The sequence below is a fragment of the Psychrobacter frigidicola genome (assembly GCF_007997305.1).
Taxonomy (GTDB): Bacteria; Pseudomonadota; Gammaproteobacteria; order Pseudomonadales; family Moraxellaceae; genus Psychrobacter; species Psychrobacter frigidicola.
Window position 1 is genome coordinate 173,014 of the sequence record NZ_VORZ01000002.1, and the last position, 230,686, is coordinate 403,699.

191 protein-coding genes, 7 tRNA genes, 5 pseudogenes and 1 riboswitch (2 of these 204 running past the window's edge) are annotated in these 230,686 nt (G+C 42.8%); of the genes and pseudogenes, 112 read left to right on the plus strand and 91 right to left on the minus strand.

Annotated elements, in window-relative coordinates; all coding sequences use genetic code 11:
• From pnp to ES754_RS07340, 3 genes are all read left to right on the plus strand, one after another.
• Positions 1-2,049, plus strand: the 3' portion of a protein-coding gene (gene pnp, locus ES754_RS07330) for a polyribonucleotide nucleotidyltransferase (RefSeq protein ID WP_147223875.1). 48 nt of this gene lie to the left of the window's left edge; the window shows 2,049 of its 2,097 coding nt (coding positions 49-2,097); its start codon lies off the left edge, out of view; its stop codon occupies positions 2,047-2,049.
• A 451-nt stretch (positions 2,050-2,500) separates the two neighbouring features.
• Positions 2,501-2,839 carry a hypothetical protein gene (locus tag ES754_RS07335; protein WP_147223549.1) on the plus strand — a complete coding sequence of 113 codons (339 nt, stop codon included), beginning with the start codon at positions 2,501-2,503 and terminating at the stop codon, positions 2,837-2,839.
• Between the two features lie 503 nt (positions 2,840-3,342).
• Positions 3,343-4,869, plus strand: a complete 1,527-nt coding sequence (locus ES754_RS07340; RefSeq protein WP_147223550.1) for an acetyl-CoA hydrolase/transferase family protein — start codon at positions 3,343-3,345, stop codon at positions 4,867-4,869.
• Between the two features lie 214 nt (positions 4,870-5,083).
• Here ES754_RS07340 and ES754_RS07345 read toward each other — a convergent pair whose 3' ends face one another.
• The 4 genes from ES754_RS07345 to ES754_RS07360 all read right to left on the minus strand — a co-directional run bounded on the left by ES754_RS07345 (position 5,084) and on the right by ES754_RS07360 (position 8,815).
• Positions 5,084-5,590 carry a M48 metallopeptidase family protein gene (locus ES754_RS07345; RefSeq protein WP_147223551.1) on the minus strand — a complete coding sequence of 169 codons (507 nt, stop codon included), beginning with the start codon at positions 5,588-5,590 and terminating at the stop codon, positions 5,084-5,086.
• Between the two features lie 65 nt (positions 5,591-5,655).
• Complete coding sequence (locus tag ES754_RS07350; RefSeq protein ID WP_147223552.1) at positions 5,656-6,234, minus strand: hypothetical protein; 579 nt, start codon at positions 6,232-6,234, stop codon at positions 5,656-5,658.
• 136 nt (positions 6,235-6,370) lie between these two features.
• Positions 6,371-6,628, minus strand: a complete 258-nt coding sequence (locus tag ES754_RS07355; RefSeq protein WP_147223553.1) for a YheV family putative metal-binding protein — start codon at positions 6,626-6,628, stop codon at positions 6,371-6,373.
• Entirely contained in the window at positions 6,629-8,815 is a 2,187-nt protein-coding gene (locus ES754_RS07360; protein ID WP_147223554.1) for a M3 family metallopeptidase, read from the minus strand. It lies immediately after the preceding gene.
• A 435-nt stretch (positions 8,816-9,250) separates the two neighbouring features.
• Here ES754_RS07360 and ES754_RS07365 point away from each other — a divergent pair, with 435 nt between their 5' ends.
• The 5 genes from ES754_RS07365 (at position 9,251) to ES754_RS07385 (ending at position 13,790) form a co-directional block, all read left to right on the plus strand.
• Entirely contained in the window at positions 9,251-10,363 is a 1,113-nt protein-coding gene (locus ES754_RS07365) for an AOC03_06830 family ribosome hibernation factor (RefSeq protein ID WP_147223555.1), read from the plus strand.
• 232 nt (positions 10,364-10,595) lie between these two features.
• Positions 10,596-11,405 (plus strand): glutathione S-transferase N-terminal domain-containing protein, encoded by an 810-nt coding sequence (locus ES754_RS07370; RefSeq protein WP_227677859.1) that lies wholly within the window; start codon positions 10,596-10,598, stop codon positions 11,403-11,405.
• A 179-nt stretch (positions 11,406-11,584) separates the two neighbouring features.
• A complete protein-coding gene (locus ES754_RS07375; RefSeq protein WP_227677860.1) occupies positions 11,585-12,361 on the plus strand; it encodes an endonuclease/exonuclease/phosphatase family protein in 777 nt (258 codons plus the stop codon).
• Positions 12,362-12,486: 125 nt separating this feature from the next.
• Positions 12,487-13,509, plus strand: coding sequence for an NADP-dependent oxidoreductase (locus ES754_RS07380; protein WP_147223556.1), 1,023 nt, complete (start codon positions 12,487-12,489; stop codon positions 13,507-13,509).
• Positions 13,510-13,592: 83 nt separating this feature from the next.
• Positions 13,593-13,790 (plus strand): hypothetical protein, encoded by a 198-nt coding sequence (locus tag ES754_RS07385; protein WP_147223557.1) that lies wholly within the window; start codon positions 13,593-13,595, stop codon positions 13,788-13,790.
• Between the two features lie 107 nt (positions 13,791-13,897).
• On the opposite strand, the gene ES754_RS07390 is transcribed toward ES754_RS07385, so the two are convergent.
• The 3 genes from ES754_RS07390 to ES754_RS07400 all read right to left on the minus strand — a co-directional run bounded on the left by ES754_RS07390 (position 13,898) and on the right by ES754_RS07400 (position 17,620).
• Positions 13,898-14,683: an alpha-ketoglutarate-dependent dioxygenase AlkB family protein gene (locus ES754_RS07390; RefSeq protein ID WP_147223558.1), complete on the minus strand. Its 786-nt coding sequence runs from the start codon at positions 14,681-14,683 to the stop codon at positions 13,898-13,900.
• 54 nt (positions 14,684-14,737) lie between these two features.
• Positions 14,738-15,616 carry an alpha/beta fold hydrolase gene (locus ES754_RS07395; protein WP_147223559.1) on the minus strand — a complete coding sequence of 293 codons (879 nt, stop codon included), beginning with the start codon at positions 15,614-15,616 and terminating at the stop codon, positions 14,738-14,740.
• A 99-nt stretch (positions 15,617-15,715) separates the two neighbouring features.
• Positions 15,716-17,620: an ABC transporter ATP-binding protein gene (locus ES754_RS07400; protein WP_147223878.1), complete on the minus strand. Its 1,905-nt coding sequence runs from the start codon at positions 17,618-17,620 to the stop codon at positions 15,716-15,718.
• 321 nt (positions 17,621-17,941) lie between these two features.
• Here ES754_RS07400 and ES754_RS07405 point away from each other — a divergent pair, with 321 nt between their 5' ends.
• The gene (locus ES754_RS07405) at positions 17,942-18,826 is read left to right on the plus strand and encodes an EamA/RhaT family transporter (protein WP_147223560.1); all 885 of its coding nucleotides are present in this window, start codon (positions 17,942-17,944) and stop codon (positions 18,824-18,826) included.
• 211 nt (positions 18,827-19,037) lie between these two features.
• A complete protein-coding gene (locus ES754_RS07410; protein ID WP_147223561.1) occupies positions 19,038-19,928 on the plus strand; it encodes a fructose bisphosphate aldolase in 891 nt (296 codons plus the stop codon).
• Between the two features lie 122 nt (positions 19,929-20,050).
• On the opposite strand, the gene thiC is transcribed toward ES754_RS07410, so the two are convergent.
• Entirely contained in the window at positions 20,051-21,997 is a 1,947-nt protein-coding gene (gene thiC, locus ES754_RS07415) for a phosphomethylpyrimidine synthase ThiC (RefSeq protein ID WP_227677862.1), read from the minus strand.
• A gap of 289 nt (positions 21,998-22,286) precedes the next feature.
• Positions 22,287-22,410, minus strand: a riboswitch (TPP riboswitch).
• A 306-nt stretch (positions 22,411-22,716) separates the two neighbouring features.
• On the opposite strand from thiC, the gene pstS reads away from it, so the two are divergent.
• The 5 genes from pstS to phoU all read left to right on the plus strand — a co-directional run bounded on the left by pstS (position 22,717) and on the right by phoU (position 27,917).
• A complete protein-coding gene (gene pstS, locus ES754_RS07420) occupies positions 22,717-23,868 on the plus strand; it encodes a phosphate ABC transporter substrate-binding protein PstS (protein WP_147223562.1) in 1,152 nt (383 codons plus the stop codon).
• 164 nt (positions 23,869-24,032) lie between these two features.
• Positions 24,033-24,989: a phosphate ABC transporter permease subunit PstC gene (gene pstC, locus ES754_RS07425; RefSeq protein ID WP_147223880.1), complete on the plus strand. Its 957-nt coding sequence runs from the start codon at positions 24,033-24,035 to the stop codon at positions 24,987-24,989.
• A gap of 121 nt (positions 24,990-25,110) precedes the next feature.
• Positions 25,111-26,004, plus strand: coding sequence for a phosphate ABC transporter permease PstA (gene pstA / locus ES754_RS07430; protein WP_147223563.1), 894 nt, complete (start codon positions 25,111-25,113; stop codon positions 26,002-26,004).
• Positions 26,005-26,072: 68 nt separating this feature from the next.
• A complete protein-coding gene (pstB, locus tag ES754_RS07435; RefSeq protein ID WP_420825336.1) occupies positions 26,073-26,993 on the plus strand; it encodes a phosphate ABC transporter ATP-binding protein PstB in 921 nt (306 codons plus the stop codon).
• Between the two features lie 204 nt (positions 26,994-27,197).
• Positions 27,198-27,917, plus strand: a complete 720-nt coding sequence (gene phoU / locus ES754_RS07440) for a phosphate signaling complex protein PhoU (RefSeq protein WP_147223564.1) — start codon at positions 27,198-27,200, stop codon at positions 27,915-27,917.
• A gap of 58 nt (positions 27,918-27,975) precedes the next feature.
• Here the strand turns inward: phoU and ES754_RS07445 are convergent, their stop codons facing one another.
• Positions 27,976-28,272 carry an oxidative damage protection protein gene (locus ES754_RS07445; RefSeq protein WP_147223565.1) on the minus strand — a complete coding sequence of 99 codons (297 nt, stop codon included), beginning with the start codon at positions 28,270-28,272 and terminating at the stop codon, positions 27,976-27,978.
• 191 nt (positions 28,273-28,463) lie between these two features.
• Positions 28,464-29,957 carry an argininosuccinate lyase gene (gene argH / locus ES754_RS07450; protein ID WP_147223566.1) on the minus strand — a complete coding sequence of 498 codons (1,494 nt, stop codon included), beginning with the start codon at positions 29,955-29,957 and terminating at the stop codon, positions 28,464-28,466.
• A gap of 98 nt (positions 29,958-30,055) precedes the next feature.
• On the opposite strand from argH, the gene ES754_RS07455 reads away from it, so the two are divergent.
• The 6 genes from ES754_RS07455 (at position 30,056) to ES754_RS07480 (ending at position 36,263) form a co-directional block, all read left to right on the plus strand.
• Positions 30,056-31,090, plus strand: a complete 1,035-nt coding sequence (locus ES754_RS07455; protein ID WP_227677866.1) for a sensor histidine kinase — start codon at positions 30,056-30,058, stop codon at positions 31,088-31,090.
• 493 nt (positions 31,091-31,583) lie between these two features.
• On the plus strand, positions 31,584-32,321 hold the full coding sequence (locus ES754_RS07460) for a LytR/AlgR family response regulator transcription factor (protein ID WP_147223568.1): 738 nt from the start codon (positions 31,584-31,586) through the stop codon (positions 32,319-32,321).
• A gap of 182 nt (positions 32,322-32,503) precedes the next feature.
• Positions 32,504-33,541, plus strand: coding sequence for a hydroxymethylbilane synthase (gene hemC / locus ES754_RS07465; RefSeq protein WP_147223569.1), 1,038 nt, complete (start codon positions 32,504-32,506; stop codon positions 33,539-33,541).
• An 86-nt stretch (positions 33,542-33,627) separates the two neighbouring features.
• Positions 33,628-34,608 (plus strand): uroporphyrinogen-III synthase, encoded by a 981-nt coding sequence (locus tag ES754_RS07470; RefSeq protein ID WP_227677868.1) that lies wholly within the window; start codon positions 33,628-33,630, stop codon positions 34,606-34,608.
• Between the two features lie 120 nt (positions 34,609-34,728).
• Positions 34,729-35,751 carry a hypothetical protein gene (locus ES754_RS07475; RefSeq protein WP_147223570.1) on the plus strand — a complete coding sequence of 341 codons (1,023 nt, stop codon included), beginning with the start codon at positions 34,729-34,731 and terminating at the stop codon, positions 35,749-35,751.
• 50 nt (positions 35,752-35,801) lie between these two features.
• Positions 35,802-36,263, plus strand: a complete 462-nt coding sequence (locus tag ES754_RS07480) for an acyl-CoA thioesterase (protein WP_147223883.1) — start codon at positions 35,802-35,804, stop codon at positions 36,261-36,263.
• A gap of 155 nt (positions 36,264-36,418) precedes the next feature.
• Here ES754_RS07480 and ribBA read toward each other — a convergent pair whose 3' ends face one another.
• Both ribBA and ES754_RS07490 read right to left on the minus strand, forming a co-directional pair.
• Positions 36,419-37,531: a bifunctional 3,4-dihydroxy-2-butanone-4-phosphate synthase/GTP cyclohydrolase II gene (gene ribBA, locus ES754_RS07485; RefSeq protein ID WP_147223571.1), complete on the minus strand. Its 1,113-nt coding sequence runs from the start codon at positions 37,529-37,531 to the stop codon at positions 36,419-36,421.
• A 302-nt stretch (positions 37,532-37,833) separates the two neighbouring features.
• Entirely contained in the window at positions 37,834-39,123 is a 1,290-nt protein-coding gene (locus ES754_RS07490; RefSeq protein ID WP_147223572.1) for a replication-associated recombination protein A, read from the minus strand.
• Positions 39,124-39,387: 264 nt separating this feature from the next.
• Here ES754_RS07490 and ES754_RS07495 point away from each other — a divergent pair, with 264 nt between their 5' ends.
• Together ES754_RS07495 and ES754_RS07500 are read left to right on the plus strand one after the other, a co-directional pair.
• Positions 39,388-39,927 carry a type IV secretion protein Rhs gene (locus ES754_RS07495; protein ID WP_227677870.1) on the plus strand — a complete coding sequence of 180 codons (540 nt, stop codon included), beginning with the start codon at positions 39,388-39,390 and terminating at the stop codon, positions 39,925-39,927.
• Between the two features lie 166 nt (positions 39,928-40,093).
• Positions 40,094-41,077, plus strand: coding sequence for a hypothetical protein (locus ES754_RS07500; protein WP_227678020.1), 984 nt, complete (start codon positions 40,094-40,096; stop codon positions 41,075-41,077).
• A 123-nt stretch (positions 41,078-41,200) separates the two neighbouring features.
• Here ES754_RS07500 and gltA read toward each other — a convergent pair whose 3' ends face one another.
• On the minus strand, positions 41,201-42,481 hold the full coding sequence (gene gltA, locus ES754_RS07505; protein WP_147223574.1) for a citrate synthase: 1,281 nt from the start codon (positions 42,479-42,481) through the stop codon (positions 41,201-41,203).
• A gap of 1,080 nt (positions 42,482-43,561) precedes the next feature.
• On the opposite strand from gltA, the gene sdhC reads away from it, so the two are divergent.
• The 13 genes from sdhC (at position 43,562) to ES754_RS07570 (ending at position 61,945) form a co-directional block, all read left to right on the plus strand.
• Positions 43,562-43,948, plus strand: a complete 387-nt coding sequence (gene sdhC, locus ES754_RS07510) for a succinate dehydrogenase, cytochrome b556 subunit (protein ID WP_147223575.1) — start codon at positions 43,562-43,564, stop codon at positions 43,946-43,948.
• Positions 43,949-43,968: 20 nt separating this feature from the next.
• Positions 43,969-44,355, plus strand: coding sequence for a succinate dehydrogenase, hydrophobic membrane anchor protein (sdhD, locus tag ES754_RS07515; protein ID WP_227678022.1), 387 nt, complete (start codon positions 43,969-43,971; stop codon positions 44,353-44,355).
• A 335-nt stretch (positions 44,356-44,690) separates the two neighbouring features.
• A complete protein-coding gene (gene sdhA / locus ES754_RS07520; protein WP_147223576.1) occupies positions 44,691-46,541 on the plus strand; it encodes a succinate dehydrogenase flavoprotein subunit in 1,851 nt (616 codons plus the stop codon).
• A 207-nt stretch (positions 46,542-46,748) separates the two neighbouring features.
• On the plus strand, positions 46,749-47,459 hold the full coding sequence (locus ES754_RS07525) for a succinate dehydrogenase iron-sulfur subunit (RefSeq protein ID WP_147223577.1): 711 nt from the start codon (positions 46,749-46,751) through the stop codon (positions 47,457-47,459).
• A 965-nt stretch (positions 47,460-48,424) separates the two neighbouring features.
• Positions 48,425-51,289 (plus strand): 2-oxoglutarate dehydrogenase E1 component, encoded by a 2,865-nt coding sequence (locus tag ES754_RS07530; protein ID WP_147223578.1) that lies wholly within the window; start codon positions 48,425-48,427, stop codon positions 51,287-51,289.
• A 186-nt stretch (positions 51,290-51,475) separates the two neighbouring features.
• Complete coding sequence (gene odhB, locus ES754_RS07535) at positions 51,476-52,720, plus strand: 2-oxoglutarate dehydrogenase complex dihydrolipoyllysine-residue succinyltransferase (RefSeq protein ID WP_147223579.1); 1,245 nt, start codon at positions 51,476-51,478, stop codon at positions 52,718-52,720.
• Between the two features lie 295 nt (positions 52,721-53,015).
• On the plus strand, positions 53,016-54,464 hold the full coding sequence (lpdA, locus tag ES754_RS07540) for a dihydrolipoyl dehydrogenase (protein ID WP_147223580.1): 1,449 nt from the start codon (positions 53,016-53,018) through the stop codon (positions 54,462-54,464).
• Positions 54,465-54,601: 137 nt separating this feature from the next.
• Complete coding sequence (gene sucC / locus ES754_RS07545) at positions 54,602-55,768, plus strand: ADP-forming succinate--CoA ligase subunit beta (RefSeq protein ID WP_147223581.1); 1,167 nt, start codon at positions 54,602-54,604, stop codon at positions 55,766-55,768.
• A 111-nt stretch (positions 55,769-55,879) separates the two neighbouring features.
• Positions 55,880-56,755 (plus strand): succinate--CoA ligase subunit alpha, encoded by an 876-nt coding sequence (gene sucD / locus ES754_RS07550; protein WP_147223582.1) that lies wholly within the window; start codon positions 55,880-55,882, stop codon positions 56,753-56,755.
• A 105-nt stretch (positions 56,756-56,860) separates the two neighbouring features.
• Complete coding sequence (galE, locus tag ES754_RS07555; protein ID WP_147223583.1) at positions 56,861-57,889, plus strand: UDP-glucose 4-epimerase GalE; 1,029 nt, start codon at positions 56,861-56,863, stop codon at positions 57,887-57,889.
• 86 nt (positions 57,890-57,975) lie between these two features.
• Positions 57,976-58,857 (plus strand): UTP--glucose-1-phosphate uridylyltransferase, encoded by an 882-nt coding sequence (locus ES754_RS07560; protein WP_147223584.1) that lies wholly within the window; start codon positions 57,976-57,978, stop codon positions 58,855-58,857.
• Positions 58,850-60,511, plus strand: coding sequence for a glucose-6-phosphate isomerase (gene pgi / locus ES754_RS07565; RefSeq protein WP_147223585.1), 1,662 nt, complete (start codon positions 58,850-58,852; stop codon positions 60,509-60,511). The genes ES754_RS07560 and pgi overlap by 8 nt, the downstream gene beginning before the upstream one ends.
• A gap of 69 nt (positions 60,512-60,580) precedes the next feature.
• Positions 60,581-61,945 (plus strand): UDP-glucose/GDP-mannose dehydrogenase family protein, encoded by a 1,365-nt coding sequence (locus tag ES754_RS07570; RefSeq protein ID WP_147223586.1) that lies wholly within the window; start codon positions 60,581-60,583, stop codon positions 61,943-61,945.
• A 120-nt stretch (positions 61,946-62,065) separates the two neighbouring features.
• Here the strand turns inward: ES754_RS07570 and ES754_RS07575 are convergent, their stop codons facing one another.
• Positions 62,066-63,571, minus strand: a complete 1,506-nt coding sequence (locus ES754_RS07575; RefSeq protein ID WP_147223587.1) for a phosphohexomutase domain-containing protein — start codon at positions 63,569-63,571, stop codon at positions 62,066-62,068.
• A gap of 269 nt (positions 63,572-63,840) precedes the next feature.
• Between ES754_RS07575 and mazG the strand changes: the two genes are divergently transcribed.
• The 8 genes from mazG (at position 63,841) to yjgA (ending at position 71,827) form a co-directional block, all read left to right on the plus strand.
• Positions 63,841-64,725 (plus strand): nucleoside triphosphate pyrophosphohydrolase, encoded by an 885-nt coding sequence (gene mazG, locus ES754_RS07580; protein ID WP_147223588.1) that lies wholly within the window; start codon positions 63,841-63,843, stop codon positions 64,723-64,725.
• 61 nt (positions 64,726-64,786) lie between these two features.
• Positions 64,787-65,086: a ComEA family DNA-binding protein gene (locus tag ES754_RS07585; RefSeq protein ID WP_227677874.1), complete on the plus strand. Its 300-nt coding sequence runs from the start codon at positions 64,787-64,789 to the stop codon at positions 65,084-65,086.
• 211 nt (positions 65,087-65,297) lie between these two features.
• Positions 65,298-67,670: a polynucleotide adenylyltransferase PcnB gene (gene pcnB / locus ES754_RS07590; RefSeq protein ID WP_147223590.1), complete on the plus strand. Its 2,373-nt coding sequence runs from the start codon at positions 65,298-65,300 to the stop codon at positions 67,668-67,670.
• Between the two features lie 82 nt (positions 67,671-67,752).
• Complete coding sequence (gene folK / locus ES754_RS07595) at positions 67,753-68,316, plus strand: 2-amino-4-hydroxy-6-hydroxymethyldihydropteridine diphosphokinase (RefSeq protein WP_147223591.1); 564 nt, start codon at positions 67,753-67,755, stop codon at positions 68,314-68,316.
• A 73-nt stretch (positions 68,317-68,389) separates the two neighbouring features.
• On the plus strand, positions 68,390-69,190 hold the full coding sequence (panB, locus tag ES754_RS07600) for a 3-methyl-2-oxobutanoate hydroxymethyltransferase (RefSeq protein WP_147223592.1): 801 nt from the start codon (positions 68,390-68,392) through the stop codon (positions 69,188-69,190).
• A gap of 98 nt (positions 69,191-69,288) precedes the next feature.
• The gene (panC, locus tag ES754_RS07605) at positions 69,289-70,170 is read left to right on the plus strand and encodes a pantoate--beta-alanine ligase (RefSeq protein ID WP_147223593.1); all 882 of its coding nucleotides are present in this window, start codon (positions 69,289-69,291) and stop codon (positions 70,168-70,170) included.
• Between the two features lie 89 nt (positions 70,171-70,259).
• On the plus strand, positions 70,260-71,210 hold the full coding sequence (gene rapZ, locus ES754_RS07610; protein WP_147223594.1) for an RNase adapter RapZ: 951 nt from the start codon (positions 70,260-70,262) through the stop codon (positions 71,208-71,210).
• Between the two features lie 104 nt (positions 71,211-71,314).
• Complete coding sequence (yjgA, locus tag ES754_RS07615) at positions 71,315-71,827, plus strand: ribosome biogenesis factor YjgA (protein ID WP_147223595.1); 513 nt, start codon at positions 71,315-71,317, stop codon at positions 71,825-71,827.
• 91 nt (positions 71,828-71,918) lie between these two features.
• Here the strand turns inward: yjgA and ES754_RS07620 are convergent, their stop codons facing one another.
• Positions 71,919-72,539 (minus strand): thiol:disulfide interchange protein DsbA/DsbL, encoded by a 621-nt coding sequence (locus ES754_RS07620; protein WP_147223596.1) that lies wholly within the window; start codon positions 72,537-72,539, stop codon positions 71,919-71,921.
• Positions 72,540-72,965: 426 nt separating this feature from the next.
• Between ES754_RS07620 and ubiG the strand changes: the two genes are divergently transcribed.
• The 4 genes from ubiG to ES754_RS07640 all read left to right on the plus strand — a co-directional run bounded on the left by ubiG (position 72,966) and on the right by ES754_RS07640 (position 75,946).
• Positions 72,966-73,781: a bifunctional 2-polyprenyl-6-hydroxyphenol methylase/3-demethylubiquinol 3-O-methyltransferase UbiG gene (ubiG, locus tag ES754_RS07625; protein ID WP_147223597.1), complete on the plus strand. Its 816-nt coding sequence runs from the start codon at positions 72,966-72,968 to the stop codon at positions 73,779-73,781.
• A 63-nt stretch (positions 73,782-73,844) separates the two neighbouring features.
• On the plus strand, positions 73,845-74,555 hold the full coding sequence (locus ES754_RS07630) for an HAD family hydrolase (RefSeq protein ID WP_147223598.1): 711 nt from the start codon (positions 73,845-73,847) through the stop codon (positions 74,553-74,555).
• 130 nt (positions 74,556-74,685) lie between these two features.
• The gene (locus ES754_RS07635) at positions 74,686-75,498 is read left to right on the plus strand and encodes a YciK family oxidoreductase (RefSeq protein ID WP_147223599.1); all 813 of its coding nucleotides are present in this window, start codon (positions 74,686-74,688) and stop codon (positions 75,496-75,498) included.
• A gap of 181 nt (positions 75,499-75,679) precedes the next feature.
• A complete protein-coding gene (locus ES754_RS07640) occupies positions 75,680-75,946 on the plus strand; it encodes a DksA/TraR family C4-type zinc finger protein (protein ID WP_147223600.1) in 267 nt (88 codons plus the stop codon).
• 97 nt (positions 75,947-76,043) lie between these two features.
• Here ES754_RS07640 and ES754_RS07645 read toward each other — a convergent pair whose 3' ends face one another.
• Entirely contained in the window at positions 76,044-77,201 is a 1,158-nt protein-coding gene (locus ES754_RS07645) for a CobW family GTP-binding protein (protein WP_147223601.1), read from the minus strand.
• Between the two features lie 75 nt (positions 77,202-77,276).
• Positions 77,277-78,041: an osmolarity response regulator transcription factor OmpR gene (ompR, locus tag ES754_RS07650; protein WP_227677876.1), complete on the minus strand. Its 765-nt coding sequence runs from the start codon at positions 78,039-78,041 to the stop codon at positions 77,277-77,279.
• A gap of 352 nt (positions 78,042-78,393) precedes the next feature.
• On the opposite strand from ompR, the gene ES754_RS07655 reads away from it, so the two are divergent.
• Positions 78,394-80,976: a Tex family protein gene (locus ES754_RS07655; protein ID WP_147223602.1), complete on the plus strand. Its 2,583-nt coding sequence runs from the start codon at positions 78,394-78,396 to the stop codon at positions 80,974-80,976.
• A 120-nt stretch (positions 80,977-81,096) separates the two neighbouring features.
• On the opposite strand, the gene ES754_RS07660 is transcribed toward ES754_RS07655, so the two are convergent.
• The 3 genes from ES754_RS07660 to ES754_RS07670 all read right to left on the minus strand — a co-directional run bounded on the left by ES754_RS07660 (position 81,097) and on the right by ES754_RS07670 (position 84,520).
• Positions 81,097-81,945: a hypothetical protein gene (locus tag ES754_RS07660; protein WP_147223603.1), complete on the minus strand. Its 849-nt coding sequence runs from the start codon at positions 81,943-81,945 to the stop codon at positions 81,097-81,099.
• A gap of 150 nt (positions 81,946-82,095) precedes the next feature.
• Positions 82,096-82,641: a DUF2058 domain-containing protein gene (locus tag ES754_RS07665; RefSeq protein ID WP_147223604.1), complete on the minus strand. Its 546-nt coding sequence runs from the start codon at positions 82,639-82,641 to the stop codon at positions 82,096-82,098.
• Between the two features lie 475 nt (positions 82,642-83,116).
• Positions 83,117-84,520: a saccharopine dehydrogenase family protein gene (locus tag ES754_RS07670; protein ID WP_228267770.1), complete on the minus strand. Its 1,404-nt coding sequence runs from the start codon at positions 84,518-84,520 to the stop codon at positions 83,117-83,119.
• A 367-nt stretch (positions 84,521-84,887) separates the two neighbouring features.
• Between ES754_RS07670 and ES754_RS07675 the strand changes: the two genes are divergently transcribed.
• Positions 84,888-85,043: a DUF1328 domain-containing protein gene (locus tag ES754_RS07675; protein WP_025646712.1), complete on the plus strand. Its 156-nt coding sequence runs from the start codon at positions 84,888-84,890 to the stop codon at positions 85,041-85,043.
• A 105-nt stretch (positions 85,044-85,148) separates the two neighbouring features.
• Here the strand turns inward: ES754_RS07675 and ES754_RS07680 are convergent, their stop codons facing one another.
• The 4 genes from ES754_RS07680 to ES754_RS07695 form a co-directional block, all read right to left on the minus strand.
• Entirely contained in the window at positions 85,149-85,442 is a 294-nt protein-coding gene (locus tag ES754_RS07680; protein ID WP_147223605.1) for a 4a-hydroxytetrahydrobiopterin dehydratase, read from the minus strand.
• Between the two features lie 339 nt (positions 85,443-85,781).
• Entirely contained in the window at positions 85,782-86,075 is a 294-nt protein-coding gene (locus tag ES754_RS07685; RefSeq protein WP_147223606.1) for a GNAT family N-acetyltransferase, read from the minus strand.
• Between the two features lie 180 nt (positions 86,076-86,255).
• Complete coding sequence (locus ES754_RS07690; protein ID WP_147223607.1) at positions 86,256-87,620, minus strand: fatty acid desaturase family protein; 1,365 nt, start codon at positions 87,618-87,620, stop codon at positions 86,256-86,258.
• A 146-nt stretch (positions 87,621-87,766) separates the two neighbouring features.
• A complete protein-coding gene (locus ES754_RS07695; protein ID WP_147223608.1) occupies positions 87,767-88,990 on the minus strand; it encodes a flavin reductase family protein in 1,224 nt (407 codons plus the stop codon).
• A gap of 435 nt (positions 88,991-89,425) precedes the next feature.
• Here ES754_RS07695 and ettA point away from each other — a divergent pair, with 435 nt between their 5' ends.
• Entirely contained in the window at positions 89,426-91,087 is a 1,662-nt protein-coding gene (gene ettA, locus ES754_RS07700) for an energy-dependent translational throttle protein EttA (RefSeq protein ID WP_147223609.1), read from the plus strand.
• Positions 91,088-91,204: 117 nt separating this feature from the next.
• On the opposite strand, the gene plsB is transcribed toward ettA, so the two are convergent.
• Complete coding sequence (gene plsB, locus ES754_RS07705) at positions 91,205-93,967, minus strand: glycerol-3-phosphate 1-O-acyltransferase PlsB (protein ID WP_147223610.1); 2,763 nt, start codon at positions 93,965-93,967, stop codon at positions 91,205-91,207.
• 234 nt (positions 93,968-94,201) lie between these two features.
• Here plsB and ybaK point away from each other — a divergent pair, with 234 nt between their 5' ends.
• Together ybaK and ES754_RS07715 are read left to right on the plus strand one after the other, a co-directional pair.
• Positions 94,202-94,678 carry a Cys-tRNA(Pro) deacylase gene (gene ybaK, locus ES754_RS07710; protein WP_147223611.1) on the plus strand — a complete coding sequence of 159 codons (477 nt, stop codon included), beginning with the start codon at positions 94,202-94,204 and terminating at the stop codon, positions 94,676-94,678.
• 107 nt (positions 94,679-94,785) lie between these two features.
• Positions 94,786-95,160: a 5-carboxymethyl-2-hydroxymuconate Delta-isomerase gene (locus tag ES754_RS07715; protein ID WP_147223612.1), complete on the plus strand. Its 375-nt coding sequence runs from the start codon at positions 94,786-94,788 to the stop codon at positions 95,158-95,160.
• A 31-nt stretch (positions 95,161-95,191) separates the two neighbouring features.
• Here the strand turns inward: ES754_RS07715 and ES754_RS07720 are convergent, their stop codons facing one another.
• Both ES754_RS07720 and ES754_RS07725 read right to left on the minus strand, forming a co-directional pair.
• On the minus strand, positions 95,192-95,671 hold the full coding sequence (locus ES754_RS07720; RefSeq protein ID WP_147223613.1) for a hypothetical protein: 480 nt from the start codon (positions 95,669-95,671) through the stop codon (positions 95,192-95,194).
• Positions 95,672-95,853: 182 nt separating this feature from the next.
• Positions 95,854-97,674 carry an acyl-CoA dehydrogenase C-terminal domain-containing protein gene (locus ES754_RS07725; RefSeq protein ID WP_147223614.1) on the minus strand — a complete coding sequence of 607 codons (1,821 nt, stop codon included), beginning with the start codon at positions 97,672-97,674 and terminating at the stop codon, positions 95,854-95,856.
• Between the two features lie 432 nt (positions 97,675-98,106).
• On the opposite strand from ES754_RS07725, the gene ES754_RS07730 reads away from it, so the two are divergent.
• Positions 98,107-99,219, plus strand: coding sequence for an FUSC family protein (locus ES754_RS07730; RefSeq protein ID WP_147223615.1), 1,113 nt, complete (start codon positions 98,107-98,109; stop codon positions 99,217-99,219).
• On the opposite strand, the gene aroE is transcribed toward ES754_RS07730, so the two are convergent.
• Positions 99,216-100,091 (minus strand): shikimate dehydrogenase, encoded by an 876-nt coding sequence (aroE, locus tag ES754_RS07735; protein WP_147223888.1) that lies wholly within the window; start codon positions 100,089-100,091, stop codon positions 99,216-99,218. The genes ES754_RS07730 and aroE overlap by 4 nt on opposite strands.
• Positions 100,092-100,626: 535 nt before the next feature.
• Here aroE and ES754_RS07740 point away from each other — a divergent pair.
• Positions 100,627-101,316, plus strand: a complete 690-nt coding sequence (locus ES754_RS07740) for a hypothetical protein (protein WP_147223616.1) — start codon at positions 100,627-100,629, stop codon at positions 101,314-101,316.
• A gap of 48 nt (positions 101,317-101,364) precedes the next feature.
• The gene (locus tag ES754_RS07745) at positions 101,365-102,318 is read left to right on the plus strand and encodes an aminotransferase class IV (protein ID WP_147223617.1); all 954 of its coding nucleotides are present in this window, start codon (positions 101,365-101,367) and stop codon (positions 102,316-102,318) included.
• 10 nt (positions 102,319-102,328) lie between these two features.
• Here ES754_RS07745 and ES754_RS07750 read toward each other — a convergent pair whose 3' ends face one another.
• The 3 genes and pseudogenes from ES754_RS07750 to ES754_RS07755 all read right to left on the minus strand — a co-directional run.
• Positions 102,329-102,520: a DpnD/PcfM family protein gene (locus tag ES754_RS07750; RefSeq protein ID WP_147223618.1), complete on the minus strand. Its 192-nt coding sequence runs from the start codon at positions 102,518-102,520 to the stop codon at positions 102,329-102,331.
• Between the two features lie 301 nt (positions 102,521-102,821).
• Positions 102,822-103,013 carry a hypothetical protein gene (locus tag ES754_RS12265; RefSeq protein ID WP_420825354.1) on the minus strand — a complete coding sequence of 64 codons (192 nt, stop codon included), beginning with the start codon at positions 103,011-103,013 and terminating at the stop codon, positions 102,822-102,824.
• A gap of 48 nt (positions 103,014-103,061) precedes the next feature.
• Positions 103,062-103,589, minus strand: a pseudogene (locus ES754_RS07755) (DpnI domain-containing protein); the annotation flags it as partial.
• Between the two features lie 164 nt (positions 103,590-103,753).
• Between ES754_RS07755 and mltG the strand changes: the two are divergent.
• Both mltG and tmk read left to right on the plus strand, forming a co-directional pair.
• Positions 103,754-105,085 carry an endolytic transglycosylase MltG gene (mltG, locus tag ES754_RS07760; protein WP_147223619.1) on the plus strand — a complete coding sequence of 444 codons (1,332 nt, stop codon included), beginning with the start codon at positions 103,754-103,756 and terminating at the stop codon, positions 105,083-105,085.
• A gap of 56 nt (positions 105,086-105,141) precedes the next feature.
• On the plus strand, positions 105,142-105,825 hold the full coding sequence (gene tmk, locus ES754_RS07765; RefSeq protein WP_147223620.1) for a dTMP kinase: 684 nt from the start codon (positions 105,142-105,144) through the stop codon (positions 105,823-105,825).
• A gap of 106 nt (positions 105,826-105,931) precedes the next feature.
• On the opposite strand, the gene ES754_RS07770 is transcribed toward tmk, so the two are convergent.
• On the minus strand, positions 105,932-108,166 hold the full coding sequence (locus ES754_RS07770) for a cation:proton antiporter (protein WP_147223621.1): 2,235 nt from the start codon (positions 108,164-108,166) through the stop codon (positions 105,932-105,934).
• Positions 108,167-108,716: 550 nt separating this feature from the next.
• Here ES754_RS07770 and ES754_RS07775 point away from each other — a divergent pair.
• From ES754_RS07775 to purC, 4 genes are all read left to right on the plus strand, one after another.
• Positions 108,717-110,159: a Do family serine endopeptidase gene (locus ES754_RS07775; protein WP_147223622.1), complete on the plus strand. Its 1,443-nt coding sequence runs from the start codon at positions 108,717-108,719 to the stop codon at positions 110,157-110,159.
• A gap of 309 nt (positions 110,160-110,468) precedes the next feature.
• Entirely contained in the window at positions 110,469-111,374 is a 906-nt protein-coding gene (gene dapA, locus ES754_RS07780) for a 4-hydroxy-tetrahydrodipicolinate synthase (RefSeq protein WP_147223623.1), read from the plus strand.
• A 68-nt stretch (positions 111,375-111,442) separates the two neighbouring features.
• Complete coding sequence (locus ES754_RS07785; RefSeq protein WP_147223624.1) at positions 111,443-111,766, plus strand: hypothetical protein; 324 nt, start codon at positions 111,443-111,445, stop codon at positions 111,764-111,766.
• A gap of 137 nt (positions 111,767-111,903) precedes the next feature.
• Positions 111,904-112,617 carry a phosphoribosylaminoimidazolesuccinocarboxamide synthase gene (purC, locus tag ES754_RS07790; protein ID WP_147223625.1) on the plus strand — a complete coding sequence of 238 codons (714 nt, stop codon included), beginning with the start codon at positions 111,904-111,906 and terminating at the stop codon, positions 112,615-112,617.
• Positions 112,618-113,098: 481 nt separating this feature from the next.
• On the opposite strand, the gene ES754_RS07795 is transcribed toward purC, so the two are convergent.
• Both ES754_RS07795 and ES754_RS12430 read right to left on the minus strand, forming a co-directional pair.
• Positions 113,099-113,461 (minus strand): DUF3817 domain-containing protein, encoded by a 363-nt coding sequence (locus ES754_RS07795; protein ID WP_147223626.1) that lies wholly within the window; start codon positions 113,459-113,461, stop codon positions 113,099-113,101.
• A gap of 246 nt (positions 113,462-113,707) precedes the next feature.
• A pseudogene (locus ES754_RS12430) lies at positions 113,708-113,924 on the minus strand (manganese efflux pump); the annotation flags it as partial.
• A 132-nt stretch (positions 113,925-114,056) separates the two neighbouring features.
• On the opposite strand from ES754_RS12430, the gene ES754_RS07805 reads away from it, so the two are divergent.
• Positions 114,057-115,052 (plus strand): phosphatase PAP2 family protein, encoded by a 996-nt coding sequence (locus ES754_RS07805; RefSeq protein ID WP_147223627.1) that lies wholly within the window; start codon positions 114,057-114,059, stop codon positions 115,050-115,052.
• Between the two features lie 760 nt (positions 115,053-115,812).
• Here the strand turns inward: ES754_RS07805 and ES754_RS07810 are convergent.
• Both ES754_RS07810 and ES754_RS07815 read right to left on the minus strand, forming a co-directional pair.
• Positions 115,813-116,148, minus strand: a complete 336-nt coding sequence (locus tag ES754_RS07810) for a hypothetical protein (protein ID WP_147223628.1) — start codon at positions 116,146-116,148, stop codon at positions 115,813-115,815.
• Positions 116,149-116,359: 211 nt separating this feature from the next.
• On the minus strand, positions 116,360-117,073 hold the full coding sequence (locus ES754_RS07815; RefSeq protein ID WP_147223629.1) for a VIT1/CCC1 transporter family protein: 714 nt from the start codon (positions 117,071-117,073) through the stop codon (positions 116,360-116,362).
• A gap of 394 nt (positions 117,074-117,467) precedes the next feature.
• Between ES754_RS07815 and ES754_RS07820 the strand changes: the two genes are divergently transcribed.
• Together ES754_RS07820 and ES754_RS07825 are read left to right on the plus strand one after the other, a co-directional pair.
• On the plus strand, positions 117,468-118,130 hold the full coding sequence (locus ES754_RS07820; RefSeq protein ID WP_147223630.1) for a DNA-3-methyladenine glycosylase: 663 nt from the start codon (positions 117,468-117,470) through the stop codon (positions 118,128-118,130).
• Positions 118,131-118,176: 46 nt separating this feature from the next.
• Positions 118,177-118,488 carry a YqfO family protein gene (locus ES754_RS07825; RefSeq protein WP_147223631.1) on the plus strand — a complete coding sequence of 104 codons (312 nt, stop codon included), beginning with the start codon at positions 118,177-118,179 and terminating at the stop codon, positions 118,486-118,488.
• Positions 118,489-118,515: 27 nt separating this feature from the next.
• On the opposite strand, the gene ES754_RS07830 is transcribed toward ES754_RS07825, so the two are convergent.
• The 5 genes from ES754_RS07830 to ygfZ form a co-directional block, all read right to left on the minus strand.
• On the minus strand, positions 118,516-118,887 hold the full coding sequence (locus ES754_RS07830) for a hypothetical protein (RefSeq protein WP_147223632.1): 372 nt from the start codon (positions 118,885-118,887) through the stop codon (positions 118,516-118,518).
• 130 nt (positions 118,888-119,017) lie between these two features.
• The gene (locus ES754_RS07835) at positions 119,018-119,383 is read right to left on the minus strand and encodes a hypothetical protein (RefSeq protein ID WP_147223633.1); all 366 of its coding nucleotides are present in this window, start codon (positions 119,381-119,383) and stop codon (positions 119,018-119,020) included.
• A 307-nt stretch (positions 119,384-119,690) separates the two neighbouring features.
• Positions 119,691-120,335 (minus strand): PepSY domain-containing protein, encoded by a 645-nt coding sequence (locus ES754_RS07840; protein WP_147223634.1) that lies wholly within the window; start codon positions 120,333-120,335, stop codon positions 119,691-119,693.
• Positions 120,336-121,292: 957 nt separating this feature from the next.
• Positions 121,293-121,496, minus strand: coding sequence for a CsbD family protein (locus ES754_RS07845; RefSeq protein WP_147223635.1), 204 nt, complete (start codon positions 121,494-121,496; stop codon positions 121,293-121,295).
• Positions 121,497-121,896: 400 nt separating this feature from the next.
• Positions 121,897-122,658 carry a CAF17-like 4Fe-4S cluster assembly/insertion protein YgfZ gene (ygfZ, locus tag ES754_RS07850; protein ID WP_147223636.1) on the minus strand — a complete coding sequence of 254 codons (762 nt, stop codon included), beginning with the start codon at positions 122,656-122,658 and terminating at the stop codon, positions 121,897-121,899.
• Positions 122,659-122,993: 335 nt separating this feature from the next.
• On the opposite strand from ygfZ, the gene ES754_RS07855 reads away from it, so the two are divergent.
• Together ES754_RS07855 and hemL are read left to right on the plus strand one after the other, a co-directional pair.
• Entirely contained in the window at positions 122,994-123,350 is a 357-nt protein-coding gene (locus tag ES754_RS07855; protein WP_147223637.1) for a zinc ribbon domain-containing protein YjdM, read from the plus strand.
• Between the two features lie 166 nt (positions 123,351-123,516).
• Positions 123,517-124,818 carry a glutamate-1-semialdehyde 2,1-aminomutase gene (gene hemL / locus ES754_RS07860; RefSeq protein WP_147223638.1) on the plus strand — a complete coding sequence of 434 codons (1,302 nt, stop codon included), beginning with the start codon at positions 123,517-123,519 and terminating at the stop codon, positions 124,816-124,818.
• A 103-nt stretch (positions 124,819-124,921) separates the two neighbouring features.
• Here the strand turns inward: hemL and ES754_RS07865 are convergent.
• Positions 124,922-125,265: pseudogene (locus ES754_RS07865) on the minus strand (Mpo1-like protein).
• Positions 125,266-125,712: 447 nt separating this feature from the next.
• Between ES754_RS07865 and ppx the strand changes: the two are divergent.
• From ppx to ES754_RS07890, 5 genes are all read left to right on the plus strand, one after another.
• Complete coding sequence (ppx, locus tag ES754_RS07870) at positions 125,713-127,242, plus strand: exopolyphosphatase (protein WP_147223639.1); 1,530 nt, start codon at positions 125,713-125,715, stop codon at positions 127,240-127,242.
• Positions 127,243-127,461: 219 nt separating this feature from the next.
• A complete protein-coding gene (locus tag ES754_RS07875) occupies positions 127,462-128,265 on the plus strand; it encodes an acetyl-CoA carboxylase carboxyltransferase subunit alpha (RefSeq protein ID WP_147223640.1) in 804 nt (267 codons plus the stop codon).
• 116 nt (positions 128,266-128,381) lie between these two features.
• The gene (gene tilS, locus ES754_RS07880; protein WP_227677878.1) at positions 128,382-129,968 is read left to right on the plus strand and encodes a tRNA lysidine(34) synthetase TilS; all 1,587 of its coding nucleotides are present in this window, start codon (positions 128,382-128,384) and stop codon (positions 129,966-129,968) included.
• Positions 129,969-130,119: 151 nt separating this feature from the next.
• A complete protein-coding gene (gene proC / locus ES754_RS07885) occupies positions 130,120-130,962 on the plus strand; it encodes a pyrroline-5-carboxylate reductase (RefSeq protein ID WP_147223641.1) in 843 nt (280 codons plus the stop codon).
• A gap of 75 nt (positions 130,963-131,037) precedes the next feature.
• A complete protein-coding gene (locus ES754_RS07890; protein ID WP_147223642.1) occupies positions 131,038-131,607 on the plus strand; it encodes a YggT family protein in 570 nt (189 codons plus the stop codon).
• 124 nt (positions 131,608-131,731) lie between these two features.
• On the opposite strand, the gene ES754_RS07895 is transcribed toward ES754_RS07890, so the two are convergent.
• A complete protein-coding gene (locus tag ES754_RS07895; protein ID WP_147223643.1) occupies positions 131,732-132,529 on the minus strand; it encodes a hydroxymethylpyrimidine/phosphomethylpyrimidine kinase in 798 nt (265 codons plus the stop codon).
• A 390-nt stretch (positions 132,530-132,919) separates the two neighbouring features.
• Here ES754_RS07895 and ES754_RS07900 point away from each other — a divergent pair.
• The 3 genes from ES754_RS07900 to ES754_RS07910 all read left to right on the plus strand — a co-directional run bounded on the left by ES754_RS07900 (position 132,920) and on the right by ES754_RS07910 (position 134,134).
• Positions 132,920-133,009: transfer RNA gene (locus tag ES754_RS07900), tRNA-Ser, on the plus strand.
• Positions 133,010-133,195: 186 nt separating this feature from the next.
• Positions 133,196-133,272: transfer RNA gene (locus tag ES754_RS07905), tRNA-Arg, on the plus strand.
• A gap of 208 nt (positions 133,273-133,480) precedes the next feature.
• Positions 133,481-134,134 carry an RDD family protein gene (locus ES754_RS07910; RefSeq protein ID WP_147223890.1) on the plus strand — a complete coding sequence of 218 codons (654 nt, stop codon included), beginning with the start codon at positions 133,481-133,483 and terminating at the stop codon, positions 134,132-134,134.
• Between the two features lie 33 nt (positions 134,135-134,167).
• Here the strand turns inward: ES754_RS07910 and ES754_RS07915 are convergent, their stop codons facing one another.
• The 10 genes from ES754_RS07915 to ES754_RS07960 form a co-directional block, all read right to left on the minus strand.
• The gene (locus tag ES754_RS07915; RefSeq protein WP_147223644.1) at positions 134,168-135,199 is read right to left on the minus strand and encodes a calcium/sodium antiporter; all 1,032 of its coding nucleotides are present in this window, start codon (positions 135,197-135,199) and stop codon (positions 134,168-134,170) included.
• 153 nt (positions 135,200-135,352) lie between these two features.
• A complete protein-coding gene (panD, locus tag ES754_RS07920) occupies positions 135,353-135,733 on the minus strand; it encodes an aspartate 1-decarboxylase (protein ID WP_147223645.1) in 381 nt (126 codons plus the stop codon).
• Between the two features lie 214 nt (positions 135,734-135,947).
• Positions 135,948-136,529, minus strand: coding sequence for an aminoacyl-tRNA hydrolase (pth, locus tag ES754_RS07925; RefSeq protein WP_147223646.1), 582 nt, complete (start codon positions 136,527-136,529; stop codon positions 135,948-135,950).
• Between the two features lie 298 nt (positions 136,530-136,827).
• Positions 136,828-137,508: a 50S ribosomal protein L25/general stress protein Ctc gene (locus ES754_RS07930; protein WP_147223647.1), complete on the minus strand. Its 681-nt coding sequence runs from the start codon at positions 137,506-137,508 to the stop codon at positions 136,828-136,830.
• 421 nt (positions 137,509-137,929) lie between these two features.
• On the minus strand, positions 137,930-138,877 hold the full coding sequence (locus ES754_RS07935) for a ribose-phosphate pyrophosphokinase (RefSeq protein WP_147223648.1): 948 nt from the start codon (positions 138,875-138,877) through the stop codon (positions 137,930-137,932).
• 92 nt (positions 138,878-138,969) lie between these two features.
• Positions 138,970-139,044 (minus strand) — tRNA-Gln (locus ES754_RS07940).
• A 236-nt stretch (positions 139,045-139,280) separates the two neighbouring features.
• Positions 139,281-139,355: transfer RNA gene (locus tag ES754_RS07945), tRNA-Gln, on the minus strand.
• Positions 139,356-139,525: 170 nt separating this feature from the next.
• Entirely contained in the window at positions 139,526-140,512 is a 987-nt protein-coding gene (gene ispE, locus ES754_RS07950) for a 4-(cytidine 5'-diphospho)-2-C-methyl-D-erythritol kinase (protein WP_147223649.1), read from the minus strand.
• Between the two features lie 65 nt (positions 140,513-140,577).
• Positions 140,578-141,210 (minus strand): lipoprotein insertase outer membrane protein LolB, encoded by a 633-nt coding sequence (gene lolB / locus ES754_RS07955; protein WP_147223650.1) that lies wholly within the window; start codon positions 141,208-141,210, stop codon positions 140,578-140,580.
• A 169-nt stretch (positions 141,211-141,379) separates the two neighbouring features.
• Complete coding sequence (locus tag ES754_RS07960; protein WP_147223651.1) at positions 141,380-143,317, minus strand: tetratricopeptide repeat protein; 1,938 nt, start codon at positions 143,315-143,317, stop codon at positions 141,380-141,382.
• A 509-nt stretch (positions 143,318-143,826) separates the two neighbouring features.
• On the opposite strand from ES754_RS07960, the gene hemA reads away from it, so the two are divergent.
• From hemA to ES754_RS07980, 4 genes are all read left to right on the plus strand, one after another.
• Positions 143,827-145,233: a glutamyl-tRNA reductase gene (gene hemA, locus ES754_RS07965; protein ID WP_147223652.1), complete on the plus strand. Its 1,407-nt coding sequence runs from the start codon at positions 143,827-143,829 to the stop codon at positions 145,231-145,233.
• Between the two features lie 552 nt (positions 145,234-145,785).
• On the plus strand, positions 145,786-146,922 hold the full coding sequence (locus tag ES754_RS07970) for an aminotransferase class V-fold PLP-dependent enzyme (RefSeq protein WP_147223653.1): 1,137 nt from the start codon (positions 145,786-145,788) through the stop codon (positions 146,920-146,922).
• A gap of 188 nt (positions 146,923-147,110) precedes the next feature.
• Positions 147,111-147,548: a YeeE/YedE family protein gene (locus ES754_RS07975; protein ID WP_147223654.1), complete on the plus strand. Its 438-nt coding sequence runs from the start codon at positions 147,111-147,113 to the stop codon at positions 147,546-147,548.
• 95 nt (positions 147,549-147,643) lie between these two features.
• Positions 147,644-148,063: a DUF6691 family protein gene (locus tag ES754_RS07980; protein ID WP_201538809.1), complete on the plus strand. Its 420-nt coding sequence runs from the start codon at positions 147,644-147,646 to the stop codon at positions 148,061-148,063.
• Between the two features lie 111 nt (positions 148,064-148,174).
• Here the strand turns inward: ES754_RS07980 and ES754_RS07985 are convergent, their stop codons facing one another.
• Positions 148,175-149,839, minus strand: coding sequence for an AMP-binding protein (locus tag ES754_RS07985; RefSeq protein WP_147223656.1), 1,665 nt, complete (start codon positions 149,837-149,839; stop codon positions 148,175-148,177).
• Between the two features lie 278 nt (positions 149,840-150,117).
• Here ES754_RS07985 and ES754_RS07990 point away from each other — a divergent pair, with 278 nt between their 5' ends.
• Entirely contained in the window at positions 150,118-152,283 is a 2,166-nt protein-coding gene (locus tag ES754_RS07990; RefSeq protein ID WP_147223657.1) for an FAD-dependent oxidoreductase, read from the plus strand.
• A 215-nt stretch (positions 152,284-152,498) separates the two neighbouring features.
• Here the strand turns inward: ES754_RS07990 and ES754_RS07995 are convergent, their stop codons facing one another.
• The 3 genes and pseudogenes from ES754_RS07995 to ES754_RS12520 form a co-directional block, all read right to left on the minus strand.
• On the minus strand, positions 152,499-153,596 hold the full coding sequence (locus ES754_RS07995; protein ID WP_147223658.1) for an HNH endonuclease family protein: 1,098 nt from the start codon (positions 153,594-153,596) through the stop codon (positions 152,499-152,501).
• Complete coding sequence (locus ES754_RS08000; RefSeq protein ID WP_147223659.1) at positions 153,583-155,112, minus strand: AAA family ATPase; 1,530 nt, start codon at positions 155,110-155,112, stop codon at positions 153,583-153,585. The genes ES754_RS07995 and ES754_RS08000 overlap by 14 nt, the downstream gene beginning before the upstream one ends.
• A 233-nt stretch (positions 155,113-155,345) precedes the next feature.
• Positions 155,346-155,495, minus strand: a pseudogene (locus ES754_RS12520) (DUF1003 domain-containing protein); the annotation flags it as partial.
• Between the two features lie 571 nt (positions 155,496-156,066).
• Between ES754_RS12520 and ES754_RS08005 the strand changes: the two are divergent.
• A complete protein-coding gene (locus ES754_RS08005) occupies positions 156,067-157,617 on the plus strand; it encodes a phospholipase D family protein (RefSeq protein WP_227677882.1) in 1,551 nt (516 codons plus the stop codon).
• Positions 157,618-157,711: 94 nt separating this feature from the next.
• On the opposite strand, the gene ES754_RS08010 is transcribed toward ES754_RS08005, so the two are convergent.
• The 3 genes from ES754_RS08010 to ES754_RS08020 all read right to left on the minus strand — a co-directional run bounded on the left by ES754_RS08010 (position 157,712) and on the right by ES754_RS08020 (position 160,509).
• Positions 157,712-158,128 (minus strand): VOC family protein, encoded by a 417-nt coding sequence (locus tag ES754_RS08010; RefSeq protein WP_147223660.1) that lies wholly within the window; start codon positions 158,126-158,128, stop codon positions 157,712-157,714.
• 104 nt (positions 158,129-158,232) lie between these two features.
• Positions 158,233-159,237: a lipoate--protein ligase gene (locus ES754_RS08015; RefSeq protein WP_147223661.1), complete on the minus strand. Its 1,005-nt coding sequence runs from the start codon at positions 159,235-159,237 to the stop codon at positions 158,233-158,235.
• A gap of 123 nt (positions 159,238-159,360) precedes the next feature.
• Positions 159,361-160,509: a hypothetical protein gene (locus ES754_RS08020; RefSeq protein ID WP_147223662.1), complete on the minus strand. Its 1,149-nt coding sequence runs from the start codon at positions 160,507-160,509 to the stop codon at positions 159,361-159,363.
• Positions 160,510-160,776: 267 nt separating this feature from the next.
• Here ES754_RS08020 and nemA point away from each other — a divergent pair, with 267 nt between their 5' ends.
• Positions 160,777-161,883 carry an alkene reductase gene (nemA, locus tag ES754_RS08025; protein ID WP_147223663.1) on the plus strand — a complete coding sequence of 369 codons (1,107 nt, stop codon included), beginning with the start codon at positions 160,777-160,779 and terminating at the stop codon, positions 161,881-161,883.
• Positions 161,884-162,040: 157 nt separating this feature from the next.
• On the opposite strand, the gene ES754_RS08030 is transcribed toward nemA, so the two are convergent.
• Positions 162,041-163,348, minus strand: coding sequence for a BaiN/RdsA family NAD(P)/FAD-dependent oxidoreductase (locus ES754_RS08030; RefSeq protein WP_227677884.1), 1,308 nt, complete (start codon positions 163,346-163,348; stop codon positions 162,041-162,043).
• Between the two features lie 509 nt (positions 163,349-163,857).
• On the opposite strand from ES754_RS08030, the gene acs reads away from it, so the two are divergent.
• From acs to pgsA, 3 genes are all read left to right on the plus strand, one after another.
• Positions 163,858-165,822 (plus strand): acetate--CoA ligase, encoded by a 1,965-nt coding sequence (acs, locus tag ES754_RS08035; RefSeq protein WP_147223665.1) that lies wholly within the window; start codon positions 163,858-163,860, stop codon positions 165,820-165,822.
• 227 nt (positions 165,823-166,049) lie between these two features.
• Positions 166,050-167,276 (plus strand): NAD(P)/FAD-dependent oxidoreductase, encoded by a 1,227-nt coding sequence (locus ES754_RS08040; RefSeq protein WP_147223666.1) that lies wholly within the window; start codon positions 166,050-166,052, stop codon positions 167,274-167,276.
• 977 nt (positions 167,277-168,253) lie between these two features.
• Entirely contained in the window at positions 168,254-168,925 is a 672-nt protein-coding gene (gene pgsA / locus ES754_RS08045) for a CDP-diacylglycerol--glycerol-3-phosphate 3-phosphatidyltransferase (protein ID WP_147223667.1), read from the plus strand.
• 171 nt (positions 168,926-169,096) lie between these two features.
• Here pgsA and ES754_RS08050 read toward each other — a convergent pair whose 3' ends face one another.
• The gene (locus tag ES754_RS08050) at positions 169,097-169,591 is read right to left on the minus strand and encodes a pyridoxamine 5'-phosphate oxidase family protein (RefSeq protein WP_147223668.1); all 495 of its coding nucleotides are present in this window, start codon (positions 169,589-169,591) and stop codon (positions 169,097-169,099) included.
• A gap of 154 nt (positions 169,592-169,745) precedes the next feature.
• A complete protein-coding gene (locus tag ES754_RS08055) occupies positions 169,746-170,240 on the minus strand; it encodes a pyridoxamine 5'-phosphate oxidase family protein (RefSeq protein WP_147223669.1) in 495 nt (164 codons plus the stop codon).
• Between the two features lie 442 nt (positions 170,241-170,682).
• Here ES754_RS08055 and purL point away from each other — a divergent pair, with 442 nt between their 5' ends.
• On the plus strand, positions 170,683-174,720 hold the full coding sequence (purL, locus tag ES754_RS08060; RefSeq protein WP_147223670.1) for a phosphoribosylformylglycinamidine synthase: 4,038 nt from the start codon (positions 170,683-170,685) through the stop codon (positions 174,718-174,720).
• 131 nt (positions 174,721-174,851) lie between these two features.
• Here purL and ES754_RS08065 read toward each other — a convergent pair whose 3' ends face one another.
• From ES754_RS08065 to ES754_RS08105, 10 genes and pseudogenes are all read right to left on the minus strand, one after another.
• A complete protein-coding gene (locus tag ES754_RS08065; RefSeq protein WP_420825355.1) occupies positions 174,852-176,930 on the minus strand; it encodes an ATP-binding protein in 2,079 nt (692 codons plus the stop codon).
• Between the two features lie 15 nt (positions 176,931-176,945).
• Positions 176,946-177,869 (minus strand): annotated as a pseudogene (locus ES754_RS12500) (HD domain-containing protein); the annotation flags it as partial.
• A gap of 105 nt (positions 177,870-177,974) precedes the next feature.
• Positions 177,975-178,190 (minus strand): hypothetical protein, encoded by a 216-nt coding sequence (locus ES754_RS08070; RefSeq protein ID WP_147223671.1) that lies wholly within the window; start codon positions 178,188-178,190, stop codon positions 177,975-177,977.
• 24 nt (positions 178,191-178,214) lie between these two features.
• Positions 178,215-178,961, minus strand: a complete 747-nt coding sequence (locus ES754_RS08075; protein WP_147223672.1) for a type 1 glutamine amidotransferase — start codon at positions 178,959-178,961, stop codon at positions 178,215-178,217.
• 155 nt (positions 178,962-179,116) lie between these two features.
• Positions 179,117-179,986 carry an N-acetylmuramoyl-L-alanine amidase gene (locus ES754_RS08080; protein WP_147223673.1) on the minus strand — a complete coding sequence of 290 codons (870 nt, stop codon included), beginning with the start codon at positions 179,984-179,986 and terminating at the stop codon, positions 179,117-179,119.
• Between the two features lie 66 nt (positions 179,987-180,052).
• Positions 180,053-180,844: an MOSC domain-containing protein gene (locus tag ES754_RS08085; protein WP_147223674.1), complete on the minus strand. Its 792-nt coding sequence runs from the start codon at positions 180,842-180,844 to the stop codon at positions 180,053-180,055.
• A 197-nt stretch (positions 180,845-181,041) separates the two neighbouring features.
• A complete protein-coding gene (gene rsfS / locus ES754_RS08090) occupies positions 181,042-181,455 on the minus strand; it encodes a ribosome silencing factor (protein ID WP_147223675.1) in 414 nt (137 codons plus the stop codon).
• Between the two features lie 136 nt (positions 181,456-181,591).
• Entirely contained in the window at positions 181,592-182,386 is a 795-nt protein-coding gene (gene nadD / locus ES754_RS08095) for a nicotinate (nicotinamide) nucleotide adenylyltransferase (protein WP_147223676.1), read from the minus strand.
• A gap of 189 nt (positions 182,387-182,575) precedes the next feature.
• Positions 182,576-184,723 (minus strand): phosphate acetyltransferase, encoded by a 2,148-nt coding sequence (pta, locus tag ES754_RS08100; RefSeq protein WP_147223677.1) that lies wholly within the window; start codon positions 184,721-184,723, stop codon positions 182,576-182,578.
• A 150-nt stretch (positions 184,724-184,873) separates the two neighbouring features.
• Positions 184,874-186,106: an acetate/propionate family kinase gene (locus tag ES754_RS08105; protein ID WP_147223678.1), complete on the minus strand. Its 1,233-nt coding sequence runs from the start codon at positions 186,104-186,106 to the stop codon at positions 184,874-184,876.
• A 683-nt stretch (positions 186,107-186,789) separates the two neighbouring features.
• Between ES754_RS08105 and lptM the strand changes: the two genes are divergently transcribed.
• The 4 genes from lptM (at position 186,790) to ES754_RS08125 (ending at position 190,808) form a co-directional block, all read left to right on the plus strand.
• Complete coding sequence (gene lptM / locus ES754_RS08110) at positions 186,790-187,128, plus strand: LPS translocon maturation chaperone LptM (protein WP_227677889.1); 339 nt, start codon at positions 186,790-186,792, stop codon at positions 187,126-187,128.
• An 85-nt stretch (positions 187,129-187,213) separates the two neighbouring features.
• Positions 187,214-188,608, plus strand: coding sequence for a diaminopimelate decarboxylase (lysA, locus tag ES754_RS08115; RefSeq protein ID WP_147223679.1), 1,395 nt, complete (start codon positions 187,214-187,216; stop codon positions 188,606-188,608).
• Between the two features lie 255 nt (positions 188,609-188,863).
• Positions 188,864-189,751, plus strand: coding sequence for a diaminopimelate epimerase (dapF, locus tag ES754_RS08120; protein ID WP_147223680.1), 888 nt, complete (start codon positions 188,864-188,866; stop codon positions 189,749-189,751).
• Between the two features lie 100 nt (positions 189,752-189,851).
• Positions 189,852-190,808, plus strand: coding sequence for a tyrosine recombinase XerC (locus ES754_RS08125; RefSeq protein ID WP_147223893.1), 957 nt, complete (start codon positions 189,852-189,854; stop codon positions 190,806-190,808).
• 73 nt (positions 190,809-190,881) lie between these two features.
• Here ES754_RS08125 and ES754_RS08130 read toward each other — a convergent pair whose 3' ends face one another.
• On the minus strand, positions 190,882-191,757 hold the full coding sequence (locus ES754_RS08130) for a nitrilase-related carbon-nitrogen hydrolase (protein ID WP_420825337.1): 876 nt from the start codon (positions 191,755-191,757) through the stop codon (positions 190,882-190,884).
• Positions 191,758-192,063: 306 nt separating this feature from the next.
• On the opposite strand from ES754_RS08130, the gene rpoN reads away from it, so the two are divergent.
• Positions 192,064-193,734 carry an RNA polymerase factor sigma-54 gene (gene rpoN / locus ES754_RS08135; RefSeq protein WP_147223681.1) on the plus strand — a complete coding sequence of 557 codons (1,671 nt, stop codon included), beginning with the start codon at positions 192,064-192,066 and terminating at the stop codon, positions 193,732-193,734.
• Between the two features lie 378 nt (positions 193,735-194,112).
• On the plus strand, positions 194,113-194,493 hold the full coding sequence (hpf, locus tag ES754_RS08140) for a ribosome hibernation-promoting factor, HPF/YfiA family (protein WP_147223682.1): 381 nt from the start codon (positions 194,113-194,115) through the stop codon (positions 194,491-194,493).
• A gap of 290 nt (positions 194,494-194,783) precedes the next feature.
• Here hpf and thiS read toward each other — a convergent pair whose 3' ends face one another.
• The 4 genes from thiS to ES754_RS08160 form a co-directional block, all read right to left on the minus strand.
• Positions 194,784-194,984, minus strand: a complete 201-nt coding sequence (thiS, locus tag ES754_RS08145) for a sulfur carrier protein ThiS (protein ID WP_147223683.1) — start codon at positions 194,982-194,984, stop codon at positions 194,784-194,786.
• Positions 194,985-195,062: 78 nt separating this feature from the next.
• Positions 195,063-195,434 (minus strand): DUF423 domain-containing protein, encoded by a 372-nt coding sequence (locus ES754_RS08150; RefSeq protein WP_147223684.1) that lies wholly within the window; start codon positions 195,432-195,434, stop codon positions 195,063-195,065.
• 92 nt (positions 195,435-195,526) lie between these two features.
• Positions 195,527-196,390, minus strand: coding sequence for an RNA polymerase sigma factor RpoH (gene rpoH / locus ES754_RS08155; RefSeq protein ID WP_201538849.1), 864 nt, complete (start codon positions 196,388-196,390; stop codon positions 195,527-195,529).
• A gap of 238 nt (positions 196,391-196,628) precedes the next feature.
• On the minus strand, positions 196,629-197,108 hold the full coding sequence (locus ES754_RS08160) for a sulfurtransferase TusA family protein (RefSeq protein ID WP_147223686.1): 480 nt from the start codon (positions 197,106-197,108) through the stop codon (positions 196,629-196,631).
• Positions 197,109-197,454: 346 nt separating this feature from the next.
• Here ES754_RS08160 and ES754_RS08165 point away from each other — a divergent pair, with 346 nt between their 5' ends.
• Positions 197,455-199,134 carry a M48 family metalloprotease gene (locus ES754_RS08165; RefSeq protein ID WP_227677891.1) on the plus strand — a complete coding sequence of 560 codons (1,680 nt, stop codon included), beginning with the start codon at positions 197,455-197,457 and terminating at the stop codon, positions 199,132-199,134.
• 79 nt (positions 199,135-199,213) lie between these two features.
• Here the strand turns inward: ES754_RS08165 and ES754_RS08170 are convergent, their stop codons facing one another.
• Both ES754_RS08170 and rpsU read right to left on the minus strand, forming a co-directional pair.
• Positions 199,214-199,663, minus strand: coding sequence for a GatB/YqeY domain-containing protein (locus ES754_RS08170; protein WP_147223687.1), 450 nt, complete (start codon positions 199,661-199,663; stop codon positions 199,214-199,216).
• 205 nt (positions 199,664-199,868) lie between these two features.
• Positions 199,869-200,084: a 30S ribosomal protein S21 gene (gene rpsU / locus ES754_RS08175; RefSeq protein WP_010195908.1), complete on the minus strand. Its 216-nt coding sequence runs from the start codon at positions 200,082-200,084 to the stop codon at positions 199,869-199,871.
• 404 nt (positions 200,085-200,488) lie between these two features.
• Between rpsU and ES754_RS08180 the strand changes: the two genes are divergently transcribed.
• The 4 genes from ES754_RS08180 to crcB all read left to right on the plus strand — a co-directional run bounded on the left by ES754_RS08180 (position 200,489) and on the right by crcB (position 203,526).
• Positions 200,489-201,022, plus strand: coding sequence for a c-type cytochrome (locus ES754_RS08180; RefSeq protein ID WP_147223688.1), 534 nt, complete (start codon positions 200,489-200,491; stop codon positions 201,020-201,022).
• Positions 201,023-201,240: 218 nt separating this feature from the next.
• Positions 201,241-201,819 carry a c-type cytochrome gene (locus tag ES754_RS08185; protein ID WP_227677894.1) on the plus strand — a complete coding sequence of 193 codons (579 nt, stop codon included), beginning with the start codon at positions 201,241-201,243 and terminating at the stop codon, positions 201,817-201,819.
• 224 nt (positions 201,820-202,043) lie between these two features.
• Positions 202,044-203,081, plus strand: a complete 1,038-nt coding sequence (gene tsaD, locus ES754_RS08190) for a tRNA (adenosine(37)-N6)-threonylcarbamoyltransferase complex transferase subunit TsaD (RefSeq protein ID WP_147223689.1) — start codon at positions 202,044-202,046, stop codon at positions 203,079-203,081.
• Between the two features lie 70 nt (positions 203,082-203,151).
• A complete protein-coding gene (gene crcB, locus ES754_RS08195; RefSeq protein ID WP_147223690.1) occupies positions 203,152-203,526 on the plus strand; it encodes a fluoride efflux transporter CrcB in 375 nt (124 codons plus the stop codon).
• Between the two features lie 81 nt (positions 203,527-203,607).
• Here crcB and ES754_RS08200 read toward each other — a convergent pair whose 3' ends face one another.
• From ES754_RS08200 to potA, 4 genes are all read right to left on the minus strand, one after another.
• On the minus strand, positions 203,608-204,498 hold the full coding sequence (locus ES754_RS08200) for a LysR family transcriptional regulator (RefSeq protein ID WP_147223691.1): 891 nt from the start codon (positions 204,496-204,498) through the stop codon (positions 203,608-203,610).
• 154 nt (positions 204,499-204,652) lie between these two features.
• Positions 204,653-205,441 carry a spermidine/putrescine ABC transporter permease PotC gene (gene potC / locus ES754_RS08205; protein ID WP_147223692.1) on the minus strand — a complete coding sequence of 263 codons (789 nt, stop codon included), beginning with the start codon at positions 205,439-205,441 and terminating at the stop codon, positions 204,653-204,655.
• Complete coding sequence (gene potB, locus ES754_RS08210; RefSeq protein ID WP_147223693.1) at positions 205,441-206,328, minus strand: spermidine/putrescine ABC transporter permease PotB; 888 nt, start codon at positions 206,326-206,328, stop codon at positions 205,441-205,443. The genes potC and potB overlap by 1 nt, the downstream gene beginning before the upstream one ends.
• Positions 206,328-207,626 (minus strand): spermidine/putrescine ABC transporter ATP-binding protein PotA, encoded by a 1,299-nt coding sequence (gene potA, locus ES754_RS08215; RefSeq protein ID WP_147223694.1) that lies wholly within the window; start codon positions 207,624-207,626, stop codon positions 206,328-206,330. The genes potB and potA overlap by 1 nt, the downstream gene beginning before the upstream one ends.
• Positions 207,627-208,066: 440 nt before the next feature.
• Here potA and ES754_RS08220 point away from each other — a divergent pair, with 440 nt between their 5' ends.
• The gene (locus ES754_RS08220; RefSeq protein ID WP_147223695.1) at positions 208,067-208,705 is read left to right on the plus strand and encodes a carbonic anhydrase; all 639 of its coding nucleotides are present in this window, start codon (positions 208,067-208,069) and stop codon (positions 208,703-208,705) included.
• 100 nt (positions 208,706-208,805) lie between these two features.
• Positions 208,806-209,357, plus strand: a complete 552-nt coding sequence (gene gloA / locus ES754_RS08225; protein WP_147223696.1) for a lactoylglutathione lyase — start codon at positions 208,806-208,808, stop codon at positions 209,355-209,357.
• A 187-nt stretch (positions 209,358-209,544) separates the two neighbouring features.
• Here the strand turns inward: gloA and ES754_RS08230 are convergent, their stop codons facing one another.
• The 3 genes from ES754_RS08230 to ribA form a co-directional block, all read right to left on the minus strand.
• A complete protein-coding gene (locus ES754_RS08230; protein WP_147223697.1) occupies positions 209,545-210,015 on the minus strand; it encodes a c-type cytochrome in 471 nt (156 codons plus the stop codon).
• A 472-nt stretch (positions 210,016-210,487) separates the two neighbouring features.
• Positions 210,488-211,474 carry an oxygen-dependent coproporphyrinogen oxidase gene (gene hemF / locus ES754_RS08235; protein WP_147223698.1) on the minus strand — a complete coding sequence of 329 codons (987 nt, stop codon included), beginning with the start codon at positions 211,472-211,474 and terminating at the stop codon, positions 210,488-210,490.
• A gap of 143 nt (positions 211,475-211,617) precedes the next feature.
• Entirely contained in the window at positions 211,618-212,304 is a 687-nt protein-coding gene (ribA, locus tag ES754_RS08240; RefSeq protein ID WP_147223699.1) for a GTP cyclohydrolase II, read from the minus strand.
• 497 nt (positions 212,305-212,801) lie between these two features.
• Between ribA and dxs the strand changes: the two genes are divergently transcribed.
• Together dxs and ES754_RS08250 are read left to right on the plus strand one after the other, a co-directional pair.
• A complete protein-coding gene (gene dxs, locus ES754_RS08245) occupies positions 212,802-214,847 on the plus strand; it encodes a 1-deoxy-D-xylulose-5-phosphate synthase (RefSeq protein WP_147223700.1) in 2,046 nt (681 codons plus the stop codon).
• Positions 214,848-215,201: 354 nt separating this feature from the next.
• The gene (locus ES754_RS08250) at positions 215,202-216,029 is read left to right on the plus strand and encodes an inositol monophosphatase family protein (RefSeq protein ID WP_147223701.1); all 828 of its coding nucleotides are present in this window, start codon (positions 215,202-215,204) and stop codon (positions 216,027-216,029) included.
• Between the two features lie 131 nt (positions 216,030-216,160).
• Here ES754_RS08250 and ES754_RS08255 read toward each other — a convergent pair whose 3' ends face one another.
• Complete coding sequence (locus ES754_RS08255) at positions 216,161-217,555, minus strand: WS/DGAT/MGAT family O-acyltransferase (RefSeq protein ID WP_147223702.1); 1,395 nt, start codon at positions 217,553-217,555, stop codon at positions 216,161-216,163.
• A gap of 124 nt (positions 217,556-217,679) precedes the next feature.
• Positions 217,680-218,516, minus strand: coding sequence for a thiazole synthase (locus ES754_RS08260; RefSeq protein ID WP_147223703.1), 837 nt, complete (start codon positions 218,514-218,516; stop codon positions 217,680-217,682).
• A gap of 238 nt (positions 218,517-218,754) precedes the next feature.
• On the opposite strand from ES754_RS08260, the gene gspE reads away from it, so the two are divergent.
• Complete coding sequence (gspE, locus tag ES754_RS08265) at positions 218,755-220,320, plus strand: type II secretion system ATPase GspE (protein ID WP_147223704.1); 1,566 nt, start codon at positions 218,755-218,757, stop codon at positions 220,318-220,320.
• Between the two features lie 63 nt (positions 220,321-220,383).
• Here the strand turns inward: gspE and ES754_RS08270 are convergent, their stop codons facing one another.
• Complete coding sequence (locus ES754_RS08270; protein ID WP_227677895.1) at positions 220,384-220,872, minus strand: RidA family protein; 489 nt, start codon at positions 220,870-220,872, stop codon at positions 220,384-220,386.
• Positions 220,873-220,955: 83 nt separating this feature from the next.
• Entirely contained in the window at positions 220,956-221,606 is a 651-nt protein-coding gene (locus ES754_RS08275; RefSeq protein ID WP_147223706.1) for a DUF4442 domain-containing protein, read from the minus strand.
• Positions 221,607-221,849: 243 nt separating this feature from the next.
• Between ES754_RS08275 and ES754_RS08280 the strand changes: the two genes are divergently transcribed.
• From ES754_RS08280 to ES754_RS08325, 10 genes are all read left to right on the plus strand, one after another.
• Entirely contained in the window at positions 221,850-223,310 is a 1,461-nt protein-coding gene (locus ES754_RS08280) for an McrB family protein (RefSeq protein WP_147223707.1), read from the plus strand.
• 67 nt (positions 223,311-223,377) lie between these two features.
• The gene (locus tag ES754_RS08285) at positions 223,378-224,862 is read left to right on the plus strand and encodes an McrC family protein (protein ID WP_227677897.1); all 1,485 of its coding nucleotides are present in this window, start codon (positions 223,378-223,380) and stop codon (positions 224,860-224,862) included.
• Positions 224,863-225,096: 234 nt separating this feature from the next.
• Positions 225,097-225,173, plus strand: a tRNA-Pro gene (locus tag ES754_RS08290).
• Between the two features lie 93 nt (positions 225,174-225,266).
• A tRNA-Arg gene (locus ES754_RS08295) sits at positions 225,267-225,342 on the plus strand.
• 40 nt (positions 225,343-225,382) lie between these two features.
• Positions 225,383-225,458: transfer RNA gene (locus ES754_RS08300), tRNA-His, on the plus strand.
• A gap of 482 nt (positions 225,459-225,940) precedes the next feature.
• Positions 225,941-226,900, plus strand: coding sequence for an AraC family transcriptional regulator (locus ES754_RS08305; RefSeq protein WP_147223709.1), 960 nt, complete (start codon positions 225,941-225,943; stop codon positions 226,898-226,900).
• Positions 226,901-227,055: 155 nt separating this feature from the next.
• Positions 227,056-228,096: a hypothetical protein gene (locus ES754_RS08310; protein WP_147223710.1), complete on the plus strand. Its 1,041-nt coding sequence runs from the start codon at positions 227,056-227,058 to the stop codon at positions 228,094-228,096.
• Positions 228,097-228,183: 87 nt separating this feature from the next.
• Positions 228,184-229,395 carry a type II secretion system inner membrane protein GspF gene (gspF, locus tag ES754_RS08315; protein WP_147223711.1) on the plus strand — a complete coding sequence of 404 codons (1,212 nt, stop codon included), beginning with the start codon at positions 228,184-228,186 and terminating at the stop codon, positions 229,393-229,395.
• A gap of 576 nt (positions 229,396-229,971) precedes the next feature.
• Positions 229,972-230,487 carry a type II secretion system major pseudopilin GspG gene (gene gspG / locus ES754_RS08320; protein ID WP_227677899.1) on the plus strand — a complete coding sequence of 172 codons (516 nt, stop codon included), beginning with the start codon at positions 229,972-229,974 and terminating at the stop codon, positions 230,485-230,487.
• A gap of 174 nt (positions 230,488-230,661) precedes the next feature.
• Positions 230,662-230,686: the start of a protein-disulfide reductase DsbD domain-containing protein gene (locus tag ES754_RS08325; protein ID WP_147223712.1), read on the plus strand. Its footprint extends 542 nt past the window's final position; the window shows 25 of its 567 coding nt (coding positions 1-25); its start codon is at positions 230,662-230,664; its stop codon lies off the right edge, out of view.

Consider the following 230,686-nt stretch of genomic DNA (forward strand, 5'->3'; position numbering starts at 1 on the left):
GTCATTGAAACCGGCCGTATTGCTCGCCAAGCCAACTCTATCTTAGTACATATGGGCGGCGTAACTGTATTAGTAGCAGCCGTTGTTAAGTCCGAAGCAAAAGAAGGCCAAAACTTCTTTCCATTGACCGTTAACTATCAAGAAAAAATGTATGCTGCAGGTAAAATTCCAGGTGCTTATGGCAAACGTGAAGGCCGTGCCAGTGAGTCTGAAACCTTAACCTCGCGTTTGATTGACCGTCCGATTCGTCCGCTTTTCCCTGAAGGTTATTTGAACGAAATTCAAATCACAGCGACGGTTGTATCATCAGACAAGAGTCAATCAGCCGATATCGCGGCATTGATTGGTGCCTCAGCTGCACTAGCTATCTCTGACGCGCCATTTAATGGCCCTGTTGCCGGTGCACGCGTTGGTTTTATTAACGGTGAATATGTTTTAAACCCGACTCTTGAACAGCTTAAAGAGAGTGATCTTGATCTAATCGTTGCTGGTACGAAATCAGCAGTGTTGATGGTTGAATCTGAAGCAAAAGAGTTATCAGAAGACCAAATGCTAGGTGCAGTATTATATGGGCATCAGCAGCAGCAAATCGTTATCGATAATGTTGCCTCATTAGCAGAAGAAGTGGGCACGGCTAAACAGCAGTTTACTTCTCCTACGCGTGACGAAGCCTTATCAAATAGTATGAAAGAGCAGTTCGGCGCGCAAGTTTCTGATGCTTATACTATTACTGATAAGCAAGAGCGTTACACTAAGCTTGATGAGGTTAGACAAGCCGCTATTGATGCGCTTGCTGGTGATACAGAAGCAGAAACGTATAGCAGCAACGTATCTGAGCTAAAAGAAATCTATAACGATCTAAAATATCGTACCGTTCGTGACAACATCTTGTCTGGTAAACCACGTATTGATGGTCGTGATCTTGACACCGTTCGTGCTATTGATGTGCAAGTAGGTGTATTACCATTTACTCATGGTTCAGCGTTATTTACTCGTGGTGAAACCCAGGCTTTGGTAACGACTACTCTTGGTAACAGCCGTGATGTGAATATGATTGACTCGCTAGCGGGTACGATTCGTGACCATTTCATGTTGCATTATAACTTCCCGCATTTCTCAGTAGGTGAGACGGGTCGAGAAGGCGTGCCAAAACGTCGTGAAATTGGTCATGGTCGCCTAGCGCGCCGCGGTGTGCAAGCGATGCTTCCTGATAGCGAACGCTTCCCGTATGTTATCCGCGTAGTATCAGAGATTACTGAATCTAACGGTTCATCGTCTATGGCTTCTGTTTGCGGCGCAAGTTTAGCATTGATGGATGCTGGCGTACCACTAAAAGCACCGGTTGCTGGTATCGCGATGGGTCTGGTTAAAGAAGGTGAACGTTTTGCCGTATTGTCTGATATCTTAGGTGATGAAGATCATTTAGGCGATATGGACTTTAAAGTTGCCGGTTCTAAAGACGGTATTACCGCTCTGCAAATGGATATCAAAATCGAAGGAATTACCCCAGATATCATGGAGCAAGCGTTAAAACAAGCCCATGCTGGTCGTATCCATATTTTAGATGCGATGAATAAAGTATTACCTGCAAGCCGTACTGAAATCAATGCTCATGCGCCTAACTATGCCGTTATCGAAATCAACCCTGACAAAATCCGTGATGTTATCGGCAAAGGTGGCGCAACGATTCGTCAGTTAACCGAAGAAACTGGGGCGGTTATTGATATTGATGATGCGGGTACTATTCGTATCTTTGGTGAAAATAAAGCGGCTACTAAAGCAGCTATTGGTAAAATCGAAGCCTTAACTGCTGAAGTTGAAGTTGGCAAGGTTTATGAAGGTACCGTTGCTCGTATCGTTGATTTTGGTGCATTCGTTAACGTCTTGCCCAATACTGATGGTCTTGTTCACATCTCACAAATCGCAGATGAGCGCGTAGAGAATGTCTCTGACTATCTAAAAGAAGGACAAGTTGTGAAAGTATTGGTACAAGACGTCGACAACCGCGGTCGTATCAAGTTGACTATGAAAGGTGTTGAACAGAGCTAAGTCTAATTAATGACATTTTTCTGGTTTAATATCATATAGTTTTAATATTATAAGAACACCGCTTTGAGAAATTTCTCAAGGCGGTTTTTTTGTGGATCCAATATTTTTTCTAATTAAATAGTAGTAAGCAACAAAAAATATGCGCTTCATTTTTGACTTAGATTTAGAGTATTATATACGAGGCTCTAAACAAACTGTACTATTGTATGTAGTAAGTAAGCTTTAGAAAGTGATGCATAGCTAACAATTATTTATTTTAATGAGATAGTATTAGTTTACATTTACCTGTAGTTATTAATTCATAGTTATCTAAAGCGAGGATTAGTTTAATTACTGGAGGTTGTCCGTCTGAGATTAATGCTCTCTGTCTGAAACTCATAAAAAGGCTTGCTAAAGATTTCCTTTTGTTCAACCATTCATATAGTAAAAATCATAGAGCAAGGGGATTGTTTTGAAGTTTCCGACAGTAAGACAGTTTCTATTTAGTCGTAAAGCAGAACAGGAATACACTGAATATGACCCTGATAATTTAACTCAGCATACGGCTGATCTGTTGAAGAGAAATGCTAGTATGTGCCGTTGTGGTGGTCTAGCGCCTCCTATCGAGGAAAAAGGACATATTTACAGATGTGTCCGATGTAACAAGGAGTTTTCTAATATTAGTTATAATTTAGGACGTAGACAGCGAAAAGAACTCTTAAATGCATTACCTAAAAACTCTAGTCAATTAATCGATATGGACTACTACGATACGGCTATTATATTATTAAAAAAAGAAGACAAACGCTGATACTAAAATAACTAGAACACAAGTATTAATTAAGGTTAATGTTTAAGTAGACCTCAATCTAGAGACCGTAAACTTAATATCTACGGTCTTTTCTATATCACTAAGATGTTGAGCTTAATATCTAGCACAGGCTGCTTAAAAACTTATATAAGTCCGTATTATTCAATCAATATATATATTTTTCCTCTGAATCCATTTATCTCAAGTATGAGGCTTCTTGCCTATAAACATGCCGTACTCTAGCTGACTTCTTAAAGTGGACTAGTGGTAATTTTGAAAACTAAATACAGCAACTTATCGATATAGTGTGGTCAACAGTAGAATGACTATTGGCATTCTAAAAGATAAGGTTAGATGGTGATATCACTCCTTGAGACAAGCTACTCGCATTTCATGATGAATTTGTTTAAGATACTGAAACGAAACTGTATTAGTGAGTTCGTTTCAATTTTCCCTCATTTATTGAGGATTAATTTAATATGGAAGTTACTAGGAGAAGCGGTATGACATCACTGAACCATGAAGGGCGTGTACTCCACGAAGGATTGAGTAAAAAAATCATGTCTGCTGATGAAGCGGCTGCATTTATTAAGAATGATATGAATGTGGGTATGAGTGGCTTTACCGGTGCTGGTTATCCCAAAGCCATACCAGCGGCGCTTGCCAAACACATGGAAGCCGCGCATGCACGTGGTCAAGACTTTCAAATTGGTCTATTGACTGGCGCTTCTACGGCTACTGAATGTGATGGCGTGTTAGCTGATGCTAAAGGTATCAAATGGCGTACTCCTTATCAGTCAGAGCCGGCATTACGTAAACAAATTAATGCTGGCGAAGCTTATTATTTTGATATGCATTTATCACATGTGGCACAACAAAGCACCATTGGCTTTTATGGCGATATGCATATGGCTGTCGTTGAAGTGTCCGGTATCCTGCCGGATGGTCGCCTCATTCCTTCGACCTCCATTGGTACCAGTAATGCTTGGTTAGAAAATGCTGACCATATTATCTTAGAAGTCAATGCTCAACAAAGTTTAATGCTTGAGGGCATGCATGACGTTTATAATGATATTGGTATGCCGCCAAATCGTAAACCCATTCCACTGGTTACCCCAGGCGGGCGTATTGGCGTTCCGTACCTACATTGTGATATGGATAAAGTCGTCGCTGTCGTCTTAACCAACTCACCAGATCGCAACAGCAAGTTTGCTGACCCCGATGAATGCTCAAATCAAATTGCTAGCCATATCATTGATTTCTTTCATGAGGAAGTCAAAAAAGGCCGGATGCCAAAAAATCTATTGCCAATTCAATCTGGTGTAGGCAACGTGGCCAATGCAGTATTGGCAGGACTACAAAACAGCCCGTTTGAGCAATTAACAGGCTACACCGAAGTCTTACAAGACGGGATGCTTGATCTCATCATGTCTGGCAAAATGACCATGGCCTCTGCCACTGCGCTGTCATTAAGCCCAGATGCGCTTGAGCGCTTTAATGCCAACATTGAAGAGCTGCGTGCTCGCATTGTGTTGCGTCCACAAGAGATCACCAATCACCCAGAAGTGGCGCGTCGCTTAGGCGTTCTTGCAATCAATGCCATGATTGAGTGTGACCTTTATGGTAACGTCAACTCAACCCACGTCATGGGTACAAATATGATGAATGGTTTGGGTGGTTCAGGCGACTTTGCGCGTAACGCTTACACCTCATTCTTTGTGTCGCCATCAGTAGCTAAAGATGGCGCAATCTCCTGTATCACGCCAATGGTATCGCACCATGACCATACTGAGCATGATGTGATGGTGATTGTGACTGAGCAAGGTTTAGCTGATTTGCGTGGTCTTGCGCCACGTCAACGTGCTCAAGCGATTATCGATAACTGCGCGCATCCAGACTATCGTCCGATGCTGCAAGATTATTTTGATCGCGCATCTAGCACAGCGGGGATGCAAACGCCGCATATCCTTAACGAATCATTATCATGGCATCAACGCTACGTCGAAACGGGTGACATGCGTATCAAGTAAGCGTATAAAGTCGCTTTACTGTTAATAGTAAAGTGAGCAACGCCAGTCAAGTAGAAAAAAGCACCCCTTATCTGTTACTCGGATAAGGGGCGCTTTTATATATGCTCATATAACTAAGCAATAATAGATAATAATAAAACGATTGGGTGGATTATAAATTCTAAGTAATGATTAAGGTATATGCATAAGCTATCAGTAAAAAAATTAATTATAACTAAAACAAACTACTGTCTCGCCACTGCAACCATAACCTCGTATCTAACTCAAATTGATGATAATCAGGTTCCATATGGCAGCACAATTGATAAAAAGCTTTGTCATGCTCTTTTTCTTTAAAATGCGCCAATTCATGAACGACAATCATCCGTAAAAATTCTGGCGGTGCTTCTTTAAATAAGCTGGCTACTGTAATACTGTTATGCGCCTTAAGCTTACTGCCTTGCACTCGTGATTGATAAGTATGAATGCCCAATGCTTGATTGAGTACCGCTAGTTTACTGTTATAGCTGACTTGGGTGAGCGAGCCACTCTTGCGCATATACTGATTTCTTATCTCATTAATATACTGATACAGCGCTTTATCACTTTGTATTTGATGCTTAGTGGGATATTTTTTATCCAAATAACCTCCTAATCGACCATCGCTGATAAGCTCTGCCGCTTGAGTTTGAATGTGCTCAGGGTAATGAGCAATGTATTTTAATACGGGTAAGGTAGTCACCAGTTTTATCCTTTACAAAGGGGTGGCAAAGCGCACAGAAGATAAATAATTAATGATTTGCAAAGCTAATTTAGAGTTTGATTTGCCTCAAGCGCTATATTTTTAGGCAGGTGCAAATCAATACGCACTTTTGGTAGGACTTGTAGATGTCTAATAAACAGAGGCAAGGTTTCAGAATGCCAATCTAGAGGAACTGCGTTTGGCGGGTTTTTTGCTTCGCTGTCCTGAGGATTATTGAAGATAAGCGGGCGCGTTAGTAGTGCTATTTTACGAATACCTCGATAACGAATCAGTGGCAACAGTTGTTGCTGCAAATCAAGCAGAGCAGCCGTTAGCCATTGCTCGCGCGTAGGATGATATGGGTGGTCAGAGATGACAAGGTTAGCAATATAGCTGGGCTGATTGCCATTGCTACTGGCACCCAAACCAGCACTTTCTCGTTGACGTTTATGCAGTAGGCAGCTACCCACTAATAAGCTGCTATCACGGCAAGCCCGATGATAGCGTTGATAATTATCTGGATATAGAGTCTTAGTGCGGGTCAGTACTGGGTCTAAAAGCGTGCCGGCAGTATTAACTGGCAACACAAGAACTTGAGCGTTGCTCGTTAAAATAGGGTCATGGGTCAATTGTAAGATAGCCATAAGTTGCCCTAGGAGTTGCAGATTTGATAGGTAAGTTTGATAAGCCGCTTTAATAAATAGCTTTGATAAACAAGCTTGACAAGTCGTCGCCATTGTAGAGTAATGGCGACGACTTATTAATTATGAATACTACTCTTTAAGTCTTAAATTTTACCGTACCGCTGGTACCTGTTGCCATTGCATCACGGGTAAGCTGATCTTCCGCATGATTTTTGGCACTAATTGCATCAGGATCAGGGCGATGTTCTGTGTGGCCGCACTGGGTACATTCAATATATTCATCAGGCTCAGGCGTGATAATATTGACTTGTACCACCGCATCCAAGGTGTGACACTTAGGACAGCTTACCCCTGCTAAGAAGCGCCGTTTTGGTTGGCTAGATTGATAACGCATTTAGCTGGCTGCCTTGTCGTTAGGATGGTTATCATTAAAACCGCTATGACGTAACAAGGCATCGATACTGGCACCGCGACCACGGAAGTTCTCAAAGTTAGTTTTAGCGGGCAAGCTGCCACCCACTGATAAAATAGTCTCACGGAAGGCTTTGCCCGTTATAGGATTAAAGATGCCTTCTTCTTCAAACTTACTAAAGGCATCAGCGGATAACAGCTCCGCCCATTTATAAGAGTAATAACCTGCGGCATAGCCACCGGCAAAGATATGACTAAAGCCATTAGCGAAACGGTTATAGTCAGGAGTTTGCATAATAGCGACATCACTACGCACACCATTCAAAGTGCTTAAAATGCCATCATAATCCAGCGCTGGGGTGTGCGAATGAATCAGTAAATCAAATAATGCGAATTCAATCTGACGTAGGGTTTGCATACCGCTTTGGAAGTTTTTGGCAGCGAGTAGCGCATCCAGCTTATCTTTAGGAAGCGGTTCACCCGTTTCGACATGGCTACTAATAAGGGCAATCCCTTCCGCATCCCACGCCCAGTTTTCCATAAACTGACTGGGTAGCTCGACTGCATCCCACTCAACACCATTCACGCCCGCGACATCGCCAACGGTGACTTGCGTTAATAGATGATGGAGACCATGACCAAATTCATGGAACAAGGTCAATACTTCATCATGGGTAAGCAGACTGGGCTTGCCATCAAGTGCGGGGGTAAAGTTACCAACCATAAAACAAACGGGTAACTGCTGATAGCCTTGCTCTTCATGGGTGTAACGCGACTGAAAACTACTCATCCAGGCGCCGCCACGTTTACCACTGCGGGCAAATAAATCGAAGTAAAACCCACCTACTAACTGATTTTTTTCATCGAATAATTGATAAAAACGTACTTCATCGTGCCAACGTGATGCCGCGTTTTCAGAATGATTGTCTTCATGCTGTTGCTCTTTTACCGTAATGCCGTATAGACGTTCGACAATGGCAAATAAACCATCAATCACTTTTGGTAATGGGAAATACGGACGAATTTCTTCTTGCGATAAGCTGAACTTATCTTGTTTTACCTTTTCAGCAATATAAGCGCTGTCCCATGCCTGCAAGTCGCTGATGCCATAGTCTTTAGCACTGTCTTGTAATTGTGCTAAATCTTGCTCGGCGGTAGGCGTTGCTTGGGCGGCAAGATTGCGTAAGAAAGCTTCAACTTCCGGCACACTGTCTGCCATTTTCGTCGATAATGATACTTCCGCATAATTAGCAAACCCTAGCAGATGGGCTTTTTGTTCGCGTAATTGTAATATCTGCCCCATGATATCGGCGTTGTTTAGAGACAGGCCTTTAGCATTAGTATGTTCATCAAACTCTGAGGCACGGGTCACATAAGCACGGTATAACGTCTCGCGCAGTTCGCGATTATCCGCATGAGTCATAACGGCAATATAAACTGGAATATTTAAAGTAGCGACATAATATTGCGTTGGCAGCGCATCAACTTCCGCCTGCGTTAGGGTGCCCTTTTCTAAAGCGCTGGCTTTGTACTGCTTGCCCGCATCGGCTAATAGATCAAGACCACTGTCAGTCAACCCGGCTAACTGCTCCTCTTTAAGCGGCAGCGCATAAGCTTGAGTGGCATCCAAAATATTGTCTGAGAACGTCGCAGATAAAGTCGATAGCTGACTTTGGATAGCTGCAAATTCATCTTGCTCAGCTTTCGGTAATGCCACTCCTGATAGCTCAAAGCTTTGTAGCGCTAGCTCAATTGCCCGCGCACGTGCCGGTTCAAGTGTGGCCAAAAATGCTTCATCATTCACAATAGTTTTATAACGCATAAATAATGGCTGATGCTGACCAACGCGAGTGCCATAGGCAGACAGTTTCGGTAGCAATTCATGATGCACATGACGAATGTCGTCATTGCTCATCACACTATTAAGATGCGATAAAATACCCCAGCTGCGATCTAAGGCTAAATTAATATGGTCAAAAGTCATCACATCGGTTAAGGCTTGCGCGGCACTGATGCTCTTAACGCTAGTGCTAGTATCAGCATTGATTGGTTGTAGCTTATCTAAAAAAGTATTCGCTTGGTCAATAGCAGCGGTCACTTGGGTTTGCAAATCACTAGGAGCGGTATCGGTAAAGTCAACAAGGTGTAAGTCTGGGGCGAGAATAGGCATAGAGATATCCAGTGTTAAAAAAGAGTTTCATTTATAGTTAAATTTTTTATAGTTTCAGTTTGCTAAGGATTATTTAAATTTAAGGACTATCTAAATGATGGGTATGACCTGTCAATAATGCAACCCAGCGCTTGCCTGCCTTACATTCTATTTATTTATTACGGTCATTTATATATCATGTCAATAGCTATACTTACAAAGTGCCATCATTTGCTTGCAAAGCAACCATACAGCTAGTAGGGTGAAGTTGGTAGGATTGTAGTGGTTGAACACCACAATGAGACTAATAATAAGAAATAACCATTCGCTTAGGAGGTTACATTCCCCGTTAGCCAATTGCTAAATTTTCCACATAATTAAGTGAATAGAATTATTAAGTGAATAAAACGCTCATTTCAAATAAAATTAATGATAATAAAATAAGGAACAATATTTATGAAAGCGACCCTTAAGAGTTTACGCGAAACCAAAGCAAACCCAGCAGTAAGTATCTTTGTTAAGACTCACCGTGAGCATCCAGCTAATGATAAAGACCCTATCGCCTTAAAGAACCAATTAAAAATAGTTGAAGAGCGCCTGACTAACGAGTATGACAAGCGCACAGCAACTACAATTTTAGACAATATTCACGCTAAAACTGATGAGCTGAATCATAATTACAATCTAGACACTTTAGCTATCTTTGCTAGCGCTGATGACGTGCAGATTATCCGTATGCCGCTTGATACGCCAGAACGTGTGGTGATTTCAGACCGCTTTGCAACACGTGATTTAGTTCGTGATATGGCAAGTGCTGTACATTATTATACTGTGGTGCTTACCCGTGATAGTGCGCGTCTCATTGAAGCGGCGAACGATCGCGTTGTAACCGAGCTCACAAAAGATTCTGATAGCCAAAATAATATGGAAAATATTCCGTTTCCTATTGAAAATAATAGCCTGTATAAAACTGGTGATGCTGGTTCTGATCGCTCAGCAGACAAAGAAAACAGTTATCTTAAAGAGTTCTTTAATCAGGTCGATAAAAGCGTACAAGAGCTGTGGGGCGATCATAAAATGCCACTCGTCATCGTCGGTGATGCCCGTAACATTAGCTACTACAATGAAGTCTGTGACCGTCCAGACAACATCATCGCCACTGTGTCTAACCTGACCGAGCTTGAAGAAGGCAGCGCCCAACACATTATTGATGGCGTGCAAGAAGCAGTAGAAGGCTATCGTACTTCGCTACATGAAGCCGCTCTTGGCGAAATTGACAAAGCCCGCGGTGCTAATATGTTAAGTACTGATTTACAAGACGTTTACCGTGCTGCTTTCCAAGGTGCAGGTGAGACTCTATATGTACGTCGCGGTTATATCCAACCTGCTAAGGTTGATGAAAAGGCCCAAACGCTCACTATGTCAGACGATCCCGCTGCTGATGGCGTGACCGATGATGCAGTAGGTTTAATCATCGAGCATGTGATTCATAATGGTGGTAAAGCCGTATTTATGCCAAAAGAGATGATGGGCGAAGATCAACCAATTGCTCTGGTTACACGCTATTAGTAGCTAGTTTTTCAGTAGAGTGCTTAGCACCAATACGGAAGTATTATGTATAAGCATTACTGATAAAAGGCAAAAAATGCTCATAAGGCATTACTAAAAAAGAGCATTGGTTCAATATGAGCTAATGCTCTTTTTGTGTCATATGCTATCGAATTGCTATAAAAATATAAAAGCGGACAACAACTACGAAATCAATGGATACGACAATACGAATATAATAATAAGGATATAAATGATGATTATTCCATATGCTCTCAGTTTTAAGATTAAAAGTCTGCAAGCAACTACCTCGACTCTGTTACGTGGTGGTCTCGGCAATATGGGCACGCCAACCCCTATGCAGCCAGAAAAATCACTGATTTTATATGAATTTGAAGCTTGCCCTTATTCACGCCGCGTACGTGAAGTAATGACACAGCTTAATTTAGACTATGAAAGTCGTCCAAGCCCGCATAGAGGTCACGTTTACCGCGATGAGCTTAAGAAGCTCTCAGGTAAGAAACAAGTTCCTTTTTTAATTGATGAAAATACTGACGATAAAATAGTAGACTCGCAAGCTATTATTGAACATCTATTTGTCCATTATTCTAAAAAAGGTGAGACTCCTGAAAAGTATCAAAAAACGACTGGTGATAATGCAACTTTGACTAATAAGGTAGCCAGTATTGCATCGATGATGCGCGGGGTTAAAGCCGTCCATCCAAAAAAGAACAAAGCACGTGGTAAACCTGATGAGTTGCTACATTTATATGGTTTTGAAGCCAGTCCTTTTTGTCGTTTGGTGCGCGAAAAGTTGAGTACGCTTGAAGTTGGCTACATCAATCACAACGTCGCACGTGAGCAAATAGAAGACATTGGCGTGTTTGGGAAGCGTCTTAAGCTTGGTAAATATAAACCTATTAAAGGTGGCAAACGCGAACATATCATGAAGGAAGACATGCCGGGTAAGCTACAGTTTCCGTATCTTGTTGATCCTAATACCGACACTGAGATGTTTGAATCACAAGATATTATTGACTATTTAGTTAAAACGTACGGTTAGAACTACTACTCCTGTAAAGATAATCGTTTATTAGGCATTATGTTATCTGCTACATCGTTTTGGGTAGTGATGGTTTATGATAGGTAATTACTCGATGAAAACTGTAGGGTAACACCTATATTGCTAACCTAATCCTAACGAGCGGATTAATTATAATAATTGATATTAATGCTTATAATATGACTACGAATTCTATGACTAATCAAACAGAGTCTTTTATCCTGACCAGCTACAACATCCATAAAGGTATGTCACCGCTGAACCGCCAAGTAAAAATGCAAGGTATCGCCCAAGCACTAGATGAGGTAGGCTCAGATGTGCTGTGCCTACAAGAAGTACAAGGGCAAAACCTCAAGCGGAATATGCAATATAACGAATATCCTGACCAGTCGCAGCACGAGTGGTTTGGAGAATTCTTACATCTGCAAAACAGTTATGGCAAAAATTCAGAATACGAAAATGGTCATCATGGTAATGCGGTACTGAGCCGTTTTCCGCTTGACCCCAAACATAACGTCAATATCACCGTGAATAAGCTTGAGCAGCGCGGTGTTTTGCATTGTGAAGTACAGCCCGTAGGTTGGGATATGCCAGTAGTAGTGTTGTGTGCCCATCTTAATCTATTTGAGCGTGACCGTATCAAGCAATATCAAGCGATTAGTGACTATGTACGTCATGAGATTGGCGCTGATCAGCCACTGATTTTGGCAGGTGATTTTAATGATTGGAAAAAGATGTCCTGCGATAAGTTAGCAAGCAGCCTTGGTATGACCGAAGCGTTTAAGCGCTGCCATGGCAAGCTATTACCAACCTTTCCGGCTAAGTTGCCTGTATTGAGCTTAGACCGTATCTACGTGCGTAACTTGTCGGTCAAACGCGCTTGGGTGCATACAGGTAAGCCGTGGTCACAGTTATCAGATCATCTGCCTATTAGTGCAGAGTTAGGGCCGCTATAAGTTTTTAGCCACAACCATTATTATAAAAGCTTTATCAATTAAAGCTTTGAATAAGCACTAAGGATGGAAATAGAAATAAAAATAGAGAGTTTGGATAATAAATAAAAATATAAGGATAATGAAAGATGTCTAATACTTCTACCCCTAAAAATGCTAACAACAAACTACCCAATCAGCAACATGCCGTTGTCATTAATGAATTTGGTACACCAGATGTGATGAATTATCAAGACGGTATTGATATTCCCACTGTTGGTGACAATCAGGTACTAATAAAAGTGGCTTACGCTGGCATCAATCCAGTCGATTATAAAACCCGTCAAGGTAAAGGCTGGGGCGCTGATAATATTCGTAAAGATAAGTTTGACTATGATAAGCCTGCAATCTTAGGCTTTGATGTGGCCGGTGAAGTCATCAGTAGTAAGAGCGAGCAGTTTAAGGTTGGTGACAAGGTTGCTGCGTTAAATTTTGCTGGCGGTTGTTATGGAGAGTATGTGGCCATTGATGCTAAGCTTTTAGCAGCAGTGCCTGAGTCTATCACTTTAAAACAGGCAGGTGCTCTACCTTGTGCTGGCCAAACGGCGCTACAATTCGTTGAGTTTGCTGATATTAAAAAGAACGACCATGTGGTGATGAATGCCCCAGCTGGCGGTGTTGGTCAATTGGTAATTCAGCTGTTAATGGCTAAAATTACAGAAGATGATATCAAAGTGACGGTCATTTGCTCGCCAGAGAAGTATGCCAAGCTTGACCAGTTGATAGATAAAAGCAAGCTGGCAGGTTGGATTGATTACACTAAGGATGACAGCTTTTCTGACTTGCAAGCAGACGTGTTATTAGACTTGGTTGGTGATGATGCAGGAGTACGGGCGCTAAGCTTACTTAAATCTGATGGTCACGTATGTGTGTTGCCATCCATTTGGGTTGATAAGCTAAAAGAGGCAGGCAGTGATAAAAACTTAACTATAGAAGGGTTTGCAGTCACGCCATCTGGACAATCTATGGCCCGCGTTCTTCAGCAAGTCGCTGATGCTACCTTGAAGCTACATATCCAACGAAGCTATCCATTGTCTGAAGTGGTTAAAGCCCATAGCGAACTACAAAAAGGTAGCACTTTTGGTAAAATTGTTTTAGAAGTCACTGCTTAGATTTAACAAAGTAGCCGTTTTAAGCGGCTATGAATTATAAACATTTATAAATAAACAGTTGCAAGATAGATACAGGTAACTTTATGACCCAGCTGCAAATTTTTACTCTGTGTGCATGGGTATTGTATGTACCTTATCACTTTATCATGCAGCAATGGTCGCAAGGCGTTAGCGCAGCGATTCGTATTGACCTACTGTTTATTTATCCAATGTTGGCTTTATTAACCCTTGCCGTTATCTTTCAATGGTTGAGAAAGTACTATAAACGATTGCAAAAGTAAGGTGGTTCACAGGATTTCTTAAAATAGCTAGAGTAGCTAGAGCACCATTATTAATAAAGCTAACTATATTAGACAACTATATCAGACAGTTATATTACCAAAGATAATTACAGCGTAAATATGTGCCGAAAGGTAAGACTAATTCGGCCATCATGAACCTTTTTAGTTTTAGGAATACTGTGTTTCCAATACTCTTGGGTGACACCTGCCATTACAATTAACTGACCTGGGGCAAGATAAAGATCTACTTTATCTTGCCCTTCTTTATGCTTAGCAGACTTGTGCCTAAAAAGCATTTTTCTGGCCGCTCCTAATGATAAAGCAGCAATCAACGGCTGTGCTCCCAGCTCTTTCTCATCGTCGGCATGATAGCCCATACCTTCGCTACCCGATGGATAATAGTTAAGCAGACAAGCATTAAAGTAGGAACGCTCGCTTTTGCTAGTACAGTCAGCGCCTTTATTAAAATCAGCACCTTTATTAAAGTCAGCGTCAGTATTACTAATGCCATCAGCAGTGACCCTGAGATTCAGAGCCTGAATTTTATCTTCAATTATTTGTTTCACGTGAAACACTATAGGGTGCCAACCAGTTGCTAGATAGGTATGCCCTGCATAACGGTAATTTAAACCTGCATCGCCCATCCATACAATTTGGCGTTTGGTAATATGAGTTTTACCAAACAAGGTAACCACATCAGATTGCCAAGGTAAGGTCGTTAATAATACTTGGTATAAATCATCGTCGTTATCAATAACATGCTCTATACCTAGCTGATCTAAATACTGCAACTCTGAACTATCTAGCCCGGAAGTATATGAGCCTAAGTTATACAACTGGCCGTCGTATGGCAGTAAATTATCAGTAGGGTTAGGCGTAAATAAATCATCCACTAGCTTAGACCTTTCTAATTTTATAAAATAATTGTACTTTAATGACTGATAACGTTATTTAGATAAGAAGTTTTCTAAGATAATATCGGCACACTGCTTAGGCGCTTCCATCGGCAGTAAGTGCCCATAATCTGGCAGTGAAATAATCTGTTCAGCTGGAATAAAGGTCTGCCAGTTTTCACGGACTTTATCACTGATAAATAAGGTGGGCTTGCCAGTAATTAAGGTATAAGGACAAGTGAGTTGTTTGAGAGCATCATCAATAAAGGGCGTGCCAAAATAGTTGGCCAGTTCTTGCTCAGGAGCAAAGGTTAAGATGTAGCTTCCGTCTGCTTGTTGGGTCAAGCTGCTGCTTGCGAACAGTTGCATATGCTCGTCACTGATACGGCGATAGGCACGTTGTGTGCGCAGATGCTCATAAAAGGCTTGAACGCTTGGCCATATGGCTTGTTTGCTTAGCGTGCTTTTGAAAGGCTCACGGGACAGCTTGATAGCGCGGGGCATCAAGTCATAAAGTAAGGTTTGGGCTTTGGTAAAAGTGACTGGCTCTATCAGGTATAGCTGTGAGAATAAATCAGGGCGCTTAGCCGCAGCGATGGCTGTGGCAGTGGCACCTTGCGAGTGACCGATAGCAACGATAGGCGCATCTTGAGTTTTTTCTAAAAACTCAATCAACATATCCGCATCTTGCTGGCGCGTGAGGCGGCGGCTAGTTGGCTTATCATACCAATAGCCGCGCATGGCAAGTGAGCTAAGCGTAAAACCTGCTGCCAGCGCTTCTAAGAACGGTGTATAGCTACCCACTGTAAAACCATTGCCGCCATAAAAGTGAGCGGCTGGGCGAGTGAGTGATGGTGTGTCTGCCAACTCATTGAGCTGATAGTAGCGAGCCTGCTGACCATTAATGTCGATACTTTTTGCAAAGGCTTCCATAATCGTAGCACCTCCATGTGCTGCTGAAACTGGCGTAGTTTAATTTGCATTAATTCAAATTGTCTTAATAAAACTTAGCTTAGTTTATGCACGTTTTACTTAATCCAACTCGCCTAAGAAGTCACCACTTTGACGACGCCATAGTCCTGCATAAACGCCGTTTAATGCCAGTAGTTGGTCATGGCTGCCTTGCTCAATGATTTGGCCTTTGTGCATTACTACCAGTCTATCGAGAGCAGCAATGGTAGATAAACGGTGAGCGATAGCGATAACAGTTTTGCCTTTCATAATATCGTTTAGGCTTTCAGTAATCGCAAATTCAATCTCAGAATCAAGCGCACTGGTCGCCTCATCTAGTAGTAAAATAGGCGCATTTTTGAGCATGACTCGTGAGATAGCGATACGTTGGCGCTGACCGCCAGATAGTTTGACGCCGCGCTCACCGACTTGGGTATCGAGTCCAGTATTGCCTTTATCATCATACAAATCTTTGATAAAGTCCCATGCCTGCGCTTGTTTGGCGGCATAGATAATCTCATCGTCAGTGGCCTCAGGACGACCATAGGCGATATTTTCACGCACAGTACGATGCAACAGGGAAGTATCTTGGGTAACCATACCGATTTGCTGGCGTAAGGAGTCTTGGGTGACTTCATTAATAGCTTGTCCATCAACACAGATTTTACCGCTATCGACATCAAAGAAGCGCAACAGTAAGTTAACTAAGGTCGATTTACCGGCACCTGAACGCCCAACCAAACCAATTTTTTCACCGGCTTTAATATCTAAGTGGAAGTTGTCCAAAAGCTTGACACGTGAGGAAGTCAGCGGCGTTTCAACTTCATCAATGTACTCGCCTTCGATATCATCAACAATGTCTTCACCTTCGTAACTAAAATCTACATGGTCAAAAATAATATTGCCCTCAGTCACCACTAATGCTGGCGCATTGGGGATGTCTACAATAGTTTGGGGTGCTGATAACGTGCGCATACCATCTTGCACTGTACCGATACTCTCAAAAAGACTGGCCGTTTGCCACATAATCATACGGGTTAGACCATTTAATCGTAGCGCCATCGCTGTGGCTGCGGCAATTGCACCGACGCCGACCGCGCCCTTTTGCCATAAATATAAGCCAATGCCAGCGGTAGTACCGACTAAAATAACACTGATAGTGTGGTTGACGATTTCTAGTTGCGAGACCCAGCGCATTTGAGCATGGACGGTACCTAAAAACTGACCCATCGCATCTTTAGCGTAGCTAAGCTCACGGCGTGAATGACTGAACAGCTTTACTGTCATAATGTTAGCATAAGCATCGGTGATACGGCCAACCATCAGCGCCCGCGCATCAGCCTGAATAATAGCGGTCACTTTAAGCTTTGGAATAAAGAACCACATCGTCAGCCCAAACAAGACAAACCAAATCGCAAATGGAATCAATAATAAGCTGTCTAAGTTAAATAAAATCACCCCAGTGGTGATAAAGTAGACGAGGACGTACAGCAGCATATCAGTGACGGTCATCACGGTATCACGTACGGCAAGGGCCGTTTGCATGACTTTCGCTGACACTCGCCCAGAAAACTCGTCTTGATAAAACTGCATCGATTGATTGAGCATACGCTGGTGAAAACGCCAGCGCATCTGCATGGGGAAAACCCCTTGAATCGCCTGAAAACGAATCAGCGATGACAATGAAATCCAGAACGGACTGATAATTAGTACTGCTAGCATCAGCAGCAACATATCGCCTTTTTCAGTCCACAAGTTTTGCGGGGTATAAGTACCGAGCCAATCGACTAGATTACCAATCCATGCAAATAGCATGGCTTCATAGACGCCGATACCCGCGGACAGAATCATAAACAGTAATAACCAGCCGCGCAAACCTTCGGTACAGGCCCACAGAAATTTTATCAACCCATCACGGGGCAGGGGCATTGGGGTATCAGGAAAGGCGGAAAGACGGGTTTCAAAAAATCGGAATAAAGCGTTCATAGGCAGTAGCAATACATCGATAGCAGTACGCAAGATAAACGTTGGCAAACGTTATCTTGCACTGGGACTTGTGTTAGTAGGATAGCGCTCTATTTTAGCAAAACTTCGCAATCGCACCTGCATGGTAATTGTAATTTGAACGGGTCAGACACTATTCTATAGGCCTTGGCTATCGGCTATGAAGGTGAACGTTATAAATGAATTGATGGGTCTGGAATATATAGATTGCCGTAGGTGAAATAATTTGTTACATTCCATCTATTTGCAATTATTTAATCGCAGTCTGTTAGCTAAAAGTGAGTCACATTAAGGTAGAGGTCAATGCTGTATTTAATAATTGCGGTGCTATGCAGTGTCGCAGTTTCTGTTCTATTAAAAGTACTGCGTCAACATGATATAGACATTCGCCAGACCATCGTTGCCGGTTATCCGGTTGCCTTTTTGCTGACTTGGCTGTTACTTAAGCCAGATTTGAGTGCTATCAATACGCTTGGTAGCGCTTGGGGCATTATTCTTGCGCTTGGAATTTTATTACCGACAGTATTTATAGTTCTGGGTCGGGCGATTGCAGCGGTGGGCATGGTTGCTACTGATGCGGCTCAGCGTTTGTCTCTAGTTATTCCTATCATTGCTGCTTTTCTATTATTTGGAGAAGTACTAACGGGCACACGTATTTTTGGTTTGGTACTGGGTTTCTTGGCACTGGGCGCTCTTATTTATCGCCCGCAGCCGTTAGCAGCTGTTAATAATAACGATAATAAGCTTGATAGCAGCTTACAAAAACACGTCCTGCGTACGCCTCTATGGCTATTTGGGGTATGGGTAGGCTATGGTGTTATCGATATCTTGTTTAAGCAAGTTGCCAAGCAAGGTGCGGCGTTTCCGCTAACGTTATTGGTCAGCTTTGGGCTGGCAGGTTTATTATTGCTCATTTACTTAATTGTCAGTCGCGTACGCTGGCAAGGTCGAGCGCTACTGGCAGGTTTACTACTGGGCGCACTTAATATGGGCAATATTTACGCATACATTCGCGCGCATCAAGTGTTGTCTGAATCCCCCAGTATCGTGTTTACGGGGATGAACGTTGGCGTTATTGCTGTCGCTACCCTTATTGGGGTCGGTATCTTTAAAGAGCATCTTAACCGCATCAATATAATTGGCTTATTATTAGCGGTGAGCTGTGTGGCGGTATTGTTTTTAGCGTGATAGTTTTAGCATGATGTGCTTAGTCACTATTAACATGACAGTCAATTTTTCTCCAAAATTTACAGATATGATATTTTAACCCAGCAAATACAGGCAAGATGCGTATCCTATGGTAAAGTAACCTACAAATGGTTAGTAAGCAGAAATTAAAAGATAACCGTTTATCTTTGTAATATTTAACTTTTATTAATAATGATAGGAAGTCTGTTCAATGGAATACCAAAAGCAATTACAACGTATAAAGAATGGTTCAGGATTCATTGCCGCGCTTGACCAAAGTGGTGGCAGCACCCCAAAAGCATTAGAAACTTATGGCGTTATGGGCGATGCTTACGATAATGATGAAGCGATGTTTGATCAAGTGCACGAAATGCGTGCGCGTATCATGACTTGCGACTGCTTTGATAATGAGCGAGTTCTTGGCGCGATTTTGTTTGAAGACACTATGGATCGTAAGGTTAATAGTAAACCGACTGCCAACTATCTATGGGAAGATAAGAATATTGTGCCTTTTTTAAAGGTCGATAAAGGCTTAGCAGAACATATGAGTGGCGTGCAAGTGATGCGTCCGATGCCGGGTTTGGATTTGCTATTAGATAAAGCTAAAAACTACCCCGTATTTGGTACTAAAATGCGTTCAGTAATTTATGAGCCAAATGTGGATGGTATCGAACTGGTCGTTCAACAGCAATTTGATGTGGCGAAGCAAATTATCTCTAAAGGTCTGATGCCTATTGTTGAGCCAGAAGTAGATATTAACAGTACTAAGAAACATGAGTGCGAAGTCATATTAAAAATCAATATCTTACACAACCTTGAACGCTTGGCTGATGACAAACAAGTCATGCTTAAGCTAACGTTGCCTGAAGAAGCCGGCTTCTATCAAGAGCTGATTGACCATCCAAAAGTGCTAAAAGTCGTGGCATTATCGGGTGGTTATAGCCGTAGCGATGCGTGCGCTAAGCTGAAGCAGAATCCTGGTATGATTGCGAGCTTCTCACGCGCCTTTACTGAAGGCTTGAGCAAACAGCAAACTGATAAAGAGTTTGCGGATACCATTAATACTTCGATTGATGAGATTTATCAAGCGTCGAAGATTTAGGTTTGAAGAATTAACGCTAAAAGTAATTTAAAACTATAAAAAAGCCCCACTATTTAAATAGTGGGGCTTTTTTTGTACTGCAATAATTTGAAGCTAACTCATTTAAATCTTTTTATAAAACCCTAAGCTTCTTTACTTTTGAGACCTGCCGCATATTCACGCACGTTTTGAGTGATTTTCATTGAGCAGAATTTAGGACCACACATGGAGCAAAAATGTGCCGACTTGTGTGCATCTTTAGGCAGCGTTTCATCATGAAATTCGCGCGCAGTATCAGGGTCAAGTGCCAGATTAAACTGATCATCCCAGCGGAATTCAAAGCGGGCTTTTGATAACGCATTGTCACGAGCTTGTGCACCCGGATGGCCTTTGGCAAGGTCAGCGGCATGAGCGGCGATTTTATAGGTGATAATGCCGTCTTTGACATCCTTTTTATTGGGCAGACCTAAATGCTCTTTTGGGGTGACATAACACAGCATTGCGGTGCCAAACCAGCCAATCATTGCCGCGCCAATAGCACTGGTAATATGGTCATAACCGGGTGCGATATCAGTGGTCAAAGGTCCTAGCGTGTAGAACGGTGCGTCGGCACAAGTCTCAAGCTGCAAGTCCATATTTTCTTTAATACGGTTCATTGCCACGTGACCAGGCCCTTCAATCATCACCTGTACATCATGCTTCCATGCGATTTTGGTCAACTCACCCAAGGTTCTAAGCTCGCTAAACTGTGCCTCATCATTGGCATCTTGCAAACAACCTGGACGCAAGCCATCGCCCAAACTAAACGCCACATCATACTGCTTCATAATCTCGCAGATGTCCTCAAAACGGGTGTATAAAAAACTCTCTGTATTATGAAACATGCACCACTGCGCCATGATAGAGCCACCACGCGAGACAATACCGGTCAGGCGTCCAGCCGTCAAAGGTACGTAATCTAATAACACCCCTGCATGGATAGTGAAGTAATCGACGCCTTGTTCCGCTTGTTCAATTAGCGTATCGCGGTAAATTTCCCATGTTAAATCTTCTGCGACACCATCGACTTTTTCTAACGCCTGATAAATTGGTACGGTGCCAATTGGTACTGGCGAGTTACGAATTAACCATTCGCGGGTTTCATGAATATGATTGCCGGTCGATAAATCCATGATGTTATCCGCACCCCAACGCGTCGCCCAAGTCATTTTGGAGACTTCTTCATCAATAGACGAGCCTAGCGCTGAGTTACCAATATTGGCGTTGATTTTCACTAAAAAATTACGGCCAATAATCATCGGCTCAGATTCAGGATGGTTAATGTTATTAGGGATAATGGCGCGACCTGCCGCCACTTCACTACGCACAAACTCGGGGGTAATAATGGCAGCAGGGGTATTGGCACCAAAGTTTTCGCCCGCGTGTTGGCGCATATCGGTCAGTTCGTGTTGTTTTTGAGTCTCGCGGATGGCGACATATTCCATCTCAGGGGTAATAATACCTTGTCGGGCATAGTGCATCTGCGTAACGTTTTGACCTTTTTTAGCGCGGCGGGGCTTATCAATATGGGCGAATCTTAAGTTGGCGGTACTAATATCACGGGCGCGCGTTTGTCCGTAGCTACTAGAGAGCCCCGCTAATTGTTCGGTATCGCCGCGCTCAGTTATCCAACCTTCACGTAATTTTGGCAGCCCTTTGGTGAGGTCGATGCTGGCATTAGGGTCAGTATAAACGCCTGAAGTATCATAAACATAGAACGGTGGGTTTTGTTCCCACTCGGACTTGGACACGCCTTGCACTGGCGTAGGGTCAAGGGTGATTTCGCGCATCGGTACTTGAATATCAGGGCGTGAACCTTCGATATAAACTTTGCGAGAAGCGGGCAGGATACGGTGCAAGTCGCGCGCGTCTTCTTCAAAACGGGCGTCAGTTGCTGAGCGATGAGCTGGGGTTTTTAGAGCGTCGGCTTTTTTATCCGCTTTATCATGAGCGGCGTTAACATAGTCTGGAATATGCGTGCCAACGGCTTGTGTGCTGGCGTTTGAGGTGGCTGTTAAACCAATATTTGAGCTGCTTTTTGAAATAGTCATATGCTGTCCTAGCGTGTTGTCCAGTGGTAAAGGCAACACCGCCAGAAGCTGCGGGGTAGGCGTCAGTTACGCATGCAATTTGAGCCAATCGCCAGATTAAAATAATCGCGCGAGCAAAAAAATACTAGCGGATGACTCTAATGGGAGTGATGGGTGCTGCTTATTATCAACTGGCGAACTCTTTATTAACCGGCGATTTATTAACCGGATATATCTGGCTAATAAAACAAGGCTTGAGAGTAAGCATAATAAAATAATAAGGCATTTCTGCGCGCCCGTTGCAAAACGATAACATCAGCTCAGACTTCCCTGCGTCGGTACTAACCGCATCAGGTTCGGCGGGTGGTTTCTCAGCGAATATATTTTGGCTTTATTTATTAAGCCAAGAATACATCGCACCCCGAGTCTGTCAGTGTTGTAAATCAACTTCATACTAGCAAACTTCTGCCGTGACAGCCAATGATATTTAGGCATATGGATAACGGGCTCAAGGCCGCCCTTGTTATTAAGAGTTTTTATGAATGACGTTTATTATTCCTAATCAATACTACTAAATGTTAGTGCGGCTTATTAATAATTATTAGGAGTTTAAGACTTTTGCAGTTTGCAGTCGCTCTTACTTGAGCATTGTCATCAAACTGTCATTAAAGCTTGGCACACTACAACGCATGTCACGGATTATACCTTTTTGTAGGTTTGTTAAACTTTAGGAGATTTTCATGCGTTATTCATTATTAGCGGTTGCGGTCAGTTGTGCGTTCATGCTCACAGCTTGTAATAAAGCAAGCGACACTGCAGAGCCAGTCGCAGAGAGTGGCGCAGTAGCAACAACTGGCGGTGAAAGCAGTGCATCAAAAACAGCAACCCCTGCGAATACTGATAAAGTTTCAATGAATATTACCGGTGCGGGCGCCTCATTTCCGCAACCTATTTATGCCAAATGGTCAGCCGACTATAACGGCGCGACCGGTGGACAAGTCAATTATCAATCTATCGGTTCCTCAGGCGGTATCAAGCAAATCGTCGCTGGCACCGTTGACTTTGGTGCCTCAGATGCCCCAATGACCCCAGAAGAGCTCAACGAAGCCGGTCTCATTCAGTTCCCAATGGTGATTGGTGGTGTCGTGCCAGTGGTTAATATTAAAGGTATTGCGCCGGGCGCATTAAAGCTCGATGGCAACATGCTCGCTGATATCTATTTGGGTAAAATCAGTAAATGGAATGACCCTGCTATTGTACAACTGAACCCAGATTTGAGCTTACCAGACAGTCCGATTACCACAGTATTCCGCTCAGATGGCTCAGGCACGACCTTTAACTTTACTGACTATTTGGCCAAAGTATCCCCCGATTGGCAAAGTAAGGTTGGGGTTGATAAAACGGTCAAATGGCCAACCTCTGCTAACGGCGCGGCCGGTAAAGGCAACGAGGGCGTCGCAAGCTATGTCGGACGGATGGACAACTCGATTGGGTATGTCGAATACGCTTATGCCAAGCAAAATAATATGGCGCATGTGGCACTCAAAAATGCAGCAGGTAACTTTGTACAGCCTTCGATAGAAAGCTTTGCGGCGGCGGGCGATATTGATTGGGCGCAGCAAGCCGGCTTTTATAAAGTTATTACCAACTCTGAAACCGCTCAAGCATGGCCAATTGCTGCGACTACCTTTATTTTGGTACACAAACAACCAAAAGATGCCAAGCAAGTGGCAGGCGTATTGAACTTCTTTAGCTGGGCGTATGACCAAGGGGACGACTCAGCAACCGCGCTCGATTATGTACCGTTCTCTGATACGGCAGTAGCATTATTTAAAGACAGTTGGCAGCAAGTGGTCGATAAAGATGGTAAGCCGGTCTATACCCCGCAGTAATCCTCAGTCTAATAACGTTTTTTTTCATATCCATTTTCATATCAATTAATGTCATCACAGTTATTTAGATATCAATTGTCTTTCGTATTATTTAGTTTTACAGCGCTGATATAGGTGCAGTTTGTTTGCAAGCTGCGCCTATTATCGCAACTATTGAGGTGGTTATGGCAGAGTTCAATCTGCAGACACAGTTGGCCAAACAAAAACGTTGGGATGCGATATTCGTCAATACTACCAAAGCGGCGGCACTGTTTGTGTTGCTAAGCTTAGGGGCGATTTTACTGTCCCTTATTATTGGTGCTTGGCCGAGTATGCAGGCGTTTGGGCTGGATTTTTATACCAGTAATAACTGGGATCCGGTTGCCAATGAATACGGGGCACTTGCACCCATTTATGGCACGCTTGTCACCTCGGTAATGGCGCTGGTGATTGCCGTTCCTGTCAGCTTTGGTATTGCGATATTTTTGACTGAGCTGTGTCCGGCATTTTTAAAAAAGCCACTGGGCATAGCTATTGAATTGCTCGCAGGTATCCCCTCTATCATTTATGGTATGTGGGGATTGTTTGTGTTCGCGCCTTTTTTTGGCAATCATATCCAACCATGGCTGACCGAAAATCTAGGCGGACTGCCTATTATCGGCAAGCTGTTCGTCGGTGCACCGATGGGCATTGGCTTATTTACTGCCTCGTTAGTACTGGCAATCATGATTATTCCCTTTATCGCTGCCACCATGCGCGATGTGTTCTCCGTCGTGCCCGCATTATTAAAAGAATCGGCCTATGGCATGGGTGCGACCACTTGGGAGGTGATGTTTAAGATCGTGTTGCCTTATACCAAAGCGGGGGTGGTTGGCGGCATTATTTTGGGATTAGGTCGGGCGCTTGGTGAAACCATGGCGGTGACCTTCTTGATTGGTAATACCTTTAATATCAATCCCAGTATGTTTGCCTCTGGAGTATCTATTACCTCAGCGCTCGCCAATGAATTCGCTGAAGCGTCCGATCCGCTGCATCTATCGGCGCTGCTACATTTGGGGCTGATACTATTTATGATTACCTTTATCGTTTTGAGCCTCTCGCGTCTGCTATTACGCGGTATGGATAAGCGCGCTGGACAATAGGTTTTGGTAGGTTGTTTTTGGTGAGCTACTTTGAACAGTGACCACTAACCCTGAAAACTTATAATAAAAAGTTTGTCTTATAAACAGCCTAAAAAGTTAAAAATAACAAGGAATCTGCTGCATGACCGCGTTGTCTGCCATTACTCAAGCCTCAACTCAACCTATAACGTCCATCGACCAAGCGCTCTATCGCCGCCGCCGCTTATGGAATAAAGTCGGTTTGGGTTTTGCCGCCTTAGCCATGATATTTGGCTTATTTTGGTTGTCGTGGATTTTGCTGACCTTGGCTGTTGAAGGCTTTAGCGGTTTGGTGCAGATGCCTGTATTTACCGCTGATACGCCGCCGCCGATGGCGGAGGGTGGTCTGCGCAACGTGATTGTCGGTTCGCTAATGATTGCCAGCACGGGCTTATTTATTGGTGCACCGATTGGCATGCTGGCAGGGATTTATTTAGCAGAATTCTCGCACGGCAATTGGCTTGGACAAGTGATTCGCTTTTTAAATGACATTTTATTGTCCGCGCCATCGATTGTGATTGGCTTGTTTATCTATGCCTTATTGGTCAAAAACTATAGCTTTTCAGGTTGGGCAGGGGCGTGTGCCTTGGCGTTAATTGTTATTCCAGTGGTGGTCAGAACGACTGAAAGTATGCTGCTATTAGTGCCGAATACCTTACGGGAAGCGGCTTATGCGTTGGGCACACCTAAGTGGAAATTAGTGCTAGGCGTAACGGTTAAGGCCGCAAGGGCAGGCTTAACCACTGGCATATTATTAGCCTTTGCGCGTATTACTGGCGAGACCGCGCCGCTACTATTTACTGCGTTAAATAACCAGTATTTCAGCTTAGATATGAGTAAGGCGATGGGTAACATGCCTAATACCATTTATCAATTTGCCATGAGCCCTTATGACAATTGGCACACGTTAGCGTGGGCAGCGGCGTTATTAATCACCCTAACCGTGCTGACGTTAAACATAGCGGCACGCTATATCGGTGGCAAAGAATATAACTAAAAACTGCTGTTTACCTGTTTTCTTGATTTTATAATACTTTCACTTTATGCCAGACCTGAATAAGGGACATGACCATGACCGATACTGCCGCCAAATCCAAGAAGAATAAGACTCGCATTACGGTACCTATGCGCCGCTCTAGCACTGCTGATGCGCATAGCAGTATGCCTGTGACCGGTGAAAACCCAGCACTGTCGACTGAGCCAGCGAGCAATTTGTCTATAGATAATCTACCCGCCGCAAAAATTCAAATCCGTGATTTAAACTTTTATTACGGTAGCTTTCGTGCGCTAAAAGATATCTCGCTCGATATTCCAGACAAGCAAGTAACGGCCTTTATTGGCCCTTCTGGTTGCGGAAAATCGACGTTATTGCGCACCCTAAACCGGATGTATGATTTGTATCCTAATATGCGCGCCGACGGTCAGATTTATCTCGATGGTCATGATGTATTGGCCAAGTCGATGGATGTTAATTTACTGCGTGCCAAAGTCGGCATGGTGTTCCAAAAGCCCACACCGTTTCCCATGTCCATTTTTGATAATGTGGCATTTGGCGTACGCTTATATGAAAAAATGTCCAAGGCAGAGCTTGCTGAGCGCGTCGAGTGGGCACTGAAAAAAGCTGCGCTGTGGACTGAAGTCAAAGACAAGCTGAATGCTTCAGGCTTATCATTATCTGGTGGACAGCAGCAGCGCTTATGTATCGCGCGCGGCGTGGCAACCAAGCCGGAAGTGTTATTATTAGATGAGCCAACCTCAGCGCTCGACCCCATATCAACGGGGGCGATTGAGGATTTAATTGAGGATTTAAAGCAGGAATATACCATTGCCATCGTCACTCATAATATGCAGCAAGCGGCGCGGATTTCTGACTATACCGCTTATATGTATCTTGGGGATATGGTCGAGATGGGCAATACTGATCAGATTTTTACCAATCCTAGTCAGCAAGCGACTGAAGATTATATTACGGGGCGTTATGGCTAATTGTTTTATTTATTATGGTTTTTCTACTCATATAGTTAATCCAATTTACAAACGACCCAATGTTGCTGGGCTACTGAAATGAATTTTTTGCAGCCTCTGTCACGCTTGCGAACAGCACGCAAGAAAAATTTATACCAATAATACGTTGTCATAAATGTGTCTTTTTTATTGAGTTTTTATCGTGTTTCTATTGAGAGTCTTATTATGTCCAATCAGATGTTCCATACCTCCAAAAGCTTTGATCAAGACTTAACCGAGACCACTGATTTATTTTTAGAGATGGGTGCGCTTGCCGGGCAGCAAGTGGCACAAGCTATGCACGCTTTGATAGAAGGCGATATGCATTTGGCCCATCAGGTGGTTGAGCAGGACAGTGCGGTCAATCAACTAGAGGTGCTGATTGATGAGCGTATACTATTATTAGTCGCTAAAAGGCAGCCAGCCGCACGCGACTTGCGCTATGTGATGGCGGTCAGTAAAGGGGTGGTAGATATTGAGCGTATCGGCGATGAAGCGGCTAAGATTGCTCATATGGCGCAGCAAGTGGCAGCCGATAACAGTGGTACTTATAGCTATCATGAGGTACAGCACTTGAGTAACCAGGTGCGCCTGATGCTACACAGTGCGCTAGCAGCATTTGAACACTTGCAAGTAGAGCGGGCTTTTGATGTGATGCGTAGCGATGGTAACGTGGATTTTGAGTATCAGTCTGCCATGCGAGCTCTGATGACCTATGTCATGGAAGACCCGCGGCAAGTCAGTCATGTGATTAACCTAATGTGGATACTTAGAGCGCTTGAGCGCATCGGTGACCATGCGCGCAACATCGCTGAGCTAGTGATTTATATCAGCAGTGGTACGGATGTGCGCCATAGTGATTTTGAGACAGTACAACAAGCCATTGACGCTAGCAAAATCGGCTAGCGTCTGCTGTATTTTCAGTGGTTATATTTTACTTTCAGGCTTTAAGTTAATTTTTGGTTTAGCCTTTATTTTCAGGCGTCCAACCTTCTGCGCGTTCATAGTCTTCATTGTCCAAAAATTTATCACGCTGCTCCGTCAAGAATTTCTTGGCTTCAGGGTCCATCATACTGAGATGATTTTCATTAATTAACATGGTTTGATGTTCAAGCCATTCTTGCCATGCCTTGTCAGATACGGTTTCTTGTAGTGCTTGCCCACTTTTATTAGGGAAAGGCGGGTACGACATTCTTGGCAAGTCTTGCTTATATTTGCGGCAAAATACCAAATTCGCTTGGGGATTAAAAGTCTCAGTCATGGATAGCTCCTTGTTTGTTATTTATTGATTATTATTAAAGGTTTGATAAAAAGTGTCGTTTAAACTTGTCTATAAAAGAGTTGTCTATTAAAAAATGGTTTGTCATCACATACTGTACCTGATTATACCTATAAAAACACCCGCAACGATGGCGGGTGTTTTTATGGCTATGATTCAGTCAGCATAACGCCTTAAGCGAACACTTCTAATCGTGTGCGCGCGCGGCTAACGGCTTGCTTCACTTGATTGGGCGCTGTGCCGCCTAAGTGGTCACGCGCTGCGAGCGAGCCTTCTAACGTTAAGAACTCGAACACATCGTCGCCAATCGCATCACTAAATTGCTTTAATTGCGCCAATGATAAATCGCTCAAGTCGACACTTTCTTTAATACCTAAAGCAACCGCATTGCCGACCACTTCATGCGCATCACGGAACGCAACGCCATTGCGTACTAGATAATCCGCTAAATCGGTAGCGGTGGCATAACCTTTCATGGTGGCTGCGCGCATATTTTCTTTATTGGGCGTGATATTCGGCAGCATATCGGCAAAGGCCAATAGTGAACCAGTCAACGTATCGACACAATCAAAGAGCGGCTCTTTGTCTTCTTGGTTGTCTTTATTGTAGGCTAATGGCTGACTTTTCATTAGGCTTAATAAAGTCATTAACTGACCAAAGACGCGTGCTGCTTTACCGCGCACCAATTCTGGCACGTCAGGGTTTTTCTTTTGCGGCATGATCGATGAGCCGGTACAAAAGCGGTCGGGAATCTGCACGAAGTTAAATTGTGCCGACATCCAAAGGATAATCTCTTCACTCATACGTGACAGATGCATCATTAAAATAGAGGCTGCTGAGGTAAACTCAATGGCAAAATCACGGTCTGATACGGCATCGAGTGAGTTTTGGCAAATGCCTTCAAATCCAAGTAACTCAGCAGTAATGGTACGGTCAATCGGGAAAGTGGTACCAGCAAGGGCGGCGCTACCAAGTGGCAGCTGATTAATACGGCGACGCGCATCGACAAGGCGCTCAGTGTCACGGAATAACATCTCAAACCATGCCATCACGTGATGACCGAAACTCACTGGCTGCGCGGTTTGCAAATGGGTAAAGCCCGGCATGATAGTATCGGTATGTTGCTCAGCCAAATCAAGCAAGCCGCTTTGCAGGCGTACCAACAGTGCAATAATATTATCCGTTTCTTCACGTAACCACAGACGAATATCGGTGGCAACTTGGTCATTACGACTGCGTCCAGTATGTAGCTTTTTGCCTACTGGCCCAATAATATCCGTCAAGCGCGATTCAACGTTCATGTGCACGTCTTCTAGTGCAATGGACCATTGGAACTCGCCCGCTTCAATCTCAGCGAGTACTTTTTTTAAGCCGTCAATAATAGTGGTAACGTCGTCACTGCTTAAAATATCGCATTTGCCTAGCATGGTCGCATGTGCGATTGAGCCTTCGATATCGTGACGGGCAAAACGCTGATCAAAGCCTACGGAGGCGGTGAAAGCAGCAACGAAGCTATCGGTTGCTTCGCTAAAGCGCCCGCCCCACATCTGTTGGCCTGGGCTGTTTTGTTTAGCGCTGTCGGTTCTAGAAGCATCTGTGCTAGAATCAGGCGCATGTGAATTTTTATTTTGCTCGGGATTACTAGTATTTGAAGAAGTGGCGTTCATATCGGTCTAAGACAAGTCTGGAGAATAAGGGCTCAAGTATAGCAAATGATGAGGTTGCCTTACTAGCAGAGCGCTTAGAGTTTTTTGTCCCTAAGTTCATGGACACTATGAGGGCTTGGCAGTGGGTGCTATATATCTTTTTCTGGTCGCTATTTGTCACTGTCATTGATCGGCATGATTTAGCGACGTGGTCAGATTTCTTAATCAAATTTGCCAGCCGTATCACTCAAAATACAATGACTATTATTCCTGCATTTTATTTGATTGACTATTTGCGTCCGATTTCAAAACACGCCAACCCCGTCCAGATAAGTATGCGCATTTTACTGCTCGTTATGTGTGGCGCTGCGATATCAGCAACCTTCGTCAAGTTAGTCATGATTAATGTCGGCTGGCTTGAGTATGACCCTTACACTTTTATCTTTAGTGTTTTATTTAATGTGGTTACGACCGGCGGCTTTACAATCGTGTTTTTGTTGTATTTTTTGCGCCAGCATCGTGAACTGATGGCGCTTAAAATATCCTTTGAAAATAAGCTTACTGCGCAAAACGACATCATGAAGTCCCGCATCTCTCCGCATTTTTTCTTTAATACCATCAACAGTCTTGCCTCTCTGATAGAGACTGATCCACCACATGCCGCTGAATTGTTGCAGCACGTCTCAGCCTTATTTCGTGCCACTTTTAACGGGGCCCGTGAGATTAGCTTTGAGGAAGAAGTGGCCCTATGTGAGCATTATTTAGCCATCGAATCGAGCCGTCTAGCAGATAAGCTGGTAGTCACATGGCAGCTGCCTGAAGATGATATGATGTACGATATGGTTATTACCTCATTGACGCTACAAAGCGTGCTTGAGAAGATGCTGCTCAATGTGGTTGAGATGACTACTGAAACTATTGTGATTGATATTACCGTCACTTGGCAGCATCACCGTATTGCCATCACTGTGACCGTGCAACTGCCAAGCAAAACCTTTATGGTGACTCATGACTTACGTCGACATATTAGTTTTCATATTCAAGCTGATCGTCTCAGAGCATATTTTGGTCAAAGCGCTGATATCCAAAGTACGGTCACCAGTCAACAGATTGTGACGGTTATTGATTATCCATTGCAAGATGTAGGGCTTTAATTAGCCTGAACTTACCTTTCCTATCAAAATCGTTTCAGCATTCAACAAGTTTTTTCTATTTGAAGCATAGTTTATTGGTGTGACCGGTTCCAATTAGCCGTCGCCATACACAATATTATATATTTACATTGATGGCACAATTGTTGCAGCTTATATATTCTTATATATCTTTAATCTTTATATTTAACCCGTTTTTATTAACTTATAGCTGACAAAATTGTTCTACAACTCCTGCTTTGCTTATTCAGCAAATAGCGTACTATTAGGTAGTTGAGTTACAAATATGGTAATTTGACAAGCAGGTAGCAAGTAAAACTACAAAGCATAAAACCTAGATAAAATAAGTCATTATTTGCTGATAAAATCATAAAAAAAGTATTGATAATCAAAAGCGTTGACAATAATAAGATGATAGTTTGAAGGTAATTGTCATTAAAACCCATAATAAAAAACCAACAAATTTTGTTCGGTAGGCTGTCAAAGAGGGAAGTACATGCGCATTGTAGTTTGTGATGATGAGCCATTAGCCCGTGAGCGTTTGATTAGAATTGTACAAGAATCAGGTCATGAGGTGGTTGCACAGGCAACGACTGGCGCTGAGGCGATTACCGCAGTAAACTCTCTACAGCCAGATGTAATTTTGCTTGATATTCGCATGCCAGAGATGGATGGGGTTCGTTGCGCCACAATCCTAAACGAGCTTGAACATCCCCCAGCGATTATCTTTGTTACGGCTTATGATCATTATGCTATTGCTGCTTTTAAGGCCAATGCAATCGGCTATTTGTTGAAACCTGCCAATAAAGTTGAGCTGCTAGAGGCACTAGGTAGGGCCAAGAACCTCAATGCTGCTCAACTAAACGGCATTCGTAAATTACAAGACCCGACGGCGCGGCCCGTCCGTGAACATATTACTGCGCGTACCCATCGCGGGGTTGAGTTGATTAAGCTTACAGACATTTATTATTGCACTGCCGATCAAAAGTATGTCAAAGTCCGTCATAAAGGCGGTATTGTGCTCATTGATGATACCTTAAAAGAGCTGGAGCAAGAGTTCGGTGAACGTCTCTTTCGCGTCCATCGCAATGCCATTATTAACCTCAACTATTTGGATTTCTTAGAGACCATTGATTCTGGGCAATATCAAGTACGCTTCAAAGGTATTGATGAAACTTTAGCTGTCAGCCGCCGCCACTTGCCAGCGCTACGGGATAAAATTCAAAGTATGTAGCCGATAGTTTATGGCATAATAATTTCTAGCTGGATGATCTATAGATTAATGGCTTATATACTCATGACGACAGCCTAATAAACCACCCATATCTTAAAACCCTTATTTATGCTTAAATAGGGGTATTTTTTTGCGTCACTGGATAGCAAAATCCTATAGTACCAACCTTATTGAGGCCATTTATGAGCACCACGCCGCAACCTGCTGTCACTACTCTAAACATCGCTACTCGCCAGAGCCCTTTGGCATTATGGCAAGCGGAACATATTCGCGATCGCCTGATGGATTTATATCCAGAGATGACGATTAACCTGCTAAAAATTGTCACTAAAGGGGATAAGATTTTGGACACCCCATTAGCGAAAATTGGCGGTAAGGGTTTGTTTGTCAAAGAGCTTGAGCAAGCGATGTATGATAAGGAGGCAGATATTGCCGTACATTCCTTAAAAGACGTGCCCATGCAGTTACCTGAAGGTTTGATGTTAGGGGTTTATTGCAAGCGCGCATCGCCAACAGATGCGTTTGTGTCTAACACTTATAATAGTATTGATGAGCTGCCACAAGGCTCGGTCGTTGGGACCTCAAGCCTGCGCCGTCAGTGTCAGATTAAGGCTTATCGTCCCGACCTACAAATCAAAACGTTGCGTGGCAACGTTGGCACACGTTTGGGTAAATTAGATGCTGGCGAGTACGATGCCATCATTTTGGCAACCAGTGGTCTACAGCGTATTGAGCTTGACGCCCGCATTCGCGGTGAATTGGATATCGATATGTGCCTGCCTGCCGTTGGGCAAGGGGCGCTCGCGATTGAATGTCGCGAAGGTGATGCTGAGATACTCGCATTACTAGCACCACTGAATGATAATCAGGCACGTATTCGTCTGATTGCAGAGCGAGCTTTAAATCGCCATTTAGAAGGTGGCTGCCAAGTGCCTATTGCTGCTTTTGCTTTGCTACAAACTTCTGATAATAGTCATAATGATAATAGCAATACAATCGACAATAATAATGATGACGCGGGTAATATGTTGTGGTTACGCGGTCGGGTTGGACAAGCTGATGGTAGCGAGTTACTGAAGTCTGAAAAGTGCATTAATTTAAGTGGCACCCAAGCCGAGCGAGAAGTGCAAGCCAATCAGCTGGGTATCGATGTGGCAACAATGCTGCTTGCCAAAGGTGCTGGTGATATTTTAGCAGCGATCTACCATCCCGAAGAGTAAGTTTAAAGGCGTTACTTATAGTAGCAGTCACTTTATCGGCACTTAAGTATCTTATGAACCCATGTGCCTTATGTATTGGTATACCTATGTCATCGTCTCAGTCAATTAATAGCTTATCTGCACCGTTGCCAGTCGTCATTAATACTCGTCCTGTCGAACGCGCAGCTCCATTGACCTGCCATTTGCAGGCGGCGGGATTTACAGTGGTAGATATACCGATGCTGTCGCTGCAGCCACGATCAGTAGCTGATGCTGATATCGCTATTATGCGCGATTGGCTGGCAGGCGCTTATCAGGCGCTTGTTATTGTCAGCCCAACGGCGGCGGCTTCCGGACTGGCAGTTTGGCAAGCGCTTGAATGTGACAATAAGACTAAGGATATTAATAATAAACCAGTAATAGACGTAACAAAAGCACCGAGCCATTTAATTGCTGTTGGCGAGGCGACTGCTGCGGTATTAAAAGAGGCGGCATTAAGCAGTGCTCTATCAGATAGCGCCGCGCTACCCACAGCCAGCTATGACGTGCTCCAGCCTATGATTGCTAATAATGAAGGTATGCTCGCTATGCCTGAAATTGAAAACCTACAAGCTGGCGATAAGCTGTTAGTGTGGCGTGGTCTTGGTGGTCGGCGGTTGTTAGTCGATACCCTGCAAGCGCGTGGCGTACATATTGATAGTATTGCTTGGTATGAACGTACCATGCCGGTAGCAGCAAGTGTGCAATATCAGCAATGGCGGCAGCAATTTAAGGCGGTATCTAAGCTACATTTAGCACAGCCGCAGTCGTCACAGCCCCCAAAACCTATTGTGATTATTAGTAGCGGTACCGCCTTTGAGCATTGGCAAAGCGTGGTTGAGCAAGCACAGTCTATCGGAATGGAATCAGATTCAAATCCAAATGCTATCGCGCCTCTTACCATAGCAGATTTTAGTTACGTGGTATTGGGCGTGCGGTTGGCCAATATGGTTGCTACCCACCAGCTGAGTTATTGGCGAGTAGAAGACCTTGCGCCTGACACTATATTAGCAGCGATTCAATCAAGCACTCGTTTAATCGAACTATAACAGTCTAATAACGCATCTAAAAAACTGCTAACAATGTGGCGATAATGGCGATAGTGACGATAACTGTTGTCTGCTGCTCATTTTAACTGTGTTTAAACCTATTAATAACGGTACTGCCTTATGTCAACTGAGTTTAAGACGTCACCTAATGCACCCACTGCAGGTCAGCAGCGCCGGCAGGCCAGTATCTTATTATTACGTTTGCAATGGCTGCTTATTCTACTGCTTATTGGGGCATTATTATGGCTGTATGTCAGCCAGCAACGCTTTCAACATCAGGTTAATGAGCGCTTGCAAAGTAATGAACAAGTGGTGACTCGATTAAATGAGATGGATGACCGTCTTTTTGCTATCAGTCAGCAGTCAGTGCCACAGCTGAGCGCAGAGGTCAGTAGCCAAGCACAAAACCAGCTGGATTTATTGCGGATTCAAATTAAAGCGGCTGATCGATTACTGGTTGATAATGATGATAAAGCGGCAATTGATTTATTACGCGGTTTACAATGGCAGCTGTCACAAAGCAATAATGAAATTGCCCCCGCCTTGACTATTGTGATTAAACAAAGCTTAACCGAAGATATTGAACGTCTACAGGCACAAAGTACTCAGCCCAGTCCTTGGCAGCTTCAAAATATTGCCATCCAAAATATCCAAGATTTTTTACACAGCCATGAGCGTAATAACAGCCATGAGCGTTTAGATAGCAAGAAAGAGCAAGCCGTGGCTACTAATAATACGGCATTAACCCAGCGCCAGCTGACTATTCATGAAGTCATTATGACCCTAAATTTAGCCAGCCAAGCGAGCAATATGCGTGAGCAAGGTCAATTGACCCGCTATTTACGCCAAGCAAGAAGTCAGCTACAGACGTTAGTAACGGACTCGACTACTATACCAAAAGATAAGGTAACAGTGCCGTCCAAACTACCGCCCAAATCATTAGACACGGCAGGGGTGACGACTAAGAAAAACACGATCGCAACGATGGAAGCGCCAAAGAATATTCCAGAAGTGATTGTATGGCTTGATAAATTAATTGCTAATAACCCAACTCCGACGCCCTTATTAACCACACAAATTTTGGATCAACCAAAAGTTAGTATAAAAAACAAAGAATATGATAAAAGTATAACAACCAATTAGGTAGCAACCTTATGACTAATAATAAAAACAGCGTAGACTCAATAACCCCTATGTCAGCTACAGATAGCCATGAAGCACTTCGTGCTTTGGCCAATTATCCAGTCATCCATCATCAGCCGATTCATTGGGGCGAGATGGATGCCTTTAGCCATTTAAATAATGTGGTGTATTATCGTTATGCGGAATCTGCACGTATTGCCTATTTGCAGGCGCTGGGTATGTTCGACGGCAGCATGGTAACGGTGCTGGCGCAGTCGAGCTGTCAGTATTTACGGCCGGTGACGTACCCTGATACTTTGTTATTAGGAGTACGTTGTCAGCGCTTGGGGACGACCAGTATTGTGATGGAATACAGCTATTATAGTCTTGTGCAGCAAGCGATTGTGGCGACTGCTGAAGCGGTGGTCGTGCGTTTGGATAGCCATGGTAAAGATAAGTTGCCTTGGACGACAGAGGAGCGTGCTCGTCTGCTGGCATTAGAAGAAACCGTCGGCCATACCCCTAAACTATAAATTTTTTACCCGTCATTATTTATACAACACTTAAAATATTTAACAAAAAGGCACGCTACTGTTAAGTAGCGTGCCTTTTTATTGGTCTTTATGAGTCAGCAAGTTACTTTTGGAGAAGTGGTCTGAACAACATAAAGTAGCCTAATCGAATAAAACTATTTGTTCTTTGGCGCATGAACAAAATCGACCACATTCAAATCAAAGCCTGATAACGCATAAAACTTCATTGGTGATGACAATAGACGCATATCACGCACCCCTAAATGGCGCAAAATCTGTGCGCCAACGCCAATGCTGCGATAAGGCTGCTGAGTAATGGTTGATAGCGACTCATGGCCGGCGGCTTTGTCTAATGCCTCGCCTAAATCAATCGGTTGGTGATTCCCAATCCAAACCAACACCCCACGTTCTGAGGCGTTAATTTCTTCTAGAGCAGACTGCACGCTCCAGTTGCTACGCCCGGTGGTGGGGCTTTTAGCCGCAAATAAATCGCGTAAAGGATGGAATCCATGCACCCGTACGGTGCTGACGCCTTGGCTAACATCCCCTTTTACTAACGCTAAATGAGTCTCATCGGCACCAAACTCGCGGAAGCGGTGTAAAGTAAAGGTGCCATATTCAGTCTCAAACGGACGCGTTTCTATTTCTTCGACCGTTTGCTCATTAGCAATACGATAGTTAATCAAATCGGCAATCGTACCTATTTTTAGGTCATGCTCTTTTGCAAATATCTCAAGGTCATCACGGCGTGCCATTGTACCATCGTCATTGATAATCTCCACGATGACGGCTGCTGGCTCAAGCCCTGCAAGACGTGCTAAGTCGCAACCTGCTTCAGTGTGCCCTGCACGGTGCAAGACCCCACCATTTTGTGCCATGATAGGAAAAATGTGTCCAGGTTGGACGATATCTGCAGGCTTTGCTGCTGATGAGACGGCTGCTTGGACGGTACGGGCGCGGTCGGCGGCAGAAATACCAGTTGTCACGCCTTCAGCGGCTTCAATAGATACCGTAAAATTAGTGCTAAATTTAGCTTCATTACGGTCTGACATTAATGGTAGAGCTAGCTGTTGGCAGCGGGCCTCGGATAGCGTTAAGCAGACTAAGCCGCGGGCGTGAGTAATCATAAAGTTGATATCTTCAGGGCGCACATGCGTTGCGCCCATGATTAAATCGCCTTCGTTTTCGCGGTCTTCATCATCCATTAAAATGACCATTTTGCCGGCGCGAATGTCTTCGATAATTTCAGGAATCGTATTTAAACTCATAAAAATCTCAGTGTTATTATGGTTGAATATAGGGTGTGCAAATTGTATTTTTATCTATTATAACAGCAGATAGCTAGACGCTCTGTACTGGTTGCTAAAAGGCGTTTATGATTAAAACTTAAGTACAGCCACGCACAAGCATTGGATATTTATTAATCGTCGGAAAGCTATGGCAATATTTTAACGATTTTTGCAGTGCCGCGCTGCCTTATCACTTAACCATGGCGTCTACTGACTTCGATAGTATTCATTATAAAAGTTTAGCGATTGCTGTTCGATCGTTAGTATTTAGACCTCATTGCTTAATCATTGCTCGCCGCCTGACTTTTTAACCAATCCATGAATTTCTTGCTGTGCTGCTCGCGCTGATTGTCTGCAAATTCATAAAAGTGCGTGCCTATTAAGTTGTCAGGCAAATAATTTTGCGGATAATAGTGATTGGGATAATTATGCGGATACGCGTAGCCGACGCCATAACCTTCATTGCGCATCAATTTGGTGACGCCATTGCGCAGATGTAACGGCACTGGTGAGGCGTCTTTTTCTGCTAATTTCATAGCGGCATTGATAGCTTTGTAGCTGCTGTTACTTTTGGCACTGGTAGCCAGATATACCACCACTTGCCCTAAGATAATACGCGCCTCGGGCATGCCAATCGATTGCACACTACGCAGCGCTGCATCGGCAAGCAATAAGGCATTGGGATTGGCATTACCGATATCTTCACTGGCCAAAAGTACTAAACGCCGTGCAATAAAGTCTGCCGGTTCGCCGCCAACTAACATCCGTGCCATCCAATATAAAGCCGCATCAGGGTCGGAGCCGCGCACTGATTTTATCAACGCTGAGACGATATCATAATGCTGCTCACCATCTTTGTCGTAACGTACTAGTGCTGTTTGTGCTACTCGTCCAATTAGCGCTTCATCAATGATAATGGGTGACTGCTTCGGGTCAGCGGTTTGAATAGCAAGCTCCAATAAATTTAGCGCCTTACGCGCATCGCCATGAGCCAATTCACTGATAAAATTTTGCGCCTGTAAATCAATAGTAAGATTCTTTAGGATTGTATCTTCTGCAATCGCACGCTGTAGCACCGCCGTAATTTGCTCATTACTTAGCGGCTGCAAGCGATACACTTGGCAACGGGATAACAGCGCATTATTAACACTGAAAGAAGGGTTTTCAGTGGTTGCCCCAATCAAAGTAATGTCACCAGATTCTACTGCTCCTAATAAAGCATCTTGCTGCGCTTTATTAAAACGATGAATCTCATCAATAAACACCACTGGCGACTCAAAACTTAATGAGTCTTTACTATCAAGTACCTCGCGCAACTGTTTGACGCCCGTATTGATAGCAGACAGGGCATGAAATGGCCTGCCAACGGCATCAGCCACTAACATCGCAATCGTCGTTTTACCAATGCCGGCCTCGCCATGCAATATAATGGATGGTAAATGGCCTTGCTCAACCAAACGTCGTAGCGGCGCACCTTCCGCTAATAGATGCGCCTGTCCAATAATGGCATCAAGGCTAGCAGGGCGCATACGCTGGGCAAGGGGTGTATCAGCATGGAAGGGCTGTGACATAAGGCTCTCACTGGAAAATAAGCAATTTAAAAAGCGATTACAGCCATCGTTACAGACAGCATATAAAATAGGCTAACGCAAAACTGCGTTAAAAAAAGTCACGTAACTGTACAACTTATGTCCACAGCGCTTTTATTATAGGGTCTTAAGCCTTATTAACATCTTAGTAATAGTTATATATAAAAGTACTAAACAATAGAGGCACTAAACAATAGAGTTACTAAACAACAAAGATATTAACAGTTATGGAGACAATCACCGACCATGCCAAGGCCAACCATCAAGTTATCTCGTAAAAGAGGCCACAAGTCAAAGTGGCATTTATGTGTTTTTAAATGCTTAGCACCCCATTCACACAAACTAACGCGTAAGCTGAATACAGCTGAGATTGCCCTTGCGCGTTCGGTATTTGGCGATAATATCCAGCTTGATGAGGTACAACTTAAAACGGCATGGTGGGTACTCAAAAACTATGCCGTCAGCCCCAATGGTAATATTTATTTTAATCACACCGATTGGATTATTGATTTTACTCAGGCATCAATCAGCAAACAAAGCTGGCTCATTCATGAGTTAACGCACGTTTGGCAGTTGCAGCAAGGTCTTAAGGTTGTGCGCGGTGCGCTGATGAATCGCCGTTATAATTATGTATTGATAGCGGGAAAGCCATTTTTTAACTATGGTATCGAGCAGCAAGCGCGTATGGTGCAGGACTATTTCGTCCGCCGACATCGTGGACAAGATTGTGAGTTACTGGTGGCCTGTATTCCATTTTTGCAGAAGAAGACGGCTGCTAATGCGTAGTATGTAGCCTCTGCATATACAGTTTTATCTTCAGCAGCTACTAATAATCGCTATGCTAGTATAATTTGCTATAAATAATATTTAGCTTATTATTTATAACTATAGCTAAGATCAATAAACAGTTTTACCCTTAATTTTTTGTTTTTAAAACAGGAACTGTGCCGTGATGTTTCATTTTTTGACACCAACGCCCGATACTGTCTCTCGTAATACTGCTACTATTCACCGTAAAACTAGAAGTGACTTATGGCATGAGTCTACTGTACTTGCGTTCCTATTAGCAGCGACATTATTAATAAGTGCGTGCCAGCAGCAAACCGACACGACAGCAGAAGGTACTATCAGTCAGACTACTGAGCAACAACGTGTGGAAGATAATAAACCCGCTTTGCAAAGTGAATCTGCTGCCGCACACATCGCACAATTTCAGCCGTTGTATGTGACCCAAATGCAAGGTCTACAGCGGCGTATGCAAGCAGAATATGAATCGCTGCAAGCGGCAGATACCGCGGATAGCGACAACGTCTTGCCAGCCATTAATCCTGACGCTTCGACATCGGTTATTAATAGCAAGTCTGAAACTCAAACGACGACTGCCAGGTCCGTAGCGCCTGATAACTCAGCTACTGCTGAGACTGTGATTGATACTGATAATGCTACGACTGACAATTCTGCTAGTGCTAATACAGCAGATAATGCCGAAATAAATGTCAGTACTGAGGTAGGCGAGCGCGATTTGAACGTGTTAAAAAGCTTGAGCCTTGAGGTACACGAACCAAAATTGTTTACCGAAGATCAGATTATTAAAAACTATCAGCAAGCCATAGAAGCACTTTATCAGCCAGCAGCAGACGCGTTAAGCGCAAAAGAGGCAGATACCTTATTGAATATTGCGACCTTAGTACCACAACTATTTGAACACCCTGAAATTGCTGAACGCTTGACTATAAAAAGTCCCGCATTAGGACGCTTGATAATACAGTACCAAGTATGGCAGCAAATAGAAGTACAGCAGGCGCTCGATATGCAACAAATGGAACGCACCCAACAACAAGAATTCGAAAGCTTATTAGCCAAATTTAATGACACTATCAAAGGCTATGATGAGCAAATTGCCAAATATGAGCAAACGCTGAAAGAGTATCAATAGTAATAATTAGTCAGAAATCATTCTAAAATTAGATACTTTTTAAAGGTGTTTAATACAGAGAGCAATAAAAAATCCTGCTATGTGCAGGATTTTTTATTAGTTTAAGTTAATTAATATTGAAACTTATTTACGGTCTTCGATTTTAACGAAGTCGCGTTGCGTTTCACCCGTATATAACTGGCGTGGGCGACCAATTTTGAAGGGTTCACTATGCATCTCTAACCAATGACTGATCCAACCAGAAGTACGAGCCAATGAGAAGATAACCGTAAACATTGACGTTGGAATACCAATGGCTTTTAGAATGATACCGGAGTAGAAATCAACGTTTGGATATAAGTTACGCTCAATGAAGAACGGGTCTTCAAGGGCGATTTTCTCAAGTGCCATGGCCAATTCAAGCTTAGGATCATTAATACCTAATGCCGTTAGCACTTCATCACAAGTCTTTTTCAATACTTGTGCGCGCGGATCAAAGTTTTTATAGACGCGATGACCAAAGCCCATCAATTTCACTTCACGGCTTTTTACTTTTTCCATAAAGGCAGGTACATTTTCAACCGTACCGATTTCATCTAACATTTCAAGAACAGCTTCGTTGGCGCCGCCATGTGAGGGACCCCAAAGGGCAGCGATACCTGCAGCGATACAAGCATAAGGGTTTGCACCGGTCGAACCTGCCAAACGTACGGTAGACGTTGAGGCATTTTGTTCATGATCAGCGTGCAAGGTGAAAATCTTATCCAAGGCATCAGCGATGATTGGATTGACCTTAAAGTTCACATCTGCAGGGGTCGCAAACATCATGTATACAAAGTTTTCCGCGTAATTGAAGTCATTACGTGGATACATGAACGGTTCGCCTTGCGAGTATTTATAACTCATTGCCGCCAGCGTTGGCATTTTAGCAATCAGGCGAATCGCCGTGATCTCACGATGGCGCTCATCATTAACGTCAAAGCCTTCATGATAGAACGCTGACAGTGCACCGACCACACCAACCATAATTGCCATTGGATGCGCATCGCGGCGGAAACCTTCGAAGAACTTACGCAACTGGTCATGCACAGCCGTATGGCTATGGATTTTTGCATAAAAAGCTTTCTTTTGTTCAGCGTTAGGCAGTTCGCCATGAACAAGAGCATAAGCGACTTCTAAATATTCAGCATTGTTCGCCAACTGATCGATAGGATAGCCGCGATATAACAGCTCGCCTTTACCGCCATCGATAAACGTGATTTTTGATTCAACAGGAGCCGTTACCATAAAGCCTGGATCATAAGTCCAGTAGCCCGCCTTTTGAAAAGCAGCGACATCGATAACTGACGGTCCTAAAGTACCTTCAGTAATAGGAAGTTGGTAATCCTTACCATCTACTGTTAGGGTGGCATTATTATCAGCCATAATTTTTTCTCCATTGGTTTTTAGAGTAAACGTGCTATCGACGTGTAGCGTCGCGTTATTATTAGTCAAATAAACAAACTGCCGATTAACTAATTTAATAATCCAGTTATATTACCAGTAAACCTGCAACATTTGAAAAGAGTTTTCATAGTAGACCCTCGGATTTACGTGGTTTCAAGGCCGTTGATGACTGTAATTTTTGTATCAAAACATGTCTGCTATGTTATTTTGTTCGTTTTTTAATATTTTCGCTATCCAATTCAATAATGGTTATGATGATAATGAACGTCTCTTTTTAATAATATTTCAACAGTTTTTTTAATAAATAATTTGGTAGAAACAGACAGGGCATGGCTAACAGCGAAATAATATTGTCATTCTTATTATTCAAATAGGGTTACTAAAATAATAATAAATTTGGATTATCGAAAATTATTATTAGTGATTGCCACATATCCACTATTTACGGGATAAATTTGTAATTAGTGAGCAGCCATTTTATAATTGAAACCATTGACGAATGCTAATTTTGTATAAATCGAAAAGATTAATTCTGCCTAATTAATAATAGAGTTTATTTCGCAACAGTATGCATCTTCATGTTTTGTTACGATTGTTTCACTACTTTGTGGGTATTATAATAGTTCATGTATTGAATGTTACTGTTAATTGTTCTATTTTTATAGGGGTTTTTGTGTAGTTCTTCTTAATAAAAGATAGCTGTGATGTATTAGATATTTAATATTAAACAACCTATTAGATGAACTTGATAACGATAGACATAATAATAGAACAGCCAGTATATTCAACCAAGACGCAATTGTAGTGCCTATATTTATACCAGTAACATGAGTGATACTAGTTCTTATTAGTGATACCAGCTAGTGAATGAACAGTCTTATTGAACAAGGATAAGCCAAATAGCTGCTCATCTAGTTTAGAACGACAAATTTGCACAAAATTAGCAAAGTCAGCTAGCTTTTCCTTACTTTATTCGTCTCGTGTATTGCCATATGCTTTAAGGGCACAAATTGCCACTATAAGTGTCACTAGCAGTTAAACGAGTATAACCGTAAAAGGATGCCCGCTGTGAAAAGCAACCGACCCATTAATTTGCCATTGAGCCAAGTGATTAGCGTTAACAGCTCACCGATTGCGATTGCCTCAATTCTGCATCGTATTTCTGGCATTATTTTATTCTTACTTATTCCTGTCATGCTTTGGTTACTCCAAACTTCTTTGGCGTCGCCTGAGAGTTTTGAGACCGTATTCGATAATATTCTTATCCGCTTTTTGACTTGGGCATTCGTCGCCTTTATCGCTTATCACTTTGTGATGGGTATTAAGCATCTGGTTGCTGATAATGGTGGGAATGAAGAGCTGAAATCTGCACGTATGGCGACTATGGTCAGCTTTGTGATTGCTGCCATTCTAATTGCCGCGTCATTTGTATGGGTGATGTTCTAATGATTAAAAATGATTCAGGAATCAAGAGTGCTACTGGTTTAACAGGTTCAGGTACCCGTGATTGGGTGGTCCAGCGCATTAGTGCTGTGGTATTGGCAGTCTATAGTGTGGTGTTGCTTGGCTTCTTTTTAATGCATGGCAATGTGGATTTTTACGAATGGTCAAATTTTATGACCAGCTTGCCGATGCGCTTGTTTAGTCTAGTCGCTATCATTGCTCTTGCCGGACACGCTTGGGTGGGTATGTGGACGGTATTTACTGACTATATTACGACAGGAAAACTAGGCTCTAGCGCCTCTAGCCTACGTTTGATATTACAAGCCTTAATGATTATCGCCATCTTAGTGTATTTGTTCTGGGGTATCATGATTTTTTGGGGTAACGGCTTTGGTGTCGTTGCTGTTTAAGTCCTAAATTTTATAAATAAACGTATAGAATTTATAAATAATGAAGGACTACTCAGTCAGGTTTATTGACTGTTAATGTGTTTAAAAGTAGTCCGTTGATAGCCACATAGGATTCATAAGTTTATGTGATGCTGGCTTATATAGTAAGAAGCTAAGCCTTACATAACGATGAATATGCAAATTTTAGTAAGTGGTTGAGGGTAGTTTGAGTTATTTATAAGACAACTGGATATGCGAAATAATCAATAATGTATATCAGTAGTTTGGACATAGTGACTTATTAGACAATCTTTTTATTTACTTCGCAAGCATCAACAGGCATTAGGAAAACCGTAATGGCAACAAGACAAGATAATACCATTAGCAACATCAAAACTCTGAACTATGACGCGGTCATCGTAGGTGGTGGTGGGTCAGGTATGCGTGCCTCCCTACATCTGGCTGAAGCGGGCATGAATGTTGCGGTAATCACTAAAGTATTTCCCACGCGCTCACATACTGTCGCAGCTCAAGGTGGTATCGGTGCAAGCCTCGGTAACATGAGTAACGATAACTGGCATTTCCACTTTTATGATACCGTAAAAGGGTCAGATTGGTTGGGTGACCAAGACGCTATTGAGTACATGTGCCGAGAAGCGCCAAAAGTGGTGTACGAGCTTGAGCACATGGGCATGCCATTTGACCGAAATGAGGATGGCACGATTTATCAGCGTCCGTTTGGTGGTCATACGTCAAACTATGGTGAAAAAGCCGTACAACGCGCTTGCGCCGCTGCTGACCGTACTGGTCATGCATTGCTACATACCTTATATCAAAAGAATTTAGAACAAGGTACTCAGTTTTTCATCGAGTGGATTGCACTTGATTTAATTAAAGATGAAGCTGGCAATATCAATGGTGTCATCGCTATTGAGCAAGAAACAGGTACGGTTGCGGTATTCCAATCTCCAATTACGGTTTTAGCAACGGGCGGTGCTGGTCGTATCTTTGCTGCCTCTACTAACGCTTACATTAATACTGGTGACGGTATTGGTATGGCCGTTCGTGCAGGTATTCCATTACAGGATATGGAATTCTGGCAGTTCCATCCAACGGGTGTGGCAGGTGCTGGCGTACTATTGACTGAAGGTTGCCGCGGTGAAGGGGCTATTTTACGTAATAAAGACGGCGAAGCCTTTATGGAACGCTATGCGCCAACTGTAAAGGATTTGGCACCCCGTGACTTAGTATCGCGTTCTATGGACCAAGAAATCAAAGAAGGTCGCGGTTGTGGTCCTAATGGTGATTATATCGTTATGGACATGACTCATTTAGGTGTTGAAACGATTATGAAGCGCTTGCCATCAGTATTTGAGATTGGTAAAAACTTTGCAAACGTTGATATTACTAAAGAGCCTATTCCTGTTATTCCAACCATTCACTATATGATGGGCGGTATTCCTACCACGATTCATGGTCAGGTAATTACTCCTGATTTAGAAGCGGGTGCGGATGAAGACGGTCTATATCAAAAAGGCAATGTGGTCAAAGGTCTTTACGCGATTGGCGAATGTGCCTGTGTTAGTGTCCACGGTGCTAACCGTTTAGGGACTAACTCCCTGCTTGATTTAGTGGTCTTTGGCCGTGCAGCTGGCAAACATATCGTTGATGAGTATCATCATGCAGACCATAACTATAAGCCGCTTGATACCCATGTACTTGACTATACGGTTAAGCGTTTAGACAAATTACAGCAGTCAACCTCTGGCTACAATGCCCAAGAAGTGGCTGATGAGATTCGTACGACTATGCAACTGCATGCCAGTGTATTCCGTACTCAAGCGATGATGGACGAAGGTGTTGAGAAAATCTTAGCACTGGGCGAAAAAATTGACCAAATTCATCTGTCTGATAAATCACAAGTTTTCAATACCGCGCGTATTGAAGCTTTCGAAGTTGCCAACCTTTATGAGGTTGCGAAAGCCACTATGGTATCGGCGGCCCATCGCCATGAAAGCCGTGGCGCGCACAGTGTAGCAGATTATGACCGTCCTGAAGACGATGACTATGCACCAAACGGCCGTAACGATCACGACTGGATGAAGCATACTTTGTGGTATTCTGAAGGTAACAAAATCGTTTATAAACCAGTGCGTAAAATCCCACTGACGGTAGATTACGTTGAACCAAAAGTTCGCGTTTACTAACCAGCATAATTGTTATTTAGCACTCGTGCGTCTTAGGCGCACGAACCGCTTAAATATTTTGTCCCTTATTAATTTATTAGACAGGTGACCGCCAGCGACAAGACTACAGTAAAACGACGCCAGCCCTAATTTTACAATGTAAATATAAGCGCTGGTAAGTTATTGGTTTTGTCTGCCCACCATCACCTACGTGTGGAGTTTAGCATTATGAGCCGAGGTACTCGCACCATCGAAATCTATCGCTACGATCCTGATCAGGACGCAGCGCCGCGTATGCAAACTTATACGGTTGAGCTACTAGATTCAGATCGTATGTTGCTTGACGTGTTATTGCGTCTAAAAACGCAAGATGAAACGCTTACCTTCCGTCGCTCATGCCGTGAAGGTATTTGCGGTTCTGACGGTATGAACATAAATGGTAAAAATGGCTTGGCATGTCTAATCAACATGAATACCTTGCCTGAAAAAGTTACTGTTCGTCCGTTACCAGGTCTGCCTGTTGTGCGTGACTTGGTTGTTGATATGAACCAATTCTATGAGCAATATGAAAAGGTACATCCTTACTTACTCAATGATCAGCCGGCGCCGCCGACTGAGCGTTTGCAGACCCCTGAGCAGCGTGAAAAGATGGACGGTCTGTATGAGTGTATTTTATGCGCGTGCTGTTCAACCAGTTGCCCATCATTTTGGTGGAACCCAGATAAGTTTTTAGGCCCAGCAGCGCTACTGAATGCTAACCGTTTCGTTGTCGATAGCCGCGATACGGATACTCAAGCACGCTTAGCTCGCCTAGACGATCCGTTCAGCTTATTTCGTTGCCGTGGCATCATGAACTGCGTCTCTGTTTGTCCAAAGGGTCTGAATCCAACAAAAGCAATTGGTAACTTACGCAGTATGTTGCTCGATCTAGCCGGTTAATGGTCTTTACGTTACATTTTATCTATCGCTCCTATTAAGAACACCGCCATATTATTGAGCGGTGTTTTTTTTGGTTGATTGAATAGTAGATAAAAAGTACAAGAGTAAGCGAAATCGTAACGGTCAGATAACCTGATGTAACCTTATACAAGCGTCACGTGGGTAGCATGTAAGCATTCATATTTTTGCTTCAAACTGACAGTATAGTAGAGCGGTTTATATTTAAGAACAATCAAAAAGTATCCATATGCTTCATTTATATACTAGTAATAATAAACCACCAAAAAAACATTAATATCTGCAAACTTGTGATAAAAATTTTACAATAAAAGTGCTATCATAGCAGCAGTAAAATTTATCTCATTCTCAATAAGAATTGATTTTAATCCGCTATGAGAGTTCTTTAGTAATAGCAAAAGGTAAAAACAGAGCAAAAATGCTAGGAATAGTAGCTATTTATTACGTAAATACCTACTATTGAACAAACAAACTATGTGAGATTATTTATACGTGCTATCCTAGACAGCAATGTATGTTTGGCAAAAAACAGCGTTTATCAGTCAAGGAAAGACTTTTGCAGCAGGAAATAGCCGAGTGATTGGTTAGCTGAGTGACATAACTATATATTAAAGCTCTTATACGGAGCGGTATTATTAATAAACAAGTTATGGCTGATGTCAGTATATATGAATTGATTTTGTGGAACGAGGCAGTAAACAAGACCGGACGTTCACAAATAATTAAGACTATAGTAAATAATGTTGCATCATACTGTGTATCAATTCGATATCTTTAAGATAAAAATATTATAAGTTACTTTTAGTTAATAACAGCCTCTCAGCAATCGCATTCCTTGCAAACAGTATCTTATGGTACACGCCAATTTGTCTAAGCACCCAGCATACGACGAATCACACAACAATAAGCACGATTCCATTCATTTATCTATCAAATAGACGATTATTATGAATAGTATAACTAAAAAACCAGCCGACGCAGGACACACTGAACTCGCCGCTGACAACGCCCATTACATTGAATCCCTCTATGAGCAGTTTCTAAGCGATGCTGATAGCGTTGATACGGATTGGCAAGATTATTTTAAACAATACCAATCTCCTAACGATGCTAAGCATAACGCCATTCAAGACCAGTTCTTACTGCTTGCGCGTAATCAAACTGCTAATAAAGGTACATCAGGTGCTACTGGATCTTCTAGCAACGCCGGGAATTGTGCCGACCCTAAACAGATGGGCGTACAACAGCTCATTTCTGCTTATCGTCGTCGTGGTCATCGCCGTGCTAATCTTGATCCACTAGAGCTACATCCGCGTGCTGCGGTTGAAGATCTGACATTAGCCTATCATGGTCTATCAGACTCTGATCTTGATACTGTGTATTCTACCGGTGATCTAAGTATCGGTAAAACTGAAGCACCATTACGTGAGATTATCGAAATCATGGAACGCGTCTACTGCCGGTATATCGGCGTAGAATACATGCACGTGACCACTAGCACTGAAAAGCGCTGGATGGAGAAGTATCTAGAGACTAATTTAGGGCATATCGAATTTGATACAAAAAAACGCTTATCTATTTTTGAACGTTTAACCGCTGCTGAAGGTCTTGAGAAGTATCTAGCACGTAAATACACGGGCGTGAAACGTTTTGGTTTGGAAGGTGGCGAAAGCTTTATTCCTGCTATTAATGAAATCATTCAGCGCGCTGGTGGTTATGGTACTAAAGAAGTTGTCATTGGTATGGCGCACCGTGGACGTCTAAACCTTTTGGTTAACGTTTTAGGTAAAAACCCAGCCGATTTATTTGATGAGTTTGATGGTAAAGTTCAGCCAGAAAAGGGCTCGGGCGATGTTAAATATCACAACGGTTATTCATCGAACGTGATGACGCCAGGCGGTGAAGCGCATTTAGCTCTAGGCTTTAATCCCTCGCATCTTGAAATTGTGTCACCAGTCATTCAAGGTTCAGTCCGTGCACGTCAAGTGCGTCGTAATGATACCACTGGTAATCTAGTACTACCGATCGTCATTCACGGCGATGCAGCGTTTGCTGGTCAAGGCGTGGTACAAGAAACTTTCCAGATGTCACAAACCCGTGCTTATACAACGGGTGGCACTGTACGTATTGTTATCAATAACCAAGTCGGCTTTACAACCAGCCGTCAAGAAGATGCGCGCTCTACCGAATATTGTACTGATGTGGCAAAAATGGTACATGCACCAATTCTGCACGTAAACGGTGATGATCCTGAATCTGTCATATTTGCTGCGCAATTAGCATTGGACTACCGCCATGAATTTGGTAAAGATATCATCATCGATTTATTTTGCTATCGTCGTAACGGTCATAACGAAGCGGACGAGCCATCAGCAACACAGCCATTGATGTATGCGGTTATTAAGAAATTGCCAACCACGCGTACATTATATGCGCAAAAGTTGATCGCAGAAGGTATTATCACCGCTGAAGATGCGCTGAAATATGAAGATGAATATCGTGAGTCTTTAGACCGTGGCGAATATGTAGCAAACTCTTTGGTTCTTGAGCCGAATGAAGATATGTTTGTTGACTGGGCGCCTTATTTGGATCACGACTTAGTGGATGAGTGGGACACCAGTGTTGATATCGAAAAATTAAAAGCATATGGTCGTAAAATGGCGGAGATGCCAGAAGGTTATACACTACAACGTCAGGTACAAAAAGTCGTTGAGCAGCGTTTGGCGATGCAGACTGGCGAAGAGCCTTTAAACTGGGGTGCTGCTGAGACCCTAGCCTATGCCACACTAGTCGATAATGATGAAGTTTTAGTCCGTATTACTGGTGAAGACGTTGGCCGTGGTACCTTCTCGCATCGTCACAGTGAATTGTTCAATATGAATGATGGCAGCATGTATGTGCCTCTTGCCCATATGAGCGATAAGCAAGCACGCTTTGCCACTTATAACTCATTACTATCAGAAGAAGCGGTATTGGCTTTCGAATATGGTTATGCAACCACGGTACCAAATGCTTTAGTCATTTGGGAAGCGCAGTTTGGTGATTTCGTCAACGGCGCACAAGTGGTTATTGATCAATTTATAGCCAGTGGCGAGACGAAATGGCAGCGCGTTTGCGGCTTGACCATGTTATTGCCACACGGTTTTGAAGGTCAAGGTCCTGAGCATTCTTCAGCACGTCTTGAGCGTTTCTTGCAACTGTGTGCAGAAGATAATATGCAGGTCATCACTCCGACGACACCAGCGCAAATATATCATGCACTACGTCGTCAGGCGGTTCGTCCTATTCGTAAGCCATTGATTGTGATGTCACCGAAGAGCCTACTGCGTCATAAGCTTGCAACCTCACAATTAGAGGAATTGGCCAGCGGTAAATTTGAGACCGTATTGCCAGAGATCGATAATGTTAATGCTGATAAAATCACACGTTTGGTACTTTGTGGCGGTAAGGTTTATTATGACCTACTTGAACAGCGTCGTGCCTTAGGTCTTGATCATATTGCTATTGTACGGATCGAGCAGCTTTACCCTCTTCCAGAAAAACGTTTGGTTGCTGAGATTGGAAAATACAGTAACTTAGCTGAGATAGTCTGGACGCAAGAAGAGCCATTAAACCAAGGTGCTTGGTATTATTTAGCGCCCTCTATGTACCGTATTGTTGTAGACCATCCGTCTAAAGCAAGATTGTTAGATCCAGTTGCGCGTCCTGCAAGTGCAGCACCTGCGACCGGCTCTGCAAAAATACATATTCAACAGCAGCAAGCACTAATTTCTGGTGGTCTTGGCATTAGTGTTGATGAGTTAGCTAAATAACTTATCTGATTAAGAAATATTAATATATGAGCTACTAATACAAGTGATATCAATCAGGCGATGACAGTCAGGAATTATAAAACTATATATCAGATAGCATTATTTATAATGCTATCTATTATAAGAACTGATTGCCCATCACGACTTTATAATAAATAGTAATATCAAAATCTAAGGAGTATATCGATGGCTGAGATTAAAGCCCCCGTTTTTCCAGAATCGGTTGCCGATGGCACAATCGTTGAATGGCATGTCACTGAAGGTCAACAAGTTAACCGTGATGACTTATTAGCTGAAATCGAAACGGATAAAGTAGTATTAGAAGTTGTTGCACCTGACAACGGTGTTGTGACTAAAATCGTCAAGCAAGTTGATGATACAGTTTTGTCTGATGAGTTGATTGCAGAGTTTGAAGCGGGTGCTACGGGCAGCGCTGATGCTCCTGCGGCCGATAAAGAAGATACTGCTGCACCTGAAGAAGCGCCAAAGCAAGCCGGTTACGGCGATCTACCTGGACGACCACCTGCTCCTCACGTTGAAGAAAAAGATCATAAAGATCAAAGTCCAGCAGTTCGTAAAGCGGCAAAAGAGTCTGGCGTTGATCCTAAAGATGTTGAAGGTAGCGGCCGCGGTGGACGTGTGACTAAAACTGATATGGCAAGCCCAACGCTAAAAGCTGATAGCAGTATTAAAACTGACAGTGGACAGCCTGTTGCTGAATCTGTTGGCGAGCGTAGCGAAAAACGTGTACCAATGACTCGCTTGCGTAAGCGTGTGGCTGAGCGTCTATTATCAGCGTCACAAGATACGGCAATGTTGACCACGTTTAACGAAGTCAATATGAAGCCATTAATGGATCTTCGTGCGCAATATAAAGACCGTTTCGAAAAACGTCATGGTGTGCGTTTAGGCTTTATGTCATTGTTTGTACGCGCAGCGACCGAAGCTCTTAAACGCTTCCCAGCCGTTAATGCGTCACTAGATGGTGATGATATTGTCTATCATGGTTACTATGATATCGGTGTTGCCGTATCATCAGACCGTGGTCTAGTCGTTCCTGTATTACGTGATACGGATCGCATGAGCATGGCTGATGTTGAAAGCCGTATTCGTGAGCTTGGTGGCCTTGCTCAAAAAGGTAAGCTTGGTTTAGAAGACATGACTGGTGGTACTTTCACTATCTCAAACGGTGGCGTATTTGGCTCGCTCATGTCCACGCCTATCTTGAACCCACCACAAACAGCTATTCTTGGTATGCATGCTATTAACGATCGCCCAATGGCAGTCAATGGCAAGGTTGAAATTTTACCAATGATGTATTTGGCGCTATCTTATGACCACCGTATGATTGATGGTAAAGAAGCGGTACAGTTCTTAGTAACGATTAAAGAGTTGGTTGAAGATCCATCTTTGCTTTTATTAGACTTGTAAGCTTATAAGCTTGTATTTGCAAATGCTGGTACAAGCTTTTTACCTTTGTTATAGATAGCTATCGTAGCTATTGTTTATATATTCTTGCCGTGTAGGCAATGATCTGAGCGAGTCTAGCAGCTATTCATCACTATAAGTCATCGATATTCTCTACACAAATAGGTAAACCTCAATGAGATAGCGTATTAGCTATACAGTACTCATATGGTTAATTTAATTTTTCTTGATTTATTAATATTTGCACGACGATGATCAGAATGAACAAGTAACTATAAATAAAACATGGAAGCATATTATGAAAGATAATTATGATTTAGTCGTTATTGGCGGCGGTCCTGGTGGTTATGTAGCCGCTATTCGTGCAGCTCAACTTGGTATGAGTGTGGCTTGTATCGAAAAACGTATTTATAAAGGCGAGCCTGCTCTTGGCGGTACTTGCTTAAACGTCGGTTGTATCCCATCAAAAGCGTTGCTTGACACTTCACATCGTTTTGAAGCCACTAAACATGACCTTGACGAGCACGGCATTAGCACTGGTGATGTCACTATCGATATCGAACAGATGATTGGCCGTAAAGAAGCTATTGTCAAGCAATTGACTGGTGGTATTGAAGGTTTATTCAAAGGTAATGGTATCGATTGGCTACAAGGTTGGGGCACGTTACTCGACGGTAAAGGTAGCGATAAAAAAGTAAAATTTGTAGCTGATGATGATGCTGAGTCTACTATTACTGCAAAAAACGTTATTCTTGCGTCAGGTTCTATCCCTATCGATATTCCTGTTGCTAAAACTGATCATGACCGTATCGTTGACTCAACAGGTGCACTAGATTTTACTGAAACCCCTAAGCGTTTAGGTGTAATCGGTGCAGGCGTCATTGGTCTTGAGCTTGGTTCAGTCTGGCGTCGACTTGGTAGCGAAGTAGTCGTCTATGAAGCGCTACCTAGTTTTTTAGCTACTGCTGATAAAGATATGGCTAAAGAAGCCGCTAAAATGTTCAAAAAACAAGGTCTTGATATCCGTGTTGATACCAAAGTTATCAAAGCTGAAGTCCAAGGTGATGAAGTCGTTGTTACTAGTGAAAACAAAGGCGAGTCATCAGAGCAGCGCTTTGATAAGCTAATCGTTTGTGTTGGTCGCCGTGCCTATTCTGAAAAGTTACTTGGTGAAGACAGCGGTATCAAACTAACTGAACGTGGTTTGATTGATGTTGATGACCAGTGCAAAACTAATCTTGATGGTGTTTATGCTATCGGTGATTTAGTACGTGGCCCAATGCTTGCGCATAAAGCATCGGAAGAAGGCATCATGGCCGTTGAGCGTATGCATGGCGAAAAAGCGCAAATCAACTATGATACTATCATCAACGTGATTTATACTCATCCAGAAATTGCATGGGTAGGTTTGACTGAACAAGAAGCAACTGATGCAGGTTATGAAGTTAAAACCGGTTCATTTAACCTAGCCGCTAACGGTCGTGCGCTGGCTCAAAGCGAAGCTGAAGGCTCTATCAAAGTTGTAGCTGATGCCAAAACTGATCGCCTGCTAGGTATGCATGCTATCGCAGCTGGTGCTGGTGATATCGTTCATCAAGGTATGATTGCGATGGAGTTTGTCTCTAGTATTGAGGATTTGCAGCTAATGACTTTTGCACATCCAACGATATCAGAAGCAGTACATGAAGCCGCTTTATCAGCTGATGGTCGTCCTATCCATGCTATTCAGCGCAAAAAACGTAAATAAGCAGTAAGTTATAATCTGACAAGGTAATAGTATTCGCTATTATGAGTGCTATTATCCTGTTAAAAGTGCGACAGATAACTATTGCCGCGCACTTACTTTCACTTTTTATTAATTGTAAAAAATAAAGGATACAATCAATGAATTTACACGAGTATCAAGCAAAAGAGCTATTAAAAAGCTACGGTTTGCCGATTCAAGAAGGCATTATTGCCCATAATGGCGACGAAGCTGCTGCTGCCTTTGACAAAACCCCAACCGACATCGCCGTTATCAAAGCTCAAGTACATGCTGGTGGCCGTGGTAAAGCGGGTGGCGTAAAGCTGGTTAAAACTCGCGAAGAAGCCAAGCAAGTTGCTGAAGAATTAATCGGCACTAACTTAGTAACTTTCCAAACTGACGCTGATGGTCAACCAGTCAACTTCGTATTGGTTGCAGAAGATATGTACCCAGTACAAACTGAGCTATATCTTGGTGCTGTTGTCGACCGTTCTAGCCAACGCGTGACGTTCATGGCATCAACTGAAGGCGGCGTTGATATTGAAGAAGTGGCCAATGAAACGCCAGAAAAAATCTTCAGTGTTAATGTGGATCCATTAGTGGGCCTTATGCCTTACCAAGCGCGCGAAGTTGCGTTCAAATTGGGTATGGAAGGCAAACAAATCAATCAGTTCGTTAAAATTATGACTGGTGCTTATCAAGCCTTTATAGAAAACGATATCGAAATGATTGAAATCAACCCACTAGCGGTTCGTGAAAATGGCGAGATTGTTTGTGTTGATGGCAAAATTGGTATCGACTCAAACGCTTTATATCGTTTGCCTAAAATTGCTGCACTACAAGACAAATCACAAGAAAATGAGCGTGAGCTTAAAGCTGCTGAATTTGATTTAAACTATGTTGCTCTAGATGGTAACATCGGTTGTATGGTTAATGGTGCCGGTCTTGCAATGGCGACCATGGACATCATCAAATTGTATGGCGGCAAGCCTGCTAACTTCTTGGACGTTGGCGGCGGGGCAACTAAAGATCGCGTTGTTGAAGCCTTCAAAATTATTCTTGAAGACAGCAGCGTTGAAGGCGTTTTAATTAACATCTTCGGTGGTATCGTACGTTGTGACATGATTGCAGAAGCTATTATCGCTGCAGTTAAAGAAGTTGACGTAAAAGTTCCTGTTGTTGTGCGCCTAGAAGGTAACAACGCTGAGCTAGGTATTAAGATTCTAGAAGAGTCTGGACTTAAGCTTACTTCAGCACAAGGCCTATCAGACGCTGCACACAAAATTGTCGACGCTGTTAAAGCATAGTAGCCAACGCGTAATAGCAGTAGCTTAGTTATTAATATTTATTGCTCGATTTGATAAGTAGTTCGATAGCTAAGCGGCTATTACAAGACAACCGAATACAAGGAAAAAATAATGAGTGTATTAATTGATAAAAACACCAAAGTATTGGTCCAGGGTTTTACTGGTAAAAACGGTACGTTCCACTCAGAACAAGCCATCGAATACGGTACTAAAGTTGTCGGCGGCGTAACGCCAGGTAAAGGCGGTCAAACGCATTTAGGTTTGCCAGTTTTCAACACTATGTCTGAAGCCATGGAAGCTACCCAAGCCGACGCTTCTGTTATCTACGTACCGGCTCCATTCGTACTAGATTCTATCGTTGAAGCGATAGATGCTGGTGTGAAGCTGATCGTAGTGATTACTGAAGGCGTACCGACTCTCGACATGCTAAAAGCCAAACGCTATCTTGAAGAAGCTGGCGATGTGCGTTTAGTGGGTCCTAACTGCCCAGGCGTTATCACTCCAGGCGAATGTAAAATTGGTATCATGCCAGGTCATATCCATATGCCAGGTAAAGTGGGTATTATCTCACGCTCTGGTACGTTGACTTATGAAGCCGTCGCTCAGACTACTAAGCTTGGTTTTGGTCAATCAACTTGTATCGGTATCGGTGGTGATCCTATCCCTGGTATGAACCAGATTGATGCGTTGAAACTGTTCCAAGAAGATCCACAAACAGAAGCTATTATACTAATCGGTGAGATTGGTGGTACTGCTGAAGAAGAAGCTGCAGCTTACATTAAAGACCATGTAACCAAGCCAGTTGTTGGTTATATCGCTGGTGTTACTGCTCCTGAAGGCAAGCGTATGGGTCATGCCGGCGCTATCATCTCAGGCGGTCAAGGTACTGCTGAAGAGAAGTTCAAAGCCTTTGAAGCTGCTGGAATCGCTTATACGCGTGACCCTTCTAAACTTGGTGACAAGCTAAAAGAAGTGACTGGTTGGTAGTATAGACAGAAGTCTATTATTTAACTACTAAAACCGTATTGAAAAACATCAAGGACACCCCTACAATGGGGTGTCTTTTTTTTGAAAATTGTTCGGGATAATGGCATGAAAAATAAAATATTAGTAACAGGCGGTGCAGGGTATATCGGTTCTCATACTTGTATTGCTTTGCATCAAGCAGGTTATGATATCGTTATCTATGACAATCTATCTAATAGTAGTCGTGAGGCTATTAATCGTGTCTCTAAGCTGATTGGTGAGTCAATAGAGTTTATCCAAGGCGATATCCGCGACAGTGAATTGCTCAAACAAGTATTCACTAAATACGATTTTTTTGGGGTGATTCATTTTGCTGGACTCAAAGCCGTTGGTGAATCTGTTGCCAAGCCTTTGATGTATTATAATAATAACGTGAGCGGTACGATTACCTTGCTTGAGGTCATGACAGAATATAAGGTCAAAAATTTCATTTTCTCATCATCTGCTACGGTCTATGGCGACCCTGAAATGCTTCCTATAGATGAGAAATCACCACGCTCTTGTACCAACCCTTATGGTCAAAGCAAACTAGTGGTTGAACATATTTTAGAAGGTTTGGCCGTCGCTGATAGCACATGGAATTTAGTCACGCTTCGATACTTTAATCCAGTCGGGGCGCATGAATCAGGTCAGATTGGTGAAGATCCCAACGATATACCCAATAATTTAATGCCTTATATTTCCCAAGTTGCGGTAGGTAAACTTGCTAAGTTAAGTATCTTTGGTAATGACTATCCGACTGTTGATGGTACTGGCGTCCGTGACTATATTCATGTGACTGACTTAGCAGCAGGTCATGTGGCAGCCTTGAACTATTTAGAGCAGCAAGTTTTACCAGTAGGATTTTTACCGATTAATCTTGGTAGCGGAAAAGGTAGCTCAGTATTAGAGCTGGTCACTGCTTTTACTGAGGTTACTGGGCAGAATATTCCTTATCAGTTCGCCCCGCGCCGTGCTGGTGATATTGCTAGCTGTTATGCCAGTGCGGATAAAGCACAAGCGTTGTTAGGCTGGGAGGCAAAGCTGTCTATTACTGATATGTGCCAAGATACTTGGCGCTGGCAAAGTATGAATCCTAATGGTTACCAATCGTAAAAAATATCGTAGCACTGATTGCATCTTATTGACTTAATAATTTATTATTGAGATTCACTTTATCCTATTAATGTAGCCTTATCACTATGAAGAAAATCACTCATGCCGTTATTCCTGTCGCAGGTTTTGGTACGCGTATGTTGCCACTATCTAAGTCCGTACCTAAAGAGTTATTGCCACTAGGCAACCGTCCGGCTATTCATTATGTGGTCGAAGAGGCCATAGCTGCGGGTATTAAGCATATCGTGCTGGTTGGTCATGCGCAAAAAAGTGCTATTGAAAACTACTTTGATATGAATGCTGAGCTTGATAATCAATTGCGTCATAAAGGTAAAGACGAGCTGGCTGATAGCTTAAACTGGCTGCCAGAAGATGTGACGGTATCGATGATACGTCAAGGTAAAGCGCTGGGTTTAGGTCATGCAGTATTAGCAGCACGTCCCATTATCGGTGAGCATGATTTTGCGGTGCTATTACCTGATGTAGTCCTTGATCCGTTCATTACTGATATGCGTAAAAATAATTTGGCCTTTATGTTGGCTGAATTTGCCAATAACAATCATTCACAAATACTAGTGGATAAGGTCGCTGATAGCGAAGTACATAAGTACGGTATCGCTAAGCTTAGTGAGGGTAGTGATTTTAATGAGATTAATGCATCTACCGACGCTAATGCTAGCTTCAAGGTAGCCGGTTTTATTGAAAAACCTAGCCTAGCAGACGCGCCTTCACGCTTGGCAGTGGTTGGACGCTATGTATTTAGCAATAAAATATTCGATTATTTAGTCAATACTACAGCGTCTGTTGGTGGTGAAATTCAGCTAACCGATGCTATTGATGCGCTAATTAGTCAACACGGCGTCGATGTGACCACTATGGTTGGTGACAGTTATGATGCTGGTGATATGCGCTCTTATATGCAGGCCTTTATCTATTTCGCCGAACGCCAATTAGCTACTAATGAGTAAAACCATGCCTTTAAAGCCATATAAAAGTGCGAGCCACTCTAAGCACTGGACTCAATTGCAAAAACTGGCCGAGCAAAAGTGGTCAATTGCTGCTTTATTTACGCAAGATGAGACCCGTACTGAGCGCTTTAGTGCCCAAGCTGGGGCGCTGTATATGGATTACAGTAAACAATGTATTGATGATACAGTGCTGGTGGGTTTATTAGACTTGGCCAATAGTGGTGATTTAGCCGCCCGTATTAAGGCGCTACTACAAGGTGCCATGGTTAATACCAGTGAAGAGCGTGCTGCTTTGCATACAGCTCTACGTCTACCGGCTACGGCTACTTTGCAAGTGGGCAATCAAGATGTGGTTGCTGATGTACATCATAGTCTGGCGCGAGTTGAGCGTCTATCCGCGCGTGTCCGCAGTGGCTCTTGGCGGGGGTTTTCCGGTAAGGCAATTACCGATGTGGTCAACATTGGCGTTGGTGGTTCTGACTTAGGGCCACTAATGGCAGCTACTGCGCTTGATGAGTGGACAGATACTGATGTCGTCGTACATTTCGTCTCCAATATGGATGGCAGTCAGCTCGATAATTTACTCAAACGTTTAAGTGCTGAGACCACGCTGTTTATCATTTCTTCTAAGTCTTTTGGAACTGTCGATACCCTCTCTAACGCTAAGACAGCGTTATCGTGGTTACTCGCTACTGCCACCTTGCGTGCGGGCACTAAAGACAGTGTGTTACGCCGGCACTTTATTGGTATCTCGGCAAATAGTGAAAAAATGAATGCATGGGGTATTCACCCTGAGCATCAGTTACAGCTCTGGGATTGGGTTGGCGGGCGTTTTTCCTTATGGTCAGCGATTGGACTAGCAATTGCTATTCGTATTGGTATGACGCAGTTTCGGGAGTTGCTAGCAGGCGCACACAGTATGGATGTGCATTTTGCCAACGCTGATTTTGCTAATAACTTACCGGTATTATTAGGTTTACTGGCCGTTTGGAACAGTACCTTTTTACATATTCATGCCCATACCGTGCTGCCTTATGACGGGCGTCTAAGCTTTTTACCCAGTTATCTAACGCAGCTTGAGATGGAAAGTAATGGCAAGTCGGTCACCCATGATGGCGAACGGGTTGACTATGACACTTGCCCGATTTTATGGGGTGAAATTGGCTCTAATGCTCAGCATGCTTTTTATCAGCTGCTACATCAAGGCACGCAACACGTCTCTTGTGATTTTATCGCTTGCGTGCGTCATTATAGTGATGAGGCGCAGAATGCTTCCCTGCAACAACAACATGAACTATCGCTGGCTAACTGTTTGGCTCAAAGTCGGGTGTTGGCCTTTGGCAATGCAGCTATCGCCGATACGGTTGCGGCTTCTGAGTCAGATAAATATAAGCACTATCGTGGCAACCAACCTTCGACTACCTTATTAATCGATGAGTTGACCCCGCACAGTTTGGGAGCACTGGTTGCGTTATACGAGCATAAAGTCTACGTGATGGCTAGTATTTGGGATATCAATCCGTTCGATCAATGGGGGGTTGAGATGGGCAAGCAAATGGCAGAAACGGTTTATCAAGCGTTGCAACAGGACAGCAGCAGCGATTTTGATACCTCTACCAACCAACTGCTTGCGCATATTAGACAATTATCTTAATTTTTTAAAAAGGATAGCAAGTCATAGTTTAACTATTAATGAGTCATCATAAAATATAAAGGTAGTCCCATGTCTTCTGAATCTATTCACAGCGCTAAGCAAATTACTCATAAGAAATCCAAAGTTTGCGTCATCATCGGCCATGATATTGAAGCCATTACCAGCGCCGTGGTGCTCGCAAGTTTAGGTCAAAAAGTGCACTTTTATGCTGACAGTGTACTACTCGAACAACAGCTAAAGCAGTATGGTTTTGAGCATCATTTGCAAGCGTTGTGGCAACTTTATGAGCAGCAGCAGTACATTATCAGTCGAGCGTTAACGAATAGTGCAGATGAGCTCATTCATATTTATGAAGCGCTGGAAACAACTAATGAGACTGGCAGCAATCAAGTGGCTTTTTATTGGTTGTTTTTAGATAGTATCAAGTCAATATGGACAGATAATAGTTGGATAACGGCATTTAATCATAGTAATCAGCAGAACGTGCCGATTATTATGAGTGGCATTGGCGTTTTAGGACAGACGGCAAAATTGGCTGAGCAATTACAGCGTCCTTGGGTCTATTATGTGCCGTTCATTTTTTTGCAGGATGGAGAAGCTTTTAGCTCAATGCTGACGCCCTCATTATGGCTGTTAGGTGAAAAAACTGCCGCGAGTGGCCAGCAACTGAGTGCCTTGCAGCCTTTAATACAACATGCACGTGCTTATCATTGTGCCGATATTGCGACTATTGAGTTTGCGCGTAGCAGCATCATGGCAATGTTGGCTACGCGCGTCAGCCTCATGAATGAGATGTCGCGCCTTGCCGACAGCCATCAGGTAGATATTCAGCAAGTCAGCCAAATTATGGGTTTAGATGAGCGTATTGGCAACAGTTATTTGCAGGCAGGATGGGGGTTTGGTGGTAATACTTTGCCTGCTGAGTTGTCTCAGCTTGAACAGTCTGGCCATACCAGTTGTGTGAAAATGCCTATTTTGCAAGCTGTGATGCATATTAATGAAGATCAAAAAGAGCTCATATTCCGCAAGTTTTGGCAATATTTTGATGGTTTTATTGATAATAAGACCGTAGTAATTTGGGGCAGTAGTTATAAAGCGGGGTCAGGCCTTACTGCTGGATCTGCTATTCATCCATTATTAAACTTACTGTGGTCCTACAATATTACGACCCTTGTATATAGTGATAAGTCACAATCTGAACTGACCGAGTTATATGATGAACAGCCACTATTGCAGCTAATCGATAGGCCCTATGAGCAGTTAGATATCGCGCAAGCTATCTTTATTATCAGCTGGTCACCCCAAGAAGCTCTTGATATTACGCAACTTAACCAACAAGCGATGCCCATATTCGATGCCCAGAATGCGCTAACGCGTCCACAAATTGACGCCTTAGTGGGTGATTATGTTGGTATTGGGCGGGCTAAATCATAGCCATTTGCTAAAAAATACACCATTGCAAAGACGTTAAAAAGCGCCCATTAGTTTATAGATTAATGGGCGCTTTTTTCTTGCAAGTTATTCAATATAGTTGTAGGTTATTAAAATTAATTGCTAAGCTGGTACCGCGCCTTGCTCAGCGAGCCATTGCTGAAGGTCTTGGGTTTTGCTTGCCAATAAGCTTTCATCACCGCGCGTTTCAATATTTAAACGGATTAAAGGCTCAGTGTTGGATGTGCGTAGATTGAAACGCCATTCGCCAAACTCGAGACTTAGCCCATCAAGGGTTGATTTGGTAGGGTTTTCTGCGCTGAACTTGTCCTCAATGTCTTTAATAATAGTTGGCGCGTCAATGTGCGTCAGACGAAAATTTAATTCACCTGAGCTTGGATAGGCTTTAATATAGCCCGTGACCAATTCTGAGAGCGTCTTACCGGTAATAGATAACAGCTCAATGGTTAATAACCACGGAATCATACCGCTATCACAGTAGCAAAAGTCGCGGAAGTAATGGTGAGCTGACATCTCACCACCATAGACTGCTCCTGACTCGCGCATCACCTGCTTGATAAAGGAATGTCCAGACTTACTGATGACTGCTTTGCCATCATGAGCATCGACAACGGCTTCGGTATTATAAATGACGCGTGGATCATAGACGATTGATTCACCCGGATACTTATTCAAAAATGCCTGGGCAAGCATACCAACCACATAGCTGCCATCAATAAATTCACCATTTTCATCGAATAAGAAGCAGCGGTCAAAGTCACCATCAAAGGCAATACCTAAGTCTGCATTATGCTCAATAACGGCTTGTTGAGTAGCGGCTCTATTGGCCAAAATCATCGGGTTAGGAATACCATTCGGAAAGCTACCATCAGGCTCGTGATGCAGCTTAATTACTTTTATAGGTGCGCCTGCTTGCTCAAGCTTATCAACCAGTAAATCAACGACAGGTCCTGCACTACCATTGCCTGAGTTAATAACCAAAGTTAATGGCTCTAATTTATCGATAGCAACAAAGCTCATAATATGATTGATATAAGCGCTTTTATCCGTTAATAATTGCAGTTTGCCTTGGCTATTGTCAGTAGTAAATTGACCAGATTCTGCTAATTGTTGGATTTCTGCTAGACCATCATCAGCGCTAATCGGTTTTGAATGCTCTTTGACCAGTTTTAAGCCGTTATAATTAATTGGATTATGACTGGCGGTTACTTCGATACCGCCGAGTGCTTGATAATGGCTAGTCGCAAAATAAACTTCTTCAGTCCCAGTCATGCCCAAGTCAATCACATCAACGCCCGCATCCATAATGCCTGTGATGGTCGCTTGTTTTAATTGCTCACTTGAGTCACGAATATCACTACCGATGACGATAGCAGGTTTTAAACCTTGTAGCTCATTGGTATGATTAACACTGTCATCAGTTGCGTTATAACGCTGAAATAAAATCTGACCAAAGGCGCGACCGATACGATAAGCAATAGCTTCATCAAGATTAACGCCAAGCTCACCACGAATGTCATAAGCTTTAAAAGAATCAATATGAATAGGATCAAAACTGCTATGAGCAGGAGTATAACTAGCAATAGCAGCGTTGTTGGTGGTAGACATAATAGTAAAATTCCTTGTGAGCTTAAGTTTGGATTAAGAGGCTATGGGATGAACGGCTAAATAACGGCTATAAAAATAATGGTAACTACAAGATGACTGACTTGAAATAAAAGGTAAAATAGGTTACTAAATATTAAATGATACACTAACTCCTAAATGAATAGGGTGAAAGCATGTTGCTAGCTGACTTTATAGCATCTGGTTCATATTTTTTATTCAAGCCTAGGTTTTTCTGTTAAGTAGTCAGTACAAATATAAGAGTATCTGTTATGAACAATCAACAAAATATAAGAACTGAGAATGATACGGTGACCGCGCCAGTACCTGTAAAAGGAATACCAACGGCGAGCGGTGAATTAGCAGATTTGTTGGGTTTGATGGCGCGGCTGCGGGCGGATTGTCCGTGGGATCAAAAGCAAAGCAATCATAGCTTAATTCCGTATGCTATTGAAGAAGCGTATGAGCTTGCTGAGGCAGTACAAACTGACGATGACGAAGACATTAAAGGCGAGCTTGGTGATGTGTTATTACAAGTCGTTTTCCATTGTCAGCTGTACGCTGAGCAAGGACGTTTTGATATTAGCGATGTTATGACTACCTTACAAGAGAAATTAATTCGTCGACATCCTCATGTGTTTGAGGCTGAAAGCTTGGCAGATGAAGTGGCTGTAAAAGATCGCTGGGATGAGATTAAAGCCGAAGAAAATCACGCTCGCGAGTTACGTGGCAAGCCGCGTCGGCGTTTGGATGTGACTAAAGCGGGTAGTGCCTTGATGCAAGCGCAAGAGGTACAAAAGCAAGCCTCTAAATTGGGCTTCGATTGGGACGATATCACAGGTGCACTCGATAAACTGGATGAAGAGGTGAGTGAGTTAAAAGCTGAGCTGAGAGATAAATCAAAAGATGAGATAAAAACTAATATTACTGATATTGAAAAAGAACTGGGCGATTGCATGTTTGCGCTGGTCAATGTCGCGCGTAAATTAAACCTTGATGCTGAAGCCGCTGCCTTAACTTGTGTGCATAAATTCAAATCGCGCTTTGGCTACATTGAGGCGCAGTTAGAAGCCGCTGGTAGACGCTTGGAAGACAGTAACTTAACAGAGATGGACGCGCTATGGGAGGAAGCCAAACAGCATGAGCGCTCGCAATAGGTTGCTATCCATAAGATTGCTGGCGAGAATAGTTTTTTGCATAACCTTTATTGCTAATATTATGCTTAATACTGCAAATGCAGCACCCTGTTTTAAGGATGTAAAAAGTGCTTATACTTATCTCTTGCAGAAAGAAAAATTAGAGTTACAAGCAAGTACGCAAATGGGTATTAATATTAATCGGGCTACTGAAAGCGAGTTGGTATCGTTGCATGGTATTGGCAGCAGCAAAGCGCAGGCAATAATCTTGTATCGTGAGATGTTTGGCGATTTTAAAACCATCGACGATTTAGAAAAAGTCAAAGGGATTGGGCCAAAAACTATAGAGAAAAACCGCGCACGCTTACGAATACACCATTAGAAAATCAATTTTTATCAGTTATTATAATGAAAGTAAGGCAACAGCCCTTGCAATTATGACAAAAGCTAACAGCAAAATTGACAAAATAGCACGTAAGTAACGGTCATAACACACCCAGCAAGCACAAAATTTGTTAAACTAGCAGACATATCCGCCTGATAAACGCTGTGTTCATCAGGGGTAGTTAAGAATACCGGCAAGGAGTATATGCATGGCCGAGCGTGCCGCCAAGCAGTTAGAACTGAATAAATCTGAATTACCCAATTCCATTACAGAAGTTATTGCTACTTTGTCGCGAGCTGGGTTTGATGCCTATATCGTTGGTGGCGGCGTGCGCGATACTTTGTTAGGGCTGAAGCCTAAAGACTTTGACGCAGTCACTGATGCCAAACCGCACGAAGTTAAAGACGTGTTCGGTAAGCGCTGTCGCATTATCGGTCGCCGCTTTCAGCTGGCACATGTGTATTCAGGACGCGAATTAATCGAAGTGGCTACCTTTCGTGGCCCATCAAATAACGATGCCAATACCAATCAAGACGGGATGATTATCCGTGACAATGTCTGGGGCGATATTAAGCAAGACTTTGTCCGTCGCGATTTCTCCATCAATGCGCTCTACTATCAACCGCTAAAAGGTGTGGTTCATGATTTTTGTGGCGCGCTTGATGACATTAGAAATAAAACCATCCGCCTGTTAGGTCAAGCGTCCGTTCGTATTGAAGAAGATCCGGTACGTTTATTGCGCGCGCTACGTTTTAAAGCTAAATTAGGTTTTGAGTTTGATGACGAGTTGGCAGCCCAGTTTCATGATAGTAATTGGGCACGGCTTGAGCAAATATCCCCACATCGTCTGTATGATGAGACCCAAAAGATGTTCACCGGTGGTTATCTGGTGCCATTATTGCCGTTGCTATTTGAGTCGGGCGCGATTGATAGTCTGATTATTTATCCACCGTCTGAGCCCAATGCTTTAGTGCAGCAAGTCGCTATTAATACTGACAAACGTATTAATGCCGGTAAAAGTATCAATCCAGCGTTCTTTTATGCTGCTCTTTTGTGGGAAAATTATCTACATCAATTAGAGAAAGCTAAAAAACGCAATATGCCTTTTGCTGATGCTCAAATGCAGGCAGCCAGTAAAGTTATTGATCGTCAACGTATAAAAACGGCCATTCCTAAATTTGCAGAACAGTTTATTCGTGATATTTGGATTTTGCAGCCCAAACTCGCTGCCCCGCGCAGCAAGCAGATTGAGCAACTTGCTGACCATCCACGCTTTCGCGCTGGTTTTGACTTTTTATTATTGCGTGAGCAGTGCGGTGATGCCGAGCATCCATTATCTGAATCTACCAATGGGATGGGCGACTGGTGGCAGACTTATCAGACTCTGTCTGAAGAAGATCAGCTACAAGCTATCGAAGACTTTGATGAGAACATCCGCCGCGGTGCGCATAAACGTGGGCGCGGACGTAATCGTCAACCACAAACAGATACTAATAATCAGCAGATTAAGCCAGTAGATAATAATATCCAAGCAAAAGGCAATGACCGTAAAGAGGTTTTAGCCAGTCATAAACAGCCGTCAGCCAGTAATGATAAGCAATCAGTGGTTAATGATGCGTCAAATGTTCCTGCGCGCCGTCGCCGCCGTGCGGATTATGAGGTTGCACCAATAGAGTCGCAATCAAAAGTTGCGCCTGCGTCAAAAGCTCGTAATGGCAAGAGCAATCATTCCCCTAATAAGCGTACACCACGAGCGAAGCATGACAGTAATGAGCTGGCGCTGCTGCAACAGTTGTCGCTTAGTAGTGACAATAACACTAGAGATGATAATCACCACAGCGCTCAACCTGCGCCCCTGTTTGTGATTGAGCACGAAAATGTTGTACCGCCTCTACAGAAGCAGCTGGATAAGGGTGAACCAAGCAAGCCTAGCAAAACGCAAGTAGCTGAGAACAAAGCGGTTGAGCAATTTGGTCAACAGCAGCAAGAAAAACTGGCTGCCAAAGCAAGCGGCTCAGTGGCTAAGCAACAGATTGATGCGCAATCAACGGCTGTTAAACCGTCTGAAGAGGAATCGTCTGATGCCAGCAAAGCAAAAGCTCTACGTAGTACCGTAGCGGCAAGAATGGGAATTGCCCAAACGCCAAAATTGGTCAGTATGAACAATGCACCCATACCGTATCAGCGTCGTCGCCGTCAACCAAGCATAGATGCGATAGTAGCTGGAATAGAAGTAGATGACAGTAGTTCAGCTGTGGTTAATGATGCAAAAAAAGCACCTAAGTCAGCTGAACTAACAGACATCAAAACTGAACCTAAGACTGAAACCAAAACTGTGGCAAAAGCTAAAGTGAAAGCTGATAAAAAGGTGGCGGCTGCTAAATCAGAGCAAGATACTGACACTACTAAAGCCAGTAAAAAAGCTAAAGTTAAAGGAGCAGTTGCTAGCGTTGCGGCTAATGCTAATGTAGCTAAGTTTGCTAATACTAGTAAAACAGCAAGCAACGACCCGAGCGCTGCTAATAAAGGACCTATTCCTGCAAAGCGTCGCCGTCGCCAGCCCAGTACTAATGAGGCTTAGTTTTGTTGAAGAATAATATCGATAATGTTCAGCTATAATAAAGAACGATGCTAATTATTAACCATTGAGTAAAAGTGTAGTTATGAGTTCTTCTTTAAATCGCTCTTTAGAGACTACCACCCAGCCTAATAGCTATATAGATAAGACTTGGACTACTTGCTATCTAGGTTTGGGTAGTAACTTGGCTAATGAGCTTGGTTCACCAGTTGAACACTTACAGCAAGCTTTTGCCAGTTTGCGTCAGCATGAAAAGGTTCGAGACCTGCGGGCGTCGTCATTCTATGCGTCAGCACCGATGGGCCCGCAAGACCAGCCCGACTTTATCAATGCTGTGATTGGTTTTGAGACTACCTTATCAGCATTTGAGCTATTGGCCCTTTGCCAACACCTTGAGAACAATGCTCAACGTGCGCGTCTGCGTCATTGGGGCGAACGCAGTCTTGATGTGGATATTTTGTTATATGGGCAGACGCAAATAATTGAGCCGCAGTTAACAATACCGCATGCTGGTTTGACTGAACGTAATTTTGTGCTGATACCACTGCGAGAATTAGCGCCAAAGATTATGATTGCCCAACTACCGATTAGCAGTTACCCGCAAAGTAACGATTGGACAGGGCTAAAATTAATTGATGCCAGCTATTAAGATAGTATTGGCAACCGCTAGCTAGTATTGATATGGCGTAAGTAAGTTATTGAATAGTAAAATTGAGGGTCATATGACAACGTTATCGACTTTGAATAAATTCAAGAAAAGTGGTACTAAATTTACCTGTCTTACCTGCTACGACGCGATGTTTGCGCGCACCATGGATAAGGCAGAGATAGATACTATTTTAATCGGTGACAGTTTAGGCATGGTGGTACAAGGCCATGACTCGACTTTACCAGTGACGGTTGCTGATATGGCCTATCATACGGCTAATGTTGCACGTAGTAATGAGCACGCGCTGATTTTGGCTGACCTGCCATTTATGAGTTATGTAACTTTGCCAGAAGCTATTGCCAATAGTCGCCAATTGATGCAAGCCGGTGCACACGTCATCAAGCTTGAAGGTGGTCGTGAGTTATGTGAGCTGGTTAAGACGTTAGCGCAAGCAGGGACGCCAACCTGTGTACATTTGGGGTTAACCCCGCAATCGGTCAACGTATTTGGCGGTTACAAAGTTCAAGGCCGCAGTGATGAGAGTGCTGATAAGTTATTTATCGATGCGCAAGCAGTAGTGGCAGCAGGTGCAGCGTTGTTGGTGTTAGAATGCGTCCCCGCTGATCTAGCAAAAGCAGTGACTGAAGCGCTTGATGTGCCAGTGATAGGCATTGGTGCCGGCGCCGATACTGATGGTCAAGTACTTGTAATGCATGACATGCTTGGTATGGTTCATGGACGTGTGCCCCGTTTTGTTCATGATTTTTTGAGCGATGAGCGTAATACTGCTCACAGTATCGAAGGTGCATTTGCACTCTATCAGCAGTCAGTACGCGAATGCAGTTTTCCAACTGCGCAGCATCAATTTAGCTAGACTAAATACAGTTCTAGTTACTCATAAAATACAGTGGTCAGATTATTAAATAATAAGTTAAGTTAAGTTAGCTTATTCTAAAAGGTGAAAACTCTGCAATGCCCACTATTCATCACCATATTGCCTATTTGCGAGAGGCTTTAAAACCATATCGCAGTCAGCAGTGCATTGCTTTAGTACCGACGATGGGCAATTTGCACGACGGGCATTTAGAGCTGGTCAGACTGGCCAGACAGCATGCCGATATTGTGGTGGTTACCATCTTTGTCAATCCAACTCAGTTTGGAGTAGGCGAGGATTTTGATAGCTATCCACGTACGTTGGATGCTGATGTTGCTAAGCTTGCGACTGTTGGCACCGATTATGTTTTTGCGCCAACCAGCGATGAGATGTATTCTGTATTGCCACCACCTACTTCGATACATGCTGGCGCTATTACTGATCAGCTATGCGGACAGACGCGTCCAACTCATTTTGATGGTGTCGGTATCGTAGTATCAAAATTATTTAATATCGTCCAGCCTGATACAGCTATTTTTGGTCAAAAAGATTACCAGCAATTGGCTATTATTAAGCAATTAGTACGCGATTTAAGTTACCCGATTGAGATTATTTCTGCGCCTATCGTTCGCGCTATTGATGGTCTTGCCTTATCTTCACGCAATCAATATCTAAGTTCAGCAGAGCGCAATATAGCGCCATTATTGCAGCAAGAGTTGCAGCGTCTGGCAAAGCAACTAAAAAATAGTGAGCATTTGGGTCTAGATATTGAAATTTTAATAAAACAATCCAGAAAACGTATCATTTCTGCAGGTTTTAATATCGACTATTTAGAAATAAAAACGGCTCAATTAGAGCCAATAACAGCTGGTTTGGCCAAGAATACAAACAATGCGCCGCAAGATCTAATTGTTATTGTCGCAGCATGGCTCGGACGGGCGCGTTTATTAGACAATCTGTTAGTAACCGTTCATTCATAAAAAGATAAGTTTTTCTATTTATAAGTAGCCAGCAATTACTACAGGCTAATTAGCCATTTGATATTAAAATTAAATTAGAGTGATGGGTCATGAACATAGAAAAGAACAAGCAAGAGCACTCGCCAGCTCTTACAAAAAAAGAGGATAGCATCAGTATTTTGGTGATATCAGGGCGTTCGGGATCAGGAAAGACTTCAGTATTAAATATTTTAGAGGACTTGGGCTATTATTCTATTGATAACTTGCCCTTGTCACTAGTGCCTGAAGCGGCACATAAATTAGTGAATGAAAGTGGTATACGCCGTATAGCACTGGGCGTAGATATACGTTCACCGCGTGCAGATCTGTCTAACTTTGCCACGATTTTTAACACCTTAAAACAGGTTTATGGTGAGCAGACGGTGAAGGTCATCTATGTGACGGCACAAGAGAATACACTGGTAGCGCGATTTAATGCCACCCGTCGCGTACATCCACTAATGGCGCAAGATGCTGAAGATTCATTACATCCTACCTATAATTTGCCTGCTGCTATCACTAAGGAAGTGGCGCTATTAGAGCCCATTGCCAGTTGTGCCGATATCAAAATTGATACCAGTAAACTTAATATTCACCAGTTAAAAGAACGGTTGCGCGACCATATTGGTGTTGAAAATAAGATTATTATTAATCTTTTGTCCTTTGGCTTTAAATATGGCAGCCCCATTGACGCAGACTTTGTGTTTGATGTGAGAATACTGCCTAATCCGCATTGGAATCCTGCTTTGCGTAGTGCAACTGGGCTTGATACGGAGGTTGGTGAGTTCTTCGATGATTATCCAGAAGTCGCCGAGATGACAGACGATATCGCCAAATTTTTGCAGCGCTGGCTACCGAATTTTTTGCATAATAACCGCCATACTGTGACTGTCGCTATTGGCTGCACAGGTGGCAAACATCGCTCGGTATTTATTACAGAACAACTGCAACGTGTGCTTGCAGATAGCTTACCGTCAGCAATAACCGTGGTTACCAAACATCGCGAAAAACGTCGCTGGTGAATAGCGGCTAATAGGTGTACAACCAGAAGTAAGGTTAAAAAATCGCGGTAGCTGATACCACCGAAACACCATTAAAATTTGTTTATTGTATTAGAGGGCTTATCATGATTGACTGGTCAGAACAAGACATGCGCGTCTCGCGCACTGAACTTAAAAAAGCCCATGAGCGCTTGCAAACGTTGTCGATACCGCTTGCCAACTTATCTAAAAAGCAGCTAAAAAAACTGCCTGCTAGCGAGTATTTTATGGCAGAGTTGATGGCATTGGCTGAGATTACCAGTGCCAATGCCCGCATTCGTCAAACCAAACGGGTCGGTAAACTAATCAGTGAAGAAAACCGTCACGAGCTAGTACAAGCCTTGTTTGAGGCGTACTTTCCCAATGAGCAAATCGCTAAAATTGAAAGCTGGGCTGGGCGTTTAAATATTAATGATGAAGGTACGCTAAAGCAGTTCGTTAAGCAGTACAAAGCATCGGAACGTAATAGCCTTTATCAGTTGTTGTTGTGGATTGAATACGCCAAGCACATGCAAGATGACGAGCTGATGGCAGAGTCTCAGCAAGATTTGGTCAGCTATATTCGTGAAGTGACTATTCTGACTGAGTTAGAAAAATAGGGATTAAATACGTCAAATAAATCCAAAAAAGCCAATCTTTTATAGATTGGCTTTTTTAATGACTTTTTAACGCCTAGTTATTTATAGACGGTTACTTTTTCTCAGCACGGGCTTTATCGACTAAGTAATCAACAACTTTGGTCACTTGAGGCCCTTCGCCTGTCACTACATATTTACCTTGTACGACAACCGCGGGTACGCCTGAGAGCTGATAACGCTTAGCGCCAGCTTGCGAGCGTCCAACTTTAGTACCGACAGCAAAGGAGTTATAAAGACTGTTGAATTTCTTTTGGTCAACCCCTTTTGAGGCGTACCATTTGCTTAATGACGCTTGATCAAACAGTTGTTTGCCGTCTTTATGTACCGCTTCAAATAACGCATCATGGGTTTTGTTTTCATAGCCTAAAAGCTGCGCGGCATAAAATCCGCGAGCACTGGCTTCCCAAACAGGGTTTAGCGCAGCTGGAGTCTTAAAAAAGGCGACGTCTTTCGCTTTGGTTTTTGCCCATTTTTCCATATGCGGATTGAGAGTGTAGCAATGCGGGCAACCATACCAGAAGAATTCGCGGACAATAACAGCGTTACCGCTGATAGTTTCTGGATTGTCGAGCACACGGTAGTCTTTTCCAGCGACATAATCGGCAGCTTGTGCGCCCATGTTGGCAAGTCCAATGGCGAATGCCAGACCCGTCAATGCGATAACACGTTTCATAGTTTTTCCTTGAGGAGTGAATACTTGAGGTTTATATAGGTATTGTAGGTGTAAAGGTATGCACGATAATGACTGATCAAGCATTAAGCGCAGTTGATCTGCATTTTGTCTATAATAACGTAAAATGACGGCACTTGTGAACTGCATTCTTAACCAATGGTTGTAAAGCTGTGAGCTATTATTTAAAGGGCCTTGCTGGTCTTCGCTAATATCAAGCATTACTGCTAACGTAGCTTGTGGTTAATTGATCGCTGTTATATGCATGTATAGGTTATTCAACCACCCAACAACATTATATATAATGCCTTATTATGATGAGTCACGATGTGCTCACGACAAAACAGCTGCTCCCATGCTAACATTAAGGTATGTGCGCGCCCACTCTATAATATAATGGCAATCATGATGCCAATAAAGGAAAACACTATGAGCTCAGCTATCCCTTCTTCTCATTGTACCGAAAATCTAGAAGATAGTAATAGACATACCGCTACCAACGTCGATCCAAGTGAGGTTGATAAATTCAATAAATTGGCACATGAATGGTGGGATAAGACCGGCGCGTTTGCAACTTTGCACCACATCAATCCATTGCGCCTTAACTGGATAGAGCAAAACGTCAAGCAAGGTTACGAAGGCGGAGATGCTGATAAAACAGCAGAGATGGGACTTACGGGTAAAAAAATCCTTGATGTCGGCTGCGGTGGCGGTATTTTATCTGAATCGATGGCTCGTCGCGGTGCAGATGTGACTGGCATTGACTTAGGTACTGAAAACCTAAAGGCGGCGACTGTTCATGCGGAACAAAGTGGCCTTACAAAAACTTTGCGCTATCAACATATTCCAGTCGAAACCTTAGCAAAAACTCATGCCGGACAGTTTGATGTGGTGACCTGTATGGAGATGCTGGAGCATGTACCGGATCCCAGTGCCATTGTAAACGCTTGTTTTGAGCTGCTCGCACCGGGCGGTGTTTGCGTACTATCCACCATTAACCGCAGTCCCAAATCGTATCTGTTTGCCATTATTGGTGCCGAATATGTACTACGTTTGCTTGACCGCGGTACGCATGATTATGCAAAATTTATCACGCCCGCTGAGCTTGATAAAATGGCCATCAATGCAGGGTTTAGTCGCCAAGATATCATTGGGCTCCATTACAATCCACTGACCAAACGCTACTGGCTGGCGCAAAATGTCGATGTCAACTATATGCTAGCCGTGCAAAAGCCTTTAGTATAAGTACCCATTGTCAGTACCATTATATTTAATACTGTGTGATTTATTATTACCCGAGCATTTATCATGACTAAATTTGTAAAAGCTGTGTTGTTTGACCTTGATGGCACGTTAATCGATACCGCTGCTGATTTTGTACGGATTATCAGCAAAATGAGCAGTGAGAATAATTGGCAACCTCCTGCCGAGTCCGATATTCGTGAGCAAGTGTCTGCAGGTGCATCAGCGATGGTGCAACTGATGCTGCGTCACAATGGGCAAATGGACGTCAGTGAAGCGGAGTTGCTGACATTTCGCCAACAGTTTTTGGATGATTATGAGGCCGATATCTGTGTTGATAGCTGTGTGTTTCCTGAGCTTGAAGAAGTATTGACCACCCTTGAAGAAAAAGGGGTGTCTTGGGGTATTGTCACTAATAAGCCGCGCTATTTAGCCGAGCAACTGCTGAAGGTGATGAGCTTAGACGAGCGCTGTGCAGTGTTGGTCTGCCCTGAAGATGTGTCACGTAAGAAACCCGATCCTGAACCCATGTATTTTGCGTTAGAAAAATTGGGCATACCGAGCGGCGCAGCAGGCAGTGTGTTGTATGTGGGCGACCATGTGCGTGATATTGAGGCGGGTAATAGCGCAGGCATGCCCACTATTTTGGCCGCTTACGGTTACATTCCTCCTGAAGATCAAAAAAACCTTAAAAAATGGGGAGCAGATTATATTATTGACACGCCAATGCAGTTAAATCAATTATTATTGTCGTCTGGTAAATTTGAATATTTATAAACGAGCAATACCGCTAAGCAAACAAAGCTTATGAGCCCCAAAAATTGATAAATAATATTGCCTGAAGTGGACTTTATTAAACGATAGGTCTTAAATGATCTTCTATTAAATGATAAGTAGTGAGTAATACATGAGTGACCACGCTAATAACAACATTAAGCCAGATAATAATCAATCGTTAACCCATAAAAATATACGTGACTTTATCGCAACAGAGAATTGCTTAGAGGGCAAGACTATCTTGGTGACGGGCGCAGGGAGTGGTATCGGCCGCGTTGCTGCCCTGACGTATGCTCGTTATGGGGCGACCGTATTGCTATTAGGTCGTACTAGCAGCAAGCTTGAGTCTGTCTATGATGAGATTGAGAGCGCTGGCGGCAAGCAGCCAGCCGTACTACCAATGGATCTTGAAAAAGCCACTTATGCTGAGATGCAACAGCTAGAAGGCCTCATTAATAAAGAAGTCGGGCAATTAGATGGTATCTTGCACAATGCCAGCTTATTAGGTGAGCTCACGCCCCTTGAAATGTACGATGTTGATATTTTTGCTAAAGTCATGCACGTCAACTGTAACGCTACTTTTATGCTAACCCAAGCGCTATTGCCGCTACTCAAAGATGCCGCGCACGGCTCTATTGTCTTTACTTCCAGCACAGTCGGCACCCATCCTCGCGCATTTTGGGGCGCTTATGCCATCTCCAAACAAGCCGTTGAAGGCATGAGTGACATCTTTACTCAAGAGACTCGTAATACGACTACGCTGCGTTTTAACTGTATCAATCCAGGTGGCACGCGTACCAATATGCGCGCCCATGCATTTCCAGGTGAGAACCCAATGACCCTTAAAACGCCAGAGGATATTATGGCAGGCTATGTGTGCTTAATGAGTGATGCCAGCATTGATGTACGCGGGCAAGTGGTCGCGCTACAACCCAAAGACTAGGTAGAATGCTAATTTAGCTTGAAGAGTTTAATGTAAACAGTCTGTTTCTAGTGATTTTTATGCAGGCTTATATATTGAAATCGAACTTATTTAACCCCATCTATCTGTTATTAAAGAAATTTATTTTACTAAAAAGTAATTATCAATAATAAGTAATTTGTAAATTACAAAGGATAAGGTTATGGCAGGTGGATGGTCAAGAGATGGTGCTGAGCATGAGCAAATGGACGCAACGGTTAATGATGCGTTAGAGCGAGTACGCAGTTCACTACCAAAAGGTGACAGTGCTGAGTTTTGTGATGAATGCGGTGAGACAATACCGGAGGCGCGGCGGGTAGCTGTACCTGGCGTCCAGCATTGCATTCGTTGTCAGACTGAGCTTGAGCAAGAAACCAAAGCGGCAGAGTTGTTTAATCGGCGTGGTAGTAAAGACAGTCAATTGCGCTAGTGAGTAAATGTAGAAAACAAATATAAAAGCCAACGTTGTTATTCAACGTTGGCTTTTTTATTTTGATGATTATATACGCTTTATTTTTTAGCCTGTTTTAAAGAATTAAAGCCATTAGCTCGCTATCCCATGTTGCCCAGTTTGCTCGCTGCTCGTCTTTATCCTTTGTCATTTTTTTAATATTGATATCTCTATTTTCTTTATCCAGTAAGATAATTTCTAAGCGGCTATCAAGTTGTGCGCTAGTGGCATTAATAGTTGGGCTATCAGGAGTAAAATTAATCTGTAGCCAACCATCCGTAGTATGCACGACCCCTTTTATGCGCTGCCAATGTGGTAATTTTAGTAACCATTGCTGCAGACGTTTCGCGTCGAATATCCAATGTGCAGGTAGCCGCCAGCCGCCTAATAGCACTTCTTGCTGAAACATGCCTTGCTGCGTGTCATGATAGCGATAGGGCAGTTGGTCATTTATCATAACGTTGCTGCTTAATATCCTTATATTGCTAGATAATAATTGTTTTGGTGGCTGTAAGCGGATACGAGATTTATTGCTATTTTCTGCCCGCTGCTGATAAATAGTTTGACTAAGGTTATTAAGCTGTGCGGTTAGCTTATCTATTGATGGCGGTGTTGATTCAGTATTGGTGATTATTGGTGAGTCCACCCAAATAATCTTAGCTTGTGGATTGAGAGTAGCAACCCATTGTTGCAAATCTTGCTGACAGTTTTCACTGAATTGCTCGTAGCGATTAATGACCACCACATCAGCTGCACGAACATGGGCTTGAAAACCTTCATGAGTACGATATTTCTCGTTTTGCCATTGTACGCCGCTAAGGACGGTAATGACCGCTTGCATACTTAAAGCCGTTTGCCAATGCGGGGCGCTAAGTTGACGTATCAGCTCTCGCGGGTGGGCCAATCCTGTCGGCTCAATGATGAGGCGCTCAGGACGATGATCAGCTAGTAAACGGGTGAGCGCAATTTGTAGAGGCAGTTGACTGGTACAACAAATACAGCCACCGCTGACTTCGCTAATAGCGATTTGGCTTTTGTCACCGCATCTATTTTGTGCGCTTGCTAGTAGCGCGCCATCAATACCAATGCGCCCAAACTCATTAATCAATAATGCCCAGCGCGCGCCTTCTGTCTTAGCTGTAAGCAATTGATTAATAATAGTGGTCTTACCAGAACCCAAAAACCCTGTCACTAAAGTACAGGGTATGTCTTGAAGTATAGAAGATATTGTCATAAGAGTAGAGAATCTTAAGAGTTAATGCAATAAATTAAAAACTATGAAAGTAAAGTAAAAGGGTGACATTAAAAATTATTCAGTCGTCACTGGTGCTGTTTCTGCATCCTCCGCATCGGGAACGAATACGTAGCCCACGCCCCAAACCGTTTGGATATAACGTGCTTGTGATGGATTGTCTTCGATCAGGCGACGCAAGCGTGAGACTTGGACGTCAATTGAGCGCTCCATAGCACCCCATTCGCGGCCACGAGCCAGATTCATGAGCTTATCACGGGTTAAGGGTTCGCGCGGATGTTGCACGAGCGCTTTGAGCACCGAGAATTCACCAGTCGTTAAGGTCACCACACTGCCATCACGTTTCAGCGTACGGGTAGATAAATCAAGCGTCCAAGGACCAAATTCAACCACTTCTAGCTGATAGCTTGGGGCACCGGGCAGCTCGCGATTTTGGCGACGCAGTACGGCTTTAATACGGGCAAGGAGCTCTTTTGGGTTAAAGGGCTTAGGCAGATAATCGTCCGCACCGGCCTCTAAACCAGCAATACGGTCGGCATCTCCGCCTTTAGCGGTCAGCATAATAATAGGAATATCGCTATCAGCCTCGCGCAGACGCTTACAGATACTAATACCATCTTCACCCGGCAGCATCAGATCGAGTACTACTAAAGAGAATAACTCACGCTGCATCAATTTATCCATCTGACTGGCATCATGAGCAGTACGTACCACAAAACCATCATCTTCTAGGAAGCGTTGGAGTAAAGAGCGCAGGCGCGCGTCATCATCCACTACCAAAATGCGCTGAGTCATAGTATCAGAGCTTTTATTATCAGTCATGCAGATATCCTTAAATGAACATTATTATTGTCGACGAGTATTATTAATTATGGCTAGTGGTAAATATAGCATTATTACCAGAGTCTATAGACAAGTCACAACTTTTGTACAACGGCTTTTTTGGTTATCAAATTTGTAGTACTGCTGCTTTAGTGTATAAGATTGTACCGATGATTGCATCACCTCTGGACATAAATGCTGTATGCGTTTGTTTAACAAGGCGTCATGGGTATCGATATAGCAGGATTTGGATGATAAAATGCAATATAAACAACGAAAAGATAAAAAGGATTTTTATTCATGCAGCTTTTGCTATAATGCGAAGCTACATTTCTCAACGATAGATACGGATATGAGTAGCACTGATACCCAAACGTCTTCTCAAGCCCCAACAAAAGCACAGGGCTTGGACGCAACGACACACGCGAATATTCACGACAAACTTGCTCGCGCGCTTGGCATTAAGTCTGCTCAAGTAAACGCATTTGTCAAACTTTACGATGACGGCGCAACGGTGCCCTTTATTGCCCGTTACCGTAAAGAAAAAACCCAAGACCTCGACGATGCGCAACTGCGCGCGCTTGAGAAGTCGCTTAACTATGAACGCGATATGGCCACTCGCCGACTCAAGATCGTAGAATTGCTCAGTACGCAGGGTAATCTAACCGATGAATTGCAAGTGCGCATCGATAACGCGACCTCTAAGCTTGAGCTAGAAGATATATATCTTCCATACCGTCCGCGCCGCCGCTCGCCAGCTGCTAAAGCACGTGCAGCTGGCCTTGATACTGCCGCTCAAGCAGTTTTGACTCAAGAGATTACCCCAACGGATGCACTAGCAGACTACCAAGCTCCAACTAGTATCTCTGATGAGAGCGGTAATGAGATTGAAGTCGATTTCAGCGATATCGAAAAGCAACTGGCTGGCATGCAAGCCATTATTGTTGATGACTGGACGCAAGCTTTAGATTTACTGGATAACTTGCGGAGTGGCTTTGCTAAAACGGCAAGTATTGTTTCTGCTGTCGCAAGCGATGAAAAGCGTGAAGTGGGCGAGAAGTTTAAAGACTATTTTGAACATAGCGAAAGCTTAGCGCGCCTGCCGAATCATCGTCTATTAGCCATGCTGCGCGGTCGCCAAGAAAACGTTTTAGGCTTAAAAATTGAAGGCGAAGATGCGCCTTTTATTGACAAAATCGTCAAGCACTTTGAGATTGATAGCAAAGCACCCGATGCCCGTCAAAGCTTTTTGACAGAGGCCGCAACCAGTCTGTGGAAAGAAAAATGGCGTCCACATATCGAACACCGCTTGTTGACTGAAAAACGTCTGACCGCAGAAGCCGATGCCATTGAGGTGTTTGCTAATAACTTACAACACTTACTAATGTCAGCGCCTGCGGGTCGCAAAGTTATTTTGGGTGTCGATCCTGGTATTCGTCATGGCGTCAAAATGGCCATTATTGATGCGCAAGGTCATGTGATGTTAGATGATGCTGACAAACCTGTTATCGCAACCGTTTATCCTTTCGCGCCTGATAATAAAATGTCTGAAGCCAAAGTCGTGATTGATAAATTGCTTAGCACTTATAATGTTGATTTGGTCGCGATTGGTAATGGTACGGCAAGCCGCGAAACTGATGCGATGATTAAAGAAATCTTAGCCGCCAACGACACTTTGCAAGCAAAAGCCGTTATTGTTAATGAATCTGGCGCATCTGTGTATTCAGCCAGTGAACTTGCTAGCGATGAGCTTGCCAATATGGACGTCTCCGTTCGCGGCGCAGTCTCTATTGCCCGTCGTCTCCAAGATCCCTTATCAGAGCTGGTTAAAGTCGACCCAAAGGCCATTGGTGTGGGTCAATATCAGCATGATGTGAACCAAACGCAATTGGCTGATAGCCTTGATAAAGTTACTCAAGACAGCGTAAACGCAGTTGGCGTTGATGTGAATACGGCCAGTCCTGCTATCTTAGCGCATATTGCTGGCCTGAATCGCAACGTGGCTCAGCAAATTGTCACTTACCGTAAAGAACATGGTGCCTTTGCGAGCCGTGAAGCGCTAAAAGATGTGCCGCGTCTAGGTGCTAAAACTTTTGAGCAAGCGGCAGGGTTTCTACGGATTCATGATGGTAGCAATCCACTTGATGCGACCGGCGTGCATCCAGAAAGCTATGCATTGGTCGATAGCTTATTGACACAAACGGGTAAAGCGTTGGCTGACATAATCGGTAACGATGGCGTGCTGAATAGCATTGATACGACTGCTTTGGCCGCTAATGATGACAATATCAGTGTGAAAGCCATTATCGATGAGCTGGCAAAACCCGCCCGTGATCCCCGTCCTGAGTTTAAAACCGCAAAATTCCGTGATGATGTTAACAGTATTAAAGATTTGACGGAAGGCATGACCTTAGAGGGTGTGGTTACTAACGTCACCGCCTTTGGTTGCTTCGTTGATGTGGGCGTTCATCAAGATGGCTTGGTACATATCTCGCAGATGGCCAATGACTTCGTCGCAGACCCTATGAACCGCGTCAAACCGGGCGATATTATCTCGGTTCGAGTCATCGCTATCGATGAGCCGCGCGGTCGTATTGGCTTTAGTATGAAGCCAGAAGTGGCAAAACCTACGCGCAACGCTCATCAATCTGCGGCGGCAAGTCATGGTAGCAGTGACAGTAATGCGGGCGGCGATGATAAAGTCAGCCGTCCACGTAGCAGTCGCCCTGATACTAATAAACGCCCGTCAGCACCGCGTGGCAAACGCCCTGATAGAAATGACAACAGAAGTGACAATAGAAGTGAGAAAGGGTCAGGCGCGCAGGCGAATACTCGTAGTACGACGCCAAAGCCTGCTAAGTCAGAAGCACCTATTAAAATCGGCACGCTTGGGGCATTATTAAAAGAAGCAGGCGTGGCTAAGTCTAAAAAATAGAGGTTCATGTTGTTATCTCAACCTCTAAACCGTAATAAATAATATAAAAAAGGCAGCCATCGGGCTGCCTTTTTTTATTAATGAATTTACATCACTTAAGTTTTTTGATGTAATAGTTGTTTATTCAGTAATTACATAGTCACCGGTATTTGAATCAACAAGACGTTTTTGCAGTTTGTTGCTGGGCACGCGAATAACAGGGAAAGTTTGGTCGATTTCGGTATTATCAACGATGTCTTCATCTGCTTCTTGACCAACGATGATGCCACGATTGATACCCGTCTCTACGGCGATAGCGGTACCAGTAGCAGTATTAATCCGTTTAACTTGGTCTTCAGGCGCGATAATCACTTCTTTAACCCGGTATTGTGCAGGACGGACAATGCGTTTGGTTTCTACTATAACAGGTTCTACACGACGTTCTTCAGCGATAGCAATTTGTGCATCTGGAGCTTCTACTTCCTCAATGGTGTCAACGTCACTATTTACTGGCGTTGGGAACTTATCACCAAAATGGTTATCACACTGCTGCATACTTAGGCGGATAGGAGTGCCGCTCTTGTCCATGTAGACGTTGACCGGCATGTCAGCTGCGATAGGGACGTATTTACCAACCAGCGCACCTGAAACCCCGTAACGACCATTTGATTGACCAACCCCTAAATCACAAGCACCCGCGGTATACTGAGACGTGCTTAGATTATTGCTGCTTACCACATTCTGTGGAATCATTACTTCAGACAAGCGCATTTTTTTGACTGATGCTTCACCAGCACGGCGCATTGGCTTCTGGTAAGTATAAGGGGTATAGAACTTAGCAGAGCCGTCTTTAACCGCAGCAGCACATTCATCATAACTGCCATAACCAACGTTACCATGACCATCCGTTTTCATGCCGGCATTTGCAGAGCTTGCAAACATAGCTAAACCAGACGTTAGAATCGCTGTCGTCAAGATATTCAATTTCATAATACGTTCCTCCTAATAATAGATAAATCTTAATAAAACTTACTTAATTTAACGGTTCATTTTTTTATAATAAACCTTCTCTACACGTTTACACGTATCTAAATTTACGACTAAAAATAACAATGAAAAATACGCTTTAAACAGTAACGATTACCACATTAAATCGTCTGGAATCACATAGGCTGCATAAGGGTCGTCATCCGCTAGCTCAACCTCTGATTTATCGTTAGATACCACCATAAAGCCTTCCAATTTCGCATCGATACGATCTGCTAAAGGGCGTGGTAGTAGAGCATAGTTTAATGTCTGGTTTTCTTCTAATCGCGCAATAACCACGTGACCCGCCACTATTTGCTCATATAGTTTTTGGGTAATATTAATCTTTTTCACTTTAGAGTGATCAACAAACTGATAGCTGATATCGCCCTCTATATCGGTGATTTGATGCTGCTTTATCATTTGAAGAATATTAGCAGCTAGCATTTTCTGTTCTAAAACTTGTTGTTTCTCTTGATTAAGCTTTTGATCCTTTTCTAGCTTTTTTGCTTGGGCTTCTGCCAAAGCTTTTTTAGCTTCGATATTTTCGGAATCACCGGTACGCTTGGCGTGCTGAGACTGTTTGCTTAACTGCTTGGCTTTTTTGCTATCAACCAGTCCCGCTTTTAATAGTTGAGCCTGTAGGGCATTTTTGGCCATAATCCAATCACCTAAATATTAAAACTGAAAATTATAAAAATACATGGTAGCAAGTTTCGCTCGTTTAATGACGTGTTTTGTCCTGTTCTTTATTGCTTAGTTGGGTGTCTACAATAACTGTATTCGTAGATAACGGCTGTGATAAAAAGAGCGCTTTTTACTAAGCGTAATTATAACTTGCTTAATCTTACGCCAGTGACTTCAATATCGCTGTGACATTGCGCTAGGGGTTTGTAGCGTAATGTATTGAAAAATGGGAAAACAGCAACATTGTTTACTAAAAAAATACGTTAGTATTATTTATAAATATTCAATGTGGAGCAGCAATTATTAATTGCAGATAATAAAAAACCGCATCCTATTAATAAGATGCGGTTGACGATGCTTTGGTAATAATAGATTTTAATAGTAAAGGGATCAAATACTTAAAAGCTTGAATAGTTAAAACTCTTACTATTGAGTGCCTTAACTACTATTAATTCGAGCTGTTGTCTTTGATAACCTCAAAGCAAATACCAGCATGAGTTTCAAGACGCGTTAATAGTTTATCGCCCATAGCAGATGCCGGTGTCCAAAAACCCCCTTTGATATCGTCTTTAGCAATATCTTGCGCCAAACACAGTGCCGATTGTGCCAACATACTTGAGGTGCTGCCATAACCAGGATCTTTATCCCCCGTGACTTTGGTAGTGATCGTTTCATTTTCAGAAGTTTTACCAAAGAAGCGAATATCAAAAAAGCCATTGTCTTGCTCAGATTTAGATGGGCCGTCCCCTGATTTGGTTAACACGTGTTTTGATAGAAACTCACGGCTCGGCTTAAAGGTCATGGCAGTGGCGAAACCTAATAGTCCGATACTCAGACCGTAGCTCATCAACTGGCCTTTAACACCATCTTTCATCCACATCGCCTCGTCATATTTAAAGTCGCGACCATATTCATAATCGAGCAGCTGATTGCTACGGTGGACGATGCGGGTATTGATGATGGCCATCACAAACGGTGCCAGCCAGCGCTCATGTTTGGTATCATATTCTGGCTTACTGACGTTATCTTGACGGACATTAGGAACATTGATGTCATCATTAAGTAGGTAAGGGTTCGCCAACTGGCGACGACGTTCTTTATCTTGAGCTACGTCTTCAAAGATAGTGGCCATTGACGCGATAGTACCGCCAGACAGTCCGCCCTTGGCTGCTTTTACGCGCATGTTAATGACTTCACAGGCCTTATTAAATTGCGCTTCTGCTTGCTGCTGAGTGAAATAAACGCCTAAGTCCGAGGGGATAGAGTCGAAGCCACACGAGTTGATAATACGCGCACCGCTTTTTTGCGCCGCATCTTGGTATTTATCTAGCATATCTTTGATGAATATGGCTTCACCAGTGAGATCTACATAGTCCGTACCATTTTCTGCACAGGATTTAATCAGTGGCTCACCATATTTAAGATAAGGACCTACCGTTGAGATAATAACTTTAGTCTGTTTAGTCATAGCATCAAGGCTAGCAGCATCATCGCTATTGGCGATAAGGATATCGACACTGGTATTCGTGTCATTGTCTTTTTGCGCTGCGTTAATCTCAGCTTGTAGTTTCTTTAACTTGTCTTCGTCACGACCAGCAATTGCCCATGTAATGTTTTTATGAGAAGCATTGTTTTGAGGTTTATCGTTCGTAGAGTCGGAGTTGTCTTGACTCTTTGAATCTGATAAAAACTGCGCCAGATAATGCGCGGTAATTTGTCCAACAAAGCTGGTGGCCCCGTATAAAACTATTGCATGTCGCTCGGAATTGTTGGTTAATTCTTCCATCTTTGTCGTATCATCTTTGTTCTTATGGTGCGCATCGGTATTATTAGCGTTGGTATGGTTGGTCATGAGTGTTGTCCTTTATAGTGAGACTGCTAGTTTTTACACAAATTTTATACTTATAGAAAGCGTGGTTAAATATTTATTTTATTTATATCAGATTTTCAATTAGTAGTAATTTAAGCTAAGTAATAAGACGTTATCTGAGCATATACAAAGCTAAAGACCAAGTAAAGAACACTGAACATACCGAATTTGCTACAAATAACGTAAGAACACTACATAGGTTACACAACATATCGCGATGATTACTAAAATGAACGTATATTGCGTTTAAAGGTTGCTATTCTAGCCGTACAAGCAATAAGTACTACCAATAAACAAAAAACTATTTACAACAACAAGTATTTATATCATTTTTCTGAGGAGAATCATTATGTTCCGTTGGGCTATCATTTTTGCCGTTATCGCACTTATCGCAAGCTTACTAGGTTTTGGTGGAGTAGCTGGTCTATCTTCTAACTTAGCCTATATATTCTTAGTTGTCGCTGTTATCTTATTTATTGTGGCTTTTGTTGGTCGCAAGATGTAAGGACAGCAATTTTAATCTAATTATTACTATAGAAAATGTCCTCAATTGAGGACATTTTTTTGTTTAGAGTTGAGACAGATTAATAAATATTTTCCGTTCAAATAGCTATAAGCGTTTAGGCTGAATAATATGCTCCATCCGTTTGGCCAAACGAATATCATGACTGGTAAGACCGCCCGTATCGCCAGTCGTCAGGCGAACTTCCACTACGTTGTACATATTGCGCCATTCAGGATGATGATCAAGCGCTTCGGCATAAAAGGCCGCTTGGTTCATAAAACTCATGGCCTCGATAAAATCGCTAAAATGATAGGTTTTGACGATACTATCACCTTCTCTCTCCCAGCCAGCCAGCTCTTCTAGCTGCAAATCAACTTGTTGGTAAGATAAACTACTCATAGGAATATCCTTTATTATTGTATGAAATCTACTTAAGATTGAGGAAGAGGTTATTTAAGATTCAGGAAAGTGGCATCCAAAATTTATAACATTATTGCCGTTTATTATTACTGGGTTATTAATGCTTAGGACTTACTCGTTGTTACCTATTTTTCTATAGGTCAAAAAACCCACCTATATCGACCATCTTGCCATATATTTGTTGGTAAATATATGAATAAAGATAGGAGGATAATAGGCAGGCGGAGGGACTTAAATTTTTAGCAACAATCAATTATATGGCACTTATTGAATAATGATTGTTATTTTCATACTCTATTCGTCTTTAGAGTATTTTAGCTATAGCAAATCTTGATAGTCAGGATGCTTATTAATATACGAGGAGACAAACGAACATTGTGGCACTACCTTTTTATTATGCTCACGCGCGTAATCAAGGGCATGCTTAACCAAGTCTGAACCGACACCGCGGCCGCCTAGCGCTTGTGGAACGATAGTATGGTCGTAAACTAACGCCCCATCCTGTTCTTGGTAGCTAATATAGCCAGTTTGTCCATCAATGGTGGTTTCAAAGCGATGGGCTGCTTCATTATGGGTAATGTTTGGTTTTTCTTGTGAATTTGCTGTGCTCATAAGAGAACTCCTTTTTTATTATAAATTTTTTGCATGTATTAATACCAAATTATTAAGGCCAATCATTTAAACAGATGATGTGGTTAACCTTAAATGGTATTACTCCAATATAAGCGTATGCCAGTGAAGTTACCAGTGTTTGATGGTAAGAATAGATACGCTAAGTGTTACGGTGACTTTTTATTTAGCGCTCCAAGCGTAAAATAAAGCTTGGCGCACCACTTGTGGGACATACTTTTTCAAGCCACGAACCGCTGTCCTACTTTTTTGCTCTTTTTTACTACGGCTCGCGGTATCATATGCGTCATCAGCAGCAGTCGTTGCTCTTGATTGTTGATATGCACGTTGTTCATCAGGGGTAGGCTGGCTAAAGAAGTAAATACGTTTAAGTACTTCGCGAAACTGCTTGCCAAAGCGTCCCGTATTATAGTCTAAGCCATATTGTTGACATAGAGCCTGCACTTGGGGTGCAACGCTGGCATAACGGTGGGCGGGCATGTCAGGAAAGATATGGTGTTCAATCTGATGTGATAAGTTACCCGTTAAAATATGAAAGGTCTTACTACCTTCTATATTGCTTGAGCCTAGAATCTGCCTGACGTACCAATCGCCTCTACTTTCATTATCATCAAGATGAGTATAAATGTGTGCTTGTTCAGTCAAATGACCACAGAATATAACTGCCCATGTCCATAAGTTGCGAGCGATATTGGCAGTGATATTACCGCTTAGAGTAGTCAAGGCGCTACGACTGCCCAATGCTAATCCGGCAATAGCTGGCAATACAATATAGTCTTTACCTACTTGCCGTGCAATTTTGGCAAACAAATCGCGGGATTTCTGTTGCAGCATAGTATGCATCTCAGGGGAATCTGCATATTCATCAACGCTGATTTGGATATCATGGAATGCGACTGCCCACTCAAAGCCAAGCGCTAAAATCATCGTTTTGAGAGGGTTATAGCGGTCGCTTGGTGTCCAAGACTGCTCATCGGTGACCCGAATTAAATGATAGCCGACATCATGATCGCGGTTTACGATATTGGTAAAGGTATGATGTAAATAATTATGGGAATGCTGCCATAAGGGTGCGGGGCAGACAATATCCCAGTCGAATTTTTGGCTATTAAGATGAGGATGCTGCATCCAGTCATATTGCCCGTGCATGACGTTATGCCCCAGCTCCATATTGTTTAATATTTTGCTAAAACTAAGCACGCCAGTACCCAGCAACCAAACACTTAGTTGGCTGCGTTTTGATGACAAGCGTCCCGCTGCGGCTAGCAAACCTCGCGCCACTAATTCGCTATAGACCACGGTGGCATAAACACGCTTAATATAGCGGGCATCGTTTCCGTCTAATGAGTCCATCACACTTTTGTATATCGCGTCCAGCTCTTGTGCTAATGCTTCGGTCTGCTCTTTTGGAAGTGGCGCACCGGTCAAGGTTGGATATGACTTTTGGACTGGTAGCGGTTTACGGTTAACAGGGGTTAGTATGGGTACAGCAGACTGTGCGGTCAGTATAGGGGGTAATGCGCGCATATATAATCCTTAACCGAAACGGCTTAGTAAAGTGCTAGGTTCGGTTTAATCAATCGAATGAGTGTTAATACATAGTACGAGTCAATTTTGATCTGTCTTTTCATATTACAGGCTGTTGTAAGCGAATGTCTTGTACTTCAAGTTCATTAAATATCTAAAACCACATCGGTCATTGGCACATTAATACAGGTTTGAATGGATTCATACCCATCGCCACTTATCCTACCGGTTTGACTGTTTTTGACTATACCGCTGACTTTATTACAGCGGCACATCTGGCAAATTCCTTGTCGGCAACCATAAGGTAGGCGCAAGCTTGCTTGCTCAGCGCCTAACAGTAAAGTACTGCTAGTCATAAATTGCCGTTGGCGCGACCGTAAATAAATAGTTTGTGGGTCAGTATCTTCTAATTTATCTTTACCCTCTTTATTCATCTCAGGTAAAGCTGATCCAAAGCGTTCTATAACAATGTTGTCGCGTAATGAATGGCTGTCAGTTGATAAAGAACCATTTAATAAAGAATCGTCTAATAAAGAACAGCTAGGCTGTACTATCTCAGCAGCAACACGATAGAGTTCAGTTAAAAATGTCTGTGAACCGCAAGCAAATATCTGGGTATCCGCGAGTGGTAAATCTAGTGCCAATAAGCTTTGCGTGCTTAAATGCCGTGTATTTGCTAAATAAGTGTTTGGGTCGTCAGTATTAATGAGATAGTAGTTAAAAGCAGGGTATTTTTTGGCTAAATCATCCCAATAGGTCATTAGAATTGGCATACGGTTATAATGCAATAAAGTGACAGCGCGCTCTGCCTGTAGCGCCTGCTTTATCAGACCTAGCATGGGAGTAATACCACTGCCACTCGCTATGAATAAGAGTGGCGGCTGTTTGGTAGATAAAGCGAGTAAACTTGCTTGTGCCAAGGTAAAGTCGCCACTTGGAATACCACTATCAAATATAGTTCCAATTGGGGCCTGTTCGGCTAAATAATGAGAGACCACTCCCTGCGGTTTGATAGCAATCGTAATAGTTTGGCGTTGCTGTTTCTTTAGATGGTGTTCATTGACCTCATTATTCCACCATAGCGGTTGCTGCGGTAAGCCCACTAACGAATAACTGCGCTGATGATAAATACCATCAATAGGAACACTGATATCAATATGCTGACCGCCATTCCAACCCTGTACATCAAATACTTGCTGTTTAAAGGCGCGATTGGTCTCAAACTGTAGCGCTACTAGCTCTTCACTTAACATAACTCGTGCAAGGAGGCGCAGTTTTGGCACATTCAATGACCAAAATGGTGTTAGACGTGAGCCAATAAAATGGACAAATGCGCTTTGAATCAGTTGAGGACGATAACCACGGGGCATAGACAAAACACCTTGTTATAAAAACTTAATTTAAATTTTTACGCTTAGAAAGATTTATCTTAGGCAAAAAATGCTTTGGGCAACTAGTTTTACAACCTAAGGCTATTAATAAGTTATCCTAATATATTAACGCGTATTGATTAACTTTGCGAAAGGTTTGCTGCAATTTTTTGTGCCGGTCAGTTCATTCAAGTTTATCAGCATGGCTTATAGTGAATTAGATAAGGGCTTTATTTATTGCTTTCATTGAAAAGGCCTTGTCTTTCCTACAAATGCTGCAAAACAAGGTGGAAAAAAGCCTGTCAGCTTGCAGGGTATGCGTTACAATGCGATAATAGCAGACAATTTGTAACCCTTATTTTGAGGCGCGACTTTCTTAGCATTATCGCTGAGTATCGTCTGCTGTACTTTTCTATATAGTCCATCGGAGTGTTAATGGCTCAATATATTTACACGATGAACAACGTGTCAAAACTTGTTCCACCTCAGCGTGAGATTTTAAAAAATATTAATTTATCCTTTTTCCCTGGCGCTAAAATTGGTGTATTGGGTATCAACGGTTCGGGTAAATCAACCTTGCTACGCATTATGGCAGGCGTCGATACTGAGTTTAGTGGTGAAGCGCGCGCACAAACTGGTACTAAAGTGGGTTATTTGCCGCAAGAGCCGCAGCTTGATGACAGCAAAGACGTACGCGGTAATGTCGAAGACGGCATGCGTGAAGCGTTAGATGCGCTAGAACGTCTCGATGCCATTTACGGTGAATATGCCGACCCTGATGCAGACTTTGATAAGCTTGCTGAAGAACAAGGCAAAATGGAAGACATCATCCAAACGTGGGATGCGCATAACTTAAGCTCACAGTTAGAAAAAGCGGCTGATGCTCTACGTCTGCCACCATGGGATGCGGATGTTAGCAAGTTATCTGGTGGTGAAAAACGCCGCGTAGCACTGTGCCGTCTATTATTATCACGCCCTGACATGCTTCTTCTTGACGAACCAACCAACCATTTGGACGCTGAGTCCGTGGCATGGCTTGAGCAATTTTTGCAAAATTATAGCGGTACGATCGTTGCCATTACCCATGACCGTTATTTCCTCGATAACGTTGCTCAGTGGATTTTGGAGCTTGACCGCGGTCACGGCTATCCGTATGAAGGCAACTATACTGAATGGCTCGAGCAAAAGAACACCCGTCTAGAACAGCAGAATAAGCAAGAAGAATCGTTTGCTAAAGCCCTAAAAAAAGAGCTAGAGTGGATTCGTACCAACAAAAAAGGCCAACAAGCCAAATCTAAATCTCGCGTCCAGCGTTTTGAAGAGTTGAACTCACAAGAGTTCCAGAAGCGTAATGAGACCTCTGAGATTTATATTCCACCCGGTCCACGTCTCGGTAATAAAGTTATCGAAGTAAACGATATCTCCAAGTCCTTTGGTGACCGTTTATTGTATGAAAACCTGAGCTTTAACGTGCCAGCTGGTGCTATCGTCGGTATTATAGGACCAAATGGTGCGGGTAAAACCACATTATTCAACATGATTACGGAACGTGATACCCCAGATACCGGTTCAGTTGATTTGGGCGAAAGTGTCAGCGTGGCGTATGTTGGTCAGGTTCGTGATAACTTAGACGACAGCAAAACGGTGTGGGAAGAAATCTCTGATGGGCTTGATATCATTACCGTTGGTGACTACACCACGCCAAGCCGTGCGTACATTGGGCGCTTTAACTTTAAAGGCTCAGACCAGCAAAAACGTGTCGGGCAACTGTCTGGTGGTGAGCGTAACCGTCTGCAATTAGCGAAAACCTTGAAGCAAGGTGCCAACGTATTACTCCTTGATGAACCGTCAAACGACTTGGACATTGAAACCTTGCGTGCCCTAGAAGATGCGATTCAAGTCTTCCCAGGTACAGTAATGGTCGTATCGCATGACCGCTGGTTCCTTGACCGTATTGCCACCCATATCTTAGCTTTTGAAGATGAAGGTCCGGTTTGGTTTGATGGTAACTACTCTGAGTTTGAAACTTATCGCAAAAAGATGCTGGGTGATGATGCCAGTCCAAAACGCGCAAAGTATAAGAAAATTAGCAGTTAAACTATTAACTAAAATGAAAAGATAGCTTATTTTAATATAAAAAAAGACCTCTAATATATTAGAGGTCTTTTTTATACCACAGCTATTTTTGTGTAGCCAATACTATGTTGCTGCTAACTAACGCTTGCGGCCAAATTTACGCTGTTTTTTGTTGCCAATTTCAGTAATGGCGTGCGCGATAGCTTCCTCATCGAGGCTCGCTACTTGTTGCAAGATTTGCATCATATCAGGGCTGAGTACATATTTAGCATAATGCGCGATATCATCAATGCGCTTATCAAAAGTTAATAGCCCCGTTTCTTCCTCTTTTTGTAGATAGTCGAGGCGTAAAAGAGCATTAACGAAGCTTAAGAACAGCGCGCGGTCAAAGAAATCTGGGATGTCGTCGGCATATAGTACGGACAGGCGCTGCCCAAGCAGATGACATAAGTCAACGACTTCTTCTGCGGTTAAGTTACCTGAGCCTTGCTGAGCGAGAAGGGCTAAGGTCATAAAGTAACGCTCTAAGCTTTGGCCAACGGGCGTCGCTAACACTTCTAATTGCTGATAACAGCTGCTATTGGCATCGGGCACGCTGAGTACATCATCACTTAATTCGACGATAAGGCCATGTGACAGCATATTCTCAATCTTCCGATTGAGGGTTTCTGTTAGGCCGTGCGCTGGATAATGTAAAAACAGCTCACTTTGTAAAAAAGGATACAGCTGCGATACGATACCATCAAGGCGACTGCGTTCGATGCGACCGTTACGCGCCACAAGCGCCGCTAAGAATGACAGCAGAATAAATACATGCAGAATGTTATTACGGAAATAGCTCAGTAGCGCGGCTTGTTTTTCGGCAACTTGGATAATATCACCCAAAATATGAGGGATACGTTCGATAAGTTTTAGCTTAATACCGTAGTCGATAATATGCTGCGGACTCATATCAGTAATCACCGTATCATCAGAATAAGGCATCTGACGCGCGATACCTTGATAGAGAGCAATTTGCTCGCGGCAAATTTCTTCATCGAGGGCGGCCTTTGGCGCTGATAGTAGCACTAATGATAATAGTGATACTGGATTTACCACTGCTGCTTTATTGATATTCTGCATAATTTTTACGCCAATATTATCCACCATGGCGCTGGCTTTATCATCGAGTGGGGTGTCGGTACGATCCGCAGGTATGCTGTTAGCAGGCACATCAAACTTTTGCATAAAGTCGCTCAAATGCAGCGGCGACCCAAAACTTAAGTGCACATTACCAAAAATCCGCTCAATTTTTCGACCTACTTTTAGCAGTCCTAATAACGATTCTGATTCTTTTGGTTTACCTTTGAGCTCACCGATATAAGTACCGCCTTCCATAATGCGCTCATAGCCAATATAAGTCGGAATGAAAACAACCGGCTTATTGGTTTGACGCAATTGGCTGTGCACTGTCATCGCTATCATACCCAGTTTAGGGGGTAGCAAGCGCCCTGAGCGTGAGCGACCACCTTCAATAAAGTATTCAATCGGGGTTTTACGAGTAATGAGGGTATGCATATACTCGCGTAAAACGGCGGTATAAAGGGCATTGCCGCGAAAGCTGCGGCGAATAAAGAACGCGACTGCACCGCGTAAAAATGGCCCCAATACTGGCACATCTAAATTATCACCAGCCGCAACATACGGAATGCTCAAGCCGCGCTTATAAATAACGTAGGACAACAGCAGGTAATCGACATGGCTACGGTGACAAGGGACATAAATAATTTCATGATCCATCGCCAGCTCGCGCACGCGCTCAAAGTGATGCACATCGACGCCATCATAAAGCTGCGTCCATAACCACGTTAAAAACCGATCAAAGATGCGAATAATAGGGTAGGAGTAGTCATTGACCATCTCATTGGCATAGCCTTTAGCAACACTTCTTGCTTCACGCTCAGTAATACCAGTAGCAGTAGTCTCACTCTCTATTGCGTGCTTAATGGCTGGCGAGTAAATCAGCTTATCTACTAAATTACGTCGGTCTGATAAATCAGGACCGAGCATGCTGGCGCGTTGTTTATCGAGATAAACATTAAGCTGTTGTTGTAGCAACCGTACCAGCTCGCGATTGGCATTGGCGGCTGGAACTAAGGCATGACGGTTATCTTTATTATTAAAGGCAGTATCATCAGTGTTGGGACTGCTTGTAGAGTCAAAGGTTACCGCCTCATTAGCAAAACCATCTAATTCTTCTGAGCCATCGTATAGACTGTCGTGAATAACAGTGCGTAAATCTTGTGCGGGATGGAATTGAACAAAGGTATCACGTCCCATTACCCCAATATTAAATAACTGCTTAGTGATACTGGGGTCTTGCCAGTTATCAGTCATCAATAGCTTAAATAAAGAGTCTTCTTTTTCAGGTGCACGGCCCCAAAGAATAGAGACGGGCACTAGCCTTATTTGCAAATCTGGATATTGCAAAGAGGCGGCAACCAGACGCGAAAGACGTGGAGACAGCTTATTGTCCTTGCCCTTTGGATGATGCAAAAATATAATCGCCGCATTCTCATCGATATAATGGGCGCTATCTTCTACTCCAATTAGAGCAGGTGGTAATTGATATTCTTGGGTTTGCAAATCAACCAAGATACTATTGGAGCGCGAATAATCTTGCAGCACATAAAAGGTGAGCGTTTGATCATCAGCATCGAATTCTGGTAGCTCGCCCAACAGTTTTGGCTTGACCGCCACATCTAGCACTTGCCCTGATATCTTACGATAGAGCTGGTTAATTGGCGCTTTGTTATAAGTGGTGTTATCCACTTTATTGGCATCAGAGTTCTGAGTCGTATCAGTGATATTATTGACGACTGGCGCTTTAAAAATCCGCTTTTTTAAAAAACTAGGTATCATAATGAACAGTCAAACTTTATGAAATATAATGGCCTTATAATGCCATAAAAGCAGACAAAGCGATATATGGTAGGCGTATCTGTATTTAATATATATTGGATTAACCTATCGCCTATTTAAATGAGCGAAATTTTTGCGTAAGATAGCTTTGACATAAAATAAAAATGACTGCAATTATTAATAGCTACTAAAAGTTGCCTAATAATTAACAATAATCGCTAAACGTGAACACCTATGACGCCTGCTATTAATCTTGCCCAGCAGCTAAAACTTGACTATCAGTTGCACGAATATACCCATGATAATAGCGCAGCCTCTTATGGTCTAGAGGCGGCTGAAAAACTAGGTGTTGACGGCGCACGAGTCTTTAAAACCTTAGTGGTTGTAACCGACATAGGCACGCTAGCCGTAGCGATTGTACCCGTTGCTACCACATTAAACCTTAAGAGTATGGCCAAAGCTTTGGCCAGTAAAAAAGTACAAATGGCAGAGCCTAAGCACGTCGAGCGTAGTAGTGGTTATGTATTAGGCGGGGTCAGTCCACTAGGCCAAAAGAAGCGCTTAATAACTATTATTGATAGCTCAGCGCAAGACCACCCCACTATTTATGTGAGTGCTGGTCGCCGTGGTCTTGAGATTGAACTGCCTCCGCAGCAATTAGCTGAGACCTTAAATGCGCAATTTGCCAAGATTGCTACTGTTAATAGTTAACAGCCAGTAGTCAACAAATAGAATCGGCTATGATTAATTGAATACTCTTAGTTTCTGCTTATACATGCACAGCTATGTATATTACTCAATTCATAAGGACATTAACCATGCCACATTTAACCATTCAAGCCACTCCGAACGTCAGTATTCCTCACGCTGAATCTTTGCTAAAGGTGCTTAATAAAGCGCTTTGGGACAGTGGTCATTTTGGTAAAGCGACTGATATTAAAACACGCATGCTGCCAGTAACAACATTTTTAGTCGGGGTCGAAGACGATGAGCAAGAGCATGGCTTTATTTATGCCCATCTCAAACTCATGGCAGGACGCGATGATAGTGTGCGCAATCAATTGGCAGAGCTATTAGTGGCGACTATAGAGAATAAACTCAGCACAGAACAATCAGGTCGAGCGGCATTACAAATATGTGTCGAAGTAGAAGAGATTGGCACTGTTTATAAAAAAAAAATTCTCAGTAGCTAATTGTAGCATTAGAATTTTTACATTCACTTATTCACTTGCATAGCGCTTGGCTCGCGTACTTCGGTAGGATGATAATCTCAGTAGTATAGCCTGCCGTTTTGCCTTGAGTCGCCATTAGATTACGGGCGATACGCAAGCGGTATTCACCAGATGCTGGCAGACAGCCTTGATAGATAATACCGCCTTTAGTGCCATCCTGCTGACCGTTTGGCATATGCAAAACGCCAACGTTAGCGGTCTCAGAAGTGCCTGCCCCTTTACCTAATAGGGGAGTGATATTGATAATGGTATATTGTCCACTTGCCGCGCTAAACTGATACCAGCGCTCATGCTGCTTGGGAGTAAGTTTACCGCTAACAGTAGTACTGACTTGACCTGTAGCAAAGCGAATGGGTATATCACTACTGTTAGCAACGGCACTGTTTGCAGCCAAGCTTATGAGCGCTATACCAAATAACGTTGCTTGTAGATAGCGTGGCGATGACGAGACTCTACTATGAATGGGTAACATAATTAGCTCCTATAAAAGATGTTAATGATTGATACTAATCAATTTATGTCATCTTGAAAGTATCATATTAGTATGGCCCTCAGGATTGAGTATTTAAGATTTAACTGGCTTTAATGAAGCAAAAAAAAGCGCCTATTGATTAGGCGCTTTTTTTATTTTGTCTTAAGACTTTATATCAAATCTTAATCTAAGAAAGCAAAATTTTCGATAGCCATTGCGGTCATACTTTCGCTTGGCGCCACCATACCTTCAGCGTGGCCTGAGGTACGCGGTAATATTTTATCAAAGTAGAATTCTGCCGTTTGGATTTTAGCCGTGTAGAATTCTGGGGCTTCAGTACCGCCATTTTCTAACTTGTCATAAGCGACTGCCGCCATCCGCGCCCAGTGGTAGCCCATCATGACATAGCCTGAATACATTAAGAAGTCATCTGAGGCGGCAGAAATGATTTCACGGTCTTTACGCGCCATAAGCATTAAGCGCACGGTTAGGGTATTCCACTCTGCACATAGTTTAGTTAATGCCCAAACGAATTTACGCATGTCTTTATCGAGGGCATATTCGCCACACCATCTCATAATGCTAGAGGTGTAATCGCGGATGATCTTACCCTTCGACTGTAGCAACACTTTGCGACCCAGTAAATCCAGTGCCTGAATACCAGTTGTACCTTCATACATAGTGGCAATACGCGCATCACGAGCAATCAGCTCCATGCCCCATTCTTTAATATAGCCATGGCCACCGTAGATTTGCTGACCATGTTTGGCTGACTCAATACCAAGTTCGGTTAAGAAACCTTTAAGAATTGGGGTATAAAAGCCAAGCTTATCATCCCATTTTTCAAATTCTGCATCATCACCATTCGCAACACCTTGCGACATCTTGTCAGCATAACGCGCGGCATGATAAATCATGGAGCGTCCGCCTTCAGCAAAGGCTTTTTGAATGAGTAACATGCGGCGTACGTCAGCATGATGAATAATGGCATCCGCGACTTTTTCAGGATCTTTAACCCCTGATAGCGTACGCATAGAGCGGCGATCTTTCGCATACGGTAGCGCGTTTTGGAATGCTAATTCAGTATGCGCCAAACCTTCGATACCGGTACCGATACGGGCAGTGTTCATAAAAGTGAACATCGCTTTAAGGCCTTTATTCGGCTCGCCGATCAGATAACCAACGGCTTCGTCAAAGTTCAGTACGCAAGTCGCTGATGAGCTAATGCCCATTTTGTGCTCAATAGAACCACAGCTCACACCATTACGCTCACCAACCTCACCTTCCGCATTTGGCAAGAATTTTGGTACAATAAATAATGAAATACCACGTGTCCCTTCAGGCGCATCCGGTAGGCGTGCAAGTACGATATGAATGATGTTTTCAGTTAAGTCGTGCTCACCGCTTGAGATAAAGATTTTGGTACCGCTAAGCTTATAGCTATCGTCCTCTTGCGGAATAGCTTTTGACTTCACTTGACCCAAATCCGTCCCACATTGTGGCTCAGTCAGACACATCGTACCTGCCCATGACCCCTCGACTAATTTGTGCAGATAGGTTTCTTTTTGCTCAGCCGTGCCGTACTGCATTAATGTATTGATACAACCTGTTGATAAACCTGGATACATCGACCACGGCCAGTTAGCGGTACCAATAATCTCAGATTTAATGAGGTTTAATGACATGGGTAAATTCATACCACCGTATTCTTCCGGATAGGAGATACCTTGCCAACCGCCCTCGACAAACTGGTTATACGCCTCTTTAAAACCTTTAGGGGTCGTTACTACGCCATTATCAAAATGACACCCTTCCTCATCGCCTGATTGATAAATCGGCATAAGCACATTTTCGGCAAAGTCAGCGATGCCTTGGAGAATCATATCGACGGTTTCAGCATCCGCATTTTCGCCGTTATCTAAATCTTTATAATGCTTCTGAAAATCAAAAACATCATTCATTAAAAACTTAATATCACGTAAGGGTGCTTTGTAAGTTAACATAGTCATTCTCTTTTATCAGTTAGCTCTAACAGAGTTAAAGATTCATTATTAGCGTTTTTGAAGTAGAAGTTAGTAAGTGGTAGCGAGCATATCTATAATAAATTGGTTAAGTGCTACTTACTTATTATCATAATGGTTAAGATTTACTTAATATGTATATGTAGTACAGCGTTATTGTCAGTATAAATACTATGGTGAGTAAAATATACTACCTATAACTAATATTCATGATTAATAGCGTAACACATTACTTTGTAGCTTCTTTATAGCAATGTTAGAATAATAAAAAATTAGTGTAGGTGAACAAAGTACTGATAACCAGCAACGATTAGACCGTTCTCATTAATGGCTATTTTGGTTAAGGGGTTATATCATTATTAAATTAAAAATAAATAAACTAAAGCAAATTGATTTAAATTAGGATTTCCGTTCATGAATACCTCGCAGAATGTGGCCGCGCTTAAGCGTTTGATTAATGGAGAGCTTGCACACTTGCTCACGGTCAATAAAAGTCGCAGGCCGTGGCACTTACCTATTATTGCTGCTATTGCGATTAGTTTCCCCGTATTTGTAGGGGCTTATTTTGGTGAGTTATCGGCAGGGATTAAAGCCTCTTTAGGGGCAATGGTTATCTTAAACTTGCCTTTAGTAGGGTCGCTCCCTTATCGGATCGTAACCTTAATGACATGGGGCTTTGCTATGTCGTTATGTTTTGCGTTAGGGCTTATCGCGCAGCAAGTGCCGATTCTCAGATTACCCGTATTTACTGCTGTGGCTTTTGGTATCGTGGTCTTGGGGCGTTACTATCGTCAGCCACCACCTGCTGGCTTATTCATTATGATGGCCAGTGCGATTGCGCTGTTTATTCCGCTGCCGCTGTCACAAATATTACCAGCGACAGGTCTGGTGATGTTAGGGAGTGGTTTTGCGATATTCATGGGGCTGTTATATTCGCTGTTTTTGCTTGCGACCCGACCAACGCTACCGCCGCCAAGCTATAGCTATGAGCCTGATACGATTAGTGAAAGTATTATTGTGACCAGCTTTGTTAGTCTGGCGTTATTGGTAGCGCTGATGCTAGAGATGTCTAATCCCTATTGGGCGGCGGTGAGCTGTTTTATCATTATTCAAGGTATCCATCTGCGGACGATATGGATTAAGCAGCTCCATCGTCTGCTTGGGACCGCGGTAGGTATTGGGCTGGCGAGTTGGATGTTATCGTGGGGTCTGTCCATGTGGGGGGTGGCGGCGGCTTTACTTACTATGATTCTGTGCATTGAATCACTAGTTGATCGTCATTATGGTATAGCAGTAATATTTATTACGCCACTGACGATATTCATTGCGGAATATGGCAGCGGCTTACCCCTTGTACCTGAGATGTATCCGGAGATCATTCGTGCTCGGCTACTTGATACGGTGCTTGGCTGTATGATGGGGTTAGGTGGTGGGCTGGTGATGCATTCAACCACGCTACGCACGCCGCTGCGGCGTGTGGAAAATTGGTTGCTAGCGCGATTCGATGAGAATAAAAAAGTGGGTTAGGCAGATTGCTTTTTCAATACAGCAGTTGCTTGCGTCACATCAATAGCATGCCCTGTCCAACGCTCAAAGCTTAACGCCGCTTGTCCAATTAGCATCCCATAACCGTCAGAAGTTTGTGCACCACGGGCTACAAAATGCTGTAAAAATGGCAGCGCGCGACCATACATCATATCGTAAGCATAGTCACAATTTAAATCATAAGATAAAGGCAACGTGTCACCGGATAGACCAATGGACGTGGCGTTAATAATTAAGTCAAACTGTCCAGTTAGCTCGGCTGTCGTGCAAGTATTAATGTCATGCTTATGGATAGTAGGGCTGGCTGTACTAAGTTCTGCTACTAAGGTTTCAGCTTTGTTTAGGGTACGATTAGCAAGAGTCAGTTGTCCAATGCCTGCTTGAATAAGTGGTAATATGACTCCGCGCGCCGCCCCGCCAGACCCAATAAGCGCTACTTTTGCGTGCTCAAGTGGCCAGCCCAAGCTCATGATATGATTGACCAAGCCTTGACCGTCGGTATTGTCGCCATAGAGCGCGTCTTTTACAGATGAGCCATTTTTTACCTTGTCTTTATTTAATAGCAAGGTATTGACCGCCCCTGCAATTTTGGCGTGCTCAGATACGCCGCCACGAGCTACGCAAGCCTCATACGCCACTTGTTTAAAAGGTACGGTCACATTCGTGCCCACGCCGCCACCATGAAAAAACGCCTCAACGACAGCCATAAAGCTCTCAGTATCGTCTGGACAATATTGCTGCTCATAGCGAGTATCAAGTCCCGTTTGCGCGGCAAATACTTGATGAATTTCAGGTGATTTACTGTGAACAATCGGATTGCCAATGACGATAAAGTGAGGAATGTGTGGATTCATAGCCTGTCTGCTGCCTTTAATAGAGGGTAGGTTAACCATTATAAAACGCTTGTTATGGCTTGTTGTTATATGGCTTATTATTATAGTGTTTAGGGCGTTATTATTTATTGAGTCATGTATTATTGAGTGGCTAGTTATAGATTAACTGTCTGCTAGGCGACCTTCATAATAAGGGATAACAAGGTCTTTAACAAATTTGTACCCTCTGCGATTGTTACGCGTAACGTAAAAGGTGGTCAACAGCTAGGCAGTTGGGTAAACTGTAGGGCATAAAAGCCCAATACTGTCTTGCTAAGTGCGTCGCTACTTGTTTCGCTCATAATAGAACATCGATATACCTATCAACACGTTAGTAACGTGATTAATGTAGGCGTATTAATTCTCTACAAACTCGCTGATTATTTCGTTTAACTGTGAATGATTTTAGTGATAAACAACTGCTTTTTATAACATACTATTTTTATTATCGACAGCAGTCTTGCTGGCTCGTTAATACTATTCTGAGACCCATTTAAACACTGTGAGTAAATTGCCCATGTGGAATAACACCCTACAGACCTTTGTCATCGGTATCACGATGGTGGCTGGCATCTCGTTGAGCGCATGTGACGGCTCAAAACAAGACACCGTCGAAGAAGTTGCCTCTGAGATTAGTAGCGAGCAAGCCCCTAAAAAAGAGTCGGTACAGAGTTCTAATTCAGACGCGGACTTAGATGGTGCCACCGTAGAGCAAGGCTTGCCGGTTAAGTATGATGTGTCTTCATGGGGTGAAGACAGTGTTGAGGCCCTTAATATCAACGATTTTGATAAGATAAAATCTACCTTTGGCAAAGCGCTGAGCACGGATGAAAACAGCCTAGATTATGCCAGTAACCCTGCGACTAAATATCGCTTTATGGATACCGATGCGCCATATTTAGATTTGATTGATTCTAAAAAATATCTTGAGCTGGGTTGGTATTATGCCAATCCGAGTGATACGGATAAAGAAAAAGACTTGAGCCGTGGTCATGCTAAAAAAGTATACGAGCTAGCGCAGCAGCTCATGGGTGAAGAGGGCGGTAAAGTATTGTCCGACATGCTCAGCGGGCAAATTATTAAAAATAAAACGATTGGCGGACAGAAGATAGAGTTAGCAAAGTGCGAATTTTATAGCTGCATGCTGGTATTAAATAAGTCGAAGTCAGAAGCTGCCGTCGTAGAGATAGACGCTAACAGTCAATAAGAAAAGCCAGCCCTATAATGATAATCAATTAATAATAGCTCAATAATAATGAATGAACGTGACAGTTGGACCTGCCTGCAATCGCAAGAGCCTGATAGCTTAGAGAGCCGTTTAAAGGGCTTTACTCTCGATAATCGTGGTCTGGCGTATGGTGATGGATTTTTTACCACGATGGGCGTCATTGACGGCGCAATATTGTGGCAAGATTACCACCGTCAGCGTATCCACTCTCATGCAAAAGCACTACAACTCACTCTTGATAGCCACGCGCTATTAATAAGCCTGCAAGTCCACGCCCAACGCTTACAACAAGGAGTGCTTAAACTAATCGTCACTCGTGCTCCGCAAAGCGTTCGCGGTTATGGCTTTACGCCAAGTATATCCGGTAGTCAGTGTGAGATTTGGCTAAAATCGACCGCTATGACTATTGCTACTACTAACCAATGGCATCTGCCTGATGGGCGCTCAGTAGCCATGTCAGTACCTATGCAGCCTGCTATTGCCGCTGTGTGTTTAACCGCTCAGATAGCTTGTTTACCCCCAACCTTAGCAGGTCTAAAAAGTCTTAATCGACTTGATAATGTCATGGTCAGTGGCGAGCTACAGCGTCTCAAAGCAGCACAGTTGACTAGCGGCAAGGTCTTAGGTGGAGAATTGGGCGAAGGGCTGGTTCGTGATATGACTGGCAATTGGGTAGAGGGCACGATGAGCAATGTGTTTTATCAGCTTAGTCCTCACACGAATTATCCATCTGCGCCTAACAACCAAGAACTTTTGCAATGGTTTACACCGCCGCTGAAGCGTTCCGGTGTGCATGGGGTTATGCGTGCTGTGATTATAGATGCTTTTGCGACTTCAGCCACGCCAATAGTTGAGCGACCGTTGACGGATGAAGACTTACCTAATTTGTCTCAGATGTTCTTTTGTAATGCGGTGCGTGGGGTGATGCCAGTGAATGAACTTACTTTGCTGTCAGGAGATAAAGTTTATTTCACAGGTTGACGTTCTATTCCTATGTAAAAATATTGTATTTGGTATCTATATAATCTTCTGAGTCTAGAACGACTTCTTCACTTCTATAAAGTTCCTGCGCTTTTAGAAGTGCAGCTTGCTCGTCTTCAGCGACAATCTCAACTATTTGGCTAAGCGTTTCAATAATTTCTATGTGAAACGTCTTTGATGCTTTTATCTCTTTGTTTGTCATATCTATTCTCAAACTTACCAAACGATTTTACTCACTTGTCTTAAGTTCTTTAGGTTATCAAAAGAGCTCAAAAAAAGTGATCGTCTTTTGTTACGCAGACTTGGGCAATGAGGCAAATCGATCAATGATCCTTTTTTTAAAGTAGAAAACGATGCGCTCAGTGCATAACGAATTCTACTCTAAATCTGTTGATTGATGGTTTTTGATGAAGCTTGTCAAATGGCGAAAAAGAAACCTGATGAAATTGTTCATTTATCAAGGTTTACACAGCTATCTCTAGGCATTATGTATTTAAAGGACTTTAAAAAAAATGCTTTCGGTAGTGACCACGACTCAAAAACTCAATAATCCCTTTATCGCGTAATATTTGGAGCTGTTGGCGAATTTTGGCATGTACGTTATTATTGTTTATATGCAGAGCTTGTAGCACATCGCTAAAGCTATAAACTTGCGCAAGCGTAAAATGTTCAGGAAGTTTGTCTACACACTGCATAACGTCAAGTGTCCAACCACGAGATTCTATGGATTGCTCTCGTAAAAATAGTGTTTGTTGGAATTTTTGAGTGACAGTATCTCGTGATATCACTTGTTGGTTTTTGACCAAAAACACTTTGCCGGATTCAGGAACTTTGTGTAAATCAATATTACAGCCTACCCAGCCTGCGCGTTTTGCTTTGGGTGATAAAGGCTTACGTTTAATAATCATGTCGGATTTGAAAAAATGCTTGGGAATGATTAAAAAATTATTAACGCTGAGTTCTTTAGAGTAGGTCAAAAAGAAAAAGCTTGGATTATTGTTACTGTTAATACGCTGAATCATAGTGTCATAAGCACCATCGTTAATCACATTACTTAACTCAGCTTTTTTACTTTTAAGCTCAAACTATTCTGTACAGTTGGCGCAATAAAAATCAGCGACGGGTTGATTATTAGCAAATTCAGCTAACGGTTTGGTATTACAATTAGGACAGTAGCCGTTATCCTTGACCCATGATTCACTTAATACCCGAATGATTTGCGACGGTGAGCGATAGTCAGCAGCCAGTGTTTGATTAAAGTCTAAATTCATAGTGAAGAACCATATTGTAAAGGCAAAAAATTATTTTAATAAGTAAGATAGGCAGTAAGTTACATAAGATATTAATGAACAAATTATTGATGACTGAGCAAATAACATTGAAAAGCGCACGGTTCAGTGCTAAATTCTAGCAAACTTCTGCCTTATGAGTAGCCATGAGCACGCCGACACCCGAAACACCGTCTAATCAACCCAATGATAACTCGACTAATAAAAAAGATAGCGCTACTAATGAGCGTGTCAATACGCCGCAGGCCTCCGAGCCAGTGACGGCTGATGAGGCGCGCGTGGAGCAGACTCAAACAAATCATAACGATGATGCGGGTAAGGTAGACGCAGATAAAGCACCGGCGACTGATATCTCGCTTATCAATGAGCCGAGTACCAAGCGGCAGTACAAAACGGACAACCCGTCATTCTTTATGCAGCGCGGCTATCAAATATTGCTAGTGTTGGGTCTGATTGCGGCCTTTTTATTGGTAATGGTATATCAGACGTTGTTTGGACGCATTAGCCAGCCGCAGCAGATGATAACGATTGAGCAGGGCGATACCTATTACGGTCTGTTACCGAAGTGGCAGAATGTGCCGCTGTTTTCTGCCAGTGTTGCTAAGCTGTACATTAAGTCGCAAGTTGATGCGCCATTGCATTCTGGTATTTATCAGTTGCCTGAGAACCCAACGATAGCCGAAGTGCTGCAAGTGCTCGAGCAAGGCGCAAAAGTCGCCATGGTTAAGGTGCAAATTATCGAGGGTAAAACCTCAAAAGATTTATTCCAAACCCTACGTGATACTAAAGGTATTAAAAAAGAAGTGCTCACCAACGACGCGGATAACGCCAGTATTGCGCAGGCGCTAGAACTTGATGGCGTACTGCCGGACGCGGTAACCAATAGTAATGATTATATCGTCAATCATAACCTTGAAGGTTGGTTTGCCCCTGATACTTATTATTATGGTGAAGGCGCAACGGATAAGCAGATATTGACCGACTTGTATAAAATCCAGCAGAAAGCGCTGACCAAAGCGTGGGAAAATCGTGCGCCCAATCTGCCGTATGATACCCCTTATGAGGCGCTAATTATGGCCTCTATTATTGAAAAAGAAACCAGCGTAGCAGAAGAGCGTCCTTTGGTATCAGCCGTATTTAACAACCGTTTCAAAAAAGGCATGCGCATGCAGACCGACCCAACCATTATTTATGGAATGGGCAGTAGTTATGAGGGCAATATCCGCCGTAAAGATATCGATGAAAAAACGGCTTATAACACTTACCAAATTGATGGTTTGCCACCAACCCCAATCGCGTTGCCGTCAGCAGCCTCTATTGAAGCAACCTTACATCCTGCCGATAGCGATGTACTGTATTTTGTAGCGACTGGCAATGGCGGACATAAATTTACCAACAGCTTAGCGGGCCATAATCAAGCCGTAAAAGAATATCTGAGTGTGATGCGTGAGAAAAGAGCACAAACGCCGCCAGAATAACTCTATCTCTATATTGATACGAAATAAATTCTTAACGCTAAATATAAGGCAAGGGTATGTCTGCACCACCATTAGAAAATATGACAATGAACGGGTTGCAAGGTCGCTTTATCAGTTTTGAAGGTACCGAAGGCGTCGGTAAAACGACGTCTATCGAAGCGTTATGTGCGCGTTTGCAAGCGGCTAATATTGATTATGTGCGCACACGTGAGCCAGGTGGTAGCCCTTTTGCTGAGCGCTTGCGTGATATTTTGTTAGATCCAGCCACCGCTATTAGTGACGATACCGAGCTGTTATTAATGTTTGCCGCACGCTGCGACCATATGCAGCAAGTCATCATTCCAGCTTTAAAGCGTGGAACATGGGTGATATGTGATCGTTTTACGGATTCAACCATTGCTTATCAAGGTTTTGGGCGCGCGGATGGTGATACGGCAGTATTGGCGAAGATTGAGTCGCTTATTACCCAGTTTATCCCCCAATTGCCTGAGTTAACCTTATGGTTAGATTTGCCGGTGCTTGAAGGTATGGCGCGCGCGGGTAAACGCGGTGCTGCCGATCGTTTTGAGCAACAAGCCACCGCGTTTTTCACCCGCGTACATGAAGGGTTTACGGTACTGGCTGCTAATCATCCTGAGCGCATTTGCCGTATTGAGGCGTCGGGTAGTACCGATGATGTGAGCGCCCGTCTTTGGCAAGTGGTACAGGCGCGCTTTGATATCTCTCCAGACAAATCTTAGTATTTGTATACTTGGATACCCAGCTTAAATAATAAATTTTCAATAAAACAACCCAGCTCTTGATGCTGGGTTTTTTTATTTCAAAATAAATTATCTTTATGAGTAATTATTTATTTTGACTGCTATCGACGTTCTTAATAGCGCTATTGTCAGTATTACTAGAACTGCCTGCCGCTTTTTTATCATTATCAGTATCTGGCAAACGATTGGGATCAAGTGCGCCTTTTTTGTTTTTAGGGGCGCTGCCACTGCCATTAGCATTGCCTTTTAAAGTGGCCACTGAGCTATTAGGTTGCTTCGGCTCAGCTTTTTTAACGTCAGGCTTTTTGGCTTCAGGAGTTTTAGATTTTACGTTCTTGGTATCCGTCTGTTTATCTGAATCCGCTTTGCCACTATCATTCAACGGTGTTTCTTGCACCGGCTCATCGGTCTTATCTGTATCCAATTTATCAGTAGCTAATTCCACTTCTTTACGCTTTTCAGGTGCCTTAGAGTTGGCTTCAAAATGAGCATCTGCAATCGTGCGGGCTTGTTCTTGCTTGGCAGTCACGTCGACCGATTTTGGCTGCACGTCATCTTCAACAACGAGCGCCACTAATTTACGATCACGCGGCACGTTACCATCGAATTTATCGGTAATTATATGCAGCTTGCCTTCTTTGTCAATGCTGTACAGCGGCACGAATTGCTTGTTGTCGGCCTTATATTGTGCAAAGGTGTAGCTGTCGGTAATATTAGTAATTTTAATACGGGCTTTTCTAGACAGCATGCTGGCAAGTTTAGTATACGTCGCATCTCCAAACAGCCACTGCGAATGGAAATTGGCTTGCTTATCATCGCGCTCGCTTTTGACTTTTTCATCGCTGAATTTGAGGCGGTAGAGCTTCTGTTCACCGAACTCATGGCGATAATGAATCTCAGATAGCGTGTTCAATTCTTTATCCATACTTAAGGCAAACAAATGACCGATACCGATCAAATCAAGATGATGGTCAGCATGGTCAGAGACTGGATTACCAAAGTAGGTACGTAGACCACTCATCCGCGCGCTGGCAATATTGGTATAGTTATTATGCGCGACCAGCACATCAAAGCCTTGCTCTTTTAAGGAGGTCGCAATCAAGAGCGCCACTGGGTTTGAGCCGACAATAAGAATGCCATTGGTCTCAGGTTCACGAACCCCGAGGAAATTACCAACCATCTTTGCGCCCAAGCCTTGAATCATGACCGTACCAATAATGACCATAAACACCAGTGGAACGAGCAGCTCTACCCCTTGAATATCATATTCTTGCAGACGAATAGCAAAGAGCGACGAGATGGCAGCCGCGACAATACCACGCGGACCAATCCAGCTAATCATGAGCTTTTCATTGGTTTTTAAATTGGAGCCAATAGAGGAGGCCCAAACGGATAGCGGACGGGCAACAAACATGACGATAGCCAGTAGCACCAAGCCAGCAAAGCCTACGCTCATCAAACTTGCCAGCTCAACGCGTGCAGCGAGGATAATAAACAATACTGATATTAATAAAACAGTCAGTGACTCGTTAAATTCCAAAATTGTATCGCGTGGGAATTTTGGCCAGTTGGCGAGCGCAACCCCAAGCACAGTGACGGTTAACAAACCAGACTCATGCTCTAAATGGTTCGATATTGAAAATAAAAGTAGGACAAAGGCAAGGGTAAACACATTACGTAAAAATTCAGGCACCATATGCTTGCGCATTAAGAACGCCAGCGCCCACGCTCCAGCCAGACCCATGACTGTTGCTAATATAACAATTTTAGCAAATAGCAAGATACTACTGGCCTCGCCACCAGAGATGATATATTCGTAGACTAAGACCACTGCAATCGCGCCAATGGGGTCGATAATGATGCCTTCCCATTTAAGAATATTAGAGATATTCTTATTGGGACGGACACTGCGTAGCAGTGGCATAATAACCGTAGGGCCTGTCACACAGACCAAAGAGCCAAACAATAATGCGATTAATGGATCGACATCGAACAATAAATAAGTCGATAGTGCCACAATCGCAATCGTGATGAGTACCCCGACAGACACCAGCATTTGTACTACTGTACCGTGCTGCTTAATCTCATCAAATTCTAAGGTCAGTGAGCCTTCAAATAAAATAATTGCCACACCTAATGAGATGATAGGAAACATCAGCTCGCCAAGCACCAAATCAGGATCAAAGTAACCCAGTACCGGCCCAACAATAATGCCGATTAATAATAAAAATAAAATGGATGGTTGCTTTAAATACCAAGCCAACCATTGGGCGGCAATGCCAATCCCAACCACGCCGGATAACAATAGGGCGGTATCCATAAATTAATCCTTTTCATAAGGGTGACACACTGCACATATCACAGCATAACTTTGACTTCATAATAGCAAAAACGACAAACCGCTATGACAGTAACGGGTATGACAAATATAACTCTAATGAGTAGAGTTATTAAAACTATCACTCGCGCTACTTCGGGCACTGATGGCATGTACTAATAACAAGAGTAATAACATCGAAATATAAACAAAGTTAATTGAATAAAGCAAAAGTTAACAAATTGCGATAAAGTAAACTCTGTTGATTCGATAGCCTAGCTGACAATAACACCCTAATTGTGGACGAGTCATTGTTCGTTGGACGAATTATTTGGCTGATTATCATAGCATGGTTTTATTTTACTTATAGTAAAGGCAACCTATTCCGCTTGTTATGCCTATATCTATATCTATATTTATAGCTCATAGCTTGTAGTTCATAAATAGCTATACCAGTCGTTATCTTGCATAATAAAGCAAGGTAAGACGAATGAATAAGTCAGGGTAAACTGACATCAACCTACTTATATTAAGACTGCATAAGGGCGATAATATGCACAAAAAATCTATTACTACTAAGGTGCAACCTTGGCTACAGCGTAGCGCGTTAGCAATCGTTGTGGGTACGGCAATGACTGCTGGGATCAGCATGGCTATCGCTCCCAGTGCGCAAGCAGCGGTTTCTACGGCAGACTTTTCTGATTTGGTGCAGCAAGTCACCCCTGGGGTCGCGCGCGTCAATGTCACTAAAACAGTCAGTGAGGCAGAGCTTGCCAAAGCGCAAACGGCAGAGCTGTTGCGCCAATTCTTTGGCGATCGGCTGCGCATTCCTGAACAGGCCGCGACACCTGCTATCGAGCATGCTTATGGCACAGCATTTTTTGTGACGGCTGATGGCTACATGCTTACCAACCACCATGTTGTCGAAGGTGCAGATAAAATTACCATCACTTTAAATGACCGCACCGAGCTTGATGTGATCTTAGTCGGTAGTGATGAACGTTCGGATGTGGCGGTATTAAAAGTGAAAGGAAACAATTTTCCTGCACTGCCCATTGGGGATTCTAATATTTTAAAAGTAGGGGAACCCGTATTGGCTATTGGTTCACCGTTTGGGTTTGATTATTCAGCTTCTGCTGGTATTGTCAGTGCCAAATCGCGTAGCTTCTCACGTGAGACTAGCGTGCCGTTTATTCAAACAGATGTGGCACTGAACCCTGGTAATTCAGGTGGGCCTTTATTTAATCAGCGCGGCGAAGTCATTGGTATTAACTCGCGCATTTTCAGTGGTACAGGTGGCTATATGGGATTGTCGTTCTCAATCCCAATTGATGCGGCAATGGATATTTATCAGCAACTCAAAACCAGTGGCTCAGTAGCACGCGCCTATATGGGTATTTATCCGCAAGATATAGACCGTAATTTAGCGGAGGTCTATAAATTATCGCGTCCTCAAGGAGCGCTGTTGACGAAAGTTGCGCCTGATTCGCCGGCTCAAAAAGCAGGACTTAAATCTGGCGATATTGTGTTGCAGTATAATGATATTAAGATTATGCAGGCTTCAGATTTATTGAATCTAATTAATCGGGCACGTCCCAACGACCCATTCCGCGCGCAATTACAGCGTGATGGTAAGCAGATGATAGTGACCGGTAAGCTTAGCCAAGCGCCAAGCGATGTGCAAGCGCAGGGGAGCGATCAGTTAGATAATGAAATCCGTTTGGGTCTGCGTTTGCGTAACTTGACGGATGATGAGAAAACTGAGCTGGCAACGGATAGTAAAACGGGCATATTAATTACGGCAGTCGATCCTACAGGTTTGGCCGCGCGCTCAGGATTACTTGCTGGCGATATTGTCACTAACTTGCATCAAAAGAAAATTTCTAAAGCCACTGATTTTTCTAGCGCTATCTCATCGCTACCTAAAAAAGGCGTGGTAACGATTGAGATTATTCGTCAAGGAATCCCAGCGATTATTGGCTTGCGCATTGAATAATAAAGTACAATTGCGCTACACTAACTTTTAAAATGAGCATAGAAAAACAATGTTAACTAAAGTCAGTGGTTAGCATCAAATAGCGACAGTATGAATAGCCAAGCGTTATTCAATTGATGGCTAATTGACAAAACAAAATATGCTACACTATTGAACGTTTCTGACGCGATAGCTAAGCAAGATATACATGTCAGAGATAATATCGCGAATAAGAAGAACGCAAGAATGTTGAGCAAGGCTAAGTTCTTGCTCATAACCTATCATGTAATAGCTTTTATATAAGCTAGGATAATACGGTAAGGCGCAGTTATGAGCACAGGATATGACGACATTAAAACCCGACTTCAAGGCTCAATGGTAGCCTTGGTAACGCCCATGCTACCTGATGGCACGGTCGATTATAAACGTCTGGCAGACCTCATAGATTGGCAAATCGAACAAGGTACCCATTGTTTGGTTGCCGTCGGAACCACGGGCGAGTCTGCTACTTTATCCATGCAAGAGCATAGCGATGTTATTCGATTTTTTGTCGAGCATGTCAAAGGTCGCGTTCCTGTCATCGCAGGAACCGGTGCCAATAATACGGCTGAGGCCATTAAGCTGACCCAAGAAGCTGCCGATGCGGGTGCTGATTGTGCTTTATTGGTTGCACCTTATTATAATAAACCGCCTCAAGAAGGTTTATATCAACATTACAAAGCTATTGCCGAGGCGGTCGATATTCCGCAAATGCTTTATAATGTTCCAGGCCGTACCGTCGTCGATATCTCGCAAGAGACGGTTGAGCGTTTGGCTGATATTGATAATATTGTAGCCATTAAAGATGCGACCGGTTCAGTTGCGCGCGGTGAGCAATTAATCAAAGCCGTTGGCGATAGAATGGTGGTGTTATCTGGCGATGATAATACGGCACTAGAATTGATGAAAGTTGGTGCAAAAGGCAATATTTCTGTGACCGCTAATGTTGTTCCTAAAGCAATGAGCGAGACCTTCTCGGCTGCCCTCCGTGGCGATTTTGATGCTGCTCACGCTGCGCACGATGTAATTAAGCATCTGCATCATGACTTGTTTATTGATTCAAGTCCGATGCCGACCAAATATGCCTTATATAAAATGGGCAAAATAGATAGAGGTATTCGTCTGCCGCTGGTTTGGCTCGCAGAAGAGCACTATGCCACTATTGATAGCGCGTTGGTTCAGGCAAATATTAACTAATAAAAGCCATTTCTTAAAAGCTAATATAGAGGTCTTATAACATTAAGACCTTATAACACTGAGATATTATGATGAAAACATCATTTACCACTGCAAAAATACTTCCTGCCATGCTGACCTTAATATTGGGCAGTACTTTGGTATTGAGTGGCTGCCAAACGGCAAAAGGCGTTATTGGTAAGCGTGATAATGGCAGCTTAGATTATCAAAACAGCAAAAAGATAGCGCCGTTACAGCTGCCAGTTGCGCAAAATACGGCGTCTTTTGTACCGCTATACCCGACGCCAAATGTAGGGGCAAATACCCTCATACTACAAAATGACGCGGGTAAACAGTATCAATTGCCGAAGCCTGAGCGCGCAGTAGCTATTACCGCTGCACCGTCTAAATAAACCGTTATCCCTATCTATACTGCTAGTATTTTCGTCGTGATTATTACCTCATTGATAACCAAGTAAAATCACAATGGCAAAGTTTTAGCGGTAGCTGCGCGTTTCCACCCCTCAGCTTGAACGAACAGGACACTAAGATGCAAAGACAAAAACTGCTGTATAAGGGCAAAGCTAAGTCTGTCTATGAAACTGACGACAACGATTTTTTGATTTTACATTTCCGTGATGACACCTCTGCTCTTGATGGCAAGCGTATCGAGCAATTGGCACGTAAGGGTGAAGTTAATAACCGCTTTAATGCTTTCATCATGCAAAAATTAGCGGACGCAGGCATCGAGACTCATTTTGAAAAGCAGCTATCAAGCGACGAAGTTCTTGTTAAACGCCTAGATATGTTTCCGTTGGAATGCGTGGTGCGTAACTTTGCGGCCGGCAGCTTAGTGCGCCGTCTAGGATTAGAGGAAGGGCTGGCACTTACGCCCTCTACTTTTGAATTGTTCTATAAAGATGATGCGCTAGGTGACCCGATGGTCAACGAGTCGCTTGCTGTGACGCTAGATTGGGCAACTGAAGCTCAGATGGAAAAAATGCAAGAATTAAGCCATCAAGTGAACGATGTATTAAAAGCACTGTTTGATGCCGGTGACCTGATGCTAGTAGACTTTAAACTAGAATTTGGGGTATTCCATGACCGTATCGTTTTAGGGGATGAATTCTCGCCAGATGGTTGCCGAATTTGGGACAAAAAAACGAAGAAAAAACTAGATAAAGACCGCTTCCGTCAGTCACTAGGTGACGTGATTGAAGGCTATGAAGAAGTTGCTAAGCGTATTGGCGTGCCATTAAACTAGAATCGTTATAGATAATATTTTAATAGCTTAAAAATTAAATCGTAAAAAAACTGAGCCACGCGCTCAGTTTTTTTATGCATACGCACTACTGTTGGTTTGCTATTATTTATATAGTTAAAGAGTATCAAGAAGAAGAAAACATGGGTGATAAGTTAGATTATAAAGAAGGTTTGCCAGAATAAAATAATTTAAACCCTCTAAATGAAGAGTCTTTGCCGCAGTACAAACCTCAGTCCAAGACTGAATGTGAATTATGTGTTGCAGTTAAAAACTCAAAAGCACATGCACTGATGGCTAAAGCTCAAAGTGAGGCTAAGGCATGTTTGCTGGGTTATAAATAGCCGTATTAAAATATGTCTGATTTTAAAGTTCGGTAACTATCTTCGATTTTTGATAAAGCATCGAATAATAAGGCATCACTATCCAGCAAGCTCATGTCTTTTATAGCAGGCTAGCATCATTATCTGCAGCAGGGCTTGCTTTAGGCCGTTGTCTTCACGCTTTTCTTTAAGCTCTTTTTTAAAAAATGGTCGAATATAAACGGGCCAAACGGTAAGAACGAACCGAGTACACCTGCGGGTATGGCCCAGAGCGGCATTTTTATTTTGATGGCTGCGACCATAAGAATCACGATGTAGGCGATGAATAATACACCGTGTGCCATACCGATATATCTCACACCTTCTGATATGCCCATCATATATTTTAGGGGCATGGCGATGCCAAGCAATAACAAGAAAGAGGTGCCTTCTAGATAACCCATGATAGTAAGGTTTTTTAACGCACTTTTTTGTTTTCTTCTAAGATTGGGAATTTGTTCAGTAGTTGGCTGAGTCTGCGACACTGTATTTTCCTTTTGTTATTATCGGCAAATAATTTATGGATAATTCAATCTCATTATGATACTGACTCTGCTTAGGGCTTTGAAGTGTCTAAGTGTTAGTTTGTATCAGCTGCCATATTGAGCCTTCAAAGGTGGACTTTCGATACCAATAGTTTAGAGTGCTAAGGCAGCGCCAGTTTACACAGCAGTGTAATTTTCGCATGAAACAGTTCTCTTCTCATGTTTTTGACTCGCCGCTGAAAAACATTAAATATAAAACTGCCTTTGAACTACCATATTTATACTCATCGCTATCAAAATTAATCTTCCGTACTTCAGTCCAACTCCCAAGCCATTCTCCAGACTCGCGTCCTAGATACGCACCTAACACGCTTAATACTCCTGTAAGTAGGCCAATAACTCAACAGGCTAAATAAGCATTAATAGCCAATAAGTTTAAAGTAAATCCTGCTCTCATAGCATCACTTCTTGATCCACCCCAAAGTGTATACCAATCGATAAAGCCATTTTTAAAAACTGCCGCTTGGCATAGTCTCAATAAGTTAAGCCAAGAGTGATTGCAAAAAAAGCGTTCTAAAAGGAAGTTTTCTCATTCATGATTATACTAATTAAAGAAAATCAGCAGTTATTCACCTTGAGTATCTTGCTATTATTCGTAGCTATTTTTCTATGGATTTTACAGTATGGGGTTATCAACTACGGTGAGAGAACGTTTGCTCAAATTATGCGATATTGCCTTATGCTTAAACAGCATTGTGAACAAAAAAAATTATTTATTCGATTAAAAGATAACTATCCAAAACTTTATCATTTTTTGTCTCAAAGGTTTCAATTAGAGCATTTTTACGGCTTACCGCTCACTCTTTTATTTTTAGTCATGGGCTATATTTTAGCTTTGTTTTTTGGGTTGGTTGAAGACGTCGTAAATTCAAATTCTATCGTGATAACGGACTACTTTGTATCACAACAGATGAGTATGCTTAATGAATCAAGCGTCATAGATTTTTTCATCCTGATCACGAGCTTAAGTTCTACAAGAATTACATTTTTAGTTGTAGTTTTAACCTGTGTCATATGCTGGGTGATGCGCCAACGTTACATATTAGTTGGATTGCTGGTAGCCACTTTAGGAAGTGCTACCTTCACCTTCTTGAGTAAAATGTTATTTCACCGCGAGCGTCCCCTAAATGGTTTGGTGCTTGAGCATTCATACTCGTTTCCAAGTGGTCATGCCACGATTACCATTGCCTTATATGGATTTATTGCTTACATAGCGATTCGTTTTAGCCAAAAATTTATCTGGAAAGTCCGTATATTTACGACGGCTGTCCTTTTTTCTGTACTGGTGGGCTTAAGCAGACTGGTGCTAAATGCCCATTATTTGAGTGATGTACTGGGCGGCTATTTAGTAGGCGCATTATGGCTGACGGTAGCGATTAGCGTGACAGAATGGTTAAGTACAAGGGATAAAATTGAATGGCACATACCGTGGTCAATGACTCAGGTGTATATGGTTTGGTTCAGTCTTATTTATGTACTGATTGGCACTCTAATATATGCCCAAGTCTATCAATTTCCATTCTTACTCTAAATAAAGTTGATGTACTATCTGACTGGCCAATTTTTTAAACTGTAAAGCCTTTTTTTTAAGGCGATATTTTTAGTACGGACGGCATGAGAAGACAAACAGTAGCCTATAGATCTAATGTTTACGGGGTTTATTTTCTGCTCTATACAATAAGTGATAAATAACCGCCTAAATTTTAGCTCTTCTATAAAGTAAGTAATCAACATAAAAGCAAAGTAAATACATGCAGAAAGCAAATATAGCCCCTAGCAAAGAGATGTAAGCTAAACCTAGGAGCATTACTATAGAAAATATTATTCCGTATACCAAAATTGAGGTGTTTTCGACAATTTTTTTGCTTGTTGCCCTCTTCCTCACCTTGCTTATAACAATAAGAAACGCGGGAAAAGTATAGAGTATAGCGGTACTAATGGCAGCACCTAGGTAATAACCTGCGTTGGAATCCAAGTTCATAATAACTCTCTAAATTTGTTTAACTGTGCACTACACTATAGATAAATTAAGAACGCTGAGCAATTCAGGGTTTTATTTTAGAACAACCGAACCGGTGTTTTTTCTCTCCAAACTCACTGAACAATAATGTTCTTATAGTGATAATCTGAACCGTTCAACTACAAATAATGTCAGGGATAGCGACTTGATTTAGTAACTATCAAAACGCTGGGTTTTAATACAGACTATAGACGCGATATGATGTCAGATAATAGCGCTTTTTCAGTAACCAGATTTTGCTATTTAGGCTACTCGTTAACTTGGTGAATCTCTAATTAAACTTAGGGTAAACGGCTTCAAAGAACGTTCCGCTAGTTCCCGCTTCTTGTTTTTGACAGTAAAAGAACATAGCCTCATCGCCATTAAATGAACCAGTGGCTTTTTTAGGTGATAAACCTGAAAGTTTTATTTCCATACCCGCACTTTTTGCCTCACTTGCCACAAAGTCGACACAACTTTGCATCGTTTCAAAGTTGCCAACAGTGTAATGTTGATAGTTTTTTTGTGCATGCTCGTTTGTTGAAATTTCATTTTTTGAATTATTTGTGTTACTACAAGCTACCAAAAGAGAGAAGGTTCCGAATAAGATGAAGGTAAAAAATTTCATGACTTGCTCCTCTAAGCAACTATTGTTTATAACTTAAAGCATAGCTCATTATTAGTATTACGCCTTGAGTCACCCAAAACATTACTTACTCACCGTGGCTGCAAGCTGATATTAAGCAGTATGAACGCTTTGATGAAAATCACCATTCAGTAAGTAGTTGGGTGTCTTGCGCTGTGGTTTATTAGTGTTTGGCAGTCAAAATTTTTCCTTACTACATGTTTACTCCGAATATATAACCAACTAGCGCGCTACCTGCCATTGCCAACGTTCCCCAAAAAATAATTCTGCTGATGCCTTTCCAAACACTGGAACCCCCTGTTTTGGCTGTTACGACACCTAGGATGATTAGGGATATAATAGCGGAGCCATATAAAGTATATTCCATAGTTTTTTCAGGGAGAAATATGGTGACGAGAAGAGGAAGGCCACCGCCCAAGATAAATGCAACCCCAGACACTAGAGCTGCTTGGAAGGGTTTTGCTTCACTGATTTCATTGATTCCCAGTTCATCTCTAACGTGTGCCGCTAATGCATCTTTTTCTGTAAACTCTTTTGCCACTAGGAGCGCAGTCTCTTTCTTTAAGCCTCTTCTTTCATAAATTCCTGCCAATTCGAGCAACTCTGTTTCCGGTGTCTCTCTTAATTCTACTTTTTCACGCTCTATATCCGCTTTTTCAGTATCTCTTTGAGCACTTACCGACACAAAATTGCTGGCGGTCATTGATAAGGCTCCTGCCGCAAGACCTGCCAATGTTGCCAGTAGTATGACCTCTCTCAAGTCGGTACCAGCAGCGACCCCAATTGCAATACTGGCGGTGGATAAAATCCCGTCATTAGCGCCAAGGACCGCTGATTTTAACCAATCACTTTTGTCTATAAAGTGATTACGTAACGGATCCTCTGTTTTTTCTATGTTCGATTTCATTTATGTGACTCCACTAAGTGGTTAGTATTCATTGAAAGCCGCGGGAGCTTTGACGTTTACTTCACGTGATACAGCGGCATGGACCAACCTTCTACCTTAGCCCATATATATATATTTGCAAATTCCTCGTCAAGAGAACCAATATTCTTCATATATATGCAAATTCCGAGACACAATGACAACTTGCTTGCCTCTCTATGCTTATTGATTAACTCTCTAACTTGTACATTAACATTCCGTGCGCTCATTTTTATTGGTTTTCAATGTGCTTAAATTGTTATTAAACAGCGTTTAAACACCGCTCAAACATTGTCAGCACACTCTATTTCTGTTTTATGCTAAATTAATAGCTATTAGCAATGAACATCATAAAAACAAGAAAAAGGTCTTATTAATGCCAGCATCTGAATTACCTTCTGCCAAATTCCCACTTTCTCAAGTGACAGTACTCGAACCCGCTTGGTTTACCCGCCCAACTTGTGTGGTCGCTGCTGACTTAATTGGGAAGGTACTGTGCCGGCAGCTGACTGATAGCGATGGTGTGGTTAAAGTATTGCGTATGCGTATCTCCGAAACAGAAGCTTATATTGGTGAGGGTGATGCCGCTTGTCATGCGCATGCGGGTACACGTACCGCGCGCACAGAGATAATGTACAGTCAAGGCGGCGTGTTTTATGTCTACCTCACCTATGGTATTCACCATATGCTGAATTTGGTTAGTGGGCCTGCAGAGTCACCAGAAGCAGTGCTGATACGCGCCGGATTCTCGACTACGGAGAGTGATCGTTTGGTAGAAGAACAACTGCTTAGTGCCGATAAACAACTGACTCATCCCAGACAGTTGGCAGGCCCTGGCAAGCTGACCAAGCGCTTGCAAATTGATCGTAATTTATATGGTAAGAGTATCAGTCCAAAAACTGGAGTTTGGGTAGAGGATGATGGATGCCAGCCACCTGTCGCGCTGCGTCCGCGTATTGGTATCGATTATGCAGGCGCGGCTAAAGATTGGCTACTGCGCTATGTGTGGACAGACCATCTGTCTTTATCAAAGAAGTAAGCTGATATCTCAGCCTGAATAGTAATGTCGTTTACAAGGTAATCTTATGTATAAGCTCACCGTTTTTATTCCTGATGAAGCTTTAGAAACCGTCAAATCTGCCTTGTTTGCTGCAGGAGCAGGTACGATTGGTAATTATGAGCAGTGTTGCTGGCAGGTATTAGGGATTGGGCAGTTTATGCCGCTTGCTGGAAGTACGCCGCATATTGGTGCTCACAATCAAGTTGAGAGCGTTAATGAGTGGCGGGTTGACATGGTGGTCGATAAAGCAGCAATTGATAAAGTCATTGCTGCCTTAAAGCGCGCGCACCCTTACGAGACGCCCGCATATGATGTGATTGAAGTCTTGGACTTTTAGAATATCGCATTTTTAAACTGTTGGGTTCTAATCTTTTTTAATGTTAATCACATTGTAGTTAGGATAGCCAAGCTCTATTTTATAATCTTCGCGGCCGCGCTCTGCTTTAACTTTGATCGTGCGGTCACCTTTCTTATATTTGACGTCTTTAACACGGTATCCCATGCTGCTGACCTTGTTAGCGGCTGTCTGCTCAATAGCAGGGCGATAAAGGTCTTTATCAATTGATTTGATCGCTTTTTTGTTCTTTTTATAAAAGTCGCTATCTTTATAGACATCTTGATAAATGTCTCCATAAGCATTGTAGCCCGGGGTAGTGGCACAACCTGTAGTGACTGTTAATAAGGCGGCGACAATACTAGTGACAGCAGTGGTTTTTAATAAGGTTTTAGCGTTCATAATTTAGTCTTATCCCAGTTAGTTTTTATTATTGTGGCAGGCGCGCCGCTTATACAGTGCGCCATAAATAAAGGTTAAATAGTAGCTGGGCTACGTACTCTTTTTTGATGATACTTTCGAGAGTGTGATTTTACTTATAACGGTAGTTATTATTATTGTAGCGGTCATTGTGATTGTTATAACGTCCGTTATTGTTGTTATAGCGGCCTTTATTATTGTTATAGCGCCCGTCGTTATTATTGTATTGGCCATTTCTATTATTGTAGCGATTGTTATTATTATAACGACCATTGTTATTATAGTTGCCATTGTGATTGTCATAACGGTCATTATTATAGTTTCCGCTACCGTAATGATTGTTACTCTGTTGACGATAGACTTGCTGATTATCGTAGTCAGGCGTCACAGTCGTACAACCAACTGCGGTACCTAACAAGGCAACCACGAGACTAGCAGAGAGGGCAGTTTTAAATGCTGAGAGAGATAATATTTTCATAATAAGAATTCCTATGGTATTTTGTGGCGTAAATTTTATAGCATATATTTTATAGTCTAGACCTTGTGAATGAATATGACTACTTTTTAGTGTTCAATGTTTTAATATTCAATTGTAAGAATAAATTATAAAAAAAAGTCAAATAAATCAAGGACTGATTTATTTGACCGAAGGCGTCAACTCAAAAATGACGCCAAAACCTTATGCTAATACTATAAAAATAAGTATTAGCAAGTATCTGTACTTCTGAAATCAGCTTTTTTCGATAGTAGCGTTAGCTAAAACTTAAGATCAGTCTCTTTTATAATTAGTCCTTTTCAAGTTTAATGACATTTAGATTAGGATAGCCCAAGATAATGTCATAATCTTGTGAGCCGCTTTTGGCCTCAATTTCGAATACACCGCGATTGTTCTTTTCGTTAAGCTCGATATCTTTAACTCGGTAGCCCATATCCGCAACTTTTCTAATAGCACGTTGCTTAATAGCCGGATAGCGCGCCTCTTTTTTAATATTGTCTTCGATATTGTTGTTACGGTTATTATTTTTATAACCATTGTTATGGTTGTTATTACCGTAGTAACCGTTACCATTCTGGCGGTGGTTATTTTTATCTTGCCAAACGTTCGACCAGTCTTTTTGACTTGAGCTAATAAGCTTTAATGCAGGGTAAGTATACTTAAGCTCATAAGGCTGGTTATTCTTTTTAGCATAGACCGTAACTGCTTGGTTGCCACGGTAATTGTCAGACTGGATGTCCATCACCTGATAGCCACTACGACTGAGATCTTTTCGTAGCTTTTGACTGAGTGTATTAAAATTGCCATCGCGGTAAACAGACTGATTGTTGTAATTTGACGCCATAGCCGTACTGCCAACCGTCGTGGTCAATAGAGCGACTGCTAGACCTGCTGATAGCGCAGTATTCATCGTTGCAAATGGCATGAATTTCATAAGGTATTGTCCTAGGATGTGTCGTGTCTCAGTATTTCTATAGTTTTTTATAAATTATAATACTGTAGTTATAGAGGCTGCGAGTGGATTGATAAAACTGTATATAACAAAGATAATATGAGAAGTTATCTAAAAGTTTGATGTGGTTCCAGATACTAATGTTGCTTCATCTTTTACATGTCATCATTTGAAATAATTACTTACAACATCTATAGTAAGGCGAAAAACTTGATAATAGATTTCTTGCACGTTAATAAGTTGTAAATATTACAACTGCTTGCGTAAGCATTTGGGGTTTTTAGTGAGGAGGGTATTGCTACTAGTAAGGTTTATCGCTAATACTAATCGTGAAACCAGGCTACGAATGATTCAAATGATAAAAGGAAGCATATTATGTATAAGCTTCTGAGAAGTAACCAAGATAGCAAACAGTCCGTGTAAGCATATGCTTACACGCAAAGACGCTAACGCCACTTAACAGCAGGGTAACAATTTGGCATTATAGACACACGGCATTAGGGAATGTGACTCAAGGATTGAGTTTACCGCATTAATGATAATGAGTCAGCTGCTAGCATCAGGATGATAATAGCAGCTGAAGTAAGGACACATAACCCGTGCTGGTGGCAGAACGTGCCGATAGTTATTGTAAGAAATGGGCAGGACGCCCACTTATCACACCATACTGCGTATCTTGCAAGGATGTATAGATAACAGTTGTGATAAGTAACATGGATAGTTAACCATGAAGCCGCATAACAATTAATTGCTATGCGGCTTTATCGTGTCTGGTTATTAATGTTTCGTACCATACAGATAATATTGCACAGAACTGTAGGCGCTGTGGAAGTACTATATGCCATCAGCAAAGTCTTTTCTTCTACGCAATAAAAAACCGCATGAAATCTCAATGCGGTTTTCGGAATTATATATTATTAATTGAGTCTTTAAAGCTGCTTACTTGTCATGCTCATTTTGCCACTCGTCTACTGCACGCTCAGCGTCATCTTTACTGTGACCATAACGTTCTTGCACCTTACCAACTAACTTGTCTCGGCTACCTTCAACATGTAGTAAATCATCGTCAGTTAGGTCTGCCCACTTCTGTTTAGCTGAACCTTTAAGTTGGTTCCAATCACCTTTAATAGTATGCTTATTCATAATTTTTTCCTTTTTAGTGAGAGCGTATTTTGACTCATTATTAAAATATGTCTTATAGTCAAAATATAAACGCTTTAGTACCTAAAATATTATTAGTTATTTTCTTGAAGTTCAAAAGTTAGTCAGTGGCTAACCTGTGATAACTAATATAGGCAAATCAAACTCTGTTGTCTGTATAACCGATGTTTATAGTGTTGCTTTATTATAGTAAATACCGCACGAATGTTATAGCTGCGCAATTTATGTTGTAGATAGCGTAGATTATTGCTGCGATACGTAATGCTAAAGACAAGCTTTCTGAAAAATTCTATGTAAAAAAACATTGATATTATAAGTGTGAGTAAGAATGTTAGCGAATAAATTAAGAAAGCAAAATCTCGCTGTTTATATAAGCACTTTCCTATTTAGGACGGGCCACATCGGCTTGTAGGGCTGCTGGTAAATCTATTATTTTCAAATCGCTTTCAGAAAGATGTTCTGGACGCGCCACTACCAACGCTTCAAAGCCTTGGGCAGCTAGGCTACTGGCAACTGCATTGACCACTTGAATTTTGCCTAATTTATCTCCAGCTGCTGGTATCTCGCCTGAGCCTTGTACATGATGCAAAAAGGCCTTGGGTGCCGATTTAAAGTAAATACGCGCGATAACTTCTTGGCCTAAATAGCAACCTTTATCGTAGTCCATGCCACCGCGTTGATGTAGACGCAGCTCTTGGGGCTGAAATTCGCCTTGGGTTTCACTTATTATCCAGTAGTTACCGGTGGCGATACTACATTGCATCCACGCCTGAGCATCTTCTGGTGTATTGTGCGTATCCTTATGGCTAAAGGTCGGCATATCGTCAAGTACGCACGGATAAATAGCGATTGGTGAACTGGTTTCAAACTTTGAAAATGCGCCGTACTTATTCAAATGCGCTTTTAAAGCGTCAGCACAATCTGCGCTGATGACCACATCATAATGCTGTTCGGCTTGTTTTTTAATCCAAATACCAAACTCTATCCGGCCTTTTAAGTTACCGATAGCGGCGGCTTGATAGCTGAGGCCAAGTTTTGTCACATCACAAGTTAATTGACCTTGTAGGAATTTTTCGGCATCAATGCCTTGAATGGTAAGCTGGACAAACTGCAGCAGTAGCAGTTGGCTTGAAGATTGCGTCATTATTATTATCCTTGTTATGAGAAATGATGAAATAGGCGTGATTACTATTGAGTATTATTATCAAGTATATAGATAAGATTTTTAAAGTAGTATTTTGCATACTCTATTACTAAGAGCTAATTACTGAGAGCCACGCTCATTTAAAATTAATGGGTGTGCAGAAGAGTAGCACAAAAAACGGGCGCACAAAAAGCGCATCACTTATCACTATGATTTAGTGTTTAAATTAGGCGCAGTGTTTAGCGGGTAGCCGAGCAGATTGGTTAAAATACATCACTTAAGGTACAATGTTAGCTGTAGAATAAACCTAATTTATGATGGCTGACGAGGATATTATGAGTTTACCCAATTGCCCAAAATGTGCTGAAAGTTATACTTACGAAGACGGTGCACTATTGGTATGTCCGATGTGTGCCCATGAATGGACAGCAGCAGAGACCGATTCGGCACAAAATGCAGCTGAGGAAGATAGCGTTATCCGTGATGCAGTTGGTAATGAGTTACAAGATGGCGATGCGGTCACTGTCATTAAAGATCTAAAAGTGAAAGGCTCGTCAATTATCATTAAAGTGGGTACTAAGGCAAAAAGTATTCGTCTATTACCTGATGCCTCTGATGGTCATGATATTGACTGTAGGCTTGACGGCTTTGGTCCTATGAAGCTTAAGTCCTCAGTGGTTAAAAAAGCCTAACAAAGACAGTCCAAAGCGGCTTGCCATAAAGCCAATCGTTTAAGTGCTCACAGATAGCTATTAATTCCAGACAGCTACTGTATGAATAAGCCTTTGATGCTTGGTTTTCGTGAAAGAACCAACTTTCGACTTAATAATAAAGACAATATAATAATAGAGAACAGTTATGAGTACTAAAAACGAACAACTCTTTGCTCAAGCACGCAAGCATATTCCGGGCGGTGTGAACTCTCCCGTTCGTGCCTTTGCAGGGGTTGGCGGTACACCGGTATTTATGCACCGTGCGAATGGTAGCAAGATTTATGATACCGAAGACAATGCTTATATCGATTACGTTGGTTCGTGGGGTCCAATGATTTTGGGACATGCGCATCCAAAGGTCATTGATGCGGTCAAAAAAGCGGCTGATGATGGCTTAAGTTTTGGTACGCCAACGCCGTTTGAGACTACGGTTGCCGATAAGATTTGCGAGCTTGTGCCAAGCGTTGAGATGATCCGCATGACCAGCTCCGGTACTGAAGCGACGATGAGTGCGATTCGTTTGGCGCGCGGATTTACTGAGCGTGACAATATCGTCAAATTCGAAGGCTGTTACCACGGTCACTCAGATAGCTTGCTCGTAAAAGCTGGCTCAGGCATGCTCGATATTGGTGAGCCCACGTCAAAAGGTGTGCCAGCAGACTTTGCCAAGCATACAATTACCCTACCTTATAATGACCCGCAAGCGATTAAAGATTGCTTTGAGAAATGGGGTGATACTATTGCCTGCGTTATCGTCGAGCCTATCGCTGGTAACATGAATATGATTATCCCAGATCAAGTATTTCATGATACCTTGCGTGCCCAGTGTACTGAACATGGCGCAGTGCTTATTTTTGATGAAGTGATGACTGGCTTTCGAGTGGGACTTGGTGGCGCGCAAACACACTTTGATATTGAGCCTGATTTAACGTGTTTTGGTAAAATCATTGGTGCAGGCTTGCCAGTGGGCGCATTTGGCGGTAAAAAAGAGATCATGTCATGCATCGCCCCACTCGGCGGTGTGTATCAAGCAGGTACTTTATCAGGTAATCCGCTTGCGATGCGCGCCGGTATTGCGATGTTTGAAGATTTAACGGTTGATGGCTTTTACGATGAGCTGTCCGCTAAGGTTGACTATCTCATTGATGGCATCCAAGCCGCTGCTAATAATCACGGTATCCATTTACGTAGCAATAAGCTTGGTGGCATGTTTGGTATGTTCTTCGTCAAAGATAACGATACCCTCACGCCGCATGACTTTGATGATGTGACGCATTGCGATATCGCAGCCTTCAATACCTTTTTCCATGGCATGCTAGATCGCGGTATTTATCTTGCGCCATCGGCTTATGAAGCGGGCTTTATGTCGATTAAGCACAGCGTTGCAGATTTGGACATTTCAATTAAAGCTGCTAATGAAATCTTTGCAGAAATGGCAACAGCCTAAGTTGCGAGAGCAAACTTTGACTCATCAACGACCGTTTTTATAGTGATGTCATATCAATGACATAAAAAACCAGCATCATAGACGATGCTGGTTTTTTTTATTGCTATGTTTTATCGAACTTGTGATCTCTTAAACTGAGATTGCCGCGCAGCACGTCGTCATACATGCGCAAATCACTAACGAAACTTTGCAGTGGGTATTTAAAAGTCGCGGGCTTATTATGTTCAAAGAAAAAGTGCCCGACCTATGCGCAAGTATAATCCGCGGCAATGCCTGTCAATAATGGTTTGCAGAACGAGTTTTAATAGAAATAGCGATGCCTAATAAACCAAAACTACTGCCCGCAAAATGTAGGCGGCGACAATTAATATTGTTGTGCTCAGCTAAATAAAAATCGTAGAAGCTTTCTTTAGATGACTCATTGTTAACTGGTTTGGCTGTTTTTATACTATTAGCTTTGGCGTTTAATCCTACCTTGTCATTAGCGGCAGCTTGCGTTTGGAGTTCAGTTTTTTTGCTGGAGTAGAGGTTAGAATGATTCATATTAATAGCGTCCTTTGCTAGTTGTTCTACTAAATAATGTTCTGATGATTACTGCTTTGATAGTTATCAACATATAAGAGTCTTAAACTGTAATTGGTAAGTGCTTGTTATTGCTTAGAGTATTTCTGGTTGGGAAGAAGCCAAAATTGCTATAGCATATACAGACATTTACTGACCTCAATCTCCATTGTTTTGCTTATATTCTCATGGGCACAGGATAACTAAGACGTGTTGCTTGCCAGTATTTGACATAAATGCTTTAATGGCGACATCTACCGATCATACATAGCGCTGACGGTTCTTTGTTCTTCTTATCCTCCTCACTTATCCAACGTGGTAACTATTTTTCCTATGCTCAATAACACTCTTACAAATCCGCTGCTTGACGATGATGAACTGATTGCTGCCATTGACATTGGCTCGAACAGTTTTCATTTGGCCATTGCCCGCCTAGATCATGGCGAGGTACGAAAAGTAACGTCGATGTCCGAAAAGGTACAACTAGCAGCAGGGTTAGATGAGCATAATATCTTGGGTGCTGCTGCTGAGCGCCGTGGACTTGAGTGCCTGAGCCGTTTTGTGGCTCGTCTTGATTCGGTAGCGCCTGAGCGTATCCGTATCGTGGCAACCAATGCGCTGCGCCAAGCCAAAAACGCCAATGACTTTATAGAACGCGCTAATAAGATTTTGCCCAAGCCGATTGAAGTCATCGCTGGACGAGAAGAGGCGCGGCTGATTTATTTGGGGGTCTCGCATACCAATGCCAGTAGTGACAAGCGTTTGGTGATTGATATTGGTGGTGGTTCAACTGAATTTATCATTGGCCAAGGTTTTGATCCGTTATTGACCGAAAGTTTACAGATGGGCTGTGTCGCCTTTACTCAGTTATTTTTTGCTGATGGTCAGATTACTGAAACTGCTTTTAATGAGGCTATTGCGGCTGCACGTAAACAAGTATTAGGTATTAGCGGTCAATATCAAAAGGCTGGCTGGAGCAGTGTTGTCGGCTCCAGCGGTACGATTAAAGCGGTCAAAAACGTGCTGGTTTCTAAAGGCTGGGCCGATGCGCAGGAGCGCATTACTTATCAAGGTATTAAAAAGTTAGAGAGCTTATTAGTAAAAATCGGTAACGTCGATGATATTGAGCTAGAAGGCGTTAAAGAACACCGTAAGGCCGTTTTTCCAGCAGGCGTTGCCGTATTGCTTGCCACCATGAAAGTACTTGGTGTGGAGACGATTGTTTACTCTGATGGGGCGCTACGTGAAGGCGTTATGTACGATATGCTCGGGCGTTTTGCCAGTGAAGACGTGCGTGACCGTAGTGTGTTGGCACTTATTAAACGCTATTCTGTAGACAAAAAACAAGCCCGCCAAGTGGTCAGAACCAGCCGCCATTTATTGAAGCAAGTCCAAAATGACTTACAGTTAACCACTGATGATGCGGATGTATTGAGACGTGCCGCCTACTTACATGAGATCGGACTTGCAATCAGTCACAGCAACTACCATCGCCACAGTGCTTATCTGCTTGGGAACTCAGACATTCCTGGTTTTTCACAAGTGGATCAAAAGCGTATGGCACAATTGATGCTAAGCCATAGGCGCAAGTTAAAATGCGAAATGCTTGAGCAAACGTGCACTCTTGGTGGTGATCAACTGGTCTATTTGTGCTTGTTACTAAGACTTGCCGTATTGGCTCATCATAGCCGTAGTGAACATGAGCTGCCTCAGATGCAGCTGGTCGTCACAGATACTAACTGCTGGCAAATTACGGTGAGTACTGACAAACAGCACTATGCGTTTTTATATTCTGATCTTTGCGCTGAAATTGAGCAGTTTGCAAAGTGGGGTGTAAAGCTCAGCGTGATTGAAGCCAAATAAGCGTACATTTTGGCATTATTATTGTTAATAACTTCTACTTATAGTATTGCGCTTGCGCTATTATTTAGACTTCTAAAAGCCTTACAAAAGCATCATTGTCAGTAATGTCATGGCATATTAACTGTGCTACTATAGCTTTTATTGAGTTTACATCTGTACTGTCTTGATATTTAGAATATGTCTGATAACACCTTATAAAATGACAAAAAGGATAAGTCTATGAGCACCGTCTGGGATAGCGTTCAGCTAGCACGTCATGCCAAGCGTCCATTATTTATGGATTATATCAATCAGCTGTTTACGGAGTTTGATGCGCTGCACGGCGACCGCGCTTATGCTGATGATAAAGCCATTATTGGCGGCTTAGCACGTTTAGATGGCAAGCCTGTTATGGTCGTTGGCCAACATCGTGGTCGCAGTACGCGCGAGCGTATCGCCCATAACTTCGGTATGGCAAATCCTGAAGGCTATCGTAAAGTCATTCGCTTGGTAAAAATGGCAGAACGCTTTAACATTCCAGTCATGACCTTTGTCGATACCCAAGGTGCCTATCCTGGTATTGGTGCTGAAGAGCGTGGACAAGCGCAAGCTATCGCGGAAAGTATCGCTGTGTTTTCCAGTCTAAAAGTGCCTATTATTGTCACTATTATTGGTGAGGGCGGTTCAGGTGGCGCATTGGCAATTGGTGTTGGCGATAAAGTAAATATGCTACAAAACAGCATCTATTCAGTTATCTCTCCTGAAGGCTGTGCCTCAATTCTATGGAAAACGGCTGACAAAGCGCAAGATGCTAGTGAAGCGCTCAAATTAAATGCGGATAATCTATATCAAATGGGCTTGATTGATGCCGTTATCGAAGAAGGTGAGGGGGCACATATTCATCCACAGCCGGTCATGAACTCCCTTAAAGCATTGCTTATTGAGCAGTTAGACGAGTTGCAAGATATGGATGCAGAGCCTCGCTGTGAGCAGCGTTATGCGAAGCTTAAAACCTTTAACTCAAACGTAATGCTGCCTTGCTAATCATTTAATAGCGGTTATTTTACTTTCAGTTTTAAATATTACAGACGACACAATAACGGACGTGCTACTTTGTGGCACGTTTTTTTGTAGCTTAATTTTAAGGTGACTCATAGCTAATGATAACCAGTAAAGCCATTCGCCAATATCCTATTGTTCCCATATTAGATATATCCTCAATAGATAATCAACTTGAAAACACTTTATTAGCAAGTGTTGCTGAGTATCACGAACAGCTTCACGGTCGTCGTATTTGGCTGGCGTGTAGTGGTGGGCGCGACTCATTGGCATTAGCTGCCTTATGTTTGCAGTTATATCGGCAAGGAAGACTACCATTTTTACCGCAACTATTACATGTCAATCATGGTCTGCAAGCAGATAGTGATTACTGGGCGCAGCATGTTGCCACATGGGCACAAGCTCAGCAGATGCCGTGTTATATTTTACGAGCAACGGTCAATGGACACGACGAGCAAGCAGCCCGGCAGGCGCGTTATCGGGTGATGCTCGCGTATATTAATCAAGACGATGTTTTATTATTAGCCCATCATGCCGATGACCAAGCTGAGACGGTGCTTATGCGTTTGATTCAAGGCGCGGGGGTTAAGGGCTTATCCGGTATGCAAGCATGGCGTGAGCAGTCAAATGGAACGCGGCGCAATAGTTTATGGCGGCCATGGCTTACCGTAACCCGTACAGCAATTACCGCCTATGCTGAGCAACTCAAACTGCCTTATATTGATGATCCTACCAATGAGAGCGGCGATAATGTGCGTAGTGGCTTGCGCCGAGATATCATGCCAGCTTTAGCCACTTATAACCCAAACGTTATTAATAATATTGCTCGTAGTGGGCAGCTACTTAGCGACGCGCAAGCGATTGTTCATGCGCAGGCTGAGCAAGACTTGCAGAAGAGTGCTGTTGAATTCCTAAGCTATCCACCTGCGCAACGGGTGCTTAGCATTGATGAGATGCAGACTTTACCTCTTTATCGGCAACGGCAACTGTTGCATTCTTGGCTGGCGCAAGATGAGCCATTACCACCATCGAAGCAATTAGTTGATGATGTGTTGGGTTTGAGCCAACGTCATGACCATAATCATAAAACTGAGCTTGATTGGCATGCCAATGCCGAAACCTATAGTATCCGCCGCTATCATCAGCAGCTCTCTCGTCTGAGTCACTCTTTTGTAGAGTGGTTAACGCTACCAATTTCTGAGCAAACGTTAGAGTTAATGTCGATCATTTCCCCTCGTAAAAACTCAGAGACAATTACGCTACGGTCGAACGTGTACAGCATTTGGCAATTACAATTTACGCAAGATAATATAGCGCGCTTATTAAAACAGTATCATTTACATGAAGATTCATCATCAAACAGCATCGCTTTAATAAATAATGAAGCTAGTATTATTTTAAAAATTGCGCCATTAGATAGGCATCAACGCGTACAGACGACCTTTGCTACTCGTCCACAAGCAGGTAAAAAGCTCATGCAAACGCTAGGAATACCCGTTTGGTTGCGTGATAGTTTGGTGGTGGTTAGCGTGGTGCTTAATAGCGATGAGGAGTTACCTTTATTATTATTATCACCATTTGATAGCTGGATTTTAGGATTTAATAAGTCTGAGGCAGATATAACAAGTCACCTATTAGATAGCGGTTTCAGCAACATTCTACAAATTCATCAATGCGGCTCAAATTAAGCCTACTATCTTTTAATATATAAAGTGAGCGTCATTAATTTATCAAACGATAAAGTGGCAGTATGATAGACTGAGTTTCCTTTTAAATCTCATTAACTAACGTTAAAAACCTTGGGATTTGTCAATGGGGAACGGTAATTAGGAGATAAAAATGACAACATTTAACAGTGCGTTAGATAATAAAAAAATAAGTTTTATTGGTGGCGGTAATATGGCGCAAGCCTTGATTAGTGGGCTGATTGCTTGCGGTGTTAAGCCTGATCTGATTACTGTATCAGCGCCTAGTGTAGAGACGCGCCAGCAGTTCAATAATCAACATATGAATACTGTTGATGCAACCTCTGATCCTAAAGCGGCTGTTGTTGATGCTGATGTGGTTATTCTTGCGGTCAAGCCACAAGTGATGAAAGCAGTAGTCAGTGAGTTTGCTGATGCGCTAGACAGTCAGCTGGTCATCTCAGTAGCAGCAGGTTTATCGACAGACTTATTATCCGATATGCTCGGCGGCTATCGCAATATTGTGCGTGCGATGCCTAATACGCCTTCCAAGATACAGATGGGCGCAGCTGGTCTATATGGCACTAAAGATATCACTGAAGCCCAAAAGCAATTAGCAACCGCCGTAATGGCCGCTTCTGGTTTAGTCATGTGGGTTGAAGAGGAAGCACAGATGCATGCGGTAACGGCCGTTTCTGGCTCTGCGCCAGCGTATGTATTTTACTTTATCGAGTCAATGGTTGATGGGGCAGTCGCCTTAGGGTTAGATAAAGAACAAGCATCAGCGTTGGCTATGCAAACCGTTTTGGGCGCGGCAACCATGGCTATCGGTAGTAATAATAGTCCGGCTGAACTACGCCGTAAAGTCACCTCTCCTAATGGCACAACCCAAGCAGCTATTGAATCGATGCAAGGTAACGAGATTGGTCATCAAATTGCGGAAGCCATGCAAGCATGTTACGACCGCAGCCAAGCGCTTAGCGAAGAAATGAAATAAACGTCTAGCACATTGAACCATTAGAACCTTTTAACGACTAGCACATTCAACCACAGGCACATTGAGTAGCGCTTCATGAACAATATGTTATTACAAATTTTTGATTTGGTCACCACCTTTGCCATGCTGCTGGTGTTCATCCGTTTTATGCTACAGTTTGCAGGGATGGACGCACGCGACCCTATGATTGCTCCGGCTTACAGAGCTACCCATATTGTCGATGTGTTTGGACGTATTTTCCCAACCGTTGGCCAAGGGCGTATCAGTATTGCAGCGATAGTGCTGATGTTTTTGATTCGGCTGATTGATATCGCTGGCAAGGCAGCACTAACGCATAAAGGTCTTGCCCCTGTTCCCTTGTTTTTTACTGGATCAGTCAGCTTAGTCTTAGACTTTTTGCGGATGTGTCGTTACCTTGTGATAGGTTCCATCATTGTCAGCTGGATTGTGGTGTTCACTAACTCTGTGCACCCTATCGTTGGTATTATCATGCGTCTTGCTGAGCCAATTTTGGCACCGTTCCGCCGTATCACACCCAATCTAGGTATGCTTGATTTGTCACCTATGGTCGCATTCTTTGCCTTTTACTTGCTTGAGATTTTCATCGGTGGTTTGGCATCAAGCTTTATGCCAATGTTAGGCTAGTCGATTAAGCACATTGTTTCTAACGAAAATCGAACATAAAAAAGACACGCTGTCATTAATGACAGCGTGTCTTTTTTATGTTCGATTTAAACGGTTTAAACTTATAACCACTATTAACCTAAATTTATTTCATTTTTACAAAGCGATTGGGTATCAGCTGTGCACTAGCATCTTCAGGATGTGGAACATCAGCGGCAATCAAAGTTTGTGTAATCCAACTATCAGCTTTAATAACGGCAGCAATCAAGTCATCACCGACTGCTAAGCGTCCAGCAATAAAGCTGGCAAGTGAGCAGCCCGAACCATGAAACTCACCGTCTAAGCGTGGCAAAGTACTTTTATGTACCATTTCGCCTTGGATATATAAATACTGCTCAATATCACCGCTATCAAAGTCATGTGAAGTTTTGACTAATACTGCCTGTGTTCCTTGCGCCCATAATTTCTGCGCGCCAATATGTAAATCTTGTTCGCCACTTAATGCCCGCAGCTCATGAGTATTGGGAGTAATTAAGGTCGCATAAGGCAGCAACTTTCTAAACGCTGTGACTAAGGTGTGCTCATCCCCCAAACTGCCGCCACTATTAGCTACCAAGACGGGGTCAAGCACAAATGGTGTGCCTTTAGGTATGGTCTCCTCAGCAAACAAACGTGTTAACATCGCGATGTTGGCCGTCGTTCCAAGCATACCGGATTTGATGACGCTTACAGGTAAATCAGGCAGCACTGTTGTGGCTTGAGCTTTTACCAATTCAGCGTCACAGGCTTCAAAGCCGAACACTTGCTGCGAGCTTTGTACGGTAATGGCCGTACAGGCAACAGTTGCATGCGCCCCTGCTTGACCGATTGCCTCTATATCTGCTTGTAAGCCTGCACCACCTGACGGGTCTAATCCTGAAAAACACAGCACGACTGGACGCATAACGTCTCCTTGTTATCTTTTATTATGATTATGGAATTGCTTATTATGAAATTGATTATAGGTTATAACACTGTTATTAATACCTAATAAGCGCTCATGACTATAGCCATCCTACGCCTTAAAAGCCATAGCTATAAAGCAATCGTCCCTGCTTATCGAGCTTAGAATAGCTCATAATAAGGTTAGTAATTCAATCGTTACAATTTACTTGTTAATTAAATCTAGTAAATAGCCAAAACTATGCTAAAAAAATGATGAGAATGGCTGGTAGCGCTTGCTATTTGCTTTAACTTTGGTATACTACTCGCCCACGACATAAGACGTATCATTAGCATCGATACCGTTTTTTATAGCATAATCATTTATGATATAAAGAGTCTTACTTCGTTCGGTGAAGTGGGTGAGTGGCTGAAACCAGTTCCCTGCTAAGGAACCATACGTGTAAGCGTATCGAGGGTTCGAATCCCTCCTTCACCGCCATTTTATTCGGTTTATTATTAGATTTATAATATAGATCATAGTTGTTAGAGCTGAGTTTAGCGCTTAAAATAGAGAATATTTTACTTTAATATCTAAAACAGGTTGACACCAGCTGTATTATCTATATAATTACCAACCTAATTTACTACAAAAGTTATTAACTGCGTAGTAGATGATATGCAATACGCGCCTGTAGCTCAGTTGGATAGAGCACTTGGCTACGAACTAAGGGGTCGGGAGTTCGAATCTCTCCAGGCGCACCATTTGCATTATCACTTATATATTAAATCAATCGCCTGTCTTATGACAATTTGGCGGTTTTTTTATGTCTGTTACTTTCTAATTTCTTACTTTAGCTTTTTATTGTCCAAATATTCTCTTAGGTAGGATAATATCCGACAAGCTACCAAATTACGGTACAATAGCGGCACTATCCACTGCTTGCTATGAGCTCGTACCATGTCGAAAACTATGCCAAAAAGTACGCCAAAAAGGGCTGTTAAGTCTAAATCTCAGCGCAGAGCGCCACCGCAACGTAGTCCGGAAAGTGTAGAGCCTACAATTGCGCATCCGATGGAACGCGTCATTGCTATTGTCTATGATGGGATGTTGATATTGGCCTTGCTGTTCTTGGTAGGGACTGTGCTGACTGTTATTGGCACGTTACTCACTATGCAGACCGGTACAGACTCTGCACAGGCACAGTCGTTGCCACGCTGGTATCAGAACTTTATTATGACGCCCTCGTTTGTACTGACATTGGTGGGCTTTTATGGGATGTTCTGGCGTCGTGGTGGTCAGACGTTAGGTATGCAAACATGGCGACTAAAGACGGTCAACAATGCCGGTCATCTGCTCACATGGGGACAGTCATTTAAGCGCATTTTAGCGGCCTGTTTGATGCCATTATTATGCAGTATTATCGGCAGCTTGATCGCCAGCTCACGTACGGTCATGCTGCTTAGTGCATTTTTCGGATTTATCTTTAATTATGTCTTCTGCCTGTTTAATCGTCGCGGCTTGGCGGTACAAGATATGTTATCGAATACCATTACATTGAAGATGCCTAAAGTAGAACAAGAAGGGCTGTGGCGTGGTTTTAGAAACCGTAAAAAATCAAAATAAATTATAAAAAAGCTATAGGGTAAGAATAACAGATTAGAGGTTTATCGTTTGCATAAGCCACAACGTATAGCCGACAAAGCACAGCACCAGCACGATACCAGACGCACGCCCAAAACGGCGCTTGCTCAAAAAAGCAAAAATGCATAGCACAAATAATAATAGCGTCAATACGCCTATCATCAAGATATCACGCGATAGAATCATGGGATTGGCAGTAATCGGGGCGATAAGCGCCGCTAGTCCAACCACGCCCAACGTATTAAAAATATTTGAGCCAATGATATTGCCCAGCGCCATATCGTGCTCGCCTCGACGTGCTGCTGCAAGGCTTGCGACCAGCTCCGGCAATGACGTTCCAATTGACACAATGGTTAAGCCTATAATCAGCTCACTCAATCCCCACAAAGTTGCTAGCTCGACCGCGCCCCAGACAATAGCTTGTGAGCTTAATATCAGCATAAACATACCAATAAATAAACTGCCCATACCATTTGCTAAGCTAGTTTCTGTCGCAGCCTGTACTTTTGAGTCTTTGCTATCATAATGGGTGTCTATAACGACATCGTTTTTAACAAGATCGCTCTCACTTTCATTGTTCTTGTGCTCAAGACTATTTTCACAAAGGCTCAGCATGATTTGAATGCCTAGCACTACTACCAACCCGCCTAATAAGAGTGCGCCATCGGTTTGGCTTAATAGCCCGTCACGCAGCTGCCACGCCGCTAAAGCAGTAACAAGTACCAGTATCGGTAACTCACGCTTAACAATACTCTTGTGGATGATAATCGGGCTAATAATAGCAGTGGCGCCAAGTACCAGCGCAATATTAATAATATTCGAGCCATAGGCGTTCCCCAGTGCTAGCTCAGGGCTGCCTTGTAGCGCTGCCATTACGGATACCACCATCTCAGGTGCTGACGATCCTAAACCTAATATAATTAAGCCAATCAAAAAGCTGGGCACGCGTAGTTTTTTGGCTAGTATGGTAGCCCCACCAATAAAAATACCAGCGCTCCATACTAAAACTACCAGACCAATTAATACTGCTAAGGCTGCCAATCCCATTAGAGTGTTGCTCCATTAACAAAATCGGTTCATCCTGTTCGTTCACGATGTTAAAAAACATAAAAAAACTGAGCGCCAATATGACCTCAGTTTTTATTACGACATATTTTTATTGGTTGAGAACAATAACGGCAAAGCTATTCAACGACGAAGCTATGCGACCTGTACTGGAATAATATTCGCAGTGTCTTTCACGGTATTGTCTTCATTGCAATAGACCAATTTTGGCATATAAGTATTCGCTTCGGCTTCATCAAAATGGGCGTAAGCGCAAATAATGACAATATCACCTAAGTCGGCCATGTGCGCTGCCGCGCCATTTAGCGAGATGATACCAGAGCCGGCTTCCGCGCGAATAGCATAGGTGCGAAAACGCTTGCCGTTAGTGACGTTATAGATGTCAATAGATTCGTTTTCACGTAGACCAGCAAGGTCTAATAGATTACCGTCGATACCACACGAACCCTCGTAATGGAGCTCAGCGTGCGTAACGCGAGCACGGTGCAACTTGCATTTAAGCATATTAAGTAGCATAGATTGCTTCCTTAGCGTAACTGATATTAAGTAACTGAATTGAAAAATTAATGGGGACACAGATAAAAAATAAAAGGCCAACCAAAGCGCTCAATCGTCAAGCATGAGATAGATGCCTAAGGATGCTAGTGTCTTTTAGTATTAAGGCGGAGTATCAAGATCTATTTTTGAGTAAAAAAAGACTTAACAGTAAAACAGGGGTTATCATACCGTGTCAGTCGGGTAGTTTAAAGCCATTAATTCGCTCACGTGCGCGCTCAACATTACCCTCTAGTAATAACGGTAGTGCCTCAAAAGCAGCGGTTAGCGCGCTGTCTATAGCGATTTGATCATTCGGTGACGCTTTAGAGAGCACATGACCACTGACTTTAGACTTATGTCCTGGATGACCAATACCCACGCGCAGACGATGAAAATCATTGCCAATATGCGGGGTAATATCACGTAACCCATTATGACCGCCATGACCGCCGCCCGTCTTAAGCTTAATGCTGCCAGCAGGAATATCAAGCTCATCATGAGCAATCAATAACTGGTCATTATCAATATTATAAAAATTAACCATGGGTACGACCGATTGACCAGACTTGTTCATAAAAGTCAGTGGTAATAACAGTCGCACATCAGACCCATGAACCTGTCCACGTCCAGTCACCCCATGAAATTTTTTGTCAGGGCTGAGGGTAATATTAAACTGCTGCGCTAAATGCTGTACAAACCAAAATCCCGCATTATGACGCGTAAGCATATATTCCTGGCCAGGATTACCAAGACCGACGATAAGTTTTATGGACATGAGGGTACTCTATTTTTCTTCAATAAATCATGTATGGATAACATTGTTTGATAAGTAATGGTCATTCTCCTATTAAATAGAACACTCTTTAAACAAGCTATTGTTTTAAACAGCCTGATAGTTTGGACAATTATTTATCAAACAATGCGAACTCAAAAGGCACTTACAAAAACAGCAGAAGACATATATCCCCTGCTGCATTGGCATCTTGTCATACAAAATACGTCTTCATATTAAGCAGATATTGTGTGAATATCAAGCACGATTAGCGCTCAGATAACAGGATACTATTTGCTTATTATTTGTCGTCTTTATCTTCAGCTGCACTATCAGTTTGTGCAGTAGCAGGTACTTCAACAGCTTCAACTTCAGTATCTGTGTCAACTTCTTCAACCGTTGGTGGCTGCATGTTAACGATAGTACGATCGTGCGCATCTTCCATATCAAGATCAAAGATGATGACGCCTTCAGGTAATTTGATATCTGATAAGCGGAATAGATCACCGATTTCCATACCAGAAACGTCTATTTCTAGGTATTCAGGTAGATCTGATGGTAAGCAAACGATTTCAACGTCAGAAACTAGTGTAGATAGAATACCAGCGTTTTTAGTACCAGGCGCATCTTCACGGCCAGTGAAATGCACAGGGACATTCATATTGATTTTTTGACCTTTCACAATGCGCTGGAAGTCGGCATGCATTGGAAAACCTTTAGCAGGATGGCGCTGTAGGTCTTTGATAACGGCTTGAATTTCTTCACCGTCAACAGTAAGGGTCAAAATGTTTGAGAAGAAGGCTTCAAGTTCAAGCGCTTTTACCAACTCGTTAATTTTGATAGAGATAGACGTTGGCGCTTCGTTGCCACCGTAAATGATTGCAGGAACTAGGTTCTGCTTACGTAGGCGGCGGCTCGCACCTTTACCTTGAAGCTCAGCAGAACGGTCAACTGCGTTTAATGCAAAATGGTCAATGCTCATAGATTTAATCCTATAAAAGATAATTGATGGGTCTGATAGTAAAAAAGTGGATTTGCGACCAATCCACTAATGCATGATGATAGCGATTATTTATAGTAAGAGATTATTGATAGCAATAAACTGTAAATAGAAATAATTACTAATAATAAAAGCCATCTCTGCCAAATGAAAACAACGAAAAAATAAGCATAAAAACATCAATATGATGACTGACATTAATAGCAGTGACGACGTGATTATTTAGCGTGCTCAGCACCTTTGATAATACTTGGCTTATTCAATTAAAATAAATGGTAAGTATAGGCGCGCATTATACGTGTTTTTGGTGCAATAATAAAGGCTTACAAAAAACCTAGCATTAAGACCTTAATACTAATATTAGGTCTTAATGCTAGGTTTTAACAGCGAATGCTAATAACAGTTAGGCATCAAACATGGCGCTAATAGATTCTTCGTTATTAATACGGCGTAGGCTTTCTGCGAGCATCGGTGCGATAGACACTTGACGAATTTTGGTACAGGCTTTGGCGGCATCTGATAACGGAATGGTATCGGTGACGACGATTTCATCTAGTGAGGATTCACTAATATTTTTTAAGGCATTACCCGATAAAACAGGGTGGGTAATATAGGCCAGTACGCGGCGTGCACCACTATCTTTTAGAGCTTGAGCAGCTTTGCATAATGTACCAGCAGTATCCACCATATCGTCAACAATCACGCAATCGCGGTCGCGGACATCACCGATGATATTCATCACTTGTGATTCATTGGCACGCGCACGGCGTTTATCGATAATAGCTAAGTCTGTATCCCCTAGTAGCTTAGCCATTGCACGGGCACGGACGACACCGCCAACGTCAGGTGATACCACCATGATGTTATCGTAATCATGTTTTTTGAGGTCATTAAGGAGTACAGGAGTTGCATAGATATTATCAACTGGAATATCAAAGAAGCCTTGAATCTGATCTGAGTGCAAGTCAACCGTCATAACCCGATCGATGCTCACAATATTGAGCATGTCGGCGACGACTTTGGCAGAGATTGGCACGCGAGCTGAACGTGGGCGGCGGTCTTGACGGGCATAACCAAAGTAGGGCATGACAGCTGTAATACGTCCAGCACTAGAGCGACGCAAAGCGTCAGCCATCATCATGATTTCCATCAAGTTGTCATTGGTCGGGGCACAGGTAGGCTGCATAATAAACACATCTTTACCACGCACGTGTTCTTTGATTTCCACAGCAATTTCGCCATCAGAAAAACGCGTTATGTCAGCTTTACCAAGAGGAATGTGGAGGTGTTCGGCTACGGTTTTCGCTAATTCAGGATGGGCAGTACCCGTAAATATCGCCAAATAAGGCATGACTAAAGTCCTATTGAGTGACTCAAGCAGCGACCGCTAAGCAGTGTCAAACTGCTCAAATTAAGAAAAGTGTAATAAATTACCGTAGAAAATGGTAGGGGTAGCTGGACTCGAACCAACGGTGTCAGGATCAAAACCTGATGCCTTACCAACTTGGCTATACCCCTATAATGTTTAGACTATAGCAGCGCTCATACTCGATAAAAAATATAAGGATGTCGCTGTTATGCTTTGAGCCATCTAAAAACAGTAAAACCGTCTAAAAATAACGCTCTCTAACGGTATTCGTTGTGAACTATACCGAAGCAGGAAGTGTGTTGACAATTGCTATCAGAAAACTGACTGTTCGATAATACGATCTTAATAAAAACAATCACACTACAAGCAATGCAAACTAAAAATATGGTAGGGGTAGCTGGACTCGAACCAACGGTGTCAGGATCAAAACCTGATGCCTTACCAACTTGGCTATACCCCTATTGTGGCGACCTATTATAAATAAATATTTTAATATTGCAAGGCATTTGCGCCTTTTTCTGGCTTTTATTCATAATAAGTAAATGCTGACGCCATTCTAGCAAATTAACGGCATCAAACCTACCGCTGCTCACAATTTAGATAGTTTTTTGTATTACTGTCTATAAATCATCATATTGGAGTCTGTAAATTATTAACGATATGCGCAGGGCAGGGTGCGTTTGCTACCCAATCTGCTAGTTGTTTCTTGTTGGTAGCTAAGGTCGCATCTAAAGGTAAGAATACTGCGCTACCTGACCCTGTCATCCGTGCAACCGCGATTGCTTGCGGCTCTAAGCGCTGTAAGTATTGCAGGGCTTCAGCGACAGCAGGGGCGAGATTCTTAACTATGGGGGTAAAGACATTACAATAAGGCGCAGACAGGGCTTGAGTAAAATGTTCATATTGGTCTTGAATATGATTTACTGGCAAAGTTTTCATATCACGGCGCAACTCTGGATGTGCGAATAGCTGCGCGGTATTGATATGGGCGTTGGGTGTCAGTAATAAATACTGCTGGTCAGGTAGATCAATCGGTGTGAGCTGTTCGCCTATACCCATTGCAATCGCGTCTTGTCCAAAGATAAATATGGGAACATCAGCGCCTAGTGTCGCGCCAATAGCGCGTAGTTGCACATTGCTAAAGGCCAGTTGCCAAAGCTCGTTTAATACAAGTAGAGTGGTTGCCGCATTGGAGGATCCGCCGCCTAAGCCCGCTCCCATTGGTAAATGTTTGTCCAAGCTGATGCTTACTTTTTGTAGCTGAGCAGGCAACGTCTTTAACGATATCGCAGATGCTAATAAGGCTTGGGCGGCTTTAATGATTAAATTATCGGCCAGATGGCTAGTAATCGTACTTGCACCTGTTAGCGTGACCAACTGCATACACAGTTCATCTGCTTGCTGTAGTGCATTAGTAGTGGTGAATGATAGTGTTGATAAAGTGATGCGTTCTGTCGGCAAGAAATGCAGATAATCGCCCCAATCCAGCAGACGAAATACCGTTTGCAGGTTATGATAACCATCTGCACGTCGGCCGGTAATGTGCAAAAACAGATTGATTTTTGCAGGTGAAAAGCGGGTAATTCCAGCGTGTAAAATAGCATTATTATCAGTCATAAATAGCGTTCTTTATAAGCAATCAGTCTTTTAAGCCACTCACATCTCATAAGGTAGCGAATCATTTAGCGATTTTGATGATTAATAGTCATGACTACTTTTTGACCTTGGGGCTGTACGGCACTAATTTTATTGGGCAGCTTATCATTACCTTTATAAGTAAAATCTGCTGACCAAGCGCCATTGACGGAACTGATGAGGCGACCTTGAGTATCCATTTTTGGCGCAGTATCTGAGGGCGCGGAACGTCCAGAAATCCAATAGGGCATTTGAGAGATGGGCGCTTGCCAGCCGGTTGCTTTTTGTAGCAAGGTTTCAGGATTATCGGCAGTCAGGGTGCCTGTTTTTTCGCTGACTAAAGTTGCAGTGTGACCGTCATATTCGATATTGGTCTTACCAATGCCCAACGCGCCAATCAATTCAATGGCAAAGCGCTCGTTTTGTTGGCCCCAGGCATAGAAGGCACTACCGCCATCAGTACCAGCATCTGCGGGCGTGCTTTTTGGCATGGTCACGCCGATTTTGCCGTTAATATTAAAGTTATCAAGTTTTTGTGCTTGGATAGTAGGTGTAGGCTTAGTCGTAGCATTGGTGCCCGGTAGCGACTGACAACCTGCGGTAAACGCGAGCATGACAGTAAGCGCCCCAAACGTGGCTAATTTTGTGGTTTTATACTGAGTAGGGTTTAAAGCTGTCATATTTTTTCCTTAAGAGGTGCAAATTTAAAAATTCTGATTGATTAAGTTTGAACCGCTAAGCTTACCTGTTTTTTGTTACTCAGTTATGGCCTGTTGTTCTTTTATTATAAGACGCTTGTATAATTAAGGAATGACCTTAAAAGACGAGTGTTAAATGGCTCTCACTATTTTAATACAGCTGAACTCGGTCATTAACGTTATCTTGACCAAATGAGAAGCGCTGCTGTAAATCGGCTAGTAGTGTCTTGACGTTGTCACTGTCGCCTAAACCTTGATAAGCACGTAGTAACAATACACCTGAGCGTAAAGTAGGTAGCACGTCATAAGGCGTCTGTAAATACTCAATCACTTGGGTATAGTCATCATTAGCCAAAGCACTACTGGCCAGCACATTTAAGGCTTGCAGATGTAGCTCGTTATCATAGCGCGGGTCATCATAGCGAACTTGTATGATGGTCGTTGCCAAGTCTAGTCCTTGCTTAGAGCTACGGTCATTGGATAATAATAATTGGGCATAGCTGAGCTGATAAGATAGGTTTGTAGGGTTCAGCGCTTGTAAGTGGTTGAGTAGGGCACGTTTGACCACATAATCCTTCACATCATCGAGCAACTGCGTGCGGGCAAATAATATCAGTTCACTGTTAGGATATTTGCGACTGGCACGCGTAAGCAGTCGTAGTGCCTCGTCTGCCTCACCTTGCTGCCATAAAACATCCGCTTGTAATACATAGCTTTCAGGGGCGAAGACTTCAAATTGCTGGCGCAGGATTTCAAGCGTGGCTAGGGCGGCATCCACGTTGTTATTAAGCAGCTCAAACGCGACCACTTTTTTACGTGCCGCCAATACTAAGTCCTCTTGCATTACGCCATTTAAATAGTATTTTGCCTGCTCGAAGCGCTGCTGACGCTCCGCACTTATTCCTAAATAATAATAGGCTTGGTCCAGATAGTTGGGATTTTTTGCCAGCATATTTAGCAGTTGATCGGCACTGCGATATTCTTCGATATCCAAGCTGACCAGTGCGGCTAATAAAGTAATCTCAGCATCATCATCGAAACGACTGTGCGCCTCAAGTAACAGCTTCCATGCCTCTTCGCTTTGTTCAAGATCCAGCAAATAGCGAATCTCGTACAGATATAAACTTTTGCTACCTGGGTTACGAAAACGGGCTTGGCTGATATAAGTGATGACCGTTGCTGCCGGCTCGATCTTGCGTAAGATGTCCGCTTTTAACGTGATAAAAGGCACATAATCTGGCTCACTCATCAAGGCGCGTTGAATGTGGATAAGTGCTATTTCTGGTTCATTAAATTGATAGAGTAGTCCCGCTTTTAGTACCGATAATGAGGCATTTTGTTGGCTGGCAATGGGTTGTAGGGCGGCAAGTAGCTCACGCTGATCGCTTTCGGTATTGGGGTAAATGCCAATCAGGATCTCACTTAAGTCTGCGCGTGGATCATAGCTTAGTATACGGCTCAGCATTTCTCCAGCCAGAGTGTAATCATGGGCCTTTAACGCCAGATGCGCGACATAAAACCATGCCGGAACATGATCAGGATTTTGATCGAGCCAGGTTTTGGCAAACTGTAATGAGCTGTCGACATCTTCATCACGCAGCGATAATCCTAAAGCCCGCTCAAATACGACAGTGGCCTCCTCTTTAAAAGATTGCTGCTTATAAATAGTAAGGGCACGGCGGGTGTCACCACGAGCCGCGGCAAATTCAGCATCTAGAAGCGCATAGAGATTGGGCTCGTTCGTCACTTGAGGCGTTGTTTTTGTCTTCGTTATTTTTATTCTATTATTATTAGGATAAAGGATATGATTGTCAGAGGTCTCATTCCCACTGTTTTTTTGAGCGTTTGTCGTTTGCGACTTTGAGCGAATAGTGACTGAATTATAGAGTGAGCTAGGCAACAATGCTTCCAGCAAAGGACTAAAAAAATGGGCGTGGGCAGGGGTAGCAACGCACAAGGAAGCGGCCAACAGTAATATCAACTTAGGACGCTGGCGCAGTCTGTTTATAGGATTCAGCAATGAAACCTGAATACAAGATTGGCAGTTAGGCACACGAATGAGGCGGCACTGAAATCCGAAAAGAGCCATAAATAGTGTTATTCATCCATAAAGATCAGTGTGGTGGTGAAAAATTTACTGTAAAGGCACTGTAGTATTATAGGGATAGTAGTATAAAAGCTTATAGCCTTAGTAAACAATACTACTCATGTTACACCGATGGCGACAACATTGATAATAGGTGTTGAATCAGTGTTGATTTGTAGCCTAACCGCCCAAAGACAGACTATTAACACGAGCGTTGCAACGGTGAGTATTAAATAAAGCCAGTAACAATGATACAATAGGCGGTTTTATATTTGCCGCCTCTGTTTTTTAACCTATTTAAATTAATAGGGCCACATGAATGACGCATTAATTTGCGCCTATAGGCTGTGTGTTAAAGTATGTTTTTAAGACATTTTTAACCCATGTTAAAATAACCTTTGAAACGGTTTTTAGAGAGAGTCATTTTTTAGAAAGTGTCATTGAAAACTGTCTTTGAAGACAGAGCAACGGCTTAGCAAGTAAATGAGCGTTATGTTTATGGTCAATCAATAATGAGATTAGTGGTCATTGGGGTCAATCACAAAACCGCACCAGTCGCTTTGCGTGAGCGCTTGGCATTTGTGGGTGAGGATTTAAACGTCGCCCTCAGGCAGCTCAAAAGCTTCACTGATGGTAGTGTTATTGTATCGACCTGTAATCGCACCGAAATTTATGCGCTGATGCCGCTAGGCGATCATAGCCAAACCGATACCGCGCAACCATATCATACTCAATTAACCAACAATCAGCTGAATAGTGTCCAAGCCAGACGTCGGAATGAGGTTATGGTAAGTTCTGGTCTCACGCCAGCTGCAATGAATGAGCACGTTACTCACCTTAAGCATTGGCTCGCTGACTTTAAAAATTTGCCGCTTAGTGAGATTGAGCCGTATCTGTACGTGCACCGTGATACCCATGCCATTACGCATTGGTTACGGGTAGCCGCAGGGCTCGACTCCATGATATTAGGCGAGCCGCAGATACTTGGTCAGATTAAGCAGTCGGTACATTTGGCCCAGTCTGAGCACGCGCTAAGTGGTCAAATGAGCTGGATTATTGATCAGGTGTTTGCGGCGTCTAAACGGGTGCGTAATGAGACCAAGGTGGGCGCGCATGCGGTATCGCTGGGCTTTGCTGCTGCTAAACTCGTAACCCAAATTTTTGACGATTTGCCCAGTCGTACCTTATTGGTGGTAGCAGCAGGTGAGATGAATCGCTTGGTTGCGACTCATATCGCCGGTCTTGGGGTTGGGCGAATTATTATCTGTAACCGCAGTCCTGAGCGCGCTGAAATCCTAGCGGCTGCACTGCGTCAACCCAATCGCCAAGTAGATGTTTGCCCGCTAGCAGATTTGCCACAAGTGTTAGCAGAGGCTGACATTATTAGCAGCTGTAGTGGCAGTATGGACATATTAATTAATAAGAATATGACGGCGCAAGCATTAAAAAGTCGTCGTTATCAGCCAATGTTGATGATTGATTTGGCCGTACCCCGTGATATTGATCCGACTATTAGCCGGATGGATGATGTTTATCTGTATTCGGTAGATGATTTACAGCATGTTATTGCGGGTAACCTTGAGCAGCGCCGGCAAGCAGCGGTGGATGCTGAGCTATTGGTCAGTCAGTTGGTTGTTGAGATGGAGCGGCGCTTTCAAGTTCGACAAGTGGGTAAAGATATTGAACAATATCGCACACGTACCCACGTGCAAGTGGAGCAACTTTTGACCGCCTCCATCGCCCAGCTTGAGCACGGAGATATCAGCGCTGAGGAAATCATTACTGAATTATCTCGACGTCTCACCCAAACCTTAAGCCATGGCCCCTCAAAACTTATGCGTAAGGCGGCCCGCGAAGGCGATAGCGATTTGCTAGACTTTGTAGTGTCAGGGTTAAACGATGCGTATCGGCGGCGTTGATAGCAACAAGCCATTGTCAACTCTGATAATCAATGTTAATATCAAAATGTTATGGTTATGACTAGTTTTATACATATCCTTGGATTTATTAGATTGTAAATTATTATTGGTTGATACCAATTCGGTTAATTCAAATTGATGTCAACCGAAATATTTAGTTATATTATAATGGTTGTGTCATAACTGTAGTTATTCTAGTTAAACATGTCCATTAGCCACATTAGCCAAAACAGTCTCATTATGATCTGCCTGCCACCGCGCAGCAATTATAATGACTCTGCTGTCTTACGTAGCCTTGCGTAAACATACCCTTACTAACGGCAATAGCGCTAGGATAAAGTGCTATATCGTCAATCCCGTGTCGTACTTTCTAGCAATGCCCTTAGTCGTATCTATAATTGGTATTACAAATAATTAGTAGCATCTATAATCAGCACTAACCATCGTTATATTTAGTGTCTTAATGCCACTTAATAGGGCTATATTCGATATTTATATGTGCCTAAATTTTAAAGCTTTGCAAATAATCAAACAACAAACAAGGAACGTCCTATGTCTGCATTACTAAAAGATATTGATCCAGAAGGTTTATTAGAATATTCAGTCGTTTATACTGACCGCGCTCTAAACCATATGTCAAAAGCATTTCAGCAAGTGATGAATGATATATCACGTGATTTAAAATCAGTTTATAACGCTGACGCGGTTGCTATCGTTCCAGGTGCTGGTACTTATGGCATGGAAGCAGTGGCTGCCCAATTGGCACAAAACCAAGATACGTTAATCATCCGTAACGGTTGGTTCAGCTATCGTTGGACGCAAATCTTAGAAAAGAACAACATCGGCAATACCACGACTGTTCTTGCTGCTGACCGCATTGAAGATACTGAAGCGCCAAAACCATTCGCGCCTGTTGATATCGAAACCGCTGTTGCCAAAATTAAAGAGCTTAAGCCTGGCATCGTTTTTGCACCACACGTTGAAACGTCAGCAGGTATTATTTTACCAGAAGATTATATTAAAGCGTTAGCCGAAGCCGTTCATAGCGTTGGTGGTTTATTGGTTATTGACTGTATCGCTTCAGGTTGCGTATGGTTAGATATGAAAGCGCTTGGTATTGACCTATTGATCAGCGCGCCACAAAAAGGCTGGAGCAGCACGCCCTGTGCCGGTTTGGTTATGATGAGCGAAGCTGCCGTTAAGAAAGTAGAAAGCACTGAATCTAATAGCTTCAGCCTTGACTTGAAACAGTGGTTGACTGTCATGCGCGCTTATGAGAATGGCGGTCATGCTTACCATGCGACGATGCCTACTGATAGCTTACGTCAGTTCCGTGACACGATTAATGAAGCAAAAGAAATCGGCTTTGACAAATTATGTGACGCACAGTGGGAACTTGGCAACAAGATCCGTGAAGTATTAGAGTCTAGAGATATTGAAAGTGTTGCCGCTGAAGGCTTTAAAGCGCCAGGCGTTGTGGTTTCTTACACCAGCCGTGATGACATGCATAAAGGGACCGTATTTGGTGAACTTGGTATGCAAATAGCAGCTGGTGTGCCACTAAAATGTGACGAGCCTGCAAACTTTAAAACTTTCCGCTTAGGTCTATTTGGTTTTGATAAACTGACTAACGTTGACGGTGCTGTTGAGCGTTTTGAAACGGTACTTGATAAAGTATTGGCTAAATAATCTTATTAACTTGGCAAGCAATTTGCTGAATAATACAGACAATTAAGCGTAAGAGAAATACTGAGCCACTGGTGTAAGCACTGGGTTCAGTATTTTTTTACCTTTTTATTATACTTTATTATATAATGTATTATTATAAATAGAATCTTAAAATAAATACTTAATAAAATTAGGCTAGGTAATCCATTATGAGTATACAAGTAGACTGGCAAGCTTTTACACCCATCTCTTTAGTCGGTGGTTTAATGCTCGGTGTGGCAACCGTCATCCTGCTATTAGGTATTGGACGCATTGCCGGTATCAGTGGTATCGCTTCCAGCTTACTCAAGCCCAAGCGGGTAGAGCCATGGCAAGTCCTCTTTATACTGGGACTTATCGTCTCACCTTTGTTATATAAACTGGTCGCACCGCTTCCTATCATGGAAGTGACCAGCTCCTTACCCTTATTAATCGGTGCTGGTTTGCTGGTTGGCTTCGGTACGCGCTTGGGTTCAGGGTGTACCAGTGGTCATGGAATTTGTGGCAATGCCCGCTTCTCGCCACGTTCGCTGGCAGCGACGGTGACTTTTATGCTGTTCGGTATCTTGACGGTTTATATCGGTCGGCATGTGCTTGGGCTGATTTAAACCTTGACTGATATAAAGCGTATTTTAACAATATAAAATCTGTTATGAACGATTTTAATATTATTAATATGAAGCAATGACAATAAGAGACGATAATGCTAAAAAATATAATTGGGTTACTAGCAGGGTTACTATTTGGGTTTGGTCTACTAATATCGGGCATGACCGATCCGGTAAAAGTGCAAGGGTTTTTGGATGTTTTTGGGGCCTGGGATATTTCCCTCGCGCTAGTTATGGGCGGTGGCTTGATGGTGGCCATCGTTGGCGTGCAATTGGCAAAGCGTCAGCGCAGTAGCTGGATTGGGTCACCAATTGATATGCCAACCAAAACCACCATTAATAGTAAGCTTTTAATCGGTGCGATGTTATTTGGTATTGGCTGGGGTTTGGTTGGTATTTGCCCAGGACCAGGAATAGTGTTGCTCGGTACTGGACAGTGGCAAGCTTATGTATTCATACCTGCAATGGTAATTGGCATGTTTATATATCAGTTACTTGAGCCGAAGCTTGGCTAAAAGATAGCTTTAAAAATGCATAGCAAATAAAAAGGTCAGCTTAATCTTAAATTAGGCTGACCTTTTTTAATGGTTAATATTAATAGCTATTAAGTTATTTTTGGCGAATTGCTACTTTTGACCAAAAACTACTTTAGGTGTTTCATGCGCTAAAGATTTGGCCGCTTGGCGTAACTCAAACTTTTGCACTTTACCGGTACTAGTCTTGGGTATTTCCGCAAAGATAATATGCTTGGGCACTTTAAAGCCCGCTAAATGTTGGCGACAATGCTCAATCACCGTTTCGCGCTGTAAGGTACTGCCGTCATAAATTTCGATAAAAGCCACGGGTACTTCACCCCATTTATCGTCGGGGGCAGCAACCACAGCGCAGCTTTGAATTTCAGATAGTTTATATAAGATGTTCTCGACTTCAATACTAGAGATATTCTCACCGCCTGAGATGATAACGTCTTTAAGTCTATCCATAATCTTGATATAGCCATCGGGGTATTTAACACCCAAATCGCCAGTGCGGAACCAGCCATCAGCAAACGCTGCTTCGGTGGCTTTGCGACTTTTAAGATAACCTTTCATCACCATATTGCCGCGAAGTGCGAGCTCACCCATATCCTCACCATCGGCTTTTACTGGCTCAGTGGTGCCTTGCTTAAAAACGTCAAAGCCAGTCATAAGATGCGATATAACGCCTTGGCTTGATTTCTTTTGCGCGCGGGCGGCAACATCGAGCACAGCCCAATCTTCTTGTTCCGCGCAAACTGTCACCGGTCCATATACTTCGGTCAAACCATACACGTGGGTGATATCAAAGCCCATTTCTTCCATGTGTGCCAGCATGGTCTCTGATGGCGGTGCACCGGCTACCCAACCTTTAACTTCGTGGTTAATGGCATCTTTAAGCTCTGGTTTACCACTGGCCAGCATATTATGTACCACCGGCGCTGAACAATAATGAGTGACTTTATATTTGGCAATCAGTTGCAAAATTAAGTCGGCATCCATTTTTCGCAAACAGACGTTAACGCCCGCGCGCTCAGCGATAGACCACGGAAAGCACCATCCGTTACAATGGAATAAAGGCAGTGTCCATAGATACATCGGATGCTTGGGCATATCCCAATCTAGTATGTTAGAGATGGCGTTGAGCGCTGCACCGCGATGGTGATAGACCACGCCTTTTGGTGTGCCTGTCGTACCCGACGTATAGTTAAGAGAAATCGCATCCCATTCATCTAGTGGTCTTTCCCAATTTTCTAAATTGTCTGAGCTGTCTATTAATTCTTCATAACTCATTTGCCCAAATCTTTCCACATCAACAGCGATATCGGTGGCATGAATGATGATTAAGTTGGGAAAAGTTTCAATAATCAGCTCTGCAAGGTCGGCAAACTTACTATCCATGATTAAAACTTTGGCTTCAGAATGTTGCAAGCAAAAAGTGAGCGCATTAATATCGAGGCGGGTATTTAAGGTGCACAATACACCTGCTGACATCGGTACGCCAAACGCGCATTCAACCATAGCAGGAGTATTCGGCATCATTACTGCGACGGTGTCATTTTTATCAATACCAAGTTTGCGCAAACCGTCCGCGAGTTGCCGACAGCGCGTAAAGGTTTGCTGCCACGTTTGCATAAAGTTATTGTGCTCAAGGTCGTCATAAATGATGGCTGTTTTGTCCGGATATACTTGAGCACTACGGATAATAGAATCAATGGGTGTTAGCGGTTGGTAATTGGCGTCATTTTTACCAAGTCCGGTATGAAAGTCGGTCATGTGATAATCCTTTATCTAAATGAGAACGGTTGGTTTGTGCCATTAGTTGGACAGTGTATTCATAATTATTATAGGTAAGAGGATATAAAAAGTAAGATGAATTCGTAACCTTTTTGCACTGCGCGCCATCAATTTTTAAGAACAACAATTATTGTTCACTCGTCAGTCGCGTGCATGAATGGCTGATAATAATAGTGGTGTGATACGATAGGTGACAACTGTCTATTAATATTATTTATTGATAGAGTAACCTCCCATCGATTCAAAAGGATAATGACATGAGCGCCCGCATCGATACTGCAAGCCACGACCCTAGCATTACTATTGATGCTGCTATTAGCACTACCGATAAAAACGCCCATTATCCGCATTTATTTGAGCCGTTAGATTTGGGCTTTACCACACTTAAAAATCGGGTCGTGATGGGGTCGATGCACACAGGGCTTGAAGACCGCTTTTATAATTATGGCAAGCTTGCTGCGTATTTCGCTGAACGTGCTAAAGGTGGCGCGGCAATGATGATTACGGGTGGTATCTCACCGAATCGTGAAGGCTGGTTGCTGCCTGCTGGCGGCACAATGAATAGCAAAATGGATGTGCGTAACCATCAAAAAATTACCAAAGCTGCGCATAAGTACGATAGCAAAATGATTATGCAAATCTTGCATAGTGGTCGCTATGGTTATCATCCATTTGTGGTGTCCGCCAGTCCCATTAAGTCGCCCATTTCACCGTTTAAACCGCGCAAAATGAGTATTAAAAATATCGAACAAACGGTTAATGATTTTGCTCGCTCAGCAAAATTAGCCAAGCAAGCCGGTTACGATGGTGTCGAGATTATGGGCTCAGAAGGCTATTTGCTCAATCAGTTTTTATCGCGTCATGTTAATAAACGCACCGATGACTATGGCGGTGATATTCATCATCGGATGAAGTTTGCGGTTGATGTGGTCAAAGCCGTTCGCGCTGAAGTTGGCGAAGATTTTATTATTCTATTTCGATTGTCAGTCATTGATTTAGTTAAAGACGGCAACGTTATGGACGAAGTCATCACGGTTGCTAAAGCATTAGAAACTGCGGGCGTGACCATTATTAATACGGGTATTGGCTGGCACGAAGCGCGTGTACCTACTATCGTAACTAGCGTTCCGCGCGCTGCTTTTGTGGACTTTACCAGCGAGATTAAAAAACACGTTAGCATTCCAGTGATGGCAGCCAACCGCATCAATATGCCCGATACGGCTGAAAATATTATCGCCAGTGGTCAAGCGGATTTGGTGCAAATGGCTCGTCCATTCTTAGCCGATCCAAATTGGGTTAATAAGGCAGAAAATGGAGAAGCGGAGCGTATTAATACCTGTATTGCTTGCAACCAAGCTTGCCTTGACCATACTTTCGAGAATAAACGCTCAACCTGTTTGGTCAATCCGCAAGCCTGTTATGAAACCGAATTGGTCTATAAAAAAGTTAAAAAACCTAAAAAAGTCGCCGTTATTGGTGGTGGGGTCGCGGGTATGTCAGCGGCGCACGTTGCCGCCTTACGTGGGCATAACGTCACGTTATTTGAAGCCAAAGATATCTTAGGCGGGCAATTTAATTACGCCAAAGTTATCCCCGGTAAAGAAGAATTCTTTGAGACCATTCGCTACTATATCAATGAGCTTGCACATTTAGGTGTTGAGGTTAAGCTGAATACTAAGGTTGATAAAGCATTGCTAGAAGCAGGCAAGTTTCATCATGTCATCGTAGCAACTGGCGTTGTGCCAAGAAGCCTAAAAGGTAAGCTTGAGGGGGCATATTTGCCGCAAGTGATGAGCTATGCTGAATTGCTATCTGGACAAAAACCTGTGGGTAATACGGTTGCGGTCATCGGTGCTGGTGGTATTGGCTTTGATGTCAGTGAGTATCTCACCGCCAATCACGGTCAGGCATTAGATGAGCTCGGCTCTGAGGTGTTAAAAGACCCAACTTACCGTCCAAAAGCGCAATCGGTGAGCGAGTGGCGCGAAGAGTGGGGCGTGACTGCTGATCCTGACTATCAAAGCGAAGGTGGTCTCATCGAGACTGGCGACATTACCCCCATTCGCCAAGTGTATATGATACAGCGTACCAAAGGTCGCATGGGTAGTGGTCTCAATAAAACCTCTGGCTGGGTACATCGCGCGCATGTTAAGTCGCATGGCGTCATCCAAGTATCGGGCGCACAGTATGAAAAAATCACCAATGAGGGCATTTGGATAACCAATAACCAAGGTCAAAGCCAGCTATTACGTGTCGATAGCGTCGTGGTCTGCGCGGGTCAAGAGTCAGTGGTTGAGCTAATGCCTAATGTCGGCGATGCCCCTGATGCGCAATATCATCTAATCGGTGGTGCAAAATTGGCGGCTGAGCTGGATGCCAAACGTGCGATTCGTGATGGGGCTGAGGTTGCGGCGGGGATTTAGCGGTTCAGTAATAGAGAACACCAAACGGTAGGGGAGTTCTTTCCTGCCGTCTGCTTGTATCCATTTAATTATTGTAATTAGAGGCAAAACATACTTTTCCTTACACAAAAAAAGCATATAGCCTCTAAGACTATCTTGTCTGATGAAGGTCTAATGCTCGAAATATCGTCAATGATTGGATTATATCTAGTTATAAATTAACTAGATATTGAAACTTAATTTATATATTTTTCTTTTTGATATATATTTAATAAAGAAATATTGTGGCTTCCATTACAGTATAAGCAGTTTAAGCAATATGGAGCACAATAAGGACAAATGATTAAGTCATACATATCCTTTCTTAAACCTTTTAACGCATATTGCGAAAGATAACCGAAGCCTTCGCAGTCATTACAAATTATGGTACGGATAGTACCTTCTGCGCATCTCATACAGGGTACAGTTTTATGCTTTCTAGTAATATACTCTTTAGCAGCTATGTACATAATTTTCTGCCAATGGTTCGTAGGAAAGTCTTCTGAATAAATGACTGGATCCAGTAATATTTCGCAAACATCATTTAAGTTGAGCCCGTATCCCGTTGTAGCACTTATTTGAGGGAGCAATACACTAAGTTGTTCACCGGCCGATGCGGAAAACCTTTCACCAAGATTAAATATACGAAAATGCTCTTTTACGCGTCTTTTTTGAAAATTCTCCCAATTAGTTGGTGGGTTTACATCATATTCAACAACTATGTCAATATTTCCTTTTAATATAAATCGAGCGCTTAACCATTGTTCTTCAAAATAGAATTTTTCATCAAGATATGGATGTAAGATTTGATTATCTTTAATAGTAGCAAACCCGCTACCTTTTCCATACTTATTACAGCGTTCACAAGATGGCACTAAATTTAGAGGGGAGATAGAAAACTGTGGATACTTTGCTTTCGGTAAGTAATGATCTAACTCTATAGGAGAACCTATACCACAATAAAAACAAATACCTAGCGCATTAGTCATAATTTTGTCGTAAATTTTACGCGCTGGCTTACCCTGTTTCGCAAAAAAGTTGGTATATATTTTGGTCATCTCTGAATGCAATAAATTTGATATAACTACTAGGTCTGTATTTTTTTCTTTATCATATCTTCTCAAAGAATAAAGCTCTTGTACCAAAGCCTTTGCTTTATATTCAGAATAGGATTGTTTTAATACATCTGTTGCCTCATAAAACCTATTCTTCAAATATTTATCCTTTTTTATTCCTTCATGGCACAAACTTATAGCTGAATCACTAGAAGGTATTTCCGTTTTAATCCTTCTCATTTTTTAACCTACTTTCTGTAGAATGTAATAAGGATTTTAATATTAAACGAGCCTCAAAACCAAGTTGGTTGTTATAATCTTCCATAATACTTTGATATGTTCCTCCTACCGAAACCGAATGTTCCAGTAAGTTATAAAAACCTGATTTAGTAACCTCTAAACCGAATACATCTCTTGTTAGAATACCAACATTCTCACCGAAGGTTTCAATCTCAGGACGAAAACATCTTGTTTCCTCACCTGATCTGATAATTTTCCATACACAAGATTTAGGTACCTCTTGGAGCACAACAGGCGAGTGCGTTGCAATTATGGCTACACCATTTTGGTGGATTAGTAGATCTGAAAGAGTTCTAATAAAAGCGGATAATAAAGGTGGATGCAGATGACTTTCAGGCTCATCAATCAATACTAAGGTTTTTTCTTCTACAGTAGCCAATAAACGTGTTAAAGTAATTAAGACAATAGCATGACCCGAGCTCATGCCTTGAATCTTCTCTAATCCTATTCTTTCTATCTCATTACCTGTGTAATTAACCAATTCTTTTAGATTCATTTCAGAGAAATTGTTATCGGACTCTAAGGTCTGAATGGCAGTTAACCAACGATCCTTTTTGAGGTGAATACATACTTTTAAGGCTTTAATAAACTCGTCATGTAACTCATTGATCTCTTTGAGACCTTCCTTATCGTTACTTTTTAAACCTATATAGCTGTAACAGGTGCCTTTTGTAGGATCATCCTGCTCGTCATAAGGTTTGAAAGGATCAAAGGCACTAAATGAAATAGAAACCATTCTACTAAAGTACTCACTATTAATATCCACTTCTCGAGAGCAAAAATCTTCGGTAACAAAATTAACAGCTTGTTTTTTATTACCTATAACTGCATCAATCATTCCATTTAATATAGTAGTTTTACCTATCCCGTTTCTACCAATTAATACGTGAATATTAGTATTAGGTTGCGATTCAGGATATACCTCAAATTCAAGTTTAATATCAGAAAAGCCATTCAAACCTTCACGTTTAAATTTAAATCTAAATTCAGTCAAAGGTGCTCCTCCTCTAAGCACTCGATAATACTGATTTCTTACTGTAGTTAAGCTTGTAGACCTTAATAAAGATTCTTTAAAAACGTCTTCATCTAATATACTGTTAATAATACTATTATCATGAACAATATCGTTCAGAGATTCTAGTAAACCGTTTTTGAAATATTCTGATAAATTTCTCATTTTCCTATAGTAATCAGTGTCTATGCCTAAAGAGAAATAATTACTATCTAATTTCTCTATAACCTTTCCAATTTTTGATGAGGTACGTTCTCCGATTTTCTGATTTTTAAAACCTATCTTTACTAGTCCAATTTCTTGCTTTTTTCCACTTTCATCTATTACTAATAGGTTAAACATAGTATAAAAACTATAATCGTTCCAATTATCAATGACTAGATATGCAGTATTTCTATTATTAAAGGATATATCTCTGTAGCTGTTTATAACGTTTATGATCATTATGGTGCTCATTTAAGTTTTCGAATAATATTAGGGGTAACAGATATAAGTGTAAATGAGGATTAATTACAGCGACAATGTAAAAACACTAACACTCTATCCTCCCAACCATACACTAAAATCCTCAATTTGCGCTACCAATTCAGGATACGCTTTGTCCAGCTCATCAAGTTTGGCTTGAATCTCATGCTTATCGTATTTAATAAAAGCATTAGGGCAATAGAAGTATTACCCTAATGCTTTTTACTCATTTCAGATAATAAATCGAGTTGCATTTCTTGTATTTCAGCCAGCCTATCCCATTGATGCATTAATAGATGATCAAGTTTTTCATGTAAGTGTTGAATTTCAAGCTCGGCTTTTAGGTTAATTTGATAAATATTCTTACAAAATACCTTAGATAATGATAAAGCCGTAGACCTTGCTATTATTAAAGACGGCAAATTTCTATATGAGAATTAATATCAGATATATAGTAGCGATTTGTATATAAATAGTTTTTCTATGGCAAAAGCCATCACCACTATGTTCTATCTTAGAGTAGTTAAGGCTTTTATTTAGATATAAATTTGGGACAGTATGTTAGTGAGGTTGAGAAAGTGTTTGATAGTTTGGCTGTGCAGTGGTGCGTTTTTTTATTCGTGAGAATGAATCATACAACGCAAAACATTAAAAACATCAGGCTGATCGACAGAAGAAAATACAATGAAGACATTGGCTATTACGGGTATTTTGTGCAAGTGACCTTCAAACTTTAATCACTGAAAATATTTACAAAATATATTAATAAAGAAAATTTAATTGTAGGTTGCTAATCTGTTGGTATACCATCTGCCATAGGAGTTTGGCTGGAAACAGCAATTTAGCACCAGCGCGAACTACGGTAGCAATAACGGTGCAGCCGTTGGGAGATTACATCATCAAAGTCAGTTTTTGGCGTCCCTCCAGTATAGAATGGAAAATTTTAATATGATTTTGAAAGCGCTTTTCTTTATTGTTGCCGTTGTCGGTAGCACCATTCTTATTGCCCGATTGACTTTTACCATTCCAGAAATAGAAGGGCGAATAGATACAACAGTGTTGCCAAAAGCGACGAGCGGACCCTTAGCCGAGTCACTGATTGAGCTTGAAGCTGCACATGAAGGGCTAACAGGGATTGCACCACTGCAAAGTGGGGCTGACGCGTTTGCTGCACGTATACTCTTAGCAGATGCAGCTGTCTCGAGCATTGATGCTCAATACTATATCTGGCATGCTGATCTAACGGGTACTCTGCTACTTGATGCTTTGGTTCGCGCCGCCGATAGAGGTGTGCGCGTTCGGCTATTGCTAGATGACAATGGTACAACGGGAATCGATACTGAGATAGCAGCGCTCGTTGCCCATCCGAATATCGAAGTGCGGCTGTATAATCCCTTTAATCTGCGCACGGCGAAGATACTGTCTTATGGGTTTGATTTTTTCCGACTAAACCGAAGAATGCATAATAAATCCTTCACGGTAGATGGGCGCGCGACAATAGTTGGTGGTCGAAACGTCGGTGACGAATATTTTGGCACCGGTTCGACGCCACTTTTCGTTGATTTTGATGTTATGGCGGTAGGTGATATTGTTCCGCAGATCGCTGCTGGTTTTGACCGTTATTGGGCGGCGTTATCTGTTTATCCAGCAGATTTGATCGTCGGAATACATAAAGTGAATGATCCGATTGGCACTCGATTAGCTGGATTTAAGGGCGATTCACAGATGAGCGAGTACAAAGCCATTTTGGATAGCTCGAACATCGTGGCAGCTCTTGCGGCAGGAGAGCTTGATTTAGAATGGACAACGACTGTGTTAGTGAGTGATGATCCAATAAAAGGACAAGGAGCCGTGCCTCGTGAAGATTTATTGGCAAGCCGACTAAAGAATGCTGTAGGTGATATCAAGACACGCTTCGATGGGGTTTCGGCCTATTTTGTTCCGGGTTCTGGGGGCGTCGAAGCCTTTGCTACGCTTGCTGCGCGCGGTGTCGATGTGCGCATGCTGACCAACTCGATGGAAGCAACAGATGTTCTGCCAGTTCATGCCGGTTATGCTAAGCGCCGCAAAGCCATGCTTGAAAGTGGCGTTGGTCTTTTTGAACTACGTAGCAAAGCGGCACCTGATGCCCGATCTAACCGTTTAGGGCCGTTCGGATCGACAGGCGCTAGTCTCCATTCAAAGACCTTCGCGATTGATGGAGAGCGAATTTTTGTGGGATCGTTTAACTTTGATCCTCGTTCTACTAGATTAAACACCGAAATGGGTTTGCTCATCAACAGTGAGCAGATGGCGCAAAAAGTACACAAAGCATTCGATGAAGGAATAAAGGGGCTGGCTTGGCGCGTTGAACAGCGCGATGGAAAGCTGGTTTGGATCGATTCCAATACGGGTTCGGTAAGCACTTCGGAGCCTGGGTCTAACATTCTACGCAGTATCGCTTTGACAGTCGTAGGGTGGCTACCTGTCGAATGGCTTTTATAGTCAAAAAATATTGCTATATGCAGACACGAGCTGCAGAAAATTCACTTACGCATTTATTTTCTTAGAGAACGTTATATGAAACGTGTTCTACAGCCTACCACGTGCCAATACTCTTCATTGAAATCCAAGGCTCAATAGGTTCTAAGCGTTCACCATCTTGCAGTAGCTCAATTGAGATATTATTAGGGTCTTTAACGAAAGCCATATACCCATCTCTAGGCGGTCTTAATATATCAACACCAGCCTGCATAAATTTTTCGCATTGCTCATATATGTTATCAACGCTAAAGGCAAAGTGCCCAAAGTTGTCGCCATTGCTATACTCTTTTTCGTCCCAGTTATGAGTAACCTCAATCTCTGGCGCACCGTCATGAGTCGCTAAAAAATATAAACTGAATCGTCCTGCTTCAGAGTCCTTTTTTCTAAGTAGTTTTAAGCCCATTAGCTCACAATAGAAAAATAATGTATCGTCTATTTTATTGGTTCTAATCATAGCGTGTAGGTATTTCATAAAAATTCCTTATAATTTATTGTTATCTAAAGGTTTTGGCTATAAATTTTCAGTTTATAGCTACGATACTACGGAAAGATTCATATTCCATCAAATCCAAAATTCTAACCTTCCATCTCACCAACTAACCACTTTGAAAAGTCATCAACCTGCGCTAATAAGTCAGGTTGCGTTTGTTTTAATTCATCCAGCTTAGTCTCAACATCATTCTTATTATATTTAACCCCTGTCAGCGTGTCTTTTAAGGTATCAATCAATTCCACATTTAACGCATCAGAAAAGATGACGACTTCGCTAATGACCGCTTGCTTCACATCCATATGTAAATCAATCATGCCCCAATCAAAGCGCGTCTCCAATTGATGTGAGAACTCAGGGGTTTTGCCGAAGCGCCAGTCCCAATCTGACATTTGCTGATAGTATTTATTAAGATTAGGCTGCTTGGCAAGACTGGCCTCATCTAACTCCTCTACTTCAACTGTTTGACCATAGTACTCACAAAAGGCTTCGATAATGGCAGCAGATAAGATTTCGTGATTAATCGTATTATTAAATTCAACCAAATTAGCAACGCGAGAACGTACCGATTTGATGCCTTTCGCTTGTAATTTGAGCGGATGCGGATTGAGATAGTCGCCCAGCTTTTGCATATCAGCGTTGACCAATAAAGTACCGTGATGAAAGCTGCGATCGGCGGCATGTTTAAAGGCACTGCCTGATATTTTTTTATCGCCAACTTGCATGTCATTACGCCCAGACAGCGTGGCATCGATGCCTAATTTTTTAAGGGCATTGATGATGATGGTAAAGTTAGCCGTCTGGTCATACTCGTCTTTAGGCGATAAAAAGGTAAAGTTGGTATTGCCCAAATCATGAAAGACCGCGCCACCGCCGCTTTGACGGCGAGCTAGAAAGACATTATCTTCTTCCATTTTGTCAGTCTTGCATTCCACCCACGGATTTTGCGAGCGCCCAATGACGACGGTTTCAGCATTACGCCATAAAAATAGGGTGTGTGAATTGGCATCAAGCGCTTGGAAAATCCAATCCTCGGTTGCCAAGTTAAACCAAGGATTGGTCACCGCCGATTTTAAAATACGTAGTTTCATTTATTTATCCTTTTTATAATAGGGTTTATCAATTAGCTTTTATAGATTGGCTTTTATAAATTAGATGCAGTCATACTTACTGGTTTGCGATAATTTTAGCAAGTGTGACTGCTTATGTGGGCATCACTCAACGTTATAATCCACGCAAATTATGCTACTCAAGCAGTCTCTATTATTACCCTCTTCCCATGGTGAAAGTATTGGCAATATTTCTGTTAACTGATAGCGCGGAATTGCCCAATTTTCAATTTTATTGCCATTATTATCTTTGCTTGGCACGGGATACTTTTTCTTACGCTCTCGGTCGGAAAGTGTCATAAAGTTAAGAAAAATTTGTGCATCTTGAGCCAAGGTACTGTTAGAGCGTGTGGTTAACTGTGCCATTGCTTGTGTGTATTTGGGGTCCAGAAATTCATGTATAGCATCATCTGTCCAGCGGGTATTGTCTGAACCATAGAACAGCACATAGCGATACATATTAAATAAGTTTTTCGCATCTTGGCTAAAATAGCTTGTTGGGTAACGCTGGATATAACTTTCCCAAAACTTAGCACGGGCAATCACTTCGTTAAAAGATACCGCAACCGCCGCATCATTCCAAAAAATATCTTGGTTGTCTTGTGCCATACGCTGAATAAACTTGGCTTGATCGGCGGGTAGATAAGGGATAAACAAGTCAGCCATTGCCTTTAGGTCATGATGAAAGATAAAGATACCTTCGCCTATATACAGCACGCTAACGTCCGCTTTACTCGCTACCAGTTCAATCAGATATCGTCTACGTGGGCTCAATGCTTTTAGTTGCTTGACCGATAATTTTTGGCCTTGTTGGATGGTATTTACCACATCGTAAAAGTTTTCATCATCCATATAACTATTGGAACCTAAAAAACGTCCGTACAGTGCTTGATACTCCTTTAGCCATTGCAGAATCTCTAAGTTATCAGTCATTGGCAAACAGGCATTTAATTGACGTTGGATAGCATGAATATCTTCAATTTTACTTTTATTATCAATGTTCTTCATAGTGTCACTGAGCTTAGTGCAAACCAGCTTATTTGTTAACTGTTCTTCAGACAATGCTACCAATGCATTGGTTAAGGCTCTTGGCGTTTTCGCTTCTATTAATGGCTGCGTGCTTGGTTCTTTGACCGTTTCCTTTGACGTTGATTTGGTGTCGGGCGTTTTTGGCATATCAGCTGGAGGCTGGCAAGCGCTCGTAGCAAATAATAGGCTTGCTCCCATTATGAGTGTTAATGTAGTCTTTTTCATAGGTTGCATCCTTAGGTTAATCTTATTAGCTTAATAGAGTTATAAGAGTAGTCGAATAATGAGTATTATAAATATCGATATCATGCTGTATCGGTGTTTTTGTTTGTGATATTTACTTGAATAAGTCTGCCTATACCTTATAAAGGAAATTGATAAAAACACTTTTAGGGATGTTTGTATCAGCCATTTTTAATGGTTCTTTATAAACATCGTTTAATCAGCTTTTCACAACCAATATCTTATAAATAACGAAAGACAAGGCACACCATGGCACATGATACCTTATTTGAACCTATCAAAATGGGCACACAAACCTTAAAAAACCGCATTATTATGGCACCGCTGACTCGTCTACGGGCAGTTGAGCCAGGCGACGTTCCAACCGCGTTAGCAGGTGAATATTACGCGCAACGTGCGAGCGCAGGCTTAATTATCGCAGAAGCCACGCAAGTGTCTTTCCAAGCAAAAGGTTATGCTGGTGCGCCGGGCGTTCATACCCAAGATCAGATGACGGCTTGGAAAGTGATTGTCAATAATGTGCATTCTAAAGGTGGCAAAATCGTACTGCAACTTTGGCATACCGGTCTGGTTGCGCATAAAAGTGTACAGCCTGATGGCAAAGCACCTATTTCCGCATCGGATGTTAATGTGGGTATCCGCACCACCTTGCGTGATAGTGACCATCAAGCGATTCGGGTTGATGCGACGACTCCGCGTCCGGCGACTATTGATGAAATCCAGCAAGTTGTTGCCGACTTCGCTCATGCAACCAAAAATGCTCATGAAGCAGGTTTTGACGGCATCGAGATTCATGGTGCACATGGCTATCTCTTACATCAATTCTGGGCGGAACATACCAACCAGCGTGAAGACGCGTATGGTGGCAGCCGCGATAATCGCGCACGCTTGATGCTAGAAGTTATCGATGCCTGCGTTGGCGCGTGGGATGCCGATCATGTGGGTATTCGAATCTCACCACTCGGCACTTTTAATAATGTAGAAGCCGGCTACCATGAAGACGAAAATATCTGGCTGATTGAGCAGATGAATAAACGCGGTATCATGTATCTACATTTATCTGAGCCGGATTGGGCAGGTGGCACGCCCTATAGCGACGATTTCCGTCAGCGTGTCCGTAAAGCTTTTGGTCAGCTGATTATTGCAGCCGGTGGTTATAGCGTCGAAAAAGCGGAACGAAATATTCGTGAAGGCTATATTGATGCGGTGGCCTTTGGCCGCGATTATATCGCCAATCCTGATTTGGCTGAGCGTATCCGCCAAGATGCCCCGCTTAATGAGCAGCATCCAGAGAGTTTTTATGGTGGCACTACCGTTGGTTACACTGACTATCCATTTATGAAAGAAGCGCAATAGTTAGTTATTCAAAAGTAGTGGTTTAAAATTGTGCATTTAAAAACAGTTGTTTAAAAATGACTGCTAAAGTACAAATAATACCTAACAAAAAAGCCACCTTACTATTAATAGTAAGGTGGCTTTTTATGGTGAGTCTTTTACAGTAAATGAAACGCAGTTAAACCACTTCACCGCAAACAAAACCGCTGGCCCATGCCCATTGAAAGTTATAACCACCCAGCCAGCCTGTGACATCGAGTACTTCCCCGATAAAATAGAGTCCATCTTGGTACTTACTTTGCATGGTCTTAGAGGACACTTCATCGGTTGTAACCCCGCCGCGCGTCACTTCAGCCGTACGATAGCCTTCGGTGCCAGAAGGTTTGAGCTGCCAGCCATTGATAGTTGCTCCAAGCGCGCTTAAGCGCTCATCCTTAATATTGGCCAATTCCGTATCTTTGATATCTTCCCAAAAAGTTGTTTGCAGCGCTGCCAATAACTTTTTGGGTAAGGCATTATCAGTATTCTCTGCCAGTACGGTGCGAATTAACTGCTTAGGATGCGACTGTTTATGTTCAAGCAGTAGCGCAGTGATGTCAGTATCAGGAAGCAGGTTGATTTCGATAGGCTCACCCGTTTGCCAATAGTTGGACAGCTGCAGCATAGCCGGGCCGGACAGACCGCGATGGGTAAATAATAACGGTAACTTAAATGAGGTACGCGTATTACTGGCAATTACCGGTAAGCTGATACCGGCCAATGCCCGCAGCAGCTCACCTGTTTTATCAGTAAAAGTGAACGGCACCAAACTGGGATCGATACTGGCTAGCGTGTGTCCAAATTGCTGTGCCAATTCATAGCCAAGGCCACTGGCACCCATCGTTGGGATAGACAGCCCACCAGTCGCGACCACCAGAGACTCACAGCTATAGTTAGTTTGCGTTGCTTTAATCTCGCTGGCGATGTCTTTTTTACTGAGCTTTTTGCAAGTTAATAACTGAAAGCGGGCGCTTTTACTATTTTCGTTATTTTCATCAACCTTAACTTGCTCAATTTGGGTATTAAGCCGCACTTGCACGCCAGCCGCCGCACATTCATCAAGCAACATAGTGACAATATCTTGTGCAGAGTCGTCACAGAATAGCTGCCCGTGTTCACGCTCATGATAGGCAATTTTGTGCTGCTCAACCATCCCAATAAACTCCCAACTTGGGTAGCGACTCAGGGCTGATTTACAAAAATGCTGATTGGCACTGATAAAATGCTCAGGTTCAACGAAATAATTGGTGAAGTTACAGCGTCCGCCACCTGACATCAGGATTTTTTTACCAACTTTATTAGCATGATCGAGTACCAGTACTTTGCGTCCACGGCGACCCGCAGTCAGCGCGCAGTAAAGCCCTGATGCGCCAGCGCCGATAATAATGACATCATAATGAGTGTTAGCGGGCTTAGTGCGCTGATTGTCCATTGCGGTTACTTCCATAGAGCGATAGGTTTAAAAATAGGGTAATAAGGTAAATAATATGTTTAAAAACCACATTTAAAACAGGGTTCGAAACAAGATATTTAGAGTGGTTATTGTCCATATTTAATCGAGAGTTACAAGGCTTAATTACTAAGCCATTTAAAATAGTTGGCATACCAGCCATTACTAATAAACTGACCCTACTTTGTACTGATTGGCGACTGTACATATGCCACTTGAAATTGTTGCGATTAGCCGTTGATGTCTTGCATCAGTTGCCCTTATTTGTCAAACTGAAGTTGGCACGTCATTCATTATGGAAGATGACCTCACATTACCTGTCACAATCCCCATTATTTTGGTTTGATAGTTGGCATTAGAATAACGGGTATCAAGACAACGGATATCAAAACCCTTATTATTAAGAGTGTTGTTGTTAAAACACTATTCGCCAGATAATGGATATCAAAACTAGCATTAATAAGATAAATTGCGTAAGTAATAATAATTAAAAAAGGAACACGACCATGACTCAAAAATCATTCCCCATTGCGGCTGAATTTGTCGCCGCTGCCAATACCTCAGCCGAGCAATATGTGCGTAATTATACTCAGTCTGTTGCCGCTCCTGAAGACAATAACGCATTTTGGGCAGCACGTGCTGAACAAATTGACTGGATAACCAAGCCGACTATTATTAGCAATGTTAATTATAATTTAGATAACTTTCAGATTAAATGGTTCGAAGATGGTGAGCTAAATATTTCGGTCAACTGTCTTGACCGCCACTTAACAACCAATCCCTATAAGCCTGCTATTATTTGGGAAGGGGATCATCCCTCACTCCATAAAATTATATCATTCAAAGAGCTGCATTCAGAGGTTTGCCGACTTGGTAATGCCATGCGCAAACTGGGGATCAAAAAAGGCGATCGCGTGTCCCTTTATATGCCGATGATACCGGAAGCCATGATGGCAATGCTGGCCTGTACTCGTATTGGTGCCGTACATTCCGTGGTATTTGGTGGCTTTTCTGCAGAAAGTTTAGGCAATCGCATCATTGATAGCCAATCTAAATTGGTCATTACAGCGGATGAAGGGTTGCGCGGCAATAAGCGCACCCCACTCAAGGCAAACGTCGACCGTGCGCTGGATATGGAAGGCACCGAGAGTGTCAAAAATGTCATCGTAGTGCATCGCACCGGCAACTCAGTACCGATGAGCGGTCGCCGTGATATTTGGTATCATACTTTAGTTGAAGGGGAAAGTGAGCAGTGTGAGCCTGAAGTCATGAATGCTGAAGATCCACTGTTCTTATTATATACCTCCGGCTCAACGGGTAAGCCTAAAGGTGTGCTACACACCACAGGCGGTTATATTACCTACGCGCTATCAACTTTCCGTGATGTCTTCGATGTCAAAGAAGATGATATTTACTGGTGTACGGCTGACGTTGGCTGGGTAACTGGCCATACGTATGCCACTTATGCGCCTCTTGCCAATGGCACGACGACGGTCATGTTCGAGGGTGTACCAGAATATCCAACATGGGCGCGGGTCGGGCACATTATCGATAAGCACAATATCAGTATTTTATATACCGCACCTACCGCTATTCGGGCAATGATGAAAGAAGGCGATGCCTTTGTGCGCGAGTCTGACCGCTCAAGTCTGCGATTGCTCGGTACAGTCGGTGAGCCGATTAATCCAGAAGCATGGGATTGGTACTATAGTGTCGTTGGTAGCGGGCATTGCCCCATTGTCGATACGTGGTGGCAGACAGAAACGGGTGGTATATTACTAGCCCCCATTCCGGGAACGGTGGCGATGAAACCAGGTGCCGCGATGAATCCCTTATACGGTATTAAGCCACAAGTTATGGATACCGATGGCACGGCACTTATTGGTCCTGCGCACGGTAACCTTGCGATTAGTAACAGCTGGCCGGGGCAAATGCGTACCATTTATAATGACCATCAGCGCTTTTTAGAGACTTATTTCAGCACCTATCCGGGGTATTACTTCACTGGTGATGGCGTGCAGCGTGATGAAGATGGTCACTACTGGATAACCGGACGCGTTGATGACGTGCTCAATGTCTCAGGGCATAGGCTGGGTACGGCGGAAATCGAAAGTGCCGTCGATTCTCATCCCTCCACCGTCGAAGCAGCGGTGGTGGGCATGCCCCATTCAATTCGCGGCGAAGGCATCTGTGCGTTTATTATTCTGAAAGCAGGCGAGGTGCCAAGTGAGCAACTAAAAGCAGAACTGAATCGCCACGTGCGAAATGAGATTGGGCCTATTGCTAATTTAGATGCGATTTATATCGTCGATGTGTTACCTAAAACGCGCTCCGGCAAAATTATGCGCCGCATCTTACGTAAGCTTGCTGCTGGACAATATGTTGGGTTGGGCGACTTGTCTACCTTAGCTGATAGTTCAGTGATTAATAAACTCATAGAGGTGGTTAAAGCGGAACGTAAAATTTGCTGAGGCTATTTTGTTAATACAAATCTATTAATAAAAGGCAACTAAAACAAGTTTACTAATAAAAAGCTGATAATCATGCACCTATTAATATGAACCGTTTAACAGAAGCCATGCTGTAATGAACAGCATGGCTTTTTAGTATCGTTTTTTTACTGTAAATTATTTCTACTGATTTTTCCTACTATTCCTTTCTACTTATTGCTCAATTTTTAACAAGGTTTCTTGTCATTATGACTGATCATTCTCTATCCCAAGCTGATAACGGTGTAACTATTAAATATGACCACACCATTCCAAAAATAGTACCAAAGATAGCGATTATCGGTGGCGGTTTAACGGGTTTATTTACAGCCACCTTATTAGAGCGCGCATTTAGTCAGCAAGTAAGTAAAGCAGGCATGCCGCAGATTACGATCTTTGAAAAATCACGTAGCGTCGGCCGTTTAGCAACTCGTTATCGTACTGATACGCAGACCAATAAAAACTGGCAATGGGCCTTTGGCGCGCAGTTTTTTACGGCTAAGACGGACAGCTTTTCGCAGTTTATTAAGCCGTGGTTAGATACTGGCTTACTACAGCCGTGGTGTGCTGAAGTGGTTGAATTAACGCCAGCTAATGACAACCAACAGCCGCTCAATATTCAGCAAAAAGAGCAGTGGGATACGGTTCACGCTCGCTATATCAGTACCCCAAAAATGACCAGTTGGGGACGCGTATTGGCGGATGAGTTACGCTTTACTACTGTAAAATTTCGAACTCGTGTTGCGCCCCTTATTAAAAAGCAAAACAATAACTTGCAGGATGACTCTACCGATAATAAAACCGAACTGTTCGATGACAGTGGGGCAAGTTTAGGCGGCTTTGATTGGGTCATTTGTACCGCACCAAATGGGCAAGCCGTAGAGCTAATGGCAGGTAGCGGTTTTACGAAACAAGCAAAAACTAGTAAACCGCAAATGCAAGCTTGTTATACTTTAATGCTTGGTTGGGATGACATTGAACATCAGCCTGAGACTTTAAACAATACAGCCGCGTTAATATGGGATGTGGCTTACGTGAATGACTCGCCACTCGATAGAATATTTATTGAACAGCATAAACCGGCACATGGCGACCTATTACCTAGTGTGACCATCCATGCACGTAATGACTGGTCACAAGCGCATGTCGATGAGGATGTGCAAGAAGTACAAGCACAATTATTAGCAGCAGCGCAGCAAGCACTTAATTGGAATAGCGACACGGCACCGAGCCAAATAGACTGTCATCGCTGGCGTTATGCCGCAACGATTGTTAATACTGATGACAAAGATAACTTCAAAGAATCAGGCATATTAGTGGATAACACTCATCAATGGATTGTCAGTGGCGATTGGTGTGGGCAAGGTAATATTGAAAGTTGTTATTTGATGGCAGTAGAGACAGTTGCTGCGATAAATGAGGTTAGTAATAAATAAGTCAAGTGAGCTAATGATATCAAACATCCTACCAGCAGTATCATGGTGGCATAGAGGACGAACATTGCTCAGTTATGTTCTTCATATAAACTTACTTTATAACCTATCGTTATCTTAGTCTGAGCCCATATTATTCTAATGTATAACTGGCAGAGTCGTAGAGGCGAAGGCGCCTAAGAGGCTAATTAATATAGTAAGACCAAAGGCTAACCAATAACGGCTAAAGTCCTTTTTATCTTGTATGCTCAACTTATTTTTATTGGATAAATAATAAATAATTTGGGCAATAGGTGAAAAAAGAAAGCCTAATATACCCAGTAAAATAGACTGCCGAACCATAATGAGTGACGTCCGTATCCAGTACCAAAACATCATCATATAAACGCATACCAGTACTATTAGTATTGCTATTATCACTAGATTGCCCATTATCGCGCCCTGCTTATCGCCAATTAACAAGGAAGTAGTATAGCGAAATTAACAGACAAAAAAAGGCCCACATAGGAGGAAACTGTGGGCTGAGGAAAACAGGTTATTTGGTTAAACATAAATTTTATTATTGATTAGTCTTTGTTCTTACTTATAGAGATAAGGTTAATAGCTGATAATTCAATGATTTTTAATACTTGCTTACAAATATCCGTGTACAAGTGTTTTTTCTTATGTACACCATAGCCGAAACTAAAATTTTCAAATTAACTTAGTTACATGACATTACGTTTATCGAAGTTTTAATACATTGTCACATTTTGAAAAATATTTGGATATTCATTAAATAGGCTTAAAAGCCTTGCTGTATGTCGCTTTAATATTAATTGAACAGATGAAGTTATTACTTTTAGTAAGGGCTTTAGAGCTAAACTGTTTATCTTATAGTTTGAACTGATAATTAGGAATATACAGAGTGGGCATGACGGCACGCCTTAAAAATGCTAAGCTAGCAGCCATCCTTACGTCTATCTTAAACTGGGTTAGCCATGACCGAGAGTACACCTCTGCACACGCCACCGCTGCAAAATAATAGAAGCATTTTTAATTTACCGAACAATCTCACTATTGCGCGTATCTTAATGATTCCGCTATTTGTGGCAATTGCTTACTGGCCGCCAGCAATGGGCATTAATATGCCTGCTATTCCAGACAATGTCATTGCGCGAGTAGGAATGAGTGAGTTTAGCGATAGTTTGGTGCGGCATTTATTGTTGACTGGCATATTTATTATTGCGGCTATCACCGATTGGCTGGATGGCTATTTTGCGCGCAAGCTGAATGTAATGTCTGCCTTTGGCCGATTTTTGGATCCAGTCGCTGACAAGCTTATGGTGGCAGCCGCGCTTATTATCTTAGTACAATGGCATCCGAATATTATCATGTCGATTGCTGCGATTGTGATTATCTCGCGTGAGATTGCCGTGTCTGCACTGCGTGAATGGATGGCAGAACTCGGCAATCGCACCAGTGTGGCGGTCTCTTATGTGGGTAAATTAAAGACCGCTTTTCAAATGATTGCTATTACGGTGCTGTTGTTGAACTGGGAGTCACTTGAAGTGATTGGCTATGTGTTGATGATGGCAGCAGTGATTTTAACCCTGTGGTCGATGTTTATTTATCTTAAAGCGGCATGGCCTTATCTTAAACAAAGCGGCTAGCTTTCTAAGCGTGTTATTACGAATTTAATAGTGATAAAAAAACGCTAGTAGTGTCAAGCTACTAGCGTTTTTTATCAATAATTTTGCTATTGCATCAGTCTGTTATTAAACTTTTGTCAGATATACTAAAATATTGTCGGACATGCTAAAACATTAAATATTAGCGCAGGCTTATAACGTTATTGAAAAATTTTCACCCAGACTGTCACCAACGGCGGTGTCCGTTACCGCAGCCGCAGTTATTTTAAATACGTTGGCAAATGCATTACCGTTTGCCCAATATTCTGCGCCATGAGGGACGACTTTTATCAACTGAACTTTTGGATCCTCTTTGCCATGCTCAAAATAAGCGTTGTAGATAGTCGACCACAACTCTTCTAATTTGTCTTTATCCTCGACTAATTCAGCTTTACCAGTAATAGACAGGTAATCTTTATTATCTTGAGTAGCATAAGCAAGGTTTATTTCTGGATTTTTCTTAATATTCTCAACAGTATCAGAGGGTTTATGACCAATAAACCAAATCTCTTTAGCCCCAATGCTGGTTTCAGTCGTATTCATTGGGCAAGAATGCAGATGATCTTCACTGGTTCTTGTGGTCATCATGGTATATTTAATATCTTTTACTAACGCTTGGATCTTATCCATCTGTTCTTGCTTACTCATAATGCTTATCCCTGTCGTTATGAATGTTTAAAATAATATACTGTCTTCATTATAGTTATTCATTAAAGCTATCAAATCATGCTTAATAAGCCACTATTCTCATATCTTATGAAAATAGTGGTTTTATAAATAATACTTTTTATAAATGGTGACCTTATAAAGACACTGAGAATACATCGCCCATGTTTTCAGCCGTTTTACCTTCTTGTACTGCAGCGGCTGCCATCTTGAACATGTTCACTGTAGAGCTGCCACTGATCCAGCACTCTGCACCATGAGGGACGACTTTAATCAGCTGAACTTTTGGATCGTCTTTACCTTGCTCAAAAAAGGCGTTGTCGATTGGTGACCACAGCTCATCGAGCTTGTCTTTATCGGTTGATAGTTCTGCATTACCACTGATAGACACGTAATTCTTCGCATCTTGCGTGGCATAAGATAGACCTACTTTTGGATTGTCTTCAAGATCTTTGACTACATCTGACGTTTTATCACCGATAAACCAAATCTCTTTGGCGCCAAGGCTAGTTTCAGTCGTGGTCATTGGCCAAGCATGCACATCGCCTTTCTTATTAACCGTACTCATCATCGCAAATTTAACATCTTTGATAACGTCTTGAATCTTATCGATATGGTCTTGTCTACTCATGAGGCTTATCCTTAATTTGTTATAATAATCGAATAAAAACGATCTAAAGTTATTTAAATTTGAGAAACTATTCTTAATAAATGAGTTGTGCTTTTAAAACTGTAGCGTTGTACCTTTATAATTGTAACTTTGAAACTGCATCTAGAATAGCGAGGTTTACTAACGCAGTTATATAGGTTAGCCGTAAACCCATGTGAGCTTTTGTAAGCACTACGACAGTTAGGTAAAACGGGCAGTGGTCTTGTACTGCTATACTACAATCGTGTTTATTAGGTAGTAAACAGAAAGATATTATAAAATCAAAGAGGATGTTAGGTAGATAAACCATGAATTTATCGCGGTTTATACCTGCTTATTAGAGGTCTTCTTGTTATAATGTGCCCACCCTTTTCGTTACATGGCAGTGATGCCGCTCTTTGCCCATCCTATGGAATATGCCTTTATGATGACCATCGCCGGACAACCATTTTTGACCGATTTTCAGACGCAGCAACTCATCAGTCAGTTTCAGCAAAAAACCAATCTAAACATTACCCAAATTAGCACCCAACAAGTCTATGTGTTGTCACGGGAACTTGACGGTAATGAGCATAAAAAGGCGTTAGACCTACTTGCTGTTGACAGTGCGACGGTACTTGCAGCCCCCCAAGATAATCAATTACAAGTGATCGTTGGCCCGCGTTTTGGTACGATTTCGCCATGGGCCAGTAAAGCGACGGATATTTTTAATAACTGTGAGATTGTGATTAAGCGTGTTGAGCGCGTGATTGTTTATACTTTAACGGTTGATGGCGAAGTGAGTAACAGTCAGCTGAGTGAAAAACTACCTAAAGCCGCTGAGCAATTATTATTTGACCGTATGACCCAGAGCTTGGTCTATGATTTGAGTGAAACCAGCAAGTTATTTGATGATGAGCAGCCAGCATCGCTTAATCATATCGATGTGATTGGTGCAGGTCGTGAAGCTCTAGAATCAGCCAATACAGAATTTGGTTTTGCTTTATCTAGTGAAGATATAGACTATTTAATGAATGCCTATGTTGATGAGCTACAGCGCAATCCGACTGACGTTGAGCTGATGATGTTTGCGCAGGCCAATTCTGAGCATTGCCGTCATAAAATCTTTAATGCTAAGTGGACGATTGATGGCGAAGTGCAGTCTAAATCATTGTTCCAAATGATTAAAAATACCTATAAAACCAATCCACAAGGCATTTTGTCGGCTTATAAAGACAATGCGGCGGTAATGGAAGGGTCAGAAGGTTGGCGCTTTTATCCAGTTCCTGAAGATGCGATGGATGCCAATTCAGCCCATCCTTACGATTTCCATCAAGAAGAAATCGATATCTTAATGAAAGTCGAAACTCATAATCACCCAACGGCGATTGCGCCTTATGCGGGTGCAGCGACTGGTGCGGGTGGTGAGATTCGTGATGAAGGTGCAACTGGTCGTGGCGGTAAACCAAAAGCAGGCTTAACTGGTTTTCATGTGTCGCATTTGCATATTCCTGAGCTAGCAGAGAAGTGGGAACAGTCCGGTCAGGTGAGCACGAAAGACTACGGTACGCCTGATCGTATGGCAACCAGTCTTGAGATTATGCTTGAGGCACCATTAGGCAGTGCCAACTTCTCTAATGAGTTTGGTCGTCCCAATCTATGCGGTTATTTCCGTAGTTTCCAATTGGATACCTCAGCGGCAAAAGACGGCAGCGAAATGCGCGGCTATCATAAACCAATCATGCTTGCCGGTGGTTATGGCAATATCAAACGTAACTTAATAGAAAAAAATAGCATTCAGCAAGGTGATTTACTCATCGTCCTTGGTGGTCCTGCGATGCAAATTGGATTGGGTGGCGGTGCGGCATCTTCTGTCGATAGTGGCTCATTAGATGAAGGCTTAGACTTTGCGTCGGTTCAGCGTGATAACGCGGAAATGGAACGTCGCTGTCAAGAAGTGATGGATCGTTGCTGGGCGTTGGCTGGTAATGATGTTGATGCGAGCAACAATGGTAAAGATGGCAATCCAATCGTCTCTCTACATGATGTGGGCGCAGGCGGTTTATCAAATGCGATGCCAGAATTGGTCAATGACCATGAAATGGGTGCGCATCTAAACTTGCGTAAGGTTCCTTCGTTAGAAGCTGGTATGTCACCAATGGCAATTTGGTCGAATGAAGCACAAGAGCGTTATGTGTTAGCGATTCATCCTGAAAGCGAAGCCCAGTTCGATGCAATTTGTGCCCGTGAGCGTTGCCCGTATGCCATCTTAGGTACGGCGACTGATGTCCGTCAGTTGATTGTCGATGATGAATTGTTAGCAGAACAGCCAGTTGATATGCCGATGCAGGTGTTGCTTGGTGGTACGCCGCAGATGAAGCGTAGCTTTAGCCGTTCTGAGCGCACCTTGCCAGCGTTGGAACTTGACGAGGTTAATTTAGCTGAATCTATTACTGACGTTTTACGCCATCCTACCGTTGCTAGCAAGTCGTTCCTAATTAGCATTGGTGACCGTTCTATTGGCGGTATGGTGGTGCGTGACCAGTATGTTGGTCGCTATCAAGTGCCGGTTGCAGATTGTGCGGTAACGGCATCTGGCTTGCTCAATCTTGATGGTCAACCGATGAGCGGTGAAGCCATGAGTGTCGGTGAACGTACACCGGTCGCCTTGATTAGCCCAACCGCTTCTGCACGCATGGCCGTCGGTGAAGCAATTACCAACATTGCTGGCGCACGTATTGCGCAGTTATCAGATATTACGATGTCAGCAAACTGGATGGCGGCTTGCGGTGACGACGCGGAAGATGAAGCATTGTTCGATGCGGTTCATGCGATTGGCGAAGAGCTGTGCCCTGCGCTAGGTATCGCTATTCCAGTGGGTAAAGACTCGCTATCGATGCGTGCCAATTGGACGGACAGTAATGTTAAAAGCGATGCCAACAACTCTGAGCAGGGTGCGCAAGACAAATCCATCGTCTCGCCAATGAGCTTGGTCATCACTGCTTTTGCGCCAGTGGTTGATGTGGCACAAACGCTAACCCCTGAATTGATTAATGGCGATAGCGCGTTTTACCGGATTGACTTATCTAAGGGTAAATTGCGTTTAGGCGGTTCAATCTTGGCGCAAACGCTGAGCCAATTGGGTAATGACTGCCCAGACTTAACGCATCCGAGCGACTTGGTTGATTTCTTTAACTTTATCCAAGCCGGTAACGCGCAAGAGGTTATCAGTGCCTATCACGATATCGGTGATGGCGGCTTGCTTGCCACTATCGCTGAGATGCAATTTACCAGTCGCCAAGGTATCAAGCTGTCATTGACCGATGATAACTTATTAGGTCAATTGTTCAGTGAAGAGTTAGGCGCGGTCATCCAAGTTATGCCAGAAGACGTGCCAGCCTTGATGCAATTGGCAGAAGAGTTTAACGTTAGTGATATGCTCAGCCTAGTCGGTCAAAGTATAGAGGAAGAGAGTTTAATTATCCAAACCCCAACGCTCATGGGCGATAAAACCTTAAGCTTTAGCCGTGGTAAATTACAGCAGGAGTGGAGTCAGGTCAGCTATCAAATCGCTCGTCGCCGTGACAATCCTGCTTGCGTACAACAAGAGTATGATTTGATTACCGATAGCAGCTATCAAGGTCTAATTGCCACGCCAAACTTTGATTTGAGCCAAGCGATTGAAGCGCCTTATCTGAATAGTCGCGCCAATAAACCCAAAGTCGCTATCTTACGTGAACAAGGCGTCAATGGTCAGCTAGAGATGGCAGCAGGCTTTACTCAAGCGGGCTTTGAAGCGGTAGACGTGCACATGAGCGACTTGCTCAAAGGTCGTATTAATCTACGTGACTTCGAAGGTTTAGTGACTTGTGGCGGCTTTAGCTACGGTGACGTATTGGGCGCAGGCTCGGGCTGGGCGAACTCTATCTTATTCCATGACGACTTGCGCATGCAGTTTGTGCGCTTCTTCTCGCGTCCTGAAACCTTTACCCTTGGCGTCTGTAACGGCTGTCAGATGATGGCGCAGTTGAAAGACTTAATCCCAGGAGCCGAGAACTTTCCACGCTTTATCGCGAATAAATCGGCTCGCTTTGAAGCGCGTACCGTCAACGTAAAAGTTGAGCGCACCAAGTCGATATTATTCAAAGGTATGCAAGACAGTATCTTACCGATTGCAGTTGCGCACGGTGAAGGCTTTGCGACGCTTAATGCCACCGAGATTGACGGTATGGCCAAACACGGTCAGCTTGCCATGCGTTTTGTCGATAGCCAAGGTCAGCCCACTGAGACGTATCCGCTTAATCCAAACGGTTCGGTCGGCGGTGTCACCGGTCTATGTAGCACTGATGGTCGCGTCACGATTATGATGCCGCATCCTGAGCGTACGCTACGCGCGTACAATCACAGCTGGAAACCGGCTGCTTGGGATGAAGATGGCGCGTGGATGCGTATGTTCCGTAATGCGCGGGCTTGGGTTCGTTAAGGTAGTTTGAGTTATTGTAGATAATAAAAAAGGTGGGCTTAGGCTCACCTTTTTTGTGTTTGGAATAATTAGATCGTTGGCTTATGAAGTTTGTCTAGAAAAGTTAAGTCAATAGGTTGAAAATTCTTCCCTCACTCATAAGCTTCGTACCACCCGGGATTTACTAACTTTGAATTGTCGATTAAATAACTCTTCATTTCAGTATAGATTAAGTCTAAATCTCTATCACTATTAACTAGCTCTAGACATTGAATTATTTTTTCATTAGCTATCTCAATAATTATGTCATTGATTTTAGAGAAAGGTAAAACAATGAAAGGTTCAACTCCTTCTTTAAGAGATAAGCGAATTATATTTTCTATAATAGTTTTTGGTAAAAAGCTATATTGTGACCTAAATTCTTTCAAGCTAGAGATTCTTTCAAAAGCTATATTCTCTAGACCATCATGTCTATAAATATTATAAAAGCTCTTGAGTGAATTGACTATAAATGGTGAGTCATTTAAATCAATCTTCTTTATATTTAAAGATTCAATAGTAGGTTTTGAGTATAGAAAAAAATCAGAACTTTTACTTATATTTTCATCGGAAATATAATATCTGGAAAACCCCTCCTTTATTAAAATTTCTTGAAAATACTTATTCTTTAATAAATAACTAACCATGCTAGAATTGATAGTTAAAATATCATCTATTTTTGTTTTAGCTATTAATGAATCCAAGTCTAAGTCATCAAAGTCAGTATTAATAAAAGCATTACTTTTCAAAACATCTTTTAGTTTTTTATTTGTTTGGATTTTTATTTCTTTCCATTCATCCGCTTTATCTTGAAGTAATGTTAAATCAAGACTTGAATCTATTTCACCAAAACTTAGTAAAAAAGAAGTATGTATTTCGTTGTTATTGAACATTTCATCTATAAGATCAGTATCTCCATTTTTACTATTTTCCATGAAGTTTTTATAAACTTTACTTATCGTTTGGTATATGTATCTTCTATCTTTTATTTTTTCACGATTTAAGCTTACTGCCTTAGAGGCATTTATATTGTATATATCAAAGGTTACGGATATATTGTTCATGCTAAATATTGTAGGTAATAAAGACGATCCAATTCTATATGAAAAAGGTTCTATATACTGACCTCTAAACTTTATTCTTGAATCTTTTCTTGAAGTTGAACATAATGTAATATCTTCATCAAAACGAATACTCATTGCGGAATTATTTTTTCTATCCCAGTAGTAAATAGGTTTGTTATTTTCGTTTTTAGTTGTACATGTATTTAATATCTCCAGTTTCTCTGAATTCATAATATTTACTAGAGGGTTTTCTACTATATATTTTACTTTCATCAATCTTATTAAGTGATTTAAATCTTGGATTTTAATTCCATTAAATCTTGCAAGGTTTTCTAAGATAACATAACTATGGTTGTCAGTAATATTCTTTTGTATGGATTTTATTTTTGTTATTTTTTCTAAAACAATTATATTTGTTCCATAGTTACCTAAATCACTAATTTTTTTTATAAAGCAATACCCATTTCTACCAGATAAAGGTGAACTCAATTCAATTTTTAAACTCTCGTGAGTCAGACGACTTTTAGTAAATATAGTGATCTTCTGCTGTTTTGCGGGTAAGTCTTTCATAAGTAGGAAAGCACTGTGTAAGCCTATGCCAAACTCTCCTGATGGTCGCATCCACTCAGGCATTTGGTGAACTATTTTTTGCTTTTCTTTATTGTTTTTTGAACCAGCTATTTTTTGCATATATTCAAGGTCTGTGCGCGAGATACCAACACCGTTATCCTCAATACTAAACTCCCATAACGTTGAATCCTCATCATCAGCGACCTTTTTACAATCTAACGTTATAGGGTAGTCTGCAAATAAGCTTTGAGTATCTTTGTCATACGGATTACCATTTTTAGGTAACTTTCTTGAACTATGATTTTGTCCGTGCTCCAACCAAACACGAATCATAGTTGCATCAATAGCATTTTGAATCAGCTCTCGATAGATGCTCATATCGTCTTTGTATAGGTTGTTACCTTGCAATAATTCAATAGCACTGCGCTCGTCCAATGAGAATTTCATTGGCTTACCATCCAATAATATCTTTGAATCATCCATCTCCACATCAAGCTTATTGATAGTTGGGAGCAGACCAAAATCACGATGAGGAACGATGTTTTTCCACTGTGACATCTGGTTTTGAATTTCTTCTTTTATCCAATCAAACCAATTTCGGCATTCAATATATGCCATTTCAGTACTACAAATTGCTGTTACGCTGACAGTCTCATTGTCTAGCTGAAACTCACGAATGGCTTGATGCTTATGTTTATGAGTTTCACTAAACGACGGCATATTACTAACTTGTCTTGCCATGATAGGGCAAAAGCGGTTGTCATCAATATCAAATAAATCACCTAATCGTAGCAAGCAAGCGACAAATCGGGGATGACAATTCTCAGTACCCATTCCCGTTTGCCGAAAAGGTAAATCATTCATGACATAATCAAATCCAAGTCCATGTGCCCAGCATATTTGACCAAGATAACGATAGATACGCTTGGGGAGGAGTTCAGTGCGGGGAGAACTAATACCAAGTTTTTCAAATGGATCTATGACCACTGAATTTGAGTTTTTGGCATGACCTCGGCGATACTACTCAGCAACCATCTGGCGATATTTTTCAACGCCCGTATGTGGGTCTGAATGATTGACGAGCGCCTTATTCCATCCATCCTCATGCCACACTTTAGCAAATTCATGTAAATCTTGCGTATTGTCATTAGCAAGATTTTCGACATACTCTTTGAATTTTTCGTCATTAACCACGGATTGTACTTCATCGGCATTGAATAGCATCCCGATATCATGCCAATAAGCTGCTTCTAATATTAGCCATGTGTCTGTCGCTGTTAGCTTCTCAATATTATTACCGAGCAGACGCTCAATATTAACTAGTATTTGCTGTGAATGAGATTCATTGTGGCTACTAAAGTGTGGATAATAACTACCCACATTTTCAAGCGATTTACCGACGAGCTTTTGATCAAAGTTCCACTGCGACATTAATATCGCTGTATTGCTATCTTCTTCGGTCTTTCTTTTTAAATGTTTGATTAATCCTGCGCTCATGGTGAATCCTTTTTTGTGTATTTAGCTTAATATTTTAGTTTTACTCTATACCGTTGCACTTTCTATTCAACGGTATACGCATGACTAATACACACTTTAGCATCCTCATTTAAAGTATGTTTTCACACAACTATTCATCATCTGAACGCTCTTTACCTTTTTCTGCGCTTCAGCGATCAACTCATGTATCTTCGCACTTTCTTTTAATACACAAGCGTCATACGCAGAGAGCGGCTCGGATTCTTTTTCTTGCTCTTGTTTGGCTTTTTCTTCTAAATACTTCTCAAGATCGTCTTGCTCATTTGGTTGTGAGTGACTCATAGTTGATTCCTCTTACTGTTTAGTTTAGCTGTCTTTTGCGATACGATTTAGCATGGCGGCTAACCTTGCGTTATTGTCTTGAATATACTGATTACCACTCTCTATTATCTCAGCAGCTGATTGTACGGTTTTGGGATAGTTGCTAAGTCCACTCTGTATGGCGTCATGGCCATTCGCTACCATCTTGACGATACTTTCTTCGGTCACTTCAAAGTGACACTGCCAGCCCATAATCCAAGTACCAAGCGTTTTATGCAGCGGTGTTTGATAAATAAATCCTTGATTCGCCCATGCCTCCGACGTTGCAATAGCGGTTGCGCCCGTTGGACAGTCAAAACCATCACCGTGCCAATGAAAGACGCTAAAAGCCTGCTTTGGCAAATCTTGTAATAAAGGATGAGACTGACCTTCTGCCGTCAACTGAATGGGCAGCCAACCAATCTCTTTTACGTTAGCTGGCTGCACGGTTGCGCCCAAACAATGGGCGATAAGTTGCGCACCCAAACAGATTCCGACGACCGTTTTTCCATTAGCAATACTTTGTTTGATTAAGCGTTTTTCATTGATTAACCAAGGATGTTTTTCTTCATCGTGGACACTCATCGGCCCGCCCATCACGATTAGCCAATCAAAACTATCGTGCGCTGGCAATACATCATTATTATAAGACCGCGTGTAACTCATCTGATAATTGTGGTTATTGGCCCACTGTTTGATGAAACTAAGGTCTTCATAGTCCGTATGGAATAGGGCGTGAATGCGTAGCGTCATGGGATACCTGTTATTAGAAGCAGCTTATAACTAAAAACCATTTATCATTAGAAGCCGTTTATGATTAGCAGTGGCTTATTAATGACGTAAGATGGGTTGCGTCTTGTCTAATTTACTCTAGTAGGTTTTTGCAAAATTAACAAACCTTACGCCACTTAATAAAAATTATCTTCCCCAGCATACTTCTTATTCAGCGCCTTCAAAATAGCATAAGTTTCTAAATCCATGGTCGCGGTGAGATGCTGCGGACTAAAATGCAGCTGAAAGGCATAAATCACATCACGACTGGCTTTATCCCAATCGTCACTATCATTAATCCGATAACCATACTTTCTAAATTCTTGCTTAATCTCGGGTATCGTTGCCGTGTCAAACTCATCTTGCTTCATAAACAGTTGCTTATCTTCCTCATCATACCAAGCACCAATACCATATTGCGTGTGCAGCCGTTGCCAAGGGAACTTCGCACCAGGGTCAATCTTGCGTGAGGGTGCCATGTCAGAATGCCCAATTATGTCCTTGGGTGAAATCTTATACCTCAATGCTAAACCTTGTACCAGCTGCGCAATCTTCTTAATCTGTACCTCTTCAAAATCTACATAGTGCTCGTAAGGATGATAATCTTGGACGCCTGCTTTAAGCGCCTTTCTGTACTCGGGTTTAATCCCATCATTAACGATTTCTATGCCGATAGAGGTATCATTTAAGATAGTTCTGCCAGCAAATCCGCCATTACCAGCATGCCAAGCTCGTTCACTTTCAGGCACTAAATTATAAATTTTATTATCGTCATCATTTAGAATAAGATAATGTGCACTCACATTACCAGTGGTGAGTTGTTTTAGTGATTTCTCATTATCACCGACGGTATAGTGCAAGATGATAAATTTAATCCGCTCACTTTTACCTGTGGCTTGATAGGTGTCACTATCAATAACGTAACGTGGCTCGGTGGTTGATACGCAGCCAAGCATTGGCATCGTTAAACATAGTGCCAATGCCAAAGAGGTGATGTTTTTTGCCATGACATGCTCTGTATAAAATGAATAGTGCAAAATCTGTGATAAAATTTTTGGACTTTATACTTAATCCTATCTAATCTTCTTAGCTAATGCCTTCTTCCAGCTGTCCTCTAAACACTCAATAGCCAACCAAGGCGCAATAATATCAGCGACAAATTTTTCTTTTGCATTCGTTAGTTGCCAAAGTTTTTCAAGCGTTGCAAACGGATAGGGACGTTCTATTAAATAGACAGGCAAATCAATAGCAATCATGCCATCACGAACGACTTCGAAATACCATCCTGCGATACCTTGCTTGGTAATCCATGAAGCGATGTTGGGAACTTTGGTAAACTGCCCGATTTGGTCATTGATTTTGTAGCAGGGTCTGCGCGGTTGGACAATTCGTAGTTGAACACTGTCGCTATCTTCGACTGTCTCATTTTCTTCATGCTGAATATCATATTGCCCACCATATTGAAAGACATCACCAATACAGACGGTGGTTTCGTCCATATCAGGCAATCCATTGACGGCTTCGGTGGTAAGGTTTTCGCCTAATGTACCAATACGAACCTTTAGATTAAACTCTGCATTAACTTGCTCATAGGTAGCAGGAGCCAGCTGATGTACGGCTTTGAGTGGGCCACCATGATGACGGCGGTCAGCTTGCTCATCAGTAGTCAAGCCCATAAAATTAACGGCAACAGGCGCTTTGATTGGAGCTTTATCGATGGCGCTCATTTGCTCACGGGCGAATGGCATGGCCTTGCCTGCACGGACATCGATTAAAGTAGCAATATGCAGGGGTAGGGCTTTATTAAAGTCAGTAGTATCATTTTTGCTATTATCTTCTGGCGGCTGATTAAATCCTATACTCATTAGATATCCCAGTTAGTAGTTGTTTTAATGAACAAATAGCGCTCAAACAGTAGCGTTATCTTACCGCAATCATTGCCTGCTTTCAGTTTACTTACCTTATTCCAATTTGCTGAATCTTAAATAAGAAAAGGCCAGATGATGTATCTGGCCTTTTCGTTTTTACATGACAGTTTTAATAGACAGATTTTATCAATAGTCTATTTGTTTTTATTACGGCGACCCGCTGTTTTCTTTTCTCGTGGTACGGCGACCAGCTCAGCCAGCTGCTCAGGTGATGACCATAGACCTTCTAAGTCATAGAACTCGCGGGCTGATGGAATCATCATGTGTACCACGACCGCACCTAGATCAATCAAGGTCCAGTCGGAATCATTGCCGCCTTCACGGCCCAGTGGCATAAAGCCAGCTAGCTTCGCTTCAGCACCGAGGCTATCAGCCATCGCACGCACGTGACGCTTAGACGTACCGTCAGCGATGACGATGCGTTCCATTACGTCGGTTAAGTCTTCAACATTCATAACGGTAATGTTCTTAGCTTTCATATCGTCTAGAGCAGTCTTTACCAGTGCTAGGCACTCTTCTAAACGCTCATTAGTCATGGTCGTAATCATAAATAGTAGTCTCTTCAATAAACAATAGTAATAAAGGGTTAAATGGTCACTTTATAGTATTTAGCCATATACATTAAAGGGCTATATATGAGCCTGCTAAAGGCAAAGTGACAACAATAGGGCGATTTTAACGGAATTAGACAGCAGAATATAGCTGATGAGTGATTATATATCGATAAACCGTAGGATTTAGCCATTTAGTGACAGAACTGGGCTGATTATCAGTAGTGGTATTGCAAATTTGCAGCTGTTGGCGTATTTGCGTACTTGATACCGCTGTGAGTGGTCGAGGATCTATATAAATGCGTCCTTGAGCTGTATTTTTCAAGGGTTGGCTGGTTTCAGATAACTCGTTTAACGGCTGCGTTAAGTCTGTCGGGGTATGAGTAATTTGCCCTTGCAAAGCAGCAGGTACTTCATTATATAAATGAGCGATATTTTGGCTAGAAAGATGCTGCGTTATATTATTTGTATTATTTTCTAGTGAATAATCTACATTATTGTCTCGATCAAAAATCCAAAGATGCACATAATCAGTCAATTGTAGCCCATCCTTCCATTGCTCCAAACTACGCGCGCTATCCATACCCATAATAAATATCAGGCTGTCATTAGGATACCGCTTGCGCAATGTGCGTACGCTATCGATGGTATAGACGGGTGGGCTTTGCCATAGTTCAAGCTCGCTGACTTGTAGGGGCGTGTCTTGAATAGCTAAGGTTAACATAGCGAGCCTGTGAGCAGGATCTAGGCTTTGTTCTTTAAAGGGAGAGCGGGCATTGGGCAATAATGATACTTGTAACACGCGTTGTTGCTCAGCTGCGATAGGCGTCAGGCAATCAAAAACATGCATCGCCATTTGGATGTGACTGTTATGTACGGGATTAAAGGAGCCGCCAAGATAGGCACGGATCGCAGGCGCGGTAGACATTAAAATAAAAACCCATTTAATCAGCAAACTGACTATCTATTGTAGAGGGCAGGCGCGCATTTGTCATCAAAATCCAGTGATTAAAAATAAACCAATAAAAAACCGACCATCATAATGATAGGATGGTCGGCGATGTCACTTAAGAGTTTATTGTTAATAACTATTTAATAGGCTTTAACAGCCAGCTTATTAAATAGCATCGCTATACGCTTGGATAGCCGTTAGGGCGATGGTATAGATAATATCATCGACTAAGGCGCCACGGGATAAGTCGTTTACAGGTTTATTTAAGCCTTGGAGCATCGGGCCGACACTGATGACGTTGGCGCTACGTTGCACGGCTTTGTAAGTCGTGTTGCCTGTATTGAGGTCGGGGAAAATAAACACGTTGGCTTGACCAGCAACGGGCGAGTCTGGCGCTTTTTGTTTGCCCACGCTCATCACTGATGCGGCATCATATTGTAATGGACCATCGACGGCGAGATTTGGCATGCGTTCACGGACGATTTGCGTTGCACGGGTAACTTTTTCAACATCAGCGCCCGTACCGGATGCGCCCGTTGAATAGCTAATCATAGCAACTTTTGGCTCAATACCGAAGGCGGCAGCAGACTCGGCAGATTGAATGGCAATTTCTGCCAATTCTTCTGCAGTGGGGTCAGGATTAATGGCGCAATCCCCATAAACCACCACTTGCTCAGGCAGCAACATAAAAAAGATAGACGATACTAAGGAATACTGCGGTGCAGTTTTAATCAACTGAAAGGCGGGGCGAACCGTGCTCGCTGTAGTGTGAATTGCGCCAGAGACTAGACCGTCCACTTCGTCCATCTGTAACATGGTCGTGCCTAAGAACACAGTGTCTTTGAGCTGTTCAGCGGCTTGAATGTCTGACGTTTTACCCTTACGACGTTCGACGACCGCCGCGACATATTTGCTCATATCCAAGGTATCAGGATCAAGAATCTCAAGACCTTCTGGCAAGATTAAATCACGGTTCTTAGCGACTTGTTCCACGTCTGCACGCTTGGCAAGTAGGACACAATTGGCGATCCCACGGCTTTGACAGATACAGGCCGCTTCAACGGTGCGCGGCTCAGAACCTTCTGGTAAGACGATACGCTTTTTGGCCTGTTGGGCTTTTTTAACCACTTGATGACGGAAGGCTGCAGGGGACAAGCGTGGTTTATGGTCGCCACTGAAGTATTCTTTAATCCAGCTGAGGTCTAAATGTGCAGCCACATAACGCGTGACTTCTTGCGCGCGTTCCGTATCATCAGATGGAATCTCAGCACTCATATGCATCAGGCTTTGGACGGTCTCAAAACTATCCGCCTCAACGCTCATGATTGGAATGCCAGTTTTGAGCGCAGACTGCCATAATTCAGCCACGGTCGGGTTGGGCACGACACCACCAGTTAACACCAAACCTGCTAGTGGAATGCCATTAATACAAGCCAGTGCTGCGGCTAATAGTAAGTCATCACGATCACCGGGCACGACGATGAGCGTTCCACGTTTGAACACTTCGTCGATACGTGCGACTGAACGGGCGGTTAGGCTAATATGATTAATACGGCGAGACTTGGCTTCACCAACGTGCAACCAAGTGGCATCAAGCTCGGCCGCGATATCCCACGTGCGTGGCACAGACAGTGAGTCACTAAAAGGCACCACACCGATTAAGCGGAACTGATCAGTATTAAAATGTGGCGACAAACGTACCATTGCTTGCATAAAATCTTTATCTAAGCTTACGACGGCTTCACCCGGTGCAACAGGCTGACTGTCAAAAGTGTTCGGTACATCATGCACGCGCATTAAAATACAGCCTAAGATGCGGTCACTAGCAATGCCACCAAACTCACGCGCATGTACGTCTAATTTATCCGCAAGGTGAGCGGGACTGCTGGTATCAACAGTGCTCACAAAGATAATTTTGGCATCTAAAGCGTGGGCAATCGCGCGGTTGATTTGTGAGGCGTAAGACGCTTCAGTAGTTGGTACTAGCCCTTCACAGATAATCACCTCTTGATTATTACCAATGGATTGATAGTTTTCGACCACTTCTTCCATTAACTCATCGAGGTTGTCATCGCCAATCATCCGCTCGACACGCTGGCGGTTAATCGACTTGGGCGGTGTCAGACCAAAGGCGTCCATGATTAGGGCGCTTGAACTGTCTAAGCTGCTTTGTTTATCTAAGGTGTCATCTTGCAAAAAGGGCTTCATAAAGGCGGCTTTCACGCCATTATAATCCATCGCACGAATCAGACCGAGCGCCGCTGAGGTCACGCCGATACCGCGACTGATGGGAACAAGTAAAATGGTTTGCATAGCATATCCTACTGTTATTATCTTCTTGAGAAGCACGATTTAACCACGTGCTATTTAAGTAAAGCGTTCTTTACTTTTAAAGGTAAAAAGCACGCTCTCTTTCGCAGAATCAATACTTATTTTAGACCTAACTTATTTCAAACCTGCTCATCATAAGCCCAGTGTTTGACGCGTCTCTTTTGCAATTTGGCATTCTTCATCCGTTGGAATCACCCACAGTTCAATACTGCTGTCTTTATCATGGAAGCTGCCTTCGCCGCCGCCAAACAGAGATTTATTTTTATCAACATCAAACTTGATACCGAAGTGACGCATCACTTCCAAAATACGCGCACGGGTCGTTGCTGAGTTCTCACCGATACCACCCGTAAAGACAATACCAGTAAATTCAGGTAACGCACAGCTTAAGCTGGCAAGGTATTTACCCGCACGGTAGCAGAATATCTCAATAGCGAGCTGCGCATCTTTATGGCCCTCGTCAGCTGCTTGCTCAATGGTACGCAAGTCGTTTGATAAACCTGAAATACCGAGTAATCCACTGTCGTTGTTGAGCATGTCATTGATTTCCTCTAAGCTCATGCCGAGGAGACGCTTTAGATGGATATGCAGACCAGGATCAACATCGCCACTACGCGTGCCCATCATTAGGCCTTCAAGTGGGGTTAGACCCATGCTGGTATCGAAGCTTTTGCCATCATAAACAGCTGCGGCAGAACAACCATTACCCAAATGGGCAGTCAGCCAGCCATGAGGGCCTTTAGCTTGTGTGATTTGGCTGGCACGTTCTGAAACGTAGGCATGGGAGGTACCATGGAAACCATAGCGACGAATTTTTTCTTCTTCATATAAGGCTTTTGGAATTGGATAACGATAGGCAACAGGCGGCATGGTCTGGTGGAATGCGGTGTCAAAAACAACGACTTGTGGAATCTCAGGATAGATGGCTTGAACGGCTTCGATGCCTAAAGCATTAGCAGGATTGTGTAGTGGGGCAAGAATTTTTAAGCGTTTTACTTCTGCAAGTACATGGTCGTCGACGCGCACAGCTTCTGAATATTCGCGACCACCATGAACACCGCGATGACCAACGGCCACAAAGTGATATTGTTCAAGCAAGGCAAGAATTTTTTGTAAGGCCAGTTCATGACGACCACCCGGAATGGTAATCTCAAGCTTTTCGCCATTTAAAGTGGTGTGTTTAATACGAGCGGTATCGAGGCCCAAGTTTTCAGCAAGTCCAGTAATACGAGTAGTGTCATCTTCACTGATGAGCGCATATTTAATTGAGGAAGAACCGCAGTTTAAAACCAAAGTAGGGTTTACCAGTGTTGATTTTTCTGAATTGCGGTCACTAAAAGTGGGGGTGCTGACGCTGTCGCTCATACTCTATCCTTAGATTATGTGTATTAAGTAGTAAGTCTGAATCATAACGGATTAACAGCGATTGAACAAACAAAACTCCATTGCGCGAACGCCATGATAGTTTGGCTTGATCACCTAAAAATAATATCGAAAATGGCATATCGTTGATAGAGAATAACCTTGTGATAGGTAGGTTCATAAACTTAAACTTTCTCAATTCAATGTGAGAGTTATGCTTGTAGTCCATGGTGGATAAGAGGTCTAAATATATCTGACAATACGCTAATACTGTTTTACGGTCGAATTATGCTAACTATAAGGCTTAATAGTTGCATCTGTTAAGACGAGATTATTGCTGTTTATTAATTATTATTGTTTATTATAAAGGCACAATAGATGCCAGCTAAATTGTAAGTAAGTTTGTCAAATTCGCAATAAATGAGATGATTCGTCTCAATATTACTTTATGTCGCTTTATAAATGGGTTTTTTTAATAAAAGTACAGTGTCAAGTAGCTTTTAAATTATTGGTTAAATAAAAGAGGGGTGTGCACAGCTTTCTCGATTAATGCTATGATTCAATCGATGGGAATAGCTTCAATTTAGGCTAAATCGCACGTCCTATTCAAACGATTGATTAATACTCTTAAACTGTTTTTTGTCGCCTTTTATTACCTCCATACTGTTGCAAGGTTGTTTGTCCCTATGCTTATTATTCCTCAGTTTGCCAATAACAAAAAATTTATGTCATCCTCAGATAAACCCCAAGTTATCACTATCAACGCTCGCTATCGCCTTATTGGTATCTTCGTACTTGGCGCTACCGTTATGATTGGAATATCCGGCTGTGGTCAAAAAGGTGCGTTATATTTAGCCGATACCGACAGCCAAATGGTAACCAGTAGCTCGGATATGCTAGACAGCACCAGTAATCCGCAAGACGCTGCCTTTGCGGGTATCGATGATGATGAGTATCAAAAGACGCGCTACTTAGAACAAAAACAGGTGTTGCCGGATGTTAGTGATGACCCGAACGATTATTAGAGTTTGATTTATTGCTTGTAATAATTACTACCTCAGAGATCAGCCCTTTTAACCTTGAGCACTTGATTATATTAAAGAAGCCAATATGAATAATTTTAAGACGCAAGAAAACATAACTGATCAAAATCCGACTGTCCAAAAGGCAGCGAGCCAAAAAATAACCACTCAAACTGAACAAGGGTTATATATCAATCCTGAAGCGCTAACTGCTCATCTACCGACGCTACAATATCGCGATGAGGCGTTATATATGGAGTCTGTGAGTATTAGCGAGTTGGTAGAGCGCTACGATACGCCGTGTTATGTGTATTCACAGCAGGCGATTTTGGATGTCTACCGTGCTTATAGCGACAGCTTTGCAGCAGTTAAGCATCAGATTTGCTACGCAGTAAAGGCGAATTCGAACCTTGCGGTATTAGGGATACTCGCGCAAGCAGGCGCAGGTTTCGATATCGTCTCCCGTGGTGAGCTTATGCGAGTGTTGGCAGCGGGCGGGCAGGCAAGTCGGGTGGTATTCTCAGGCGTTGGTAAAACGCGCGATGATATTGAGTTTGCACTCACTCAAGGGATTAGCTGCTTTAACGTCGAATCAATAAGTGAGTTGACCTTAATCAATATGGTGGCCAAGCAGTTGGATAAGCCCGCACCCATATCGTTACGGGTCAATCCGGACGTCGATGCTAAGACGCATCCGTATATCTCAACGGGTCTTAAAGACAATAAATTCGGTATTGCGCATGATAAAGCACTGGCCGTTTACGAGCATGCCGCCACGCTATCACATATCAATATTATCGGTATTGACTGCCATATTGGCTCGCAATTAACTGAGGTTGCGCCATTCATTGCGGCCTTAGATAAAATTATCGAGCTGATTCATAGCTTACGTGATAAAGGTATTGAGCTGCGACATGTTGATTTGGGTGGCGGTTTGGGTGTGCGCTATATCGATGAGACGCCCGTTACTATTGAAGAGTTTGCACAAGCCTTATTACCAAAATTAATCGAGCTGGGCTTGCCCGTATTTTTTGAGCCAGGGCGCAGTATGGTCGCCAATGCTGGTATCTTATTGACGCGCGTTGATGTGCTTAAGCCTACTGAGCACAAAAACTTCGCTATCGTTGATGCCGCGATGAATGACTTGATTCGTCCGGCATTATACCAAGCAGAGATGGCTGTGATTCCTGAAGTATTACCGGGTGACGGTATCGATACTGAGGGCACGCAGGCGTGGGATATCGTTGGCGCTATTTGTGAAACGGGTGACTTTTTAGCAAAAGACCGTCTATTGTCCTTGGCAACCGGTGATGTTTTAGCGATAACAGGGGCAGGCGCTTATGGCTTTGCAATGAGTAGCAATTATAATTCACGTCCACGGGCTGCTGAGGTGATGGTCGCAGGCAATCAACATCAGCTGATTGGTAAACGTGAGACGATTGAAGATTTGTATGCTGGCGAAAGCTTATGGCAAGCAAAATGACTAAGCACAATTGCTAATTGGAATAGAAGCTAAGCCATAGAAAAACATGAATAACTTATATTACTCATGATTATCGACACTTAGAATGATTGTCTAAGAAGCACTAATAAAAACCCCATTGTTGTGATAACAATGGGGTTTTTTATGGCTGATTTTTCTCATTGCTTATGCGGTAAAGCGGAGCCGATAGTTATCTTTGTAACAGACAGCGTGCTACTATAACGGGCACATAATAATAGAATAGGATAATAAGAGATGCTAATAGAATTTACCAAAATGCATGGGCTGGGTAATGATTTTATGGTCATCGATTTGGTGACTCAGCGTTTGGATTTGACCACAGAATTGGTACAATTATTGGGTGATCGTCATTTAGGTATTGGCTTTGATCAACTATTGGTGGTTGAGCCACCGATGCGTCCTGATGTAGATTTTAGTTATCGTATTTTTAATACTGATGGGACGGAAGTGGAACAATGCGGTAATGGCGCACGCTGTTTTGCCCGTTTTGTGCAAGCGCGTAAGCTGTCATTTAAGCAGCGTTTACGGGTCGAGACGGCCAGCGGTGTTATCTCCTTGACCACCGACCGTTACGGCTGGGTAGAAGTGGATATGGGCAAGCCTAAATTTGAGCCTGCTGAGATTCCATTTACTCCTAAAGCGATTACTAAAATTCAAAACGCCTACCATTTAGATGTTGCTGGCACACCAGTGCAACTTTATATCGCTAATATGGGTAACCCGCATGCGGTTGTTAAAGTCGATAACGTACTTGACGCTGATGTTAAGAAACTCGGCAAAGCGATTGAGTCACATCCGGCATTTCCGGCGCGCGTCAACGTCGGCTTTATGCAAGTGATGAATCAGCGGCATATTCGTCTGCGTGTTTATGAGCGCGGCGTTGGCGAAACCCAAGCTTGTGGCACTGGTGCTTGTGCAGCAGTAGCAATTGGCGTGCGCGAAGGCTGGCTTGATGAGGGCGAGGATGTGCGCGCACAGTTATATGGCGGTAGTATGGTGGTGCGCTGGCAGCCGGGTTATCCGGTAATGATGACGGGCCCGACCGCTTTTGTTTACGAAGGCGTGTTTAGTCCGGATGGCTTGATGGCACAAGCGGGTATTAAACCTAATCCTGCCAGCTAAATGTTGAGGCGGGATTGATACTTAATACAAGAAGGTGGCGTCTATGTCTAGTTTTTTTGTTAATAATGCTACTGTTGTTAATAAAGCTGCGGAGTTTGTGATGCCAGCAAAAATGGAGATGGACGATACGCTGCGAGAGTTGCTCGTACCAGTGCAGCGCTGGCTAGATATCTTAGCAGTGCGCAATCATTCGGTGCATACTCTGAATGCCTACTTTGCTGGGGTCAATCAATTGGCGCTATTTTTGCGCGGTAAGCAGCTGATATGGACGCGCTGTGATAAACGCCAATTAGCGCAGCATATCAGTCAACGTCTTGACGAGGATAAGTTAGCCCTTGCCAGCATGCAGCAAGAGCTGTCCGCTATTCGACATTTTTATGGCTGGTTGATAGAGGAGGGGCTGGCTCGTATCAATCCTACAACCGGCTATCAGCTTAAACGCAGTCCTAGACCTTTGCCGTCGATTGCTGATATTGATTTGCTTACTCAATTGCTAGATCAACCAATGCCGGATACGCCAGAGCAGGCAAGATTATGGCTACGCGATAAAGCCATGTTTGAGCTCTTGTACAGCAGTGGTTTGCGCGTTGGCGAATTGGTGGCGCTGGATATGACAGATATGGATTTAGCAGATTTACGGGTGCGTGTCACCGGTAAAGGTAATAAAACCCGCATTGTGCCACTTGGTAATAAGGCAGCCGATGCTATTAACCGTTATTTACCGCATCGTAATCTATGGGTAGAGCAGTGTGATACTGCTTTATTTATCAGTGAAAAGCTCGGCACACGGTTATCTACGCGTGCGGTTCAGCAACGTCTCAAAGTTGCCGCCACCCGCGCCGGTATCGCCCAAAATATGACTCCGCATTTATTACGCCACTGCTTTGCGTCACATATGCTATCGGGCAGCGGCGATTTACGTGCCGTGCAAGAAATGCTCGGCCATAGTGACATTAGTACCACCCAGATTTATACTCACGTCGACTTTACCAAACTGACCCAAGTCTATGATCGCGCTCATCCACGGGCAAGGCATGTGCAAAAAGATGGGAAATAACTTTAAAATATAAAATTTATTCACATTTAAGTTCTCAGTTTTTACTCAAGAACACTTTGCACTGAAACCTTTCTTACGCCAAACGATGGCATTGAAAAATAGGCATGCTCTGACGTCCTTTCTCCTGCGCTCCTTTATCTAAAGTTGCCAACACCAGTGCATAACTTTTATCTAATGCTTGACCTTCAAGCGCGCTGTTCTCATAGCTATCAACGACTGATCCATCAAAAGCAGTAATCGCCGCGTGTCCCCACGTTTGGCGTGGATTGCCCGTTTTATAACTGTGCTCACCGCCTTGTGCCGCACCAATGACCATACATTGGCTGTCTAAAGCACGCGCCTGTAATAATAGCGACCAATTCGCCTGCCCTGTCAAATAAGTAAAAGCAGATGGCGCACTGAGCAACTTCGCTCCAGCTTGACGTAACCTTTGAGCAAGCGCTGGGAAACGCAAATCAAAACACACCATCATGCCCAATTGAAAAATGGCATTGTTCACCTCAATCGGCGTCACTACCGTTTGCGTCCCCGGCTCAAAGGTGGCCGCCTCATTATAGCTGCCCTGCTTATCTGCTACCGTTGCGGTAAATAAATGAATCTTGTCATAGCGCGCCGCTTGCGTGCCATCAGGCGCAAACAACTGGCTGACTTGGCGCATGCGACCATCTGGTACGATGATACCCTCCGGACGGTATGGGCAGGGCAATGAGCCGGCTAGCACATACACCCCATGCATGCGCGCATAATCGCTAATGGTCGATGATAGCTCATCAAAACGCGCTGCCGTCGCGCGCTGCTCACCCATACTGCAACAATTCTCCGGCAACACCACAAGCTTCGCTCCTTGCGCGCTGGCATCGCTAATTGCGGCTTTAATCGTGGCAAGATTGGCATTAATATCTTGTTGGCTATTCATCTGTACAGCGGCAATAGTCATCTTATGATTCATATAGAGTCTCGATTATATTTATTAGTATTACTATTGTTTTATTGAAGTTTTACTATCATGTATTAAACTACAGCTTTTTGATTGTTTGGCAAGGTATCAATCCCAAGCTAACTACTCTTAATAAGATATAAGAAAAGCGTAACGCCGTGCAAGATATAAATAATTGATGGAAATTACCATAGCAACAATGCTGCAAAAAATGCTATCGTCATGACCCAATACTTGTCCGTTCATTTACTTAGATGAAAATATCATACTATTTATAATAACCAAACTAATAACAATAGTGGAGTGTAAACCTCAGTCATGAGTATGTCGTTTGGATTAGTAGCCACACTAAACACCTCGCAAAAGCTCACCCCACAAATGCAGCAAGCGATCAAATTGTTGCAGCTGTCCAGTCTTGAGTTGGCTCAAGAGGTTCAGGTAAAGCTAGACAGTAATCCACTGCTTGAGCGTATCGAAGACGATGAAGAGGACAGTCATGATGCAACAATGCAGGGTTATGATGAACCTCTAACCCTTGAGATGTGGAATAGTAACGCCGCAAGCGGTTCAGCATCTGATGACAATTATAGTAGCGATACTGATGCTTATAACGACTATGACGATACCTCGTTTAGCGACAGCTTTGATCAATTACAGCAGTCTGGTATAGATGAGAGTGTGATGGACAGCGGTGATATTAATAACGATTATCAAAACATGGATAGTGATTGTAGCAATTTTGATACGGGGAATTACCCATCGTCTTCAGCGGTAGGAGGCAGCGCCACCATTGGTGAGCTTGATGACAGTCAAGGCAGTACCAGCGCCAGCATTCAAGACCATGTGCGTTGGCAGCTTAACTTTAAGCACTTATCTGATATTGATATGCTGATTGCGAATTATTTGATGGACTCTATGGACGAGATGGGTTTTGTCCAGCTCGATATTGATGAGTTGTGGCAGAGCTTTAATACGATGGCAAGTTTCTATCAATGGAATGCGCATGTTGAGCACGACGAAATACAAGCGGTGCTGCGTATTATCCAATCGTGCGATCCGCTTGGCGTCGGTGCACGTAATCTTAGTGAGTGCCTTGCCATTCAACTCTCCAAACTTGATGAGAAGACTGCGCATTTATCCCACGCAAAGGCGCTATTAAAAGCAAGTGAGCATTTAGTCAGTAACAATATTAAAGCTTTAACTGATGCGAGCGGACTCCTCCCTGAGCACATCACACCGGCGCTTAATTTACTACGTACCTTAAATCCAGCACCGGGCTTATCCTTTCAGAGTAGCCAACCTGACTATACCCAGCCGCCTGCCAGCTATGATATCCCTGATGTTTTAGTCTCACCGATACGTCCAAGTAGTAAGGATAAGGGCGCAAAAACCACTGTGCAAAATGAGGGCTGGTACGTTCGTCTCAATCCAGAGACTTTACCAAAATTACGCGTCAATCAAGAGTATGCCAGTCTTGTAAAACGCGGTGATAATAGCCCTGACAATCAATACCTACGTGATAATCTCCTTGATGCCCGGCTATTTATCCGCAGTATTGAAGAGCGTAATCAAAATTTATTAAAGGTAGCGACGAGCATCGTGCGCCATCAGCAAGAATATTTGCAACATGGTGCGACCGCCATGCAGCCGCTGATTTTAAAGGAAGTTGCCGAAGAAGTAGACTTGCATGAGTCTACCGTTTCGCGCCTAACCACCAGTAAGACCATTTTAACGCCGCAAGGCTTATTTTCACTTAAGCACTTCTTTTCATCGCATGTCAGTAGCAGTGAAGGTGATATTTCCTCCACCGCCATCAGCGCGATGATTAAGCAACTAATTGCTGACGAGAATCCTAAAAAACCCTTGTCTGATAGCCGTATCCAAACACAACTACTGGCTGATGGTATTGATATCGCACGCCGCACAGTAGCAAAATATCGTGAAGCAATGAATCTTGGTTCGTCTACCCAGCGCAAACAAAAATACTAAAAATTGAAAGTTAAACCATCGTTTGATACTTTAAATCCTTATCTCTAGTTTAATTATAATTGAACTTGCATACAAAAATTAGGAATTCCTAATTGTATAAATATTCCTAAGCAGCTGAAAACTTCATTACATTTGATTACATCAAATGCTCTTGCTACTCAGTCATTTTCATGACAAATTAGAGTCATATCAATAACAGAATCCAAGTCGTTAATTGATATAAATATAGTGTGATGATAAGCCATAACAAGACAGTCTATGGTATGACATATTATAATATATAGACTAACGCAGTGCGTTATTGATAAGGAAAGGTGATTAAGACAGGAATTTTTAATCATCGGTTGTATTATTAGAGATAACTATAAGGACAATAATATGAATGTTTCTATCAGTGGCCACCATATCACCGTAACCGAAGCTATGAACAAAGCCGTTCATGATAAATTGACAAAAATAGAAAGTCACTTTGACCAAATACAAAGTATACAAGTGATTTTATCGCTAGATAATAGCGGCGCTAGTGATGGTGGTAAAAAGAGCCACAAGGCTGAAGCTATCATGCGAGTCTCAGGTCAGGAAATGTTCGTTCAGGCTTTCGATGACGATATGTATAAAGCCATTAATGAGATGGCAGACAAACTTGATAGACAAGTCCGTAAATACAAAACGCGTCTAGAACGGAATAAAATTAAAGGGGCGGGTCGTGATGCACGCTACGCTGATACTGCGGTTGAAGATATTGAACCAGCATCTTAGTTTTAGAAACTAAAGAAAGCTAGTACTTGGATAATTAATGAGTATGAGGAATGGCTAAACGTTATAAAGTTTAAACTTATAATATCTAATAGTATGGTTGGTTTGCTAGTACCAATGATTAATAAGAAATATCACAAGTAACAAATACCTACTCATTGTGCTGCTTAACTGGCCATTATTATTAGCTACAATAATAAGTAGACGTGAAATGTAAAGTGAAAAAAACCGCAGATGTATTATACGTTTGCGGTTTTTTTGTTTAAATTTAGATCATTAGAAATAGTAAATTATTAACCGCCACCAACGGCTTGAACGACTTCGATAGTCATGCCGTCAACGATACGTAGCTGTCCAAGCTCACTTTTAGGCACAAGGTCACCATTAACCTCAACAGCATAACGCCCTGTACTCAGACCCAATTCATTAACCACCAATTGCACGGTCTGATGAGTAGTTTGTAAGGTTTTTCCATTAACACTAATAAGACTCATAACATTTGCTCCCTAATTATTGTAGCGATCCTTTATTAATAGCGTTGCATCAATTAATTGTTTCAAACAGCGCATTTATTAAGTTGCATTATTCAATCGAAATGCGGTCACTGCCAGCCATGCCCAGCCTGCGATCATTAGTACGCCTCCGATAGGAGTAACAGCACCAAACCAACGCGGTGCGCCAAGTGTCATTGCAAACAAGCTGCCAGCAAAGATAATAACGCCAACTTGTAGTAGCCATGCTGTGGTTTGAGTAGCGATATTGAGACGAATTAATATACCTACTAACAATAATCCTAACGCATGGATAAATAAGTACAGCGTTGCAGTATGCCACCATTCAAGCTGCTGAGCATTAACCATATTCTTAATACTGTGAGCCCCAAACGCGCCTAATGCCACGGCAATAGCAAGATTAATCGCTGCGATGCCTATCCAATTTACCATTATCGAACCTTAATCATTTCATTACGTAGCCTACTATTAGTAGCTAATAAGTACAAATACTATCAAATGTAATTACTAATCTATTAAATGAGCTATTGAATATCATCTGGCAAAATCACGCTATCAATCGTCATGGCATCACGGATTTTATCCATCGCATTTTTCTCGATTTGACGGACACGCTCGGCAGAAATTGAATAGACCGCTGCAAGCTCGTGCAAGGTAGATTTTTGTTCTGAAAGCCAGCGCTGCTCAACAATATCACGTGAGCGATCATCTAAGGTATCCATAGCTGCTATGAGGGCTGAAGAGTTATTCTCTTCCCAATCGGCTTCCTCTACCATCTCGGCAGGATCGATACCGTCCTCTAAAAAGAGCTGCGGCGCATAGCGACCATCATCATCGTCGCTAGATTGGGTTTCAAATGAAGCATCATAAGAAGTCAGACGTGATTCCATCTCCAGCACTTGCTTGCGAGTGACATTCAAGTCATTGGCAATGGCATCCGCCTCGTCTAGAGTGAGCTGATTATTAGTCTTTTTTAGACTGCGTAGATTAAAAAATAACTTACGATGGGCTTTAGTCGTCGCAACTTTGACAATGCGCCAATTTCGAATCACGAATTCATGAATCTCAGCTTTAATCCAATGCACGGCAAAAGAAACTAAGCGCACGCCCTTATTAGGATCAAAGCGTTTCACCGCTTTCATAAGACCCAAATTACCTTCTTGAATCAAATCTGCCTGCGGTAGACCATAGCCAGAGTAGCTACGGGCAATATGAATGACAAAGCGCAGATGCGACATCACTAGCAAGCGCGCGGCTTCAACATCACCTTCATCATAATAACGATGGGCTAACTCTTGTTCTTGGGTTGGGGTCAAAATTGGAATTTGATGCACAGTATTGATATATGCGCCCACATTTACCCCAGGTGCAGACAGATGCGTGGGCATCGCAGGTACTAAATCACGGGTGCTGGTATTTTCAAACGCACTGGCATCATAAGGAGGGCGTTCTGCTGCTGCCTTCAACGCGGCTTCTCGGGCTAAGTTTATTTCAGGAGCAGGACTGTCGCTATTTTGCGTTTTTGTCGAGTCAGTAGCCATATTCTTGACCTTGATTAAAATAGAATAAATAAGCAAAGATATAAATGCAAAATCTTGTTGTCTTAAGTGTAAAGGATAGCGCAGCTTAGTTGCTGTCTGTTTTGGTAATGATGAAGTGAAATATTGTATCGACCGTATGAGGAGTCGAGCCGTCATTGGACAAACCATCGGTGGTTTGATTGACTATTAATAATAATGGATTAGCCGTTTTCTGGGTTTGCTGACAAAATGCCATGATATCAGCTTGCGAGTTGGGATCGGTGGCGACTACGTAAAGTGATTCGCCAATATTAACATCGCGCAACGCTACTTTAGTTTTTAGTAAAGGCATCGGGCAAGCCAGTCCGCGACCGTCCACCATGCTTCTAATCATTATGATAGAAGTAGACGTGGGAGAATTTTCATTTATTGCTTCATCATTTAGCTGAACATTGTCGATACAGTCTGCTGGTAATAGGTTTAATAAAGCGGCGACTGTCGTTTGCGTTGCCTCAGATAAGGTCTGAGCCAAACGTATATGATGAGGGACATTCGGTATTATGGTAGATTGACGGTCAGTGGACATAATGAAGCTCTAACATTCAGTTTATAATATTTAAAATAGACGTTTTCACGACGCTAGTGATATAGATTGGATTGGTTATTATAACAAATCCATGCTGAGCAATTGCGGTCGATTGGTAGTACGGTTATCAACGCTGTTATTAAAATTATTAATGATAGCTTTGCTATCAGCATAACAAAAGTGATGACCATACAAATTTTTTAAGGGCTTAATAAGTGGCTTAATGTTGCGCGAAGATGACGCGCTGCTGAGATATTGGTAGTTAAGACGATGTTAGAATTGACCTCCTGTCATCAAGCTCGTATAGTCAAAAATGACGATATAACTATTAGCATAGGATAAATATTTGAACCCTTTTAATCGTTCTGTGATGAACCAGCGTTTAATGACGCACCTATGCTTAAGTGAGCATGTTGCGTCATCAAACTCACAGCGGGCAAGACGTTATCGTTATGCTGGATTGTTTTTACTGAGTGCGGTAGCTAGTGGGCTTGTTGGTGTCAATAGTTCCACTCACGCTGCGCTATCTATGGCAAATACAACGACGTCCGGTGCCAGTGCTATGTCTAGCTCGTGGCGGCAGCCGGTCACAGAAGAGCTGGCATTGCCAAGTTTGCAAGGACAAGGATTAAGCTTTGCGGATCAGTATCAAAACAAACTTATCGGAGAGTGGTCGCTACAAAATATCAATGGTCGTGCGAAAATGGAACACGACCCTTGGGTTCAAGAGACTGTCAAAGAGATGACGTGGCGGCTTAACGCACAAGCAAGGCAGCAAGCGCCACTTGGGGTGGTCATTATTGATAATCGTAGTATTAATGCTTTTGCAGCGCCGGGCGGCGTTATTGGGATTAATACCGGCACAATACTGGCAGCCAGTAGTATGGATGAGCTGGCAAGTGTCGTGGCGCATGAGGTCGCGCACATCAGTCAGCGCCATTATGAACATGGGGCAGATGAGCGTCGCCAAGCGTTACTGATACAAGTCGGTGGTATGTTGGCCGCGATTGCCGCGTCAGCCGTTGATAGCGGCGGCGATGCGGCAGCGGCGGTGATGATGGGCAGTCAGACTGCTGCCTTGAATAATAATATGGGCTTTAGCCGTAGCAATGAGCGCGAAGCGGATCGATTGGGCATGCAAATTATGAACCAAGCAGGTTATGATCCACGGGCCATGCCACGATTTTTTGCGACGATGAATCAACAAAGCCAACTCAATCAAATCGAAAATCGTTTTTTACCCAGCTTTGTGCGCTCCCATCCTCTAAGTAATGAGCGTCTGAGTGACGCCCAAAGCCGTGCGCAGCGTTATCCTACGTTATCGCTTGCCCAGCAGCAGCGTCATCAAGCCTTATTCGACTTACTCTATTGGCGAACACAAGCTACCGGCAAGCATGTCTCTCAAACCGCATTAACCGCTGCCGCGAAGAACAGTGTGGGTGCAAAAGTTGCCCTCATGTATTGGTATGGACAGCAGCAGAATTTTGATGATGCCAAAGATATTATGACGCAATTGGACACCTTGCCAAACTTACAACGGCAAGCGCTTGAGCCGTTATTGTCCATTACGCACAGTCAAGTTCTGAGTGAGCAAAACAAATGGGAACAAGCCGCTGAGGTGCTCGAGCGTCAGCAGCGTCTTTATCCTGAACGTCGTGATTTACGCCTGTATTTGGCCGAGGCACTAACCAATAGCAACCAGCCGACCCAAGCACAAATACTGTTAAAACCACTTACTTTGCAACAGCCAAGCGACCGTTACGCGTGGCAAAGCTTACAATTGGCCAATGAAAAAATCGCTAAAACCTCACCTTCGTCCCAGCTGGCGGGTATTGCCACCATTAATGCGTTACGCTACCGCAGCCACGACCAACTATGGAATGGACGTTATGATTCTGCCCTGACGTCCTTAACCCAAGCGAAACAACTCACTGAACAGCTGCAAGCCAGTAGCGCGCGTCCATTACTAGCAAACATTACCCAAGAGATAAAAAACGTAAAAACCGCCAAAGACTTTAAGCCTTAGGCGGTTGAGTTTTATATTTTTTAGTCGATGCAGTTTTAAATAAATTTCTAAAGCTTCAATTAAAAAAACAGCTAATTTTTTAAGGCTGCAGTGCTTGTCTCACTAACTTTGAGATAATCGCTGGATCAGCGCGTCCAGCGGTTTTAATTTTTAAAACCCCCATGACACCGCCCATATCACGCATTGACTTAGCGCCTTGTGCCGTAATTTCAGCATTCACTAAATCAGCAAGTTCAGCATCATCCATCTGCATTGGCATGAATTCATTAATAATATCAATTTCAAACTGTTCTTTAGTTGCTAAGTCAACACGGTCATTTTCGGTAAAAATCGTCAATGACTCATGGCGCTGCTTGAGCTGTTTTTGCAACACCTCTAATACGTCAGCATCATCCAGTTGTGTTTGGCGATCAATCTCAATTTGTTTAATGACCGCCTGCACATTACGTAGCACTTTGACGCGCTCGATATTGTGGGCTTTCATAGAAGTAATGATATCGTCTGCCAAGCTTTGTTTAAGTGGGTTCATAATCGCTATCCTTCCTTATACTATTAAAAAAACAATATATTATTAAAAATACAATGCTAATAAAACGCTAATGCTGCTAAAAAATAAGTACTACTAAAACATTATAATAAAAAGTGTAGCACAAAAAACGCCACTGATATCAATGGATAGCAGTGGCGCTGGTATAACTAATATAAGTATCTAAATCAATCTTAGTACTTAATGATTAGTACATACGCGTGGTACGAATAGTTTCGCGTTGTAACTTTTTCTTATAACGTTTAACAGCAGCCGCTTTTTTACGCTTACGTACTTGCGTTGGTTTTTCATAAAACTCACGCTTACGTACGTCTGATAATACACCAGCTTTTTCACAAGCACGCTTAAAGCGGCGGATAGCGATATCAACTGGTTCGTTCTCTTTAACCTTAACTGCAGGCATGAAGACTCCTTATGAGGATGAGATATAAAGGCATTAATTTGGCTGTATATTAGTATTAGCCGTAATATCTCAAGATTACAGGCATCAGCTCAAATTAGGACAGTCTTGCGCAATAGCACAAGGCCGGTCATCTTACTTAAAAATGCCAGTAAAGTCAAAGTCTTTAGCGTATGCATGCAAGATTATAGTGCCCTTTATTCTTATTATAGACCAAATCTATGCCTGCACTTTTGTGTTAAAAGCGTTATAGGCCCTTGATAAGTAGAGGATAAATGAGTAATAAATAATTTATAAAAAATACTTAATGGCTATAACGGTTTGCTTTCGGTTTATGCTATGATAATTTCCATGTCATATCAGTAGGCATCTTTACGCTTTTTGTTAGTTTTATTAGGGATATTGGGATGAAAAAATCAGCATTATGGGCAGCGTTTGCCGTTACAATTGGCTTGAGTATGAGTGCCTGTAGCAGTGATAAAGAAGCAAAATCTGAATCAGGTGAAGTCATGGCGGTCGATCGTGTCGAGGCTGCCGCTGATCTTGCCCGTAAAAATGGCCCTAAAGCTGAAGATATGGTATTTGAAGAAACAGCGCCAGTGGCAACAGCTGAGGCCGATATGACTGCTGCTGTAGATGCGCCTGACAGTGCAGAAGCTGCAAGCACAGAAACTGCCGCTGCTGCACCTGAAGTAGTGGCTTCTAATGTTGGCGAACAGCTCTACAATAAACAGTGTATGGCTTGCCATGCAACCGGTTTACTTAATGCCCCTAAATATGGTGATGCCGCTGCTTGGGCCCCGCGCATTGCAAAGGGTAAAGAAACTTTATATACCCATGCAGCAAATGGTTTTAATCAAATGAATGCTCAGGTCAATGCGGAAGTCAGTGAAGACCAAGTTCATGCCGCAGTCGATTATATGGTCGCCGCTGCCAGCTAACCAGCATGAATGATAGACCTGTTATTAAAGTATTTTATTTATGACTAGAATAACATTATCACTAATAACAGTATCACTAGCAACGGTTGTTACAACATCAGTTGCTAAATCCACAGTAAGTCAATAGCAGCTAGCATTGATGACGTCATATAAGCATGGAATAAAAAAAGCACCAACCAAAAAATAGCTAACTTAACCCAACTGGCAAAGGAATGAACATGGATATCAATCAATATAGTAACAATCAAGAATCGCTTAACACCAATGATGCAAAGCAAGTATCTCGCACTGGCTTATCTGGACTAGGAAAACTAACCTGGTCAGCGTTAGGTCTTAGTGCAATGTTGGCGCTAAGTGCTTGTAGTGGCGATAAGGCGGCGGATGAGCCAGTTGTCGATACAGAGGCACCTGTGGTAGTAGTCGAAGAACCTGTAGTAGTCGTTGAAGAACCAGCACCTGCTGAAGAAGCCGTTCCTGTAGTAGAAACTCCAGAGGCGCCAGCAGATGACGTTGCTGTAGTAGAGGTAGAGGCAGGCGCAGAACCTGAAGTATTGGCTGCTGATGCTGGTGAACAACTTTATAATACACAATGTATGGCTTGTCATCAAAATGGCTTGCTAAACGCGCCTAAATTAGGTGATAAAGAAGCATGGGCTCCGCGTATTGCTAAAGGCAAAGATACTTTGCATATGCATTCAGCGAAAGGCTTTAACCAAATGCCAGCACAAGCCAGCGCTGATGTTAGTGAAGCTAAAGTATATGCCGCTGTTGATTATATGATTGCCGCTGCCAGCTAATACTTACTATTGAAATTTGTTAAACTGACCGTCATTGTATTTTATAATGGCGGTTTTTTTATGGGTGAATTTTGCAAGTTATTATGCATATAACCGTTGTTGATGCTCTTTTCTTATTAAAATTATGAGTAATTACAGATTTATAAAGTTAGAAAATCTATCAAAGCTATAATAAATTTCCGCTTGTTTGAAATAAGCGCTAACCACGACATAAAGGCAATAGCATGAAAGTATTAGGTTTAGAGACCTCTTGTGATGAGACCGGTTTAGCGATTTTTGATAGTGAGCAAATAGCTGACGACAATAGAGGTCTAGTTGGTCAAGTCTTGTATTCACAGATAGAGCTGCATGCCCTTTATGGCGGCGTAGTGCCTGAGCTTGCCAGCCGTGATCATATTCGTAAGTTGGTACCTTTATTTAATGAGTTATTAGAGCAATGTAATATCACTAAAGATGAGATTGATGCTATTGCTTATACCAAAGGGCCGGGGCTTATTGGGGCGTTAATGACCGGTGCGTTATTCGGGCGTAGTTTGGCTTATGGCTTGGATATTCCGGCGATTGGTATTCATCATATGGAGGGGCATTTGCTTGCGCCGTTGATGGGCGCCAATCCTCCGGCCTTTCCTTTTGTCTCGTTATTGGTATCCGGTGGTCATACCTTGCTAATTGCTGCAAAGGGCATTGGACAGTATGAAATACTAGGCGAATCAATTGACGATGCAGCAGGTGAGTGCTTTGATAAAGCGGCAAAAATGCTGAGCTTAGAATATCCGGGTGGGCCTAATATTGCCAAACTTGCTGAAACCGGAAATATAAATGCATATAATTTACCACGACCCATGTTACATCGCGGTTTAGACTTCTCATTTAGCGGTATGAAAACGGCGGTGCATAACTTAATTAAGGATACAGAAGGTTCCGATAGTGTCCCACAAGTCCGCGCTGATATTGCCGCCAGTTTTCAGCATGCGATGGTCGATACCTTAGTAAAAAAATGCATTAAGGCACTGAAGCAAGTAGATATGAGCCGTTTGGTTATTGCTGGCGGAGTTAGTGCCAATAGCTATTTACGCGCAACCTTAGAAACTGAGCTGGCTAAGATAAATGCAACGGTGCATTATGCGCCACCAGCGTTATGTACTGATAACGGGGCGATGATTGCCTATGCTGGCTATGAGCGCCTGCAAGCTGGACAATTTGATGATTTGGCAGTGAGTTGTGTACCGCGTTGGCCGATGACAGAATTACCTGCGCTGTAGTTAATTAGTTTTAAGATACTACTTATCGTAATGACCGTAATTAACAATATTTATCAGGAAAGGACAGTATATGCATTGGTTAGCTATCGGCTTAGGAGCAGCGATTGGTGCTTGCCTGCGAGCGTGGCTAGGGCGCTTTAACCCGTTGCACAGTTGGATACCGATGGGAACACTCGGGGCGAATATTTTAGGCGGCCTGCTAATAGGACTGGCGTTAGTATGGTTTGAGCGGATGGGCAGCGGTACCGTATCACTCAATGCAAAACTGTTTATTATTACGGGTTTTTGTGGCGGCCTGACCACTTTTAGTACCTTTAGTGTTGAAGTTTTTAACTTAATAAATGACGGGCGTATGCTAGCAGGGTTGAGTTTAGTAGGGTTGCATGTAGCACTGACACTACTTGCGACTGCTCTGGGCGTTTATTTTTTTAGGTTTGTTTTATAATCAGAAAATTTTTTATCATATAAAACCACGAGTACAGGTATAAATAGCAAGTATAGGTATAAATAGATAGATAGCAGCCGTTTATAATGGCTTAACTATCCCTTCCAATAAACTGGCGAAGCCTTGCATATAGGCCGTATCTTGACTGGAAGTACGGGTTGCCGCATACAGCTGACAATGCACGCCATCGCCCAATGGACGGGAGACTACCCAGCCTTTTTTCTCATATTCAGCCACTACCCAATCTGGTAATGCAGCTACCCCGCGCTCACTAGCGACTAATTGAATCAACATAGCTGTCAATTCAGTGGTACGAATTTTCTTAAAGCTCTCCTGCGCTGGGGTCATAAAATTGGCGATAATATCAAGGCGCTTGGCTTCTACTGGATAGGCAATCAAAGTTTCATCGCGCAAGTCTTCTGGGCAAATAAAGTCCTGCTGCGCTAAATCATGTAGCGGTGACAGTACCAAACGGCTTTCATACTCAAACAAGGGCTGATAGCTGATCCCTTCTATTGATAAATTACTGGTCGTAATCAGCAAGTCAATATCACCTTCCATCAATAAATGATGCGGCTCCGGCTCAAAACCCGTGGCAAAATCCAATTCTACATCCGACCACTCACGGCGATAGTGATTCAGTATCGGCATTAACCAATCAAAGCAGCTATGACATTCAGAGGCCAAGCGTAGTCTGCCGGCTTGACCGTGAGCTAAGCGCTTGAGATTGGCTTTGGTACGGGTTACTTGCGGCATAATACTATCGGCTAGTGCCAGTACTGTTTTCCCCGCTGGGGTAAAGGTTAGCGGACGGGTACGGCGATTAACCAAGCTGATGTCGTAGTAATTTTCCAGCTCTTTCAATTGATGCGAGACCGCAGAGGCGGTGACATGGAGCTCATCGGCAGCAGCAGCCAGCGAACCATGGGCCCGCAGTGCGGTTAAAGTATTAAGATGGCGAAGCTCTAACATAAAATAAATTAACCACTCAGTTGCAGAAGAACATTAAAGAAATTATTAAAAGGGTTTATGAGGAAAACTTAAGTTGAATATAATTCATTATAAACAATACTATGCTGATTTTCTCTCAAAGATTGGCGACGATGCAACGAGACCTCATAAATGACTAGCGTTTCCGCAATAACAGTTGCGAGATGATAACCAATACTAACGACGCTGATAATAATAACGTCCCGATAGCATTGACCTCAGGCTTGAGTCCGACCCGTACCATTGAATAAATACGCAGCGGCAAAATCTCATAGCTCGGCCCAGTTACAAAGGTCGAGACTACCACATCATCAAGCGATAAAGTAAAGGCTAACAGCCAACCGGCCAGCACCGCCGGTAATATTACTGGGATTAAAACCGTACGTACCATAGTTGACTCACTGGCACCTAAATCTCTTGCCGCTTCCATTAGGCGTTCATCCAAACTGCTTAAGCGTGCAAAGACGGTGATAACCACAAACGGTAGGCAAAAAGTAATATGCGCGAGTAATAACGATACAAAGCCCAACTGTAAACCAATTAATAAAAATAGGGCCAATAGCGATATCGCCAACACAATTTCAGGCGACATCATCAGTACAAACAATAAGCCGTTCAATAGGCCTTTACCACGAAAGTTATAACGATGCAGGGCAAGGGCAGTCAACGTGCCTATCAACGTTGAAACGGTAGCGGCGACCAACCCTAAAACGATTGAATGCCAAAAAGCATCCAGCATCGCTTGGTTTTTAAATAGGGACTCATACCATTTAAGACTAAAGCCGCCCCAGTTATAGCCGGTCTTAGATTTATTAAACGACATGACAACTAAGACGATAATAGGTAAATATAATAGGCTATAAATCAGTCCTAGATAGCTTTTAGCAGCAATACTGCCCAGCTTTAGTGTACGTGACTTTGACATTAGGCCACCTCATTAAAATCAGTCTTGCCAATGCGGCGGCTACTGGCGCGATAAGCGAGCAATAATACTGCCATCGCCAAGGTTAACAATACGCTGGCTGCTGCGCCAAAAGGCCAATCGCGGGCATCTAAGAATTGGTTTTTGATAATATTACCAACTAATAGATTGCGTGAACCGCCCAAAATATCAGCCACATAAAACATTCCCATTGCCGGCAGTAATACCAATAGTACCCCAGAGATAATTCCTGGCGTGGTCAATGGCAAAACGATATGCCAAAAAGTCTGCGGCTTTGAGGCGCCCAAGTCTTGTGAGGCTAGCAACATATCATTGCGCAAATCGGTAAATACCGCATATAACGGCAGTACCATAAAGGGGAATAACAAATAAATAAGACCAACAATGACCGCACCTTGGGTATATAACATGTCGATAGGCGTATCGATAATGCCGATAGCTAATAGAGCTTTATTAATCAAACCGTTAGTTGCAAATAATAGCTTTAACGCATAAACCCGCACTAAAGAATTGGTCCAAAACGGTAATATTAATAGCAACATGAGTAGCGGCTGCCAGCGAGCCTTGGTTTTTGAGACTAACCATGCAAACGGATAACCGAGTAGTAAGCAAATAACCGTGGTGATACCTGCCATCCATAATGAATGCACGAACACGTCAAAATAGAGCGGGTCTATCATACGTACATAGCTGTCGATGCTGACCGGTAAGCTAATAAAGTCGCTACTATCACGGCTCAAAAAACTGACTATGATGACTAATATATTAGGTAATAAGGCAAAGATAAGCAGCCAGCCCCAGATTAGCCATAGCGTCGCCGTCCGAAATGGGCTTTTATTACTCAAGTGGGTAGAGCCTGCGCGCGCCATTAGCTCATATCCTTGTGGATAGTGGCATTATTCAAAGCAGTGCTCGATCCATGATCTGCTTCAGAGTTGAGGGAGTCATCGTTAGGCAATACCCACTCCCAGCCATCAACCCAAGTCACTTTAACGGCTTCATCCATTTTATAATCAAAGCTGGGATCATCCTCATCAAAGAATTCTGAAGCCTTAATAACATGGCCATTGTTCAATTCAATAATAGAGTCTAGAGTACTGCCTTTGTAGTTGCTCTCAATCACGCGACCGAGCAAGCCGGTGTAATTGCTATCGTTAGGGTCATAAATACGCAAGTCTTCAGGGCGTAATAGTAAATTGACGATATCACCGACTTGAACCTCATTAGCAAACTCAGGACGACGCAAATTACGTAAGGTTGTCGGGCCATCTTGTGCTTGTGCCTCGCAGACTTCAACCTCAATACGACCATTAGTGACTTGGCCATCGCGATCTGGCTGGTCTGGATAAACGCCTTTAACTTCTGCTTTAAAGAGGTTGGTCTCACCGATAAACTTGGCGGTAAATAAATTGGCAGGGTTTTCATAAATTTCTATCGGCGTGCCAATTTGCTGAAACTTGCCATCTTTCATCACCGCAATGCGATCTGACATTGATAGCGCTTCTTCTTGGTCATGGGTGACAAATACGAAGGTAATACCAAGCTCACGCTGTAAACGTTTCAGCTCAGACTGCATTTGCAGGCGCAGTTTATAATCAAGTGCCGATAATGGCTCATCGAGTAATAATAATTTAGGGCGATTAATCACGGCACGTGCAATCGCCACCCGTTGCTGCTGACCACCGGACAGATCTTGCGGGCGACGATTGGCTAAATGCGCCATCTGCACCATCGCTAACATATCTTGTACTCGGGTTTGAATCTCGTCTTTAGGGACTTTTTTGAGCTTTAGGCCATAAGCGACATTTTGCGCCACGGTCATATGCGGGAATAATGCGTACTGCTGAAAGACAGTATTCACAGGGCGTTTATCCGCCGGCAGTCCCGCCATTTGCTCGCCATCTAGATAAATAGCACCCGCTGTTGGCTGCTCAAACCCTGCAATCAAACGCAGTAAGGTAGTCTTACCGCAACCGGAGGGACCGAGCAAGGTTAAAAATTCACCTTTTTTGATATTAAGATTAATATCAGTCAATACTTCAGTGTTATCGTAGGTTTTTTTAATACCTGTCAGTTGTAGAAGTAAATCGTCAGGCACAGTATTAACGTTAGATCTAGCGTCAGGGATCGTAGCGCTTGTAGGCAAGTTTGCGGGCGAGTCAGTCATGAGGTGAATTCCTAAAATACCAAAATATCAGTAGCACTTTAGTCGGGCTATTAATATCAGGCGCTTTATAAAGAGCATATTTTAATAAGGGTAAGCACAATCTAGTTGCTGCGTATTATAACAAACCCTCTACGCAAATTAGTGCAACTTCGTTACCAGTTACGCAAGCTATATTTTAGCGTTTCAACTGTACTTTATATTATCTGATGGCAGTTGGATAAAAGCAACTTGCAGCCGAGCTAATAAAAACTACACGATTAAAGCAAAATTTTTTAGCAATTTTTTATGCTTATTCCTATACAATCATTTTATGACCAAAAAATTACTCTAATACTTAGTGTGAATAAAATATAATTTTTGATATCTAATCTTGAATAATCAGCTTTTAAGCTCTAGTTTTTTGACCTCTAATTTATTACTCAATATCATCAAGGATAGCTATGATTGACGACATTCGCCCAAAAAATGGCCAAGAAGCGCTCGAACTCCTCAAACAAGGCAATGCACGCTATGTAAATAGCCTCACCAATCCTGACCCAATGACTAAAAGGCGTCCGGAGCTGGCCAATGACCAATATCCCCTGGCCATTATCTTGGGTTGCTCGGATGCACGCGTACCGGTAGAAATCGTTTTTGATCAAGGCTTAGGCGATTTATTCGTTATTCGAGTAGCGGGAAATATAGTGGCACCCTCACAAATCGGCTCGATTGAATTTGCGGCAGAAAAGTTCGATACTCAATTGGTAGTGGTGCTCGGACATTCCCATTGCGGCGCGGTCACCGCTTGCGTAGAGACCTTAATCAACCCTGAAAAGTATTACTCACCCAATCTGCAATCTATCGTCGATCGCATTCGTCCCAGCGTGTATAACTTGCATGAGCTGGCCACGGCTAACGGGAACGATGTCGATGCTGATGAGCTGATAGATCGCTCTATTCGTGCTAACGTGCGAATGTCAGTCAGTCAGCTAAAGCACGGCTCACGCGCGCTAGAGGATTTAGGCCGTAGCGGTGAGCTACTGATTGTTGGTGCAGAATATGATATAGATACTGGCAAGGTACGTTTTTTAGACAGCTAATTAATCTTAACAAGCGTGCTAGTTTTAATAAATTATAAAATCCCTAAAAAATTGAATATCGTTTTTATTTTAGATGAACCCCACAAAAATAAGGATAATTATGACCACTTCCAATGCAACCAGTCCTCAACCAACTAACAGTGTCAAGGCAGCGGGTATTCAGCCTATCGCCATGCAAACCAATGGTTTTACTTTTAATCACACTATGTTGCGCGTAAAAGACCCTGCTAAGTCTCTCGAGTTTTATACAGGTGTGCTTGGTATGACACTGCTTGCGATAAAAAAATTTCCTGAGATGGAATTTGATTTATATTTCTTAGCAAAACTAACCGAGGATGAACGTGAGAATTTGCCTTCTGGTGAAGACTTGGCCATTTATACCTTCCGTCAGCGCGGTATTTTAGAGCTGACCCATAATTACGGCACTGAAAACCAAGATGGCTTTAGCTATCATGATGGCAACCAAGAGCCACAAGGCTTTGGGCACATCTGCTTTAGTGTTCCAGATTTAGAGGCGGCGGTTGCATGGTTTGATGACAATAAAGTCACCTTTAAAAAACGTCCAGAAGAGGGCAGTATGAACAATATTGCCTTTATCAAAGATGTTGATGGCTACTGGATTGAGATTGTACAAGCTGGCTTGATGGGTTAGTTACGATATATAAAGCAGTCAATATAAACACTGGTAAACAAGAAGACCAAAATTGTTAATGAGTAATTTCTAGAAGCATAAAAAACCGCCCTATCTATTTGAGAGGGCGGTTTTTTTATGCTTCTAATACTTATCTATATCAGCTTTATAGAGCTATTTTTAATTGATAAAGCTTCAGTAGACAATATTAGTCATCTTTTTTTACTTGGAAGTCATCGTGACAAGACTTACAGCTCTTACCAACCGCACCGAAGGCAGGCTTGATATCTTCAACAGTCGTTGCCGTTTGGGCAACAGTGTTCAGCTCAGCCGTTACTTTTTGGAAGTTCTCAGACTCAGCGAGGAAATTTGCGTTGTTGCTCCATACTTCTGGTTTCGCATTACCAACGGCTTCTGTATCTTCAAAATGGCTCCAAGGATTTTTAGATTCTGTTGCTAAAAATGCCGCCTGCTCTTTGAAGACATCAGCGTCAAAGGTGTCCGGTTCTTTAACCATTCCACCCATGATTTTTGCAGCATCGCCATAGTTCTTCATGATGTCTTGACGTGCTTTAACGTCAGGATGAGTGGGCGTACAGGCTGCTAGGCCTAATACGGCGGCCATTATTGTGATACCGAAGATGGATTTGAATGATTTGTTGCTGTTACTCTGGGTCATATGTGAACTCCTATGTGCGTGGCTGGTTTAAATAGGCGCGGTAACCAATACTCGCCCTAAATTAAATTGCTGCTATAGATTACTTAAAATAAAAGCTATTAAAACTGAGCATTACTTAGGAATAAACACTGTTTTCAAATTGCCTTTTTCAAAAATAATTCTTTTAACATCGTGCAGTGGCTTGCAAGTGACTCTAAGTATTGCACGCCGTTTAAGTGCTATTACGTAATTATATTTGGACTTTTTAGCTTATTTTACCAAACACGTAAAATAAGCTAAAAAATATACATAAATAAAGGTCAGCTATCACAGCTGACCTTTATTTATGTAAAGCGTACCGATACTTTACCATAATGATATTCATGTTTTACTGACCAGTTTAATGCGTTACTAATGGCTCTTAGCTCAACATAAATAGGCTATAAATAATGATAGTTATTTAGTATCTAGAATATCATTATGCCAACAAAGACTATAAAGTCAACCAATCTTGCGGTTTTAAATAATAATCAGTGAGCTCGAACTCAGCTGTACCTTCTGCTGGCTCAAAGCGATAGTGCCAGCTGGCAAGGGGTGGCATACTCACCAAGATGGATTCGATACGTCCATTACTTTGTAAACCAAATAGCGTGCCACGGTCATAAACAAGATTGTATTCGACATAACGTCCACGGCGATACAGTTGGAATTCGCGTTGCTCGTCGGTATAAGGTAAGTCTTTACGCTGCTCAAAAATCGGAATAATACCATCAAGATAGCCGTTACCGACCGCTTGCATGAATTCAAAACAGGTGTCAAAGTCCCAACCGCGACTCTCAAAATTTACATCATCGTAAAATAGCCCGCCGATACCACGCTGCTCGTCACGGTGACGCAGATGAAAGTATTCATCACACCATTGTTTAAAATCAGGATAAATGCTATCACCAAACGGCGCGCAAAGGTCATGACAGACTTGATGCCAATGAACACAATCGGCGAGTACGGGATAGAACGGGGTTAAATCAAAGCCACCACCGAACCACCAGATCGGATCTTCACCTGCTGCCTCTGCAATGAACAATCGCACATTGGCGTGACTGGTCGGCACGTTAGGGTTTTTGGGATGGACGACTAAAGATACGCCCATCGCTTGGGCTTTACGTCCAGCGATATTAGGGTGACGGGCAGTTGCTGAGGCAGGTAGGTTTTCTACATGAATATGGCTGAACATCACCCCCGCTTTTTCAATAACGTCGCCACCTGCTAAAATACAGGAACGACCGCCACCGCCCTCAGGACGCTCCCAATCATCAGGGATAAAGGTAGCATTGCCGCCACCATCAGCTTCTTGGGCTTCTAAGGCTTGGCAAATACGGGCTTGCAAATCGACTAAAAACTCGCGTACGCGCATGCTGTCTTTTTCACAGGGCGTTAGGTTACCAGCGTTTGCGTTATTATTTATATCAGGAATGCTCATAAAAATATCTATTATAATGGGTTAGGGTGTTTATTTATGGAAATTATTTATTTACGATAGCTATCTATTTATGTAGCTACTTGTTCTAAAGATTGTCTAGGATATTAATAGAACTACAGACATAATAAATACCTTGGTTCGGCTTACTTATTATGATGGGCTTTGGTATTAATGTCTTTATCAAGCAGATGTCCCATACGATCACGTTTGGTGGCCATATAGTCGGCATTGATATCGTTAACGCCAACCAATAGCGGTACACGTTCGATGACGCGAATACCATTGTCGTTTAAATAAGCCACTTTATCTGGATTATTAGTGATTAGCCTCACCTCGTCGACGCCCACATGAGCCAGCATGGCGCTGCACATCTCATAAGTGCGGGCATCCGCTGGGAAGCCTAACATTAGATTGGCATCTAAAGTATCATGCCCCTGGTCTTGTAAGGCGTAGGCGCGAATCTTATTGGTCAGGCCGATACCGCGCCCTTCCTGACGCAAATATAGAATAGCACCAGATCCTGATTCCTGTATGGCTTGCATGGCTGCGTTAAGCTGTGGCCCGCAGTCACATTTAAGCGAGCTAAAAGCATCCCCTGTCAGGCATTCAGAGTGGATGCGTACCAACGGAATGGAAGGCGCTGTATCGTCAGTTTTCTGCCCATTAAGTGCGTTGTTTGGTTCTTTGTCTTGTTTTAGCTTTGGGTCAACCACAGGCAGACCGACGGTGAGCATCACATGCTCTTGACCGTCCTCATTTTCAAACATATGAATATCAAACTCGCCGTGACGAGTGGGCAAGGTAGCGCTGGTAATAAATTGATATGACATTAATGTCCTGCATAGGCCAGTTATCGTGGCGGTAGAGGGTATAGTTATAGCTATTTTATGACAGAATAGCTATGCTGTTATTTTTCTCATGCTATACGTTGATAGGTTGGTAATACTAGCACCGGTTGAGTCCTGTGCATCGTGGGTGCTTATAAAACACACAAAGTTCACATATGGCGCACGATGATTTCAACGACGGTTTAAAAAAAATGCTATTATGCCATACTATTTTAACGCATACAGTGACAAGTCTTCGCCCTTATATTACTGTATCGTCACTAATCCTAAGTATCGTCGCACAACAATAGTGCATAATATAAACGATTAATGGTGATACGATGTACATATCGTCATCTCTACGTCGCAAGCCAGTCGCTATGAATTTAGCTTCTAAGCTTGTGTAGAATGTTATATGTTGCCTTATCTAGACGATAACGGCGCATCAGGATATGATAAGGCCTCACCTTGTCAGCATATTGGTAGGTATTGTACGATTTATGCAGCAATCAACTCATCCTTCTCAGTCTTTATCAGTGCCAGCAGCTACCGATTCTGCTGCGCACCTATCCGCCTTGCAACAGACTTATACGGCGATTCCACGCACGCGGCCTACTACGCCAATTCTGGACGCAATTGATGCGCCAAGCGATCTCAAATCACTCCCCACCAAGCAGCTGATAACCTTAGTGGATGAGCTGCGCCTGTTTTTATTGTATTCAGCTGGTCAAAGTGGCGGTCATTTTGGGGCTAATCTAGGGGTGGTCGAGCTGACTGTTGCGCTCCATTACCTGTTAGATACCCCGCACGATCAAATTGTTTGGGATGTCGGCCATCAAGCCTATGCCCATAAAGTACTGACTGGTCGCCGCGATAAGCTCAGTAGCATTCGTGCGAAAGATGGCCTAACGGCTTTCCCTGAACGTGTAGAGTCGGTCTATGATACTTTTGGTGTTGGTCATTCATCAACTGCTATTTCTGCAGGGTTAGGTATGAGCCTAGCGCTGCGTTATCAAGGGCGCGAGCAAACTGTAGCTGCTGTAATTGGCGATGGTGCGATGACTGGCGGCATGGCCTTTGAGGCGATGAATGATGCGGTACAACAAGATGCTAATTTATTAGTTATTTTAAATGACAATGATATGTCAATCTCTTGCTCTATCGGCGGGTTTTCGCGGCATTTAGCGATGCTATGGGAATCAGGTTATCAAGTTGATATTACGACTGACGGCACGCCTGTATTGCGTCAGCGTCCGATAATGCAAGCCTTTAATAGACGCAAACGTCAGCGTGATGTGCCGCAACTAGAAGACAATTTATTTAAAGCCATTGGCTTTACTTATTTTGGCCCCTTTGATGGCCATAATATTCCTGAGTTACTACGAGTATTGTCGTTAGCTAAGCAAGTTCACGGTCCAGTTTTAGTACATATTTATACCATCAAAGGTAAAGGTTTTGGCCCAGCTGAGCTTGATCCTGTTGGTTATCATGCCATCAGTAAGTTACCGACCGATGACAACGAAGCAACTACTAAACAGTTGGTTAATAGTAAAGTTAAAGCAGCCCCTAAGCTAAAATTCTCGCAAGTGTTCGGCCAGTTTTTATGCGATAAAGCCGCAACTGATGATAAGTTGTTGGCCATTACCCCAGCGATGGAAGAAGGCTCGGGGATGATTGAGTTTGCTCGCCAGTTCCCAGAGCGATTTTTTGATGTCGCCATTGCTGAACAGCATGCGGTTACGCTTGCTGCTGGTATGGCAACCCAAGGCGTTAAGCCAGTAGTTGCCATTTATTCAACTTTCTTACAGCGCGGTTATGATCAGCTTATCCATGATGTTGCCCTACAGAATCTGGACGTGATGTTCGCTATTGATCGTGCTGGTCTGGTCGGTGAAGATGGCGCAACCCATGCTGGGGTGTTTGATTTCGCCTTTTTGCGCTGTATTCCCAATATGCTGATTGCTGCGCCAAAAGATGAAAATGAATGCTATCAATTGCTCAATACTTGTTACGAGTATAAAGGCAGTACGGCAGTACGTTATCCTCGTGGTACGGGTATCGGTGCGACTATTGAACAACCTGCCCAGAATTATCAGATTGGTCAAGCGGTCGTAGAATCAGTTTTAGGCTCTGATGATGCGCCTATTAAATTAGCTTTATTAGCGTTTGGTACGATGGTGGCAACTGCCCAGCAAGCAGCTGAAGCGTTAATAACTGATGACAGCGCTAAGACGGACTGTCAGGTTCAAGTTGTAAATATGCGTTGGGTGAAGCCGTTAGATACCAATTTGATAGAGAACTTATTAACACAAGGCGTGACGCATATTGCTACTTTAGAAGAACATATGATTATGGGCGGCGCGGGTAGTGCGGTAAATGAGTATTTACTTAATGAATCACCCGGTTTTAAACATAGCCGTCCGGTAATTTGTAATATTGGTATTGCAGATCGCTTTGTGGCGCATGGCTCGCAAGCAGAACAATTAGCAGATTGCGGTCTAGATGTTGCTGGAGTTCTTGACCAATTACAACGACTACTGTCTTGATACTCTCTTAAACTTAGAGTGCTCCTAAATAAGTATAGAAAATTTTAAAGAATAGTTTTAAAATAGTTTTGGTAGAAATTTAATAGAAGTAACGCCTGCTTAGCCGCAGGTGCTCATTGTTTTACAACTTGCGCAGTTTGTGACGACGACCAACGATGTTGGATTGTTTGGCAGGTATGACGGTTTTTTTACGTTTATGTTGTTTCTATGAAAGTTATATTTGTCAGTATAGTGCGATTACTATTATTCAAAATTGTATTAAAGTAGTGTGATACAGTGCTTTATTGGCATGTTGTAGATATCAGATTAGTATTATTTATTCGTTTATTCACTCATCAAGCAGATAGGTTATTTATGGAACCCATGGTCGTCATCGCAGCACGTGCTGCCGAAAAAGTCGGTAAAGAGATTTTATACGCGCATCAAAACCGCCACAAAATTGAGCTGGATATTGAGTCAAAAGGGCTTGACGGTCTGGTAACGCGTATTGATCGCTTCAGTGAAGAACTGACCATTGAGACATTAAAAAGCAGCTATCCGAATCATTCTTTTTTGGGGGAAGAGTTTGGTATGCAAGAAGGTCGCGGCGAAGATGCAGATTGGTGCTGGATCATTGACCCGTTAGATGGCACCAAAAACTTCGTTCACGGCGTACCGCAGTTCTGCGTATCGATTGCTGTGCAGCATAAAGGTGTCACCCAACATGGTGTTATTTATGATCCCGTCCGTGACGAGATGTTCTCTGCTAGCCGTGGTAAAGGGGCGCGTTTAAATAATCGTCGTATGCAAGTGAGCGAGCGTAAAACGATTGATGGCGGCTTATTTACCACTGGTCATCCGCTTGAGCGCAAGCGTAATGGCGAAGTTATCTCGTATGCGAAAGAGCATTATGAAAGTCTACAAAAAGTGACCGAAGCGGGAGGTCAAATTCGCCGCTTAGGCTCTGCGGCACTAGATTTATGCTACGTGGCTGCCGGTCGGTTTGATGGCTACTTCGAGATGTCAATCAAACCGTGGGATATCGCGGCAGGCGAGCTTATCGTGACTGAAGCGCGCGGTATTGTCGTCGATCATAAAGGCGGACATGATTCGATGACAACGGGGTCTATCTTTGCTTGCAACATAAAACTATTAAAACCCTTGATGCAAGTGGTTGTGCCAGCATGGGGCGATGCGGTGTAAGTTTTAACTTAAAACTTAGTACCAAAAAAGCTGACTTCATACTGGAGTCAGCTTTTTTATTGGGTTTCTACTGAGTTTTTATTAAATATTTATAGGGTCATTTACAACTATTTATAGCTATTTTGCTTGGCTTATTCGCGTAAGCCTAAGCGTTTCTCTTCGCTAATATTCTCTAATAAGCACAGCTCGTCTTCAATTAATGCCAGCATATCTTGCACATGCGGTAGCAGCTTGCTACAAGCTGTGATACAGAATTCTATTTTGTCTAAATAAGTCGTGTACGTAATATTCATCGCTTGTCCATCTATTATGATGGAGGCGGGATATAAGGCTTTGAGGAGTGCGCCATTCCAATAGAGGGGCTTTTTGACACCCGGCACATTAGATATGATAAGGTTAAAGGCTTGTTTTTTTGGAAATAAGCCTGTTAATACATTTAACCCTTCCCATGCATAAGCGATGGCACTGTAGTTAATCACTTGTGCCTGATTCATACGCCGAAAGCGGCGCTTACCACTGTTCATACTGCAATGAATCAGTTGTAGTCTGCGTATCGGATCTTCTAAATGGGTGCCTAAATTGGCTAATAAAAACGAGATTTGATTACCTGATGCGCTATTATCGCTACGTAGTGACATTGGTACAAAGGCAATGAGCGGTTTAGTTGGTAGCGCATTCATTGTCAGTAAATAACGTCGCATAGCGCCTGAGCACACCGCAAGAAGCACGTCATTCATATTGACTTCAAGCACATCGGCAACATTGCGAAAGCGCTGCATCTCATAAGATTGCGCCGCGATACGCCGTGACGCTGAAATGCGCTGATTCAGGACGCTCATGGGCGCATCGAAAGTACCCACATAATCCTCATCACCTCGGTGCTTAATATTGTCGATCAGCTCAGTAAAAACAGGCTTAATAGTAGATAACTGTTCTTTAATGATGCGGATAGCAGAGCGGCCCGCAGGTATCAGTGCATCGACTTGATTACGATGGCGTGCCATGAGCGACCATACGGGTAGGGTCATCGGCTCAGTAGGTGACTGCGACAGCGACTTTTGAATCAGGCGCATGGCCGCAATACCATCGACTAAGGAGTGATGAATCTTAAAATATAGTGCAAAGCGTTCGGGGCCATTCTCAGTCTCTGGGCAAATGCCTTCGATAACATGACATTCCCATAATGGCATGGCGCGATCTAAAAGCCGGCTATGCTCTTTTGAGATATACATCAGCAGTTCACGCACGCGTGCTGGTTTAGGGAGGGCGACATGGCGAAAGTGATGCTCAACAATAAAATCTTCGTCTTTTTTCCAAAATAATAAATGCTCAAGCACTTGGTTAAAAGGAAAACTTGGTGGCACTTTGGACGTTTGCATTTGCTGAACCAATTGGTAAACAAAGTTACAGTCCGCACTTTGAGCATCTTCTGGCAATTCAAATATAAACAAGCCGCCGACATGCATCGGCTGCTTACGGGATTCAAGAAGTAAAAATAACTGATCAACTGCCGTCAACAATCTCATAACGTGTCCTTTAAAGTTCATGAGCTGCGCGCTATGAGTAACATGATGATGGCGCATCGATATGAACAGCGATTAAGTTAAATAGGTCTTATCACTTTTGTATTGTGTTTTTATAAAATTAGAATTATTGAAAGAAATAACCCGTCTGCGGTGAGCTTGCCGTTGCCATTTTGCGCATCGGCATCCGTCCGGCTAAGAACGCCTGACGTCCGGCCCAAATGGCATGTTTCATGGCTTGCGCCATCAATATTGGGTTTTGGGCATTGGCAATCGCTGAGTTCATCAGCACGCCATCACAGCCAAGTTCCATAGCAATCGCGGCATCGGAAGCCGTACCAACACCCGCATCAACCAATACCGGCACGTTAGCATTTTCAATAATGAGGCTGAGTGTATGACGATTGAGCAACCCAAGACCAGAACCAATCAAGCTACCTAACGGCATAATTGCTACACAGCCCATGCTTTCTAACTCTTGGGCGACAATAGGGTCGTCTGAGGTATAAACCATCACCTCAAAGCCATCGTCAATCAGTACTTTTGCCGCTTTTAGGGTTTCCACGATATTAGGATACAGACTTTTTTCATCACCCAATACTTCAAGTTTGACTAAATTATGACCGCCTAAGAGCTCACGCGCCAGCTTACAGGTACGTACCGCGCTCTCAGCATCAAAGCAGCCCGCAGTATTTGGCAAAATGGTATATTTATCCGGTGAGATAACGTCTAATAAATTAGGCTCATTACTATTTTGGCCAATATTAGTACGGCGAATAGCAACCGTTACAATTTCTGCCTCTGACGCCGCAATCGCGCGTCCAGTCTCAGCCATATCTTTATATTTACCCGTGCCTACCAATAGGCGTGACGAAAACGTCCGACTACCAACGGTAAAAGTATCATCAGCCAGAGAAATGGGGTCGTTAGCAGGGGTTACGGCTGGGATTGTGACTTGTGACATATCGGATATCCTAATAACGGGCAGGCAAGGTTAAAGACAAAAATAATATCAGCAATATAATAAATCAGCAATAAAATAATAGGTCAAAAACGAATGCAAAAAGGCAATAGTAATATTTGCCAAGACAGCTAATAAAAGGCGTAAAAGCCTGAATAATAGGATAAAGCAAAATGTTAGTATAACAAACTCACACAGGCTTACTGATACTCTTTTTTGGATTCATTATCGGGACGTTTTTATGATGCAACTGCCGTATAGTTTTGCCAAGCGCCACCAACTGTTGATTATTATGGCGATTGATCCTGAGCTGCCACCGACTTTGGTGTTAACGAAAGCCACGCCATTATCCGCGATTAATGAGGTGGTGCGGTTTTTGCAACAGCAAGGGGTGCGGGCTATTCCTAGCTATGATAGCGTCAGTTTTGATGATTTCGAAAAGCGTATGAATGCGGCTTATGCCAGTAATACTGGGGAGTCACAGCACATAGCCGCCGGCTTAGAGGACCATCCTGACCTCGATAGTTTAGCAGACAGCGTTCCTGAAACTGAGGATTTGATGGATCAACAGGATGACGCGCCTATCATTCGCCTGATTAATGCGCTGTTATCCGAAGCCATTCGTCTGAATGCCTCAGACATTCATATTGAAACTTTTGAGAAACGCTTGGTGGTGCGCTTTCGTGTCGATGGCGAACTCAAAGAAATTATCACCCCTAAGCGTCAACTGGCGCCGTTGTTAGTCTCGCGTATTAAAGTCATGGCCAAGCTTGATATCGCTGAAAAGCGCGTGCCGCAAGATGGGCGAATCAGCTTACGGCTGGCAGGACGCGAAGTTGACGTGCGGGTATCTACCTTACCCTCAAGCTTTGGTGAACGGGTCGTAATGCGTCTGCTCGATAAACAAGCCGGTCGCCTGAACATGACTTATTTGGGATTGTCAGATAATGATTATAGTGAGCTCAAACGCTTAATTTATCGCCCGCATGGTATTATTTTAGTTACTGGGCCTACGGGTTCTGGTAAAACCACTACTCTTTATGCTGCATTAACGGACTTGAATGACCAAACGCGTAATATTCTGACCGCTGAAGATCCAATTGAGTTTCAGCTAGATGGCATTGGGCAAACGCAAGTCAATAACAAAGTCGATATGACCTTTGCCAAAAGTCTGCGGGCGATGTTACGTCAAGATCCAGATGTGGTGATGGTCGGTGAAATTCGTGATATAGAGACGGCTGAGATTGCCGTACAAGCCTCTTTAACCGGTCATTTGGTATTATCGACTCTGCACACCAATACTGCAATTGGTGCCGTCATCCGTCTGCAAGATATGGGTATCGAGCCGTTCTTATTGTCGTCGTCATTGATTGGGGTAGTGGCGCAGCGCCTCGTACGCACGCTATGCACCCATTGTTATACGTGGGAACCCGCTGATTTTGAGCAAGCTAAATTATTCGCTGAAATTGATATTATTGCTGCTACTGTGAATATTAACGGCACTTATCCTGGCACTGCTACGGACACTGGGATTAAACTGCCAAAACCAGTCGGCTGTGATAAATGCAATCAATCAGGGTTTAAAGGCCGGACGGCGATATATGAGGTGGTGCCAATTGATGATACGTTGCGGCGTATGATTCATAGTAATACGGCTGAATATGAGCTGGAAGCTTATGCTCGCCTACAAACGCCATCGATTCGTGCTGACGGTCTACATAAAGTTATTGCAGGACGCACGACGTTAGAGGAGGTATTACGAGTGACCAAAGAAAGCGCCATACTTGATGACGCCTTGATTGGTTAGTTTGAGTGCATAGGCATAAAGGCATATGTATAAGAATATAGGTATAAAAGCTAGCCTAGCCTGTTATTTAGCGGCGATACACTCAACTTCTACGCTAGCACCGGCTGCTAATTCTGCAACCCCAAAGGCTGAGCGTACGGGATAAGGTTTCGCAAGCTCGGTCTGATAGACTTTATTAAAGTCGCCAAAGTCGTCCATATCCGTGAGCATAGCGCTGCATTTGATGATATTTGACTTTTGATAACCATATTTTAATAATACCGCTTGTATATTATTAAAGACTTGCTTGGTTTCAGCTTTGATACCGCCTTTGACTAATTTGCCGTCTTTAAAGCCAATTTGTCCTGACATATACAACGTATCACCAACGCGTACCGCATCAGAGAACGGATATTTGCCGCCATCACCATAAAAAATCGGTGCTGATTTACTGATTGCAGTATGTGCCACTACTGGTGCTGCGGTCGCGCTCATCGACAATACCAAGGAGCAGGCACCTGCCAATAGAACCGATGATAAGGTGGTAGTCATTTTTTTAGTATGAGTAGACATAATTTTTTCCATTTTATTATTGAGCGTTATTATTAAGGGTTATTATTAAGGGTTATTAATTGATTAATTAAAGAAAAGCTGCTCTACCTACTTTGATGGTTATCTTCGTTGTTGTCTTTACCTTGCCGACGAGCTTCTAATTCAGATTTAGGTATCCAAGCCCATATCATCTCAACCGTGATAGGCTCGCGCTCGCTATTAGACTCGCGGTCATTGATAACACAAGGAATGACCATTTCACCTCTTGGGGTGTTTAAAATATCCAACCGCTGCTCATTAGATAAGGTAGCTACCGCTGCGACTTGACCTTTTTTGAGCGGGCGATAAAAATTAACTGAGTAAGACTTAACCAAAAGTACCCGATCAGACGGTAAATTTAAGCCCAATATAAAGCCAGTTGCGGTCTCAGCCAGTAGGGTAACAGCAACGGCATGGATAGAGCCAATGTGGTTTTGTACCGCTTTGTTATTGGTTAAGCTGACGACTACTTTATTAGGTTCTACGGTTTCGTAATAGACGCCCGTGGTGCCGACATAGGGCACCACTTTGCCAAAAGCTTTGGATAAAATAGCTGAGCGTGCACCTGCAGGTAAGTATTTAGTGACAGAAAGCAGCTTAGTAAATTGATTATTGACTGGCTTAAGCGTGCTGTTTGGGGTGTCCTTTTGAGGCGTAACGGCGTCAGATATTTTGCTAGGCAGATTAGTTGGTATTTTTTTTAGTAATCCTGACATACGATATTCCTCAAGTTGGGCAGTAATGAGCCATTTCCTTTCTTATTAGCAGTAACCGCTATTATCTTTCTATTATAATCATAAACCATCACCACCATAAAATGGCAATAACGTAACCAACCGTGTTGCGACTATAATTTAAATTATTATTTATGGACTGTTTTAAGCTCTTCTTAGTGTTTTTAATTGTTATATTCTAAATAACTGCCTGTTCATCAAGTGCTTTTTATACTGAGTTCTCTTATGTTTGATATCTCTACCAACTCGACCAATAGTCCCACTAATATTATTTTTACTGGCGTCGCAGGCACGGGTAAAACTTATCAGCTGCTACAAATCGCCAAGCACTATACTGATTATTTACCTGTAGTAGACAAGGATGCACTGATACAGCAATTAGTATATAACTTAAGCTGGCGCGAAGTGGTGTGTTTGATATTGTTGGACTTACAAGCTGATCAACAGGATTTGGTTAAAGTTCCTGAAATTTTAGCGCATGAGTTTTTTATATCGAAAGCAGCTCACAACGAGCGCGATAAAAACTTAAGTAATACTGCATGGTCCGTGTTACAGACGCACAGTCCTATTGAGTCTTCAACGGTCGCTTATAGTAAACGTACTGGCCAAGCTTATTTTGATAAAGATGAGAGCGGGGCGTGGTATTTATTACCAGCAAGTTATGAGTTGCTAACGGAGTTGTCAGAGCAGCTGGCAGAATTCCGGCAAGCACGGCACGATAACCCGTCTATAACTGATAAATCGCTACCCAGTCAGCGCTTTAGTAAGCAACGTTTCAATATGGTCAGCTTTCATCAAGCTTACGGCTATGAAGAGTTTGTTGAAGGTATCAGGCCAGTGATAAACACGACAGGGCAAGGCAGTCAAAATGGCCAGATGCGCTACGATATTCAAGATGGCGCGTTCTTACAGCTATGCCAGCGTGCCACCCGTGACCCTGAGCAGCGTTATGCGATGCTGATTGATGAGATTAACCGTGCTAATGTGTCGCGAGTATTTGGTGAGCTGCTAAGCTTGATTGAGCCGGATAAGCGTAGAGGGCAAGCGCAGGCAATGCAGGTGAATTTGGCTTATTCTGGGCGACCGTTTAGCGTCCCTGCTAACGTCGATATTTATGCCACTATGAATACTCAAGACCACTCTTTAGCACCACTAGATATGGCGTTGCGCCGACGTTTTCGCTTTATTGATTGTCCGCCGCAACCTGAAATATTAGCAATTATTAATGTGTTTGAGGGAACAGAAAGTGCTCAAACAGGAAGTGATACGACTATAGATTTGGTAAAGCTGTTAACCGGCTTAAATAATCGTATTATCCAAAGCTTGGGATTGGATGCACAATTAGGTCATGCATTTTTATTTTCGGTGCAGAGTTTAGCGCAATTACAAACGGCATTGATTGAACAAATTATTCCACAATTGGCACAAGCTGCTGGCGGTAATGTGCAACTCTTACAATATTTATTTAAGGATGAGCAGCAGCCTTTTAATGTGCAGTTTATTCAGGATGTGCAAGGTGGCCTCCATAACAGTCAGAACCATAATCAGAACCAACAGCAAATATTTAACGGCCAAAATGCATTCTTAGGCCAAGCAATGAGCAGCGGTGGTTATGTGATTAATCCTAATTTAATGACTAAGACGGCTGAATTTGCACAGCCTGCCATATATCAGCGCTTGTATTGATAAGAGTGCAAAGTAATAAATTTGCATGGTAAATAATAAGCTAAATAACTCGGTTAATAACATAATAATGAGCACGCTTGAAAGTCCAATCATCACCGTATTTGAGCATCAACGCTTAACGGTAAATGACTTTGTGTATGCTACCGACTTTGCTTGGTTAGTGGCGCAAGAGTTTGCAGTCTTTAGCATTAAGCGCCAGCGTGGCCAGTGGCAGCTAAAAGTGGGGCATTATATTGGCCTTATTATTCTACCAAGTAGTATGACTCTTGAGATATTGCCCAAAGCCATTGCGGGTACTCAAAACTACAGCCAATCTCAAACTAAAAGTATTTCTCAACGCGATGATATATCGCTGACGCGTCAATGGGTACAGCAAATGCTGACCGATTTGACCAGCGGCTTTAGTAACAATAACGGCAAGCTGCCTCATACTCGAAATCTAGGCCAGCTCAGTCCAGATTTAGAGCCGTTACCCAAGCAGACCCCGCCATTATCACAGTGGCTAGTCGAGAAATTCGTGCAGCTATTGGCCAGTTATCAACCTAGTAGTCATTATCAGACTCAGATTCGCAATCAATCGATGCTACAAGGCAAACTGCTGCTTAAAGAGCAACTGCGCCGCAATCATCATCAGCCGCATAAATTTATCAGTGAGGTCAGTACGCTGAGTAAAGACATGCTTAGCAATCGCTTTATTAAAAGTGCTTTATTATTAATTAAGCCGTTACTAGAGCCATTATTGCCTACGCCTTTAGTTTCCAAATCACTGCTAGCGTGGCGGCAAGTCAGCGCATTAAGTCATCATGAGTTGCGACAATTAACGCCATTATATCTAGCCGCAAGACGCCAACTAAGCACGCAGCCATTATCGCGGCAGCAGTTGCAAAGCGCTCAGCAACTGGTGGATGTCGCTTATTGGCTATTGCAGGGGCAGCAAGCGAGCGTCAGTGTTGGTAATGGCTTGAATACTCAAGCGCCTCTAGCGAGCGTCGCTCCGCTGCGGTTGTGCTTACTGATTAATATGAATCAAGCTTTTGAGCAGTGGGCAAGTCAGCGAATTACTGAGCTATTTAATCAGCGTGATGAAAACTCCGAGCCATTATATCGGACTTTGTGTCAACCGCGTGATATTTGGCTACGCGATGATACTGGGCAGACATGCTTATCTGTTCAGCCGGATTTATTGGTTTATTATTTAGATGCTGAGCCTGCCCCCGCTAAAAACAATGTTGTCAGTCATGTCATTGATATCAAATGGAAGCACTTGTCACAGGCGGCGGCAATCAGCGCCAGTGATGCCTACCAATTGACCAGTTATGCGCAAGCCTATCAAGCAGAGCAAGTATGGCTTATCTATCCAGTGACTGGCAGTACACGACAGCCTGTCATGCTTAAACCGGTAGAAAAAAATCATTACGATAACCAGAACAACCAGTATGCAGGGCTGTGGCTCATGCCATTTAATGTGCTGACAGGTAAGTTAAATAGAGGGCTATCTATTGAAAGAGAAAATAAAGACTCTAATGGTACTAAGGTCGTTATTCTAAAGTAAGCGCTATAAAAAGTAGCTTGAGTCAGTTGCAACGCTGCTGTTTCAAAGTAAAGGCCCATAAAAAATATTGTTTAGCTAAGAAAGTGCGAGTTTATTAAATTAATTGAAAATAGGGGTTGACACAAACACCGTTACCCCTTAATATGTGCACCTCGATAGCAACAAACATTAGCAAGTTAGCGGTTCTACCAATAACGAATTAATCAGAGAGACTATCGAGATAATAGAATACATCGGAGTGTGGCGCAGTTTGGTAGCGCATCTGGTTTGGGACCAGAGGGTCGTAGGTTCGAATCCTATCACTCCGACCATCTATTTTAAGAGCCTTACAGGCTTTTTTTTATGTATAATGGTTTAGTTTCTAGCGTTTTAGTTCTGCCAAGATATATAAAAGTCTTCTAAGAGCGCCTGTAGCTCAGTGGATAGAGCATCTCCCTTCTAAGGAGGTGGCCGCAGGTTCGAATCCTGCCAGGCGCACCATTTAGCCTGCAAATATTGCCTTTTCCTGGCAACAGTTATGGCGGTTGTAGCTCAGTTGGTAGAGCCCCGGGTTGTGATCTCGGTTGTCGTGGGTTCGAGTCCCATCAGTCGCCCCATTTTTTATAATGTATCTTCCTCTCTTAGTATTCTTCTAGTCTATACTTCGTTATTTTATAATTTCATATCTTAAAATACCTATCGCCATTGTCGGCGTTTTTTTTATGCCTAAATTTTGACTTTGCTCTCTACTTTCCATAAATACGCTCTCAGCAATTTAATGGTTTGCAAAGCTATGAGAACCTTTAACCTATACTGAATTTCCTTTAAACGTATATGCATGGATTTTTTAGCGTACACTTAATAAAATTAAATACAGTTATTAATTAGATGGAACGGCTAGTTTTAGTATAGTCAATACTGACAATTTTTATAAAAAGTGAATCCCTTTTGCTTTTAGCACGCTAAGGTCAGAATGTTTTTAACGTATGTATATTCTTATCTATAGTCCACAAGAAGCAATTCATCTTGTGGAATGTCTATGAAGTGGTTTATTTTGCTACGTTTGGCTAACTGGCCGTAAATGGTTAAGGATAAGTTTATGGACGCATTGAGCATGTTATTAGAAAACGTGCATTTATGCGAGACAAAATATTACCGTCTACAAGGCGCTGGTAATTGGTCGTATTCGATAACGAGACAGGACACCATTTTATTCTACTTAGTGGTATCGGGTAGCTTTTGTATTGATGTGAACGGCAGCTTACGCCAAGCGCATGCCGGCGACATGATTATGATTCCTAATACCTATCAACATGTGTCTTATGCCGTAGACCATCACGGTGACAATGCTAAAGCTCTAGATGACAAGCTGCTTAATTGTAAAGAACATGCGATTAGGCTTCATGACGATGATGACCTGAGCGAGTCAAACTTGTGCTTGATATTAATTGAATGCCAATATGATAAAGAAATGATTCGGCCACTATTATCTGTGTTACCGTCAGTTTTGCCTGAAATTCAGGAGTTACCTGAGAGTCGTTCTGAGTTCATTGAGGTCGTAATTAAGCTGTTAGCGCTGGAGTCTGAATATGAGCGTATGGGTAAGACGGCGGTGATTAATCATTGGGCAAGTATCATGATGATTGAGTGTCTGCGTACTTATATTGAGCGCTTGCCGGAGGCGACAGACAGCTGGCTACAGGCGATGAAGGATCCGTATTTGGCGAAGGCTTTGATGGTCATGCATGACGTGCCAAACCAAAATTGGACGATTAATCAACTGGCTGAAGTGGCTGGTATGTCGCGCTCAAGCTTTGCGCAGCGCTTTAAAGATACTGTTGGAATGCCGCCGCTCACTTATTTGATAGACTACCGCTTGCGCCTTGCTGCACGTTATTTGCGCTTGCAACAAAATAGTATAGGCCGTATCAGTGAGCTGGTCGGCTATGCGTCAGACTCCACTTTTAGCCAAGCGTTTAAGCGGGTTTATGGGGTATCCCCGAAAGCCTATCGGCAGCAATATCGAAAAACTGAGGGTTTAGTAATTGCTTGTCGATAAGGGTCTTTTGACAGTAGCAAAGCTGACAATGAAAGTAGGTTCAGGTACTATAGACCCGTAAGTTGTCTGGACGCGGTTACTAGTGATACCACTATATTATGCCTGTCTGTACAATGATTAATACAATATTTATTTTCTATTGGTAATGGTATGTTATGACCCAACCGACCTTTAATCCCCCTGCTAAGCCAAGCGACTATTCAAGTGCCAATCAAGGCTTGTCTGCATCTAGCGTAGATGATGGCAGTCTCCAACCTAATTTATCTAAACAACAGCAGTGTGATAGCAACCCTCAACATAGCGGATTGCTAACGCCGAACAAAGCTGAGTTGTTGGCGTTATTTACGGTACCTGCTGCCAAGCAACCTTTTAATCACAAGACCTCTATTGATAGGAGCAACACAAGCGAGATGAGCGTTGCAACCCAGCGCGTGGCTCAGTATCGCATGCAGCATGAGCGTACGCGGCTGTTGTATATGGCGTCTGCTCATACGCGCCCGACCTATTTGGTGCAAACGTTAAAGTCGCAGTTTGTGGAATATCAGCACTATCAGCTGGCAGAGCAACTTGATAAACGTGGCTTGCTCGATACCGAAGCGCTTCAGCGCTTATGGCAACAGCTGCATGTGGTCGATGATATTATCGCCGATATTGTGCATCATATGCCGGCGCAACAACCGGCAGGCTGGCAACTCAGCGTGCAAGATGGACACAATCCACTACGCTTACCCACCGTTGGTAAGTTGAAACATCCTAAGCCGATATCTGACCAAGCCAGTCTCAACAGTTACGTGCTGGGTCATTTTGGTGTCAGTAGCTTTACCTATGATCGCGGCTATTATATTGGTCATGTGATTGGCTATCTATTTAGCTGTTATTTTTGTGCGCACCTCTCTATTAGCTATAGTGTCACCGCCCTTGGTGAGGAGGTGATTGGCGACTACGATTATGCTAGCCTTGAAACCCCGCATATGGTGCGCTTATTGCAAGGGCTAGATAGCTATTGTAAAAAGCGTATCTATCAGTTGGCGGTTATCTGTGCTCGTCTAAGCGTCTATGCCTCTGATAAGCGTATTGAAAAAATGCTGATCATTGAAGTCAACGACTTTGATAAAAAATTACAACAGCAGCATTTGGATGTTTTGTTACTACAAGGGATGATGCCTGAGAGTAATGACTCAACGCCGCTGTTTTAGTTTTTCTACTCGTTTAATATGATGTTGTTACGTTTATAATGTTGAGTTTGTGTTTATACTAATTGTCGCTCTAGGATATCTAACGCTATGCCTGCCTATCATTATAAAGCGCTTGATGACTTAGGGGCGGTTAAAAAAGGTCTGCTCGAGGGCGATTCGGCGCGGCAAGTGCGCCAACAGCTGCGCGATAAACGCTGGACGCCGATAGAAGTTAGCGCAGTCAATACCACTAACGATAAACAAGGCCATAATCGCAGCCGCTACAAAAAACCTTCCGCCTATGAGCTGGCATTATTAACCCGTCAGCTGTCTGTCTTGCTCGCTGCTGGTATTCCGCTTGAGGAAACACTGGCGGCAGTCGCTAAACAATCCCCAAAAACTCATATCAAATCTCTAATGCTTGCCGTACGCTCGCACGTACTAGAGGGCTTAAGTCTGGCGCGTGCCTTACAACAAGCGACCAGTTTTCCGCCACTATATATTGCTACTATCGCTGCTGGTGAAAAATCCGGACATTTAGATTTAATTCTCAATCAGCTGGCAGATTACACCGAAAACCGCTTTGCGCTACAAAAAAAAATTCAAGGGGCAATGGTCTATCCGATTGTGCTGATGGTCATGGCAGTGGCGGTTATTATGGGTCTGATGAGCTTTGTGGTGCCCAAAATCGTGAAGGTATTTGAGCAGTCCGAACAAGCGCTACCGCTGATTACCCAAGTGGTGCTTGCGATGTCCAATGCCATTACGCAGTGGTGGTGGCTGATGCTATTGGTATTGGCAGGTGCTGCTTTTTTATCTTATCGCTTTGCCCAAACTCAAGCGGGCAAGCCAATCATTGATAGCTTAGTGCTTAAATTACCGATACTTGCACGGCTCTCTAAAGGTCTCAACGCGGCACGCTTTGCCAGCACGCTAGCGATATTGGTACGCTCAGGAGTACCGCTGATTGAGGCGCTACATATTGGCGCGGCGGTCACCACCAATCTGCATATCAAGCAAACCATCATTCATGCCGCTGATAGAGTCACCGAAGGGTCTAGTCTGTCAAGCCAGTTGGATAAATCGCCCTACTTTCCACCAATGATGGTCCAAATGATAAAAAGTGGCGAAAACTCCGGTGAGCTGGAAAGTATGCTCAGCCGTGCGGCTAGCATGCAAGAGGCTGAGGCGACCAATTTTATCAGTACTTTACTGTCACTATTAGAGCCATTAATGCTGGTATTAATGGGCGTGATAGTTATGACTATTGTGATGGCCGTGATGCTACCCATTGTTAATATGAATGATTTAGCGGGCTAGCTTTCATCTTTCACTACTCTTCCATTATTTATAATATTTTATTTTTTATTCACCTTTTAACTGCCTTTTTTTAACTTATCACTTAAGCACTTTACTGCCTGCTCTTTCAAAACCTCTCATAGTTTATTCCAATTCCTGTTCTTTAACACTCATTTATAACTTATCAATTTATCTTAACCTAAATTTAGGTTTCTTAAGTTTTACTTACTGTTGTAGATTGTTGTCAAACTACTGATTTCTCTGCTTGTCACTTAACCGTTCAGCTATAGTGGACAGTGCTAAGAACTGATTAGGTGAGAAACAGCTTTTTTTCGACTTACTTGCCGCTGAATAACGAATGGGTAATGAAGTAACAACAATAGGGTAGTGCGCCAAGACTAGACTATAGCGCTTAGGTGTTGCGAAAGAATATGCAAAGCAAAAGGCGTTGATAATAACGGCGCGATAATCTACGGAGAGTGGTAGATAAATGTAAAATCATGGTCTATAGTGATTATTATTTAAACATTAATATTTGTATTGAAGCATCAACACCTAACAGTGACGCCCTCTTCTATGCCTATGAACACTGAGATTATGAACACTAAACCCCAAGCACCTGTTGTGACAGTGCACCAAGCACGCCGTACCTCGACGAGGCACACATTTTTAAATAAGCGTCAAATACCCACTTATGGACGAAACCAATCCGGTTTTACCCTTATTGAGATCATGGTGGTGATTGTTATTCTGGCGATTCTGGCTGGTTTAGTCGTTCCCAAAGTAGTGGGACAAAGTGATAAAGCACGGGTAAAAACTACTGAGACTGCGCTAGCAACAGTCTCTAACGCGCTGGATATGTATAAGATTGATAATTCACGTTATCCCACCACTGCGCAGGGTTTAGACGCATTAACGACACCGCCTGCGGATGCCAAAAACTATCCTGAAGGTGGTTATATCAAAGGCGGCTATCCAACAGATGGTTGGGAAAATGAGATGCAATACGTTGCTCCGGGTAGTGAAAGTCGGCCTTATGATTTATTTTCACTGGGTGCTGATGGTCAGCAAGGTGGCGAAGGTCAAGACGCTGATATTTATGCCCAGCTGTAGCGGCATTGTTAAGAGCTAAATAGAGAGAATATAAGTGACTGAATAATTTAACTGCAGTCGCCAGGCCACTACTAGGTCGTCAAAAACTACCAACCAATAATGCGTTATTGGTTGGTAGTTTTTTTATCGTTATAACTTTTATATATTTTTATTAGTAATCATAGGTAGCTATTTATGTTCATTAAGACGTCATTCACTT

What these genes read in the sequence shown, in the direction of transcription:
- ES754_RS07490 (WP_147223572.1), bottom strand. Translation starts at nt 39,123, where the DNA reads ATGTCACAGCCCTTCCATGCTGATACACCCCTTGCCCAGCGTATGCGC.
- ppx (WP_147223639.1), top strand. Translation starts at nt 125,713, where the DNA reads ATGCTCAATAACACTCTTACAAATCCGCTGCTTGACGATGATGAACTG.
- ES754_RS07570 (WP_147223586.1), top strand. Translation starts at nt 60,581, where the DNA reads ATGTCTTCTGAATCTATTCACAGCGCTAAGCAAATTACTCATAAGAAA.
- ES754_RS07715 (WP_147223612.1), top strand. Translation starts at nt 94,786, where the DNA reads ATGCCACATTTAACCATTCAAGCCACTCCGAACGTCAGTATTCCTCAC.
- ES754_RS07910 (WP_147223890.1), top strand. Translation starts at nt 133,481, where the DNA reads ATGCCAAAAAGTACGCCAAAAAGGGCTGTTAAGTCTAAATCTCAGCGC.
- ES754_RS07460 (WP_147223568.1), top strand. Translation starts at nt 31,584, where the DNA reads ATGCGCATTGTAGTTTGTGATGATGAGCCATTAGCCCGTGAGCGTTTG.
- proC (WP_147223641.1), top strand. Translation starts at nt 130,120, where the DNA reads ATGACAACATTTAACAGTGCGTTAGATAATAAAAAAATAAGTTTTATT.
- panB (WP_147223592.1), top strand. Translation starts at nt 68,390, where the DNA reads ATGACAACGTTATCGACTTTGAATAAATTCAAGAAAAGTGGTACTAAA.
- ES754_RS07890 (WP_147223642.1), top strand. Translation starts at nt 131,038, where the DNA reads ATGAACAATATGTTATTACAAATTTTTGATTTGGTCACCACCTTTGCC.
- ES754_RS08170 (WP_147223687.1), bottom strand. Translation starts at nt 199,663, where the DNA reads ATGAACCCACTTAAACAAAGCTTGGCAGACGATATCATTACTTCTATG.
- rpoH (WP_201538849.1), bottom strand. Translation starts at nt 196,390, where the DNA reads ATGCCCACGCATCTGTCTGCACCTGGGGTAAATGTGGGCGCATATATC.
- ES754_RS08125 (WP_147223893.1), top strand. Translation starts at nt 189,852, where the DNA reads ATGCCAGCAAAAATGGAGATGGACGATACGCTGCGAGAGTTGCTCGTA.
- ES754_RS07995 (WP_147223658.1), bottom strand. Translation starts at nt 153,596, where the DNA reads ATGAGAAGGATTAAAACGGAAATACCTTCTAGTGATTCAGCTATAAGT.
- sdhA (WP_147223576.1), top strand. Translation starts at nt 44,691, where the DNA reads ATGGCAACAAGACAAGATAATACCATTAGCAACATCAAAACTCTGAAC.
- ES754_RS07825 (WP_147223631.1), top strand. Translation starts at nt 118,177, where the DNA reads ATGTATAAGCTCACCGTTTTTATTCCTGATGAAGCTTTAGAAACCGTC.
- hemC (WP_147223569.1), top strand. Translation starts at nt 32,504, where the DNA reads ATGAGCACCACGCCGCAACCTGCTGTCACTACTCTAAACATCGCTACT.
- ES754_RS08255 (WP_147223702.1), bottom strand. Translation starts at nt 217,555, where the DNA reads ATGAGATTGTTGACGGCAGTTGATCAGTTATTTTTACTTCTTGAATCC.
- ES754_RS07990 (WP_147223657.1), top strand. Translation starts at nt 150,118, where the DNA reads ATGAGCGCCCGCATCGATACTGCAAGCCACGACCCTAGCATTACTATT.
- purL (WP_147223670.1), top strand. Translation starts at nt 170,683, where the DNA reads ATGATGACCATCGCCGGACAACCATTTTTGACCGATTTTCAGACGCAG.
- ES754_RS07635 (WP_147223599.1), top strand. Translation starts at nt 74,686, where the DNA reads ATGAGTGACCACGCTAATAACAACATTAAGCCAGATAATAATCAATCG.
- ES754_RS08000 (WP_147223659.1), bottom strand. Translation starts at nt 155,112, where the DNA reads ATGATCATAAACGTTATAAACAGCTACAGAGATATATCCTTTAATAAT.
- gspG (WP_227677899.1), top strand. Translation starts at nt 229,972, where the DNA reads ATGAACACTAAACCCCAAGCACCTGTTGTGACAGTGCACCAAGCACGC.
- rsfS (WP_147223675.1), bottom strand. Translation starts at nt 181,455, where the DNA reads ATGATTACGACCATGACTAATGAGCGTTTAGAAGAGTGCCTAGCACTG.
- ES754_RS07525 (WP_147223577.1), top strand. Translation starts at nt 46,749, where the DNA reads ATGAGCCGAGGTACTCGCACCATCGAAATCTATCGCTACGATCCTGAT.
- ES754_RS07410 (WP_147223561.1), top strand. Translation starts at nt 19,038, where the DNA reads ATGGAATACCAAAAGCAATTACAACGTATAAAGAATGGTTCAGGATTC.
- ES754_RS07775 (WP_147223622.1), top strand. Translation starts at nt 108,717, where the DNA reads ATGCACAAAAAATCTATTACTACTAAGGTGCAACCTTGGCTACAGCGT.
- ES754_RS08050 (WP_147223668.1), bottom strand. Translation starts at nt 169,591, where the DNA reads ATGAGTAAGCAAGAACAGATGGATAAGATCCAAGCGTTAGTAAAAGAT.
- ES754_RS08075 (WP_147223672.1), bottom strand. Translation starts at nt 178,961, where the DNA reads ATGACGCTACGCATTCACGCCCTATTCCATACGGACTATGAAGACCTT.
- ES754_RS07655 (WP_147223602.1), top strand. Translation starts at nt 78,394, where the DNA reads ATGAGTAGCACTGATACCCAAACGTCTTCTCAAGCCCCAACAAAAGCA.
- ES754_RS07980 (WP_201538809.1), top strand. Translation starts at nt 147,644, where the DNA reads ATGCTAAAAAATATAATTGGGTTACTAGCAGGGTTACTATTTGGGTTT.
- nadD (WP_147223676.1), bottom strand. Translation starts at nt 182,386, where the DNA reads ATGTCTACCGCGCCTGCGATCCGTGCCTATCTTGGCGGCTCCTTTAAT.
- ES754_RS07810 (WP_147223628.1), bottom strand. Translation starts at nt 116,148, where the DNA reads ATGAAATTTTTTACCTTCATCTTATTCGGAACCTTCTCTCTTTTGGTA.
- rpoN (WP_147223681.1), top strand. Translation starts at nt 192,064, where the DNA reads ATGAGTATGTCGTTTGGATTAGTAGCCACACTAAACACCTCGCAAAAG.
- ES754_RS07665 (WP_147223604.1), bottom strand. Translation starts at nt 82,641, where the DNA reads ATGGCCAAAAATGCCCTACAGGCTCAACTATTAAAAGCGGGACTGGTT.
- ygfZ (WP_147223636.1), bottom strand. Translation starts at nt 122,658, where the DNA reads ATGACGCAATCTTCAAGCCAACTGCTACTGCTGCAGTTTGTCCAGCTT.
- ES754_RS08130 (WP_420825337.1), bottom strand. Translation starts at nt 191,757, where the DNA reads ATGAATCATAAGATGACTATTGCCGCTGTACAGATGAATAGCCAACAA.
- ES754_RS07380 (WP_147223556.1), top strand. Translation starts at nt 12,487, where the DNA reads ATGTCTAATACTTCTACCCCTAAAAATGCTAACAACAAACTACCCAAT.
- ES754_RS07840 (WP_147223634.1), bottom strand. Translation starts at nt 120,335, where the DNA reads ATGAAATTCATGCCATTTGCAACGATGAATACTGCGCTATCAGCAGGT.
- panD (WP_147223645.1), bottom strand. Translation starts at nt 135,733, where the DNA reads ATGCTACTTAATATGCTTAAATGCAAGTTGCACCGTGCTCGCGTTACG.
- ES754_RS08270 (WP_227677895.1), bottom strand. Translation starts at nt 220,872, where the DNA reads ATGTCTACTCATACTAAAAAAATGACTACCACCTTATCATCGGTTCTA.
- ES754_RS07475 (WP_147223570.1), top strand. Translation starts at nt 34,729, where the DNA reads ATGTCAACTGAGTTTAAGACGTCACCTAATGCACCCACTGCAGGTCAG.
- ES754_RS07365 (WP_147223555.1), top strand. Translation starts at nt 9,251, where the DNA reads ATGAAAGCGACCCTTAAGAGTTTACGCGAAACCAAAGCAAACCCAGCA.
- potB (WP_147223693.1), bottom strand. Translation starts at nt 206,328, where the DNA reads ATGGCGCGCGCAGGCTCTACCCACTTGAGTAATAAAAGCCCATTTCGG.
- ES754_RS07620 (WP_147223596.1), bottom strand. Translation starts at nt 72,539, where the DNA reads ATGAAACGTGTTATCGCATTGACGGGTCTGGCATTCGCCATTGGACTT.
- ES754_RS08055 (WP_147223669.1), bottom strand. Translation starts at nt 170,240, where the DNA reads ATGAGTAGACAAGACCATATCGATAAGATTCAAGACGTTATCAAAGAT.
- mazG (WP_147223588.1), top strand. Translation starts at nt 63,841, where the DNA reads ATGAACAATCAACAAAATATAAGAACTGAGAATGATACGGTGACCGCG.
- ES754_RS08180 (WP_147223688.1), top strand. Translation starts at nt 200,489, where the DNA reads ATGAAAAAATCAGCATTATGGGCAGCGTTTGCCGTTACAATTGGCTTG.
- ES754_RS08040 (WP_147223666.1), top strand. Translation starts at nt 166,050, where the DNA reads ATGACTGATCATTCTCTATCCCAAGCTGATAACGGTGTAACTATTAAA.
- ES754_RS07445 (WP_147223565.1), bottom strand. Translation starts at nt 28,272, where the DNA reads ATGACTGAGACTTTTAATCCCCAAGCGAATTTGGTATTTTGCCGCAAA.
- ES754_RS08105 (WP_147223678.1), bottom strand. Translation starts at nt 186,106, where the DNA reads ATGAGCGACAGCGTCAGCACCCCCACTTTTAGTGACCGCAATTCAGAA.
- ES754_RS07370 (WP_227677859.1), top strand. Translation starts at nt 10,596, where the DNA reads ATGATGATTATTCCATATGCTCTCAGTTTTAAGATTAAAAGTCTGCAA.
- argH (WP_147223566.1), bottom strand. Translation starts at nt 29,957, where the DNA reads ATGAACGCCACTTCTTCAAATACTAGTAATCCCGAGCAAAATAAAAAT.
- ES754_RS07915 (WP_147223644.1), bottom strand. Translation starts at nt 135,199, where the DNA reads ATGGGATTGGCAGCCTTAGCAGTATTAATTGGTCTGGTAGTTTTAGTA.
- ES754_RS08070 (WP_147223671.1), bottom strand. Translation starts at nt 178,190, where the DNA reads ATGAGTCACTCACAACCAAATGAGCAAGACGATCTTGAGAAGTATTTA.
- ES754_RS08080 (WP_147223673.1), bottom strand. Translation starts at nt 179,986, where the DNA reads ATGGCAAAAAACATCACCTCTTTGGCATTGGCACTATGTTTAACGATG.
- potA (WP_147223694.1), bottom strand. Translation starts at nt 207,626, where the DNA reads ATGACTGACTCGCCCGCAAACTTGCCTACAAGCGCTACGATCCCTGAC.
- ispE (WP_147223649.1), bottom strand. Translation starts at nt 140,512, where the DNA reads ATGACTGATAATAATGCTATTTTACACGCTGGAATTACCCGCTTTTCA.
- ES754_RS07935 (WP_147223648.1), bottom strand. Translation starts at nt 138,877, where the DNA reads ATGCCTTATTTGGCGATATTTACGGGTACTGCCCATCCTGAATTAGCG.
- ES754_RS07690 (WP_147223607.1), bottom strand. Translation starts at nt 87,620, where the DNA reads ATGCGCGCATTACCCCCTATACTGACCGCACAGTCTGCTGTACCCATA.
- hemA (WP_147223652.1), top strand. Translation starts at nt 143,827, where the DNA reads ATGAGATTAGTGGTCATTGGGGTCAATCACAAAACCGCACCAGTCGCT.
- ES754_RS07730 (WP_147223615.1), top strand. Translation starts at nt 98,107, where the DNA reads ATGAATACCTCGCAGAATGTGGCCGCGCTTAAGCGTTTGATTAATGGA.
- pstS (WP_147223562.1), top strand. Translation starts at nt 22,717, where the DNA reads ATGCGTTATTCATTATTAGCGGTTGCGGTCAGTTGTGCGTTCATGCTC.
- ES754_RS07930 (WP_147223647.1), bottom strand. Translation starts at nt 137,508, where the DNA reads ATGAGCATTGACCATTTTGCATTAAACGCAGTTGACCGTTCTGCTGAG.
- ES754_RS07640 (WP_147223600.1), top strand. Translation starts at nt 75,680, where the DNA reads ATGGCAGGTGGATGGTCAAGAGATGGTGCTGAGCATGAGCAAATGGAC.
- ompR (WP_227677876.1), bottom strand. Translation starts at nt 78,041, where the DNA reads ATGACTGATAATAAAAGCTCTGATACTATGACTCAGCGCATTTTGGTA.
- ES754_RS07745 (WP_147223617.1), top strand. Translation starts at nt 101,365, where the DNA reads ATGAATGAACGTGACAGTTGGACCTGCCTGCAATCGCAAGAGCCTGAT.
- ES754_RS07845 (WP_147223635.1), bottom strand. Translation starts at nt 121,496, where the DNA reads ATGAATAAGCATACTATTAAAGGTGATTGGAACCAACTTAAAGGTTCA.
- rpsU (WP_010195908.1), bottom strand. Translation starts at nt 200,084, where the DNA reads ATGCCTGCAGTTAAGGTTAAAGAGAACGAACCAGTTGATATCGCTATC.
- ES754_RS07815 (WP_147223629.1), bottom strand. Translation starts at nt 117,073, where the DNA reads ATGAAATCGAACATAGAAAAAACAGAGGATCCGTTACGTAATCACTTT.
- ES754_RS07560 (WP_147223584.1), top strand. Translation starts at nt 57,976, where the DNA reads ATGAAGAAAATCACTCATGCCGTTATTCCTGTCGCAGGTTTTGGTACG.
- ES754_RS08030 (WP_227677884.1), bottom strand. Translation starts at nt 163,348, where the DNA reads ATGGAAGTAACCGCAATGGACAATCAGCGCACTAAGCCCGCTAACACT.
- ES754_RS07970 (WP_147223653.1), top strand. Translation starts at nt 145,786, where the DNA reads ATGTCTGCATTACTAAAAGATATTGATCCAGAAGGTTTATTAGAATAT.
- hemL (WP_147223638.1), top strand. Translation starts at nt 123,517, where the DNA reads ATGAGTACTAAAAACGAACAACTCTTTGCTCAAGCACGCAAGCATATT.
- ES754_RS07785 (WP_147223624.1), top strand. Translation starts at nt 111,443, where the DNA reads ATGATGAAAACATCATTTACCACTGCAAAAATACTTCCTGCCATGCTG.
- ES754_RS07530 (WP_147223578.1), top strand. Translation starts at nt 48,425, where the DNA reads ATGAATAGTATAACTAAAAAACCAGCCGACGCAGGACACACTGAACTC.
- ybaK (WP_147223611.1), top strand. Translation starts at nt 94,202, where the DNA reads ATGACGCCTGCTATTAATCTTGCCCAGCAGCTAAAACTTGACTATCAG.
- ES754_RS07830 (WP_147223632.1), bottom strand. Translation starts at nt 118,887, where the DNA reads ATGAACGCTAAAACCTTATTAAAAACCACTGCTGTCACTAGTATTGTC.
- pta (WP_147223677.1), bottom strand. Translation starts at nt 184,723, where the DNA reads ATGCAAACCATTTTACTTGTTCCCATCAGTCGCGGTATCGGCGTGACC.
- ES754_RS07355 (WP_147223553.1), bottom strand. Translation starts at nt 6,628, where the DNA reads ATGCGTTATCAATCTAGCCAACCAAAACGGCGCTTCTTAGCAGGGGTA.
- ES754_RS07740 (WP_147223616.1), top strand. Translation starts at nt 100,627, where the DNA reads ATGTGGAATAACACCCTACAGACCTTTGTCATCGGTATCACGATGGTG.
- ES754_RS07455 (WP_227677866.1), top strand. Translation starts at nt 30,056, where the DNA reads ATGGACACTATGAGGGCTTGGCAGTGGGTGCTATATATCTTTTTCTGG.
- dapF (WP_147223680.1), top strand. Translation starts at nt 188,864, where the DNA reads ATGCTAATAGAATTTACCAAAATGCATGGGCTGGGTAATGATTTTATG.
- ES754_RS08275 (WP_147223706.1), bottom strand. Translation starts at nt 221,606, where the DNA reads ATGTCAGGATTACTAAAAAAAATACCAACTAATCTGCCTAGCAAAATA.
- ES754_RS07495 (WP_227677870.1), top strand. Translation starts at nt 39,388, where the DNA reads ATGCCAAGGCCAACCATCAAGTTATCTCGTAAAAGAGGCCACAAGTCA.
- ES754_RS08285 (WP_227677897.1), top strand. Translation starts at nt 223,378, where the DNA reads ATGAGCACGCTTGAAAGTCCAATCATCACCGTATTTGAGCATCAACGC.
- ES754_RS08280 (WP_147223707.1), top strand. Translation starts at nt 221,850, where the DNA reads ATGTTTGATATCTCTACCAACTCGACCAATAGTCCCACTAATATTATT.
- ES754_RS07645 (WP_147223601.1), bottom strand. Translation starts at nt 77,201, where the DNA reads ATGACAATATCTTCTATACTTCAAGACATACCCTGTACTTTAGTGACA.
- galE (WP_147223583.1), top strand. Translation starts at nt 56,861, where the DNA reads ATGAAAAATAAAATATTAGTAACAGGCGGTGCAGGGTATATCGGTTCT.
- ES754_RS07770 (WP_147223621.1), bottom strand. Translation starts at nt 108,166, where the DNA reads ATGGATACCGCCCTATTGTTATCCGGCGTGGTTGGGATTGGCATTGCC.
- ES754_RS07685 (WP_147223606.1), bottom strand. Translation starts at nt 86,075, where the DNA reads ATGAGCACAGCAAATTCACAAGAAAAACCAAACATTACCCATAATGAA.
- crcB (WP_147223690.1), top strand. Translation starts at nt 203,152, where the DNA reads ATGCATTGGTTAGCTATCGGCTTAGGAGCAGCGATTGGTGCTTGCCTG.
- ES754_RS07675 (WP_025646712.1), top strand. Translation starts at nt 84,888, where the DNA reads ATGTTCCGTTGGGCTATCATTTTTGCCGTTATCGCACTTATCGCAAGC.
- acs (WP_147223665.1), top strand. Translation starts at nt 163,858, where the DNA reads ATGACTCAAAAATCATTCCCCATTGCGGCTGAATTTGTCGCCGCTGCC.
- pstB (WP_420825336.1), top strand. Translation starts at nt 26,073, where the DNA reads ATGACCATGACCGATACTGCCGCCAAATCCAAGAAGAATAAGACTCGC.
- ES754_RS07985 (WP_147223656.1), bottom strand. Translation starts at nt 149,839, where the DNA reads ATGACCGACTTTCATACCGGACTTGGTAAAAATGACGCCAATTACCAA.
- ES754_RS08260 (WP_147223703.1), bottom strand. Translation starts at nt 218,516, where the DNA reads ATGTCACAAGTCACAATCCCAGCCGTAACCCCTGCTAACGACCCCATT.
- dxs (WP_147223700.1), top strand. Translation starts at nt 212,802, where the DNA reads ATGCAGCAATCAACTCATCCTTCTCAGTCTTTATCAGTGCCAGCAGCT.
- rapZ (WP_147223594.1), top strand. Translation starts at nt 70,260, where the DNA reads ATGAACATAGAAAAGAACAAGCAAGAGCACTCGCCAGCTCTTACAAAA.
- hemF (WP_147223698.1), bottom strand. Translation starts at nt 211,474, where the DNA reads ATGAGCATTCCTGATATAAATAATAACGCAAACGCTGGTAACCTAACG.
- gspE (WP_147223704.1), top strand. Translation starts at nt 218,755, where the DNA reads ATGATGCAACTGCCGTATAGTTTTGCCAAGCGCCACCAACTGTTGATT.
- pgi (WP_147223585.1), top strand. Translation starts at nt 58,850, where the DNA reads ATGAGTAAAACCATGCCTTTAAAGCCATATAAAAGTGCGAGCCACTCT.
- ES754_RS07480 (WP_147223883.1), top strand. Translation starts at nt 35,802, where the DNA reads ATGTCAGCTACAGATAGCCATGAAGCACTTCGTGCTTTGGCCAATTAT.
- lptM (WP_227677889.1), top strand. Translation starts at nt 186,790, where the DNA reads ATGCTTATTATTCCTCAGTTTGCCAATAACAAAAAATTTATGTCATCC.
- ribBA (WP_147223571.1), bottom strand. Translation starts at nt 37,531, where the DNA reads ATGAGTTTAAATACGATTCCTGAAATTATCGAAGACATTCGCGCCGGC.
- ES754_RS08085 (WP_147223674.1), bottom strand. Translation starts at nt 180,844, where the DNA reads ATGAGTATAGGATTTAATCAGCCGCCAGAAGATAATAGCAAAAATGAT.
- thiS (WP_147223683.1), bottom strand. Translation starts at nt 194,984, where the DNA reads ATGAGTCTTATTAGTGTTAATGGAAAAACCTTACAAACTACTCATCAG.
- odhB (WP_147223579.1), top strand. Translation starts at nt 51,476, where the DNA reads ATGGCTGAGATTAAAGCCCCCGTTTTTCCAGAATCGGTTGCCGATGGC.
- ES754_RS08010 (WP_147223660.1), bottom strand. Translation starts at nt 158,128, where the DNA reads ATGAAATACCTACACGCTATGATTAGAACCAATAAAATAGACGATACA.
- ES754_RS07960 (WP_147223651.1), bottom strand. Translation starts at nt 143,317, where the DNA reads ATGGCTCTTTTCGGATTTCAGTGCCGCCTCATTCGTGTGCCTAACTGC.
- panC (WP_147223593.1), top strand. Translation starts at nt 69,289, where the DNA reads ATGCCCACTATTCATCACCATATTGCCTATTTGCGAGAGGCTTTAAAA.
- ES754_RS08150 (WP_147223684.1), bottom strand. Translation starts at nt 195,434, where the DNA reads ATGGTAAATTGGATAGGCATCGCAGCGATTAATCTTGCTATTGCCGTG.
- ES754_RS07660 (WP_147223603.1), bottom strand. Translation starts at nt 81,945, where the DNA reads ATGAAATTGAATATCTTGACGACAGCGATTCTAACGTCTGGTTTAGCT.
- ES754_RS07395 (WP_147223559.1), bottom strand. Translation starts at nt 15,616, where the DNA reads ATGGAAGCCTTTGCAAAAAGTATCGACATTAATGGTCAGCAGGCTCGC.
- sdhC (WP_147223575.1), top strand. Translation starts at nt 43,562, where the DNA reads ATGCCCGCTGTGAAAAGCAACCGACCCATTAATTTGCCATTGAGCCAA.
- pstA (WP_147223563.1), top strand. Translation starts at nt 25,111, where the DNA reads ATGACCGCGTTGTCTGCCATTACTCAAGCCTCAACTCAACCTATAACG.
- ES754_RS07835 (WP_147223633.1), bottom strand. Translation starts at nt 119,383, where the DNA reads ATGAAAATATTATCTCTCTCAGCATTTAAAACTGCCCTCTCTGCTAGT.
- tmk (WP_147223620.1), top strand. Translation starts at nt 105,142, where the DNA reads ATGTCTGCACCACCATTAGAAAATATGACAATGAACGGGTTGCAAGGT.
- ES754_RS07400 (WP_147223878.1), bottom strand. Translation starts at nt 17,620, where the DNA reads ATGAACGCTTTATTCCGATTTTTTGAAACCCGTCTTTCCGCCTTTCCT.
- ES754_RS08185 (WP_227677894.1), top strand. Translation starts at nt 201,241, where the DNA reads ATGGATATCAATCAATATAGTAACAATCAAGAATCGCTTAACACCAAT.
- hpf (WP_147223682.1), top strand. Translation starts at nt 194,113, where the DNA reads ATGAATGTTTCTATCAGTGGCCACCATATCACCGTAACCGAAGCTATG.
- ES754_RS07500 (WP_227678020.1), top strand. Translation starts at nt 40,094, where the DNA reads ATGTTTCATTTTTTGACACCAACGCCCGATACTGTCTCTCGTAATACT.
- ES754_RS07360 (WP_147223554.1), bottom strand. Translation starts at nt 8,815, where the DNA reads ATGCCTATTCTCGCCCCAGACTTACACCTTGTTGACTTTACCGATACC.
- ES754_RS08020 (WP_147223662.1), bottom strand. Translation starts at nt 160,509, where the DNA reads ATGAAAAAGACTACATTAACACTCATAATGGGAGCAAGCCTATTATTT.
- lysA (WP_147223679.1), top strand. Translation starts at nt 187,214, where the DNA reads ATGAATAATTTTAAGACGCAAGAAAACATAACTGATCAAAATCCGACT.
- aroE (WP_147223888.1), bottom strand. Translation starts at nt 100,091, where the DNA reads ATGAATCCACACATTCCTCACTTTATCGTCATTGGCAATCCGATTGTT.
- ES754_RS08065 (WP_420825355.1), bottom strand. Translation starts at nt 176,930, where the DNA reads ATGTCACAGTGGAAAAACATCGTTCCTCATCGTGATTTTGGTCTGCTC.
- thiC (WP_227677862.1), bottom strand. Translation starts at nt 21,997, where the DNA reads ATGACTATTTCAAAAAGCAGCTCAAATATTGGTTTAACAGCCACCTCA.
- plsB (WP_147223610.1), bottom strand. Translation starts at nt 93,967, where the DNA reads ATGATACCTAGTTTTTTAAAAAAGCGGATTTTTAAAGCGCCAGTCGTC.
- gltA (WP_147223574.1), bottom strand. Translation starts at nt 42,481, where the DNA reads ATGGCTGATAATAATGCCACCCTAACAGTAGATGGTAAGGATTACCAA.
- folK (WP_147223591.1), top strand. Translation starts at nt 67,753, where the DNA reads ATGAGTTCTTCTTTAAATCGCTCTTTAGAGACTACCACCCAGCCTAAT.
- lolB (WP_147223650.1), bottom strand. Translation starts at nt 141,210, where the DNA reads ATGACAGCTTTAAACCCTACTCAGTATAAAACCACAAAATTAGCCACG.
- ES754_RS07895 (WP_147223643.1), bottom strand. Translation starts at nt 132,529, where the DNA reads ATGCGTCCAGTCGTGCTGTGTTTTTCAGGATTAGACCCGTCAGGTGGT.
- purC (WP_147223625.1), top strand. Translation starts at nt 111,904, where the DNA reads ATGCAAAGACAAAAACTGCTGTATAAGGGCAAAGCTAAGTCTGTCTAT.
- ES754_RS07720 (WP_147223613.1), bottom strand. Translation starts at nt 95,671, where the DNA reads ATGTTACCCATTCATAGTAGAGTCTCGTCATCGCCACGCTATCTACAA.
- sucD (WP_147223582.1), top strand. Translation starts at nt 55,880, where the DNA reads ATGAGTGTATTAATTGATAAAAACACCAAAGTATTGGTCCAGGGTTTT.
- ES754_RS08005 (WP_227677882.1), top strand. Translation starts at nt 156,067, where the DNA reads ATGGAAAATTTTAATATGATTTTGAAAGCGCTTTTCTTTATTGTTGCC.
- ES754_RS08310 (WP_147223710.1), top strand. Translation starts at nt 227,056, where the DNA reads ATGACCCAACCGACCTTTAATCCCCCTGCTAAGCCAAGCGACTATTCA.
- ES754_RS08250 (WP_147223701.1), top strand. Translation starts at nt 215,202, where the DNA reads ATGGAACCCATGGTCGTCATCGCAGCACGTGCTGCCGAAAAAGTCGGT.
- phoU (WP_147223564.1), top strand. Translation starts at nt 27,198, where the DNA reads ATGTCCAATCAGATGTTCCATACCTCCAAAAGCTTTGATCAAGACTTA.
- pcnB (WP_147223590.1), top strand. Translation starts at nt 65,298, where the DNA reads ATGGCCGAGCGTGCCGCCAAGCAGTTAGAACTGAATAAATCTGAATTA.
- ES754_RS07750 (WP_147223618.1), bottom strand. Translation starts at nt 102,520, where the DNA reads ATGACAAACAAAGAGATAAAAGCATCAAAGACGTTTCACATAGAAATT.
- ES754_RS07585 (WP_227677874.1), top strand. Translation starts at nt 64,787, where the DNA reads ATGCTTAATACTGCAAATGCAGCACCCTGTTTTAAGGATGTAAAAAGT.
- ES754_RS07695 (WP_147223608.1), bottom strand. Translation starts at nt 88,990, where the DNA reads ATGCCCCGTGGTTATCGTCCTCAACTGATTCAAAGCGCATTTGTCCAT.
- mltG (WP_147223619.1), top strand. Translation starts at nt 103,754, where the DNA reads ATGAGCACGCCGACACCCGAAACACCGTCTAATCAACCCAATGATAAC.
- potC (WP_147223692.1), bottom strand. Translation starts at nt 205,441, where the DNA reads ATGTCAAAGTCACGTACACTAAAGCTGGGCAGTATTGCTGCTAAAAGC.
- gspF (WP_147223711.1), top strand. Translation starts at nt 228,184, where the DNA reads ATGCCTGCCTATCATTATAAAGCGCTTGATGACTTAGGGGCGGTTAAA.
- ES754_RS07630 (WP_147223598.1), top strand. Translation starts at nt 73,845, where the DNA reads ATGACTAAATTTGTAAAAGCTGTGTTGTTTGACCTTGATGGCACGTTA.
- dapA (WP_147223623.1), top strand. Translation starts at nt 110,469, where the DNA reads ATGAGCACAGGATATGACGACATTAAAACCCGACTTCAAGGCTCAATG.
- tilS (WP_227677878.1), top strand. Translation starts at nt 128,382, where the DNA reads ATGATAACCAGTAAAGCCATTCGCCAATATCCTATTGTTCCCATATTA.
- pth (WP_147223646.1), bottom strand. Translation starts at nt 136,529, where the DNA reads ATGTCCATAAAACTTATCGTCGGTCTTGGTAATCCTGGCCAGGAATAT.
- ES754_RS07725 (WP_147223614.1), bottom strand. Translation starts at nt 97,674, where the DNA reads ATGTTAACTTACAAAGCACCCTTACGTGATATTAAGTTTTTAATGAAT.
- ES754_RS08220 (WP_147223695.1), top strand. Translation starts at nt 208,067, where the DNA reads ATGATTGACGACATTCGCCCAAAAAATGGCCAAGAAGCGCTCGAACTC.
- ES754_RS07805 (WP_147223627.1), top strand. Translation starts at nt 114,057, where the DNA reads ATGATTATACTAATTAAAGAAAATCAGCAGTTATTCACCTTGAGTATC.
- ES754_RS07875 (WP_147223640.1), top strand. Translation starts at nt 127,462, where the DNA reads ATGAGCACCGTCTGGGATAGCGTTCAGCTAGCACGTCATGCCAAGCGT.
- ES754_RS07575 (WP_147223587.1), bottom strand. Translation starts at nt 63,571, where the DNA reads ATGTCTACCACCAACAACGCTGCTATTGCTAGTTATACTCCTGCTCAT.
- nemA (WP_147223663.1), top strand. Translation starts at nt 160,777, where the DNA reads ATGGCACATGATACCTTATTTGAACCTATCAAAATGGGCACACAAACC.
- pgsA (WP_147223667.1), top strand. Translation starts at nt 168,254, where the DNA reads ATGACCGAGAGTACACCTCTGCACACGCCACCGCTGCAAAATAATAGA.
- ES754_RS07375 (WP_227677860.1), top strand. Translation starts at nt 11,585, where the DNA reads ATGACTACGAATTCTATGACTAATCAAACAGAGTCTTTTATCCTGACC.
- ES754_RS07405 (WP_147223560.1), top strand. Translation starts at nt 17,942, where the DNA reads ATGCTGTATTTAATAATTGCGGTGCTATGCAGTGTCGCAGTTTCTGTT.
- ES754_RS07680 (WP_147223605.1), bottom strand. Translation starts at nt 85,442, where the DNA reads ATGAGTAGTTTATCTTACCAACAAGTTGATTTGCAGCTAGAAGAGCTG.
- ES754_RS08160 (WP_147223686.1), bottom strand. Translation starts at nt 197,108, where the DNA reads ATGTCCACTGACCGTCAATCTACCATAATACCGAATGTCCCTCATCAT.
- ES754_RS08015 (WP_147223661.1), bottom strand. Translation starts at nt 159,237, where the DNA reads ATGAAACTACGTATTTTAAAATCGGCGGTGACCAATCCTTGGTTTAAC.
- ES754_RS08230 (WP_147223697.1), bottom strand. Translation starts at nt 210,015, where the DNA reads ATGACCCAGAGTAACAGCAACAAATCATTCAAATCCATCTTCGGTATC.
- ribA (WP_147223699.1), bottom strand. Translation starts at nt 212,304, where the DNA reads ATGTCATATCAATTTATTACCAGCGCTACCTTGCCCACTCGTCACGGC.
- ES754_RS07855 (WP_147223637.1), top strand. Translation starts at nt 122,994, where the DNA reads ATGAGTTTACCCAATTGCCCAAAATGTGCTGAAAGTTATACTTACGAA.
- pstC (WP_147223880.1), top strand. Translation starts at nt 24,033, where the DNA reads ATGGCAGAGTTCAATCTGCAGACACAGTTGGCCAAACAAAAACGTTGG.
- ES754_RS07385 (WP_147223557.1), top strand. Translation starts at nt 13,593, where the DNA reads ATGACCCAGCTGCAAATTTTTACTCTGTGTGCATGGGTATTGTATGTA.
- ettA (WP_147223609.1), top strand. Translation starts at nt 89,426, where the DNA reads ATGGCTCAATATATTTACACGATGAACAACGTGTCAAAACTTGTTCCA.
- tsaD (WP_147223689.1), top strand. Translation starts at nt 202,044, where the DNA reads ATGAAAGTATTAGGTTTAGAGACCTCTTGTGATGAGACCGGTTTAGCG.
- ES754_RS07820 (WP_147223630.1), top strand. Translation starts at nt 117,468, where the DNA reads ATGCCAGCATCTGAATTACCTTCTGCCAAATTCCCACTTTCTCAAGTG.
- lpdA (WP_147223580.1), top strand. Translation starts at nt 53,016, where the DNA reads ATGAAAGATAATTATGATTTAGTCGTTATTGGCGGCGGTCCTGGTGGT.
- gloA (WP_147223696.1), top strand. Translation starts at nt 208,806, where the DNA reads ATGACCACTTCCAATGCAACCAGTCCTCAACCAACTAACAGTGTCAAG.
- ES754_RS07350 (WP_147223552.1), bottom strand. Translation starts at nt 6,234, where the DNA reads ATGGCTATCTTACAATTGACCCATGACCCTATTTTAACGAGCAACGCT.
- ES754_RS08200 (WP_147223691.1), bottom strand. Translation starts at nt 204,498, where the DNA reads ATGTTAGAGCTTCGCCATCTTAATACTTTAACCGCACTGCGGGCCCAT.
- ES754_RS12265 (WP_420825354.1), bottom strand. Translation starts at nt 103,013, where the DNA reads ATGCAGTGTGTAGACAAACTTCCTGAACATTTTACGCTTGCGCAAGTT.
- ubiG (WP_147223597.1), top strand. Translation starts at nt 72,966, where the DNA reads ATGAGCTCAGCTATCCCTTCTTCTCATTGTACCGAAAATCTAGAAGAT.
- ES754_RS08305 (WP_147223709.1), top strand. Translation starts at nt 225,941, where the DNA reads ATGGACGCATTGAGCATGTTATTAGAAAACGTGCATTTATGCGAGACA.
- ES754_RS07975 (WP_147223654.1), top strand. Translation starts at nt 147,111, where the DNA reads ATGAGTATACAAGTAGACTGGCAAGCTTTTACACCCATCTCTTTAGTC.
- ES754_RS07340 (WP_147223550.1), top strand. Translation starts at nt 3,343, where the DNA reads ATGACATCACTGAACCATGAAGGGCGTGTACTCCACGAAGGATTGAGT.
- yjgA (WP_147223595.1), top strand. Translation starts at nt 71,315, where the DNA reads ATGATTGACTGGTCAGAACAAGACATGCGCGTCTCGCGCACTGAACTT.
- sucC (WP_147223581.1), top strand. Translation starts at nt 54,602, where the DNA reads ATGAATTTACACGAGTATCAAGCAAAAGAGCTATTAAAAAGCTACGGT.
- ES754_RS07470 (WP_227677868.1), top strand. Translation starts at nt 33,628, where the DNA reads ATGTCATCGTCTCAGTCAATTAATAGCTTATCTGCACCGTTGCCAGTC.
- ES754_RS07670 (WP_228267770.1), bottom strand. Translation starts at nt 84,520, where the DNA reads ATGACCAACCATACCAACGCTAATAATACCGATGCGCACCATAAGAAC.